The 229292-nt window shown below is 69.5% G+C and carries 195 protein-coding genes and 11 tRNA genes (2 of these 206 only partly in view); 132 read left to right on the plus strand and 74 right to left on the minus strand.

What is annotated here, in order from left to right:
• From bamA to tilS, 10 genes are all read left to right on the plus strand, one after another.
• Positions 1-1851, plus strand: the 3' portion of a protein-coding gene (gene bamA / locus FIU83_RS02030; RefSeq protein WP_253939519.1) for an outer membrane protein assembly factor BamA. It extends 495 nt beyond the left edge of the window; the window shows 1851 of its 2346 coding nt (coding positions 496-2346); the start codon falls outside the window, past its left edge; it ends in the stop codon at positions 1849-1851.
• A gap of 26 nt (positions 1852-1877) precedes the next feature.
• The gene (locus FIU83_RS02035; protein WP_152482525.1) at positions 1878-2378 is read left to right on the plus strand and encodes an OmpH family outer membrane protein; all 501 of its coding nucleotides are present in this window, start codon (positions 1878-1880) and stop codon (positions 2376-2378) included.
• A gap of 32 nt (positions 2379-2410) precedes the next feature.
• Positions 2411-3448, plus strand: coding sequence for a UDP-3-O-(3-hydroxymyristoyl)glucosamine N-acyltransferase (lpxD, locus tag FIU83_RS02040; RefSeq protein ID WP_152482526.1), 1038 nt, complete (start codon positions 2411-2413; stop codon positions 3446-3448).
• Positions 3449-3554: 106 nt separating this feature from the next.
• Positions 3555-3998, plus strand: a complete 444-nt coding sequence (fabZ, locus tag FIU83_RS02045) for a 3-hydroxyacyl-ACP dehydratase FabZ (protein WP_152482527.1) — start codon at positions 3555-3557, stop codon at positions 3996-3998.
• Complete coding sequence (gene lpxA, locus FIU83_RS02050) at positions 3995-4762, plus strand: acyl-ACP--UDP-N-acetylglucosamine O-acyltransferase (protein ID WP_152482528.1); 768 nt, start codon at positions 3995-3997, stop codon at positions 4760-4762. The genes fabZ and lpxA overlap by 4 nt, the downstream gene beginning before the upstream one ends.
• Before the next feature lie 13 nt (positions 4763-4775).
• Positions 4776-5993 carry a lipid-A-disaccharide synthase gene (lpxB, locus tag FIU83_RS02055; RefSeq protein ID WP_152482529.1) on the plus strand — a complete coding sequence of 406 codons (1218 nt, stop codon included), beginning with the start codon at positions 4776-4778 and terminating at the stop codon, positions 5991-5993.
• Positions 5994-6016: 23 nt separating this feature from the next.
• Positions 6017-6628: a ribonuclease HII gene (gene rnhB, locus FIU83_RS02060; RefSeq protein WP_253939520.1), complete on the plus strand. Its 612-nt coding sequence runs from the start codon at positions 6017-6019 to the stop codon at positions 6626-6628.
• Positions 6629-6858: 230 nt separating this feature from the next.
• The gene (gene dnaE / locus FIU83_RS02065; protein ID WP_152482531.1) at positions 6859-10365 is read left to right on the plus strand and encodes a DNA polymerase III subunit alpha; all 3507 of its coding nucleotides are present in this window, start codon (positions 6859-6861) and stop codon (positions 10363-10365) included.
• Positions 10366-10643: 278 nt separating this feature from the next.
• Positions 10644-11597, plus strand: coding sequence for an acetyl-CoA carboxylase carboxyl transferase subunit alpha (gene accA, locus FIU83_RS02070; protein WP_152482532.1), 954 nt, complete (start codon positions 10644-10646; stop codon positions 11595-11597).
• A gap of 6 nt (positions 11598-11603) precedes the next feature.
• The gene (gene tilS / locus FIU83_RS02075) at positions 11604-12899 is read left to right on the plus strand and encodes a tRNA lysidine(34) synthetase TilS (RefSeq protein ID WP_253939521.1); all 1296 of its coding nucleotides are present in this window, start codon (positions 11604-11606) and stop codon (positions 12897-12899) included.
• Here tilS and ppx read toward each other — a convergent pair.
• Positions 12888-14426 carry an exopolyphosphatase gene (gene ppx / locus FIU83_RS02080; RefSeq protein ID WP_152482533.1) on the minus strand — a complete coding sequence of 513 codons (1539 nt, stop codon included), beginning with the start codon at positions 14424-14426 and terminating at the stop codon, positions 12888-12890. The genes tilS and ppx overlap by 12 nt on opposite strands.
• Positions 14427-14878: 452 nt before the next feature.
• Here ppx and rho point away from each other — a divergent pair, with 452 nt between their 5' ends.
• From rho to FIU83_RS02115, 9 genes are all read left to right on the plus strand, one after another.
• A complete protein-coding gene (gene rho / locus FIU83_RS02085) occupies positions 14879-16138 on the plus strand; it encodes a transcription termination factor Rho (RefSeq protein WP_152482534.1) in 1260 nt (419 codons plus the stop codon).
• Positions 16139-16249: 111 nt separating this feature from the next.
• Positions 16250-17746, plus strand: a complete 1497-nt coding sequence (gene ubiD, locus FIU83_RS02090) for a 4-hydroxy-3-polyprenylbenzoate decarboxylase (protein WP_152482535.1) — start codon at positions 16250-16252, stop codon at positions 17744-17746.
• Positions 17743-18522, plus strand: a complete 780-nt coding sequence (locus FIU83_RS02095) for an NAD(P)H-flavin reductase (RefSeq protein WP_152482536.1) — start codon at positions 17743-17745, stop codon at positions 18520-18522. The genes ubiD and FIU83_RS02095 overlap by 4 nt, the downstream gene beginning before the upstream one ends.
• Complete coding sequence (gene folM, locus FIU83_RS02100; RefSeq protein ID WP_152482537.1) at positions 18519-19232, plus strand: dihydromonapterin reductase; 714 nt, start codon at positions 18519-18521, stop codon at positions 19230-19232. The genes FIU83_RS02095 and folM overlap by 4 nt, the downstream gene beginning before the upstream one ends.
• Before the next feature lie 42 nt (positions 19233-19274).
• Positions 19275-19403, plus strand: coding sequence for a hypothetical protein (locus FIU83_RS17685; RefSeq protein ID WP_263591145.1), 129 nt, complete (start codon positions 19275-19277; stop codon positions 19401-19403).
• Positions 19404-19466: 63 nt separating this feature from the next.
• On the plus strand, positions 19467-19616 hold the full coding sequence (locus FIU83_RS17410) for a hypothetical protein (protein ID WP_172976000.1): 150 nt from the start codon (positions 19467-19469) through the stop codon (positions 19614-19616).
• A 297-nt stretch (positions 19617-19913) separates the two neighbouring features.
• Positions 19914-20972 carry a 3-deoxy-7-phosphoheptulonate synthase gene (locus tag FIU83_RS02105; protein ID WP_152482538.1) on the plus strand — a complete coding sequence of 353 codons (1059 nt, stop codon included), beginning with the start codon at positions 19914-19916 and terminating at the stop codon, positions 20970-20972.
• A 158-nt stretch (positions 20973-21130) separates the two neighbouring features.
• Positions 21131-21643: a DUF3087 family protein gene (locus FIU83_RS02110; protein WP_152482539.1), complete on the plus strand. Its 513-nt coding sequence runs from the start codon at positions 21131-21133 to the stop codon at positions 21641-21643.
• A gap of 98 nt (positions 21644-21741) precedes the next feature.
• Positions 21742-23865: a PhoX family phosphatase gene (locus FIU83_RS02115; RefSeq protein ID WP_152482540.1), complete on the plus strand. Its 2124-nt coding sequence runs from the start codon at positions 21742-21744 to the stop codon at positions 23863-23865.
• A gap of 115 nt (positions 23866-23980) precedes the next feature.
• Here FIU83_RS02115 and ppk1 read toward each other — a convergent pair whose 3' ends face one another.
• Both ppk1 and hemB read right to left on the minus strand, forming a co-directional pair.
• Positions 23981-26185 carry a polyphosphate kinase 1 gene (gene ppk1 / locus FIU83_RS02120; protein ID WP_152482541.1) on the minus strand — a complete coding sequence of 735 codons (2205 nt, stop codon included), beginning with the start codon at positions 26183-26185 and terminating at the stop codon, positions 23981-23983.
• Positions 26186-26231: 46 nt separating this feature from the next.
• On the minus strand, positions 26232-27239 hold the full coding sequence (gene hemB, locus FIU83_RS02125) for a porphobilinogen synthase (protein WP_152482542.1): 1008 nt from the start codon (positions 27237-27239) through the stop codon (positions 26232-26234).
• Positions 27240-27455: 216 nt separating this feature from the next.
• Here hemB and elbB point away from each other — a divergent pair, with 216 nt between their 5' ends.
• On the plus strand, positions 27456-28118 hold the full coding sequence (gene elbB, locus FIU83_RS02130; RefSeq protein WP_152482543.1) for an isoprenoid biosynthesis glyoxalase ElbB: 663 nt from the start codon (positions 27456-27458) through the stop codon (positions 28116-28118).
• A 111-nt stretch (positions 28119-28229) separates the two neighbouring features.
• Here the strand turns inward: elbB and tatC are convergent, their stop codons facing one another.
• From tatC to FIU83_RS02195, 13 genes are all read right to left on the minus strand, one after another.
• Positions 28230-28994 carry a twin-arginine translocase subunit TatC gene (tatC, locus tag FIU83_RS02135; protein WP_152482544.1) on the minus strand — a complete coding sequence of 255 codons (765 nt, stop codon included), beginning with the start codon at positions 28992-28994 and terminating at the stop codon, positions 28230-28232.
• Positions 28991-29410 carry a Sec-independent protein translocase protein TatB gene (gene tatB / locus FIU83_RS02140; protein ID WP_152482545.1) on the minus strand — a complete coding sequence of 140 codons (420 nt, stop codon included), beginning with the start codon at positions 29408-29410 and terminating at the stop codon, positions 28991-28993. Before tatB ends, tatC begins: the two co-directional genes overlap by 4 nt.
• Before the next feature lie 6 nt (positions 29411-29416).
• Positions 29417-29689, minus strand: a complete 273-nt coding sequence (gene tatA / locus FIU83_RS02145; RefSeq protein WP_152482546.1) for a Sec-independent protein translocase subunit TatA — start codon at positions 29687-29689, stop codon at positions 29417-29419.
• A gap of 49 nt (positions 29690-29738) precedes the next feature.
• Positions 29739-30074, minus strand: coding sequence for a phosphoribosyl-ATP diphosphatase (locus tag FIU83_RS02150; protein WP_152482547.1), 336 nt, complete (start codon positions 30072-30074; stop codon positions 29739-29741).
• A gap of 24 nt (positions 30075-30098) precedes the next feature.
• On the minus strand, positions 30099-31721 hold the full coding sequence (gene ubiB, locus FIU83_RS02155; RefSeq protein WP_152482548.1) for a ubiquinone biosynthesis regulatory protein kinase UbiB: 1623 nt from the start codon (positions 31719-31721) through the stop codon (positions 30099-30101).
• Positions 31718-32374 carry an SCP2 domain-containing protein gene (locus FIU83_RS02160; protein ID WP_152485216.1) on the minus strand — a complete coding sequence of 219 codons (657 nt, stop codon included), beginning with the start codon at positions 32372-32374 and terminating at the stop codon, positions 31718-31720. The genes ubiB and FIU83_RS02160 overlap by 4 nt, the downstream gene beginning before the upstream one ends.
• A 7-nt stretch (positions 32375-32381) precedes the next feature.
• Positions 32382-33137: a bifunctional demethylmenaquinone methyltransferase/2-methoxy-6-polyprenyl-1,4-benzoquinol methylase UbiE gene (gene ubiE / locus FIU83_RS02165; RefSeq protein WP_152482549.1), complete on the minus strand. Its 756-nt coding sequence runs from the start codon at positions 33135-33137 to the stop codon at positions 32382-32384.
• A gap of 323 nt (positions 33138-33460) precedes the next feature.
• Positions 33461-33844 (minus strand): gamma-butyrobetaine hydroxylase-like domain-containing protein, encoded by a 384-nt coding sequence (locus FIU83_RS02170; RefSeq protein ID WP_152482550.1) that lies wholly within the window; start codon positions 33842-33844, stop codon positions 33461-33463.
• A 172-nt stretch (positions 33845-34016) separates the two neighbouring features.
• Positions 34017-35339, minus strand: coding sequence for an ATP-dependent protease ATPase subunit HslU (hslU, locus tag FIU83_RS02175; RefSeq protein ID WP_152482551.1), 1323 nt, complete (start codon positions 35337-35339; stop codon positions 34017-34019).
• Between the two features lie 2 nt (positions 35340-35341).
• Positions 35342-35860, minus strand: coding sequence for an ATP-dependent protease subunit HslV (gene hslV, locus FIU83_RS02180; protein WP_152482552.1), 519 nt, complete (start codon positions 35858-35860; stop codon positions 35342-35344).
• A 140-nt stretch (positions 35861-36000) separates the two neighbouring features.
• Positions 36001-36717: an SPOR domain-containing protein gene (locus FIU83_RS02185; protein WP_152482553.1), complete on the minus strand. Its 717-nt coding sequence runs from the start codon at positions 36715-36717 to the stop codon at positions 36001-36003.
• A 3-nt stretch (positions 36718-36720) separates the two neighbouring features.
• Complete coding sequence (gene argS / locus FIU83_RS02190; RefSeq protein ID WP_152482554.1) at positions 36721-38406, minus strand: arginine--tRNA ligase; 1686 nt, start codon at positions 38404-38406, stop codon at positions 36721-36723.
• Positions 38407-38509: 103 nt separating this feature from the next.
• Entirely contained in the window at positions 38510-40756 is a 2247-nt protein-coding gene (locus tag FIU83_RS02195; RefSeq protein WP_253939522.1) for a primosomal protein N', read from the minus strand.
• Between the two features lie 147 nt (positions 40757-40903).
• On the opposite strand from FIU83_RS02195, the gene rpmE reads away from it, so the two are divergent.
• Together rpmE and FIU83_RS02205 are read left to right on the plus strand one after the other, a co-directional pair.
• Positions 40904-41116: a 50S ribosomal protein L31 gene (gene rpmE, locus FIU83_RS02200; RefSeq protein WP_108445243.1), complete on the plus strand. Its 213-nt coding sequence runs from the start codon at positions 40904-40906 to the stop codon at positions 41114-41116.
• A gap of 257 nt (positions 41117-41373) precedes the next feature.
• A complete protein-coding gene (locus FIU83_RS02205; RefSeq protein ID WP_152482556.1) occupies positions 41374-42645 on the plus strand; it encodes a malic enzyme-like NAD(P)-binding protein in 1272 nt (423 codons plus the stop codon).
• A gap of 86 nt (positions 42646-42731) precedes the next feature.
• Here FIU83_RS02205 and FIU83_RS02210 read toward each other — a convergent pair whose 3' ends face one another.
• Together FIU83_RS02210 and FIU83_RS02215 are read right to left on the minus strand one after the other, a co-directional pair.
• A complete protein-coding gene (locus FIU83_RS02210) occupies positions 42732-43496 on the minus strand; it encodes a YdiY family protein (protein ID WP_152482557.1) in 765 nt (254 codons plus the stop codon).
• A gap of 102 nt (positions 43497-43598) precedes the next feature.
• A complete protein-coding gene (locus FIU83_RS02215) occupies positions 43599-46133 on the minus strand; it encodes a penicillin-binding protein 1A (RefSeq protein WP_152482558.1) in 2535 nt (844 codons plus the stop codon).
• A 265-nt stretch (positions 46134-46398) separates the two neighbouring features.
• Between FIU83_RS02215 and pilM the strand changes: the two genes are divergently transcribed.
• The 12 genes from pilM to eno all read left to right on the plus strand — a co-directional run bounded on the left by pilM (position 46399) and on the right by eno (position 63509).
• A complete protein-coding gene (gene pilM / locus FIU83_RS02220) occupies positions 46399-47460 on the plus strand; it encodes a type IV pilus assembly protein PilM (RefSeq protein ID WP_152482559.1) in 1062 nt (353 codons plus the stop codon).
• The gene (locus tag FIU83_RS02225) at positions 47457-48038 is read left to right on the plus strand and encodes a PilN domain-containing protein (RefSeq protein ID WP_152482560.1); all 582 of its coding nucleotides are present in this window, start codon (positions 47457-47459) and stop codon (positions 48036-48038) included. The genes pilM and FIU83_RS02225 overlap by 4 nt, the downstream gene beginning before the upstream one ends.
• The gene (locus tag FIU83_RS02230; RefSeq protein WP_152482561.1) at positions 48035-48667 is read left to right on the plus strand and encodes a type 4a pilus biogenesis protein PilO; all 633 of its coding nucleotides are present in this window, start codon (positions 48035-48037) and stop codon (positions 48665-48667) included. The genes FIU83_RS02225 and FIU83_RS02230 overlap by 4 nt, the downstream gene beginning before the upstream one ends.
• Positions 48664-49197, plus strand: a complete 534-nt coding sequence (locus FIU83_RS02235) for a pilus assembly protein PilP (protein WP_152482562.1) — start codon at positions 48664-48666, stop codon at positions 49195-49197. Before FIU83_RS02230 ends, FIU83_RS02235 begins: the two co-directional genes overlap by 4 nt.
• Before the next feature lie 60 nt (positions 49198-49257).
• Positions 49258-51321 (plus strand): type IV pilus secretin PilQ, encoded by a 2064-nt coding sequence (gene pilQ / locus FIU83_RS02240; protein WP_152482563.1) that lies wholly within the window; start codon positions 49258-49260, stop codon positions 51319-51321.
• Positions 51321-51863: a shikimate kinase AroK gene (aroK, locus tag FIU83_RS02245; protein WP_152482564.1), complete on the plus strand. Its 543-nt coding sequence runs from the start codon at positions 51321-51323 to the stop codon at positions 51861-51863. Before pilQ ends, aroK begins: the two co-directional genes overlap by 1 nt.
• Before the next feature lie 4 nt (positions 51864-51867).
• Positions 51868-52974 (plus strand): 3-dehydroquinate synthase, encoded by a 1107-nt coding sequence (gene aroB / locus FIU83_RS02250; protein WP_152482565.1) that lies wholly within the window; start codon positions 51868-51870, stop codon positions 52972-52974.
• 472 nt (positions 52975-53446) lie between these two features.
• Positions 53447-57895, plus strand: coding sequence for a glutamate synthase large subunit (gltB, locus tag FIU83_RS02255; protein WP_152482566.1), 4449 nt, complete (start codon positions 53447-53449; stop codon positions 57893-57895).
• A 24-nt stretch (positions 57896-57919) separates the two neighbouring features.
• Complete coding sequence (locus FIU83_RS02260) at positions 57920-59338, plus strand: FAD-dependent oxidoreductase (RefSeq protein ID WP_152482567.1); 1419 nt, start codon at positions 57920-57922, stop codon at positions 59336-59338.
• A gap of 313 nt (positions 59339-59651) precedes the next feature.
• Positions 59652-61307: a CTP synthase gene (locus FIU83_RS02265; RefSeq protein ID WP_152482568.1), complete on the plus strand. Its 1656-nt coding sequence runs from the start codon at positions 59652-59654 to the stop codon at positions 61305-61307.
• A gap of 5 nt (positions 61308-61312) precedes the next feature.
• A complete protein-coding gene (gene kdsA / locus FIU83_RS02270) occupies positions 61313-62179 on the plus strand; it encodes a 3-deoxy-8-phosphooctulonate synthase (RefSeq protein ID WP_152482569.1) in 867 nt (288 codons plus the stop codon).
• A 37-nt stretch (positions 62180-62216) separates the two neighbouring features.
• Positions 62217-63509: a phosphopyruvate hydratase gene (eno, locus tag FIU83_RS02275; protein ID WP_152482570.1), complete on the plus strand. Its 1293-nt coding sequence runs from the start codon at positions 62217-62219 to the stop codon at positions 63507-63509.
• 532 nt (positions 63510-64041) lie between these two features.
• On the opposite strand, the gene fdxA is transcribed toward eno, so the two are convergent.
• A complete protein-coding gene (gene fdxA, locus FIU83_RS02280; RefSeq protein WP_152482571.1) occupies positions 64042-64365 on the minus strand; it encodes a ferredoxin FdxA in 324 nt (107 codons plus the stop codon).
• Positions 64366-64523: 158 nt separating this feature from the next.
• Positions 64524-67112 (minus strand): DNA mismatch repair protein MutS, encoded by a 2589-nt coding sequence (mutS, locus tag FIU83_RS02285; protein ID WP_152482572.1) that lies wholly within the window; start codon positions 67110-67112, stop codon positions 64524-64526.
• 152 nt (positions 67113-67264) lie between these two features.
• Here mutS and FIU83_RS02290 point away from each other — a divergent pair, with 152 nt between their 5' ends.
• The 9 genes from FIU83_RS02290 (at position 67265) to FIU83_RS02330 (ending at position 74422) form a co-directional block, all read left to right on the plus strand.
• A complete protein-coding gene (locus tag FIU83_RS02290) occupies positions 67265-67777 on the plus strand; it encodes a CinA family protein (RefSeq protein ID WP_152482573.1) in 513 nt (170 codons plus the stop codon).
• 117 nt (positions 67778-67894) lie between these two features.
• Positions 67895-68959: a recombinase RecA gene (gene recA / locus FIU83_RS02295; protein WP_152482574.1), complete on the plus strand. Its 1065-nt coding sequence runs from the start codon at positions 67895-67897 to the stop codon at positions 68957-68959.
• 3 nt (positions 68960-68962) lie between these two features.
• Positions 68963-69442, plus strand: coding sequence for a regulatory protein RecX (locus FIU83_RS02300; RefSeq protein ID WP_152482575.1), 480 nt, complete (start codon positions 68963-68965; stop codon positions 69440-69442).
• A 167-nt stretch (positions 69443-69609) separates the two neighbouring features.
• Positions 69610-72219: an alanine--tRNA ligase gene (alaS, locus tag FIU83_RS02305; RefSeq protein ID WP_152482576.1), complete on the plus strand. Its 2610-nt coding sequence runs from the start codon at positions 69610-69612 to the stop codon at positions 72217-72219.
• 105 nt (positions 72220-72324) lie between these two features.
• On the plus strand, positions 72325-73575 hold the full coding sequence (locus FIU83_RS02310) for an aspartate kinase (protein ID WP_152482577.1): 1251 nt from the start codon (positions 72325-72327) through the stop codon (positions 73573-73575).
• Positions 73576-73776: 201 nt separating this feature from the next.
• Positions 73777-73983 (plus strand): carbon storage regulator CsrA, encoded by a 207-nt coding sequence (csrA, locus tag FIU83_RS02315; RefSeq protein WP_152482578.1) that lies wholly within the window; start codon positions 73777-73779, stop codon positions 73981-73983.
• Between the two features lie 98 nt (positions 73984-74081).
• A tRNA-Ser gene (locus FIU83_RS02320) sits at positions 74082-74174 on the plus strand.
• A 21-nt stretch (positions 74175-74195) separates the two neighbouring features.
• Positions 74196-74272: transfer RNA gene (locus tag FIU83_RS02325), tRNA-Arg, on the plus strand.
• Positions 74273-74345: 73 nt separating this feature from the next.
• Positions 74346-74422, plus strand: a tRNA-Arg gene (locus tag FIU83_RS02330).
• 258 nt (positions 74423-74680) lie between these two features.
• On the opposite strand, the gene FIU83_RS02335 is transcribed toward FIU83_RS02330, so the two are convergent.
• Positions 74681-75652, minus strand: a complete 972-nt coding sequence (locus FIU83_RS02335; RefSeq protein WP_152482579.1) for a tRNA-dihydrouridine synthase — start codon at positions 75650-75652, stop codon at positions 74681-74683.
• A gap of 171 nt (positions 75653-75823) precedes the next feature.
• On the opposite strand from FIU83_RS02335, the gene FIU83_RS02340 reads away from it, so the two are divergent.
• The 4 genes from FIU83_RS02340 to FIU83_RS02355 all read left to right on the plus strand — a co-directional run bounded on the left by FIU83_RS02340 (position 75824) and on the right by FIU83_RS02355 (position 80659).
• Positions 75824-76072 carry an OadG family protein gene (locus FIU83_RS02340; RefSeq protein ID WP_152482580.1) on the plus strand — a complete coding sequence of 83 codons (249 nt, stop codon included), beginning with the start codon at positions 75824-75826 and terminating at the stop codon, positions 76070-76072.
• Between the two features lie 50 nt (positions 76073-76122).
• Positions 76123-77946 (plus strand): sodium-extruding oxaloacetate decarboxylase subunit alpha, encoded by a 1824-nt coding sequence (oadA, locus tag FIU83_RS02345; protein ID WP_152482581.1) that lies wholly within the window; start codon positions 76123-76125, stop codon positions 77944-77946.
• A gap of 10 nt (positions 77947-77956) precedes the next feature.
• A complete protein-coding gene (locus tag FIU83_RS02350) occupies positions 77957-79282 on the plus strand; it encodes a sodium ion-translocating decarboxylase subunit beta (RefSeq protein ID WP_152482582.1) in 1326 nt (441 codons plus the stop codon).
• 174 nt (positions 79283-79456) lie between these two features.
• On the plus strand, positions 79457-80659 hold the full coding sequence (locus FIU83_RS02355; RefSeq protein WP_152482218.1) for an ISL3 family transposase: 1203 nt from the start codon (positions 79457-79459) through the stop codon (positions 80657-80659).
• A 56-nt stretch (positions 80660-80715) separates the two neighbouring features.
• On the opposite strand, the gene FIU83_RS02360 is transcribed toward FIU83_RS02355, so the two are convergent.
• Positions 80716-81336 (minus strand): YigZ family protein, encoded by a 621-nt coding sequence (locus FIU83_RS02360; RefSeq protein ID WP_152482583.1) that lies wholly within the window; start codon positions 81334-81336, stop codon positions 80716-80718.
• On the minus strand, positions 81336-81806 hold the full coding sequence (gene lexA, locus FIU83_RS02365; RefSeq protein ID WP_152482584.1) for a transcriptional repressor LexA: 471 nt from the start codon (positions 81804-81806) through the stop codon (positions 81336-81338). Before lexA ends, FIU83_RS02360 begins: the two co-directional genes overlap by 1 nt.
• 205 nt (positions 81807-82011) lie before the next feature.
• Here lexA and ccmA point away from each other — a divergent pair, with 205 nt between their 5' ends.
• The 13 genes from ccmA to FIU83_RS02430 all read left to right on the plus strand — a co-directional run bounded on the left by ccmA (position 82012) and on the right by FIU83_RS02430 (position 96871).
• Entirely contained in the window at positions 82012-82656 is a 645-nt protein-coding gene (gene ccmA / locus FIU83_RS02370; protein WP_152482585.1) for a cytochrome c biogenesis heme-transporting ATPase CcmA, read from the plus strand.
• Positions 82643-83386, plus strand: coding sequence for a heme exporter protein CcmB (gene ccmB / locus FIU83_RS02375; RefSeq protein ID WP_152482586.1), 744 nt, complete (start codon positions 82643-82645; stop codon positions 83384-83386). The genes ccmA and ccmB overlap by 14 nt, the downstream gene beginning before the upstream one ends.
• Before the next feature lie 14 nt (positions 83387-83400).
• On the plus strand, positions 83401-84141 hold the full coding sequence (locus FIU83_RS02380; protein ID WP_152482587.1) for a heme ABC transporter permease: 741 nt from the start codon (positions 83401-83403) through the stop codon (positions 84139-84141).
• A complete protein-coding gene (gene ccmD, locus FIU83_RS02385; protein ID WP_152482588.1) occupies positions 84141-84365 on the plus strand; it encodes a heme exporter protein CcmD in 225 nt (74 codons plus the stop codon). The genes FIU83_RS02380 and ccmD overlap by 1 nt, the downstream gene beginning before the upstream one ends.
• Positions 84355-84861, plus strand: a complete 507-nt coding sequence (gene ccmE, locus FIU83_RS02390) for a cytochrome c maturation protein CcmE (protein ID WP_152482589.1) — start codon at positions 84355-84357, stop codon at positions 84859-84861. Before ccmD ends, ccmE begins: the two co-directional genes overlap by 11 nt.
• Positions 84862-84873: 12 nt before the next feature.
• On the plus strand, positions 84874-86877 hold the full coding sequence (locus FIU83_RS02395) for a heme lyase CcmF/NrfE family subunit (RefSeq protein WP_152482590.1): 2004 nt from the start codon (positions 84874-84876) through the stop codon (positions 86875-86877).
• Positions 86874-87404 carry a DsbE family thiol:disulfide interchange protein gene (locus tag FIU83_RS02400; protein WP_152482591.1) on the plus strand — a complete coding sequence of 177 codons (531 nt, stop codon included), beginning with the start codon at positions 86874-86876 and terminating at the stop codon, positions 87402-87404. The genes FIU83_RS02395 and FIU83_RS02400 overlap by 4 nt, the downstream gene beginning before the upstream one ends.
• Entirely contained in the window at positions 87392-87862 is a 471-nt protein-coding gene (locus tag FIU83_RS02405; protein ID WP_152482592.1) for a cytochrome c-type biogenesis protein, read from the plus strand. Before FIU83_RS02400 ends, FIU83_RS02405 begins: the two co-directional genes overlap by 13 nt.
• A complete protein-coding gene (ccmI, locus tag FIU83_RS02410) occupies positions 87859-89118 on the plus strand; it encodes a c-type cytochrome biogenesis protein CcmI (RefSeq protein ID WP_152482593.1) in 1260 nt (419 codons plus the stop codon). Before FIU83_RS02405 ends, ccmI begins: the two co-directional genes overlap by 4 nt.
• 4 nt (positions 89119-89122) lie before the next feature.
• A complete protein-coding gene (smc, locus tag FIU83_RS02415; RefSeq protein WP_152482594.1) occupies positions 89123-92617 on the plus strand; it encodes a chromosome segregation protein SMC in 3495 nt (1164 codons plus the stop codon).
• Positions 92618-92844: 227 nt separating this feature from the next.
• Positions 92845-94425: a cell division protein ZipA gene (gene zipA / locus FIU83_RS02420; RefSeq protein WP_152482595.1), complete on the plus strand. Its 1581-nt coding sequence runs from the start codon at positions 92845-92847 to the stop codon at positions 94423-94425.
• A gap of 131 nt (positions 94426-94556) precedes the next feature.
• Positions 94557-96602: an NAD-dependent DNA ligase LigA gene (gene ligA, locus FIU83_RS02425; protein ID WP_152482596.1), complete on the plus strand. Its 2046-nt coding sequence runs from the start codon at positions 94557-94559 to the stop codon at positions 96600-96602.
• On the plus strand, positions 96599-96871 hold the full coding sequence (locus FIU83_RS02430) for a YheU family protein (RefSeq protein WP_152482597.1): 273 nt from the start codon (positions 96599-96601) through the stop codon (positions 96869-96871). The genes ligA and FIU83_RS02430 overlap by 4 nt, the downstream gene beginning before the upstream one ends.
• Positions 96872-96981: 110 nt before the next feature.
• On the opposite strand, the gene FIU83_RS02435 is transcribed toward FIU83_RS02430, so the two are convergent.
• On the minus strand, positions 96982-97572 hold the full coding sequence (locus FIU83_RS02435; protein ID WP_152482598.1) for an HD domain-containing protein: 591 nt from the start codon (positions 97570-97572) through the stop codon (positions 96982-96984).
• Positions 97569-98711: a TauD/TfdA family dioxygenase gene (locus tag FIU83_RS02440; protein WP_152482599.1), complete on the minus strand. Its 1143-nt coding sequence runs from the start codon at positions 98709-98711 to the stop codon at positions 97569-97571. The genes FIU83_RS02435 and FIU83_RS02440 overlap by 4 nt, the downstream gene beginning before the upstream one ends.
• A 108-nt stretch (positions 98712-98819) precedes the next feature.
• Here FIU83_RS02440 and FIU83_RS02445 point away from each other — a divergent pair, with 108 nt between their 5' ends.
• The gene (locus tag FIU83_RS02445; RefSeq protein WP_152482600.1) at positions 98820-99728 is read left to right on the plus strand and encodes a LysR substrate-binding domain-containing protein; all 909 of its coding nucleotides are present in this window, start codon (positions 98820-98822) and stop codon (positions 99726-99728) included.
• A 57-nt stretch (positions 99729-99785) separates the two neighbouring features.
• Here FIU83_RS02445 and mnmC read toward each other — a convergent pair whose 3' ends face one another.
• Positions 99786-101846 carry a bifunctional tRNA (5-methylaminomethyl-2-thiouridine)(34)-methyltransferase MnmD/FAD-dependent 5-carboxymethylaminomethyl-2-thiouridine(34) oxidoreductase MnmC gene (gene mnmC, locus FIU83_RS02450; RefSeq protein ID WP_152482601.1) on the minus strand — a complete coding sequence of 687 codons (2061 nt, stop codon included), beginning with the start codon at positions 101844-101846 and terminating at the stop codon, positions 99786-99788.
• 173 nt (positions 101847-102019) lie between these two features.
• Positions 102020-102319 (minus strand): YciI family protein, encoded by a 300-nt coding sequence (locus FIU83_RS02455; protein WP_152485217.1) that lies wholly within the window; start codon positions 102317-102319, stop codon positions 102020-102022.
• A gap of 119 nt (positions 102320-102438) precedes the next feature.
• Here FIU83_RS02455 and FIU83_RS02460 point away from each other — a divergent pair, with 119 nt between their 5' ends.
• Positions 102439-103338, plus strand: coding sequence for a PHP domain-containing protein (locus FIU83_RS02460; protein ID WP_152482602.1), 900 nt, complete (start codon positions 102439-102441; stop codon positions 103336-103338).
• A gap of 72 nt (positions 103339-103410) precedes the next feature.
• Positions 103411-104034, plus strand: coding sequence for an L-threonylcarbamoyladenylate synthase (locus FIU83_RS02465; RefSeq protein WP_152482603.1), 624 nt, complete (start codon positions 103411-103413; stop codon positions 104032-104034).
• Between the two features lie 30 nt (positions 104035-104064).
• Here FIU83_RS02465 and FIU83_RS02470 read toward each other — a convergent pair whose 3' ends face one another.
• A complete protein-coding gene (locus FIU83_RS02470) occupies positions 104065-104982 on the minus strand; it encodes an ion transporter (protein WP_152482604.1) in 918 nt (305 codons plus the stop codon).
• Positions 104983-105035: 53 nt separating this feature from the next.
• Entirely contained in the window at positions 105036-105917 is an 882-nt protein-coding gene (locus FIU83_RS02475) for a CYTH domain-containing protein (RefSeq protein WP_152482605.1), read from the minus strand.
• A gap of 105 nt (positions 105918-106022) precedes the next feature.
• Here FIU83_RS02475 and FIU83_RS02480 point away from each other — a divergent pair, with 105 nt between their 5' ends.
• The 6 genes from FIU83_RS02480 to glrR all read left to right on the plus strand — a co-directional run bounded on the left by FIU83_RS02480 (position 106023) and on the right by glrR (position 113888).
• Positions 106023-106703, plus strand: coding sequence for a TIGR00153 family protein (locus tag FIU83_RS02480; protein WP_152485218.1), 681 nt, complete (start codon positions 106023-106025; stop codon positions 106701-106703).
• 73 nt (positions 106704-106776) lie between these two features.
• Positions 106777-108042, plus strand: a complete 1266-nt coding sequence (locus FIU83_RS02485) for an inorganic phosphate transporter (RefSeq protein WP_152482606.1) — start codon at positions 106777-106779, stop codon at positions 108040-108042.
• A 231-nt stretch (positions 108043-108273) separates the two neighbouring features.
• Positions 108274-109587 carry an amino-acid N-acetyltransferase gene (gene argA / locus FIU83_RS02490; protein WP_152482607.1) on the plus strand — a complete coding sequence of 438 codons (1314 nt, stop codon included), beginning with the start codon at positions 108274-108276 and terminating at the stop codon, positions 109585-109587.
• 819 nt (positions 109588-110406) lie between these two features.
• A complete protein-coding gene (locus FIU83_RS02495) occupies positions 110407-111912 on the plus strand; it encodes a sensor histidine kinase KdpD (RefSeq protein WP_152482608.1) in 1506 nt (501 codons plus the stop codon).
• The gene (locus FIU83_RS02500) at positions 111909-112478 is read left to right on the plus strand and encodes a hypothetical protein (protein WP_152482609.1); all 570 of its coding nucleotides are present in this window, start codon (positions 111909-111911) and stop codon (positions 112476-112478) included. Before FIU83_RS02495 ends, FIU83_RS02500 begins: the two co-directional genes overlap by 4 nt.
• A 15-nt stretch (positions 112479-112493) precedes the next feature.
• Positions 112494-113888: a two-component system response regulator GlrR gene (gene glrR, locus FIU83_RS02505; protein ID WP_152482610.1), complete on the plus strand. Its 1395-nt coding sequence runs from the start codon at positions 112494-112496 to the stop codon at positions 113886-113888.
• 122 nt (positions 113889-114010) lie between these two features.
• On the opposite strand, the gene FIU83_RS02510 is transcribed toward glrR, so the two are convergent.
• The 3 genes from FIU83_RS02510 to FIU83_RS02520 form a co-directional block, all read right to left on the minus strand.
• Entirely contained in the window at positions 114011-114664 is a 654-nt protein-coding gene (locus FIU83_RS02510; protein ID WP_152482611.1) for a peroxiredoxin, read from the minus strand.
• Between the two features lie 201 nt (positions 114665-114865).
• Complete coding sequence (gene xseA, locus FIU83_RS02515; protein ID WP_152482612.1) at positions 114866-116239, minus strand: exodeoxyribonuclease VII large subunit; 1374 nt, start codon at positions 116237-116239, stop codon at positions 114866-114868.
• 56 nt (positions 116240-116295) lie between these two features.
• The gene (locus FIU83_RS02520) at positions 116296-117363 is read right to left on the minus strand and encodes an AbrB family transcriptional regulator (protein ID WP_152482613.1); all 1068 of its coding nucleotides are present in this window, start codon (positions 117361-117363) and stop codon (positions 116296-116298) included.
• Positions 117364-117377: 14 nt separating this feature from the next.
• On the opposite strand from FIU83_RS02520, the gene FIU83_RS02525 reads away from it, so the two are divergent.
• From FIU83_RS02525 to FIU83_RS02545, 5 genes are all read left to right on the plus strand, one after another.
• Positions 117378-117620, plus strand: coding sequence for a hypothetical protein (locus tag FIU83_RS02525; protein ID WP_152482614.1), 243 nt, complete (start codon positions 117378-117380; stop codon positions 117618-117620).
• Between the two features lie 164 nt (positions 117621-117784).
• The gene (guaB, locus tag FIU83_RS02530) at positions 117785-119254 is read left to right on the plus strand and encodes an IMP dehydrogenase (RefSeq protein ID WP_152482615.1); all 1470 of its coding nucleotides are present in this window, start codon (positions 117785-117787) and stop codon (positions 119252-119254) included.
• 82 nt (positions 119255-119336) lie between these two features.
• Positions 119337-120914: a glutamine-hydrolyzing GMP synthase gene (gene guaA, locus FIU83_RS02535; RefSeq protein ID WP_152482616.1), complete on the plus strand. Its 1578-nt coding sequence runs from the start codon at positions 119337-119339 to the stop codon at positions 120912-120914.
• 153 nt (positions 120915-121067) lie between these two features.
• A complete protein-coding gene (locus FIU83_RS02540; RefSeq protein WP_152482617.1) occupies positions 121068-121577 on the plus strand; it encodes a hypothetical protein in 510 nt (169 codons plus the stop codon).
• Positions 121577-123121, plus strand: coding sequence for an ATP-binding protein (locus FIU83_RS02545; RefSeq protein ID WP_152482618.1), 1545 nt, complete (start codon positions 121577-121579; stop codon positions 123119-123121). The genes FIU83_RS02540 and FIU83_RS02545 overlap by 1 nt, the downstream gene beginning before the upstream one ends.
• Positions 123122-123351: 230 nt before the next feature.
• On the opposite strand, the gene msrQ is transcribed toward FIU83_RS02545, so the two are convergent.
• Complete coding sequence (gene msrQ, locus FIU83_RS02550; protein WP_152482619.1) at positions 123352-123972, minus strand: protein-methionine-sulfoxide reductase heme-binding subunit MsrQ; 621 nt, start codon at positions 123970-123972, stop codon at positions 123352-123354.
• Positions 123972-124988, minus strand: coding sequence for a protein-methionine-sulfoxide reductase catalytic subunit MsrP (gene msrP / locus FIU83_RS02555; protein WP_152482620.1), 1017 nt, complete (start codon positions 124986-124988; stop codon positions 123972-123974). Before msrP ends, msrQ begins: the two co-directional genes overlap by 1 nt.
• Positions 124989-125336: 348 nt before the next feature.
• On the opposite strand from msrP, the gene FIU83_RS02560 reads away from it, so the two are divergent.
• Together FIU83_RS02560 and FIU83_RS02565 are read left to right on the plus strand one after the other, a co-directional pair.
• The gene (locus tag FIU83_RS02560) at positions 125337-125669 is read left to right on the plus strand and encodes a sugar ABC transporter ATPase (protein WP_172976002.1); all 333 of its coding nucleotides are present in this window, start codon (positions 125337-125339) and stop codon (positions 125667-125669) included.
• Between the two features lie 111 nt (positions 125670-125780).
• Complete coding sequence (locus FIU83_RS02565) at positions 125781-126233, plus strand: DUF6789 family protein (protein WP_152482622.1); 453 nt, start codon at positions 125781-125783, stop codon at positions 126231-126233.
• A gap of 16 nt (positions 126234-126249) precedes the next feature.
• On the opposite strand, the gene FIU83_RS02570 is transcribed toward FIU83_RS02565, so the two are convergent.
• Entirely contained in the window at positions 126250-127083 is an 834-nt protein-coding gene (locus tag FIU83_RS02570) for an AraC family transcriptional regulator (RefSeq protein ID WP_152482623.1), read from the minus strand.
• Between the two features lie 112 nt (positions 127084-127195).
• On the opposite strand from FIU83_RS02570, the gene FIU83_RS02575 reads away from it, so the two are divergent.
• Positions 127196-127747: a cytochrome P460 family protein gene (locus FIU83_RS02575; RefSeq protein ID WP_152482624.1), complete on the plus strand. Its 552-nt coding sequence runs from the start codon at positions 127196-127198 to the stop codon at positions 127745-127747.
• Positions 127748-127784: 37 nt separating this feature from the next.
• Here FIU83_RS02575 and FIU83_RS02580 read toward each other — a convergent pair whose 3' ends face one another.
• Both FIU83_RS02580 and FIU83_RS02585 read right to left on the minus strand, forming a co-directional pair.
• Positions 127785-129452 carry a sensor domain-containing diguanylate cyclase gene (locus FIU83_RS02580; protein ID WP_152482625.1) on the minus strand — a complete coding sequence of 556 codons (1668 nt, stop codon included), beginning with the start codon at positions 129450-129452 and terminating at the stop codon, positions 127785-127787.
• A 147-nt stretch (positions 129453-129599) separates the two neighbouring features.
• Positions 129600-130496, minus strand: a complete 897-nt coding sequence (locus FIU83_RS02585; RefSeq protein WP_152482626.1) for a LysR family transcriptional regulator — start codon at positions 130494-130496, stop codon at positions 129600-129602.
• A 124-nt stretch (positions 130497-130620) separates the two neighbouring features.
• Between FIU83_RS02585 and FIU83_RS02590 the strand changes: the two genes are divergently transcribed.
• The 4 genes from FIU83_RS02590 to FIU83_RS02605 all read left to right on the plus strand — a co-directional run bounded on the left by FIU83_RS02590 (position 130621) and on the right by FIU83_RS02605 (position 135406).
• The gene (locus FIU83_RS02590; RefSeq protein ID WP_152482627.1) at positions 130621-131262 is read left to right on the plus strand and encodes a glutathione S-transferase family protein; all 642 of its coding nucleotides are present in this window, start codon (positions 130621-130623) and stop codon (positions 131260-131262) included.
• 57 nt (positions 131263-131319) lie between these two features.
• Positions 131320-132999 (plus strand): pyridoxamine 5'-phosphate oxidase family protein, encoded by a 1680-nt coding sequence (locus tag FIU83_RS02595; RefSeq protein WP_152482628.1) that lies wholly within the window; start codon positions 131320-131322, stop codon positions 132997-132999.
• A gap of 184 nt (positions 133000-133183) precedes the next feature.
• Positions 133184-134053 (plus strand): glutathione-dependent disulfide-bond oxidoreductase, encoded by an 870-nt coding sequence (gene yghU, locus FIU83_RS02600; protein ID WP_152482629.1) that lies wholly within the window; start codon positions 133184-133186, stop codon positions 134051-134053.
• 72 nt (positions 134054-134125) lie between these two features.
• Entirely contained in the window at positions 134126-135406 is a 1281-nt protein-coding gene (locus tag FIU83_RS02605) for a dicarboxylate/amino acid:cation symporter (RefSeq protein ID WP_152482630.1), read from the plus strand.
• Between the two features lie 115 nt (positions 135407-135521).
• Here FIU83_RS02605 and FIU83_RS02610 read toward each other — a convergent pair whose 3' ends face one another.
• Positions 135522-136439, minus strand: a complete 918-nt coding sequence (locus FIU83_RS02610; RefSeq protein WP_152482631.1) for a DMT family transporter — start codon at positions 136437-136439, stop codon at positions 135522-135524.
• 153 nt (positions 136440-136592) lie between these two features.
• Between FIU83_RS02610 and FIU83_RS02615 the strand changes: the two genes are divergently transcribed.
• Both FIU83_RS02615 and FIU83_RS02620 read left to right on the plus strand, forming a co-directional pair.
• Entirely contained in the window at positions 136593-137495 is a 903-nt protein-coding gene (locus FIU83_RS02615) for a putative RNA methyltransferase (protein ID WP_152482632.1), read from the plus strand.
• Positions 137496-137609: 114 nt separating this feature from the next.
• Positions 137610-139196, plus strand: coding sequence for a glutamate synthase-related protein (locus FIU83_RS02620; protein ID WP_152482633.1), 1587 nt, complete (start codon positions 137610-137612; stop codon positions 139194-139196).
• Between the two features lie 30 nt (positions 139197-139226).
• On the opposite strand, the gene FIU83_RS02625 is transcribed toward FIU83_RS02620, so the two are convergent.
• The 4 genes from FIU83_RS02625 to FIU83_RS02640 all read right to left on the minus strand — a co-directional run bounded on the left by FIU83_RS02625 (position 139227) and on the right by FIU83_RS02640 (position 142119).
• Positions 139227-139442 carry a TIGR02450 family Trp-rich protein gene (locus tag FIU83_RS02625; RefSeq protein ID WP_152482634.1) on the minus strand — a complete coding sequence of 72 codons (216 nt, stop codon included), beginning with the start codon at positions 139440-139442 and terminating at the stop codon, positions 139227-139229.
• A 132-nt stretch (positions 139443-139574) separates the two neighbouring features.
• A complete protein-coding gene (locus FIU83_RS02630; protein ID WP_152482635.1) occupies positions 139575-140573 on the minus strand; it encodes an NADP-dependent oxidoreductase in 999 nt (332 codons plus the stop codon).
• 152 nt (positions 140574-140725) lie between these two features.
• Entirely contained in the window at positions 140726-141037 is a 312-nt protein-coding gene (locus FIU83_RS02635; protein ID WP_152482636.1) for a hypothetical protein, read from the minus strand.
• Between the two features lie 212 nt (positions 141038-141249).
• Complete coding sequence (locus FIU83_RS02640; protein ID WP_152482637.1) at positions 141250-142119, minus strand: LysR family transcriptional regulator ArgP; 870 nt, start codon at positions 142117-142119, stop codon at positions 141250-141252.
• Between the two features lie 135 nt (positions 142120-142254).
• On the opposite strand from FIU83_RS02640, the gene FIU83_RS02645 reads away from it, so the two are divergent.
• Positions 142255-142869: a LysE/ArgO family amino acid transporter gene (locus tag FIU83_RS02645; protein ID WP_152482638.1), complete on the plus strand. Its 615-nt coding sequence runs from the start codon at positions 142255-142257 to the stop codon at positions 142867-142869.
• A 12-nt stretch (positions 142870-142881) separates the two neighbouring features.
• On the opposite strand, the gene mltF (FIU83_RS02650) is transcribed toward FIU83_RS02645, so the two are convergent.
• Positions 142882-144288, minus strand: coding sequence for a membrane-bound lytic murein transglycosylase MltF (mltF, locus tag FIU83_RS02650; RefSeq protein WP_152482639.1), 1407 nt, complete (start codon positions 144286-144288; stop codon positions 142882-142884).
• 324 nt (positions 144289-144612) lie between these two features.
• Between mltF (FIU83_RS02650) and dbpA the strand changes: the two genes are divergently transcribed.
• From dbpA to FIU83_RS02670, 4 genes are all read left to right on the plus strand, one after another.
• Entirely contained in the window at positions 144613-146007 is a 1395-nt protein-coding gene (dbpA, locus tag FIU83_RS02655) for an ATP-dependent RNA helicase DbpA (protein ID WP_152482640.1), read from the plus strand.
• 65 nt (positions 146008-146072) lie between these two features.
• On the plus strand, positions 146073-146975 hold the full coding sequence (locus FIU83_RS02660) for a PA4780 family RIO1-like protein kinase (RefSeq protein ID WP_152482641.1): 903 nt from the start codon (positions 146073-146075) through the stop codon (positions 146973-146975).
• The gene (locus FIU83_RS17690; RefSeq protein WP_301538568.1) at positions 146965-147291 is read left to right on the plus strand and encodes a 4-oxalocrotonate tautomerase family protein; all 327 of its coding nucleotides are present in this window, start codon (positions 146965-146967) and stop codon (positions 147289-147291) included. Before FIU83_RS02660 ends, FIU83_RS17690 begins: the two co-directional genes overlap by 11 nt.
• 163 nt (positions 147292-147454) lie before the next feature.
• Positions 147455-147889 carry a DUF4399 domain-containing protein gene (locus tag FIU83_RS02670; protein ID WP_152482643.1) on the plus strand — a complete coding sequence of 145 codons (435 nt, stop codon included), beginning with the start codon at positions 147455-147457 and terminating at the stop codon, positions 147887-147889.
• Positions 147890-147977: 88 nt separating this feature from the next.
• Here the strand turns inward: FIU83_RS02670 and FIU83_RS02675 are convergent, their stop codons facing one another.
• Positions 147978-148706 carry a YebC/PmpR family DNA-binding transcriptional regulator gene (locus FIU83_RS02675; protein ID WP_152482644.1) on the minus strand — a complete coding sequence of 243 codons (729 nt, stop codon included), beginning with the start codon at positions 148704-148706 and terminating at the stop codon, positions 147978-147980.
• A 150-nt stretch (positions 148707-148856) separates the two neighbouring features.
• On the opposite strand from FIU83_RS02675, the gene FIU83_RS02680 reads away from it, so the two are divergent.
• Positions 148857-150044, plus strand: a complete 1188-nt coding sequence (locus FIU83_RS02680; protein WP_152482645.1) for a Xaa-Pro peptidase family protein — start codon at positions 148857-148859, stop codon at positions 150042-150044.
• Between the two features lie 139 nt (positions 150045-150183).
• Here the strand turns inward: FIU83_RS02680 and FIU83_RS02685 are convergent, their stop codons facing one another.
• Complete coding sequence (locus FIU83_RS02685) at positions 150184-151464, minus strand: DUF4010 domain-containing protein (protein ID WP_152482646.1); 1281 nt, start codon at positions 151462-151464, stop codon at positions 150184-150186.
• Positions 151465-151816: 352 nt separating this feature from the next.
• On the opposite strand from FIU83_RS02685, the gene FIU83_RS17595 reads away from it, so the two are divergent.
• Complete coding sequence (locus tag FIU83_RS17595) at positions 151817-151954, plus strand: hypothetical protein (protein ID WP_253939580.1); 138 nt, start codon at positions 151817-151819, stop codon at positions 151952-151954.
• Between the two features lie 42 nt (positions 151955-151996).
• Here the strand turns inward: FIU83_RS17595 and FIU83_RS02695 are convergent, their stop codons facing one another.
• Positions 151997-153961, minus strand: a complete 1965-nt coding sequence (locus tag FIU83_RS02695; protein WP_152482647.1) for an acyl CoA:acetate/3-ketoacid CoA transferase — start codon at positions 153959-153961, stop codon at positions 151997-151999.
• Positions 153962-154089: 128 nt separating this feature from the next.
• On the opposite strand from FIU83_RS02695, the gene FIU83_RS02700 reads away from it, so the two are divergent.
• A complete protein-coding gene (locus tag FIU83_RS02700; protein ID WP_152482648.1) occupies positions 154090-154548 on the plus strand; it encodes a LexA family transcriptional regulator in 459 nt (152 codons plus the stop codon).
• Complete coding sequence (locus FIU83_RS02705) at positions 154545-155819, plus strand: Y-family DNA polymerase (RefSeq protein WP_152482649.1); 1275 nt, start codon at positions 154545-154547, stop codon at positions 155817-155819. Before FIU83_RS02700 ends, FIU83_RS02705 begins: the two co-directional genes overlap by 4 nt.
• Positions 155820-155843: 24 nt before the next feature.
• Here FIU83_RS02705 and FIU83_RS02710 read toward each other — a convergent pair whose 3' ends face one another.
• Positions 155844-156518: a Fe2+-dependent dioxygenase gene (locus FIU83_RS02710; protein WP_152482650.1), complete on the minus strand. Its 675-nt coding sequence runs from the start codon at positions 156516-156518 to the stop codon at positions 155844-155846.
• Between the two features lie 149 nt (positions 156519-156667).
• Here FIU83_RS02710 and FIU83_RS17695 point away from each other — a divergent pair, with 149 nt between their 5' ends.
• Positions 156668-157792 carry a hypothetical protein gene (locus tag FIU83_RS17695; RefSeq protein WP_172975992.1) on the plus strand — a complete coding sequence of 375 codons (1125 nt, stop codon included), beginning with the start codon at positions 156668-156670 and terminating at the stop codon, positions 157790-157792.
• Between the two features lie 142 nt (positions 157793-157934).
• A complete protein-coding gene (locus FIU83_RS02730; protein WP_152482654.1) occupies positions 157935-158429 on the plus strand; it encodes a hypothetical protein in 495 nt (164 codons plus the stop codon).
• Between the two features lie 96 nt (positions 158430-158525).
• On the opposite strand, the gene FIU83_RS02735 is transcribed toward FIU83_RS02730, so the two are convergent.
• Positions 158526-158601: transfer RNA gene (locus FIU83_RS02735), tRNA-Thr, on the minus strand.
• Positions 158602-158640: 39 nt separating this feature from the next.
• The gene (locus tag FIU83_RS02740) at positions 158641-159456 is read right to left on the minus strand and encodes an acyl-CoA thioesterase II (protein WP_152482655.1); all 816 of its coding nucleotides are present in this window, start codon (positions 159454-159456) and stop codon (positions 158641-158643) included.
• An 85-nt stretch (positions 159457-159541) separates the two neighbouring features.
• Between FIU83_RS02740 and tadA the strand changes: the two genes are divergently transcribed.
• On the plus strand, positions 159542-160018 hold the full coding sequence (tadA, locus tag FIU83_RS02745; protein WP_152485219.1) for a tRNA adenosine(34) deaminase TadA: 477 nt from the start codon (positions 159542-159544) through the stop codon (positions 160016-160018).
• A gap of 14 nt (positions 160019-160032) precedes the next feature.
• Here tadA and mltF (FIU83_RS02750) read toward each other — a convergent pair whose 3' ends face one another.
• Positions 160033-161496, minus strand: a complete 1464-nt coding sequence (mltF, locus tag FIU83_RS02750; protein WP_152482656.1) for a membrane-bound lytic murein transglycosylase MltF — start codon at positions 161494-161496, stop codon at positions 160033-160035.
• A gap of 157 nt (positions 161497-161653) precedes the next feature.
• Here mltF (FIU83_RS02750) and purL point away from each other — a divergent pair, with 157 nt between their 5' ends.
• A complete protein-coding gene (gene purL, locus FIU83_RS02755) occupies positions 161654-165589 on the plus strand; it encodes a phosphoribosylformylglycinamidine synthase (RefSeq protein WP_152482657.1) in 3936 nt (1311 codons plus the stop codon).
• Between the two features lie 111 nt (positions 165590-165700).
• Here purL and FIU83_RS02760 read toward each other — a convergent pair whose 3' ends face one another.
• Positions 165701-165913: a hypothetical protein gene (locus FIU83_RS02760; RefSeq protein ID WP_152482658.1), complete on the minus strand. Its 213-nt coding sequence runs from the start codon at positions 165911-165913 to the stop codon at positions 165701-165703.
• Between the two features lie 227 nt (positions 165914-166140).
• Between FIU83_RS02760 and FIU83_RS02765 the strand changes: the two genes are divergently transcribed.
• From FIU83_RS02765 to nadA, 7 genes are all read left to right on the plus strand, one after another.
• Positions 166141-167967 carry a DEAD/DEAH box helicase gene (locus tag FIU83_RS02765; protein WP_152482659.1) on the plus strand — a complete coding sequence of 609 codons (1827 nt, stop codon included), beginning with the start codon at positions 166141-166143 and terminating at the stop codon, positions 167965-167967.
• 296 nt (positions 167968-168263) lie between these two features.
• Positions 168264-169169, plus strand: coding sequence for a ScpA family protein (locus FIU83_RS02770; protein WP_253939581.1), 906 nt, complete (start codon positions 168264-168266; stop codon positions 169167-169169).
• Complete coding sequence (scpB, locus tag FIU83_RS02775) at positions 169166-170041, plus strand: SMC-Scp complex subunit ScpB (RefSeq protein ID WP_152482661.1); 876 nt, start codon at positions 169166-169168, stop codon at positions 170039-170041. The genes FIU83_RS02770 and scpB overlap by 4 nt, the downstream gene beginning before the upstream one ends.
• The gene (gene rluB / locus FIU83_RS02780) at positions 170038-170895 is read left to right on the plus strand and encodes a 23S rRNA pseudouridine(2605) synthase RluB (RefSeq protein WP_152482662.1); all 858 of its coding nucleotides are present in this window, start codon (positions 170038-170040) and stop codon (positions 170893-170895) included. Before scpB ends, rluB begins: the two co-directional genes overlap by 4 nt.
• Positions 170896-170976: 81 nt before the next feature.
• A tRNA-Lys gene (locus tag FIU83_RS02785) sits at positions 170977-171052 on the plus strand.
• A 41-nt stretch (positions 171053-171093) separates the two neighbouring features.
• Positions 171094-171169 (plus strand) — tRNA-Lys (locus tag FIU83_RS02790).
• Positions 171170-171435: 266 nt separating this feature from the next.
• Positions 171436-172464 (plus strand): quinolinate synthase NadA, encoded by a 1029-nt coding sequence (gene nadA, locus FIU83_RS02795; protein ID WP_152482663.1) that lies wholly within the window; start codon positions 171436-171438, stop codon positions 172462-172464.
• Positions 172465-172611: 147 nt separating this feature from the next.
• Here nadA and FIU83_RS02800 read toward each other — a convergent pair whose 3' ends face one another.
• Both FIU83_RS02800 and FIU83_RS02805 read right to left on the minus strand, forming a co-directional pair.
• A complete protein-coding gene (locus tag FIU83_RS02800; protein ID WP_253939523.1) occupies positions 172612-173520 on the minus strand; it encodes a glycine betaine ABC transporter substrate-binding protein in 909 nt (302 codons plus the stop codon).
• Between the two features lie 33 nt (positions 173521-173553).
• Positions 173554-174810, minus strand: coding sequence for a Xaa-Pro peptidase family protein (locus FIU83_RS02805; protein ID WP_152482664.1), 1257 nt, complete (start codon positions 174808-174810; stop codon positions 173554-173556).
• Positions 174811-174936: 126 nt separating this feature from the next.
• Here FIU83_RS02805 and FIU83_RS02810 point away from each other — a divergent pair, with 126 nt between their 5' ends.
• Complete coding sequence (locus FIU83_RS02810) at positions 174937-175875, plus strand: LysR substrate-binding domain-containing protein (protein ID WP_152482665.1); 939 nt, start codon at positions 174937-174939, stop codon at positions 175873-175875.
• Between the two features lie 346 nt (positions 175876-176221).
• On the opposite strand, the gene FIU83_RS02815 is transcribed toward FIU83_RS02810, so the two are convergent.
• Positions 176222-177724: a M48 family metalloprotease gene (locus tag FIU83_RS02815; protein WP_152482666.1), complete on the minus strand. Its 1503-nt coding sequence runs from the start codon at positions 177722-177724 to the stop codon at positions 176222-176224.
• A gap of 141 nt (positions 177725-177865) precedes the next feature.
• On the opposite strand from FIU83_RS02815, the gene FIU83_RS02820 reads away from it, so the two are divergent.
• Both FIU83_RS02820 and FIU83_RS02825 read left to right on the plus strand, forming a co-directional pair.
• Positions 177866-178114, plus strand: coding sequence for a sulfurtransferase TusA family protein (locus tag FIU83_RS02820; protein WP_152482667.1), 249 nt, complete (start codon positions 177866-177868; stop codon positions 178112-178114).
• Complete coding sequence (locus tag FIU83_RS02825) at positions 178111-179214, plus strand: AI-2E family transporter (protein WP_152482668.1); 1104 nt, start codon at positions 178111-178113, stop codon at positions 179212-179214. Before FIU83_RS02820 ends, FIU83_RS02825 begins: the two co-directional genes overlap by 4 nt.
• A gap of 31 nt (positions 179215-179245) precedes the next feature.
• Here the strand turns inward: FIU83_RS02825 and FIU83_RS02830 are convergent, their stop codons facing one another.
• Entirely contained in the window at positions 179246-179722 is a 477-nt protein-coding gene (locus tag FIU83_RS02830) for a peroxiredoxin (protein ID WP_152482669.1), read from the minus strand.
• A 230-nt stretch (positions 179723-179952) separates the two neighbouring features.
• Here FIU83_RS02830 and dapA point away from each other — a divergent pair, with 230 nt between their 5' ends.
• The 4 genes from dapA to purC are packed head-to-tail and all read left to right on the plus strand — an operon-like array spanning position 179953 to position 183392.
• Positions 179953-180837, plus strand: coding sequence for a 4-hydroxy-tetrahydrodipicolinate synthase (gene dapA / locus FIU83_RS02835; protein WP_152482670.1), 885 nt, complete (start codon positions 179953-179955; stop codon positions 180835-180837).
• 47 nt (positions 180838-180884) lie between these two features.
• Positions 180885-181853 (plus strand): lipoprotein, NlpB, encoded by a 969-nt coding sequence (locus tag FIU83_RS02840; RefSeq protein WP_152482671.1) that lies wholly within the window; start codon positions 180885-180887, stop codon positions 181851-181853.
• Complete coding sequence (locus FIU83_RS02845; RefSeq protein WP_152482672.1) at positions 181853-182638, plus strand: MBL fold metallo-hydrolase; 786 nt, start codon at positions 181853-181855, stop codon at positions 182636-182638. The genes FIU83_RS02840 and FIU83_RS02845 overlap by 1 nt, the downstream gene beginning before the upstream one ends.
• A 40-nt stretch (positions 182639-182678) precedes the next feature.
• Positions 182679-183392 (plus strand): phosphoribosylaminoimidazolesuccinocarboxamide synthase, encoded by a 714-nt coding sequence (gene purC / locus FIU83_RS02850; protein ID WP_152482673.1) that lies wholly within the window; start codon positions 182679-182681, stop codon positions 183390-183392.
• Positions 183393-183459: 67 nt separating this feature from the next.
• On the opposite strand, the gene tsaA is transcribed toward purC, so the two are convergent.
• Positions 183460-184203, minus strand: a complete 744-nt coding sequence (gene tsaA / locus FIU83_RS02855; protein WP_152482674.1) for a tRNA (N6-threonylcarbamoyladenosine(37)-N6)-methyltransferase TrmO — start codon at positions 184201-184203, stop codon at positions 183460-183462.
• 93 nt (positions 184204-184296) lie between these two features.
• On the opposite strand from tsaA, the gene FIU83_RS02860 reads away from it, so the two are divergent.
• A complete protein-coding gene (locus FIU83_RS02860) occupies positions 184297-184845 on the plus strand; it encodes a GNAT family N-acetyltransferase (protein ID WP_152482675.1) in 549 nt (182 codons plus the stop codon).
• Between the two features lie 18 nt (positions 184846-184863).
• Here FIU83_RS02860 and nadC read toward each other — a convergent pair whose 3' ends face one another.
• Positions 184864-185715 (minus strand): carboxylating nicotinate-nucleotide diphosphorylase, encoded by an 852-nt coding sequence (nadC, locus tag FIU83_RS02865; protein ID WP_152482676.1) that lies wholly within the window; start codon positions 185713-185715, stop codon positions 184864-184866.
• Positions 185716-185793: 78 nt separating this feature from the next.
• On the opposite strand from nadC, the gene ampD reads away from it, so the two are divergent.
• The 6 genes from ampD to FIU83_RS02895 all read left to right on the plus strand — a co-directional run bounded on the left by ampD (position 185794) and on the right by FIU83_RS02895 (position 194089).
• Positions 185794-186393, plus strand: a complete 600-nt coding sequence (gene ampD, locus FIU83_RS02870; RefSeq protein WP_152482677.1) for a 1,6-anhydro-N-acetylmuramyl-L-alanine amidase AmpD — start codon at positions 185794-185796, stop codon at positions 186391-186393.
• 348 nt (positions 186394-186741) lie between these two features.
• The gene (gene aceE / locus FIU83_RS02875; protein ID WP_152482678.1) at positions 186742-189414 is read left to right on the plus strand and encodes a pyruvate dehydrogenase (acetyl-transferring), homodimeric type; all 2673 of its coding nucleotides are present in this window, start codon (positions 186742-186744) and stop codon (positions 189412-189414) included.
• Between the two features lie 75 nt (positions 189415-189489).
• Positions 189490-191547 (plus strand): pyruvate dehydrogenase complex dihydrolipoyllysine-residue acetyltransferase, encoded by a 2058-nt coding sequence (gene aceF, locus FIU83_RS02880; RefSeq protein WP_152482679.1) that lies wholly within the window; start codon positions 189490-189492, stop codon positions 191545-191547.
• 277 nt (positions 191548-191824) lie between these two features.
• Positions 191825-192481: an adenylate kinase gene (adk, locus tag FIU83_RS02885; protein WP_152482680.1), complete on the plus strand. Its 657-nt coding sequence runs from the start codon at positions 191825-191827 to the stop codon at positions 192479-192481.
• 118 nt (positions 192482-192599) lie between these two features.
• On the plus strand, positions 192600-193316 hold the full coding sequence (gene tsaB, locus FIU83_RS02890) for a tRNA (adenosine(37)-N6)-threonylcarbamoyltransferase complex dimerization subunit type 1 TsaB (RefSeq protein WP_152482681.1): 717 nt from the start codon (positions 192600-192602) through the stop codon (positions 193314-193316).
• A complete protein-coding gene (locus FIU83_RS02895) occupies positions 193313-194089 on the plus strand; it encodes a class I SAM-dependent methyltransferase (protein WP_152482682.1) in 777 nt (258 codons plus the stop codon). Before tsaB ends, FIU83_RS02895 begins: the two co-directional genes overlap by 4 nt.
• Positions 194090-194126: 37 nt before the next feature.
• On the opposite strand, the gene plsB is transcribed toward FIU83_RS02895, so the two are convergent.
• Positions 194127-196580, minus strand: coding sequence for a glycerol-3-phosphate 1-O-acyltransferase PlsB (plsB, locus tag FIU83_RS02900; RefSeq protein WP_253939525.1), 2454 nt, complete (start codon positions 196578-196580; stop codon positions 194127-194129).
• Positions 196581-196705: 125 nt separating this feature from the next.
• Between plsB and FIU83_RS02905 the strand changes: the two genes are divergently transcribed.
• Positions 196706-197827, plus strand: a complete 1122-nt coding sequence (locus tag FIU83_RS02905; RefSeq protein WP_152482683.1) for a phosphatidylserine/phosphatidylglycerophosphate/cardiolipin synthase family protein — start codon at positions 196706-196708, stop codon at positions 197825-197827.
• 71 nt (positions 197828-197898) lie between these two features.
• On the opposite strand, the gene FIU83_RS02910 is transcribed toward FIU83_RS02905, so the two are convergent.
• A complete protein-coding gene (locus FIU83_RS02910; RefSeq protein WP_152482684.1) occupies positions 197899-198561 on the minus strand; it encodes a YecA family protein in 663 nt (220 codons plus the stop codon).
• Between the two features lie 110 nt (positions 198562-198671).
• On the opposite strand from FIU83_RS02910, the gene FIU83_RS02915 reads away from it, so the two are divergent.
• From FIU83_RS02915 to FIU83_RS02925, 3 genes are all read left to right on the plus strand, one after another.
• Positions 198672-199232 (plus strand): SprT-like domain-containing protein, encoded by a 561-nt coding sequence (locus FIU83_RS02915; RefSeq protein ID WP_152482685.1) that lies wholly within the window; start codon positions 198672-198674, stop codon positions 199230-199232.
• Positions 199233-199394: 162 nt separating this feature from the next.
• On the plus strand, positions 199395-201344 hold the full coding sequence (gene acs / locus FIU83_RS02920; protein ID WP_152482686.1) for an acetate--CoA ligase: 1950 nt from the start codon (positions 199395-199397) through the stop codon (positions 201342-201344).
• A 213-nt stretch (positions 201345-201557) separates the two neighbouring features.
• On the plus strand, positions 201558-202220 hold the full coding sequence (locus tag FIU83_RS02925; protein WP_152482687.1) for a response regulator transcription factor: 663 nt from the start codon (positions 201558-201560) through the stop codon (positions 202218-202220).
• Between the two features lie 134 nt (positions 202221-202354).
• Here the strand turns inward: FIU83_RS02925 and FIU83_RS02930 are convergent, their stop codons facing one another.
• The 4 genes from FIU83_RS02930 to FIU83_RS02945 form a co-directional block, all read right to left on the minus strand.
• Entirely contained in the window at positions 202355-206299 is a 3945-nt protein-coding gene (locus FIU83_RS02930) for a NahK/ErcS family hybrid sensor histidine kinase/response regulator (protein ID WP_152482688.1), read from the minus strand.
• Positions 206300-206382: 83 nt separating this feature from the next.
• Positions 206383-206898 carry a hypothetical protein gene (locus FIU83_RS02935; RefSeq protein ID WP_152482689.1) on the minus strand — a complete coding sequence of 172 codons (516 nt, stop codon included), beginning with the start codon at positions 206896-206898 and terminating at the stop codon, positions 206383-206385.
• Positions 206899-207012: 114 nt separating this feature from the next.
• Positions 207013-208809: a sodium:solute symporter family protein gene (locus FIU83_RS02940; RefSeq protein WP_152482690.1), complete on the minus strand. Its 1797-nt coding sequence runs from the start codon at positions 208807-208809 to the stop codon at positions 207013-207015.
• A gap of 6 nt (positions 208810-208815) precedes the next feature.
• A complete protein-coding gene (locus FIU83_RS02945; RefSeq protein ID WP_152482691.1) occupies positions 208816-209076 on the minus strand; it encodes a DUF4212 domain-containing protein in 261 nt (86 codons plus the stop codon).
• A 527-nt stretch (positions 209077-209603) separates the two neighbouring features.
• Between FIU83_RS02945 and FIU83_RS02950 the strand changes: the two genes are divergently transcribed.
• From FIU83_RS02950 to ttcA, 3 genes are all read left to right on the plus strand, one after another.
• On the plus strand, positions 209604-211427 hold the full coding sequence (locus tag FIU83_RS02950; RefSeq protein ID WP_152482692.1) for a putative nucleotidyltransferase substrate binding domain-containing protein: 1824 nt from the start codon (positions 209604-209606) through the stop codon (positions 211425-211427).
• Positions 211428-211470: 43 nt separating this feature from the next.
• The gene (locus FIU83_RS02955; protein ID WP_152482693.1) at positions 211471-212097 is read left to right on the plus strand and encodes a 3'-5' exonuclease; all 627 of its coding nucleotides are present in this window, start codon (positions 211471-211473) and stop codon (positions 212095-212097) included.
• 96 nt (positions 212098-212193) lie between these two features.
• Positions 212194-213105, plus strand: a complete 912-nt coding sequence (gene ttcA, locus FIU83_RS02960; RefSeq protein ID WP_152482694.1) for a tRNA 2-thiocytidine(32) synthetase TtcA — start codon at positions 212194-212196, stop codon at positions 213103-213105.
• Between the two features lie 142 nt (positions 213106-213247).
• Here ttcA and fnr read toward each other — a convergent pair whose 3' ends face one another.
• The 11 genes from fnr to ccoN form a co-directional block, all read right to left on the minus strand.
• Positions 213248-213991, minus strand: coding sequence for a fumarate/nitrate reduction transcriptional regulator Fnr (fnr, locus tag FIU83_RS02965; protein WP_152482695.1), 744 nt, complete (start codon positions 213989-213991; stop codon positions 213248-213250).
• Between the two features lie 67 nt (positions 213992-214058).
• Positions 214059-215414, minus strand: a complete 1356-nt coding sequence (gene hemN / locus FIU83_RS02970) for an oxygen-independent coproporphyrinogen III oxidase (protein WP_172976004.1) — start codon at positions 215412-215414, stop codon at positions 214059-214061.
• Between the two features lie 95 nt (positions 215415-215509).
• Positions 215510-216208: a sulfite exporter TauE/SafE family protein gene (locus tag FIU83_RS02975; protein WP_152482697.1), complete on the minus strand. Its 699-nt coding sequence runs from the start codon at positions 216206-216208 to the stop codon at positions 215510-215512.
• Positions 216208-216444 (minus strand): cbb3-type cytochrome oxidase assembly protein CcoS, encoded by a 237-nt coding sequence (gene ccoS / locus FIU83_RS17610; protein WP_253939526.1) that lies wholly within the window; start codon positions 216442-216444, stop codon positions 216208-216210. The genes FIU83_RS02975 and ccoS overlap by 1 nt, the downstream gene beginning before the upstream one ends.
• A complete protein-coding gene (locus tag FIU83_RS02985) occupies positions 216441-218921 on the minus strand; it encodes a heavy metal translocating P-type ATPase (protein WP_152482698.1) in 2481 nt (826 codons plus the stop codon). The genes ccoS and FIU83_RS02985 overlap by 4 nt, the downstream gene beginning before the upstream one ends.
• Positions 218922-219434 (minus strand): FixH family protein, encoded by a 513-nt coding sequence (locus tag FIU83_RS02990; protein WP_152482699.1) that lies wholly within the window; start codon positions 219432-219434, stop codon positions 218922-218924.
• Positions 219434-220867 carry a cytochrome c oxidase accessory protein CcoG gene (ccoG, locus tag FIU83_RS02995; protein ID WP_152482700.1) on the minus strand — a complete coding sequence of 478 codons (1434 nt, stop codon included), beginning with the start codon at positions 220865-220867 and terminating at the stop codon, positions 219434-219436. The genes FIU83_RS02990 and ccoG overlap by 1 nt, the downstream gene beginning before the upstream one ends.
• A gap of 142 nt (positions 220868-221009) precedes the next feature.
• The gene (gene ccoP, locus FIU83_RS03000; protein WP_152482701.1) at positions 221010-221939 is read right to left on the minus strand and encodes a cytochrome-c oxidase, cbb3-type subunit III; all 930 of its coding nucleotides are present in this window, start codon (positions 221937-221939) and stop codon (positions 221010-221012) included.
• The gene (locus tag FIU83_RS03005; protein WP_108445077.1) at positions 221936-222148 is read right to left on the minus strand and encodes a cbb3-type cytochrome c oxidase subunit 3; all 213 of its coding nucleotides are present in this window, start codon (positions 222146-222148) and stop codon (positions 221936-221938) included. The genes ccoP and FIU83_RS03005 overlap by 4 nt, the downstream gene beginning before the upstream one ends.
• 2 nt (positions 222149-222150) lie before the next feature.
• On the minus strand, positions 222151-222759 hold the full coding sequence (gene ccoO / locus FIU83_RS03010) for a cytochrome-c oxidase, cbb3-type subunit II (RefSeq protein WP_152482702.1): 609 nt from the start codon (positions 222757-222759) through the stop codon (positions 222151-222153).
• Between the two features lie 23 nt (positions 222760-222782).
• Entirely contained in the window at positions 222783-224207 is a 1425-nt protein-coding gene (gene ccoN / locus FIU83_RS03015) for a cytochrome-c oxidase, cbb3-type subunit I (RefSeq protein WP_152482703.1), read from the minus strand.
• Positions 224208-224484: 277 nt separating this feature from the next.
• On the opposite strand from ccoN, the gene FIU83_RS03020 reads away from it, so the two are divergent.
• The 8 genes from FIU83_RS03020 to FIU83_RS03055 all read left to right on the plus strand — a co-directional run.
• Positions 224485-225105, plus strand: a complete 621-nt coding sequence (locus FIU83_RS03020) for an alpha/beta family hydrolase (RefSeq protein ID WP_367642286.1) — start codon at positions 224485-224487, stop codon at positions 225103-225105.
• A gap of 136 nt (positions 225106-225241) precedes the next feature.
• Positions 225242-225317 (plus strand) — tRNA-Val (locus tag FIU83_RS03025).
• A 42-nt stretch (positions 225318-225359) separates the two neighbouring features.
• Positions 225360-225436 (plus strand) — tRNA-Asp (locus FIU83_RS03030).
• A gap of 28 nt (positions 225437-225464) precedes the next feature.
• A tRNA-Asp gene (locus tag FIU83_RS03035) sits at positions 225465-225541 on the plus strand.
• Positions 225542-225583: 42 nt separating this feature from the next.
• Positions 225584-225660 (plus strand) — tRNA-Val (locus FIU83_RS03040).
• 3 nt (positions 225661-225663) lie between these two features.
• Positions 225664-225740 (plus strand) — tRNA-Asp (locus FIU83_RS03045).
• 211 nt (positions 225741-225951) lie between these two features.
• The gene (locus FIU83_RS03050) at positions 225952-227964 is read left to right on the plus strand and encodes an NADPH-dependent 2,4-dienoyl-CoA reductase (protein WP_152482704.1); all 2013 of its coding nucleotides are present in this window, start codon (positions 225952-225954) and stop codon (positions 227962-227964) included.
• Between the two features lie 298 nt (positions 227965-228262).
• Positions 228263-229292 carry the 5' portion of a PrkA family serine protein kinase gene (locus FIU83_RS03055; RefSeq protein ID WP_152482705.1) on the plus strand. It continues 893 nt past the right edge of the window, so only the first 1030 of its 1923 coding nucleotides appear in the window; the start codon lies at positions 228263-228265; its stop codon lies off the right edge, out of view.

A 229292-nucleotide genomic window follows, 5' to 3' on the forward strand; every position in this document is an offset into this window, starting at 1 on the left:
AACATCGATATCGACGAGGGCGCGGTCGCCAAGATCCGCCAGATCAACATCGTCGGCAACCGCGACTTCGACGACGAGCGCTTGCGCGAGCTCTTCGAGCTCGAGGACTCCCCGGGCTGGTTCTTCGGCTGGTTCTCCAGCGACGAGTACTCCAGGGAGGCCCTGGCCGGCGACCTCGAGCGGCTGCGCTCCTTCTACCTCGACCGCGGCTACGTGAACTTCGCCATCGAGTCTTCCCAGGTCTCGATCAGCCCCGACAAGTCGAAGATCTTCGTCACCGTGAACATCGACGAGGGCCGCCAGTACCGCCTCGGCGACATCCGCTTCGCCGGTGACCTGCGCATGGCCGAGCGCGAGGCCCGGGAGTTGCTCGAGGTCGAGAGCGGCGAGATCTTCTCGCGCAGTGACGTCACTGCCTCCTCGGAGGCGCTGCGCTCGCGGCTCGGCGCCGAGGGCTTCGCCTTCGCCAATGTCGACGGGATTCCCGAGGTCGCTGCCGACGGCGATACCGTCGACCTGGTGTTCCGGGTCGAGCCCGGCCGTCGCGCCTATGTGCGGCGCATCGAGTTCACCGGCAACACCACCACCCAGGACGAGGTGCTGCGCCGGGAGATGATCCAGATGGAGGGCGCGCCGGCCTCCACCGAGTCGATCAGCCGCTCGAAGCAGCGCCTGGAGCGACTGGGCTTCTTCAAGCAGGTCAATGTCGAGACGCGGCCCGTGGCCGGCGAGCCCGACCAGCTCGACGTCACCTACACGGTGGAGGAGCAGCCGTCGGGGTCGATCTCGGCGAGCATCGGCTTCTCCCAGAGCGCCGGGGTGATCTATGGCGCCTCGCTCTCCCAGAACAACTTCCTGGGCACCGGCAACCGCGTCAACATCGGCGCCCAGCGCAGCGACACCTACACCAGCCTCAACTTCGGCTTCACCGATCCCTACTGGACCCTCGACGGCATCTCCCGCGGCTACAACCTCTTCTACCGCGAGACCGACTACGAGGATTCCGACATCTCGACCTATTCCACCGACTCCTTCGGTGGCGGCATCAACTTCGGCTACCCGATCAACGAGCTGACGCGGCTGAACTTCGGTGCCAGCGTCGAGGACCTGTCGATCCGGACCTACCGCGACACCTCCTCGGAGGTTCAGCGCTACGTCGACGACCAGGGCAGCGACGCCCAGAGCCTCAAGCTCTCGGCGAGCTGGACCCGCAACGACCTCAACCGCGGCATCATGCCCACCGCCGGCAACTACCAGCGGCTGTCGCTGGAGACCGCGGTGCCCGGCAGCGACGCCGAGTACTACAAGCTGCGCGCCCAGGCCCGCCAGATCTTCCCGTTCAACGAGGAGCAGACCTGGGGGCTGAAGTTCAGCGGCGAGCTGGGCTATGCCGATACCGTCGGCAACGACCCCTATCCGTTCTACGAGAACTTCTTCTCCGGCGGCCTCGGCTCGGTACGCGGCTTCACCGGCAATACCCTGGGGCCGGCCACCACCGAGCGTGCCGGTGGCGACGATCGCACCCTGGGCGGCAACGTGCTGGTGGAGGGCAGCGCCGAGGTGCTCTTCCCGGTGCCCTTCGTCGAGGACCAGCGCTCGCTGCAGGCCTCGCTGTTCATCGATGCCGGCAACACCTTCCTCACCGACTGCTACCCAGTGCTCGACGAGGACGCCGACCGCCAGCGCTGCGAGTCCGGCGTGGACCTGGGCGAGCTGCGCTACAGCGCCGGCCTCGGCCTCTCCTGGCTGACGCCGGTGGGGCCGCTGACCTTCAGCGTCGCCGAGCCGATCAACGACAAGGACGGGGACGATACCCAGTTCTTCCAATTCTCCCTGGGTCAGACCTTCTGATCCGGCTCGCCGAGGAATCTCGCCGCATGCGCACGCTCACCGCCGCCCTCTGCCTCGGCCTGCTGGTCGCCGCCACCGCGCCGGCCCGGGCCGCCGAGGTGGCGGTGCTCGACTGGCGCGCCGCGCTGATGGACAGCGACGCCGCCGAGCGGGCCATGAGCGCGCTGCGCACGCGCCTCGCCGACCGCCAGCAGGAGGCCAGCGCCCTGGGCGAGGAGCTCCAGGGCATGCAGCAGCGCCTCGAGGGAGAGGGCATGACCGAGACCGCGCGGCGCACCACCCTCCAGGCGTTCCAGGAGAAGGGGCAGCGCTTCGAGCGGCTGCACCGGGAGATCGCCCAGGCGCGCCACGAGGCCGAGCAGGCCTTCCTCCAGCAGGCCGAGCCGAGGCTGGACCAGGCGGTCCGGCAGGTCATCGAACGTCATGGCGTCGCGGTGCTGGTGGACCCCAATGGCGTGCTGCATGCCGACCAGGACCTGCAGGACCTGACCGGCGAGGTCACCGCGCGCCTCAATGCCCTCGACTGAGCCGGCCGTCCCTACCACGATAGTGAGTCCCCATGAATCAAGACGCCCGAACCCTCACACTGGCCGAGATCGCCGAGCGCCTGGGAGCCCGCCTCAAGGGCGACGGCGAGCGGCGGGTAAGCGGCCTGGCCACGCTGCGTGACGCCACGCCGGACCAGGTGGCCTTCCTCGCCAACCGTGCCTACCTCAAGGACCTGCCTTCCACCCGTGCCGCCGCGGTGCTGCTGGCGCCCGCTCACGGCGAGGCCTGCCCGGTGGCGTGCCTGGAGCTGGACAATCCCTACCTCGGCTACGCGGAGCTGTCGCGCCTCTTCGACCCCCTGGTCGGGCGCACGCCCTCGGGTACCCACCCCACGGCGGTGGTCGCCGATGACGTCACCCTGGGCGACAACGTCGCCATCGGGCCCCAGGCGGTGATCGAGGCCGGGGTCACCCTGGGCGACGACGTCGTCATCGGCGCCGGCTGCGTGGTGGGGGCGGACTCGCGCATCGGCGCCGGCTCGCGCCTGCACGCCAACGTCACGGTCTGCCACGGGGTGGTGATCGGCCAGCGGGCGATCCTGCACAGCGGCTGCGTGATCGGCGGCGACGGCTTCGGCTTCGCCCACGACGGCGGGCGCTGGCACAAGATCGCCCAGCTGGGCGGCGTGGTGCTGGGCGACGACGTCGAGATCGGCAGCTGCTCGAGCATCGACCGCGGCGCCCTGGGCGACACCGTGATCGGCGACGACGTCAAGATCGACAGCCAGGTGCAGATCGCCCACAACGTGCAGATCGGCGACCACAGCGCCCTGGCCGGCTGCGTAGGCATCGCCGGCTCCACCCGGGTGGGCAAGCACTGCATGCTGGGCGGTGGCGTGGGGCTCTCCGGCCACCTGACCATCGCCGACGGGGTGCAGGTCACCGGCATGAGCCTCGTCACCAACTCGATTCCCGAGCCCGGCATCTACTCGTCCGGCACCGGGGCCATGGACAACGCCCAGTGGCGGCGCAACGCGGTGCGCTTCAAGCAGCTCGACGACATCGCTCGGCGCCTGTCGCGGCTCGAGAAGGTCGGTCGCGGCGGTTGAGGCCCGATCATAGGGCGGTATAATCCACTGCCTGTCGCTGCCGGCGCCCGAGCGCCGGCCGTGCCCCTCTCCGGACGGGCATCCTGTCATTTCAGAGGTCGCTACGATGGTAATGGACATCAACGAGATTCGTGAGTATCTGCCCCACCGCTACCCCTTCCTGCTGGTGGATCGGGTCACGGAGCTCACGCTGGGAGAATCCATCGTTGCCTACAAGAATGTCAGCGTGAACGAGCCCTTCTTCAACGGCCACTTCCCGCACCACCCGATCATGCCCGGCGTGCTGGTGGTCGAGGCCCTGGCCCAGGCCTGCGGCATTCTCGGCTTCAAGACCGTCAACAAGCTGCCCGCCGACGGCTACGTCTACTACCTCGTGGCCAGCGACAACGTGCGCTTCAAGCGGCCGGTGATGCCCGGCGACCAGCTGGTGCTCGAGGCCCGGGTCGAGCGCACCAAGCGCGGCATCTGGAAGTTCATCTGCCGCGCCACCGTGGGCGGCGAGGTGGCCTGCGAGGCCGACATCACCTGTGCCGAGAGGAAGGTCGCTTGATACACCCCACCGCCCTCATCGACCCCGCGGCGCGCCTGGCCGATGATGTCGAGGTCGGCCCCTTCAGCGTGATCGGGGCCGATGTCGAGATCGGGCCCGGCAGCCGCATCGGCCCCCATGTCGTGATCAAGGGCCCCACCGTGCTGGGCGCGCGCACCCGCGTCTTCCAGTTCGCCTCGGTGGGCGAGGACTGCCAGGACAAGAAGTACGCCGGCGAGCCGACCCGCCTGGTGATGGGCGATGACAACGTCATCCGCGAGGGGGTGACCCTGCACCGCGGTACCGTCCAGGATCGCGGCGAGACCGTCATCGGCTCGCGCAACCTCTTCATGGCCTACGCCCACGTCGGTCACGACTGCGTGATCGGCAACGACGGCATCTTCGCCAACCAGGTGACCCTGGCCGGCCACGTGAAGATCGGCGACTTCGTGATCCTCGGCGGGCTCTCGGCGGTCCACCAGTTCTGCCACTTCGGCGACCACGCCATGGCCGGCGGCGGCTCGATCATCACCAAGGACACGCCGGCCTACGTGATGATCAACGGCAACCCCGCCCAGGCCCACGGCCTCAACCTGGTGGGGCTCAAGCGCCGTGGCTTCTCCAAGGAGGCCATCCGCGGCCTGAGCGAGGCCTACAAGCTGGTCTATCGCCAGGGGCTGACCATCGACCAGGCGCTCGAACAGATCCGTGCCAGCTACGCGCTGCCCGAGACCGAGGCCTTCGCCGCCTCCATCGAGGCCTCGACCCGCGGCATCGTCCGCTGAGGTGGCCGAGGGCATGACGGTCCGCCGCGTCTATCTCGTCGCCGGCGAGCTCTCCGGCGACATCCTCGGGGCCGGCCTGATGCGCGCGCTCAAGGCGCGCCATCCGGGCGTCGAGTTCCGCGGCATCGGTGGCCCGCGCATGATCGCCGAGGGCATCGACAGCCGCTATCCCCTGGAGACGCTCTCGGTGATGGGCCTGGTGGAGGTGCTCAAGCACCTGCCGGGGCTCGTCAAGGTGCGCCGCACGCTGAAGCGCGACGCGCTGGCCTGGCGGCCGGACATCATGGTCGGCATCGACGCCCCGGACTTCAACCTGGGCCTCGAGCGGCAGCTGCGCGAGGCCGGCCTCACCACCGCCCACTACGTCAGCCCCTCCGTCTGGGCCTGGCGCCAGGGGCGCGTCAAGGGCATCAGTCGTTCCGTCGACGCCATGCTCACCTTCCTGCCCTTCGAGGCGGCCTTCTACGCCCGCCACCGCGTGCCGGTGGCCTTCGTCGGCCATCCGCTGGCCGACGAGCTGCCGCTGGCCAACGACCGGCAGGGCGCCCGGGCGGCCCTGGGGCTGTCGGCGCCGGAGTCGGGCGGGGCGCTGCTGGCGGTGCTGCCCGGTTCCCGGGCCAACGAGATCCGCTTCCTCGGCGCGACCTTCCTCGACGCCGTGGAGCGCCTCTGCCGGGAGCGCCCGGCGCTCTCGGTGGTGATTCCCGCCGCCACCCCGGCGCGGCGCGGTGAGCTCGAGGCGCTGCTTGCGACGCGCCCGGCCCTCGCGGGGCGCGTGACCCTGCTCGACGGGCAGTCGCGGGAGGCCATGGTGGCCGCGGATGCCGTGCTGCTCGCCTCGGGCACCGCGGCGCTCGAGGCGATGCTCTGCCATCGGGCGATGGTGGTGGCCTACAGGATGGCGCCGACGACCCACTGGCTGGCCAAGCGCCTGGTCCATACCGAATGGATCTCGCTGCCCAACCTGATCGCCCGGGAGACCCTGGTACCGGAGCTGATCCAGGACGCGGCGAGCCCCGATGCCATCGCCGAGCGCCTCGGGGCCCTGCTCGATGACGAGGCCGGCCGCCGGGCCCTGGAGGCGCGCTTCGCCGAGATGCACGCGGCCCTGCAGCGCGACGCCAGTCGCCGCGCCAGCGAGACCATCGAGGCGCTGGTGGCGGGGCGGGCCCTGCCGGCCAGCGTGGCCCCCGAGGCGGGCGAGGCCGCCCTCGGCGAAGGCGAACGATGACCGCGCGTCAGAAAGACCAGGTAGTGAAAGACAAGGCGCCGCCGCCACTTGTGATCGACTACGCCGGCGACCGGCTGGCCGGGGTCGATGAGGTAGGCCGCGGCCCGTTGGTCGGCCCGGTGGTCGCCGCGGCGGTGATCCTCGATCCCGCGCGGCCCATCGAGGGGCTCGCCGACTCCAAGAAGCTGACCGCCAAGCGCCGCGAGGCACTGGCCGCCGAGATCCGCGAGCGGGCGTTGGCCTTCGCCCTGGCCGAGGCGAGCGCCGCCGAGGTCGACGCGCTCAACGTCTTCCACGCGACCCATCTCGCCATGCGCCGGGCCATCGATGCCCTGGCGCCGGCGGCCGAATACCTGCTGGTGGACGGCAATCGCCTGCCCGGGCATCATGTGCCCGGCCAGGCGGTGGTCAAGGGCGATGCCCGCCACCCGGCCATCGCCGCCGCCTCGATCCTCGCCAAGGTCGAGCGCGACGCCGGCATGCTGGCCCTCGATGCCCGGCATCCCGACTACGGCTTCGCCCGCCACAAGGGCTACCCGACCCGCGAGCACCTGGCCGCCCTGGAGCGCCTCGGCGCGCTGCCCGAACACCGCCGCTCCTTCGGTCCGGTCAAGCGCCAGCTGGCGCTGTTCTAGACTGATGAGTCGCCCCTGATAGCGAGGGGCGCCGGGGGTAGGCCGAAGGGGAGGTCCGATTCCAGGGAAGGAATCGGTAGCGTACAAGGAGGTATCCACAGCGCCTCCCCGCAGGCCTATCGCCGGATCAGTCCCGAGCGTGGCAGGACGCTGAAGCTTTAGCCTTAACGTCGTTCTCCTAGCCTGAATAATTCCGTGTCGACCATTTTCCGCCAAGCCTCGAGCCCATTATGACCACGCCCTTCGTTCATCTCCGCGTCCACAGCGAATTCTCCCTGGTCGACGGCCTGGTGCGTCTCAAGCCGCTGATCAAGGCCGCCGTGGCCCAGGACCTGCCGGCCGTGACGCTGACCGACGAGGCGAACCTCTTCGCCCTGGTCAAGTTTTACACGGGCGCCCAGGGCGCCGGGCTCAAGCCGATCATCGGCAGCGACCTGTGGCTCGCCAATCCCCACGACGAGGCGCACCCCTATCGCCTGACCCTGCTGGCCATGGACGACACCGGCTATCGCAACCTCACCGAGCTGATCTCCCGGGGCTGGATGCACGGCCAGCGCCAGGGCCAGGCGCTGCTCGACAAGGCCTGGGTGCTCGAGCAGAGCGAAGGGCTGATCGCGCTCTCCGGCGGCCGGGAGGGGGAGGTGGGGCGCCACCTGCTCAGCGACCACCACGACGAGGCCCGAGTGCTGCTCGCGGAGTGGAATGCCGCCTTCCCGGGGCGCTTCTACCTCGAGCTGACCCGCACCGGGCGTCCCCTGGAGGAGGAGTGCGTGCACCTCTCGGTGGACCTCGCCGTCGAGACCGGCACCCCGGTGGTGGCCACCAACGACGTGCGCTTCCTCGAGCGCGAGGACTTCTGGGCCCACGAGACCCGGGTCGCCATCGGCGAGGGCAAGGCGCTGGACGACAAGCGCCGCGAGCGCCGCTACACCGAGGAGCAGTACCTCAAGAGCCCCGAGGAGATGGCCGAGCTGTTCGCCGACATCCCCGAGGCGATCGAGAACAGCGTGATGATCGCGGCGCGTTGCAACGTCGACGTGCGCCTGGGCGAGATCTTCCTGCCCGAGTTCGAGATCCCCGAGGGCATGACCCAGGACGAGTTCTTCCGCAAGGTCTCCCATGACGGCCTGACCGAGCGCCTGGACTTCCTCTACCCGGCCGAGCGCTACCCCCGCGACGGCCAGGAGTATGCCGAGATCGACGCCCGCTATCGCCAGCGGCTCGACTTCGAGCTCGACATCATCATCCAGATGGGCTTCCCCGGCTACTTCCTGATCGTGATGGACTTCATCCAGTGGGCCAAGGACAACGATGTCCCCGTTGGCCCGGGGCGCGGCTCCGGTGCCGGCTCGCTGGTCGCCTACGCCCAGAAGATCACCGACCTCGACCCCATCGGCTACGACCTGCTCTTCGAGCGCTTCCTCAACCCCGAGCGGGTCTCGATGCCCGACTTCGACGTCGACTTCTGCATGGAGAAGCGCGACCGCGTGATCGACTACGTGGCCGACCGCTACGGCCGTGACGCCGTCTCGCAGATCGTCACCTTCGGCACCATGGCCGCCAAGGCGGTGGTGCGCGACGTGGCCCGCGCCCAAGGCAAGCCCTATTCGCTCGGCGACAAGCTCTCCAAGCTGATCCCCTTCGAGGTCGGCATGACCCTGGCCAAGGCGCTGGAGGCCGAACCGGCGCTCAAGGAGTTCCTCGAGGCCGACGACGAGGCCGCCGAGATCTGGGAGATGGCCCTGAAGCTCGAGGGCATCACCCGGGGCACCGGCAAGCACGCCGGCGGCGTGGTGATCGCGCCGACCAAGCTCACCGACTTCTCGCCGCTGCTCTGCGACGAGGAGGGCAACGGCCTGGTGGTGCAGTTCGACAAGAACGACATCGAGGACGCGGGCCTGGTCAAGTTCGACTTCCTGGGCCTGCGCACCCTGACCATCATCGACTGGGCGCTGGAGATGGTCGACAAGGTGCGCGCCGTCGAGGGGCAGGGGCCGCTTAACATCGACACCATCCCGCTCGACGACGCCCCGACCTTCGAGATGCTCAAGAAGGCCGAGACCACGGCGGTCTTCCAGCTCGAATCCCGCGGCATGAAGGAGCTGATCAAGCGCCTGCTGCCCGATTCGCTGGAGGACATGATCGCCCTGGTGGCGCTGTTCCGTCCCGGCCCGCTGCAGTCGGGCATGGTCGACGACTTCATCAACCGCAAGCACGGCCGGGCGGAGATCTCCTACCCCCACCCGGACTACCAGCACGAGCTCCTGAAGCCGGTGCTCGGGCCCACCTACGGCATCATCCTCTACCAGGAGCAGGTGATGCAGATCGCCCAGGTGATGGCGGGCTACTCCCTGGGCCAGGCCGACATGCTGCGCCGCGCCATGGGCAAGAAGAAGCCCGAGGAGATGGCCAAGCAGCGCGCCGGCTTCATGGAGGGCTGCGCGGCCAACGGCATCGACAAGGACCTCGCCGGCAACATCTTCGACCTGGTGGAGAAATTCGCCGGCTACGGCTTCAACAAGTCGCACTCGGCGGCCTATGCGTTGGTCTCCTACCAGACCGCCTGGCTCAAGGCCCACTATCCGGGGCCCTTCATGGCCGCGGTGATGTCCACCGAGATGGACAACCTCGACAAGGTGGTGCCGCTGATCGAGGAGTGTCGCCACCTCGGGCTCACGGTGACCCCGCCGGACGTCAACGTCGGTGGCTACAAGTTCACCGTCGACGAGCAGGCGCGGGTGGTCTATGGCCTCGGCGCGATCCGCGGCGTCGGCGAGGGGCCCATCGGCGCCATCGTCGAGGCCCGCGAGGCGGACGGCCCCTTCACGGACCTCTTCGACTTCTGCAAGCGGGTCGACCCCAAGCGCATGAACAAGCGCACCCTGGAGGCGCTGATCCGCTCCGGGGCGCTGGACAACCTCGGGCCGAGCCGGGCGGTGCTCACCGCGGCGCTGGAGGACGCCCTCAAGGCCGCGGCCCAGAACCAGACCAACCAGAACCTCGGCATGATGGACATGTTCGGCGAGGCCTTCGCCGCGCCGGAGGAGGGCGAGCGGGACGCCTACGCCGATTATCGCCAGGCCCGGGAGTGGACCGACAAGGAGCGCCTGGCCGGCGAGAAGGATACCCTGGGGCTCTACCTCACCGGGCACCCCATCGACGAGTACGAGCAGGAGCTTTCGCGCTTCGTCTCCACCCGCATCGGCGACCTCAAGCCGTCCCGGGAGCCCCAGCGCGTCGCCGGGCTGGTGGTCGGGGTGCGCACCATGAAGTCCAAGCGCGGCGACACCATGGCCTTCCTGACCCTGGACGATCGCACCGGGCGCATCGAGGCGTCGCTGTTCGGCGAGCTCTTCGACCAGCTGCGCGGCCGCCTCGAGGCCGACCAGGTGATGATCGTCGAGGGCGAGGTGTCCAGCGACGACTACTCCGGCGGGCTGCGCCTGCGGGGCAAGGAGGTCACCCCCATGGTCGAGGCGCGCAGCCGCTTCGGCCAGGCGGTGGAGCTCTCCCTGGACGGCGAGCGCCTCAACGGCCGCCTGGTGGACAGCCTGCGCGCGAGCCTCGCGCCCTACTGCGACGAGGCGGGCCTGCCGGTGCGCCTCAAGTACCGCAACGCCGAGGCCTCGGGCTGGCTGGAGCTCGCCGAGGCGTGGCGGGTCACCCCCTCCGACGAGCTGCTCACGGGGCTGCGCGAGGTGCAGGGGCAGAACGGCGTGCGGCTGAAGTACCGCTAACCACAGAAGAATCCGGGAGCGAGCTGGGGGAAGTTGGCGAGAGCGCTGCCGGCGACGGCGCTCCAGGGAGGCGCTGTGAACCCCTCCCTGGGCGCTACATTTGCCATCCCTGGCAAATGACCTCCCTTGTGCGCCGTCCCCGGCACTCCTGGTTCCGACGCTACCCGCTGCTGCCTTGCGCCTTGCGTTGAGGGTGCGATAATGCTCGTCACGCGCAATTTTTTGGCATCGCCCTCCCGGGTCGGAGGGGCGATGAAACTCGACAAGGCGTCTGGCCAATGAACCCCAACTATCTCGATTTCGAACAGCCCATTGCCGAGCTCCAGGCCAAGATCGAGGAGCTGCGGCTGGTCGGCAACGACAGCCAGGTCAATCTCAGCGATGAGATCTGCCGCCTCGAGGAGAAGAGCCGCAAGCTCACCGAGTCCATCTTCAAGGACCTCTCCCCCTGGCAGGTCTCCCAGCTCTCTCGCCACCCCCAGCGGCCCTACACCCTGGACTACCTCGAGCACGTCTTCACTGACTTCGACGAGCTCCACGGCGATCGCCACTTCGCCGATGATGCCGCCATCGTCGGCGGGATCGCGCGGCTGGACGACAAGCCGGTGATGGTGATCGGCCACCAGAAGGGCCGCGACGTGAAGGAGAAGGTGCGCCGCAACTTCGGCATGCCGCGTCCCGAGGGGTATCGCAAGGCGTGCCGGCTGATGGAGATGGCCGAGCGCTTCAGGATGCCGGTGCTGACCTTCATCGACACCCCCGGCGCCTATCCCGGCATCGACGCCGAGGAGCGCGGCCAGTCCGAGGCGATCGCCTACAACCTCGCCGTGATGTCGCGCCTCAAGACCCCGATCCTCGCCACCGTGGTGGGCGAGGGCGGCTCCGGCGGGGCGCTGGCCATCGGCGTGTGCGACGAGCTCGCCATGCTGCAGTACTCCACCTACTCGGTGATCTCCCCCGAGGGCTGCGCCTCCATCCTCTGGAAGAGCGCCGAGAAGGCCCCCGACGCGGCCCAGGCCATGGGCATCACCGCCGAGCGCCTCAAGGAACTGGGCCTGGTCGATACCCTGATCGCGGAGCCCCTGGGCGGCGCCCACCGCCACCCGGCGGACACCGCCGAGCGCATCAAGGCCTCGCTGATGGCGAGCCTCGAGCGCCTCGAGGCGATGGACATGGATAGCCTGCTCGAGCGCCGCTACGAGCGCCTGCTGAGCTACGGCGCCCCGGTGTAAGCCCGCGTGCGCGACTCAGGCGCGCTGCAGTCCATGATCGACGACGCCCTGGCGGGAACCCCGCCGGGGCGTTGTGTCTGGATCGCCCTCTCGGGCGGCCTGGACTCCTCGCTGCTGCTGACCCTGGCGGCCGACGCCTGTCGTCGCCATCCCCGCCCGCTGCGCGCCCTGCACGTCCACCATGGCCTGCAGGCCGCCGCCGACGACTTCGAACGCCACTGCCGCCGGCTCGCCTCGCGGCTCGGCGTGCCGCTCTGGGTCGAGCGCGTCGAGGTCGACCTCGCGGCCGGACAGGGCCTGGAGGGCGCCGCCCGGGAGGCGCGCTACGCCGCCTTCGCCCGACGCCCGGCACCGGGCGAGGCGCTGTGGCTGGCCCAGCACGCCGACGACCAGGCCGAGACCCTGCTGCTGGCCGCCCTGCGCGGCAGCGGAGTGCGCGGCCTGGCCGCCATGCCGGCGGGGCGGGACGGTCAGGGGGTGCGCCTCGCGAGGCCGCTGCTCGACGCCTCGCGCGCCGCCCTCGAGGCCGAGGCGGCGCGCTGCGGGCTCGCCTGGGTGGAGGATCCCAGCAACGCCGACGAGCGCCTGGATCGTAACTTCCTGCGCCGGCGCGTGCTGCCGCTGCTCGAGACCCGCTGGCCCGCGGCCGGCCGGCGCCTCGCGCGCAGCGCGGCGCTGGCCGGCGAGGCCGACGGCCTGCTCGACGAGCTCGCCGCGCTGGACCTCGACCGGCTCGGCGGCGAGCCCGCCCGGCTGCCGGTGGACGCGCTCCGGGCGCTCTCCGCGCCCCGCCGCCGGCTGCTGATCCGCCACGCCTGCCAGCGCCTGACGCTCTCGACTCCGCCCGCCCGGCGCCTCGCGGCGCTGCTCGTCCAGCTCGAGGCGCGAGGGGATGGCGAGGTGCGGGTGGCCTGGCCCGGCGCCGAGGCGCGGGTCTGGCGCGGCCGGCTCTACCTGCTGAGCCCCGGCGAGGCGGGCATGACGGACGAGGACCGGGGCGAGTGGCCGGTGGCCTGGGACGGGCGGGCGCCGCTCGTCACGCCCCTGGGCGCATGGCGGGTGGGGCTGCGGCGGGACGACGGCGCGCCGGTGCGCCTGCGGGTGATGCCGCGCCGGGGCGGCGAGCGGCTGCGGCTTGTCGGGCGCGGCCGGCGCGACCTCAAGCGCCTGCTGCAGGAGCTCGACGTGCCGCCCTGGGAGCGCGGGCGGCTGCTGGTGGTCCATCACGACCAGGCGGCGGTGGCGGTGCTGTCGCCCTCGGGGCGCTGGCGGCTCGTGGCCGAGGGGTGGTCAGTCGCGTGACAGCGTCAGCGTGAAGCCGGCGGCCGCCTGGTAGTCGACCTCCTGCTCCAGGTCGTTGAGCAGCAGGGCGGGGTCCTCCTCGCCGGCGAGGCTCAGGTGCAGCGCCTCGCCGTCGGCCACGAGGCCCGGCACCTCGGGGGGCTGCTCGGGGCGGGAGTGGTTGATCAGCACGGCCAGGCGCAGCAGGCGGGCCAGCCGGGCGTGGGAATGCTGCTCGCCGGTCGGCAGCGCCTGCCACTCCTTGACCGGGAACTTGCGGCGGTGGGCGCGCACCAGGAAGGCCAGCAGCCGCTGCTCCGGGCGCGAGAAGCCGGCCAGGTCGGAGTGCTCCAGCAGGTAGGCGCCGTGGCGGTGGAACTGGCTGTGGGAGATCGCCAGGCCGATCTCGTGGAGCCGGCTTGCCCAGTCGAGGAAGCGGAGCTCGTCGTCGTCCAGCGCCCAGGCCTCCCGCACCTGCTCGCCGAGCGCCAGGGCCGTAGCGGCCACGTGCTCGGCCTGGCGTGCGTCGACCCGGTAGTTGCGGGCCAGGCCGTCCAGGGTCTTGAGTCGCGAATCCTCGGGGCTGCGGCGGCCCGCCATGTCGTAGAGTACTCCTTCGCGCAGGGCGCCGTCGGCGTAGCGCATCTGCTCCAGGTCGAAGGCCTCGAAGATGGCGCCGAGGATCGCGATGCCGGCGGGGAAGACGCTGGCGCGGTCCTCCTTGAGGCCGTCCAGGGCCACCTTGTCCAGGCGCTTGAACTTGAGCAGCCGCTTGCGCAGGTCCTGAAGGCCCTGGCGGGTGATCACCCCCTCGGGCCCCTTGCCCGCCGCCGCGATCACCGCGGCGGCGGCCTTGATGGTGCCGCTGGAGCCCACCGGGTCGCTCCAGCCCAGGCGCTGGTAGGGGCGCCGGATGTTGGCCAGCTCCGAGAGGGCGGCGAGCTCGGCGCGGCGCATGCGCTTCTCGCTGAGCTCGCCGCCGCCGAAGAAGCGCCGGGTGAAGGTGACGCAGCCCATCTGCAGGCTCTCCAGGGCCAGCGGCTCGAACTGCTCGCCGATGATGAACTCCGTGGAGCCGCCGCCGATGTCGACGATCAGCCGGCGGCCATCCTCGGCCACCGCATGGGCCGCGCCCAGGTAGATCAGGCGCGCCTCCTCGCGGCCGGCGATGATCTCGATGCGGGTGCCCAGCAGGGCCTCGGCGCGGTCGATCAGCGCCTGGCTGTTGCGCGCGTCGCGCAGGGCATTGGTGCCGACGACCCGCAGGTCGCGGCGGGCGATGCCCTCGAGGAAGGGAGCGAAGCGGGCCAGGCAGTCCAGCGCCCGGGTCATGGCGTCCTCGCGCAGCAGGCCCTCCTCGTCGAGCCCGGCGGCCAGCTGGACCTTCTCGCCCAGGCGGGCGACCACCTGCAGCCGATCGTCCTGGTAGTTGGCGACCAGCAGGTGGAAGCTGTTGGAGCCGAGATCGATGGCGGCGAGGCGGCGGGGCTCGGCGGCGATCGCGGGGTCGCTCGCGGTGGCGGAGAACCGGTCCGTTGGCACTGTCATGGCGAGTCCTGCGTGGGTGATGGGAAGGAGGTTGCGGGTGCCATCCGACGTTGTCAATTGTCCCGCGGCGGGCGGCGCGGCGAGGCTTGCGTTTGCTGGCGCCCTTGACTAATATCGGGGCGTTCGCCTGTTCCGAATGCTTCACGACCGTCTTACGGCGTTCCCGTCGCGGTCAGTTTCCAAGTCGTCAGACAGCCCACTGCTTCAGCCTGCGATCCCGGCGTCACGCCCGGCATCGCTGATCAGGCGAAAACGAACCTGCTTCCTCGCTTCCGATATCGGCCCGGCACCCCTCCTGATGGCGGCTGCCCGCCCAGGCCATTCGATGCTTCACGACGAGAGGTAGCCTGTCCGGGCTCTGAACGCATCCACAGGGCGTCATCGTCTCGCCTCCTGTCTTTCCTCACGGCGCACTGCCGCCCGGCTTCCACGAGCAAATTCTGAACACACCGATGAATCTTACCGAACTCAAGCAAAAGCCAGTGCCGGAGCTTCTGGAGATCGCCCGCGAGATGGGCATCGACAACCTGGCGCGCTCCCGCAAGCAGGACATCATCTTCGCCATCCTCAAGAAGCATGCCAAGAGCGGTGAGCCGATCTACGGTGATGGCGTGCTGGAGATCCTGCAGGACGGATTCGGCTTCCTGCGCAGCGCCGACAGCTCCTACCTGGCCGGCCCCGACGACATCTACGTCTCGCCGTCGCAGATTCGCCGCTTCAACCTGCGCAAGGGCGACTCCATTTCCGGCAAGATTCGTCCGCCCAAGGAGGGGGAGCGCTACTTCGCGCTGTTGAAGGTCAGCGAGATCAACTTCGACAAGCCGGAGAACGCCAAGCACAAGATCCTCTTCGAGAACCTCACGCCGCTGTTCCCCCAGGAGCGGCTGCGCATGGAGATCGGCAACGGCTCCACCGAGGATCTCACCGCGCGGATCATCGATCTGACCGCGCCCATCGGCAAGGGCCAGCGCGGCCTGCTGGTCTCCCCGCCCAAGGCGGGCAAGACCCTGATGCTGCAGAACATCGCCACCTCGATCACGCGCAACAATCCCGAGTGCCACCTGATCGTGCTGCTGATCGACGAGCGCCCCGAGGAGGTGACGGAGATGTCGCGCACGGTGCGCGGCGAGGTGGTGGCCTCGACCTTCGACGAGCCGCCGGCCCGCCACGTGCAGGTCGCCGAGATGGTCATCGAGAAGGCCAAGCGCCTGGTCGAGCACAAGAAGGACGTGGTGATCCTGCTCGACTCCATCACCCGCCTGGCGCGCGCCTACAACACCGTGGTGCCGAGTTCCGGCAAGGTGCTGACCGGTGGCGTCGACGCCCACGCCCTCGAGAAGCCCAAGCGCTTCTTCGGTGCGGCGCGCAACATCGAGGAGGGCGGCAGCCTGACCATCATCGCCACGGCGCTGGTCGACACCGGCTCCAAGATGGACGAGGTGATCTTCGAGGAGTTCAAGGGCACCGGCAACATGGAGGCCCACCTCGACCGCAAGCTGGCCGAGCGCCGCGTCTACCCGGCGATGAACATCCGCCGCAGCGGCACCCGCCGCGAGGACCTGATCGCCTCCGAGGACGAGATGCAGCGCATGTGGATCCTGCGCAAGCTGCTCAATCCCATGGAGGATACCGCCGCCACCGAGTTCCTGATCGACCGCCTGAAGGACACCAAGACCAACCTGGAGTTCTTCGAGGCCATGAAGCGGCGTTGACCCGCGGCCGCGCGACCACGGTGCAGAAAAGCTGTGCAAGCGTTGTACGGGGAATGGGAGGGGCAGCATGCTATGCTGCCCCTCTTGTCATTCTGGAACCGGGACAGCCGAATGAAGTACCAGGACCTTCGCGAATTCATCGCGGTGCTCGAGGAGCAGGGCGAGCTCACCCGCGTCACCGCCGAGGTGGACCCCTACCTCGAGATCACCGAGATCTGCGACCGCACCCTGCGGGCCGGCGGGCCGGCGCTGCTGTTCGAGAACGTCAAGGGCCACGACATGCCGCTGCTCGGCAACCTCTTCGGCACGCCGAAGCGGGTGGCGATGGGCATGGGACAGGACTCGGTGGCCGCGCTGCGCGAGGTGGGCGAGCTGCTGGCCTTCCTCAAGGAGCCGGAGCCCCCCAAGGGCTTCCGCGACGCCTGGAGCAAGCTGCCGATCTTCAAGCAGGTGATGAGCATGGGGCCGAAGACGGTGCGCCGGGCCCCGGTCCAGGCGCGCGTCTTCGAGGGCGACGAGGTCGACCTCGACCGCCTGCCGATCCAGCACTGCTGGCCGGGCGACGCCGCGCCGCTGGTCACCTGGCCGCTGGTGATCACCAAGGGGCCCCGGAAGGCTCGCCAGAACCTCGGCATCTACCGCCAGCAGAAGCTCGGCCGGAACCGGCTGATCATGCGCTGGCTCTCCCATCGCGGCGGGGCGCTCGACTTCCAGGAGTTCCAGCAGGCGCATCCCGGCGAGCCCTTCCCGGTGGCGGTGGCGCTGGGCGCCGACCCGGCCACCATCCTCGGCGCCGTGACGCCGGTCCCGGACTCGCTTTCCGAGTACGCCTTCGCCGGGCTCCTGCGCGGCTCGCGTACCGAGCTCGTCAGGTGCGGCCACGCCGACCTCGAGGTGCCGGCCTCCGCCGAGATCATCCTCGAGGGTTTCATCTACCCGGATGACATGGCGCCCGAGGGGCCCTACGGCGATCACACCGGCTACTACAACGAGGTCGAGCAGTTCCCGGTCTTCACGGTGACGCGCATGACCATGCGCGAGAACGCCATCTATCACTCCACCTATACCGGCCGGCCCCCCGACGAGCCGGCGATCCTGGGACTGGCGCTCAACGAGGTGTTCGTGCCGATCCTGCGCCGGCAGTTTCCCGAGATCGTCGACTTCTACCTGCCCCCCGAGGGCTGCTCCTACCGCATGGCGGTGGTGACCATGAAGAAGCAGTACCCGGGGCATGCCAAGCGGGTGATGATGGGGGTGTGGAGCTTCCTGCGCCAGTTCATGTACACCAAGTTCGTGGTGGTGCTCGACGACGACGTCGACGCCCGGGACTGGCAGGATGTGATCTGGGCCATCACCACCCGCATGGACCCGGCGCGGGACACGGTGATGGTGGAGAACACCCCCATCGACTACCTGGATTTCGCCTCCCCCGTGGCGGGGCTCGGTTCCAAGTTGGGCCTCGACGCGACCAGCAAGTGGCCCGGTGAGACCGACCGCGAGTGGGGCACGCCCATCGTCATGGACGAGGCCGTCAAGGCCCGCGTCAGCGACCGCTGGGACGACCTGGGCATCACGCTTCCCCCTGACAACGACACGAGGCATTCATGACGCCAAGGACCCTGACCTTCCTGGTCACCGAGGTCGAGGACCTCACCCCCGACGTCTTCCGCGTCCGGCTCGAGGGCCGCGCCGAGGCCGTGGCCCACGCCCCCGGCCAGTACCTGGAGCTCAAGCTCGCCGAGGACGTCTGGGTCCCCTTCTCCATCGCCAACGCCCACGCCGGCGACGGCGCCATCGAACTGCATATCCAGCACTGGCCGGAGCGCGACAACTCGGCGCGGCTGCGCGAGCTGATGCAGGTCGCCGAACGGCTGACCGTGCGCCTGCCCGGGGGCGACTGCGTGCTGGACCCGGACAGCACGCGCCCGCTGCTGCTGGTCGCCGCCGGCACCGGCTTCTCGCAGATGAAGGCGATCGTCGAGGCGGCCCTGCACGCGGACCCCGAGCGCGAGATCGACCTCTGGTGGGCGGCCCGCGAGCGTCGCGACCTCTACCTGGAGCGGCTGCCCCGGGCGTGGGCGGAAGGGCATGCCGGGGTGCGCTTCCACGCCGTCACCGAGGTCGCGCCGGAGCAGGCCATCGAGGGCACACGGGTCCAGGCCCACCAGGGCCGCATCGACCAGGCGCTGGCCACCGGCCTAGACGACGTCTCCGGCCACGACGTCTACGTCTCCGGCTCGCCGGGCATGGTCTACGCCTGCGTCGACGTGCTGGCCTCGCTGGGGCTCTCGGCCTCCCGGGTCTTCTCGGACGTCTTCGCCTACGCCCCCCGTGACCCCATCGTGCCCACCGCGGGCAGCCTGGTGAGGGAGCATGACGCATGAGCGCCTCGCCGATCCTGATCACCGGCGGGGCACAGCGCCTGGGGCGCCACTGCGCCGAGCGCCTACGCGACGACGGCCACCCGGTGATCATCAGCTATCGCCGCGAGCGCGAGGCGCTCGAGGCGCTGCGCGAACGCGGTGTCGTCACCTTGCCGGCGGACTTCTCGAGCGAGGCGGGCATCCTGGATTTCCTGGCGCGCCTGAAGGCCGAGACCGCCTCGCTGCGCGCCATCGTGCACAATGCCAGCGACTGGGCGCCGGACAGCGCTGGCGACGATGCCGGCGCCAACTTCGAGCGGCTTTTCCGGGTGCACATGCTGGCGCCCTACCTGATCAACCTGCACGCTCGCGAACTGCTCGAGGCGTGCAGCGAGCCCCAGCGCGACATCGTCCACATGACCGACTACGTGGTGCAGAAGGGCTCCCGCAAGCACGCCGCCTATGCCGCCACCAAGGCGGGGCTCGACAACCTGACGCTGTCGTTCGCCGCCATGTTCGCGCCGAGTATCCAGGTCAACGCCATCGCCCCGGCGATGATCATGCTCAACGAGGGCGACGACGAGGCCTACGCCGAAAAGGCTCGCGCCAAGTCGGCCATGGAGATGATCCCCGGGCCCGGCGTGATCTACCAGAGCCTGCGCTACCTGCTCGACAATCGCTTCGTGACCGGCATCACCCTGCCAGTCGATGGCGGGCGGCATCTTCGCTAGAATGCCGGGCACCCCTGACGATAACCCCGAGAGGATCATGAGATGGCGGGACACGACGAGAACTTCAAGGATGACAGCGGCCTGCTGGCCGTCTTCCTGGGCCTGGCGGTACTGGTGGGCATGAGCGCGCTGCCGGCCACCATCGGCTGGGTCCAGCTGGCAACCGGCTGATCGCCGCCCCTTGCCGAAGCCGCCACGATGCGGCAGGATGACCCTATCACTCAGGAGATGACCATGACGCCCGCTCTGCCCGCCACCCCCCGCACGCCCGTCGACGCCCCGCGTCGCGGTCATGCGTGCCTGGGCGACGAGGCGGCGCTGCAGGGTTTCCAGGGCTGGTATGGCGACTGGTTTAGCACCGGTGTGCCGGTGGCCATGTCCTGAGACGCACCAAGGACAGCGCCATGAGGCACACCCGCCGGGTTGCCTCCTCCCAGAACCCCCGGACGGCAACCCCGCCCGGGGGTTCTGCCTTTCATGGCATCGCACATCATCACGACAGACGAGGAGAGAGACCATGACCGCATCCATCGCCATTCGCCAGACCCGGGGCTTCGTGGGCTATTACGGCTATTGGCGATTTAGCGAGCTGCGGTCGGCTCACCTCGCCACCTCCGGCCGTAGCGAGATCGGTGGTTCCCGACAGACACGATGTACGACCGCTACCCGGAGTTGATGCCCATGAATGCCCCCGTTTCGCTGACCCCCGCCCCGCACCAGGCCGCCCCGATGACCGCCGACACGCTCCCCACCCCCGGCGAGCTGCGCCAGTCGCTGCCCCTTGCCCCGGCCCTCGCCGAGCAGGTGGCCGCCCACCGCCGGGCGATCCGCGCCATTCTCGACGGCCATGACGACCGCCTGCTGGTGGTGGTTGGGCCCTGTTCCGTCGACGACCCCGAGGCCGCCCTGGACTATGCGCGTCGGCTGGCCGAGCTGGCCCCCAGGGTCGCCGACCGCCTGCTGATCGTGATGCGCGTCTATGTCGAGAAGCCGCGCACCACCGTGGGCTGGAAGGGGCTCGCCTACGACCCGGATCTCGACGGCAGCGGTGACATGGCGCGCGGCCTGCAGGCCTCCCGCGCGCTGATGCGCGACATCGTCGGGCTCGGCCTGCCGGTGGCCACCGAGCTGTTGCAGCCGATGCTCGCGCCCTACCTGGACGACCTGCTCGCCTGGGTGGCGATCGGTGCCCGCACCACCGAGTCGCAGCTGCATCGCGAGGTGGCCAGCGGCCTGGAGGCCGTGGTCGGCTTCAAGAACGGCACCGGCGGCGAGCTGCAGGTCGTCCTGGACGCCATGCATTCCGCCGCCCACCCCCATCGCCACTTCGCGATGGCCGAGGATGGCCGGCCCATGGTCCGTGAGACCGCCGGCAACCCCTATACACACCTGGTGCTGCGCGGCGGCCACGGCGAGCCCAACTACTCCGCCGCCCATGTCCTCTCGGCGCGCCGCACCCTCCAGGCCGCCGGCCTCGCGCCGCGCATCATGGTCGACTGCAGCCACGCCAACGCCCGCAAGGACCACCGCCGCCAGAGCGAGGTGCTGCTCGACGTGCTGGCCCAGCGCGAGGCCGGCGACGCCTCCCTGGTGGGCCTGATGATCGAGAGCCACCTCCACGAGGGCAAGCAGCACCTCGTGCCGGGGCGGCTGCGCTACGGCGTCTCGGTCACCGACGCCTGCATCGGCTGGGAGACCACCGAGCACCTGCTGATGACCGCGGCGCAGCGCCTGCGGTGAGCGGCGCCTGGCGAGTAAGGTAAGCCGAGCGTCAGTGGGCGAGCATAAAACAAGGGCGTCGCAGCGCCTGCGCGGGTAAGCAAGGGAGGCCCGCGCCTGTACCCGGGGAGGCGATGGGCGGATAATCGCCGCATCGCTTCCCATCCCACGGGGCCCCCATGACGTTTCGCTTCGCGCACTTCGATCCCGCCACCTACCGCCGCGTCTCGCGCCTGACCAGCCTGGCCATGGCCGGCCAGCTGATCGTCTTCGGGCTGCTCTTCTCGCAGCTGCTGGTCGAGGCCTTCGGCGGCAGCCTCTGGATCAATGCCCTGGGCGTGCTGCTGGGGCTTGCGGCCACCAGCCTGGTCTTCGCCGTGCTGCGTCAGCGGCCCTGGATGGCCGGCATCCGCTACGTCTGGCGCCTCAAGCACCAGCTGGCACGGGTCAGCGCCTACCTGCCGGCCCTGCGCCGGGGCATGGGCGAGGGCGACGAGGCGGCCCTGGCGGTGCTGGCCTTCTACCATCAGGGCATGGCGCAGCTCGCCGAGCTCGAGGGGCGCACCCTCGACGACGCCGCCGAGCTGCTCGCCGAGCGGGAGGTGGTGCGCCATGCCCGGCGCGAGCGAGGGCTGCCCGAGCGTGTCGAGGGCCTCGACCTCGAGGACCTCGGGGGCTTTCGCAAGGGGTAGGGGCCGGCGGCGTCATCGTCCTGTCACCTGCCCGTCCTAGGCTCGACTCATCGACCCCAAGGCGCCTGCGGCGCCTCGCCCCAGATGAGGAGAGCAGCATGAGCAAGGAAATCGAGGACCATCGCGTCCATAACGCCAGCGGCAACGAGCCCTTCACCTCCGTTCTCGATCGTCACGTCTCCCGACGCAGCGTGATGCGTGGCGGCCTGGGCCTGGCGGCCGCCTCGATGCTGGGCTTCGGCGGCGTCGCCCAGGCGCTGGCGGCGAGCGGCGCGAAGAAGACGCCGCTGAGCCTGGCCTTCGAGGCGGTCCAGGGCGCCAGGCTCGACGCCGTGGTGGTGCCGGAGGGCTATACCGCCCAGGTGCTGGTGCCCTGGGGCACGCCGCTCGACGGCCAGGCATCCGAGTGGCACGAGGGGCTCGCGATGACCCCGGAGCGCCAGGCGCACAGCGTCGGCATGCACCACGACGGCATGTACCACTTTCCCCTCGACCGCGACGGTGGTTCCCAGGAGTTCCTGCTCGCGCTCAACAACGAGTACATCGACCAGGCGGCGCTCTGGGCGCCCCAGGGCGGGCCCACCGCCGCCGACCAGGGGCGTCGCCCCGCCGACGAGGTGCGTACCGAGATCCACGCCCACGGCGTCACCCTGGTGCACCTCAAGAAGCAGGCCGACGGTCGCTGGACCCACGTGCCGGACTCCGACTACAACCGTCGCTACACCAGCGCCTCGGTGATGGCGCTGGGCGGCCCGGTGGCCGGCAGTGACTACGTGCGCACGCGCTTCTCGCCGGAGGGTCGGCTGACCCGTGGCACCAACAACAACTGCGCCAGCGGCCACACCCCCTGGGGCACCTACCTGACCTGCGAGGAGAACTGGCCGAACTACTTCATTCGCCGCGAGGCTCGGGAGCGGGACGACGAGCGTCTGGGGATCGGCCGCGAGCGCGGCCGCTACGGCTGGGAGAGCGCCGCCGGCGATGCCTCAGAGCGCGACGGCGAGTTCGCCCGCTTCGACACCACGCCCACCGGTGCCGACGCCCGCGAGGACTACCGCAACGAGGCGCGCACCTTCGGCTACGTGGTGGAGATCGACCCCTACACCGGCGAGCGCGCCGTGAAGCGCACCGCCCTGGGGCGCTTCCGCCACGAGGGCTGCTGGCCGGGCAGGCTCGTCCCGGGCCGCCCGGTGGTCTTCTACTCCGGCCACGACGCCCGCAACGAGTACATCTACAAGTTCGTCTCCGCCGCCGCCTGGGACCCCGCCGACGCCAGCCGCCCCGGCGAGTCCATGGACCGCCTGGCCATCGGCGCCAAGTACCTGGACGAGGGCACCCTCTACGTGGCGCGCTTCGACGCCGACGGCCGCGGCGAGTGGCTGGCCCTGACCCCGGACGCCGAGACCCGCGACGGCCGCCGCCTGCACGAGGCCCTGGGGCTGGCCGCCGACGACCAGGCGGGGATTCTTATCCACACCTGCGACGCCGCCGACCTGATGGGGGCGACCCCCATGGACCGGCCCGAGTGGGGCGCCGTGGACCCCGCCTCCGGCGAGGTCTACATGACCCTGACCAACAACAGCCAGCGCACCGCCGAGGGCACCGACGCCACCTTCACCGGCGACGGCGAGGCGATCGACGAGCCTGGCGTGGGCTTCGCCACCGCTCCGGTCAATGCGCCCAACCCGCGTCCCGACAACGGCGCCGGCCAGATCATCCGCTGGCGCGAGGCGGACGACGCCACCCGCTTCGACTGGGAGGTGTTCGTCTTCGGCGCGGCGGCCGACGATGCCGACAACCCTTCCGGGCTGACCGAGGCCAACCAGTTCGCGAGCCCCGACGGTCTGTGGTTCGACGAGCGCGGCGAGGGCGACGGCATCCTCTGGATCCAGACCGACAACGGCTACGAAGGGGTCGCCGAGCACACCAACGACCAGGTGCTGGCGGTGGTGCCCGGTGCCCTGGAGGCGAGCCCGGGCGGCGCCGCGGTGGTCAACCCGGGCAACCAGCAGGCGCTCAAGCGCTTCGCCGTGGGCCCCAACGGCAGCGAGGTGACCGGCATCTTCGCCACCCCGGATCGCACGGCGCTGTTCATCAACATCCAGCACCCGGGCAACTGGCCGGCGGCCGAGGATGCCACCCGGGCCACCGATGGCCAGGTGCGGCCCCGGGCGGCCACCGTGGTGATCCAGAAGCGCGACGGCGGGCCGGTCGGGGTCTGATCCTCGCCGCCGCCGCTCGCCAATAGGCCCCTGCCATCGGCAGGGGCCTGTCTCGTTCAGGGGCCTTTCTCGTTCAGGGGGCTTTCTCGTTCAGGGGGCGCCTGGCGTCGGGCGGTCAGGCTCGGGCGGCGTAGGCGAAGAGCAGGGTCTCCTGGGCGCTGATCGGTGCGGCCCCGCCGGGCTGCTGCTTGGTATAGAGGCCGTCGCTGCCGAGCAGCCAGCTCTGGCAGTTGTCCACCAGATAGGTCTCGAGGTCCTTGCGGATCCGGGCGGCCAGCTTCTTGTCGAGCAGCGGGAAACAGGTCTCCACCCGGTGGAACATGTTGCGCGCCATGAAGTCGGCGCTGGAGCCCCAGGTCTCGGGCTTGCCGTCGTTGTGGAAGTGGAAGACCCGGGTGTGCTCCAGGAAGCGCCCGATCACCGAGCGCACCCGGATGGTCTCGGAGATGCCCGGCAGCCCCGGGCGCAGGCAGCACATGCCGCGGATGATCAGGTCGCACTCGACCCCGGCCCGTGAGGCGCGGTAGAGCGCCTGGATCAGCTTGGGCTCGGTGAGCGAGTTGCACTTGATGATCAGGTGGGCGCGCTTGCCCTTGCGGGCGTGTTCGGCCTCGCGGTCGATCATCGCCACCATCTGCTCGTGCAGGGTGAAGGGCGCGTGGAGCAGCTTCTCGATGTGCCGCGCCCGGCCCATGCCGGTGAGCTGCTGGAAGACCTTGTGCACGTCGGCGCAGAGCACCGGGTCGGCGGTGAGCAGGCTGTAGTCGGTGTAGAGCTTGGCGGTCTTGGAGTGGTAGTTGCCGGTGCCGAGGTGGGCGTAGTGGCGCAGCTTGCCTCGCTCGCGGCGCACGATATGCATCATCTTGGCGTGGGTCTTGTAGGCCATCACGCCGTAGATGACGATGGCGCCGGCCTCCTGCAGGCGCGAGGCGAGCGCCAGGTTGTCGGCCTCGTCGAAGCGCGCCCGAAGCTCGATCACCACCGTGACCTCCTTGCCGTGGCCGGCGGCCTCGACCAGGGCGTTGACGATGGGCGAGTCGGCGCCGGTGCGATAGAGGGTCTGCTTGATGGCCAGCACCTCCGGGTCGCGGGCGGCCTCGCCGAGCATCTTCTCCACCGGGGTGAAGGACTGGAAGGGGTGGTGGAGCAGGATGTCGCCCTCGGCGATCACCCCCAGCAGGCTGTCGGCCTTGAGCAGCGGCTTGGGCAGGCCCGGCGTGAAGGGGCGGTAGAGCAGCTCGGGGCGCTCCACGGCGTCGAGCACCGACATCATGCGCGTCAGGTTTACCGGGCCGTCGACCCGGTAGAGGTCGGTCGGCTCGAGCTGGAACTGGTGCAGCAGGAAGTCGGCGAGCTCGTCGGGGCAGTTGTCGGCCACCTCCAGGCGCACCCCGCTGCCGTAGCGGCGCGACAGCAGTTCGCCGCGCAGCGCCGAGGCGAGGTCCGAGACCTCCTCGGGGTCCACGGAGAGGTCGGCGTTGCGGGTCAGCCGGAACTGGTAGCAGCCGAGCACGGTCATGCCGGGGAAGACCTCCTCGGCATGGGCGTGGATCATCGACGACAGGAAGACGTACTCCGAGAAGCCCTCCTCGCAGAGCGCCTCGGGCAGGGCGATCACCCGCGGCAGCGAGCGCGGCGCCGGCAGGATCGCGAGTCCCCCCTCGCGGCCGAAGGCGTCCTTGCCCTCCAGCTGGACGATGAAGTTGAGGCTCTTGTTGACCAGCCGCGGGAAGGGGTGGGAGGGGTCCAGGCCGATGGGGCTGACCACCGGGATGATCTCGGTGGCGAAGTACTCCTGCACCCAGGCCCGCTGGGCCTCGCTCCAGTCGCCGCGGCGGCGGAAGCGCAGCCGCTGGGCCTCCAGGGCCGGGATCAGCACCTCGTTGAGGATCTGGTACTGGCGCGCCACCTGCTCATGGGCGATGCGGGCGATCTCGGCCAGCACCGAGCGGGGCGAGCGGCCGTCGGCGCCGGTGGACTCGTCGCCCAGCAGCACCTGGTGCTTCAGGCCGGCCACGCGGATCTCGAAGAACTCGTCCATGTTCGACGAGAAGATCAGCAGGAACATCAGCCGGTTGAGCAGCGGGTGGGCCTCGTCGAGGGCCTGCTCCAGCACCCGGACGTTGAACTGCAGATGCGAGAGCTCGCGATTGAAGTAGAGCCCCGGGTCGGTGAGGTCGGCCTCCGGGTCGGGCAGCGCCTTGGGCTTGATGCCGGTGCGGGTCTGGTTCAGGCGCGGGGCGGGCGTCTCGGGCAGCTCGCTGCCCGGCGGGTTCTGCCCCGCGTCATGGGGGGGGATGGGATCGCGCGTCTCGTCCATGGAAGCTCCCTGTCGTCGTGGGGAAGGGGCGCGACCCTCCCGTCGGCTAGCCGGCGAGCAGTCGGGCCGCCCGCTTGGCAAAGTAGGTCAGCACGCCGTCGGCGCCGGCGCGCTTGAAGCAGAGCAGCGACTCGAGGATGACCGTGTCGGCCTCCAGCCAGCCGTTCTCGAAGGCGGCCATGTGCATGGCGTACTCGCCGCTGACCTGGTAGGCGAAGGTGGGGACCTTCAGCTCGTCCTTCACCCGGCGCACCACGTCCAGGTAGGGCATGCCGGGCTTGATCATCACCATGTCGGCGCCCTCGGCCAGGTCCAGGGCCACCTCGTGCAGCGCCTCGTCGCCGTTGCCCGGGTCCATCTGGTAGGTGGTCTTGTCCGCCTTGCCCAGGTTGCCGGCGGAGCCCACCGCGTCGCGGAAGGGGCCGTAGTAGCGCGAGGCATACTTGGCGCTATAGGCCATGATCCGGGTGTTGACCAGCGTCTCCTGCTCCAGCACCTGGCGGATCGCGCCGATGCGCCCGTCCATCATGTCCGAGGGGGCCACCACGTCGGCGCCGGCCTCGGCATGGGAAAGGGCCTGCTTGATCAGGGTCTCCACGGTGCGGTCGTTGTGCACGTAGCCGGCCTCGTCGAGGATCCCGTCCTGGCCGTGGCTGGTGTAGGGGTCCAGCGCCACGTCGGTGATCACGCCGAGCTCCGGCAGCGCCGCCTTGAGGGCCCGCACGCTGCGCTGCACCAGGCCCGCGGCGTTGAAGGACTCCTCGGCCAGCTCGCTCTTGAGCTCGGTGCCGACCACCGGGAAGAGGGCGATGGCCGGGATGCCGAGTTCGTAAGCCTCGCGGGCCTCCTCGATCAGCAGGTCGATGGAGAGGCGCTCCACGCCGGGCATCGAGGGCACCGCCTCGCGCTGGCCTTCGCCCTCCAGCACGAAGACCGGCCAGATCAGGTCGGCGGCGGTCAGGGTGTGCTCGCGCATCAGCCGGCGCGAGAACGCGTCGCGACGCATGCGACGTGGGCGGGCGGTCGGGAACTGGCGTGGGGTCGTGAAGCTCAAGGCGTCTCTCCGGGAGTGGGGATCGGGGCCGCCACGGGTCGATGGTGGCCGCGCAAGATGACGAAACGATGACATGGGGTCGATTGCCCTCGAGTATATCAGCGTCGGCAGGCGTCGAAAGACGCGCCTTGTCGCACCCCCGTCGACTCTCTAAAGTGGAGGGCTTGCGATTTCAGGGCCTGGCTTTCACAGGCGCCAACCTTCAAGGAGAACGGCATGAGCAAACAGGTGGCGGTGATTCTCGCGGGGTGCGGGGTGCAGGACGGGTCCGAGATCTACGAGACCACCCTGACGCTGCTGCGCCTCGACCAGCTGGGCCTGGGCTATCGCTGCTTCGCCCCGGACATCGACCAGCATCACGTCATCGATCATCGTCACGGTGAGCCGGTCGAGGGCGAGACCCGCAACGTGCTGACCGAATCCGCGCGCCTGGCCCGCGGCGAGATCTCGCCCCTGGACGAGCTCGATGCCGAGGCCTTCGATGCGGTGATCCTGCCCGGCGGCTTCGGCGTGGCCAAGAACCTCTCGGACTTCGCCGTGGCCGGCGACGGCCTGCAGGTGATCGAATCGCTGACCGAAGCGCTGGCCGGCTTCCATGAGGCGCGCAAGCCGATCGGCCTGATGTGCATCAGCCCGGTGCTGGTGCCGCGGCTGCTCGGCCCGGGCATCGCCGTGACCGTGGGCAGCGATCCCGGCGTCGCCGGCGCGATCAGCGCCATGGGGGGGCTGCACCGCAGCTGCGGGGTGGAGGACATCGTGCTCGACTTCGAGAACCGGGTGGTGACCACGCCGGCCTACATGCAGGCGACCCGCATCAGCGAGGCGGCGACCGGCATCTTCAAGCTGGTCGATCGCATCGACGAGCTGATGGACCTGTAAGCGCCGAGCCACGAGCGACAGGCGCCGAGCGACAAGAAACCCCGAAGGCCTGGGCCTTCGGGGTTTCCTTTGCTCCGGACGTTGCCAGGCCGTCGATTTGCAGCTTGCAGCTTATTCCTCGTCGGCGGCGTCCCGGTCGCGCTTGCGGCGCACCAGCCGGCCGAACAGCAGGCCCACCTCGTAGAGCAGGTACATCGGCACCGCCAGCAGGCTCTGGGAGACCACGTCCGGCGGGGTCAACAGCATGCCGATGACGAAGCAGCCCAGCACCACGTAGGGGCGCTTCTTCGAGAGGCTCTCCACGGTGGTGGCCCCCGAGAGGATCAGCAGGAAGGTGGCGATGGGGATCTCGAAGGCCACCCCGAAGGCGAAGAACAGCTTGAGGACGAAGTTCAGGTACTGGTTGATGTCGGTCATCACCGCCACGTTCTCCGGCCCGGTCTGGGTGAAGAACTGGAACAGCAGCGGGAAGACCACGTAGTAGGCGAAGGCCGCGCCGCCGTAGAAGAGCGCGACGCTGGAGGCCAGGATCGGCAGCGCCAGCGCCTTCTCGTTGTCGTAGAGCCCCGGGGCGATGAAGGCCCAGGCCTGGTGCAGCACGAAGGGCACGGCGATGAACACCGCCACCACCAGGGTCAGCTTGAAGGGCGCCAGGAAAGGCGAGGCGACCTCGGTGGCGATCATCTGCGAGCCTTCCGGCAGCAGCGCCATCAGCGGCTCGGCGACGAACAGGTAGATGTCGTTGGCGAAGGCGTAGAGCCCGAGAAAGATCACCAGGATCGCGATCACCGCCCGCATCAGCCGCGAGCGCAACTCGATGAGGTGCTCGATCAGCGGGGCCTGGTTCTGTTCCTGGGGATCACCGGTGTTGCTCATCGGGAGGCGGGGTCCTTGTCGGCGTTGGGGGCATCGGCGGCGCGCGGCGACTCATCGACCTCGGTGTCCTGGCGGGCCCGGGCCAGGGCGTCGTCGAGGCGCTGCTCGGCGGGCGCGGCCTTGGGCCGCGGGGACGAGGCGGACGCACCGCCGTCATCCTCGGCGATGCCCTCCACGCCCCGCTTGACCTGCTGGACGCCCTCGTCGAGCTTCTTCTGCTGCTCGTTGAGCTTCTGGCGCAGCTCCTCGGCCTCGAGCTGGGCGCTGATCTCGCGCTGCATGCCCGAGACCGTGCGCTTGATCTTGCCGATCCACAGCCCCAGGGTGCGGGCGGCCTTGGGCAGGCGCTCGGGACCGAGCACCAGCAGGCCCACCACGCCGATGATCATCAGTTCGAGAAAGCCCATATCGAACATGGCGGCTTACTTGCGCTCTTCCGAGTCCTCGACCTTCTTCTCGGCCTTGACGTCGTAGGTGTTGACCCCCTCGTCGTCATGGCTGACGCGGGCCTGGGGATCGCTTGCCTGCTCGTCCTCGGCTTTCTCGCCCTTCTCCTCGTCGTTCATGGCCTTCTTGAAGCCCTTCACGGCGCCGCCCAGGTCGCCGCCGACGTTACGCAGCTTCTTGGTGCCGAAGATCAGGATGATGATGCCGAGAACGATCAGCAGCTGCCAGATACTGATACCACCTAACATATTCACTTCCTCAGGTTGGGGCTCGGGGAGGCCCGGGGGCCAGTTGTCGCTAGGGTTGCCGTGCGGCCTTCTCGTCGTGTCCCGAGACGCCGAAGCGGCGGGCCAGCTCAGCCAGGACCGCGTCGTGGTCGAGGCCCAGGTGCGAGAGCATCACCAGGCTATGAAACCACAAGTCGGCCGTTTCGGCGATCAACGCCTGTCGCGCCGCCGCATCGCCGTGCTCGGCGTCCTTGGCCGCCAGCAGGGTCTCGGTGCTCTCCTCGCCGACCTTCTCGAGGATCTTGTTGAGCCCCTTGTGATGCAGGGCGGCCACGTAGGAGCTGTCGGGATCGGCCTGGCGGCGCTGTTCGAGCACGTCGTGCAGTCGGTCCAGTATATCGCTCATGGGGCAGGGTTCCATTGGTTGAGGTCAGTGCCAGGCTAGCAGCAGCACGCCGAGGGCGGCGGTGGCGAGCGCCGGCCAGGGCTGGCCGGCGGCCCAGTCGGAGAGAGGCTGCCAGGCCAGCGCCGCGACCACCAGCAGCAGGCCGAGGCGCAGTCGCCGTTGGCGATGGCCCTGGCGCGTCAGCTGGCGGGCGATGTCGCCCATGGCGGTCGACTGGCGACGGCGCTGGCGATGCTCCTGCTCGGCCCGGGCGAGCGCCTGGTGGGCGAGCACCGGCAGCTCCGGCAGCTGGCGAGAAAGCTCCGGGGCCTGGCGCTTCAGGGACTCCAGCAGGCCGCGTGCCCCGGCGCGCTCCTTCATCCAGCGCTCCAGGTAGGGCTTGGCGGTCGACCAGAGATCGAGGTCGGGATAGAGCTGGCGCCCCAGCCCCTCGATGTTGAGCAGGGTCTTCTGCAGCAGCACCAGCTGGGGCTGCACCTCCATGTTGAAGCGGCGCGCGGTCTGGAAGAGTCCCAGCAGTACCTGGCCGAAGGAGATGTCCTTGAGCGGCTTCTCGAGGATCGGCTCGCACACCGTGCGCACCGCCGCGGCAAACTCGTTGGCCCGGGTCTCCTCGCCCACCCAGCCGGACTCGATGTGCAGGGCGGCCACCTCGTAGTAGTCCTGATGGAAGAAGGCCAGCAGGTTGCGGGCCAGGTAGTCCTGGTCCTCGCGGGTCAGGCTGCCGACGATGCCGCAGTCGATGGCGATGTACTGGGGATCCTCGGGGTGCTCGTGGGCGACGAAGATGTTGCCCGGGTGCATGTCGGCGTGGAAGAAGTTGTCGCGGAACACCTGGGTGAAGAAGATCTCCACGCCCCGCTCGGCGAGCTTCTTGAGGTTGGTGCCCTGGGCGACCAGCGCCGCGGTGTCGGCCACCGGCACGCCGTAGATCCGCTCCTGGACCATCACCCGGCGGCGGGTCAGCGCCCAGTGGATGGCGGGCACGTGGAGCAGCGGCGAGCCCTTGAAGTTGCGCTTGAGCTGGGAGGTGTTGGCGGCCTCCTTGGTCAGGTCGAGCTCGTCAAACAGCGTGGACTCGTAGTCGCGGACCACCTCCACGGGGCGCAGCCGGCGCGCCTCGGGAATCCGCGCCAGCACGCTGGCGAAGCGGTACATCAGCGCCATGTCCTGGCGCATCACCCGGTCGATGCCGGGGCGAATGATCTTGACCACCACGGCCTCGCCGTCGTGCAGCCGCGCCGCATGCACCTGGGCGACGGAGGCCGAGGCCAGGGGGTCGGGCTCGAAGCCGGCGAACGCCTCCTCCAGCGACATCTCGAGCTCCTCCTCGACCAGCGCCATGGCCTGGTGGCCGGGGAAGGGCGGCACCTGGTCCTGCAGGCGCTGCAGCTCGTCGGCGAGGTCCTCGGGCAGCAGGTCGCGGCGGGTCGAGAGCATCTGGCCGAACTTGACGAAGATCGGGCCCAGGGACTCCAGGGCGAGGCGCAGGCGCTCGCCCCGGGAGCGCTCGCCGATCGGCACCAGGCGCAGCGGCGAGAGCAGGAACAGGCCGCGCAGCCACCAGGGCAGGCGTGCCAGGGGCAGCAGGGTGTCGAGGCGGTAGCGGGTGATCACCCAGACGATGCGCGCCAGCCGCAGGATCATGAGGGGGCCTCCGCCGCGGCCAGGCGACGGCGCAGCCGGGCCAGGCGGGCCTCGAGGCGGTCGGTGGCGATCTCCAGCTCGGTCATGTGGTCGCGCAGCGCCTCGAGCTGGTGGCGGCCCGGCAGCAGGCGCGCCTCCTCGAAGACATACTCGCCGACGTCGGCGCAGAGCTCCTGGCGGGTGCGCAGCCCCCACTGGGCGAGGCTGCGCACCCCCTCGGCCAGGCTGTGGGCCGGGATATCGCCGAGCCAGCGGGCGAGCTCGCCCTCCCAGTCGAGATCGAGGTCGAACAGCAGGTCGCGGGTCGCCTCGAGCAGGTGGGGGCGCCCGCGCACGGCGAGCTTGCCCTGGAACATCAGCCGCTCGATGGGGGCGCCGCCGAGCAGCTCGCCGAGGGTCTCGGCGTCGAGCTCGACCACCGCGTCGAAGGCCGCCTCGTCGAGGGCCTCCCCGTCGGTCGTGTCGGGGCGCAGCAGGTCGATGCCCGCCGGATGGAAGTGCAGGGTCAGCGCCAGCTCGGGCCGCTCCAGGCGCAGCAGGACACGCTGGCCGGCGAGCCGGGCCAGCCGCGCCGGGGCCGCGGGATCCCGGGCGAGCAGGGCGTTGAGGGTGCGTTCGAGACCGGCCAGCAGCAGGGTGGGAGACAGCGACATCATGCCCTCACAGCTTGATGCCGCGGTGCAGGGCGACGATGCCCCCGGTGAGGTTGGTGTACTCGACCCGCTCGAGCCCGGCGGCCTCCATCATGCCCTTGAGGGTCTCCTGGTCGGGGTGCATGCGGATCGATTCGGCCAGGTAGCGGTAGCTCTCGCCGTCGCTGGCCACCAGCTCGCCGATCTTCGGCAGCAGGCGGAAGGAGTACTCGTCGTAGGCCTTGGAGAACAGCGGGTTGCCCGGCTTGGAGAACTCCAGCACCAGCAGGCGACCGCCCGGCTTGAGTACCCGGGTCATGGAGCGCAGGGCGGCATCCTTGTCGGTGACGTTGCGCAGGCCGAAGGCGATGGTGATGCAGTCGAAGCTGTTGTCGGGGAAGGGCAGGCACTCCGCGTTGGCCTGGACGTACTCGACGTTGCCGCCGACGCCGTGGTCGAGCAGCTTGTCGCGACCGACCCGCAGCATGGACTCGTTGATGTCGGCCAGTACCACCCGGCCGCGGGGGCCCACCATGCGCGAGAACCTGGCCGTGAGGTCGCCGGTGCCGCCGGCGATGTCGAGCACGCTGTGGCCGGGACGCACGCCGGAGCGCTCGATGGCCAGGCGCTTCCACAGGCGGTGGATGCCCATCGACATCAGGTCGTTCATGATGTCGTAGCGCGCCGCCACCGAGTGGAAGACGTGGGCCACGCGGGAGGCTTTCTCCTCGACCGGGACTTCCTGGTAGCCGAAGTGGGTGGTGTGCTTGTCACTGGCGCTCATGCCGTGGGGCTCCCGAATCGCTGCGGTGGGGGCGGGCCTGGCGGCCTCGCCGATGGGCGCCATTGTAGCCCTCCCCGATGACGATTGTCTTGACGCCGGGCGTCGCTTGGCACGATCCATGAGGGTGCCGGGGACAGACCGGAGAGGGGGTCTTATGCCAGGGGTGAGAAGCATCGCTTCGAACGGGCTGGCCATGGATGGCCAGCACCGGTCCTGCAAGCGGAGCAGGATGCGAGAGCGAAGCAGGGCATCGGTAGCGCCCAGGGACGGGTTTACAGCGCTCCCTCGACGGTCTGTCACCGGCTGAGCCGGCGAAAAGGATCTCAGAGCTGCTTGATCTCGATGCCCAGCGGCTCCCGCGAGGCGCCCGCCTCCTCGAGCCGGCGCAGGTAGTCGGCCCAGTTGGCCTCGCGGCGCCGGATCAGGTCATAGAGGTAGTCCCAGCTGTAGAGGCCGCTGTCGTGGCCGTCGTCGAAGTGCAGCTTCAGCGCGTAGCGCCCGGCCGGGGTGATGTTCTTGAGGCCGACGTCCTTCTTGCCCACCTGCAGGGTGGCGGAGTCCGGGCCGTGGCCGCGCACCTCGGCGGAGGGCGAGAAGACGCGCAGGTACTCCACCGAGAGCCGGTAGGACTCGCCCTCGGCGTAGGTGAGTTCGAGCTCGCGCTCCTTGCGGTGGTAGTGCACGTTGGTGGGGATCGGGGCTGTCATGATGAGGCTCCGCAGCAGCGTTGGCGGTGGGCGGCTGTCCCGGTCACCGCTCATGTCGGAGGCGCTGTGAACCCTTCCCTGGGCGCTACATTTGCCCTCCCTGGCAAATGACCTCCTCCACGAGCGGTTCCCGGCGCCGCGCTACCCGTTGGCCCTCGGCTCGGGGCCGGGCTTACAGGATATACCGCGACAGGTCCTCGTCCATCGCCAGCTCGCCGAGCTGGGAGTCGACGTAGGCGGCGTCGATCGCCAGCGGGCTGCCGAAGTCGCCGCCCTGATAGGAGGCCTCCTCGAGCAGGCGTTCCATCACGGTGTGCAGGCGGCGCGCGCCGATGTTCTCGGTGCCCTCGTTGACCTTCCAGGCGATCTCGGCGATGCGCGCGATGCCGTCCTCGGTGAAGGTGACCTCGAGCCCCTCGGTGGCGAGCAGCGCCTGGTACTGCTTGGTCAGCGCCGCGGAGGGCTCGGAGAGGATGCGCTGGAAGTCCTCCGGCGTCAGGGCGTTGAGCTCGACGCGGATCGGCAGGCGGCCCTGCAGCTCCGGGATCAGGTCCGACGGGCGCGACAGGTGGAAGGCGCCGGAGGCGATGAACAGGATGTGGTCGGTCTTGACCATGCCGTACTTGGTGGAGACCGTGGAGCCCTCGATCAGCGGCAGCAGGTCGCGCTGCACGCCCTCGCGGGAGACCTCGCCGCCGCTGGACTGGCCGCTGCCCTTGGCGACCTTGTCGATCTCGTCGAGGAAGACGATGCCGTTCTGCTCCACCGCCTCGATGGCGCGGCTCTTGATGTCGTCCTCGTTGACCAGCTTGCCGGCCTCCTCGTCGCGCAGCAGGCCGAGGGCGTCCTTCACCGCGACCCGACGGCTCTCGCTCTTCTGCTTGCCCATGCCGGCGAACAGGTTCTGCAGCTGGCTGGTCATCTCCTCCATGCCCGGCGGGGTGGTGATGTCCACGCCCGGGCCCTGGGGAGTGACCTCGATGTCGATCTCCTTGTCGTCGAGCTGGCCCTCGCGCAGCTTCTTGCGGAACAGCTGGCGGGTCGAGCTGTCCTGGCGCGGCTCGTTCTCCTGGCCGCGGGGCGGCGGCAGCAGGGCGTCGAGGATGCGCTCCTCGGCGGCGTCCTCGGCGCGGTGGCCGACCTCCTCCTTGGCCTGCTCGCGGACCAGCTTGATGGCGGCCTCGGTCAGGTCGCGGATGATCGACTCCACGTCGCGGCCCACGTAGCCCACCTCGGTGAACTTGGTGGCCTCCACCTTGATGAAGGGCGCGCCGGCGAGCTTGGCCAGGCGGCGGGCGATCTCGGTCTTGCCGACGCCGGTGGGGCCGATCATCAGGATGTTCTTGGGCGTCACCTCGTGGCGCAGCTCGCCGTCGAGCTGCATGCGCCGCCAGCGGTTGCGCAGGGCCACGGCCACGGCACGCTTGGCGTCCTGCTGGCCGACGATGTACTGGTCCAGGGCATGGACGATCTCGCGGGGGGTCATCCGGGTCATGATCAGAGCTCTTCCAGCGTGACGTTGTGGTTGGTGAACACGCAGATGTCGCCGGCGATGGCCAGGGACTTCTCGGTGATGTCGCGGGCGGAGAGGTCGGTGTTCTCCAGCAGGGCGCGGGCGGCGGAGAGGGCGTAGTTGCCGCCGGAGCCGATGGCGATGATGCCGCGCTCGGGCTCCACCACGTCGCCGTTGCCGGTGATGATCAGCGAGGCGTCCTTGTTGGCCACGGCGAGCAGCGCCTCCAGGCGACGCAGGGCGCGGTCGGTGCGCCAGTCCTTGGCCAGTTCCACGGCGGCCTTGACCAGGTTGCCCTGGTACTTCTCGAGCTGGGCCTCGAAGCGCTCGAAGAGGGTGAAGGCGTCGGCGGTGCCGCCGGCGAAGCCGGCCAGCACCTGGCCGTGGTAGAGGCGACGCACCTTGCTGGCGTTGCCCTTCATCACGGTGTTGCCCAGCGAGACCTGGCCGTCACCGGCCAGCGCCACCTGGTCACCGCGGCGCACGGAAACGATCGTGGTCATGGAGGGGACTCCTTGGGGGAGGGAAAAGCTCCCGATGACTGGCGGCGCCTCGGTCTCACCGAGGCGCCGGGGTGAACTCATGGGGAAGTGCGGGCGGGGCGCGCGGAATTCAACCTTGGTCGAGCCCCGCGGCGGGCGCGTCAGTTCTGCAGCTGGATCAGCAGCGGCTCGATGCCCTGGGTGGTCATCAGGTCCTGGGCGCGATTGAGCTCGCGGCGGTCGCTGTAGGGGCCGACCTGGACGCGGTGCCAGGTGTCGCCCTCGCCGGTCTTGACCTCGCTGATCTTGGCCAGCAGGCCGAAGTCCTTGAGGCGGCCGGCCAGCCGGTCGGCGTCGCCGGCCTCACGGAAGGAGGCGGCCTGCAGCACGAAGCGGGCGTTGGCGTCCGAGGCGGCAGGGCGGCTCGTCTCGTCGGCCTCCATGTTGGCGGCGATCACCCGGGCGATCGGGTCGTCGGCCGGTGCGGTTCGCTCCGGCGTCGCCTCGGCCGGCTCGGGGCGCGGCGGCGGGGTCGCCGTGGAGCTCGGCACCTGGCCGCCCGGGGCGATCACCTCGGACTCCGGCAGCAGGGTGTAGAACTCGAAGGTCGGCATTGGCGGCTCGTCGGGCGTCTCGGCGCTCGGGGCCTGCTCGGCGGCCTCGCGGCCCTCCGGCTGGGAGAGCACCCTCGCCAGCGGCGAGTCGTCGTCCTGCCAGGGGGCGACCCCCTGCTGGTGCTGGGCCAGCAGGAAGCCGGCCACCAGGCCGACGAGCCCCCACAGCCAGCCCGGCACGCCGCGGCGCGGGGGCGGGGCGGCGCGACTGCGCGACGCGCTGGTGGCGCCGCGCTTCCTGGCGGGAGCCTTGCGGGTGGCCATGGCTTACATCTCCTCGGGCGCGCCGACACCCATCAGGTCGAGGCCGTTGCGCAGCACCTGGCGCGTGGCCAGGCCCAGCGCCAGGCGCGCGTTGCGCAGGGCGTCGTCGTCGACCATCACCTTCACCGCGTTGTAGCAGGTGTGGAAGTCGGCGGCCAGGTCGAGCAGGTACTGGGCGATCTGCTGCGGCTCGTGGGAGGCGGCGGCATGGGCGACCACCTCGGGGTAGCGGGCCAGGCGGTTGAGCACCGCCTTCTCCTGGTCGCTGTCGAGCAGCGCGAGCTGGTCCATGGCGAGCGCGTGGTCGAAGGCCAGGCCCTCGGCGTCGGCCTTGCGCAGCATGCTGCAGACCCGGGCGTGGGCGTACTGCACGTAGTAGACCGGGTTGTCGTTGGACTGCGAGCGGGCCAGGTCGATGTCGAAGGTCAGCTGCGAGTCGGCGCGCCGGGCGGCCAGGAAGAAGCGGGTGGCGTCGCGGCCCACCTCGTCGATCAGGTCGCGCACCGTGACGTAGCTGCCGGCGCGCTTGGAGAGCTTCACCTCGACCCCGGAGCGGGTGACCATCACCATCTGGTGCAGCACGTAGTCGGGCCAGCCCTGGGGGATGCCGGCCTCCAGCGCCTGCAGCCCGGCGCGCACCCGGGTCACGGTGGAGTGGTGGTCGGCGCCCTGCTCGTTGATCACCGTGGTGAAGCCGCGCTGCCACTTGTCGAGGTGGTAGGCGACGTCGGGCAGGAAGTAGGTGTACTGGCCGTCGGACTTGCGCATCACGCGGTCCTTGTCGTCACCGAAGTCGGTGGTGCGCAGCCACAGGGCGCCGTCCTGCTCATAGGTGTGGCCCTGCTCGACCAGCCGCTCCACCGCGGCCTCGACCTTGCCCTGCTCGTAGAGCGAGGACTCCAGGAAGTAGACGTCGAACTCGACCCCGAAGGCCTTGAGGTCGAGGTCCTGCTCGCGGCGCAGGTAGGCCACGGCGAACTCGCGGATCGCCTCGAGGTCGTCCGGGTCGGCGGCGCCGGTGACCTGGCGGTCGTCGGCGTGGACGGTCTCGCCGGCCAGGTAGCTGTTGGCGACGTCGATGATGTAGCCGCCGCGGTAGCCGTCCTCGGGCCAGCCGGCGTCGTCGGGGTCGATGCCCTGCGCCCGGGCCTGCACCGAGCGCGCCAGGTTGGCGATCTGGGCGCCGGCGTCGTTGTAGTAGAACTCGCGGGTGACATCAAAGCCCACCGCCTCGAGCAGGCGGCAGATGCTGTCGCCGATCGCCGCGCCGCGGCCGTGGCCGACGTGCAGGGGACCGGTGGGGTTGGCGGAGACGAACTCCACCTGCACCTTCTGCCCCTTGCCCGCCAGGTTGCGGCCGAAGGCGTCGCCGGCCTCGAGCACCTGGCGCACGACCTGGGCGGCGGCGTCGGTGGCGGCGAAGAAGTTGACGAAACCGGGGCCGGCGATCTCCACCTTCTGTACGGCGTCGCTTTCGGGCAGCGCCGCGACCAGCAGCTCGGCCAGCTCACGGGGCTTCTTGCCGGCCGGCTTGGCGAGCATCAGCGCGAGGTTGGTGGCGTAGTCGCCGTGGGCCTTGTCGCGGGTCGGATCGACCTTGATGGCGGGGGCGATCTCGGCGGGCACGACGCCCTGCTGCCGGAGGTGGTCCAGGGCGCCCTCGAGCAGCGCGATGATGGTCTCTTTCATGGAAGTGTCCGGTGTCCTGTGGCGGGGGCGATGCGAAGCGACCGCCCGGGCGAGTCTGGGGCGCCATTATCGGCAATCGGCGCCGGGCTTTAAAGGTGTGGCGTCAGGCCAGGGTCTGCGGGTCGATGTCCAGCGACCAGCGCACCCGCCGCGCCTCGGGGCGCGCCTCCAGCCAGGCGATCAGCCAGGCGCCGGCCTCGTGGAGCCGGCTGCGGCGCCCGGCGGAGAGCATCAGCTGCAGGTGATAGCGGTTCTGGCGCCGCTCCATGGGCGCCGGCACCGGTCCCAGGCAGTCGACCTCGAGCCCGCGCTCGGCGAGCCAGCCGCGCAGCGCCTCGGCGGCGAGCCCCCCGAGCTCGGTGACCGCCGCCTCCCGGGGCGCCTCCAGGCGCAGCAGGGCCAGGAAGCGGAAGGGCGGCAGCTGGGCGGCGCGGCGCTCCTCGAGCAGCTGGGCGGCCAGGGCGTCGTAGCCGGCGTCGGCCAGCAGGCGCAGGTGCGGGTCGTCGGTGTGCATCGTCTGCACCAGCACCCGGCCGGGATGGGCGGCGCGGCCGGCGCGCCCCGCCACCTGCTCGAGCAGCTGGGCGCTGTGCTCCAGCGCCCGGAAGTCGCTGGCGTAGAGGCCGGCGTCGGCGTTGACCACCACCACCAGGGTGACGTGGGGCAGGTGATGGCCCTTGGCCAGCATCTGGGTGCCCACCAGCAGGCAGGGCTCGCCGCGGCGCACCTCGGCCAGCACCTGCTCGAGGGCGTCGCGGCGCCGGGTGCTGTCGCGGTCGATGCGGTGCACCGGCGTCTCGGGGAAGAGCGCTGCCAGGGTCTCCTCGGTGCGTTCGGTGCCGCTGCCCAGGGGGCGCAGGTCGATGCTGCCGCAGTCGGGGCAGGCGTCGGGCAGGGCGCGGCGGCGGTCGCAGTGGTGGCAGGCGAGCAGCGGCGGCTGGCGGTGCAGGGTCATGCGTGCGTCGCAGTGGTCGCACTCGGCCAGCCAGCCGCAGGCGTGGCAGGCCAGCGTCGGGGCGAAGCCGCGGCGATTGATGAAGACCAGCACCTGGTGGCCGGCGGCCAGGGTCTCGCCGATGGTCTCGATCACCGGCGGGATCAGCCCGGCCCGGCGCTGGCGGCCGCGCAGGTCGACGAGTTCCAGGCGTGCCGGGGCGTGGCGGCTGGCACGCTTGGTCAGCCGCAGGTGGCGGTAGTCGCCGGCCTGGGCGCGCTGCAGGGTCTCCAGCGACGGCGTGGCCGTGCCCAGCAGCAGCGGAATGCGATGGCGGTGGGCCCGGGCCACGGCGAGGTCGCGGGCGTGGTAGCGCAGCCCGTCCTGCTGCTTGAAGGAGCCGTCATGTTCCTCGTCGACGATGATCACGCCGGGCGCGGCCAGCGGCGTGAAGATCGCCGAGCGGGTGCCGATGACGATCGGCGCCCGGCCGCTGGCGGCCGCCTCCCAGGCGTCCAGGCGCTCGAGGTCGGTGAGCCCGGAGTGCAGCGCGACCACCGGCACCCGGAAGCGGCGACGAAAGCGCGCCAGGGTCTGGGGGGTCAGGCCGATCTCGGGGACCAGCACCAGTGCCTGGCGGTGGCGACCGATGACGGCTTCGATGAGCTGCAGGTAGACCTCGGTCTTGCCGCTGCCCGTGACGCCGTGGAGCAGGCAGGGGTGGAAGGCGTCGAGGTGCTCGTGGAGGGCGCCCAGCGCCGCGGCCTGCTCGCCGTTGAGGGGCAGGGCGGGTTCGGCCAGTAATTGCTGGCCGTCGTCGCTCGGCGCGCCGGCCGAGAGCGGCTCCTCATGGCGCTCGACCAGGCCCTTGTCGACCAGCGCGCGCAGCTGGTCGCGGCTGAACGACTGGGCGAGGATCGCCTGGCTGACCAGGCCGTGGGGGTGCTGGCGCAGCATGGCGAGCAGCTCGGCCTGGCGCGGGGCCCGGTCAAGGCCCGGCGGCGCGTCCTGCCGGCCGGCAGGCGTCACGCACCAGCGTTCGCGGGTGCGCGCGGCCAGCGCGCGGCCCTGGCGCAGCAGCACCGGCATCGCCTGGTGCAGGGTGTCGCCGAGGGCGTGCTGATAGTAGCGGGCGGTGAAGCGGCAGAGCCACAGCCAGTCGGCCGGCAGCGGGGCCTCGTCGAGGCAGGCGTCCACCGGCTTGAGGCCCGAGAGCGGCAGCTCGCTTTCGTCGCGGCACTCCACGACCACGCCGACGACCCGGCGCCGTCCGAAGGGGACCCGCACGCGCAGCCCCGGTTGCCAGCCGCCGGGCGGCGCCTCGCGGCCGGGCCGGTAGTCGAACAGTCGGCGCAGCGGCGAGGGCACGGCGACGCCCAGCACGCGAGGCGCGGGCGAAAGAGGGGAATCGGGCAATTGGCCTCCGGCGTGGGCTCTGCTAGAATACTTCGCCGCTGCGGACACCCTGGGTGCCTGGCGGCAACCGGTTCGCATGTACAGACAACCCGTATGCGGTGCCTGGCAGAAGATCAGGTGGCGGCATACAGCTTCGTGAGGCTCAAGATGAAACAAGGTATCCACCCGGATTACAAGACGGTCAACGTGACCTGCTCCTGCGGCGCCACCTTCGAGGTCGGCTCCACCTCCGGCCACGACTTCTCCCTGGACGTCTGCTCGCAGTGCCACCCGTTCTATACTGGCAAGCAGAAGCAGGCGACCACCGGTGGTCGCGTCGAGCGCTTCAACAAGCGCTTCGGTGCCGCCATCAAGCGTTGAGCCGACCGGCCCACCGCTGACTCGAGAAACCCGCCCGCCGAGGCGGGTTTCTTCGTTTCCGGTGCCCGCCGACGCTCGCGCCGTCATGACGATAAGGAAAACGTTATGACTGGCCCGTTCAGTCATAAGTATCGACAAATAGTCGATAACGTCTTCAATCGAGACGGAAAAGGTAGTGATATCGGGCCGTGTTGAGCGTCTCGGCGTTCTTGTATACACTGCCCCACCCTCATCATCGGTTACCGGATACTCTCAGCATGACGGACGCGAAGAAGCAGGCGGCGCTGGATTACCACGCGAAACCTTTCCCCGGGAAGCTCTCCGTGGAGCTCACCAAGCCCACCGCCAGCGCTCGGGACCTGTCCCTGGCCTACAGTCCCGGGGTCGCCGAGCCGGTGCGCGAGATTGCCAACGATCCGGAGAACGCCTACCTCTATACCGGCAAGGGCAACCTGGTCGCGGTGATCTCCGACGGCAGCGCCATCCTCGGCCTCGGCAACCTGGGGCCCCTGGCGAGCAAGCCGGTGATGGAGGGCAAGGGCGTGCTGTTCAAGCGCTTCGCCGGCATCAACTCGGTGGACGTCGAGGTCAATGCCGAGAGCCCCCAGGCCTTCATCGACACCGTGGCGCGCATCGCCGATACCTGGGGCGGCATCAACCTCGAGGACATCAAGGCGCCGGAGTGCTTCGAGATCGAGCAGGCGCTGGTCGAGCAGTGCAGTATCCCGGTCTTCCATGACGACCAGCACGGTACCGCCATCGTCACCGCCGCGGGCATGCTCAACGCCCTGGAGATCGCCGGCAAGTCGCTGGGCAGCGCCCGCATCGTCTGCCTGGGCGCCGGCGCGGCCGCCATCGCCTGCATGAAGCTGCTGGTCTCCTGCGGGGCGCACCCCGAGAACATCGTGATGCTCGACCGCAAGGGCGTGATCCACAGCGGTCGCGAGGACCTCAACCAGTACAAGGCGATGTTTGCGGTCGAGACCGACAAGCGCACCCTGGCCGACGCCATCGACGGCGCCGATGTCTTCGTCGGCCTCTCCGGGCCCGGCCTGATGAGCGCCGACCACATCCGCAGCATGGCGCCCAATCCGGTGGTCTTCGCCTGCACCAATCCGGACCCCGAGATCCATCCCGACCTGGCCCGCGAGGTGCGGCCGGACGTCATCATGGCCACCGGCCGTTCCGACTACCCGAACCAGGTCAACAACGTGCTCGGCTTCCCGTTCATCTTCCGCGGGGCGCTCGACGTGCGCGCCACCCGCATCAACGAGGAGATGAAGGTCGCCGCCGTCCACGCCCTCAAGGACCTGGCCCGCGAGCCGGTCCCCCAGGAGGTGCTGGAGGCCTACGAGATGGACGAGATGACCTTCGGGCCGAACTACATCATCCCCACGCCGGTGGATGTCCGCCTGCTGGAGCGGGTGCCGGCGGCGGTGGCCCAGGCGGCGGTGGACTCCGGGGTGGCGCGCAAGCCCTATCCCTCCCACTATCCGCTCCAGTCCGCCGAGGACGTCTACGGCGCCTGAGCCGTCGACGCCTCCCTCGCGGCATGACAACGCCGGCCCCCGGGCCGGCGTTGTCGCGTCTGGGCCCGCGGTGTGTCCCGGGCGGTCTACCAGTTGTAGAGCAGCGAGGCCGAGGTGGTGCGATCGGTGCGCGCCTCGGCGTCCTCGGGCGGGCGCGAGGTGTCCTTGATCTCGTGGGAGAGCTTGAGGGCGAGGTGGGCGTTGAGGCGCGCGGTGAGCGCCGTCAGGGAGCGCGAGGTGACGTTGGCGTCGGTGGCCTCCACCGAGAGCTCCTGCTCGAGGCTGGCGGTCTCCGAGAAGTCCCAGGCGTAGGCCAGGGCGCCGTAGGCCACGCCCAGCGACTCGTTCTCGCCGTCCACGATGCGGTCGTGGCGGAAGCCCGGCCCGGCCTCCAGCGAGAGCCGCTGGCGCGCGTCGTCGATCAGGTCGCGACCGTAGCCACCGATGGCCGTGAACTGCTGCTCGTAACCGCTGAAGCGGTCGCGGTCCCAGCGGGCGAAGCCGAACAGGTAGTGGGGTCCCTCGAGGTCATAGCGCTCACGGCCGGCGACCAGGTACTGCTCGGCGCTGGTCTCGTCGTCGCGGGAGACGTTGCGCACCTCGCCGCGCAGGGTGTGGGTCCACCTTCCCGTCAGCCAGGTGAGCCGGCCCTTGGCGATCAGGGTCTGGCTGTCGGTGTTGCCCGACAGGTGCGTGTAGCCCAGCTCGGCGCTGCCGGTGAGCCCCTCGGCATGCTGCTCGGGGGGCGGGGGCGCGTAGAAGGGACTGGCCTGTCCCCCGCTGGCGATCGTCAGCAGGCCACCCAGGGCCAGCCAGCGGAGCAGACGGGGAGAGGGTAGGGGGTACGGCATGGTCGGTCTCGTCGGTTGCCGCGTCGGCGTTGGCCGACGCGGCGCCATCTGTGCAAGGGGCGGGCGGCGCGGCGGCCGCCCGAGCGGGGAGGCGGCGCCGGGCTAGAAGATGGCCTCGTAGGCGCCGGTGCCCTGGGAGCCGCTCTCGCGCTCGACCTCCTGCTCGACGCGGCGCGGCTGGAAGCCGGGCAGGTGATCGGCCATGAACAGCTCCTCGATGCCGCCGCCCTGGTCTTCGCGTAGGCGGCGGCCGGTGTCGGGGTCGACCCGCTCGCTGACCACGTCCGCCGGCCGCTCGGGCCAGCGTTCGGGCTCGCCCTCCAGGGCCTGGCCCATGAAGTCCATCCAGATCGGCAGGGCCACCTGGGAGCCATATTCGGCCGTGCTCTCGTTGTTGTCCTTGCCCACCCAGGTGGTGGCGACGAGGTCGCTGTTGAAGCCGGCGAACCAGGCGTCTCGCTGGTCGTTGGTGGTGCCGGTCTTGCCGACGATATCGCCGCGCTTCAGGGCCAGGGCCCGGCGGGCGGTGCCGCGCTCGACCACGTCACGCAGCATGTCGCGCAGGATGTAGACCGCCGCCGGGTCCGCCACCCGGGGTGCGACCTCGTAGGTCTCGCCGTCGATCTCGACCATCATCTGGTCCTCGCTGCAGTCGCGGCAGGCGACGCGCGGCGAGGCCTCGTCGACGACCGAGTCGTCATCGTCGCCGCCGCGGGTCACCCGATCGATGAACCAGGGGGAGACCTGGAAGCCGCCGTTGGCCAGCACCGCATAGGCGTTGGTCATCTCCAGCGGTGTCAGGCTGGCGCTGCCCAGCGCCAGGGAGAGGCCGCGCGGCAGCTGGTCGGGATCGAGGCCGAAGCCCTCGAGGAACGCGATGGTGCGCTCCAGCCCCAGGGACTGCAGCACGCGGATGGTGACGAGGTTGCGCGAGCGCGCCAGGGCGACCCTGAGGCGGGTCGGGCCGAGGAAGTCGCCGCTGGAGTTGGCAGGGCGCCACAGCTCGTTGCTGCCGTCCTGCAGCACCACCGGGGCGTCGTTGACCACGCTCGCCGGGTTCATCTCGCCGCTGTCCAGCGCCGCCAGGTAGACGAACGGCTTGAAGATCGAGCCCGCCTGCCGGCGCGCCTGGGTGGCGCGGTTGAACTTGCTGGCGTCGAAGTCGAAGCCGCCCTGCAGCGCCAGGATGGCGCCATTGTCGGGATCCATCACCACCAGCGAGCCCTCGGCCCCCGGGCGCTGGGAGAGGCGCCAGCTGCCGTCCTCGTCTTCGAGGATGCGCACCAGCGAGCCGCGGGTCGCGATGTCGTCGGCCGAGTTCGGCGGCGTGCCCCGGCTATAGGGGCTCAGGTAGGGATCCGCCCACTCCAGGCCCTCCCAGGGCAGGGTGATGAGCTCGCCGCCGCGGGCCAGGACGCGCATCTCGCGCCCCTCGCTCTCGACCACGATGGCGGGCTTGAGCGGCCCGTAGGCGGGCGTGCGCTCGAGCACCTGCAGCCAGTTGCTGACGTCGCCCTCGATGCCCTCGATCTCGGTCTGGCTGCGCTCGGCGGCGCGCCGCGCGGTCTGCATGATCTCCGGTGACTCGGCGAGCTCCTCTTCCAGCCCCTCGCGGTCGGTGCGCTCCTGGGCCTCGGCCAGACTGCGCGGGATGTCGGTCTGCTCCGGGCCGCGCCAGCCGTGGCGGGTGTCGTAGTCGATCAGGCCCCCTGCCAGGGCGCGCCCGGCCAGCGGCTGCAGCTCGCTGTCCAGGGTGGTGTGGATGCGATAGCCGCCGGTGTAGGCCCGGTCGCCGTAGCGGTCGATAGCGAACTGGCGTGCCATCTCGGCCACGTAGTCGGCTTCCACCTCGACCTGGGCCAGGTGGCGGCGGGCGGTGACCGGCGCCTGCACGGCCTCCTCGTAGGCCGCCTCGTCGATGTAGCCGAGTTCGCGCATGCGAAACAGGATCCAGTTGCGGCGAATCAGCGCGCGCTCGGCGTTGGCCAGCGGGTTGAAGGCCGAGGGGGCCTTGGGCAGGCCGGCGATCATCGCCTTCTCGGCCAGGGTCAGCTCGTCGAGGGGGCGATCGTAGTAGACCTCGGAGGCCGCCGCGATGCCGTAGGCGCGGTTGCCGAGATAGATCTTGTTGACGTAGAGCTCGAGGATCTCCTGCTTGGAGAGGATCTGCTCCATCTGCAGCGCCAGCAGGATCTCGCGGATCTTGCGAGTGAAGGTCTGGTCCAGCGTCAAGAGGTAGTTGCGCGCCACCTGCATGGTGATCGTCGAGCCCCCGGACTGGATGTCGCCGCCGCTCGCCGCCAGCTCCACCGCGGCCCGCAGCAGCCCCTTGGGGTCGACGCCGGCATGGTCGAAGTAGGTCGCGTCCTCGGCGGCCAGCAGGGCGTCGATCAGCTCCTCCGGGATCTCGTCATACTCCACCGGGGTACGGCGCTCCTCGCCGAACTCGCCGATCAGCTTGCCGTCGCGGGTGAAGATGCGTAGCGGCGTCTGCAGCTCGAAATCCTGGAGCTGGCGCACGTCGGGCAGGCCCGGGGCGAAGTAGAGCGCGGCACCCACCACGCCCAGGACGCCGGCGGCCGACAGCGAGACCAGCAGCCAGAGGATGGAAACGACCAGGGTTCTGAGAAACTTCATGAAAATGCGGTATCCATGCTGGGAACGGAGGCGGAGTGGCGGCGATGCAGTGGCCTTCTCTCGGGGCAGCCATTATAGGAAGCCGAGGGGGTGGTCACCAGCGTTGACTCATGGCGACACCATCGATCATGTGAGTTTCGGAAATATCATGTAATCTGCGATTACGGACCGAAGGCATGACAGTCATCATGCAAACGCATCGGTTCGCAAGGGACAATTATAATGAGCGGTACGCCGCGCGGATCAGGCAGGGGCATGACTGACGATGCGACTGAGAGCACCCGGTAAGGGACTGATCGGTGTCGATATTACCTCGGCTACCGTCAAAGTCATCGAGCTTAAACGCGCGCGTGGCCACTATCAGGTGGAAAGCTACGCCGTGCGCCCACTGCGCGAGGGCGCCGTCGTCGAGCGGCGGATTCGCGACATGTCGGCCGTGGTGGACGCCCTCAAGCGCGCCGTGGATCATGCGCGGCCGGCTTCGCGCAACGCCGCCTTGGCCTTGCCGGCCGGCGCCGCCATCACCAAGACGCTGTCAGTTCCCGCCTCGCTCGACGATGACGAGATCGGGAACCGTGTCCAGCTCGAGTCTGACCGCCACATTCCGTTTCCGTTCAATGAGGTCGCCTTCGACTTCCAGCGCCTGGGCCTCAACGCCCGGTACGGCGACCAGCAGGACGTCCTGCTGGTGGCCTGTCGCCAGCAGGACGTCAATCAGCTGACCGAGGCGGTGCTGCAGGCAGGCCTGACCCCGGCGGCCGTCGACGTCGAGACCTTCGCCATGGAGCGGGCCTTCCAGGAGCTGCGTCACCAGCTGCCGTCGGAGGGCGGCGAGCAGGAGTGCGTGGCGCTGGTCGATATCGGCGCCACCATGAACGCCTTCCACGTGCTGCGCGACGGCCGCGTGACCTACAGCCGCGACACCGTCTTCGGCGGCCGTCAGCTGACGGACGAGATCCGCAACCGCTATGGGCTGACCCTCGAGGAGGCGGGGCTGGCCAAGAAGCGGGGAGGCCTGCCCGACGACTACCAGCGCAGCGTGCTCGCCCCCTTCCTCGACACCCTGGTGCAGCAGGTGGGGCGCTCGCTGCAGCTCTACTACACCGCCGGGCGCAAGCAGGAGGTGCGTCGCATGATCCTGGCGGGCGGCACCAGCGTGCTGCCGGGGCTGGCCGAGCGGCTGGCCGAGGAGAGCGGCATGGAGGTGGTGATCGCCAACCCCTTCCGCCGCATGAAGGTCAACGCCCGCATCGACGTCCCGACCCTGGCCGGTGATGCGCCGGCCATGCTCACGGCCTGCGGCCTGGCGATGAGGGTAGGCAAATGACGACCATCGAGATCAACCTGCTCCCCTGGCGGGAGGCAGTGCGCGCCCGGCGCAGCAAGCGCTTCGTCACGGCCATCGTGCTGAGCGCCCTGGTCGGCCTGGGTGTCGGCTACGGCATGACCTGGTACCTCGACCAGCGCCTGGACGCTCAGCAGCAGCGCCAGCAGCTGATCCAGGCCAGGACCGCCGAGCTGGATCGCGACATCCGCGCGGCGAGCCAGTACGAGGAGCAGATCGCCTCCCTGAACCGCCAGATCGCGGTCTTCGAGCGGCTCCAGGTCGGGCGTCCGCAGACGGTGCATGTCTTCAATGCCCTGGTGGATAGCCTGGAGGAGGGGGTCTACTACACCTCGCTCAGCCGCCAGGGGGATCAGCTGCGACTCACCGGCCTGGCCGAGGACAATCGCCGCGTCTCCGAGCAGCTTCGCCAGCTCGAGGCCTCGCCGGTCTTCGATGTGCCGGTGCTCTCCGACGTGGAGAGCGCCGCGGACGAGCTGCGCCGCTTCAATCTCAGCGTCAATCAGCACATGCCCGGCACGGAAGGTGTCGAGGGTGCAACCGGTACGGAGGCGCCATGAACCTATCCACCGAAGTGCGTCGTCTACGCGAGATGGACTGGGGGGAGCTGGACATCAAGGAGTCCGGCAGCTGGCCCTTCCTGCTGCAGCTGATCTGCTGCGTGCTGGTCGTCGGTCTCACCGTGGCCGGCATGTACTGGTACCTCGCCGCGCCCAAGGTCGAGGCCCTCGAGCAGGCGCAGCGCGAGGAGCAGCGCCTGCTGCGCGATTTCCGCAGCAAGTCGGCCCAGGCCGCCAGCCTGCCGGCGCTGCGCGAAGAGGTCGTGGAGCTCGATAGACGCTTGTCAGAACTGGTGGCGATGCTCCCCGGCGGGGCCGAGATCCCCTCGCTGATCGACGATATCAGCGAGGCGGCGATCGATAACCAGCTCGCCATCGACTTCATTCGCCTGCGCAGCCCGGCGACCCAGGAATTCTACGTCGAGCGCCCCTTCGACATCCGGGTACAGGGCGACTACCACCGCGTCGCCTCCTTCATCTCCAGCGTGGCCGACCTGCCGCGCATCGTGACCCAGCACGACTTCAGCCTGGCGCCGACCGATGGCCGCAACCGCCTGCAGCTGTCGATGCTGGCCCGGACCTACAGCTATCGGCCGCCTCAGGCATCGGCCGAGGAGGAGTCGCCATGAGTCGCTGGTGGACCCGAATCGCCTGGCTGGGATTGCCGCTCGCGCTGGGCGCCTGCAGCGACGCCAACCTGGCGAGTCTCGAGCAGGAGCTGGAGGCGGTGCGTGCCAACCCGGGCACGGTGAGCCTGGAACCGGTGCCGCCCGCGCCGAGCTACGAGTCGGTGGACTACATCTTCGCCGACGAGCGCAGCCCCTTTCAGGCGCGCCTGCCGGAGCCCGACACGCTGCCCGGCAGCGGAGGCGAGGACGGCGATCTGGCGCCGGACGAGACGCGCCCCCGGGAGCCGCTGGAGGCCTACGATCTGGGGCAGCTCGAACTGGTGGGTACCCTCAAGGTCGGTGGGCAGCCCTCGGCACTGATCAAGGCGCCCGACGGCAATGTCCATCGGCTGCGTACCGGCAACCGTATGGGGTCCGACTTCGGTCGCATCATCGGCATCACCGATACCACGGTGCAGCTGGTGGAGATCGTGCCCACGGGGCGTGGCGGTTGGATCGAGCGCAGCACCCAGCTCGCGCTCGACGACTAGACAACAGATGGTCATGCCGCCGGACAGGAAGCGGTAGTGGCCCGCAGGGGGAAGGGAACAATGCAACCGATGATTCGTGGTCTCGCACTCGTGGCACTGCTGGCGGTCTCCACGGCCGCCTCGGCCGCCTCCACCCTCACCGACCTGTCCTACCGCCAGGGGGCAGACGGGGCGCTGGAGGTCGAACTCGACTTCAGCGGGCCGGTGCCCGAGGTGCGCGGCTACCGTCTCGACGAGCCGGCCCGCCTGACCATCGACCTGATGGACACGTCGAGCGGCCTGGAGCGTCGTCGCGAGGAGCTCGGCATGGGCGGCGTCGAGCGGGTCACGGCCCTGGAGGCGGGGTCGCGCACGCGGCTGGTCTTCGAGTTGGAAGGCCCCTTGCCCTACAACACCCGCCAGCAGGGCGATCGCCTGCTGCTCACCATCGGCGGCGCGGCCGCCCGGCCGACGGCGGCGTCCGCCACGACGGCCGACGCCTCGCGCGCGGAGGCGTCATCGCCCCGGGCGTCGACGCCGTCGACCCAGGCCTATCGCCAGCCGAGCATCCAGGATATCGACTTCCGTCGCGGCGACGGCGGGGCGGGGCGGCTGGTCGTGACCTTCGATCGTGCCGGCGTGGATGCCCGGGTGCGCGAGAGCGGCCGGCGTATCGTCGCCGAGCTGCGCGAGGTCCGGCTGCCGGCCTCCCTGGACCAGGTCTACGATGTCAGCGATTTCGGCACCCCGCTCACGCGCGTAACCCCGCGCGTCGGGAGCGACGGCGTGACCCTCGAGATCCAGGGCGAGGGGCGCTTCGCCATGCTCTCCACGCAGAGTGGTCGCCAGCTGGTGATCGAGGCCGAGCCGATCACCCAGGCGCAGCAGGAGGAGCGCGTCCGCGAACAGTTCCCCTACACCGGTGAGCGCATCACCCTGAACTTCCAGGATATCGAGGTACGCTCGGTGCTGGCGATCATCGCCGACTTTACCGGCCTCAACCTGGTGGCCAGCGACAGCGTGACGGGAAGGGTCACCCTCAACCTGCAGGACGTCCCCTGGGATCAGGCCCTGGACCTGGTTCTCAAGAGTCACGGCCTGGCCAGTCGCCAGGAGGGCAACGTCATCGTGGTGGCGCCGGCCGCGGAGCTGGCCAACCTGGAGCGCCAGGAGCTGGAGTCCCGCGAGCAGCTGGAGACCCTGGCGCCGCTGGAGACCGAGTACATCCAGGTGAAGTATGCCAAGGCTTCCGACCTAGCCGCCCTGCTGCAAGACGCGAGCGGCTTCGGCCTGCTCACCGATCGTGGTCGGGTCGCCGTCGATCCGCGCACCAACACCCTGCTGGTGCAGGACACCGCCGACCAGATCGATACCATCATGGCTACCCTGGATCGCCTGGATATCGCCGTGCGTCAGGTGCAGATCGAGGCGCGCATCGTGATCGCCCGCGACAGTGCCACCCGGGAGCTCGGGATCAACTGGGGGCTCTCCTCCCCCGACCGAGTCGGTGATGGCCGTTTCGACGTCGGCGGGGCCGCCGGCGGCAGCGTGGGCAACGGCGGCCTGACCGTGGACATGGGCGGCACCGCCTCGTCGTCCACCGCTTTCAGCTTCGGCTACCTGTCCGGCGACATTCTCCTCGACCTGGAGCTGAGCGCCCTGGAGAGCGAAGGCAAGACCCAGACCATCTCCCAGCCGCGGGTGATCACCGCCAACCAGAGCACGGCGATCATCAAGCAGGGCACCGAGATCCCCTATCAGGAGTCCACCTCCAGCGGGGCCACGGACACCCAGTTCAAGGAGGCCGTATTGTCCCTGGAGGTCACGCCGCAGATCACCCCGGACAACCGCATCATCATGGACCTGGTGATCAACAACGATACGGTGGGCGCGCTGTTTGCCGGCGTGCCCTCCATCGACACCAACGAGATCGAGACCCAGGTGCTGGTGGACAACGGCGAGACCGTGGTGCTGGGCGGCATCCTTACCACCGAGGAAGCCTTGAGTCTGCTCAAGACGCCCTTCCTGGGGGATCTGCCGGTGCTGGGGAACCTGTTCCGCTATACCGAGAACACCAATGATAAGGTAGAGTTGCTGGTATTCATCACGCCCCGAATACTGGACGACAACCTGGCCATTCGCTGATGCAGGCACTTCCGAACCTGATACTGATTGGCCCCATGGGGGCCGGCAAGAGCACCATCGGCCGCCTTCTGGCGGCCGAACTGTCACGAGACTTCTTTGATACGGACCATGAGATCCAGGCGCGCTGCGGCGCCGACATTCCCTGGATCTTCGACGTCGAGGGCGAGGCGGGCTTTCGCGATCGCGAGACCCAGATGATCCGCGAGCTGACCCATCACGAGAGCGTGGTCATCGCGACCGGCGGCGGGGCGGTGCTGCGCGAGGAGAATCGCCGGGTGCTGCGCGAGAGCGGTACCGTGATCTATCTGCTCACCACCGTGGAGCAGCAGCTGCGGCGCACCGCCAAGGACCGCAACCGGCCGCTGCTCCAGCGCCCCGACAAGGAAGCCGTGCTGCGCGACATGTTCGCGCTGCGCGACCCCCTCTACCGCGCCACCGCCGACGTGGTGGTGCGCACCGACCGGCGCGGCCCCCGGGCCGTGGTCAACGAGATCGTGCGGCGCGTGACGCGCCTGGTCGATCCCCTGCAATGCAAGGCCTGAGCCCATGACCGAGTCCTCCGCTGCCCCGTCCACCCTCGAGGTGGCGCTGGGCGATCGCAGCTATCCCATCCATATCGGCCCCGGCCTGCTGGGCGATCCGCGGTGGCTGACGCCGCACCTGGCCGGTCGCCAGGTGATGGTGGTCACCAACGAGACGGTGGCGCCGCTCTACCTCGAGACGCTGACCCGGGGGCTCCCCGGCGACCTCGAGGTGCGCACCCTGGTGCTGCCGGATGGCGAGGCCACCAAGACGCTGTCCCACGTGGAGCGGATCTGGGACGCCCTGCTCGCCGCCGGCTTCAATCGTCGCTGCACCCTGATCGCCCTGGGCGGCGGGGTGACCGGCGACATGGTCGGCTTCGCCGCCGCCTGCTACCAGCGCGGCGTGGCCTTCGTGCAGGTGCCGACCACCCTGCTCGCCCAGGTCGACTCCTCGGTCGGCGGCAAGACCGGCGTCAACCACCCCCGTGGCAAGAACATGATCGGCGCCTTCTGGCAGCCCCGGGCGGTGCTGATCGATACCGATACCCTGACGACGCTGCCGCCGCGCGAGCTCTCGGCGGGGCTCGCCGAGGTGATCAAGTACGGGCTGATCCGCGACGCCGACTTCCTGGCCTGGCTCGAGGCCGAGATGTCGGCGCTGCGCGGCCTCGATGCCGCCGCCCTGACCCGCGCCATCCAGCGCAGCTGCGCGCTCAAGGCCGAGATCGTCGCCGAGGACGAGACCGAGCAGGGGGTAAGGGCGCTCCTCAATCTGGGGCATACCTTCGGGCACGCCATCGAGGCGCACCAGGGCTACGGGCGCTGGCTCCACGGCGAGGCCGTCGGCACCGGCATGCTGATGGCCGCCGAGCTGTCGTGCCGCCTGGGCTGGCTCGGCGAGGCCGAGGTGGCCCGGGTGAAAACGCTCATCGAGGCCGCCGGCCTGCCGCTGGCGGCGCCGGCCGGGATGGGGGGGGACGACTTCCTCGCCATCATGCGCCTGGACAAGAAGAACCTCGACAGCCGCCTGCGGCTGATCCTGCTGCGCGCCTTGGGGGATGCCTGCATCCACGACGAGACGCCGCCGTCGACCCTGGCGGCGCTCCTCGAGGGCTTTCCTCGTCGCTGAGCCCTCGCCGCCGCCCGAGTCGGCGCAGGCCCTTCCCAGCCCGCTCCCTCGACGCCCGCCTCCGCGCGGGCGTCGCTGCGTCTGGGCGGTATCGACATCCGGCGCGGCTCGGCGCGGCGCGTTCTTTAAGCGATTCGCATGCCTCATGCCGGATCGGCATGGAGAAATACGGGGTAAGTCGACTAAAGTCTAATGAATGGCGGCCGTCGTTGAAGGTTCGTTGTGATGATCTGCAAGCCTTTGAGTTAGCAAGTTTTTTTGCCGGATGAGTGATGCAAGTAGCGGATTTGTAGGCGATTTTGGTGGCCGGCTTCGGGCGTGTCGATTGCGCGATGGGGGCGCCTCTGGCTATGCTGGTCGGCCTTTTGCAGAGCAGTCCTCGCTTCTGTTGGAAGCGATAAATAAGAACAAAAACCTTAAAATATAGCACGAAATGACTGCCAAAGAAACCTTTTCAACCCGAGGCACGCCCATGAACAGAGGTCTTCACCAGCCCGGCGAGTTCCGTGACAACTGCGGCTTCGGCCTGATCGCCCACATGGAGGGCCAGGCCAGTCACGACCTGCTCAAGACCGCCATCGAGTCCCTGACCTGCATGACCCACCGTGGCGGCATCGCCGCCGACGGCAAGACCGGGGATGGCTGCGGGCTGCTGCTGCAGATGCCGGATGCCTTCATGCGCGAGGTGGCGAAGGAAGCGCTGGGCGTGTCCCTGGGCGAGCGCTATGCCGTGGGGGCGGTCTTCCTGCCCGACGACGACGCCCGCGAGGCCCATGGTCGCGACACCCTGGTCGCCGAGCTCGAGGCCCGCGGCCTCGAGGTGGCCGGCTGGCGCGAGGTCCCGGTGGACCCCGGCGTCTGCGGTCCCATGGCGCTGGACTGCCTGCCGCGCATCCGTCAGCTGTTCGTCGAGCCCGGCGAGACCACCGGCGACGCCTTCGATGTCGAGCTGTTCATGGCACGCCGGCGCGCCGAGGAGAAGCTGCGCGACGAGCCGGACTTCTACGTCTGCTCGCTCTCCGCCGAGGTCGTCTCCTACAAGGGGCTGGTGATGCCGGTTGACCTGCCGGCCTTCTACCACGACCTGGGGGATGCGCGCCTCGAGACCGCGATCTGCGTCTTCCACCAGCGCTTCTCCACCAATACCGCGCCGCGCTGGCCGCTGGCCCAGCCGTTCCGCCTGCTGGCCCACAACGGCGAGATCAACACCGTCGAGGCCAACCGCGGCTGGGCGAACTCCCGCAAGGAGAACTTCCTGAGCGAGCGGCTGCCCGAGATCGCCGAGCTCGACGAGATCGTCAACACCACCGGCTCCGACTCCTCCAGCATGGACAACATGCTCGAGGTGCTGCTGACCGGCGGCATGGAGCTGCACCGCGCTGTGCGCATGATGGTCCCGCCGGCCTGGCAGAACGTCGAGCTGATGGACGCCGACCTGCGCGCCTTCTACGAGTACAACTCCATGCACATGGAGCCCTGGGACGGCCCGGCCGGGGTGGTGATGACCGACGGCCGCCAGGCGGTCTGCATGCTCGACCGCAACGGCCTGCGTCCGGCGCGCTGGGTGATCACCCGGAACGGCTTCATCACCCTGGCCTCCGAGATCGGCACCTACGACTACGCCCCCGAGGACGTGGTCGCCAAAGGGCGGGTCGGTCCCGGCCAGATTCTCGCCGTGGACACCCAGACCGGTGAGGTGCTGCACACCTCCGACATCGACCAGCGCCTCAAGGCCGCCTATCCCTACAAGCGCTGGCTGAAGCAGGAGGCCCAGTACCTGGAGTCGGCGCTGACCGAGCTCGCCAGCTTCCACGCCATGGATGCGGACGCGCTGCTCGCGCAGCAGAAGATGTTCCAGGTCAGCTTCGAGGAGCGCGACCAGGTGCTGCGCCCGCTCGCCGAGAGCGGCCAGGAGGCCGTGGGCTCGATGGGCGACGACACGCCCATGGCGGTGCTCTCCGGCAAGCAGCGGCTGCTCACCGACTACTTCCGCCAGAAGTTTGCCCAGGTCACCAACCCCGCGATCGACCCGCTGCGCGAGGCGATCGTGATGTCGCTGGAGACCTGCATCGGCGCCGAGCTCAACGTCTTCAAGGCGACCCCGGAGCACGCCCACCGCATCATCCTGACCACGCCGGTGCTCTCGCCGCGCAAGTTCGCCGCGCTGATGCACCAGGACGACCCGGCCTTCACCAGCCAGGTCCTGTCGCTGGGCTACGACCCCGAGGAGGTCGGTCTCAAGGGGGCGATCCAGGCGCTCTGCCGCCAGGCCGAGCAGGCCGTCCTCGACGGCAAGGTGATCCTGGTGCTCTCGGATGCCGAGCTCGGCAAGGGGCTGCTGCCCATTCACGCCGCGCTGGCGGTGGGCGCGGTGCACCATCACCTGGGGCGCCTGGCGCTGCGTCCGCGCTGCAACCTCGTGGTCGAGACCGGCTACGCCCGGGACGCCCATCAGATGGCGGTGCTGTTCGGCGTCGGGGCCACCGCGGTCTTCCCCTGGCTGGCCTACCAGGTCATGGCCGACATGCACCAGGCGGGCGAGCTGGTCGGCAACCCCGCCGACGCGCGCGAGAACTACCGCAAGGGCCTGCAGAAGGGCCTCTACAAGATCCTCTCCAAGATGGGCATCTCGACCCTGGCCTCCTATCGCGGCTCCCAGCTGTTCGAGGCGGTGGGTCTCGCCTCGGAGGTGGTCGATCTCTGCTTCACCGGCATGGCGTCGCGCATCGAGGGTACCGGGTTCAGCGAGCTTCAGCTGCAGCAGGAGCTGCTGGGCCGCGAGGCCTGGACGCCGCGCAAGGGCATCGCCCAGGGCGGCCTGATGAAGTACGTCCACGGCCACGAGTACCACGCCTACAACCCCGACGTGGTCACGGCGCTCCAGGAGGCGGTCCAGGAGGGCGACTACGCCAAGTGGAAGAAGTTTGCGCGGCTGGTCAACGAGCGCGATCCGGCCACCCTGCGTGACCTGCTCGCCCTCAAGCCGGCCGCCGAGCCGCTGCCCCTCGAGGAGGTCGAGGCGATCGAGGAGCTGCTGCCGCGCTTCGACAGCGCCGGCATGAGCCTCGGGGCGCTCTCGCCGGAGGCGCACGAGGCGCTGGCCCAGGCCATGAACGAGGCCGGCGGGCGCTCCAACTCCGGCGAGGGGGGCGAGGACCCGGCGCGCTACGGCACCATCAGAAGCTCCAAGATCAAGCAGATCGCCTCCGGGCGCTTCGGCGTGACGCCGGCCTACCTGGTCAACGCCGAGGTGCTGCAGATCAAGGTGGCCCAGGGCGCCAAGCCCGGCGAGGGCGGCCAGCTGCCCGGCGGCAAGGTCAACGAGCTGATCGCCCGGCTGCGCTACTCGGTGCCCGGCGTGACCCTGATCTCGCCGCCCCCGCACCACGACATCTACTCCATCGAGGACCTGGCGCAGCTGATCTTCGACCTCAAGCAGGTCAACCCGGACGCCCAGGTCTCGGTGAAGCTGGTCTCCGAGCCCGGTATCGGCACCATCGCCACCGGCGTGGCCAAGGCCTACGCCGACCTGATCACCGTCTCCGGCTACGACGGCGGCACCGCGGCGAGCCCGCTGACCTCGATCAAGCATGCCGGCAGCCCCTGGGAGCTGGGCCTGCCCGAGGTCCACCAGGCGCTGCGCATCAACGGACTGCGCGACAAGATTCGCCTGCAGACCGACGGCGGCCTGAAGACCGGGCTGGACGTGGTGAAGGCGGCGATCCTCGGCGCCGAGAGCTTCGGCTTCGGCACCGCGCCGATGGTGGCGCTGGGCTGCAAGTACCTGCGCATCTGCCACCTCAACAACTGCGCCACCGGCGTCGCCACCCAGATGCAGTACCTGCGCGACGAGCACTTCCGCGGCACCGTCGACATGGTCAAGCACTACTTCCGCTTCATCGCCGAGGAGGTGCGCGAGCTGATGGCCCTGCTCGGGGTGCGCCGGCTCACCGACCTGATCGGCCGCACCGACCTGCTCGAGGTGCTCGAGGGCGTCACCGCCTCCCAGCGCCGGCTCGACCTCTCGGGCCTGCTGGGCAACGACCACGTGCCCGCGGACGCCCCGCAGTTCTGCCGCGTGAACCGCAACGTGCCCCACGACCCGGGCGCCAAGAACCAGGAGGTGCTCGAGGCCCTCGAGGCGGCCCTCGAGGCGAAGTCCGGCGGCGAGTTCGCCTTCACGATCACCAACTGCGATCGCTCTGTCGGCGCGCTGATCTCCGGCGCCATCGCCAAGCGCTACGGCGAGGCGGGGCTCGAGGAGGCGCCGGTCACCGCCCGCTTCACCGGCGTGGCCGGCCAGAGCTTCGGGGTGTTCAACGCCCGTGGCCTGCACCTCTACCTGGAGGGTGACGCCAACGACTACGTGGGCAAGGGCATGAACGGCGGCCGGCTGGTGATCGTGCCGCCGGCCGGCAGCGCCTTCGAGAGCCACAAGACGGCGATCATCGGCAACACCTGCCTGTACGGCGCCACCGGCGGCAAGCTGTTCGCCGCCGGCACCGCCGGCGAGCGCTTCGCCGTGCGCAACTCCGGTGCCCACGCGGTGATCGAGGGGGCCGGCGACCACTGCGGCGAGTACATGACCGGCGGCATGGTCTGCGTGCTCGGCGAGGTGGGCGTCAACTTCGGTGCGGGCATGACCGGCGGCTTCGCCTACGTGCTCGACGAGGACCGCACCTTCGTCGACAAGTACAACCACGAGCTGGTGGAGATCCACCGGGTGAACACCGAGGCCATGGAGGCCTACCGGCGGCACCTGCGGGAGGTCATCGAGGAGTTCGTCGCCGAGACCGGCTCCGAGCGCGGTCGCGCGATCCTCGAGGACTTCAGCGACTTCATCCGCCACTTCTGGCTGGTGAAGCCCAAGGCGGCGAGCCTCAATGGCCTGCTGGCCGAATCCCGTCGGCGTCCCGAGTAAGCCAGGCAGAGAGGAGCAGAGACCATGGCCAACCGTTTGAGCAACGATTTCCAGTTTATCGACGTGGGTCGCCAGGACCCCGAGAAGAAGGCGGCACGCACCCGGGCGCGGGAGTTCGCCGAGATCTACGAGCCCTTCAAGCCCCAGGAGGCGGCCGGGCAGGCGCATCGCTGCCTGCACTGCGGCAACCCCTACTGCGAGTGGAAGTGCCCGGTCCACAACTACATCCCCAACTGGCTGCAGCTGGTCAGCGAGGGCAACATCCTCGAGGCGGTGGAGCTGTGTCACAAGACCAACTCGCTGCCCGAGGTGTGCGGACGGGTCTGCCCGCAGGATCGCCTCTGCGAGGGTGCCTGTACCCTCAATGACGGCTTCGGCGCCGTGACCATCGGGTCGGTGGAGAAGTACATCACCGATACCGCCTTCGCCATGGGCTGGCGCCCGGATCTCTCCAAGGTCGCCGCGACCGGGCGCAAGGTGGCGGTGATCGGCGCCGGCCCGGCGGGCCTGGGCTGCGCCGACATCCTGGTGCGCAACGGCGTCAAGCCGGTGGTATTCGACAAGTACCCGGAGATCGGCGGGCTGCTCACCTTCGGCATCCCCGAGTTCAAGCTCGACAAGACTGTGATGAAGCGTCGCCGCGCGGTGTTCGAGGAGATGGGCATCGAGTTCTGCCTCGGTGTCGAGGTGGGCAAGGACATCGCCTTCGACACCCTGCTCGAGGAGTACGACGCCGTCTTCCTGGGCATGGGCACCTACACCTACATGGAGGGCGGCTTCCCCGGTGAGGATCTGCCCGGCGTGCACAAGGCGCTCGACTACCTGATCGGTAACGTCAACCACTGCCTGGGCTTCGAGAAGGAGCCCCATGAGTACACCTCGCTGAAGGGCCAGCGCGTGGTGGTGCTGGGCGGCGGCGACACCGCGATGGACTGCAACCGCACGGCGATTCGCCAGGGCGCGTCCGGCGTGACCTGCGCCTATCGTCGCGACGAGGAGAACATGCCGGGTTCCAAGCGCGAGGTGGCCAATGCCCGCGAGGAGGGCGTGGAGTTCCTGTTCAATCGCCAGCCGGTGGCGGTGGTCGGCGAGGGCAAGGTCGAGGGCGTGAAGGTGGTGCGTACCCGCCTCGGCGAGCCCGACGAGAACGGCCGCCAGCGCCCCGAGGTGGTGCCCGGCTCGGAGGAGGTCATCCCCGCCGACGCCGTGGTGGTGGCCTTCGGCTTCCAGCCGAGCCCGGCCCCCTGGTTCGAGAGCGTGGGCATCGAGGTCGACGAGCGCGGCCGGGTCAAGGCGCCGGAGCAGGGCGCCCACCCGTTCCAGACCACCAACGAGAAGATCTTCGCCGGTGGTGACATGGTGCGCGGCTCCGACCTGGTGGTCACCGCCATCTACGAGGGTCGCCAGGCCGGCGAGGGCATCCTCGACTATCTGGGTGTCTAAGCTGCAGACAGGGAGGCGCGAGTAGTCGCTGGCGGCATGGCTCGCGGCTTTCCCGGCGGCAGGTCTACGAAGGGGCGCTGTGAACCCCTCCCTGGGCGCTACCGACGCCATCCCTGGCGTAGGACCCCTTCTTCGACTTGCCCCCGGGCCGCTGGTCTCGTCAGCATCGCATGCCGGGTGTCTGCCGCGTGGGCGCCTTGCCCCGTGGCGCACGGCGCTGAAATTGAGCCTTTGGTCGCACTCTGCTACTCTGTCGTCCCATCCTGGCGCGGCTTCCTGCCGTGCCTACCGATCACGTTTCGACAGGTTCTCCATGACACGATATATCTTCGTGACCGGCGGCGTTGTGTCCTCTCTCGGCAAGGGCATCGCGTCGGCCTCGCTGGCGGCGATTCTCGAGGCCCGCGGCCTCAAGGTCACCATGCTCAAGCTCGATCCCTACATCAACGTGGATCCGGGCACCATGAGCCCCTTCCAGCACGGCGAGGTGTTCGTCACCGAGGATGGGGCCGAGACCGACCTGGACCTCGGGCACTACGAGCGCTTCATTCGCACGAAGATGACCCAGGCCAACAACTTCACCACCGGTCGCGTCTACGAGCACGTGCTGCGCAAGGAGCGCCGCGGCGACTACCTGGGCGGCACCGTGCAGGTGATTCCTCACATCACCGACGAGATCAAGCGCCGGGTCTACGAGGGCGGCAAGGGCTTCGACGTGGCGCTGGTCGAGATCGGCGGCACCGTGGGCGACATCGAGTCGCTGCCCTTCCTGGAGTCGATCCGCCAGATCAGAAGCGAGCTTGGCGCGAACCGGGCGATCTTCATGCACCTGACCCTGGTGCCCTACATCAAGACCGCCGGCGAGACCAAGACCAAGCCGACCCAGCACAGCGTCAAGGAGCTGCGCTCGATCGGTATCCAGCCGGACATCCTGATCTGCCGCAGTGAGGTGGAGCTCGAGGAGAGCGAGCGGCGCAAGATCGCGCTGTTCACCAACGTCGAGGAGCGGGCGGTCATCCCGCTGCAGGACGCCGACACCATCTACCGCATCCCGCTGATGCTCCACGAGCACGGCCTCGACGACATCGTCTGCGACAAGCTGCGCCTGGAGGCCGGCGAGGCGGACCTCGGCGAGTGGGTGAAGGTGCTCGACGCCAAGCTCAACCCGCTGAAGTCGGTCAACATCGCCATGGTCGGCAAGTACATGGAGCTGCTCGACGCCTACAAGTCGCTCAACGAAGCGCTGATCCATGCCGGCATCCAGTCGCGGATCAAGGTCAACGTCGACTACATCGACTCCGAGGACATCGAGCACCACGGCACCGAGCGCCTGGCCGGCAAGGACGCCATCCTGGTGCCCGGCGGCTTCGGCGAGCGCGGCGTCGAGGGCAAGATCGCCACCGCCCGCTTCGCTCGCGAGAACGGCATTCCGTATCTCGGCATCTGCCTCGGCATGCAGGTGGCGGTCATCGAGTTCGCCCGCCACGTGGCCGGCTGGGACGACGCCGACTCCACCGAGTTCACCCACGAGACCCAGCATCCGGTCGTGGGCCTGATCACCGAGTGGCTGAGCCCCGAGGGCAAGGTCGAGCTTCGCGATGAGGCCTCGGACCTGGGCGGCACCATGCGCCTGGGCGGCCAGGTCTGCCAGCTCAAGGCCGGCAGCAAGGCCCGCGAGGCCTACGGCAGCGACGAGATCGTCGAGCGCCACCGCCACCGCTTCGAGGTCAACAACCAGTTCATCGGCGAGCTCGAGCAGGCCGGCCTGGTGGTCTCCGGCAAGAGCGTCGACAACTCCCTGGTGGAGGTGGTCGAGCTGCCGGATCATCCCTGGTACGTCGCCTGCCAGTTCCACCCGGAGTTCACCTCCACGCCCCGTGACGGCCATCCGCTGTTCACCGGCTTCGTCAATGCGGCGCTGGAGCACAAGACGGCGCGCGTCCGCGCCCAGTCCGCCCATCAGGAGTGAGGTCGATGTCGGCATCGAAAGGCCCGACCCCCGAGCGTCATATCGGCATTGCCGGCCTCGAGGCCGGCAATGACCGGCCGCTCATGCTGCTCGGCGGCATGAACGTGCTGGAGTCCCGCGAGCTGGCCCTCGAGGTCGCCGAGACCTATGTCGAGGTGACCGGCCGGCTCGGCATCCCCTACGTCTTCAAGGCGAGCTTCGACAAGGCCAACCGCAGCTCCATCCACTCCTTCCGCGGCCCGGGCCTCGACCGGGGGCTCGAGATCCTGGCCGAGGTGAAGGAGCGCTTCGGGGTGCCGATCATCACCGACGTGCACGAGCCCTGGCAGGCCGCGCCGGCGGCCGAGGTCGCCGACATCATCCAGCTGCCGGCCTTCCTGGCGCGCCAGACCGACCTCGTCGTGGCCATGGCCGAGACCGGGGCGGTGATCAACATCAAGAAGCCGCAGTTCCTGGCTCCCCACGAGATGCGCCACATCCTGCGCAAGTGCGAGGAGGCCGGCAACGACAAGCTGCTGCTCTGCGAGCGCGGCTCGAGCTTCGGCTACAACAACCTGATCGTCGACATGCTGGGCTTCGGTGACATGAAGCAGACGGGCTATCCGGTCTTCTTCGACGTTACCCACGCCCTGCAGCGCCCGGGCGGCCGGGCCGACAGCGCCGATGGCCGGCGCGCCCAGGTCGCCGAGCTGGCGCGTGCCGGCGTGGCGGTGGGCCTGGCGGGGCTCTTCCTCGAGGCGCATCCCGACCCGGACAACGCCAAGTGCGACGGTCCCTGCGCCCTGCCGCTGGACCGCCTGGAACCCTTCCTGGCCCAGCTGAAGGCCCTCGATGACCTGGTGAAGGGCTTCGCGCCGCTCGATATTGCCTGATTTTCCCTCAACGCTGACACGTAAAGGACGAGATAACATGACCAAGATCGTCGATATCCGCGCCCTCGAGGTGCTGGACTCACGCGGCAATCCGACCGTCCAGGCCGAGGTGCGCCTGGAGAGCGGCGCCATCGGCGTGGCGTGCGCCCCGAGCGGCGCCTCCACCGGCTCCCGCGAGGCCCTGGAGCTGCGTGACGGCGACAAGAGCCGCTACCTGGGCAAGGGCGTGCTCAAGGCCGTGGAAGCCGTCAACACCGCGATTCGCGAGCGCCTGGTCGGCATGGATGCCTGCGACCAGCACGGCCTTGACGATGCCATGCGGGTCCTCGATGGCACCGACAACAAGGCCACCCTGGGGGCCAACGCCATCCTGGCCGTCTCCCTGGCCGTCGCCAAGGCCGCCGCCAGCGCCAAGGGCGTGCCGCTCTACGCCCATATCGCCGAGCTCTACGGTCAGCCGGGCCGCTACCAGATGCCTGTGCCGATGATGAACATCCTCAACGGCGGCGAGCATGCCGACAACAACGTCGACATCCAGGAGTTCATGATCCAGCCGGTGGGGGCGCCGAGCTTCCGCGAAGGCCTGCGCATGGGCGCCGAGATCTTCCACGCCCTGAAGAAGGTGCTCTCCGCCCGGGGGCTCTCCACCTCCGTGGGCGACGAGGGCGGCTTCGCGCCGAACCTCGCCTCCAACGCCGAGGCCCTGGCGGTGATCAAGGAAGCCGTCTCCAACGCCGGCTACACGCTCGACAGCGACGTGACCCTGGCGCTGGACTGCGCCTCCTCGGAGTTCTACCAGGACGGCCAGTACAACCTCGCCGGTGAGGGCAAGCGCTATGACGCCGCCGGCTTCGCCGACTACCTGGCCGAGCTGTGCGAGGCGTACCCCATCGTCTCCATCGAGGACGGCATGGACGAGTCCGACTGGGCGGGCTGGAAGGCGCTGACCGACAAGCTCGGCGACAAGGTCCAACTGGTGGGCGACGACCTCTTCGTCACCAACACCCGGATCCTCAAGCGCGGCATCGACGAGCAGATCGGCAACTCCATCCTGATCAAGTTCAACCAGATCGGCTCGCTCTCCGAGACCCTGGAGGCCGTGCGCATGGCCCAGGACGCCGGCTTCACCGCGGTGATCTCCCATCGCTCCGGCGAGACCGAGGACACCACCATCGCCGATCTCGCGGTGGGCACCTGCGCCGGCCAGATCAAGACCGGCTCGTTGTGCCGCTCGGATCGCGTCGCCAAGTACAACCGCCTGCTGGTGATCGAGCAGGAGCTCGGCGCCAGGGTCGACTACCCCGGGCGAGGCGCGATCAAGGGCCAGTAAGCGCATGACGTAGGCGCGTGGCGTGGCCCCTGGTGGGATCTCGTGTAGGAGATCGCTTACACGAGGCCGACGACATTCGCTATCCGTGCGTCGGACAGGGCCGACCCCTTGCGGGGTTGGCCCTTTTTATTTGGCTGATTTATCAGGTTTTTTTGTTTTCGCCGCCGCGAGCCTCCGGGGCCGGGGTGGCCTGTCGGCCATTCCGGGCATGGTTGTGTGCCCCGGGTGGCGTGGCACAATGAAGCCGGGATGAAGGGAGAGCGGCAACGCTCCCCGGCAGGATGCATTGGGATGCAAGCAGCAGTGATGCGCCCGGCGCGGCAGGACGCCGCCCCCGGGCAGGGAAGGCATCACGGGAGTCGAGCGGAGGGAACCGCTCAAGGAACGGCTGGGAGCGGGCGGCCTGCGGGCCGCCTTTTTTCGTTCAAGGTCCGGGCCCGAGCCGGATGCTTGAGCCAGCACGACACGACGCCGCCGGATGTCGAGAGACATCCGGCGGCGTCGTGTCTGACGGGGTCGCGCTGGGCGGAGCTCAGCGCTCGAGCAGCTCCAGCTTGCCCGGCTTGCCGTCCCAGTTCTCCGCGTCTTCCGGCGGATCCTGCTTCTCGCTGATGTTGGGCCACACCTCGGCCAGCTCGGCATTGATCTCGATGAACGTCTCCTGGCCCTCCGGCAGCTCATCCTCCGAGAAGATCGCCTCGGCGGGGCATTCCGGCTCGCAGAGCGCGCAGTCGATGCACTCGTCGGGATGGATCACCAGGAAGTTGGGGCCCTCGTAGAAGCAGTCCACCGGGCAGACCTCGACACAGTCGGTGTACTTGCACTTGATGCAGTTCTCGGTGACGACGAATGTCATGCCTGTCTCCCATTCTCCGGCCGGGGCGTGGCCGATAGTCAGTGATTCGGTTCTGGTTATAAGAAAATCATTTCTTATAATTTCAAGTCTTTTGATCGAGCCATTCTAGTCGCGGCACGGGGCGCCCGCAAGCGCGCCGTGCCGCCATTGTCGGCCATTCACAGCGCCGCTTTCCAGCGGTAGAGCAGCTCTAGGGCCTGGCGCGGGGACAGCGCATCGGGGTCCAGCTCGCCCAGCTGCTCGACCAGCGGGTGGGGCGCGCTGGCGAAGAGGTCGGCCTGGTGCGGCCCGCTCGCGGCGGGGGCGTCGCCTCCCGCGGCCGGCGGCAGCCGGCTGCCCTGGTCGACCTCCTGCTGCTCGAGGGTGGCGAGCTTCTCCCGGGCGCGGGCGATCACCCCCTGGGGCACGCCGGCCAGCTGGGCCACTTGCAGGCCGTAGCTCTGGCTCGCCGGGCCGTCCTCCACCCGGTGCATGAAGACGATGCCGTCGCGGTGCTCCGCGGCCGTCAGGTGCACGTTGGCGACCCCCTCGGCCTGGTCGGGCAGGGCCGTCATCTCGAAGTAGTGGGTGGCGAACAGGGTGAAGGCGCGCGAGCGGGTCAGGTGCTCGGCGCTGGCCCAGGCCAGCGACAGGCCGTCGAAGGTCGAGGTGCCGCGGCCGATCTCGTCCATCAGCACCAGGCTCTGCTCGGTGGCGTTATGCAGGATGCTGGCGGTCTCGGTCATCTCCACCATGAAGGTGGAGCGCCCGCCGGCCAGGTCGTCCGAGGAGCCGATGCGGGTGAAGATGCGATCCACCGGGCCGATGGCGGCCGACTCCGCCGGCACGAAGCTGCCGGTGTGGGCGAGCAGGGTGATCAGCGCCGCCTGGCGCATGTAGGTCGACTTGCCGCCCATGTTGGGACCGGTGATCACCAGCATGCGCCGGTCGTCGCCCATGACCAGGTCGTTGGGCACGAAGGGCGCCTCGCTGACCCGCTCGACCACCGGGTGGCGTCCGCCGCGGATGTCGATGCCCGGCGCCTCGGGCAGCGCCGGGCGCACGAAGTCCAGCGCCCTGGCGCGCTCGGCGAAGGCGCACAGCACGTCCAGCCCCGCCAGCGCCCGGCCGCTGGCCTGCAGGGGGCCGAGTTCGGCGTTCAGGATGTCGAGCAGGCCGTCGTAGAGCAGCTTCTCCCGGGCCAGGGCCCGGGACTTGGCCGACAGTGCCTTGTCCTCGAACTCCTTGAGCTCGGGGATGATGAAGCGTTCGGCATTCTTGAGGGTCTGGCGGCGGACGTAGTCCACGGGCGCCTCCCGGGCCTGGGCGCGGGGAATCTCGATGTAGTAGCCGTGGACCCGGTTGTAGCCGACCTTGAGGCCAGAAAGCCCGGTGCGCTCGCGCTCGCGGGTCTCCAGCGCCACCAGGTAGTCGCCGGCATGCTCGGCGAGCCCGCGATGCTCGTCGAGCTCGGCGTCGAAGCCCTCGGCGATCACCCCGCCGTCGCGGATCACCACCGGCGGGTTCTCCACTAGGGCACGGTGCAGGGTGTCGGCGAGTGTCGGGTAGGGGTGGATATGGCGCCGGAGCTCGTCGAGCGTGGTGCCCTCGGCGTAGTGGGCGAGCTCGGCCTCCAGGGCGGGCAGGGCGAGCAGGGCGTCGCGCAGGCGGGCGAGGTCGCGGGGCCGCGCGCTGTAGAGCGCCACCCGGGCGAGGATGCGCTCGATATCGCCGATCGCCTTGAGCGCGTCGCGCAGGGGCTCGAAGCCCGCGTCGTCGAGCAGCAGCGCCACCGCCGCCTGGCGGGCGCCGACCTGGGCGCGGTCGCGCAGCGGGCGGTTGAGCCAGCGCTTGAGCAGCCGCGAGCCCATGGCCGTGGCGGTGGTGTCGAGCACGCTGGCGAGCGTGTTGTCCGCCGTGCCGCCGAGGTTGATGTCGATCTCCAGGTTGCGCCGGCTGGCCGCGTCGATCACCACGGCGTCGTCGCGGCTCTCCACGCCGATGGCGGTGACGTGGGGCAGGGCGGTGCGCTGGGTGTCCCGGGCGTAGTCGATCAGCACCCCGGCGGCGGTGATGGCGGCCTCGAGGTGGGCGCAGCCGAAGCCGCGCAGGTCCTGGACCTGGAACTGGTCGCACAGGGTGCGCGTCGCGCTCTCGAGGTCGAACAGCCAGTCGCTCTGGCGGCGCAGGCCGCGGCGCTCCGCCAGGCTAGGCGGCAGCGACAGGCCCTCGGCGACCAGCAGCTCGGCGGGATCCAGGCGGGTGAGCTCGGCGAGCATCTCCCCCTCGCCCTCGACCTCCAGCACGCTGAAGCGCCCGCTGGAGAGCTCCAGCCAGGCCAGGCCCCAGCGCTCGCCGAGCGGGGCCATGGCGACCAGCAGGTTGTCGCGGCGGGCGTCCAGCAGCGCCTCGTCGTAGAGGGTGCCGGGGGTGACGATGCGCACCACGCGCCGCTCCACCGGCCCCTTGCTGGTCGCCGGGTCGCCGATCTGCTCGCAGATCGCCACCGACTCGCCGGCGGCCACCAGCCGCGCCAGGTAGCCCTCGGCGCTGTGGTAGGGCACGCCGGCCATGGGGATCGGCTGGCCGGCCGACTGGCCGCGCTGGGTCAGGGTGATGTCGAGCAGGGCGGCGGCGCGCTTGGCGTCGTCGAAGAACAGCTCGTAGAAGTCGCCCATGCGGTAGAAGAGCAGCACGTCGGGATGCTCGCGCTTGATCTTCAGGAACTGGCTCATCATCGGGGTATGCTGGGCGCTGGCCTGTGACATGGGCTTCCTTTGGCGTCCTATGAAATCAGTGGGCGGTGGCGGGGAGACCGGCGTCGGGCACGCCATGCATGTCTCGGACAAAGCCAGTATTCTACGCCCCAGGGCGGTCGACGTCAGGCCGCCGACCCCCACCATCGCCAGGGAGGACGGCCATGACCGCAATCGACGCGCCCCTCGAGCGCCAGGACCTGCGACGCCTCGCCGAGCGGCTCGGCGAGGGCTGCCGGGCGCGTGGCATCACCGTCACCGCGGCGGAGTCCTGCACCGGCGGCGGGGTGGCCAGCGCCATCACCGAGGTGGCCGGCAGCTCCGCCTGGTTCGAGACCGGCTACGTGACCTACGCCAACGGTGCCAAGACCCGGCTGCTCGGCGTGCCCGAGACGCTGCTCGCCGAACACGGCGCGGTGAGTCGCGAGGTCGTCGAGGCGATGGTGGTCGGCGCCTGCCGCGACAGCGGCGCGTCGCTCGGCGTCGCGATCAGTGGAGTGGCCGGCCCCGGCGGCGGCAGCCCCGACAAGCCGGTGGGTACGGTCTGGCTGGCCTGGGGCGGCCCCGAAGGCGTCGAGTCGGCCTGCCATCGCTTCCCCGGCGATCGCGCCGCGGTGCGCGAGCAGGCCGTGCGCGAGGCGCTGCGCGGCCTGGTACGGCGCCTCACGCTGCCCTGACGTGCCTCGCCGCTCGCGACGCTGGTCGCGGCCGGAATTTTTCGCCATACTACTGTGCAGTCATACAGTGGTTCGCCGCCGTCGTCATCTTTCACGCTATCTCTCAGGAGTTCCTTCATGGCTCAGGACGAAAACCGCAGCAAGGCGCTGAATGCCGCCCTCTCCCAGATCGAGCGCCAGTTCGGCAAGGGCACCGTGATGCGCCTGGGCGACGCGCCCCGCGTGGTGATGCCGTCGGTCTCCACCGGCTCGCTGGGCCTGGACATCGCGCTCGGCATCGGCGGGCTGCCGCTGGGCCGGGTGGTCGAGATCTTCGGTCCGGAGTCCTCGGGCAAGACCACCCTGACGCTCTCGGTGATCGCCCAGGCCCAGAAGCAGGGCAAGACCTGCGCCTTCATCGACGCCGAGCACGCCCTGGACCCGAGCTACGCCGAGAAGCTCGGCGTCAACCTCGATGACCTGCTGGTCTCCCAGCCCGATACCGGCGAGCAGGCGCTGGAGATCTGCGACATGCTGGTGCGCTCCGGCGGCGTCGACGTGATCATCGTCGACTCGGTGGCGGCCCTGACCCCGCGCGCCGAGATCGAGGGCGAGATGGGCGACTCCCACGTCGGCCTGCAGGCGCGCCTGATGTCCCAGGCGCTGCGCAAGATCACCGGCAACATCAAGAACGCCAACTGCATGGTGGTGTTCATCAACCAGATCCGCATGAAGATCGGCGTGATGTTCGGCAGCCCCGAGACCACCACCGGCGGCAACGCCCTGAAGTTCTACTCCAGCGTGCGCCTGGACATCCGCCGCACCGGCTCGGTCAAGCAGGGCGACGAGGTGACCGGCAACGAGACCCGGGTCAAGGTGGTCAAGAACAAGGTGGCGCCGCCCTTCCGTCAGGCCGAGTTCCAGATCCTCTACGGCAAGGGGATCTACCATGCCGGCGAGGTGGTCGACCTCGGCGTGCAGTGCAAGCTGGTCGACAAGGCCGGCGCCTGGTACAGCTACCAGGGCAACAAGATCGGCCAGGGCAAGGCCAATGCCGCCCAGTTCCTCGAGGACAACCCGGCGGTGATGGAGGAGATCGAGAGCCAGATCCGCGCCCAGCTGCTCACCCCGGTGGAGCCGAAGAAGGACGAGGCCGCCGACGACGCCCTGGCCGCCGAGGACGGCGGCGACGAGCTGGCCTAAGCCATGCGCGGCAGCACCTCCGGCGAGTCGACGCCGCGCAGTGATGCCATCGGGCTGCTGGCCCGGCGCGAATACTCGCGCCAGGAGCTCGCCGAGCGGCTGGCGGCCAAGGGGCATGCGGCCGAGGCGATCGCCGAGTGCCTCGAGGCCCTGGCGGAGCAGGGGCTGCAGTCCGATGAGCGCTTCGCCGAGGGGTTCCTGCGCTCGCGGATCCTGCGCGGCCAGGGGCCGCTCAGGATCCGCCTCGACCTGGAGCGTCGCGGCCTCGATCGGGAGGCGATCCGCCACGCCTTCGACGAGGCCGCCCGGCGCGGCGAGGGCGACTGGTTCTCCCTGGCCGGCGAGGCCCTGGCGCGGCGCTTCCCCGGCCCGGGCGACACCCCCCGCGAGCGCGCCCGGCGCGAGCGCTTCCTGGCCGGCCGCGGCTTCGATTTTGAGCAGGTGCGCCACGCCCTGGAGACGGCCTGGTCGACCGACGACTGAGCCCCCGCCGGCCGGCTCCCCTTCAGTCGATTGACAACTGCGCTATAATGGCTCCCTTTGCGAATGCCCCGGGTGGCGCTTCTGTGGCGCAGTGGCGAGCCGAGACCGGCGTCGACACGCCGCTTGCCGACCCACCGGGCCACCATGCTCATCGCTACGGATACCCCATGAAAAGCGCAGACATCAGACAGGCTTTCCTTACGTTCTTCGAGGAACAGGGCCACACCATCGTGCCCTCCAGCTCGCTGGTGCCGGGCAACGATCCGACCCTGCTGTTCACCAATGCCGGCATGGTGCCGTTCAAGGACGTCTTCCTGGGCCGCGACCCGCGCCCCTACGTGCGCGCCACCTCCTCCCAGCGCTGCGTGCGCGCCGGCGGCAAGCACAACGACCTGGACAACGTCGGCTACACCGCCCGCCACCACACCTTCTTCGAGATGCTGGGCAACTTCAGCTTCGGCGACTACTTCAAGCGCGACGCCATCCGCTTCGCCTGGACCTTCCTGACCGAGGTGCTGGAGCTGCCCAAGGAGAAGCTGTGGGTCACGGTGCATGTCAGCGACGACGAGGCCGAGCGCATCTGGAAGGAGGAGATGGGCATCGACCCCGAGCGCTTCTCCAAGCTCGACGAGGACAACTTCTGGCAGATGGGTGACACCGGCCCCTGCGGGCCGAGCTCCGAGATCTTCTTCGATCACGGCCCCGGCGTGTGGGGTGGCCCCCCCGGGAGCCCGGAGGAGGACGGCGATCGCTACATCGAGATCTGGAACCTGGTGTTCATGCAGTTCGACCGCGATGCGGCCGGCACCCTGAACCCGCTGCCCAAGCCCTCCATCGATACCGGCATGGGCCTGGAGCGCATCGCCGCGGTGATGCAGGGCGTGCACTCCAACTACGAGATCGACCTCTTCCAGCACCTGCTCGAGGCGGCGGCCCGGGCCACCGGCCATGAGGACACCACCACGCCCTCGTTGCGGGTGATTGCCGACCATATCCGCTCCTGCGCCTTCCTGATCGTCGACGGCGTGCTGCCCTCCAACGAGGGGCGCGGCTACGTGCTGCGCCGGATCATCCGCCGCGCCATCCGCCATGGCCACAAGCTGGGCGCGCGCGGCAACTTCTTCCACCAGCTGGTGGGCGCGCTGGACGCGGAGATGGGCGAGGCCTACCCGGAGCTTCGCGAGGCGCGCCATCAGATCGAACGCGTGCTGCTCAAGGAGGAGGAGCAGTTCGCCCGCACCCTGGAGCACGGCATGGGCCTGCTCGAGGAGGCCCTGGGCGGCCTCGAGGGCGATACCCTGCCCGGCGAGACGGTCTTCAAGCTCTACGACACCTACGGCTTCCCCTATGACCTGACCGCCGACGTCTGCCGCGAGCGCGACGTCAGCCTCGACGAGGCCGGCTTCGAGCGCGAGCTGGAAGCCCAGCGCGAGCGGGCCCGGGCGGCCAGCCAGTTCGGCGCCGACTACACGGCGGGGATCGAGCTCGAGGGCGAGACCGCCTTCACCGGCTACGAGCAGCTGGAGGATCGCGCCACGGTCACCGCCCTCGTCGATCGCGAGGGCAACGCCCTGGCCGAGCTGGCCCCCGAGCAGCGCGGCGTCGTGGTGCTCGACCGCACGCCCTTCTACGGCGAGTCCGGCGGCCAGGTGGGGGATACCGGCTACCTGGAGCTCGACGGCGGGCGCTTCCTGGTCACCGACACCCAGAAACAGGCCGGCCACCACCTGCACCACGGCGTGCTGCTCGAGGGTACCCTGGCCGTGGGCGCCGAGGTGCAGCCCCGGGTCGACGCCAGCCTGCGCGCCGCCACGGTGCGCAACCACTCGGCGACCCACCTGATGCACAAGGCCCTGCGCTTGGTGCTCGGCGACCACGTCCAGCAGAAGGGCTCGCTGGTCACCCCCGAGCGCCTGCGCTTCGACTTCAGCCACTTCGAGCCGCTGACCGCCGAGCAGCTGGCCGAGGTCGAGCGCCTGGTCAACGAGCAGATCCTGGCCAACGCCGCGACCCGCACCGAGCAGATGACCCTCGACGAGGCCAAGGAGAAGGGCGCGGCGGCGCTGTTCGAGGCCAAGTACGCCGACAGCGTGCGGGTGCTCACCATCGGCGCCGACGACTTCTCCATCGAGCTGTGCGGCGGCACCCATGTCGCGCGCAGCGGCGACATCGGCTGCTTCCACATCGTCAGCGAGGCGGGGATCGCCAGCGGCGTGCGCCGCATCGAGGCGATCACCGGCGAGGGGGCGCTGGCCTGGTTCCGTGAGCAGGAGGCGCGCCTGAATCGCATCGGCGAGCGCCTCAAGGCCAAGCCGGAGCAGGCCGAGGAGCGCGTCGAGTCGCTGGTCGAGCGCAACCGCACCCTAGAGAAGGAGCTCGAGCGGCTCAAGGCCAAGCTGGCCAGCGCCGCCGGCAACGACATGCTCGGCGAGGCCCACGAGGTCGAGGGCATCAAGGTGCTGGCCAAACGCCTCGAGGGCGTGGCCGGCAAGGAGCTGCGCGGCATGCTCGACCAGCTCAAGAACAAGCTCGGCTCCGGCATCGTGGTGCTCGGCGTCGCCGACGAGAGCGCCGGCAAGGTCAGCCTGATCGCCGGCGTGACCGACGACCTCACCGCACGCGTCAAGGCCGGTGAGCTGGTCAACCACGTGGCCTCCCAGGTCGGCGGCAAGGGCGGCGGTCGGCCCGACATGGCCCAGGCCGGGGGCAGTGATGTGTCGGCCCTGCCGGGGGCGCTGGCGAGCGTGCCCGTCTGGGTCGAGGAGCGACTGAAGTAGGATGCGGAAGGGCCGGTAGCAGCGATGCACCGGCCCTCGTCGTATCTGGACACCTTTCACTCATCCGAGCGCGACTCGCACTCGACATACGAGGGAAATTGGCAAATGGCACTATACGTTCAAAAGTTCGGCGGCACCTCGGTGGGCTCCGTGGAGCGCATCAAGGCCGTGGCCGAGAAGGTCAAGGGCTTTCGCGACCAGGGGCACCAGGTCGTGGTCGTGGTCTCCGCCATGAGCGGCGAGACCAATCGCCTGATCGGCATGGCCAACGAGATCAACGAGGAGCCGACCCCCCGCGAGATGGACATGCTGGTCTCCACCGGCGAGCAGGTGACCATCTCGCTGCTGGCCATGGCCCTGCACAAGCTGGGCGTGCCGGCGACCTCCTACACCGGCTCCCAGGTGGGCATCCAGACCGACAGCGCCCACACCAAGGCGCGCATCCAGCGCATCGAGACCGATGAGCTGCAGGCCGACCTCGACGACGGCCAGGTGGTCGTGGTCGCCGGCTTCCAGGGGGTCGACGAGGACGGCAACATCACCACCCTCGGCCGCGGCGGCTCCGACACCACCGGCGTGGCCCTGGCCGCGGCGCTCAAGGCCGACGAGTGCCAGATCTACACCGACGTCGACGGCGTCTACACCACCGACCCGCGGGTCTGCTCCAAGGCGCAGCGCCTGGAGACCGTCACCGTGGAGGAGATGCTGGAACTGGCGAGCCTCGGCTCCAAGGTCCTGCAGATCCGCGCCGTCGAGTTCGCCGGCAAGTACAACGTCCCGCTGCGCGTGCTGTCCAGCTTCGAGGGCGGCCCCGGCACCCTGATCATTGCTGACTCTGACAAAGACGAGGATTCCATGGAAGAACCGCTGATCTCCGGTATCGCCTTCACCGCCAACGAGGCCAAGCTGACCCTGCTCAACACCCCGGACGTGCCGGGCGTCGCCTCGCGTATCCTGGGCCCGATCGCCGATGCCAACATCGAGATCGACATGATCGTGCAGAACGTGGCGCCGGCCGGCGACTACACCGACTTCACCTTCACCGTGGCCAAGGGCGACTACCGCCAGACCATGAAGATCCTCCAGGATCAGGTGATCCCCGACCTCGGCGGCGGCGACCTGCGTGGTGACGACAACATCGCCAAGGTGTCGCTGGTCGGGGTGGGCATGCGCTCCCATGCCGGGGTCGCCTCCAAGATGTTCCGCGTGCTGGCCGACGAGAACATCAACATCCGCATGGTCTCCACCTCCGAGATCAAGATCTCCGTGGTGGTCGACGAGAAGCACATGGAGCTGGCGGTCAAGGCGCTGCACAAGGCGTTCGGCCTCGACAAGCGCGATATCGAGCAGGAATAAGCGCTTACTCGAGTCGCCGACAGCTTCTACGCTTCTAGGGACGGTCGCCGACCCGGGTGTCAACGGGCTCGCTTTCAACGTGGTGCTTGCCTGGCAGGTGCCGGCATCAGTGGCCAGGGACGGCGACTTGTCGCACAATGCAGCCATGTCGTCCCTCCCGGCGAGCATCCCGCAGCCCGAAGTCTGAGAAGGAGATCAGTCATGCTCATCTTGACCCGCCGTGTCGGCGAAACCCTGATGATCGGTGACGATGTCACCGTCACCGTCCTTGGCGTCAAGGGCAACCAGGTCCGTATCGGCGTCAATGCGCCCAAGGATGTCGCCGTGCATCGCGAGGAGATCTACCAGCGCATCCAGCGCGAGAAGTCCGAACCCGACGTCGAGGGCGACGACCCGGTCGGTGCCTGAGGCGTTCCTGCCTGTCGCAGCGGGCCGGTCGGGAAAAATTGCCGGTACCGCTGGACAATGGCCTTACAGAACGGTAGGATACGCACCGTGCCGATGAGGGAGAGGTGGCCGAGTGGCTGAAGGCGCTCCCCTGCTAAGGGAGTAAGGGGTTTATAGCCTCTTCGAGGGTTCGAATCCCTCCCTCTCCGCCATTATCGACACGTGAAGGTCAAGCGCCCGTAGCTCAGCTGGATAGAGTACCTGACTACGAATCAGGTGGTCGGAGGTTCGAATCCTCCCGGGCGCGCCATCTTCATCTGGATGCGAACGACAGCCTCTCGCCGTCGTCCCCATCCTCGCAATGAGCCGTCTCGTTGCCTTTCGCGCCCGTAGCTCAGCTGGATAGAGTACCTGACTACGAATCAGGTGGTCGGAGGTTCGAATCCTCCCGGGCGCGCCAGATCTCGACCCGTCCTCACCCGAGGGCGGGTCTTCTGCTTTGTTTCGATGTTTTCTCGCTAGCCGGACCGGACGCGCCCAGGATGGGCCCCGGCTCCGCGATCGTTTGGGGCGCCGTCGCTTTGCGACAGGCGCCTCTTTTTTTGGCGCTTCTCGGGGCAGGGCGGCGTGGTCCGCCGCTCCGATCCGCGAGACGTGTCGGGCTCGGGGGTGTCCCGTGTCGCCTCGAGCGGGTCGTCGAGGGTTTAGGTGTCGAGGGTCAGGCGTCGAGGGGCTGGGAGGTGAGCGCCGTCTCGTCGGTGGGTGCGGCCAGCCCCTCGAGCAGGGCGTCGAGCTGGGTGATGCGCTTGAGCGCCTGGAAGCGGCGGCCGGCCTCGGCGTCGCCCTGGCGCATATGGTTCAGCCACTGCTTCAGCAGCGAGACGACCACGCGCTCGGGCAGTCCGCGACGCTGTGTGGCGGCAAACTCGGCGAGGATCGCCGCGCGCGCCTGCCAGGGGGTCGCCGGCAGGCGCTCGCCGGTGACCTGCCAGTGGCGAATGCGGGCGGCCAGCCGGGGGTCGGCCAGGGCGCCGCGGCCGAGCATCACGTCCCGGCAGCCGGAGAGGGTGCGTGCCTTCCAGTAGTCCTCCAGGGTCCAGATGTCGCCGTTGGCGACCACCGGGATGGCGAGGCGCTGGCGGATCCGGCCGATCCACTCCCAGTGGGCGGGCGGTCGGTAGCCCTCGTCGCGGGTGCGGCCGTGGACCACCAGCCGCCGGGCGCCGGCATCCTGGGTGGCCAGGGCGCAGGCCAGCGCCAGGCGTCGGTCGGAGAAGCCCAGGCGGATCTTGGCGGTCACCGGGATGGCGTCGCCCACGGCCTCATGCACCGCCGCCACGGCGGCATGCACGCGGCGCGGGTCGCGCAGCAGCGAGGCGCCGCCGTCATGGCGATTGACCAGCTTGGCCGGACAGCCGAAATTGAGGTCGATGCCGGTGGCGCCGAGGCGCAGCGCCTGGCGGGCATTGGCGGCCAGCGCCGAGGGGTCAGAGCCCAGCAGCTGCAGGGTCACCGGCACGCCGCTCGGGGTGGCGGGGGGGGTGTCGGCCTCGAGTTCCGGGCAGTGCTTGTAGAAGACGCGGGGCGGCAGGCGGGCGTCCACTACGCGCACGAACTCGGTCACCACCCAGTCGAAGCCGGGGGTGCGCGTCAGCAGGTCGCGGGTCACCGCATCGATGACCCCCTCCATCGGCGCTAGGCCGAGACCGCCTTCATGTAGTAAATTAACAACGCTGACTTCCACCATGCCGCCATTGCAATCTGTCGGGGATCTGGCAGGTTATACGAACACAAAAAATGCGCAAGTCGGGTTTTTTTGCGGTATATCCCCCTATTTTGCGCAATAGTCAGGAGAATTCGCATGCAGGATTCGCAGCTGATCAACGAGGGCCTCGCCCTGATGGGCCTCGGGATGGGGTTCGTCTTTGTTTTTCTTACCGTACTGGTGGGCGTCACCACGCTGATGTCCAAGACGATCGGCCGCTTCTTTCCCGAGCCGGTCGCTCCCGCCGCCCCAGCGCCCCGTGCCCCGGCCCCGCGCCAGGACGATGACCTCACCGCGGTCATCAGCGCGGCGGTGCACCGCTATCGCCGGCGCCACAAGCGCTGAGGCGATCGTCCCGCCTTCCCCCTGCCACCCATAACGACAAGGTCAACGCCATGAATGACAAGACACGCCCGCTCGGCATCACCGATGTCGTCTTGCGCGACGCCCACCAGTCGCTGTTCGCCACCCGCATGCGCCTGGACGACATGCTGCCGATCGCCGAGAAGCTCGATCGCGTCGGCTTCTGGTCGCTGGAGTCCTGGGGCGGCGCCACCTTCGACGCCTGTATCCGCTACCTCGGCGAGGATCCGTGGGAGCGGATACGGGCGTTGAAGGAGGCGATGCCCAACACCCCCCAGCAGATGCTGCTGCGAGGCCAGAACCTGCTGGGCTACCGCCACTACGGCGATGATCTCGTCGACAAGTTCGTCGAGCGCGCCAAGACCAACGGCGTCGACGTCTTCCGCGTCTTCGACGCCATGAACGACCCACGCAACCTCGAGCGGGCCATCCAGGCGGTGCGCGCCAACGACGGCCACGCCCAGGGCACGCTCTCCTACACGGTGAGCCCGGTGCACACCCTGGACGGCTGGGTCGAGCTCGGCAAGACCATCGCCGACATGGGCGCCGACTCCCTGGCGATCAAGGACATGGCCGGCCTGCTCAAGCCCTATGACGCCTATGAGCTGGTCAGCCGGCTGAAGAAGGTGGTGGACATCCCGATCCACATGCAGTGTCACGCCACCACCGGCCTCTCCACCGCCACGGCCCTCAAGGCCGCCGAGGCGGGCATCGACAACGTCGACACGGCGATCTCCTCCATGTCGATGACCTACGGCCACAGCCCCACCGAGTCGGTCGTCGCCATGCTCCAGGGCACCGAGCGCGACACCGGCCTGGACCTCGAGCTGCTCGAGGAGATCGCCGCCTACTTCCGCGAGGTGCGCAAGAAGTACGCCGCCTTCGAGGGCTCGCTCAAGGGCATCGACTCGCGCATCCTGGTCGCCCAGGTGCCGGGCGGCATGCTCACCAACATGGAAGGCCAGCTCAAGGAGCAGGGCGCCGCCGACAGGCTCGACGACGTGCTCGCCGAGATCCCGCGGGTCCGCGAGGACCTGGGCTTCATTCCGCTGGTTACCCCGACCTCGCAGATCGTCGGCACCCAGGCGGTGATGAACGTGATGATGGGCGAACGCTACAAGTCCATCTCCAAGGAGGTCCAGGCGGTCCTCAAGGGCGAGTACGGCGCCGCGCCGGCGCCCTTCAACGAGGAGCTGCAGGCGCGGGTGCTGGAGGGCGGCGAGCCGATCACCTGCCGTCCGGCCGATTGCCTCGAGCCCGAGATGGCGACCCTCACCGCCGAGCTCAAGGAAAAGGCCGAGGCAGGCGGCATCCGCCTCGCCGAGGGTGAGCGCGAGATCGACGATGTGCTGACCTACGCGCTCTACCCGCAGATCGGCCTGAAGTTCCTGCAGAACCGCGACAACCCCGACGCCTTCGAGCCGGCGCCCCAGGCCGCCGAGGCCCAGGCGGCCCAGCCGCCGGTCGCCGCCGCCCAGAAGGGCGTGGCCGAGGCGTCGGCATCGGCCGGCCCCGAGACCTACACCGTCACCGTCAACGGCAAGCAGTACGTGGTCGAGGTCGCCGAGGGCGGCGAGATCGGCCAGATCGCCGAGCAAGGTGCCGCCCAGCCGGCGGCGAGTGCCCCGGCCCCGGCGGCGCCCACCGGCGAGGCGATCACCGCGCCGCTCGCCGGCAACATCTTCAAGGTCAACGTGCGCGAGGGGGACAGCGTCGCCGAGGGCGACGTGGTGATCATCCTCGAGGCCATGAAGATGGAGACCGAGGTGCGCGCGGCGAGTGCCGGCACCGTGTCCGCCATCAAGGTCGGCGAGGGCGACAGCGTCGCCGTCGGCGACGTGCTGATCGAGCTCTGAGGACGGATTCATGTCGGAAAAGATCTTGACCCTCTGGTACGGCTCGGGACTCTACAACCTCTCCCTGGGCCAGGGCGTGATGGTGCTGGTGGGGCTGCTGCTGCTCTACCTCGCCATCCAGAAGAAGTTCGAGCCGCTGCTCCTGGTGCCGATCGGCTTCGGCGGCATCCTGGCCAACATTCCCCAGGCGGGGCTCGCCCTGTCGGCCGCCGAGCAGGCGGCCCACCTGGCGTCGCCGGCGCTGCTCGAGCAGATGGCCCAGACCCTCGATCTCAGCCTGGACCCGAGCGCCGGGATCGAGGCCTGGCGGCACAGCCTCGCCGAGGTGCTGCATGGCGATATCTCGCCGGCCCTGGTGCGTGCCGCCAACGACGTGGCCATGGACGGCGGCTTCGCCCACGGCATGCTCTACCAGTTCTACAGCGTGGCCATTGCCTCAGGCATCGCGCCGCTGGTGATCTTCATGGGCGTGGGGGCGATGACCGACTTCGGCCCGCTGCTGGCCAACCCGCGGACCCTGTTCCTGGGGGCGGCGGCACAGTTCGGCATCTTCGCTACCCTGCTCGGGGCGGTGGGCATGTCGGCCATGGGCTGGATGGACTTCTCGCTCAACCAGGCCGCCGCCATCGGCATCATCGGCGGCGCCGACGGCCCGACCTCGATCTACGTCTCGAGCATCCTGGCGCCGGAGCTGCTGGGCGCCATCGCCGTGGCCTCCTACTCCTACATGGCCCTGGTGCCGCTGATCCAGCCGCCGATCATGAAGGCGCTGACCAGCCAGCGGGAGCGCGAGATCACCATGACCCAGCTGCGCCCGGTCTCGAAGCTGGAGAAGATCGTCTTCCCGGTCAGCCTGCTGATCCTGGTGGTGCTCTTCCTGCCCGACGCGGCGCCGCTGCTGGGGATGTTCTGCTTCGGCAACCTGATGCGCGAGAGCGGCGTGGTGGAGCGTCTCTCCGACACCACCCAGAACGCCCTGATCAACATCGTGACCATCTTCCTGGGGCTCTCGGTGGGCTCCAAGCTGATCGCCGAGCGCTTCCTGGCGGTGGAGACGCTGGGCATCCTGGCGCTGGGCATGGTGGCCTTCGCCATCGGCACGGCCTGCGGCGTCCTGATGGCCAAGCTGATGAACACCGTCAGCAAGATGCCGATCAACCCGCTGATCGGCTCCGCCGGCGTCTCGGCGGTGCCCATGGCGGCACGGGTCTCCAACAAGGTAGGGCTCGAGTCCAACCCCCACAACTTCCTGCTGATGCACGCCATGGGGCCCAACGTGGCCGGGGTGATCGGCTCGGCGGTGGCCGCCGGGGTGATGATCAAGTACCTCGGTTGAGGCCGGCGGTCCCCTGTATCGAGAACGGCGCCTGCGGGCGCCGTTTTTTTATGGTTCTTCGCAGATCAGCGTGAAACAGGCAGGGCTTGAGGCGAGGGCTGGATAGAGAAACGGCGGTGAATCCGAGTAAGCTGATATTCGCCAAAACGTCAGCCTACGGACACCGCCGTTGCCATGGATGCTACCCCGCTCAGCCTGTTCTGGAAAGGGTTCACTGTCGCCCACCACGAGTTCCTGGATCCTCAGACGCTACGGCTCCAGTTGGAGCCCGATGACCTGACCCCGCCTGTCTGCAGCGGCTGTGACCACGCCTGTTGCCTGGTCCATGACGTGCATCGCCGGCGCGTCCGCGAGGCGCCGCTGCTGATCTACCGAGTGGAGCTGGATGTCCCGGTGCGGCGCCTGCGCTGCCCGACCTGTGGTCCGACACGAGAGCGCATCGACTGGCTACCCGGGCGCTCGCCGGTCACCACCACACTGCGCCAGTGGGTGGAGCGCCTGGTCACGTTGCTGCCGATCCGGCATGTCGCGGATCTGGTCGGCTTGCACTGGCATACCGTCAAGACCATCGACAAGCAGCGCCTGCAACGCGACCTGCCGGCACCGGATCCGACACGCTTGCGGCGGCTGATGATGGACGAGTTTGCCCTGCACAAGGGACACCGCTACGCCACCGTGGTCGCCTGCGCCGACACTCAGCAGGTGGTATGGATCGGCGAAGGCCGCTCCCGCGAGTCGATCCGCCCCTTCTTCGCGTGGCTGGGCGAGGCACGAGAGCTGATCGAGGCCGTGGCCATGGACATGAACTCGGCCTTCGATTGTGAGGTGAAGGACCAGTGCCCCAACGCCGAGGTGGTCTACGACCGCTTCCACGTGGTGGCCAAGTACGGGCGCGAAGTGATGGATCGGGTACGCGTCGATCAGGCTAACCAGCTGCGCGACGACAAGGCGGCCCGCAAGGTGATCAAGGGCAGTCGTTGGCTGCTGCTGCGCAACGCCGACAATCTCAAGCCCGAGCAGGCGGTGAAGCTGGAGGAGCTGCTGGCGGCCAATGCGTCACTGACCACGGCGTACCTGCTCAAGGATCAGCTCAAGACCCTGTGGTTTGCCGACGACGAAGCCACCGCCCGAAACGCCTGGCAGGAGTGGCATGCCATGGCGACCAGCAGTGGCATCGAGGCCTTGGAACGTTTCGCCAAGCGGTTGGTCCCGTACCTCGAAGGGATCCTGTCCAGCGCCCGGCACCGGCTGAACACCAGCGTGCTGGAGGGCATGAACAACCGGATCAAGGTCATCAAGCGGATGGCCTACGGGTATCGCGACACGGCGTACTTCTTCCTGAAGATCCGTGCCGCATTTCCCGGCAAAGTGCGATGAACCTTTTTTATGGGGGGTGCATGAGTCAGCGTGGTGGCGGGAGCAGGGCAGGGCGCTCAGTCGTCCGGCAGCAGGGCGAGGCGGCCGCGCAGGCGGGTCGAAAGCGCGCTCAGGTCGGCCGGGGCGTCGCTCGGCCAGCCCACGGTGAGCTCGACTCCCTCGGCGCCGTAGTCGGCCTGCTCGACCGGCACCTCGCGCTCGGTCAGCCAGGCGCGGGCCTCGGCCTCGCCGGCGAAGTCGACCCTGAGGCGCAGCGGCGCGCGCTCGACCACCGCGCGGCGGGGCAGGGTCTCCAGCGCCTGGGCGACGGCCCGGGCGTAGGCGCGGGCCAGCCCCCCGGTGCCGAGCTTGGTGCCGCCGAAGTAGCGGATCACCACGCAGCCCACCTGGCCGAGGGCCGCGCCGTCCAGCACCTGGAACATCGGGCGCCCGGCGGTGCCGCCGGGTTCGCCGTCGTCGGAGAAGCCGATGGCGGTCTGCTCGCCGGGCGGCCCGGCGATGAAGGCGCTGCAGTGGTGGCTGGCGTTGGGATGGAGCCGGCGGGCCTCGCCGAGCAGGGCCTCGAAGGCGGCCGCGTCCGGGGCGTGGCAGACCCAGGCGAGGAAGCGGCTCTTCTCCACCTCGAGCTCGCTCTCGTGCCGCTGGCCGTGCGAGAGGTCGGGCACCGCGTAGCGCATCAGGCGGCCAGTTCCGTCTGGCGCACCACGCCCATCACCAGGCCGATCACCTGGACGTCGTCGTTGCGCAGGTAGATCGGCGCCATGCGCTCGTTGGCCGGCTGCAGGCGCACCCCGGACTTCTCGATGTAGAACTTCTTCAGGGTGACCTCCTGGTCGTTGATCATCACCACGGCGGTCTCGCCGTTCTCGGCGCTCTCGCGGCGTTCGATGATGATCACATCCCCGTCGAAGATATTGCAATCGACCATGGAGTCGCCGCGCACCCGCAGGGCGTAGGTGTTGCGGCGGACCATGGTCGTCGGCACGCGGATGCTGCCGGCCTCGGGGCAGGCCTCGATGGGCAGGCCCGCCGAGACCTGGCCCAGCATCGGGATCTCGGTCAGGGCGTCGGCCTCGATGGGCTCCCAGGCCTCGGCCAGGGGCAGGTTGGGTCGGCGCTGCAGGTACTGCGGTGTGACGTTGGGCATTCGGTCTCTCCCCGGTCGTCTAAACCTGTCGATACATACAGTGTTTAACGAGCATAGCAGGCGCTCGGCAACTGACAAGGGAAAGCGCTTCACGCAACGCGCGATCCGGGGCCCCTGCGACCGGCTGACGCAACCCGCTCGACTGGTAGCCAGGGCCCTTTCCGTGTAGAGTTCCGGGCGCCATTATCCATGCCGGGAGAGTGCCTTGAGCCTGCGTCTGCAAGCCCGAAAGCTGGCCTGTGAGCGGGACGATCGCTGGCTGTTCAAAGACCTGGATCTGGATATCCATGCCGGCGAGATCGTCCGCGTGGAGGGCCCCAACGGCAGCGGCAAGACCACCCTGCTGAAGATCCTCTCCGGGCAGCTGGCCGACTTCGACGGTGAGCTCTACTGGAACGAGCACCCCATGCGCCGCGCGCGCCAGGACTTCCTGGCCAATCTGCTCTATCTGGGCCATGCCCCGGGCGTCAAGGCCGCCCTGACACCGCTGGAGAACCTCGCCTGGTACCAGGCTCTCGCCGGCGAGCCCGGCGACGAGGCCGCACGCTTCGCGGCGCTCGCGGCCGTGGGCCTTCGGGGGTTCGAGGACCTGCCGGCCGGGCAGCTCTCCGCCGGCCAGCAGCGCCGCGTGGCCCTGGCTCGCCTGGAGCTGATCCCGCGGCCGCTGTGGGTGCTCGACGAGCCCTTTACCGCCATCGACCGCGATGGCGTCGCGGTCCTCGAGGCGCGCCTGGTCGCCCATGCCCGCCGCGGCGGCTGCGTGCTGGTCACCACCCACCATGAGCTCGCCGACTCGCCCGCCCTGCGGCGCGTCCGGCTCGGTCAGGGGGGGCAACATGCCGAAGGCTGACCCTCACCTGGCCGAGGAGCGGGACGCCGTGTCGCGATGCCGGGAACCCGAGGGCGGCGCCGGGGTCGCAATCCGGGCGACGCTGAAACGCGACCTGCTGCTGCTGCTGCGCCGGCGCAGCGAGGTGCTGAACCCGCTGGTGTTCTTCGCCCTGGTGATCACCCTGTTCCCGATCGGCATCTCGCCGGATCCGGAACTGCTGGCGACCATCGCCCCGGGCCTCCTGTGGGTGGCGGCGCTGCTGGCGGCCCTGCTCTCCCTGGACAGCCTGTTTCGCAGCGATTACGACGACGGCTCCCTGGAGCAGCTGCTGCTCTCGCCCCAGCCGCTGCCGGCGCTGGCGCTGGCCAAGGTGGCGGTGCACTGGCTGCTGACCGGCCTGCCGCTGGCGCTGATGGCACCGGTGCTGGGCATCATGCTGGCGCTGCCGGCGGGCAGCTATGCGGTGCTGGCGCTGTCGCTGGCGCTGGGCAGCGCCAGCCTGAGCCTGATCGGCGCCATCGGCGCGGCGCTGACCGTGGGGCTCTCCCGGGGCGGCGTGCTGCTCTCGCTGCTGGTGCTGCCGCTCTACATCCCGGTGCTGATCTTCGGCGCCGGTGCCGTGCAGGCGGCCATCTTCGGCGCGGGGGTCGCGGCGCACCTGGCGATTCTCGGCGCGCTCCTGGCCGTGGCGCTGATCCTGGCCCCCTGGGCGATCGCGGCGTCACTGCGCATCAGTATCAACGGTTGAGGACGACAATCGGCATGTGGGCCTTCATACACAAGCTCGGATCCCCCAAGTGGTTCTATGGCATCAGCGCGCGGCTCTCACCCTGGTTCTGGGCGGCGGCGGCGCTGTTGATCGTCGTCGGCAGCGTCTGGGGGCTGGCCTTCGCGCCGGCCGACTACCAGCAGGGCAACAGCTTCCGCATCATCTACGTGCACGTGCCGGCGGCCTTCCTGGCCCAGTCGATCTTCGCCAGCATGGCGGTGGCGGGCGTCGTCTTCATGGTCTGGAAGATCAAGGTCGCCGACATGGCGGCGGCGATGATGGCCCCGCTGGGCGCGGCCATGACCTTCGTGGCGCTGTTCTCCGGCGCGGTGTGGGGCGTGCCCACCTGGGGCACCTGGTGGATGTGGGACGCGCGCCTCACCTCGATGCTGATCCTGCTGTTCCTGTACCTCGGCGTGATCGCCCTGCGCGGCGCCTTCTCGAGCCGCGACAGCGCCTCCCGGGCCGCCTCGGTGCTGGCCATGGTGGGCGTGATCAACATCCCCATCATCAAGTACTCGGTGGACTGGTGGTACACCCTGCACCAGCCCGCCACCTTCAGCGTCACCTCCCGTCCGGCCATGCCGATGGAGATGTGGGCGCCGCTTCTGATCATGGTGCTGGGGTTCTACAGCTTCTTCATCGCGGTGACCCTGATGCGCACCCGCAGCGAGATCCTGCGTCGCGAATCGAACAAGCGCTGGGTGCGCGAGCTCGCCGAGGAGGTGTCCTGATGGCCTTCGAGTCCCTCTCGGCCTTCCTGGCCATGGGCGGCCATGGCGTCTACGTCTGGGCCTCCTGGGGCCTGACCGGTGCGCTGCTGCTCGGCGTGGTGATCCACGCCCGCGCCGAACGCCGGGCGCTGCTGCGCGACCTGCGCCGCCGGGCCCGCCGAGAGCAGCGCCGCGACGCCTCGACACCGGATCCACATCAAGAGGGCCCCGCCCGTGAGAGCTAAACGCAAGCAGAAACTGTTCGTGATCCTGGGGCTGGTCTCGCTGGCCGCCATCGCCGTGGGCCTGACCCTCTACGCCCTGCGCAGCAACATCAACCTCTTCTTCAGCCCGGTGCAGATCAGCGCCGGGGACGCCCCGCTGGAGCGCCAGATCCGCGCCGGCGGCATGGTGCGCGAGGGCACGGTGGAGCGCGACCCGGACAGCCTCGAGGTGGTGTTCACCGTGACCGACTACGTCGAGGACGTCGAGGTGCGCTACAGCGGCATCCTGCCCGACCTGTTCCGCGAGGGGCAGGGCGTGGTGGTCGTCGGCGAGCTTCAGGAGGGCGGCTGGCTGCTCGCCGACCAGGTGCTGGCCCGCCACGACGAGAACTACATGCCCCCCGAGGTGGCCCAGGCGCTGGAGGAGGCCGGCTATTCGCCGGAGGACTACCAGGCCAAGGCGGCCGAGGTGGGCAAACGGCTCGAGGCGCAGCAAGACGGCGCCGGCCAGAACTGATCCGGAGTGTCCATGCAGACCCTGATGATCCCCGAAATCGGCCACTTCGCCCTGATCATTGCCCTGCTGATGGCGCTGGTCCAGGGCGTGATGCCGCTGGCCGGCGCGGCGACCCGCCGCCCGCTGTGGATGGCCTACGCACGGCCCATGGCGACCGGCCAGTTCCTGTTCCTGGCCATCGCCTACGCCTGCCTGACCGCCAGCTACCTGCTGGACGACTTCAGCGTGGCCAACGTGGCCAACAACTCCAATTCGATGCTGCCCTGGTACTACAAGGCCAGCGCCGTCTGGGGCAACCACGAGGGTTCGGTGCTGCTGTGGAGCCTGATCCTCGGCGGCTGGACCTTCGCGGTGAGCCGCTTCTCCCGCGAGCTGCCCCGGGACATGCTGGCCCGGGTGCTGGGCGTGATGGGGCTGGTCAGCGTCGGCTTTCTGGCCTTCGTGCTGATCACCTCCAATCCCTTCGAGCGGCTGCTGCCCGACGTCCCCCAGGACGGCGCCGACCTCAATCCGCTGCTCCAGGACTTCGGCCTGATCGTCCATCCGCCGATGCTCTACATGGGCTACGTGGGCTTCTCGGTGGTCTTCGCCTTCGCCATCGCGGCGCTGCTGGGCGGCCGCCTGGACGCCGCCTGGACCCGCTGGGCGCGGCCCTGGACCAACGTCGCCTGGGCCTTCCTCACCGTCGGCATCGCCCTCGGCAGCTGGTGGGCCTACTACGAGCTCGGCTGGGGTGGCTGGTGGTTCTGGGACCCGGTCGAGAACGCCTCGCTGCTGCCCTGGCTCGCCGGCACCGCGCTGATCCACTCCCTGGCGGTGACCGAGAAGCGCGGCGCCTTCAAGAGCTGGACGGTGCTGCTGGCGATCTCCACCTTCTCGCTGTCGCTGCTGGGCACCTTCCTGGTGCGCTCCGGGGTGCTCACCTCGGTGCATGCCTTCGCCAACGATCCCTCCCGGGGGCTCTTCATCCTGGTGCTGCTGGGCATCACCGTGGGCCTGTCGCTGCTGCTGTTCGCGCTGCGCGCGCCGCGGGTCAGCCACCAGGTCGGCTTCAGCTGGCTGTCGCGTGACGCCCTGCTGCTGATCAACAACATCCTGCTGGTGATCATGACCGTCACGGTGCTGCTGGGCACGGTCTACCCGCTGCTCCTCGACGCCATGAACCTCGGCAAGATCAGCGTGGGCCCGCCCTACTTCAATGCGCTCTTCGTGCCGCTGACGGTGGTGCTGTGCCTGTTCATGGGGCTCGGGCCGCTGGCGCGCTGGAAACGCACCGACGGGCGCGACCTCCTCAAGCGCAGCTGGCTCGCCGGCCTGGTCGCCCTGATCATCGGCGCCCTGGCGCCGCTGCTCTATCGCGGCGAGTGGAACCTCCAGGTCAGCCTCGGCGTGCTGGTCGCGCTCTGGGTCGTGCTGCCCATGGTCCGCGATCTCTGGGCCAAGACGCGTCACTCCGCGGGCCGGCTGGCGGGCGCCCGGCGGCTGTCGCTCGCCTACTGGGGCATGATCCTCGGCCACCTGGGCGTGGCGGTGACCATCATCGGCGTCACCGTGGTCTCCCACTACGCCATCGACCGCAACGTGCGCATGGGCGTGGGCGACAGCGTGGAGCTCGCCGGCTACACCTTCACCATGACCGAGCTTGGCAGCCGCCGCGGCCCCAACTTCCTGGCCGACTTCGCCGAGATCGAGGTGAGCCGCGGCGAGAGCCAGCGCGCCTTCACCATGACCCCCGAGAAGCGCCTCTACCTCGCCCGGGGCATGCCGATGACCGACGTCGCCCTGCGCCCGGGGCTGTTCCGTGACCTCTATGTCGCCATGGGCGAGGACCTCGAGGACGGCAGCTGGGCGATGCGCCTGCAGTACAAGCCCTTCGTGCGCTGGCTGTGGCTGGGCGGCTTGCTGATGGCGGCGGGCGGCATCCTGGCGGTGGCCGATCGCCGCTACCGGCGCACCGCGACCGCCCGCGACCCCGAGCAGGGCGCCGTGGCGGGCACCCGGGAGGCCACGGCATGAAGCGTCGCCTGTTGCTGCTGCTGCCGCTGATCGGCTTCCTGGTGCTGGGGGGCTTCCTCTACCAGGGGCTGTCGATGAACCCCTTCGAGCGCGACTCGGCGCTGATGGCCCGGGAGTTCCCGGCCTTCGAGCTCTCGACCCTGGAGGATCCCGAACGCCTCGTCGACGCCTCGCTGCTCGAGGGCGAGGTCACCCTGGTCAATGTCTGGGGCGAGTGGTGCCCGACCTGCAAGCAGGAGATGCCCCAGCTCCTGGACCTCGCCGATCGCGGCGTGCGCCTGGTCGGCGTCGACTACAAGGACACCCGGGAGAAGGGTCGCGAGTTCCTGGCCGAGTTCGGCAACCCCTTCGAGGTCAACGTCTTCGACCCCGAGGGGACCCTGGGCTTCGACCTCGGCGTCTATGGCGCCCCGGAGACCTTCCTGGTCGATCGTGAGGGCATCATCCGCTATCACCACACCGGCTACATCAAGCCGGACGACGTGCGCGAGACGATCCTGCCGGAGGTGGAAAAATGGCGCGACTGATGCGCGGCCTGCTGGCCGCCCTGCTCCTCCTGCCGCTGCTCGCCCAGGCCGCGGGCATCGAGGTGCGCGAGTTCGACGACCCGGTCACCGAGCAGCGCTACCGGGACCTGACCGCCAGCCTGCGCTGCCCCAAGTGCGAGAACCAGGCGATCGGCGACTCCGACTCGCCGATCGCCGGCGACATGCGCGACCGGGTCTACGCCCAGCTCCAGGACGGGCGCTCCGACAAGGAGATCCTCGACTTCATGGTGCGCCGCTTCGGCGACTACGTGCTCTACAACCCCCGCCTCGAGGGCCGCACCCTGCTGCTGTGGGGGCTGCCCGCCGCGCTGGTGCTGCTCGGTGCCGTGGTGGTGGTGCTGATGGTGCGCGCGCGGCGCCGCAGCTCGGCCCGCGCCCTGAGCGCCGAGGAGCGTGAGCGCCTGGATGCCCTGATCAATCGCGAGAGAGACGAATGACCCTGCTATGGATCGCCCTGGCCGTGCTGCTGCTGCCGGCCCTGTGGTTGCTGGTGGCCCCGTTGCGTCGTGCCGCGGCCGTGCACGCGGCCCAGCGTGACAGCGAGGCCAACGACCGCACCACCGAACAGAACCTCGCCATCTACCGTCGCCGCCTGGCCTCGCTCGAGGCCGCCCACGCCCGCGGCGAGATCGACGCCGAGCGCCTCGAGGAGGATCGCCTGGAGCTCGAGCGCAGCCTGCTCGAGGACACCGAGCACCTCGAGCGCGCCCCGCTCAGGTCCCCCGCCGCAGGGCGGCTGGTGGTGCCGGTGGTGATGATCGCCGTGGTGCTGGCCAGCGTCGCCTGGTACCACCAGGAGGGCGCCGAGGGGGACCTCGCCCTCCACGCCGTGCAGCGCCAGGTGATGAGCGACCCCGAGGGCTCGCTGCCGATGCTGATCGAGGGCCTCGAGGAACAGGCCGAGCGTCAGCCGGACAACCCCAACGTCTGGCGCTCGCTCTTCCCGCTCTATCGCGACAGCGGCCGCATCGAGGCGGCCACCCGCGCCCTGGAACGACTGATCGACCTGGAGGGGCGAAAGCCCTGGCTGCTCGCCGAGCTCGCCCAGATCCGCTACTTCGCCGCCGGCCGCGAGCTGACCGATGAGGTCCAGGCGCTGGTCGACGAGGTGCTGGCCGACGAGCCCGCCCAGCCCACGGTGCTCGGCCTGCTCGGCGTCGAGGCCTTCGAGAGTGGTGACTATGAGACCGCCATCGACCGCTGGCGCCGCGCCATCGCCGGCATGAGCAACCCCGACTCCGCCGAGGCCCTGCGCGAGGGCATCCGCGTCGCCCAGCAGCGCCTGGGCGTCGCTACCGACCCGGTCGAGCCCGACCCGACCCGGCCGGCCGTCGCCGAGGGGCCGGGCATCGCCGTGCGGGTACGCCTGGCCGACGAGCTCGCCGGCCGGCTCGGCGACGACGCCAGCGTCTTCGTGGTCGCCCGCGACCCCGCCGGCGAGCTGCCGCCGCTGGCCGTGGCGCGCACGACCCTGGGCGAGCTGCCGCTGACCACGGTGCTCGACGACGCCGATGCCATGGCGCCGATGGCCAGGCTCTCCCAGGTGGAGACGGCGCGCCTGACGGTGCGCGTCTCCCGAAGCGGCGAGGCCACCCCCCAGCCGGGCGACCTGGTGGGCACCCGCGGCGGGGTCGCGGTGGGCCGCATCGACGGCGACGCCGTCGAGGTAGTGATCGACCGGGTCGTCGAGTAAGCCCATGCGTTTGACCTCGATTCGCCTGGCGGGCTTCAAGTCCTTCGTCGATCCGGTCACCGTGCCCTTCGACGGCAACATGACCGCCATCGTCGGCCCCAACGGCTGCGGCAAGTCCAACATCATCGACGCCGTGCGCTGGGTCATGGGCGAGTCCTCGGCCAAGACCCTGCGCGGCGAGTCGATGACCGACGTCATCTTCAACGGCTCCACCGGCCGCAAGCCGGTGGGCATGGCCTCCATCGAGCTGATCTTCGACAACCGCGACGGCGCCATGGGCGGCATCTACGGCCAGTACGCCGAGATCGCGGTCAAGCGCCAGGTCACCCGGGACGCCCAGTCCACCTACTTCTTCAACGGCCAGAAGTGCCGGCGCCGCGATATCGCCGACCTCTTCCTGGGCACCGGGCTGGGGCCGCGCTCCTACGCCATCATCGGCCAGGGAATGATCTCGCGGCTGATCGAGGCGCGTCCCGAGGAGCTGCGCGCGACCCTCGAGGAGGCCGCCGGCATCTCCAAGTACAAGGAGCGGCGGCGCGAGACCGAGAACCGCATGCGTCGCACCCAGGAGAACCTGGAGCGCCTGGAGGACATCCGCGAGGAGCTCGACAAGCAGCTCGAGCGCTTGAAGCGCCAGGCCGAGGCGGCGCGCCGTTACCAGAACCTCAAGCAGGAGGAGCACCGCCTCAAGGGCGAGCTCGCGCTGCTGCGCGGTCGCGCCCTGCGCGCCAGCCAGACCGAGGAGGAGAACCGCGTCCGCGAGCTCGAGACCGCGGTGGAGCGCGAGGTCCTCGGCATGCGCCAGGCCGAGACGCGCCTCGAGGAAGCCCGTGCCGAGCACGACCGCCTGGCCGAGGAGCTGGATGGCCGCCAGTCGAGCTTCTACGAGACCACCACCGCCATCGCGCGCCTCGAGCAGGACCTGGAGCACACCCGCTCCCGGGACCAGCAGCTGGCCCGGGACCTCGAGGCCGCGCGCCGCGAGCTCGCCGAGCTCGCCCGCCTGGGCGACGACGACGGCGAGCGCCTGGCGCGCCTCGAGGAGCGCCTGGAGACCCTGGGGCCCGAGCAGGAGGAGGTCGCCGAGCAGCTCGCCGAGCTGGAGGCCGCCCTGGAGGAGGCCGACCCCCTCGCCGAGGAGGCCGAGGCCGCCTGGGAGAGCTTCGGCGAGCGCTGGCAGGAGCAGAGCCGCGAGGCCGAGCGCGCCCAGGACCGCCTGCGCGACCTGGAGGGCGGCCTCGAACGCCTCGCCGCCGACGAGCGCCGCCGCCGCCAGCAGCACGAGGAGCTTCCCGATATCGCCGGCCTCGGCGAACAGCGTCGCGAGCTGGCCGAGCGCCACGCCGAGCTCGAGGCCCGGCTGGCCGAGCTCGAGGCCAGCCGCGAGGCGCTGCAGGCCGAACGCGACGCCGCCCGGGGCGAGGCGCGCGAGGCCGAGGAGGCCCGCGAGACCGACCGCCAGCGGCGCAGCACCCTGCAGGGCGAGCTGGCCTCGCTGGAGGCCCTGATCGAGGCCGCCCTGGCCGATCATGACGAGGCCCTCGACGCCCATCTGGACGCCCACGGCCTGGGCGGGCGGCCGCGCCTCGGCGAGGCGCTCGAGGTCGACCCCGGCTGGGAGGCGGCGGTCTCCTGGGTGCTCTCGCCCTGGCTGAGCGCGCGCCTGGCGACGCGGGACGCCTCCCGGGAGGCCATGGCCACGCCGCCCCAGGCCGAGCTCGGCCTGCTCGAGGCCGAGGAGCTGCCGGCCCCGGCGGCGAGCCTCGCCGCCCGGGTGCGCGGCGCCGGCGCCGCCGGCCAGTGGCTGGCCGGCATCCGCTGCGTCGAGAGCCGCGAGGCGGCCTGGGCCGCCCGCGAGGAACTCGCCGCCGGCGAGAGCCTGATCACGCCCGACGGCCTCTGGCTGGGCACGGGCTGGGTGCGCCATCGCGGCGCCGGTGCCGGCCCCGATGCCCTGCTGGTCAGCCGCCGCCGCGAGGCGGAGGTGCGCGAGAGCCTCGGTGAGGTGGTGGCGCGCCTCGACGAACAGGAGCAGCGCCTCGAGGCGGCCGTGGCCCGGGTCGAGCAGGCCGAGGCGTCCCTGGAACGCACGCGCCAGGAGGAGCGCGAACTCGAACAGCAGCGCCAGCAGCTGGCCGTGCAGGAGAGCGGGCTCGCCAGCCGCCTGGAGCACCTGGAAGGGCGCGCCGCCGAGCTCGCCGAGGAGCTCGCGGGGCTGGCCGAATCCCGCGAGGAGGCGATGCTGGCCATCGAGGAGGCTCGCGAGCAGTGGCAGGCGGCCATGGCGCGACTGGAGGAGGGCGCCGAGACCCGCGAGCGCCTCGAGCGGCAGCGCCGCGAGGCCCGGGAGCGGCTGACCGCGCTGCGCGCCCGCCAGCGTCCGCTGGCCGACCGGGCCCAGCGCCTGGCCCTCGAGCAGGAGCGGTTGGCCACCGAGCGCTCCGGCCTGGCCGAGCAGCAGGGCCGGGCCGGTGAGGCCCGCGAGCGCCTCGAGCTGCGCTGCGCCGAGCTGGAGGAGGCCCGCGAGGGGCTCCACGAGCCCGATGAGGAGCGCCGCGAGCGCCTCGACGAGCTGCTGACTCGCCGCGAGCGCGAGGAGCGGGTGCTCAACGAGACCCGCGCCCGGGCCGCCGAGCTGGTCGAGCGGCTGCGCGAGGACGAGCAGGCGCGCCAGGGGCACGAGCGCAACCTCGAGGGGATTCGCGAGCGCTTGCAGGAGTCGCGCATGCAGGTCCAGGCGCTGGCGCTCAAGGCCGAGACCCAGGACGAGCAGCTCGCCGAGCTGAACCACGATGCCGCGACCCTGGCCGAGCACCTCGACCCCAACGCCACCGAATCCGCCTGGCAGACCCGGCTGGAGGAGGTCGGCGAGCGCATCCGGCGCCTGGGGGCCATCAACCTGGCGGCCATCGAGGAGTACGACCAGCAGGCCGAGCGTCGCGACTACCTGGAGGCCCAGCACGCCGAGCTCAGCGAGGCGCTGGAGACCCTGGATCGGGCGATCCGCCGGATCGACCAGGAAACCCGGACGCGATTCCGCGACACCTTCGAGCGAGTCAACAACGGACTGCAGGGCCTTTTCCCGCGAGTCTTCGGCGGGGGAACCGCATGGCTGACCCTGACCGGCGAGGATTTGCTGGAGACGGGCGTGGCCATCATGGCGCGTCCGCCCGGCAAGAAGAACAGCACCATTCACCTGCTCTCCGGGGGGGAAAAGGCCCTCACCGCGCTCTCGATGGTCTTCGCCATCTTCCAGCTCAATCCGGCGCCCTTCTGCATGCTCGACGAGGTCGATGCGCCGCTGGATGATGCGAACGTCGGACGCTACGCCAAGCTGGTGAAGGAGATGTCTGATACCGTTCAGTTCATCTACATCACCCACAACAAGATTGCCATGGAGGCATCGGAGCGACTGATGGGGGTGACCATGCAGGAACCTGGGGTCTCCCGCCTGGTATCGGTCGGCGTCGAGGAGGCCGCGGCCCTGGCCGAGGCCTGACGGGCTTGAACGTCAACGGCAAACGGGTTAACAAGGATGATAAAGACGACGGTAGTGCATGGACGCAGGGGGAACCTGAAGGGCGATTGCGATGGGTCAGGTCGGGTGAAGGCAATGACAATGCCGCGCTTGACAAATAAAAGAATTGGCCCTTTTTTTGGCAATCGCGCTATGCTGTTGACGGACAACCATCAGGCATGGCGCCTTAGCGAAAGGCATGACGACCCATGGAATTGAGAGAGTGGCTGATCATACTCGGGCTGGCGTTGGTGACCCTCATCGTCATCGATGGCGTGCGTCGCCTGCAGCGTCAACGTCGCGTCCCACGCCTGGACCAGGTCGAGGGCGGTGCGGCTGACGCGCCCGTGGCGGATCCCGACGCCGAGGCCCGACAGGCCGAGATCAACTGGGAGCTGCCCAACGGAGGGGCGCGGGTCGTCAGACCGGCCGACGAGGGCGGCGTGCGTCCCAAGCCGAAGCTGCAGCGCCAGGAGCACCCCGGCCCGTCTCGGGTGCTGTCGGAGTTCCGGCGCCACGCCGAGACCGCCAGGCCGGCCGAGGCGGCCATCCGGCAGGAGGCCGCATCGCCGGCGACCGCCCATGAGGTGCCCCGCCCGGCTGCCCCGCAGGCCGAGCCGGACGAGCGCCATGACGAGGTCGTGAAGCGTGAGGCGCCTCGCGCTGCCGCTGCGGCGTCTGCCACGGCGACCGCACAGGAGGATGGCGATCGCTCCGCTCGCGAGGCCGCCGAGGCACGCCGTGAGCCGGCGCTTACTCACCCGGACCCGACCGAGGCCCGGGAGGGTGAGGAGGAGAAGGCGGCCGAGGAGATCGGCGTCCTGGCTGCCGACCCCGAGGATCACGACGCCTACGCCGACGAGGAACGCTACCGACTGGTCGATTTCGAGGGCATGGGCGACTCCCTGAAGAGCGGCTCGAAGCGCGTCGGCTCGTCCATGCAGCGCTTCGGGGCATCGCTGCAGAAGTCGCTGCACGACCGTCGCGAGCACAGGCGCGACGAGAAGCAGCGTCGCGAGCAGGCCCGCGCCGAGAAGGCCGCCCGGGAGGCGGCCGAACGCAAGAAGGCCGAGCACGAGGCTGCCATTCGCGAGAGCGAGCGGCGTCGCCTCGAGGCCGAGTCGGTCGCCCATGGCGACGAGGATGATCCGCTCTTCACCCCGTCGCGGCGCCATGAGGCCGCCGAGGCACACGACCCGGCGGCGGACAGGCCGGCGGAGGCGCCCGTCGAGGACGCCGTCGACGAGCGCCCGCCGCGCGACGACGTGGTGCGCGCCCACCCGGTGCTCGAGAAGGCGCTGCGCCATGACGTCAACGCCGAGCACGCCCGCGAGACCCTGAGTCACGCCGAGGAGATCCTGGTGATCAGCGTGATGTCCCGGGACGAGGAGGGCTTCTCGGGTACCGCGCTGCTCGACCTGATGCTGGCCTGCGGGCTGCGCTACGGGCGCGACATGGGAATCTTCCATCGCTTCGAGACCGAGGACCCGGACAGCCGCCTGCAGTTCTCGATGGTCAACGTGGTCAAGCCGGGCACCTTCCCCATCGAGGCCATGGACGACTTCCGCACCCAGGGCATCACCCTGCTGATGCCGCTGCCGGGGGCCAGCGACACCGCGGCGGCCTTCGAGGCCATGGTCGAGACCGCCATGGTCATCGTTCGCCACCTGGGGGGCGTGCTGAAGGACGAGCACCAGAGCGTGATGACCGCCCAGACCGTGGAGTTCGCCCGCCAGCGGGTGCAGGAGTTCGAGCGCCGCAACCGCCTCAACCGCTACCAGGCCAACTAGTCGCCGGCACCCCGGCGGCGATCGAGACGCCCCCCGACGGCATCCCGTCGGGGGGCGTTGCTTTGGTAAGCTAGCGCCCACCGGCTTCGCGGATCGAAGCCCTCGCCATCGATCGAGACCCAGATTGCCCCATGAGCCAGACCGATCCATCGATTCAGGAAGAGGCGACGCGCCTGCGCGCCGAGCTCGACGACGCCAACTACCGCTACTACGTGCTCGACGAGCCGCGCATGACCGACGCCGACTACGACCGCCGGCTGCGCCGCCTGCAGGAGATCGAGGCCGCGCATCCCGACCTGGCGACCGCCGACTCCCCCACCCAGCGGGTCGGGGCCGCGCCGGCGGCGGGCTTCCCCGAGGTGGCCCACGCCGTGCCGATGCTCTCCCTGGACAACGCCTTCAACGAGGAGGAGATCAAGGCCTTCGTGCGCCGCGTCGCCGACCGCCTCGAGTCCCATGGCGAGCCGCTGGCCTTCTGCTGCGAGCCCAAGCTCGACGGCGCCGCCGTCTCGCTGGTCTATGAACACGGTGAGCTGATCGCCGGGGTCACCCGGGGGGACGGCCGCACCGGCGAGGGGATCACTTCCAACCTGCGCACCCTGCGTTCCATCCCGCTCAAGCTGCGCGGCGACGACCCGCCCGCGCTGCTCGAGGTGCGCGGCGAGGTGATCATCAGCCACGCGGGCTTCGAGGCGCTGAACGACCGGGCGCGGGAGGAGGAGACCAAGGTGTTCGCCAATCCGCGCAACGCCGCCGCCGGCAGCCTGCGCCAGCTCGATCCCCGGATCACCGCCACCCGGCCGCTGGAGTTCAGCGCCTACCAGGTGGCGCGTCTCGAGCCGGAGCCGGGCGACGCCAGCCACAGTGAGCTGATGGCGCGGCTCGGCGACCTGGGCTTTCGCACCAGCCAGGAGCTCGCCGTCGTGGAGGGCGCCGAGGGCATCATCGACTACTGCCGCGCCCTCGGCGAGAAGCGCGACCGCCTCGGCTACGACATCGACGGCGTGGTGATCAAGGTCGACGACCTGCGCCTGCAGCGCGAGCTGGGCTTCGTCGCCCGCGCCCCGCGCTGGGCGGTCGCCTTCAAGTTTCCCGCCCAGGAGGAGACCACCCGGCTCAACGATGTGGAGTTCCAGGTCGGGCGCACCGGGGCGATCACCCCGGTGGCGCGGCTCGAGCCGGTCTCGGTGGCCGGGGTCACCGTCTCCAACGCGACCCTGCACAACGCCGACGAGATCGCCCGGCTCGACGTGAGGATCGGCGATACCGTGGCGATCCGCCGGGCCGGCGACGTCATCCCCCAGGTGGTGCGGGTTCTCACCGAACGCCGCCCTGTCGACGCCGAGACGATTGTCTTCCCCGACCACTGCCCGGCCTGCGGCTCCGAGATCGAGCACCTCGAGGGCGAGGTGGTGGCGCGCTGCTCCGGCGGGCTCTACTGCCCCGCCCAACGCAAGGAGGCCCTCAAGCACTTCGCCTCGCGCCGCGCGCTGGATATCGATGGCCTGGGCGAGAAGCTGATCGAGGCGCTGGTGGAGCGCGAGTGGGTGAGCACCCCGGCGGATCTGTTCCGGCTCGAGGCCGAACGCCTCGCCACGCTTCCGCGGATGGGCAAGAAGTCCTCCGAGAACCTGGTGGCGGCCCTCGACAAGGCCCGGCAGACGACGCTTGGCCGCTTCATCTTCGCCCTGGGCATCCGCGAGGTGGGCGAGGCCACCGCCGCCCACCTGGCCCGCCACTTCGGCAGCCTGGAGGCGCTGATGGGGGCCGACGTGCCCGCCCTGGAGGCGGTGGATGACGTGGGACCCATCGTCGCGGCCCACGTTCACACCTTCTTCCAGCAGCCGCACAACCGCGAGACCATCGAGGACCTGCTGGCCTGCGGTCTGACCTGGGAGGAGGAGCGTGTCGGCGAGCGCCCCCAGCCCCTGGCCGGCCAGAGCTGGGTGCTCACCGGGACGCTCGAGAGCATGACCCGGGACCAGGGCAAGGCGCGCCTCCAGGCGCTGGGGGCCAAGGTGGCCGGCAGCGTCTCGAGGAAGACCGCCTGCGTGGTGGCCGGCGACGCCGCCGGCAGCAAGCGAGAGAAGGCCGAGCAGATGGGGGTGCCGGTCATCGACGAAGAGACATTTCTGCAACGCCTGGAGCGCTGGGAACAGGGAGAGTCCGATTCATGAACGGTGATCGCTTTATCGAGGTGCCCTACCGCATGCTGCCGCCGGAGACCCTGGATGGCCTGCTGGAGGCCTTCGTCACCCGCCAGGGCTACGACACCACCGACACCGGCGAGGGCATGCGCGGCTGGGTCGGCCAGCTCAAGGGCCAGCTCGAGCGCGGCGAGTTGCTGATCGCCCACGACCTCGAGACCGAGTCCACCGAGGTGATGACCCTGGTCCAGTGGCGCGCCTTAGGCCGCGACCTGGCCGATGACGAGGAGGAAGGCTGATGCCGCCGAGGCGCGGCGAGCGCGTCAGCCCGGCATGAAAAACGGCGCCCCGAGGGGCGCCGTTTCGGTGGGCCGAGGCGCGGTCGCCGGGGCTGGCGCCGCCCGCTGCCTCACAGGTGGTGGCGGGCGCTCTCGTCGCCGACGACCGACGGGGCGAAGGCCGGGCGGCTGAAGATGCGCCGCACCATGGGCGCGAAGTGCTCGAGCGACCGGGTCGGGTAGTCCGGGTCGAAGGACGCCTGATCCCAGCGCTCGCAGAAGTCGACGCAGCGCTGGTACCAGGGATGGCCCTCGTAGCGGTCCCGCTCCAGCGGGTCGCCGCCGAAGTGGTGGATGTAGTAGTAGTTCTGGAACAGCCCGTGGTGCTCGATGATCCAGGTCACCTCGGCCCGCACATAGGGGCGGATGATCGAGGCGGCGTACTGGGAGTGGTTGTGGGGCGCCAGGTCGTCGCCGAGGTCGTGGATCAGCGCCGCCACGATCATCTCCTCGTCCTCGCCGTCGTCCTCGGCGCGGGTGGCGGACTGCAGCACGTGCTCGAGCCGCGAGACCCGGTAGCCGGAGAGGGTGTTCTCCAGCGCCTTGAGGGCCTCGAGGATGCGTTCGGGCAGCGCCTCGACGAAGCGTTCCTCGAGCTCGCCGAGCAGCTCGTAGTCGGCCTTGGTGCCGTCCTTCATCTGGGTGAACGATACGGTAGTCATGCGGCGGTCACGCTCTCGTTGGTCGCGGTGGCTTGTTGGGCGCGCTCCTGCTTGACGATTGCCCGGTAGTGGCCGGTGGGGCCGTCACGGTCGATGTAGCAGCCCTGCAGGTGGCGGAAGCCCTCGTTCTGGTCGTAGGAGGTGCGGCCGTGCAGCACCCGGTTGTTGTCGAACATCATCAGCTCGCCGTCGCCCAGCGGGAACTGGATCTCGTAGTCCGGGTGGGAGAACAGCTCGCCGAGGCGGCGGCGGGCGCGGTGAAAGGCCTTGGTGCTGTGCTCGTCCATCAGCGGCAGGTAGTCCAGGCGCGGACTGTAGTGCACGCCGTCCATCTTGCCCATGGCATCGAGGTGGATCATCGGCCGGCGCTCGATCAGCTCGACCCCGTCGTCGATGAAGCGGAAGCGCACCGGCACGGTGGCCAGCAGGTGATAGCCCTCCGGGTCCTCGGCGCGCAGCTGCTCGGCGACGGCCAGGCTGTCGACCAGCGTCGACAGGCCACCGGTGGTCTCGTTGGTCAGGCAGTGCAGCAGCTGGATACCGGGGACCGGGTCGCGATAGGGATTGTCGGTGTGCGGCGCCAGCGGCACGCTGCGATAGGCCAGGTCGTTGGACTCGGGGCGCGAGCAGACCTCGAAGTACTTGCCGAAGTTGGTCGAGCGCACGTGGCCGAAGGTCTCGCCGACCTCGACCAGGCGCGCGCCGTCGGTGGGCACGTTCCTGAGGATGATCACCCCGTGGCGCAGGTAGGTCTCGAGGGCCTCGCGGAAGGCGTCGTGATCCGAGAGCGCCTGCCAGTCGCGGGTGATGGAGGCGAAGTCGATGTCGCTGGTCCAGGGCCGCGGGGTGGGCAGGCCGTCCTCGTGATCGAAGTCGTCGGCGAAGTGGCGCAGGTCATAGCGCCCGCTGTGGCCGTCGCTGAAGGTCAGCCGCGCCCAGTGGCCGCCGAGAGGCTCGGCCGCCACCAGGGTCAGCTCCGGGTCGAGCCGGTGCGGGTTGAACAGCCGCTGCTGGGTGGGGCCGTCGAGGCTCTCCGGTTCCTGGCAGCGCTCGCGAAGCCACAGGGCCGGCAGCTCGGTGCGGGTGCCGGAGGCATCGGTGGCGAAGACCTTGGCGGGGGATTCTTGGACGTGAAACATGGGGTCTGACATCATCTTGGCCCTGACGAAACGTGTGGGCCGGCATTCTACGCATCGGCCAGGCGCCAGGTAGGCGCGCCCATCTTATGCCTCCCATAGAGTTGCCTTATGGCCGACACCGACGACGCACTGCCCAGCCTCAAGGCGTTGATCGCCTTCGAAACCACCCTGCGCCTCGGCTCGCTGACCGCAGCGGCCAGGGCGCTGGGCGCCACCCAGCCGGCGATCTCCCAGCGCATCCGCGGTCTCGAGGGCCAGGTGGGGCTGGTGCTCTTCGAACGCAGCGGCGCCGGCCTGGCGCCGACCCGGGAGGCGCTGCGCTACTACGACGAGATCGCGCCGGCGCTCAAGCGCCTCACCGGCGCCACCCGCGAGCTGCGGGCGCGGGCGCGCTCGACCCGGCCCCGGGTGCTGATCGCCGCCAACTTCGGCTTCGCCCACCTGTGGCTGCTGCCCAGGCTCGCCCGGCTCGAGGCGGCCTTCCCCCGGGTGGAGATCGAGGTGCTGGCGGTCGACCGGGACGATCAGGATCACCTGGCCGATATCGCCATCCACTGCGATCGCGAGAGCGAGCCGGGCGATCTCTTCACCCCCGAGGAGGTGTTTCCGGTCTGCAGCCCCGCCTTCGCCGCCGCGCACGGAATCGAGGCGGGGGATGGCCCGGAACGCTGGATGGCGCTGCCGCTGCTGCACATGGACGAGCGCAATTCGCGCTGGATCGACTGGCGCGAGTGGTGTGCGCTGGCGGGGGTGCCGTTCGAGGAAGAGGGGGCGGTGTTCCGCTACAACAACTATCCGCTGCTGATCAATGCGGCCCAGGCCGGCAAGGGCATCGCGCTTGGCTGGGATCTGCTGGTCGAGGAGGCGCTCGGAGACGGTAGCCTGATCCCGCTGGCGCCGCCGATCCGCCGCGAGAGCCACGGCTATATCCTGCGCACCCGCTATGCCCACAGCGCCCTGATCGGCGAGATCATTCGCTGGGTGACCGCGGAGATCGAGCGCCGCGAGCCGGCCTAGGCCGCGCGCCTTGCCCTGGCGTGACCGCGGCGCCAGGCCGCGGCGGGCGCCACCGTGTCAGCGCCCCTGGCCCCTGATCAGGTCGCGGATCACGCGTCGCCCGGGATGCAGATGGTCGGCCAGCGGTGCCTCCAGCGGCAGCGGTTCGTCGCAGAGGCGCGAGGCGATCAGCTCAGCGGTGAGCGGCGCGCTGGAAAGGCCGCGGGAGCCATGGGCGGCGCTGATCCACAGCCCCGGGTGATGGCGGCCCGGCGTCGCCGGGATCCGGGTGGCGTCCTTGGCCATGGCGGCATAGTCGTGGCGCCAGGCCTCGGCGTCGGGCACCGGGCCGGCGTAGGGCGACTTGTCGGGGCTCGCCGCGCGCACCGCGGCGCGCCCGCCCAGCGCCGCCGGCGAGAGATCGGCGCCGGCCTCGGCCAGCGCGGCGGGATAGCCGGGCAGGGTGCGCTCGAGCTCCTCGAGGTTGAAGGCGTGATCGGCCTCGCGGGCGGTGGCGTCGGCGTCGTTGGGCGCGAAGCTGGCGCCGAAGGTCAGTTGGCCGTTCAGCGGCGGCATGGCGTAGCCGCCGGCGCACACCACCCGCGCCGGCGCGGGGGCGCCTGGCGGCAGCGTCAGCCGCGAGATCTGCCCGCGCACCGGCTGCAGGGGCAGGGCGGCGGTCTGATCGAAGCCGTTGGAGGCGGTCGCCGCGGCGATCACCACCTGATCGACCTCAATCGTGTGCTCTTCGTTTTTACCCCCGCCATCGTCGCCTGACAGCGTCAGCCGCCAGCCGCCGTTCTCGTCCTCTTCCGCGATGGGCGAGAGCCCGCGCACCTCGCCCCGGACGGCGCTCACGCCGTCGCTCGCCGCCAGCCGGCGGCACAGCGCATCCGGACGCACCCAGCCGGCCAGGGGATAGTCGAGCCCGCCGTGGGGCAGGTCGAGCCCGGCGAGCCGGCCGGCTTCCTCGGCGTCGACGCCGCGCACCACGCTCGTCGGCAGCGGATGGTTGGCCAGGAAGCGGGCCTGGCGGCGCGCCTCGCGCTCGCCGGTGGCCAGCTGCAGCACGCCGCCGGGCGACCACAGCGCCTGGTCGGGGTCCAGCGCCTCGAGCCAGCGTCGGGCATGCAGCAGCCCGGCCAGGTAGGCGCGGCTCTGCAGGTTGGTGTCGGCGGCGAGCTTCACGTAGAGCGCGCCCTGGGCGTTGCCCGAGGCGCCGGCGCCGGGGCCCTCGCGGTCGATCAGCGTCACCGCCACGCCGCGACGGGCCAGGGCGGCGGCCACGGTGGTGCCGGCGAGTCCGGCGCCGATCACCGCCACGCGGCGGGCCGGTCGCGCCGCGGGCGGCGTGAACCAGGGCGTGGCGCGGCGGCGTTCGTCCGCCGGGGGCGTCTCGATCTCGCCGGCCAGCATCTCGCGCTTGCGGCCGAAGCCCGGCACCTTGCGCCAGGCGAAGCCGGCGGCCCTGAGGCCGCGCTTGACCACCCCGGCGCAGGTGAAGGTGGCGAAGGTGGCGCCCGGGCGCGAGCGCGCGGCCATGGCGGCGAACAGCGCGTCGTGCCACATCTCGGGATTCTTCGACGGCGCGAAGCCGTCCAGGAACCAGGCGTCCACGGCGCCGTCGAGCAGCGCCAGGCGCTCGGTGGTGTCGCCGAAGTGCAGGTCCAGGGTCACGCGGCGGTCGAGCCACAGGCGATGCACGCCGGCCACCGGCTCCGGCCACTGGGCCACCAGCGCGGCGGCGCGCTCGGCCAGGTCCGGCCAGGCGGCGAGCGCCCGGGCCAGGTCATCGCGGGCGAGCGGAAACTTCTCGGTGGAGACCAGGTGCAGCCGCGCCGCCGCCGGGGCGTGGGCGTCGAAGCAGGCCCAGGCGCAGAGCATGTTGAGACCGGTGCCGAAGCCGGTCTCGCCGATGACGAAGGGGCGCGTCGCCTGCCACTCCCGGAAGCGTTCGGGCAGGCGATTGGCGGCCAGGAAGACGTGCTCGGTCTCGGCACGGCCGTCATGACGCGAGAAATAGACGTCGTCGAAGGCGCTGGAGTGAGGGGCGCTCTCGCCGCTGTCGTCCTGGCGCCAGTCGAGGCGGGCGGTCTGAAGGCCGGCGAGCGGCGGCAGGGCGTCGGGGGCAGCGGTCACGGCGGGGCTCCGGTCGGTCCGGTCTCGGGGCAGAGGGGGTGATCAAGGTTTGATCGATGCCGCCGCGGCGGCCCGGCATCGGGGCTGGCGCAAGGCGTCCGCGGCGTTTCAACAGGCTTGTCCACAGCAGCTGTGGGAAACCGGCTGTGGACAAGACAAGCGGTGGGCGAGGGTCAGGGCAGGACCTTCTTGAACGGCTTCACGGTCGCCCGGGCGTAGACGCCGGCGATCATGTAGGGGTCGGCATCGGCCCAGGCCTGGGCGCTCTCGAGGCTCTCGAACTCGGCGACCACCAGGCTCCCCGTGAAGCCGGCCTCGCCCGGGTCGTTGCTGTCGATGGCCGGGTGCGGGCCGGCCAGCACCAGGCGGCCCTCGTCGCGCAGCGCCTCGAGGCGAGCCAGGTGATCCGGACGGGCGGCCAGGCGCCGTTCCAGGCTGTCGTTCACATCTTCACTGATGATGGCGTAGAGCATCGCGGTTCTTCCTCGGTGGTGGGCGGCTCGCGCCGCGGGGCCGATGGCCTCGACATTGACCGTCACCGGCCGCGCGAGCACCATGTCGGGATATTCTGACAAAGTCACCTGCCGGCGTCATGCCCATGACCGCACCTCCCGCCCGATTCGAGGGCGACCCCCACAGCGTCGACCTGCACATGCACTCCACGGCCTCCGACGGCGCCCTGCCGCCGGCCGAGGTGGTAGCTCTGTGCCGGGCCAAGGGCGTGACCCTGATGGCGCTGACCGATCACGACACCGTGGACGGCATCGAGGCGGCCCAGGCCGCCGCTCGCGAGCAGGGCATCGGCCTGATTCCCGGCACCGAGCTCTCGACCCAGTGGCGCGGCATCAACATCCACGTGGTGGGCCTGCTGCCCGAGGGACCGAAGGGCGACTTGGTGGCGGGGCTCGCCGCCCAGGCCGAGGCCCGGGAGCAGCGCTCCCTCCGCATCGCCGAGCGGCTCGAGAAGATCGGCCTGACGGACGCCCTGGCCCGGGCCCGGGAGCAGGCCGGGAGCGAGCGCCCGCTGGGGCGGCCCGACTTCGCCCGGGCGCTGGTCGCGGCGGGGCTGGTGCCCGACATCGGCACCGCATTCAAGAAGCACCTCGGCAACGGCAAGGCCGGCGACATCAAGGCCCACTGGCCCTTTCTCGCCACGGCGGTGGCCTGGATCCTCGACGCCGGCGGGGTGGCGGTGCTCGCCCATCCGCTGCGCCACGGCCTGACCCGGCGCAAGCGCGGGCTGCTGCTCGACGACTTCGCCGCCGCCGGCGGCCAGGCCGCGGAGCTGGTCAGCGGCTTCCAGAACCCCGACGTGACCCGCGACCTGGCGCGCCAGCTCCAGGAGCGCGATCTCTACGGGTCGGTGGGCAGCGACTTCCACTTCCCCGGCGGCCACCTGGCCCCGGGCAGCATGAGCCCGGTGCCGCGCACCGCCACGCCACCGGTCTGGACCCACCCGCGCCTGGCTGGCCTCGTCGCGACCGCCGGCTGAGCGCGGCCGAGTCCGGCGGTGCGTGGTATCGTGGCGCTACGCCATTTCCGGTCACCGAACAGGGAGCTCGCGATGAGCCAGTTCTTCCAGATCCACCCGGACAATCCCCAGAAGCGCCTGATCGACCAGGCGATCCAGATCATCCGCCGCGGCGGGGTGATCGCCTACCCGACCGACTCCGGCTATGCCCTGGGCTGCCACCTGGGCGACAAGAAGGCCATCGAGAAGATCAAGTGGCTGCGCTCGCTGGACGACAAGCACAACTTCACCCTGGTCTGCTCGGATCTCTCCGAGATCGGCACCTACGCCAAGGTGGACAACACGGTCTTCCGGCTGCTGAAGGCGCACACCCCCGGGGCCTACACCTTCATCCTCGACGCCACCACCGAGGTGCCGCGGCTGCTGCTGCACCCCAAGCGCCGCTCCATCGGCGTGCGGGTGCCGGACCACCAGATCACCCGGGCCCTGCTCGAGGCGCTGGGCGAGCCGTTGATGAGCGTGACCCTGATCCCGGTGGGTGAGGAGCTGCCGATGACCGACGCCGAGGAGATCCGGGAGCGCTTCGGCGCCCATCTCGACCTGATCATCGACGGCGGCGCCTGTCACCTGGAGGCGACCAGCGTGATCGACCTGCGTGACCTGCCGCCCACCGTGGTGCGCGAGGGGCGCGGCGACGTCGCCCCCTTCCAGGTCTGACGCCCGGCCAGGCCCCACGGCGCCGCCGGCTCAGCGCGGCGGCGTCGACGTCCCGTCGTCCTCCTCCTCGTCCGTGTCCGTCCGGGCCTGTTCGGCCAGGCGCGGGTCGGGCGTGTCCTCGTCCAGCCAGGTGCCGCAGCGCAGGCAGTAGCGGGCGCGCTGCTCGTGGCGGTCATGGCCGCAGCCCGGGCAGGCCTCGTCGGAGTAGCGGTCGGCGCGGATCGAGCGGATCACCTCGGCGGAGAAGACCCCCGTGGGCACCGCGATGATCGAGTAGCCGATCAGCATCACCATCACCGAGATCGCCTGGCCCAGCGGGGTGACCGGGGTGATGTCGCCGTAGCCCACCGTGGTCAGGGTGACCACGGCCCAGTAGATCGCCTTGGGGATGCTGGTGAAGCCGGCCTCCTCGGGCTCGATCAGGTAGACGAGCGAGGCGAAGATGGTCACCAGCATGAAGACGGTGAACAGGAACAGGAAGATCTGGTGGCCGCTGCGCTTGAGGGCGTCGACCAGCAGCCGCCCCTCGCCGACGAACTCCATCAGCCGCAGCACCCGGAAGATGCGCAGGGTGCGCAGCAGGCGCACCACCACCAGCGACTGGGCGCCGGGCAGCACCAGGGCCAGCCAGGTGGGCAGGATCGCCACCAGGTCGATGATGCCGTAGAAGCTCTTGAGGTACTGCAGCGGGCGCTCGAGGCAGTAGAGGCGCACCGCGAGCTCGAGGGTGAAGGCGAGGGTGAAGCCCCACTCGATCCAGTAGAAGAGCGCCGCGTGGCCGGCGCGCAGGCTCGCGATGCTCTCCAGCATCACCACCAGTACGCTGGCCAGTATCGCCCCGATCAGGGCGATGTCGAAGCCCTTGGCCAGCGGGGTGTCGGATTCGAAGATGATCTGGAAGACCCGGGTGCGCAAGCCTTCGCCCGCGGGCTTGGGGAGGTAGTTCACGAGCGTCGTCCTTGTGGTGGCGAACCGGGCCTGTCGGGCGGGGGCGGCGCGGCTCAGCTCAGCTCGGCGTCGCCCGGCAGCCGGCGGGCCAGGCGCAGCATGCGCCGCCCGAAGGCCGGGGTCAGCCAGGGCTCGGCCGAGAGGGCCTCGGCGAGCGCGCGGGCGTCGCCGTCTCCCTCGGCATCATCGCCCAGTTCCGCCAGCCGTTGGAAGGCCCGGCGCGCCTCGCGCCGCCAGGCCTCGTCGCTGCTGTCCGCCAGGGCATCCAGTGCCGCGGTGGCGCGATGCAGCCAGCCGGCGGGGGAGGCGGCCTCGGGCAGGGCGCGCGCGCCCTCGAGCAGGGCGCCGCCGCGGGCCGCCTTGCTGGTGTCCGAGGGGCGCAGGGCGACCCGGTCGGCTAGGGCCTCGGCCAGCGACCAGAGCGCCTCGGGCTCGCCCGCCTTGAGCTCGAGCTCCAGCTCGCGGATCGCCACGACCCGCTCGCCGGCCCGGATCTCGCCGATGTCCAGGGCGAGCTCGATGGTCGCCCCCGCGTGCTCGAGCCACCAGGTCTCCCGGGCGAAATCGGTGGCGAAGCGCGGCGCCAGGCGCTCGAGCAGGCCCGCCTCGCACCCGGCCAGGGGCGGCAGGGCCGCGAGCCCCGCCAGGTCGAGGCCGGGGCCCGGCACCTCCCACTCCCACTCGCCGCGGGTCGAGAGTCCTCCGCCGCCCTGGCCGCGGGTCTTCAGGGTCTGCAGCAGGCGGCCGTCGACGCGGCGCAGGCGCAGCGCCATGCGCGCGTCCTCCAGGTCGCCCTCGGGGGTGTCGAAGTAGGTATTGCCCAGCTGGGCAAGGGTCGGCGTCACTCCGACCAGGCGCGGATGGTGCCGCAGGGCCTCGGCGCCCTCGTGCTCCGTGTCGCCCAGGGCGAGCTTGAGTTCGATCTCGTGTGCCATCGGGAGTGCCACCTCGGTTCGATGAATATTGGATGAATTTGTCATGACGCTGGCAGTGTCAGTCACTATACTGACGCCGCCATTTTTCCAGGTTCATAGATGCCCATGGTGACATCCAATCCCTTCTCCGCGATGTTCGGCCGCTCGCCATTCCATCCGCTGCTGGCCCACATCGTCAAGGCCAACGCCTGTGCCGACGCGCTGCTGCCCTTCTTCGAAGCGACCCTCGAAGGCGACTGGGACACCGCCGAGCAGCATCGCGAGACCATCACCCGCCTCGAGCACGAGGCCGATGAGCTCAAGACCGAGCTGCGCCTCAACCTGCCCAACACCATGTTCCTGCCGGTCTCGCGCTCCGACCTGCTCGACCTGATCAGCGTGCAGGACAAGATCGCCAACAAGGTCCGCGACATCACCGGCATCATGCTCGGGCGTCGCATGCAGGTGCCCGAGGAGCTGGCCCAGCCGATGCGCGACTACATGCGCACCTCGGTGGCCTGCGTGGCCCAGGCGCGCCACGCCCTCGAGGAGCTCAAGGATCTGCTCGAGTCCGGCTTCGGCCGCAACGTCTCCGACGTGATGCAGAAGCTGATCCGCGAGCTGCACGTGCTCGAGCAGCAGGCCGACAGCCAGCAGGTGGCGATCCGCCGCCAGCTCTTCGAGCTCGAGGATCGCCTGCCGCCGGTGGACGTGATGTTCCTCTACAAGATCATCGACTGGGTGGGCGAGCTCTCCGACCGCGCCGAGCGCGTCGGCAGCCGACTGCAGATCATGACGGCCAACTGAACGCGGCGGCCCCGGCGATCCCGGGGCTGCGTTGTTTCGCTCTTCTTCTGACCGCAACAAGGGAACGCTCCCTATGTCGATCATTGCGCAGCACGGCGAGATCTTCATCATCCTCGCCTGTCTCTTCGGCTTCTTCATGGCCTGGGGCGTCGGCGCCAACGACGTGGCCAACGCCATGGGCACCTCGGTGGGCTCCCGAGCCATCACCATCAAGCAGGCGATCATCATCGCCGTGATCTTCGAGTTTCTCGGTGCCTGGCTCGCCGGCGGCGAGGTCACCAACACCATCCGCAAGGGCATCATCGATCCCGAGCTGCTGAAGGAGGACCCCCAGCTGCTGGTCTACGGCATGCTGGCGGCGCTGCTCGCGGCGGCCACCTGGCTGCTGGTCGCCTCCATGAAGGGCTGGCCGGTCTCCACTACCCACTCCATCGTCGGCGCCATCGTCGGCTTCTCGGTGGCGGGCCTCGGCGCCGCCGCGGTGGACTGGGGCGCGGTGGGCACCATCGCCGCCAGCTGGGTGGTCTCGCCGCTGCTCTCCGGCACCATCGCCTTCACGCTCTTCAAGTCGGTCCAGCACCTGATCTTCGAGGCCCAGGACCCCTTCGCCGCGGCCAAGCGCTACGTGCCGATGTACATCTTCCTGGTCGGCTTCGCGGTGACCATGGTGACCCTCACCAAGGGCCTCAAGCACGTCGGCCTGGACCTCGGCTTCGGCACCAGCCTGCTGCTCGCCATCCTCGCCGGCCTGCTGATCGCGGCGCTGGGCGTGTTCATGGAGCGTCGCGTCAAGGCCGCCAGTCGCCAGGCCGACCACTTCGGCTTCACCGGGGTGGAGCGGGTCTTCGGCGTGCTGATGATCTTCACCGCCTGCGCCATGGCCTTCGCCCACGGCTCCAACGACGTGGCCAACGCCGTGGGGCCGCTGGCGGCGGTGATCAGCGTGGTGCAATCCGGCGGCAAGGTCGAGGGCGCCGCCCTGGTGCCCTGGTGGGTGCTGGTGCTGGGCGGCGGCGGCATCGTCGTCGGCCTGGTCACCTACGGCCACAAGGTCATCGCCACCGTGGGCACCGGCATCACCGAGCTGACCCCGAGCCGCGGCTTCGCCGCCACCCTGGCGGCCGCCACCACCGTGGTGCTGGCCTCGGGCACCGGCCTGCCGATCTCCACCACCCATACCCTGGTCGGGGCGGTGCTCGGCGTGGGCCTGGCCCGCGGCATGGCGGCGCTCAACCTGCGGGTCATCGGCACCATCGCCATGTCGTGGCTGATCACGCTGCCGGCGGGCGCGGGTCTCGCGATCCTGTTCTTCTTCACTCTGAAGGGCATGTTCGGCTAAGCGCCGAGCGACACGCGCCGAGCGACAAGCCACCCCGAAGGCCTCGGCCTTCGGGGTTTCTTTTGCCGCGGCTGATGCCAGGCTGGCGCTTGGCCGCTTGGCCGCTTGGCCGCTTGGCCGCTTGGCCGCTTGGCCGCTTGGCCGCTTGGCCGCTTGCCGGTGCCGCCGTATTTATGGCTCTGATATAGTAGTTCCGACCCTCCCTCGTTCACCTGCTGCCGGAGCGCGGCCTTGGATACTCGTTTCCCCTTCGTCGACTGGTTTCGCAACTCCTCGCCCTACATCAACGCCCATCGGGGACGCACCTTCGTCATCCTGATCGAGGGGGAGGCCATGGCGAGCGGCCGAGGCGAGCAGCTGATCCAGGACCTGGCGCTGCTGCACACCCTGGGCGTGCGGCTGGTGGTGGTGTTCGGCATTCGTCCCCAGGTGCAGCAGGCCCTCGACGAGGACGGCATCGTGCCGACCCGCCATCGCGGGCGCTGGGTGGCCGACGAGGCGATCATGGCGCGGGTCGAGCGTATCGCCGCCGAGCAGCGGCTGTGGCTCGAGGCGCGACTCTCCCCCGGGCTGCCCAATACGCCCCTGCACGGCATCGAGATGACCGTGGTCTCCGGCAACCTGGTGATGGCCAAGCCGCTGGGGGTGCGCGACGGCGTCGACTTCGATCGCAGCGGCGAGGTGCGCCGGGTGCGCGACCGGGCGGTCGAGGGCCTGCTCGAGCGCGGCGCGCTGGTGGTGCTGCCGCCGCTGGGCTTCTCCAGTACCGGCGAGGTCTTCGACCTGGACGCCGCCGAGGTGGCGCACCATGCCGCCACGGCGCTCGGCGCCGACAAGCTGATCCTGCTCGGCGAGGCCTGCGGTCTGGTCGATGCCGGTGGCCGGCTGCAGCGCCAGCTGACCCCGGCGGAGGCCGCGCCGCTGCTGCGCCAGGCGGATCCCGCCAGCGAGCTGGCCCGCCACCTGGGCGCCGCCTGTGCGGCGGCGCGCCACGGGGTCGCCCGCACCCACCTGCTCTCCTGGCACGATCACGATGCCCTGCTCGGTGAGCTGTTCACCCGCGACGGCGTCGGCACCATGATCACCGAGCACCGCTACGAGCAGCTGCGCCCCGCGGAGCTCGGCGACATCGGCGGGCTGCTGGAGCTGCTCGAGCCGCTGGAGTCCCGGGGCATGCTGGTGCCGCGCTCCCGCGAGCGGCTGGAGTACGAGATCGACGACTACCTGGTGATCGACCGCGACGGCATGATCATCGGCTGCGCCGCCCTGCACGCCTTCGACGAGGCGGAGATGGGCGAGCTGGCCTGCGTGGCCGTGCACGACGACTACCGGGGCGGCGCCCGCGGCGAGCGCCTGCTCGCCGAGATCGAGCGCCGCGCCCGCCGCCTCGGGCTCTCGTCGCTGTTCGCCCTGACCACCCATACCACCCACTGGTTCTTCGAGCACGACTTCCGCCTGGCCGACATCGAGGCGCTGCCCACCCTGCGTCGCGACACCTACAACCACGCCCGCAAGTCCAAGATCCTGATCAAGACCCTCGCCTGAGCGACCGGGCTGTCGCCGGACGGCGTCGCCCGGCGCCGTAGCGTCTCCGCTGGGTAACGCCGCAACCCTCTGATAATAAGTGACTTTCGCGAAGCGACGCGAAAGGCGTCGCCATCTGGCGACGAAATCCTCCGCGCTTACCCCCGGTTTTCCCCGTTGGGGCCTCCTGCGTTCGCCCATGCCGTTTTATGGTCTTTCCAAGTTATTGATTTAAATGGGTTGCCAGTGTTTCTGGCATGTCCCTGGCAATAGGTTGGGTGAGCAAGGGAAGCGGATCATACGGCTCGATCCGTTTTCCGGTTGCCGAGGGGGCGCCGCGTCATCACTACCCTGTGCGCCCGGCCTCCCGAACGCGACCAGTGTCTGCTCCAAGCGATGTGTGACTTTAGGTTGCGATGAGACGGTACCGCCGAGAGGCAAGGATCGGTATCGAGAGGGCAAGGATGCCCTGGCAAGGATGCCTCTCCCCCGTCAGGGGGAATCGAATCGCGCGGCATCGCCCTCGTGGCGCTGCCGCCAGGCACGAGGCGGGGTGGCCGGTCGGCCGCCCGCATGAGAATGACCGGCCCCTGGTGGCAGACGGCGTTCCCATGGCTTCGAGGGCCCTCTGGCCCATGGTGAGCTCAGCGATGGACGGACCAGGTCGTCGATCGGTGGTCTCGCCAGACCCTTCAGTTCCCTGCGTATTGGGCCGGCCTAGCCGGCCCTTTTTTTCGCCTGCGGGTGAGGCCTGCGATCGCGAGGTGGCCGGCCGATCTCTGGTATCCTAAGGGATGAACGATGGTGGTTCCCTTTACTCTCCTGCAAAGAACGCTCTTCATGACCACAGCCGTTACGCGCCGCTGGCGTCCGCGCTCGCTGTTACAGCTGGTGCTGCTGGCCTTCCTGGTGGTGATGCTGCCGCTGGCGGTGCTGATGATCCAGGCCGGTCAGGCGCTCTCCGAGCTCTCGCGGCTGGCCGACCAGAGTGCCCGCCAGGCGGTGGACGAGACGCGGCGCGCCCGCTCGCTGGGTGCCCTGGCCCTGGAGATGGAGCGCGGTGCCCGCCAGTACGCGGTGGTCGAGCAGGAGGGGCTGCTGGAGATCTTCGACGAGCGCCTCAGCGAGTTCCGGCAGCTGCTGGCCCAGCAGCGCCAGCTGCTGCCCGATGACCCCAACGTGGCGGCGCTGGAGCGGGCGCTGGACGACCTCGCCGAGCTGCCCGACCTGCCGCTGGAGGCGTTCAAGGCGCGGCTCGACGACTTCCTGCCCTTCGCCCGGCATACCGAGGCGATGCGCCAGGCCACCAACCGCCGGATCGATGAGCGCATCGACACCATCAGCGAGCGCGCCGAGGGCGTGCAGATCCGCCTCTGGTGGCAGACCGCGGCGCTGGTCTCTGCGAGCCTGGTGCTGATGCTGCTGTTCACCCGGCTGATCATCCAGCCGATCCGCCAGCTCGAGCGGCGCATTCTCGGCATCGGCAGCCTGGGCGGCGACACCGAGCGCCACCATCGGCCCCTCAAGGGGCCGGCGGAGCTGGTCACCCTCGGCGAGCGCCTGGACTGGCTGGCCTCCCGGCTCGACGACCTGGAGGCCCAGAAGCAGCAGTTCCTGCGCCACATGTCCCATGAGCTCAAGACGCCGCTGGCCAGCGTGCGGGAGGGCTCGTCGCTGCTCGCCGACGGCGTGGCCGGCGAGGTCACGCCGCGCCAGCGCGAGATCCTCGATCTGATCGACACCAGTGGGCGCGAGCTGCAGCAGCTGATCGAGCAGCTGCTCGACTACAACCTGCTCAAGCACAGCCGCCAGCTCGATATCGTCCGGCTGGACGTCGCCACCGTGGTCAAGGAGGTGCTGGCCAAGCACCGCCTGGCGCTCGACAACAAGGAGATGCGGGTCAGCTGCTTCCACGGCCCGCTGACCTGGGCGCTCGACGGCACCGCCACCGCCCGGGTGCTCGACAACCTGATCTCCAACGCCGTGGCCTACGGCGAGGATGGCGGCGAGCTCGAGATCCGCGCCCGCGCGCTGCCGGACCGCCTGGTGATCGAGGTCGCCAACAGCGGCGAGCCGATCGCCGAGGAGGATCGCGGCCGGCTCTTCGACGCCTTCTACCAGGGCCGAGTGCGCCGCAAGGGCCCGCTCAAGGGCTCCGGCATCGGCCTCTCGGTGGCCGCCGACTGCGCTCGCCTCCAGGAGGGGCAACTCGAGCTGGTCGACGACCCGCGGCTGGCGGTGTGCTTCCGGCTCACCCTGCCCTGGCCGACCCCGTCGCCCGACTCGGGCGACCCGACCTCGCAACCCGCCCTGGCGGATGACGATGCTACCAAGGACCTGTCATGACCGTACGCCCCTGGCTGCTGTGTCTGACCACGCTGTGGCTGACCGGATGTCAGTATCTTCCCGAGGCGCTTGCGCCCGATGCCCGCGTGGCGATGCCGAATCCCCCTAAGGGCGCGCTTGCCTGCACCGACGCGCTGCCGGACTTCGACGACCACGACTGCCTGCTGCCCGAGTGGGTGGCCTTCGGCCTGACCTCCCAGCGGGGCGACCGGGCGTGGCGGGAGGCCACCCTGCTGCGCCTCGACGGCGAGGACAAGGAGAGCCGCCTGGCGCGCGCCGTGCTGCTCGCCTGGGGCAGCGAGCCGCAGTGGGATCGCGCCTCGGAGCTCTTCAAGGCCGACCTGGCGAGCGCCCCGACCGAGCTGCAGCCGCTGCTGCGCTACTGGCTCAACGAGCTGGAGGGGCGGCGACGCCTGGCCGATCAGCTGGCCGAGCAGCGCCGCGCCGCCGAGGCCGTCGCCCAGGAGAAGGAGGCGCTCGGCCAGGAGCTCGAGGCGATGGCCGAGAAGCTCGAGCAGCTCACCGCCATCGAACAGAACATCAACCTGCGACAGCAGAGTGAATAACCTCGGAGAGACGACATGAAGCAGACCGGACGCCTGCCCCACGCCGGCGATCATGGCGCGCATATCCTGCTGGTGGACGACGATGTCAGCCTGCTGAAACTGCTGGGCATGCGGCTCGAGAGCCGCGGCTACCGCGTCACCACCGCCGAGAGCGGACGCGAGGCCCTCAAGCGGCTGGAGGTCGCGCGTCCGGATCTGGTGCTCTCCGATCTGCGCATGGACGAGATGGACGGCCTGGCGCTCTTCCAGGAGATCCAGCGCCGCCTGCCGGGGCTGCCGGTGATCCTGCTCACCGCCCACGGCTCGATTCCCGACGCGGTGAGCGCCACCCGCCAGGGCGTGTTCGGCTTCCTGACCAAGCCGGTCGACCGCGACGAGCTCTTCTCGGCCATCGACGACGCCCTGGCCCAGACCTCGACCGCCGCCACCGAGGGCGACGACGCCTGGCGCTCGGCGATCATCACCCGCAGCCCCGAGATGGAGCGTATCCTCGAGCAGGCGCGCATGGTTGCCGCCTCGGACGTCAGCGTGCTGGTCACCGGCCCCTCGGGCTCCGGCAAGGAGCTGCTGGCCGGCGCCATTCACAAGGCGAGTCCCCGGGCCGACAAGCCCTTCGTGGCGATCAACTGCGGGGCGCTTCCCGAGCAGCTCCTGGAGAGCGAGCTGTTCGGCCACGCCAAGGGCGCCTTCACCGGGGCCGTGAGCGAGCATCGCGGCCTCTTCCAGGCGGCCGACGGCGGCACCCTGTTCCTCGACGAGATCGGCGACATGCCGATGACCCTGCAGGTCAAGCTGCTGCGCGCCCTCCAGGAGCGCCAGATCCGCCCACTCGGCTCGACCGCCTCGGTGCCCATCGACGTGCGGATCATCTCGGCGACCCACCGCGACCTGGATCGCGCCATGCACGAGGGCGAGTTCCGCGAGGACCTCTACTACCGCCTCAACGTGGTCAACCTGCGCCTGCCGCCCCTCAAGGAGCGCGCCGAGGACGTGCCGCTGCTGGCCAAGCACCTGGTCGCCCAGGCCGCCGCGCGGCACAAGCCCTTCGTCAAGGGGTTCTCGCCGGAGGCGCTCAACCTGCTGGCCACCTCCGCCTGGCCGGGCAACGTCCGCCAGCTGGTCAACGTGGTGGAGCAGTGCGTCGCCCTGACCACCTCGCCGATGATCCCGGAGGGGCTGGTGGCCCAGGCGCTGGCCGCCGAGGAGAACGCCATGCCCACCTTCAACGATGCCCGGGCCGGCTTCGAGCGCAGCTACCTGGTCAAGGTGCTCAAGATCACCGAGGGCAACGTCACCCAGGCGGCGCGCATCGCCGGGCGCAATCGCACCGACTTCTACAAGCTGCTGGCCCGCCACGAGCTCGAGCCCGGCGCCTTCAAGCCCGCCTCCCGCCAGCCCGAGCACCACTAAGGCATGCACCACCGGGCCGCCGGCGGTCGGCCGCCGACCGCCCCGCTGGCCTCGCCGTCACCCCGCAACGCAAGACCCCCTGCCTCGGCAGGGGGTCTTGCGTTGCGGGGTGAACGCGCGCCTTACTCGGGCAGCTTGGTGCGGCGCAGGTAGGGGAAGACGGTCTCGTACTCGCCGAACTTCGCCTTGGCGTCCTCATCGGAGACCGTCGGCGGGATGATCACGTCCTCGCCGACGGTCCAGTCGGCCGGGGTGGCCACGCCCTTGGCGCCGGCGGTCTGCAGGGCGTCCAGGGCGCGCAGCACCTCGGCGAAGTTGCGGCCCACGTTCATCGGGTAGGTCATGGCGAGCTTGAGCTGCTTGTCCGGACCGATGATGAACACCGTGCGCACGGTGGCGCTGTCGGCCGGGGTGCGGCCGTCCGGCAGGTAGGCCTCGGCCGGCAGCATGTCGAACAGCTTGGCGACCTTGAGGTCCTCGTCGGCGATGATCGGGAAGCCGACGTCGCAGCCGGCGAAGCTCGCGATGTCATTGGTCCACTTCTTGTGGTCCTCGACGCCGTCCACGGAGACGCCGATCACCTTGGTGCCGCGCTTCTGCCACTCGGCGTTGAGCTTGGCCACGGCGCCGAACTCGGTGGTGCAGACCGGGGTGAAGTCCTTCGGATGCGAGAACAGGATCGCCCAGCTGTCGCCGATCCACTCGTGGAAGCGGATCGGGCCCTGGCTGGTATCGGCCTCGAAATCGGGTACGACGTCGTTGATGCGCAGTGACATGGTGCAACTCCCTTCTCTGGGTGGGTGAAGCTGCCGGCCCGCCGCCGGTCTTGCCGGCAGGGCGGGCCGTACGGGTCCTCTCCTCATTGTCGGGGCTCGCGGGGCTCTCGACAACGGCCGGACGGCGTCTCTCTCGTACTTTGATGTTTTAACGTTAGACGATGAAGGCGGTCTCGCGGCGCACGGACCGCCCGTGCCCGCTCAGTCGTCGCGGGTCTCGAGCACCTCCAGCGCCAGGCGTCCCTCGCCCAGGCGCGCCGCGAGGCGCTCCCCGGGGGCGGCGTCCGCCGCCCGGCGCACCACCCGGCCGGCGTCGTTCTCGAGGATCGCATAGCCGCGTCCCAGCACCGCCAGCGGGCTCACCGCCTGCAGCTCGCGCACGATGCCGCCCAGCCGCTCGCGGTGGCGGGCGAGCGCCCGGGGCATCGCCTGATGCAGGCGCTGGGTGGCGCGCGCGAGCCGCTGCCCGGCCTGGTCGGTCAGCCGGTCCGGCGAGCGCAGGGCCAGGCGTCGCTGCAGGTCGTGTGCCCGGCGCCGCTCCTGGTCGAGCCGCGCCCGGGCGGCCCGGTGCAGCCGCGCCTCCAGCGCCTCGAGCTGGCGGCGACGCGCCGCCAGCACCTCGCCGGGGTGACGCAGCCGGGCGCGCAGGTGGTCCAGCCGCTGGGCGTCGGTGTCGAGGCGGGCGCGCTGGGCGCGAGACAGCCGCTCGGCGAGCCCCGCGAGGCGCTGTAGCCGCTCGCGGCGGTCGGGCACCAGCTGCTCGGCCGCGGCCGAGGGGGTGGGGGCGCGGGCGTCGGCGGCGAAGTCGGCGAGCGTGGTGTCCACCTCGTGGCCCACCGCGGCCATCACCGGCAGCCGGGAGTGGAAGATCGCCCGGGCCAGGTGCTCGTCGTTGAAGGCCCAGAGGTCCTCCAGGCTGCCGCCGCCCCGGGTGATCAGGATGGCGTCCCGGGCAGGGTCCAGCGCCTGCTGGCGGTTGAGCAGGCCCAGCGCCGAGATCATCGCCGGCGCCGCCTCGCGGCCCTGCACCGGCACCGGGATCAGCGTGACCCGGGCGAGCGGCCAGCGCGCCGCGAGCACCGCCAGCACATCGCGGATCGCCGCCCCGGTGGGCGAGGTGAGCACCAGCAGGTGGCGCGGCGGGAAGGGCAGGGGGCGCGCGTTGGTGAACACCCCCTCGGCGGCGAGGCGCGCCTTGAGGCGCTCGAGGGCGGCCAGCAGCTCGCCTTCACCCGCCGCCTGCACCGCCTCGACGATCAGCTGGTAGTCGCCACGGGGCTCGAAGAGCGACACCTTGCCGCGCACCTTGACCCGGTCGCCGTCGCGCATCGGCGCGGCGACGAAGCGCGCCCGAGTGCGAAACAGCGCGCAGCGCAGCTGGGCCTTGTCGTCCTTGAGGGTGAAGTAGACGTGCCCCGAGGCCGGGCGCGACACCCCGGAGAGCTCGCCCTCCACCCACACCTCACCGACGTCCTGCTCCAGGGCCCGCCGGGCGCGCCGGTTGAGCTCGCTGACGGAGAGCGCCTCGCGGTCGCTGTCGTGATCCTTGGGCGTGTCGTCGAGAGGGGATGGCATGGGGCGGCTCTCCGGCGGGAACGCCGCCCAGCCTAGCACGGATGGCGACGTCGTCCTCAGGCGTTGAGGCGTCGGCAGGCGGCCAGCAGCACCGGCATCAGCAGGATCAGCACCGTGATGCGCAGCAGGTGGTGGGCGGTCACGAAGGCGGGGTCGATGCCGAGCGACAGCGCCACCAGGCTCAGCTCCGGCGCCCCACCCGGCATGTAGGCGAGCAGCGCCGCGGGCAGCGACACCCCCGTCGTGGCGTGGATCGCCCAGGCGGCGAGGATGGCGATCGCCAGCAGGCACAGCGCCTGCAGGGCGGCCATCGCCAGGGTATGGCCCAGTGCGGCGAGTGAGGTGCCGGTGAAGCGCACCCCCACCGAGACGCCGATGATCACCTGGGCCAGGGCGATCAGCGCCGGTGGGAGGGCGGCGTGGGTGACCCCGGTGAAGTGCAGCGCCGATGAGATCAGCGCCGGGCCGAACAGCAGGGCGTTGGGCAGGCGCAGCCGCCGCCCCAGCCAGGCACCCAGCGCCCCGGCCCCGGCCAGCCAGGCGGCATCCGCCGGGCCGGGCAGCCACAGCCACTGCGCGAGGTCCGGCGTGGCGCCGGCCAGGTCGACGTGGCCGATCGCCTTCAGCACCGGCGGGATCGCCACCAGCAGCACCAGGATGCGCACCGCGTGGGTCATCCCCACCACCCGCAGGTCGGCCCCCGACGAGAGGGCCATGCCGGTGACCGCCGAGACCCCGCCGGGCACGCCGGCATAGAGGGCGGTCTCCGTCGAGTGGCCGGCGACGCGCCGCGAGAACCACACCGAGAAGGCCATCATCGCCGCCGTGGCCACGAGCATCGCGCTCAGGCTGGCGGACCACAGGCGCGGGTCGCCGGTCATCTCCGGCGTGAAGGCCGTGCCGAGCATCACCCCGATCACCACCAGCACGCCCTGGCGGCCGCGCCCCGGCGAGCGCAGCCGCACGCCGGCGAGGCTTACCAGGGTGGTGGCGATCATGGCGCCGAGCAGCCACGGCAGCGGCAGGTCGACGGCGAGGGCCGCCGCCCCGCCGACGAGGCCGAGGAGCAGGGTGGGCAGAAAACGCAGCAGGGCGGCAACGGCAGGAAGCGGGGCAAAGGGCAAGTCGAGGGACCTCCGTGTCAGGCGTGTCGGGCCCGCGGGAGCGGGCCCGAGGCGATGTCAGCCGGCGTGGCGGCGCGCGCGGGCGGCGCGCGCGGGCGGCGAGCAGCTTCGGCACCAGCCAGGGCAGCACCAGCAGCGCCGCGGCGGCGATCCACAGCCCCGGCGAGATGCCGGACTGCCACAGGATGCCCGTATCGCCGCCGCTGATCGACAGCGCGCGGCGCAGGTTCTGCTCCATCAGCCCGCCCAGCACGTAGCCGAGGATCACCGGCGCCAGCGAGAAGCCGAGCTTGCGCCGCGAGTTTGGTCGCGGCGAGGCACGTTAGGCAGGCGGGGGGTGGATTGCCGGACCCCCGGCCCGACCGCTATAATGGGGGATTAACTTCACTCCCTCCTCCTACCTCCATGGGTGTTGCCGCATATGCTACGTATGGCCCAAGAAGCTCTTACGTTCGATGACGTATTACTCGTCCCCGGGTATTCCGAGGTCCTGCCCAACGACGTCAGCCTTCGGACTCGCCTGACACGGGATCTCCACCTGAACATCCCGCTGGTCTCCGCCGCCATGGACACCGTCACCGAGGCGCGCCTGGCCATCGCCATGGCCCAGGAAGGGGGCATCGGCATCATCCACAAGAGCATGACCATGGCGCAGCAGGCCACCGAGGTGCGCAAGGTCAAGAAGCACGAGAGCGTGATCGTGAAGGATCCGGTCACCGTCAGCCCCAAGGCCAAGCTGGCCGACCTGCTGGCGATGGCCGACGAGCACGGCTTCTCCGGTTTCCCGGTGGTGGAAGGCGAGACCCTGGTGGGCCTGGTCACCCAGCGCGACATGCGCTTCCAGCCCAACCACGGCGACAGCGTCGCCGACATCATGACCCCCGCCGAGAAGCTCGTTACCGTGCCGGTGGGCACCCCCCTCGACGTCATCAAGGGCAAGATGCAGGAGCACCGCATCGAGAAGATGCTGGTGGTGGACGACGAGAACCACCTGCGCGGCCTGGTCACCTTCCAGGACATCGAGAAGGCCCGCACCTTCCCCAACGCCGCCAAGGACAGTGACGGCCGCCTGCTGGTCGGCGCCGCCGTCGGCACCGGCCCCGAGACGCCGGACCGCGTGGCCGCCCTGGCCGAGGCCGGGGTCGACGTGGTGGTGGTCGACACCGCCCACGGCCACTCCAAGGGCGTGATCGAGCGCGTGCGCTGGGTGAAGGAGCACTTCCCGCAGATCCAGGTGATCGGCGGCAACATCGCCACCGCCGAGGCCGCCAAGGCCCTCGCGGAAGCCGGCGCCGACGCCGTCAAGGTCGGCATCGGCCCGGGCTCCATCTGCACCACCCGCGTGGTGGCCGGCGTCGGCGTGCCGCAGATCACCGCCGTCTCCAACGTGGCCGCGGCCCTGGCGCCCTACGACATCCCGCTGATCGCCGATGGCGGCGTGCGCTTCTCCGGCGACCTCTCCAAGGCCATCGCCGCCGGTGCCAGCACCGTGATGGCCGGCGGCCTGCTGGCCGGCACCGAGGAGGCGCCGGGCGAGATCGAGCTCTTCCAGGGCCGGACCTACAAGGCCTACCGCGGCATGGGCTCCATGGGCGCCATGTCCCAGACCCAGGGCAGCGCCGACCGCTACTTCCAGGACAAGGACGCCGGCGCCGAGAAGCTGGTGCCGGAAGGCATCGAAGGCCGCGTGCCCTACAAGGGCATGATGAGCGCCATCGTCCACCAGCTGATGGGCGGCCTGCGCGCCTCCATGGGCTACACCGGCTGCCGCGACATCCAGGAGATGCGCACCAAGCCGCAGTTCGTGCAGATCACCGGGGCCGGCTTCAACGAGTCCCACGTGCACGACGTGCAGATCACCAAGGAAGCCCCGAACTATCGGGCCGGGTGATCCCGACCTCAGTATGACCGCGGCGGGGGCAACCCCGCCGCTCGCTTTTGGATCCGGCCTGCCGCCACACCGAGACGTTCCCATGACCGATATTCACGCCCACAAGATCCTGATCCTCGACTTCGGCTCCCAGTACACCCAGCTGATCGCCCGCCGCGTGCGCGAGATCGGGGTCTACTCCGAGGTGCGCGCCTTCGACATCACCGAGGCCGAGATTCGCGAGTACGCCCCCAACGGCATCATCCTCGCCGGCGGCCCCGAGTCGGTCACCGAGCTGGATTCGCCCCGCGCCCCGCAGTGCGTGTTCGAGATGGGCCTGCCGGTGCTCGGCATCTGCTACGGCATGCAGACCATGGCCGAGCAGCTGGGCGGCAAGGTGGCCGGGTCGAACGTGCGTGAGTTCGGCTATGCCCAGATCCGCCTCGACGCCGAGACCGCCCTGTTCAAGGACATCTCGGACCACATCGATCACGAGACTGGCAAGAGCCTGCTCGACGTCTGGATGAGCCATGGCGACAAGGTGGCCGAGGTGCCGGACACCTTCACGGTGACCGCCTCCACCCCGAGCTGCCCGATCGCCGCCATGAGCTGGGAGGAGAAGCGCTTCTTCGGCGTGCAGTTCCACCCCGAGGTGACCCACACCCTGCAGGGCCAGCGCATCCTCGAGCACTTCGTGCTGGACATCTGCGGCAGCGCGCGCAACTGGACCCCGGCGCAGATCATCGAGGACCAGATCGCTCGCGTGCGCGACCAGGTGGGCGACCGTCACGTGCTGCTCGGCCTCTCCGGCGGCGTGGATTCCTCCGTGGTGGCGGCCCTGCTGCACAAGGCCATCGGCGACCAGCTGACCTGCGTGTTCGTCGACAACGGCCTGCTGCGCAAGGCCGAGGGCGACCAGGTGATGGAGACCTTCGCCAAGCACATGGGCGTGCGGGTGATCCGCGTCGACGCCGAGGACCTGTTCCTCGACAAGCTTAAGGGCGTCGATGAGCCCGAGGCCAAGCGCAAGATCATCGGCAACACCTTCATCGATGTCTTCGATACCGAGGCCGCCAAGATCGAGGGCGTGGACTTCCTGGCCCAGGGCACCATCTACCCGGACGTGATCGAGTCCGCCGCCGCCAAGACCGGCAAGGCGCACGTGATCAAGTCGCACCACAACGTGGGCGGCCTGCCCGAGACCATGAAGCTCAAGCTCGTCGAGCCGCTGCGCGAGCTGTTCAAGGACGAGGTGCGCAAGCTCGGCGTCGAGCTCGGCCTGCCCTACGACATGGTCTACCGTCACCCCTTCCCGGGGCCGGGCCTGGGCGTGCGCATCCTCGGCGAGGTGAAGAAGGAGTACGCCGACATCCTGCGCGAGGCCGACGCCATCTTCATCGAGGAGCTGCACAACTCCGGCTGGTACCACAAGACCAGCCAGGCCTTCGCCGTCTTCCTGCCGGTGAAGTCCGTGGGCGTGGTCGGCGACGGCCGCCGCTACGAGTGGGTGATCGCGCTGCGCGCCGTGGAGACCATCGACTTCATGACCGCCCGCTGGGCGCACCTGCCCTACGAGCTGCTGGAGAAGGTCTCCAACCGCATCATCAACGAGATCACCGGCGTCTCCCGCGTGACCTACGACGTGAGCAGCAAGCCGCCGGCCACCATCGAGTGGGAGTGAGAAGTTGCGTGTGAATAACACGGATTCATATTGATAAGAAAGGCCTGCCAAGTTGCAGGCCTTTTTATTGAAATTTATATAATGGTGTTATAAATTGATGTTGTGTCATATAGTTTTTTGAGTTTTTAATTTTTTATTTTTTAGGGTGGAGCTGTGTCTCAAAGTAAGACGATACTTAATTTCCCTAAAAATGCTAGGGAAATGATAAGTGTTCTATCTGAAGTGGTTTCAGAGGAATCGTTAGTTTTGCTCGAAGCTGAGCTTCATAGGCACGTGATTTTGCTCTACCGCTTAGCAGAAGAGCATTTGTTGTTGGCAACCTCTGTTTCTTCATCGAAGTGGCGGCAAAAAGTCTCTCGCTCATATTATAGTGCTTACAATGCAAGGCGAGCTGTAGAGCTGTACGTTAGCGGTGTTTATAATACCGATTCTTCAGATCATAAGAATCTTCATAAGCTTCCCGATGATTTTCCAGAGCGAGAGACTAAAGTGGCAAGGCTGAGAGATTTGCGAGAAGATAGGAATTCTGCAGATTACGATCACCTTGCTGATGAAGGGAATCTTCTGGTGCCATCGGTGGATGCGGTAGAATTTGCAAAAAGATTTCTAAGAGATACAAGGTCTTACCTTGAGAATAAAGGCTTTGAGTTTGAGGGGGAGTGATGCGAGATTTAAAGGTAAGAAGCTCTGAAGAAGAGCTGGTTTCAAAGTTTAAGATGCTTACAGGGTTCTACAAAATCGATCATGAGGTTTTGGATAGGTTTGATGGGCCATATTTGGTTGTTTACCTCTCCAATCCTACGGAGAAATATTTTAAATATCTGAATGAGGCTTTAAGTGAAGTTTCTGAAGATAATGTTTTTAAGTTTAGGGCCACACTGAAAAAAAGAGGAAAGCCTGATGCCAGGCTGGAGCTTCCTGAGGTTACTCTCCTCAGGAAGCTTATTTCAGAAAGTTTGACTGCAACTAGGAGTAGTGTTGTTAACGGAGATTTTCTTGAGAGATATATAGATACTGTTGATGGCTCTGAGCAGCAAGTTATCTCTAAAAGCAACCATGTTATATTTGGGCGACGTGGTGCTGGAAAATCTAGTTTGATGCTATATAGTGTTAATATGCTGGAGGGGGAAGGAAAGGCATATGCATGGCTTCCCATGCAGACATATGCAAGTATGAGGGGTAACCAACTAAAAGCCTCAGTCATATCTGGTATTTTGTCTGGTATGACCAACTGTGATAAGTATGAATCTGAAATTTTCCAGTATGCGGACATGCTGGATGAGATTTCTCTCTGTGCTGATGAAGAGGAATTTTCTCTAAGATTTAATGGGCAGCTAGCGAGACTACGGCGACTATTAGGAAAAATATCAAATGAGCAAGATGGTTTGTTTTTGTTTCTTGATGATTTCCATGTCGCTGAAGAAATGATGCAGCCTGAAATTCTCTCAAGCATATACTCGATAGCTAGAGACAACGGTGTATATATTAAATTCTCCGGTGTTGAGAGTTTTTCTAGAATATACGATTCAGAAAAAAAACGAGGTTTGGAAGTTCCTCATGATGTCCAGGTTATTAACTTGGATAGAAATCTCACAATGCCTCATAAGTCTTATGAGCATATCAAGAAGATTCTTGATTCTTATGCAGTTTATTGCGCATTGCCAAACATATCGTACATTTGTGGTGATGGTGTTATTGAGAGGTTAGTCTGGGTTGCTGCGGGTGTTCCTAGAGATGCATTGAACCTTTTTTCTGAGGCTGCTTCAAAGTCCATGGTGAAGGAGCAGAAAAAGGTCTCTGTGACAAGCATAAATTCAGCTGCATCAGAGATGGCGGATGCAAAAATAAAAGATATAGAAAAGGATGTGACCGGAGAGCTTAGTGGTATAAGAGTTGAGCTAGATAAGATAAAAGATTTTTGTGTTAGAGACAGGAAGAAAAATGCGTTCTTGGTTGAGATAAGGCCTGACTTGCAAGAATATGCTCTTGTGGAGAGCCTAGTTGGTCTTAGGTTTTTGCATGTACTACATGAAGGGATTACTCCTTCTGAAGCGGGTAGAAGATACAAGGCTTTAATGTTGGATTATGGGTTTTATGTTGGTGTCAGGGCGGCAAGAAGTGTGGATCTTTTTCAAAAAGTCCCTGAGATGTTGACAGTAAAAGAGCTTAGGGTTCTTCCTGTCTTTGAGATTTTTTCAGAAGATTGAGTGATTGCTGTATGCCATTTTTAAGTTTTTACTTAGGTGTCAATGGATAAGGTGAAATGGGCGTTAATGCGCGATTAACGACTGTAACCAATCAGGGGTAGACCCCAGTTTGCGCGGAAATGAGGTACAGGCCCTGATGACCCCCACATGAACCCGCGACATGGCGGGTTCTTTTGTGCGTCGCGATTGCGCCCCCAGTTACTTAACCTAAATCTATCGAGAGATCGCACTTAGATCTCGGCGATGCGTTGACGTAACCTGGGCAGGCGCCGGGCCACCGGCGGCAGGCGGGTCGCCATGATCAGGGCGGATGCGGTGGCGTAGAGGATCCACTCCCCGAGGTCGGCGCGCACTCCCCAGAAGAAGTGCAGCAGGATCAGCCCCAGAGTGGGGTAGGCGAGCTTGTGCAGCGGCTTCCAGCGCTTGCCGAGCTTGCGCATCGCCCAGCGGTTCGAGGTCGCGCCCAGGGCGGCAAGGCCGATCAGCGCAACCAGGCCGACGAGGATGTAGGGGCGCTCGATCAGCTCGCTGCCGAGCATCGCCCAGTCGAGCCCGAGGATGAACAGGGCATAGCTGAGCACGTGCAGGCAGGCGTAGGCCAGGGTCCAGAGGCCGAGCTGCCGGCGGATCAGGGCAAAGCCCTTCCAGCGGGTGAGCTTGGTGAGCGGCGTCAGGCTCAGGGTAAGCAGCAGCATCCAGAGCCCGCCCAGGCCGATGTTCAGCAGCAGATAGCGCCCCGGCTCGGGGCCGGCGGCGTTGCTGGCGACCTGCCAACCCCACAGCAGCAGGGGCGCCAGCGCCGCCAGGAAGACGCCGATGCGCCAGATCAGCCATTTCCGCTGCGCCGCCATCAGAAGTGCTTCCGCAGGTCCATGCCCGCGTAGAGCCCGGCCACCTCGTCGGCGTAGCCGTTGAACATCCGGGTCTCGAGGGTGTTGGGATTGAACAGGCTGTTGGGCAGGCGCCGCTCGGTAGCCTGGCTCCAGCGCGGGTGGTCGACCTCGGGATTGACGTTGGCATAGAAGCCGTACTCCTCCGGGGCGATCCGCTGCCAGGAGTTGACGGGCTGCTCCTCCACCAGCGAGATGCGCACGATCGACTTGATGCTCTTGAAGCCGTACTTCCACGGCACCACCAGCCGCAGGGGCGCGCCGTTCTGGTTGGGCAGCTCGCGGCCGTACATGCCCAGCGCCAGCAGCGTCAGCGGGTGCATGGCCTCGTCCAGGCGCAGCCCTTCCACGTAGGGCCAGTCGATCAGAGAGAACGAGGAGCGTTGCCCGGGCATCTGCTCGGGGTCGACCAGGGTCTCGAAGCGCACGTACCTGGCCTTGCTCGTCGGCTCGGCGCGCTTGATGACGTCGGCCAGCGAGATGCCGAGCCAGGGAATCACCATCGACCACGCCTCCACGCAGCGCAGGCGATAGATGCGCTCCTCGAAGCGGGAGGGGCTGGCGAGGTCTTCCAGGGCGACGCGGCCGCCATTGTTCACCTCGCCGTCGATCACCACGCTCCAGGGCTGGGTCTCGAGGCCGTCGGCGTAGCGGGCCGGGTCGGACTTGCCGGTGCCGAACTCGTAGAAGTTGTTGTAGCCGCTGGCGTCGCCGAAGGGGGCGATCGCATCCTTCTCGGGGTCGGCCGGCACGATGGCGCGCCGGCGGGCGGCCCCGAGCTTCTCCTCGAGCCAGGCGGGGGCGTCGCCGTCGGGCACGTCGGAGTAGTCGGCGCTGGCCCGGACTCGCCCGGAGAGGGCGAGCCCCGCCCCCAGGCCCGCCATGCCGCCCATGAAGCGGCGACGGGAGAGGTAGACGGATTCCGGGGTCACATCGGATTCGCGCAGGTCGCTGGGTTTGGCGATCTTGATCAGCATGGCAGGCCTCCACTGGCGCCGGACGTCGACGCGACGAGTCCCGGCATCGTGACACGCGGGCCTCGTCAAACCGCTGACGCCAAGATGACAGCTTTGTAATCCGGTCCGGCGGCCGGCCCGGCGTCGCGCTCAGGGGAGGGGGCTTAGGAAGGGGCTGTCTTGGGAAGGGGCTGTGGAGGGAAGGGCTATACTGACAGGACGGGGGTGACCGCCGGGAGGACGCCACGACGTCTCGCCCGTTACCCGGGGCGAGGGCAATCGGGGACAGGCCCTCACTCCTGTCGACCCGACGGAAGACGAAGGCGCCCCCTGGCCACCGGCGGCGGGGCGCGTTGCGAGGGGAAGCCTATGAAGGCCAGGTCAGTGTCGTTACTCATCGGGCCGTTGCTGCTGGTTATGGTCAGCACCGCCAGCGCTGCGACTGCCGTGGCGGGGTCGGCCACCGGTGCGATCGTCAGCAGCGCGGTGTCTGACGGCCACGCGACGGCGGAGGCCGTGGTGACGGGGCCGAACGCGGTGATCGCCGTCAACGGCGACCGCGTCGAGATCAAGCAGGGCCGGCTGAGCCTGAACGGTGTGCCCTACGGGACGGTCGATGAGCGCTCGGTGGTGATCTATCGGGTGACCGGCGTGAGCAAGACGCTGCTGGTCGATGGGCGGGAACGGCGGCCCCTGGAGTAGGTGGCGGGGCTATGTATCCCGTGCTTCCTGCCGCGGCGAGCCTTGCCCGCCGTCGGTCCACGGCACCCGAGCGGCTACGCTGATAGACACGATGACAGCCGGGAGGACGCCATGACGCCTCGCCTGTTACGCGGATTGATGGCCGGATTCACGGCCACCCTGGTCATCTCGCTGATCCTGGTGCTGCGCCTCGCGGCGGGCATCATGCCCTGGTACGACCCCATCGAAATCATGAACCTGGCCGCCCAGGACCTTCTCGGCACGCCGGACAGTCGGATGCTGGCCTGGGGCATCCACTTCTCCGTGGGCACGCTGATCTGGGGGCTTCTTTTTGCGCTGCTGGTGCCCTATCTCCCCGGTCGCACGCCCACCCGTCGCGGCCTGGAGTTCGGCGTGGCGAGCTGGCTGGTGGTGATGCTCACGGTCTTTCCTCTGGCGGGCTCCGGCTTCTTTGGCCTGGGCCTCGGGCTGGTGGCGCCGCTCTCCATGCTGATCGCTCACCTGGTCTTTGGGGCGGTGATTGGCGCCGTCTACGGCTGGGGAAAGGGCCTGGCCCAACGGTAGACGCCCGGCGGGGCGTTCATTCGACGCCCGCCCGGGCATCGGCGCGCTGCCACTCCCGCGGCGAGCAGCCGGTATGCCGGCGGAACGCCTTGGCCAGCGCCGAGGGGCTGCTGTAGCCCACCCGGCCGGCGATGGTGTCCAGCGGCACGCCAGCCCGCAGCAGGCTCTTGGCGAGCCCCAGCCGATAGTGGGCCAGGTACTCGGCGGGCGGCTGGCCGAGGGTGTCGCGAAACAGGCTGGCGAAGCGGGCCCGGGACATGCCCGCCTTGCGGGCCAGCCCGTTCAGCGTCCAGTCGGCCTCCGGCCGGTCGTGCAGGGCGATCAGCGCCTTGGCCAGCTTGGGATGGGCCATCCCCGCCAGCAGCCCCGATTCCACCTCGCCGGCATCCATCAGGTAGCGCAGCAGCTGGATCACCAGCAGCTCGCACAGCCGGTCCAGGGTGGCCTGTCGGCCGCAGCGCTCCTCCCGCATCTCCGCCAGCATCAGCCCCAGCAGGCCGTCCATGCCGCTCAGCCGCTCCAGGGGCGTCACCAGCAGCGAGGGCAGGGCGCGATGGATGGGGCAGATATTGCCGGCGCCGAAGCGGAACGAGCCGCACAGGGTCTCGGCGCCCTCCGGGCCCGGCCCGAGGCGGTGCGCGTCGCCGGCGGTCAGCAGGATCAGCACCGGGGCCGTGAAGCGGCGCGGCGGGCCGTCCGCCAGCGACAGGTCCAGCGTGCCGCGGGTCAGGATATGGAGGAAGCCGGTGCCTTCCTGCGGTGGGTGCTGGCTGCTGTAGCAGAGCGGGCCGGCATTGAACACGCTGGCGGCCAGATGGAACTGGTCGAGCAGGGCGGCGAGCCGATCCATCTTGAGACCCTCGGACGCGTATTGAGGACTAATGGAATCCAATCGTCCAGGGTGCCGCCTACACTGTCAATGGCCGGTGATCGTTCCGGCACCCGAACAGGAGGAGCGGATCATGACGACGACCCATGCCCTGAGCCTGGCGGCGCTGCTGGCGCTGACCGGCCTTCCCGCCTTCGCCGACGATCTGGCGACGACGACCTACCGCGAACACGTGGACGGCGAGGGGGGCATCTCGCTACCGGCAGAGGTCCGGGATCGCTGGGTTCACCTGGGGTCCTGGGTGGTCAGCGATGCCGAGGCCCCGGGGGCCGGCTTCCACGACGTCTATACCCAGCCCGAGGCCGCGCGGGCCTATCGGGAGAGCGGCGAGTTCGCCGATGGCACCGTCCTGGTCAAGGAGATCCGCGGCGTCGAGGCCGGCGAGAAGACCACCGGACCCGCCCAGTGGGCCGGGGAGCCGCAGGTCTGGTTCGTGATGGTCAAGGATGCCCAAGGGCGCTTCGACGGTCCCCACTGGGGCGAAGGCTGGGGCTGGGCGCTGTTCAAGGCCGACGCCCCGGAGCAGAACGTGTCCGAGAGCTTCGAGGGCACCTGCCAGGGCTGCCACGTGCCGGCGCGGCAGACCGACTGGGTGTTCGTCGAGGGCTATCCGACCCTGCGCTGAGGCGTCGCGGCCCCGGGGCAGGCGGCCTTTCGGTCGGCTACCAGCGCACCGCCACGCGGTTTCGGCCCTCGTGCTTGGCCTGGTACATGGCGGCGTCGGCCCGCTGGGTCACGGCCTGGACGCTCGCATCGCCGGGCCGGAAGCGGGTGACGCCGATGCTCACCGTGAAGTGGAAGGGGAGCTCGTCGGCGTCGATCGAGGCCTCGGCGATCCGGCGCAGCAGGCGCCCGGCGACGGTCTCGGCCTGGGCGGGGGCCATGCCGGGCAGGATCACCATGAACTCCTCGCCGCCGGTGCGGCACGGCCGGTCGCCGGCGCGCAGATGGGCGCGCAGGGTGTCCGCCAGCAGCTTGAGTCCCTTGTCGCCCTCGGCGTGCCCCAGGCTGTCGTTGATGGCCTTGAAGCGGTCGATGTCGATCATCAGCAGGGCCGCCTCCGTCTCGCCGCGCTGGACCGAGCGGGCGACCTCGCGGGCGGCCTCGTCGAAGGCGCGGCGGTTGGCCAGCCCCGTCAGGGGATCCGTGCTGGCCTGGCGGGCCCAGTCGTCCTGCTGGCGCTTCAGTCGGGTGACGTCGCGATAGGCCCAGAGGTGGCCGTGGTACTCCTCGGCGACGAACAGCGGCGTGAAGGTGCGCTCGAGGAAGCGACCGTCGGACATGGCCAGCAGTTCTTGGCTCTGCTGGCTTCGCGCCTCGACCAGCGCCTCGATGCCCGCCACGAAGGCCTCGGGGTCGGCGAACAGCCCCTTGCTGGCCTGGGCCGCCTCGCGGCAGTCCAGCCCGGCGAGGCTCTCGGGCGAGGCCTCGAAACCGAAGAGATCGCAGAACGCCTGGTTGGCGACGATGACCCGGCGATGCTCGTCCTCGAGCAGCAGCCCCAGGTCGAGCCGCTCGATGACCCCCTCCAGCTGGCCCTTGGAGACGCGCTGCGCGGCCTCCAGCGCCTTGCGCTTGGTGATGTCGAGCTCGCCCATCACGATCATCGGCGCGCCCGTCTGGGGATCGGTGGCGCGGCTCAGGTCGACGTGGTGCCAGCGCTCGCCGTCGCCGACCCGCATCACCGCCTCCAGGGAGCAGCGCGGCTCGTTCTCGAGCCGTTGCAGGAGCCTCTCGGCCAGGTCGGCCTCGGCAAAGCAGGACGCGAAGGCGTCCTGTTCTCGACGCGCGTCCAGGGCGGCCGGATTGCGGGTCAGCAGCCGCCCCCGGGCATCGAACACCGAGACCAGCATCGGCGATTGCCGCACGGCCTCGAGGGCGCGCAGGCTGGAGGCGTCCAGGGAGCTGGCGCCGTCGACCCCCTCCACCAGCATGGCGGTGCGCCCGTCCTGCAGCACATAGCGGCTGCAGCGGCAGTGCAGCGACACGGCCCGTTCGCCGGGGTAGAGGCTCCAGTGCTCGTCGATCACCTCGCCGCGGGCCAGGCGCGGCAGGTAGTCCGCCAGGCGCTGCCGCGTCGCCTCGCTCATCGTCGCGGAGAAGTCCTGGGCGTAGAGGGCCTGCGGCGTCTCGGCCTCCCATAGCCTAAGCGCCGCGGCGTTGGCGTAGCGCATCCGTTCCTGCGCGATATCGAAGACCCAGACGGGCGTCTGGAGCCGGTCGAGCAGGGCGTCGCCCGAGCTGGCCGCGTGGGGGGCGTCGTGGGTGAAGGGCATGGAGCGAGAGGGGCTCGAAGGGGGGTGTGAGTTGCCGCCGTGACGGTCGATCATCGCGAATCTTCCTTGATTGGCTGACTACGACCCTAGCACCGAATCCGCCACGCGACAGCCTCTCGCCGCCGCCGACATCGCGGCGCCGGTCAACGCTGGGATCGGCCGCGACTCGGACGCTCGAGCGAGCGGGCGCTCCCCCCGCGCTTATTGCAGTATCTCGAGGCGGCGCAGGCGCGGCGCGGCGAAGTCGAGGAAGGCGCGGACCTTCGCCGCCGCCCGGCGGCCCTCGACGTGCACGAAGTGGACCGGCAGGGGGGCGGGCTCATGGTCCTCCAGCACGGTCTCCAGGCGCCCGGCCTCGAGGTCGGGGCCGACCTGGTAGGAGAGCACGCGGCACAGGCCCCAGCCCTGCCTCGCGATATCGATGGCCGCCGCCACGCTGCTGACGCAGAGCCGGGGATGGACTCTGACCGCCTGCGCGCCCTCCGGGCCGAAGCGCCACTCGCCGGTGGGAGAGAGGGACGCGAGCGACACGACGCGATGCGCGGCAAGATCCTCCGGCGTCTGCGGGCGCCCCCAGGTGGCGAAATAGTCCGGCGATCCGCAGAGCACGCGGCGGACACGGCCGACGCGCACGGCGGTGAGCTCGGAGGAGGGCAGGTGGCCGATGCGCACGGCGATATCGAGGCCCTCCTCGACCAGGTTGACGATGCGATCGAGCATCAGCACCTCGGCGCTCACCTGGGGGTGCCGGTCGAGGAATTCGGCGACCAGGGGGGTGACGTGGAGGCGCCCGAACTCCTGGGGGCAGGTGATGCGAAGCTGCCCCACCGGGGTGTTGGCCGCTCCCGAGGCCGCGTCGTCGGCGGCCTGGAGGTGGGCGAGGATCTCCCGCACCTCCTCGAGATACGCCTGTCCGACCTCGGTGAGCCGGACCCGTCGCGTCGAGCGGGTGAAGAGCCGGGCGCCGAGCGCGGTCTCGAGGGAGTTGATGGCGCGGGTGGCGGAGGGCGCGCTGAGTCCCGTGGCGCGGGCGGCCTCGGCGAAACTCTGCGCCTCGGCGACGGCGACGAACACGCTCAGGGCCTGTAGGCGATCCATGGCGACTCGGTTATTTCAGAATTCAAAATAGTGACTTTCATATTAGGCGTATTCTTCCATGCTGCGTCGTTTCATACAGTGAGCCTCGTGAAGACACCTGTCCTGCCACTGAAGGAGCCCTGTCATGACGAACGCCAATGCCCGTGAGAATGCCCCGGTGACGCTGTATCGCAACCCGAAGTCGGGTCACTGCCATCGCGTCGAGCTGATGCTCGCGCTGTTGGGGATCCCCTACGAGACCGTCGACCTGGACATGGCGAACGGTGCCCATCGCGCGCCCGGCTATCTCGCGATCAGTCCGCTGGGCCAGGTACCGGCCATCGACGACAACGGCCTCACGCTGGCCGACTCCAATGCCATCCTCGTCTACCTGGTGGAGCGCTACGGCGATCCCGCCACCTGGATCGGCGGCGATGCGGTCGAGAGGGCCGGGGTGCAGCGCTGGCTCTCCATCGCGGCCGGCGAGATCGCCTCCGGCCCCTGCGCCGCCCGCCTGGTCACCGTGTTCGGCGCCCCCCTCGACCACGAGGCGGCGAAGGCCAAGGGCCATGCGTTGCTCGCGGTGATGGAGGCCCATCTCGAGGGGCGTGACTGGCTGGTGGCCGACCGGCCGACGCTGGCCGATATCGCCGGCTACAGCTATATCGCCCACGCCCCGGAGGGCGGTGTCGGCCTCACGCCCTATCCGCAGGTACGGGCCTGGCTGTCGCGCATCGAGGCCCTGCCGCGCTTCATCGGCATGGCGCGTTCGCCAGCTCTCGCCTGACGCCAGCCCGGGGGCGTGGCAATGACACGCCGAGACGATGTCGCAGCGGAGGTAATCATGACAACGGCGACCCCCTTTCATGAAGGCGAACTGGACGCCCAGCGGCGGGCCGGCGCGGCGGGTGTCGCCAGCGCCGTGGGCGGCTTCATTCGCGACCATATGCCCGAGCAGCACCGCGACTTCTTCGCCATGCTGCCCTTCGTGGTCATCGCGGCCGGTGATGAGCAGGGGCGCCCCTGGGTCTCGCTGCTGGAGGGCGAAGACGGCTTCATCGCGTCGCCGGATCCGCGCACGCTGACGGTCGCGGCGCGTCTCGGCGCCGGCGACCCGCTGGCCGCGACGCTCGGTGCGGGCAGCGACATCGGCCTGCTCGGCATCGAACTGGCGACGCGGCGGCGCAACCGTCTCAACGGGGTGATCCGCCCCGTCGGCGACGCCTTCGCCATCGAGGTGCGCCAGAGCTTCGGCAACTGCCCGCAATACATCCACGAGCGCGAGTGGCGGCGCGTCGCGCCCTTGTCGCCCCCCGAGGCGGTGGTGTCGGATCGACTCGATGCCGGCCAGTGTGCCCGGATTCGAGCGGCCGATACCTGCTTCATCGGGTCCGGCCATCTCGCTACCGAGGCGGGGGCTTCCCGAGGCGATGCTTCTCGAGGCGATGCTTCTCGGGGCGATGCTTCCCGAGGCTATGACGCCTCGCACCGGGGCGGTGAGCCCGGCTTCGTGCGCGTCGACGAGGACGGCACCCTGCACCTCCCCGATTATGCCGGCAACCATTTCTTCAACACGATCGGCAATCTGCTGCGCGATCCGCGGGTGGGCCTGCTGTTCGTGGATTTCGACACGGGTGGCCTGCTGCAGATCACCGGTCGCGCTCGCGTCGACTGGACCGCGGCGGGCAGCCATGACCCGGACGCGCAGCGCATGATCGAGATCGTGGTGGAGCGGGTGGTGGACCGCCCGGGGGCGCTGGCGCTGCGGTGGCACCGGCAAGACGCGCCACCGCTGCGGCTCGAGGTCATCGACAAGGTGCGCGAAAGCGACCAGATCGCCTCCTTCCTCCTCGCCGATGCCGAGGGCGGGGCGCTCCCTCCCTTCGCGGCCGGCCAGCATCTGGCGGTCGAGCTGGAGGTCCCGCGACGGTCGGGGCGGGTGGGGCGCAGCTACTCGCTCTCGGGATCGCCGCTCGCCGGCACCTATCGGCTCAGCGTCAAGCGCGAGCCCCAGGGCACCGCCTCGCGCTTCCTGCACGACCACGTCGAGATCGGCGATCGCCTCGAGGCGCGGCGACCCTCGGGCGAGTTCGTCCTGCCGGGTGGGGACGGCCCGCTGGTGCTGGTCAGCGCTGGCGTCGGCATCACGCCGATGCTCTCGATGCTGCACGCGGTGGTGGCCAGGGGCGGCGACCGGCCCGTCTGGTTCGTGCATGGCACGCGCGATGGCAGCACCCACGCCTTCAGGGCCGAGGTCGATGCCTTGCTGTCCGCCGCCGGCCGCGTGGTGCGCCGCATCTTCTACAGCGCGCCACGCGCGAGCGACAGGCCCGGCCTCGACTACCAGGCGAAGGGGCGGATCACCGCCGAGGACCTGCTCGCCCTCGAGGCCGGCCCCGAGGCCTGCTACCTGTTCTGTGGCCCGGCGGGCCTGCTCACCGACCTCAGCGCCGGCCTCGAGGCGGGCGGCGTGTCCCCGGCGCGGATCGACTTCGAGACCTTCGGGCCCTCGGTGATGTCATAGGGCCGACACGCGTCGGATGCCGCCCGTGCCCGGGCCGGCCTTCGACTCGCCCCGCGCGCCCTCAGCGGCGGGGCATCGCGGACGCCTGAGCTTGCCGAGCCCTGCCGGCCCGTCGCAGGTTGATAGCAGGCTAACGCGTCCCCATAACGTTCACCATCACACGCTTCGCTATCGAGGAGGGCTCATGAGCCAGGGCAACGACTACACCCCACCGAAGGTCTGGACCTGGGAGAAGGCCAGCGGCGGTACCTTCGCCAGCGTCAATCGTCCCGTCGCCGGGCCCACCCACGAGCAGGCGCTGCCGGTGGGCGAGCATCCGTTCCAGCTCTACTCCATGGGCACGCCCAACGGGGTCAAGGTCACGGTGATGTTCGAGGAGCTGCTGGCGCTGGGGCATCGCGATGCCGAGTACGACGCCTGGCTGATCCGCATCGGCGAGGGCGACCAGTTCGGCAGCGGCTTCGTCGAGATCAACCCCAACTCCAAGATCCCGGCGCTGGTCGATCGCAGCGGCGAGGCGCCGGTCCGGGTCTTCGAGTCCGGCGCCATCCTGCTCCATCTGGCCGAGCGCTTCGGCGAGTTCCTGCCGGACGATCCCACCGGGCGCACCGAGACCCTCAACTGGCTGTTCTGGCAGATGGGCAGCGCGCCCTTCGTGGGCGGCGGCTTCGGCCACTTCTACGCCTACGCGCCCGAGCCGCTGGAGTATCCCATCGACCGCTACGCCATGGAGACCAAGCGCCAGCTCGACGTGCTGAACCGCCGCCTGGCCGAGACCCGCTACCTGGCCGGGGACGACTACACCATCGCCGACATGGCCGCCTGGCCCTGGTACGGCCAGCTGGTGCTGGGCCGGCTCTACGACGCCGCCGAGTTCCTGAGCGTGCAGGAGTACGAACACGTGCTGCGCTGGGCCAAGGAGATCGACGCCCGCCCGGCGGTGCAGCGCGGGCGCATGGTCAATCGCACCTTCGGCGAGCCGGAGATGCAGCTCCACGAGCGCCACGACGCCAGCGACTTCGCGCACAGGACGCAGGACGTTATAAGCTCCTAATATTCTGGTCGTTGCACCCGAAGCGCCGTGGGCCTAAGGTCCGCGGCGCTTATCGTTTTCCAAGAGGTCAAGATGTCTACTCTTCTGTCCCCCCTGTGGCGCGGCTATCGCGATGCCTCGCTGATCCTGCGCGTGAGTCTCGCCCTGGTGCTGGGCGTGGTGGTCGGGCTGGTCGCCGGGCCCGAGGTCGCCGGCTGGCTGGCCCCGCTGGGCGAGCTGTTGATGCGGCTGTTGAAGTTCATCATTCTGCCCATCGTGCTCTTCACCCTGATGGCCGGGGTCAACCAGGGGCGGGCCGGCAGCCTCGGGCGGGTCGGCCGCAAGGTGTTCCTCTATTACCTGGCGACCTCGGCGCTGGCCATCGCCGTGGGCCTGGCCGTGGCGAGCCTGCTGTCGCCGGGCGAGGGCATGTCGCTCGAGGGCGCGGGCTCCGTCTCGGTGCCCGACAACCCCGGCATCCTCTCGGTGGTGCTCGGCATCGTGCCGACCAACATCGTCGCGGCCTTCGCCGGGCAGGACCTGCTCGGCATCATCTTCATCGCCCTGGTCTTCGGCCTGGCCGTGGCGAAGATGCGCCAGTCCGAGTCCCAGGCGGCGCTCGGCGAGCGGCTCTACGGGCTGATCGAGGCGCTCAACGCCGCCACGCTCAAGGTGATGGGCGGCATCCTGCACGTCGTGCCGGTCGGGGTCTTCGCCATCGTGGTCAATACCGTCGCCGACCAGGGCCTCGCGACCCTGCTGTCGTTGGGCGACATGGTGGTGGTGCTCTACGTGGCGCTGGGCGTGCAGCTGCTGGTCTACCTCGGCCTGCTGCGCGGCTTCGGCGTTCCGGCGCGGGCGTTCTTCCGCGAGGCGCGCACGCCCATGGCGACCGCCTTCGCCACCCAGAGCAGCTCCGGCACCCTGCCGCTGACCCTCAACGCCGCGAGCCGCCTGGGCCTGCCGAAGAGCCTCTACGGCTTCAGCCTGCCGCTGGGCGCGACGCTCAACATGGACGGCGCGGCGATCCGCATCGCCATCTCGGCGGTGTTCGCCGCCAACGTGATGGGCGTGCCGCTGGACTGGTCGAGCATGCTGCAGATCGTGGTGGTGGGCACGCTGATCTCGGTGGGCACCGCCGGGGTGCCGGGCGCCGGCATCGTGATGATCGCCACGGTCTTCTCCCAGGTCGGCCTGCCCATCGAGGCGGTGGCGCTGCTCACCGCCATCGACGCGCTGGTGGGCATGGGCTGCACGGCGCTCAATGTCACCGGTGACCTCGTCGGCACCGCCGTGATCGGCCGCAGCGAGGGCGAGCGCATCGAGGCCGACGAGGCGCCCCAGGCGGCGGCCGTCGCCGGCCAGGGCGACTAGCCCGGCCGCCTGCGCCCCTGGCGCGGAGCGCACGCCACGACAGGGACCGGGCCGCCGACGCGGCCCGGTCTTCTCTTGCGCCCTCGTCAGGCGCCTCGGTGTGGGCGGGGCGGGGTCAGGACGGGCTGGTGGCCGGGCGCGGCGCGCCGAGGGAGGCCTGCACCATGCCGCTGGCGAGGATCAGCGCGCAGCCGGCCAGCGGCAGCGGCCCCAGCGTCTCGCCGAACAGCGTCCAGCCGAAGATCACCACCGCCACCGGTTCGCAGTAGGCGAGGGTGCCGTAGAGCGCGGTGGGCAGGCGGTTGATCGCCATCACCGCGCAGAGCAGGGCCAGGAAGCCGGGCACCACCCCCGCCGCCAGCAGCCACGGCCACTGCCAGGGGGCCGCGGCGAGCCCCTGGGGCTGGCCGAGGGCGAAGGGCAGGATCACCAAGGCGCCGACCGCCAGCTGCCAGAAGGCGCAGGTGGCGTCGTCCATGTCGCGGGGCAGGCGGCGGTTGCAGAGGATGAAGCCGGTGTAGGCCAGCATGGCCAGCAGCGCGAAGCCCAGGCCCAGGGCGTCGCGGCCGCCGACGAGGTCGAGGCGGAACTCCTGCATCATGGCGAAGCCCAGCAGCGCCGCGCCGATCAGCGCGGTCTGGCGCGGCCCCAGCTTCTCGCCGAACAGGACATGCGCCACCACCGAGGCGCAGACCGGGGCGAGGTAGACCATCAGGATGGCGTTGGCCATGCGGGTATAGCTCATCGCCTGCACATAACAGAGCACGAAGGCGGCCAGCAGGGCGCCGCTCACCATCACGCTGCGGGCGGGCAGGGCGCGCAGGCCCGCGGCGCGCCCGGTCAGCAGCAGGTAGCCGAGCAGGCAGGCGGCGCCGATCCCCAGCCGGTAGAAGGTGATGCTTTCCGCCGGCAGCCCGGTGATGCGCGAGATGACGCCCATGGTGGCCATGCCCACGGCCGCCACCACGGCGAGCAGCAGGCTGGCGGCGGAGGGCGTGTCGTCGAGGGAGCGGGAGAGCGTCTGGTCGGTCATGGCGGCGTCGCGTCGAGGGCAAAACGGGCTACCTTACCCGGCGTGCGGGGGCCTGCCAAGCCGTCGCCCTCGGCCGCGCCGCGGGATGCTATCATCGCCGCCGTTCGGGCCTTTGCTCGAGCGATGATTCACCACCGGGGCGAGGTCACCGTCATGAGCAGTACACCCTTCGAGGCACTGGCCTGTCCGCTGGACGGTGAGGCCCTAGAGCGCCGCGATGGCGCCTGGCGCTGCGCCGCCGGCCACAGCTTCGACATCGCCCGGCAGGGCTATGTGCACCTGCTGCCGGTGCAGCAGAAACGCTCCCGGGATCCCGGCGACAGCAAGGCGATGGTCGCCGCCCGCCAGCGCTTCCTGGCGGCCGGCCACTACCGGCCGGTCGCCGAGGCGGTCGGCCGCGCCGTGCTGGCCGGGGCGGGCCCCGCGCCGCTTCGTTGCCTCGACGCCGGCTGCGGCGAGGGCTACTACCTGCGCGAACTCGCCCGGGCCTGTGAAGAGAGAGGTGAAGAGAGCCGTGACGAGGGCGCCAGCGACGCGCCGTCGTCGCTTTCGCTGATGGGCCTGGATATCTCCAAGTGGGCGGTGCTGGCCGCCGCCCGCCAGGGCAAGCAGGCGGGGGTGCCGGCGAGCTGGGTGGTGGGCAGCAACGCCCACCTGCCGGTGCAGACGGGCACCCTGGATCGGCTGCTCTGCCTGTTCGGCTTCCCGGTGGCCGCGGAGTTCGCCCGGGTGTTGACGCCTGGCGGTGTGCTGGTCATGGCCGAGGCGGGGCCGGATCACCTGCGCGAGCTGCGCGAGGTCATCTATCCCCGGCTCAAGCCCGAGCGCCCCGCGGCGTCCGACGCGCCGGCGGGCTTCGAGCGCCTCGACAGCGAGCCCCTGCGCTATCCCCTGGCCCTCGAGGGGGCCGCGCCCATCGCCGACCTGCTGGCGATGACCCCGCACCTCTATCGCGCCAGCGTCGAGGGCCGGGAACGGGCGGCGGCCCTCGCGTCGCTCAGCGTCACCGTGGACGTGCGCCTGACCCGCTACGCGCGCCGCGGCGCCGGGGAGTAAGCGGGGCGATAGCGAGGCTCGATCGTGCGCATCGAGGCCGCGAGGTTTTCGCCGATCGCGGTGGGTGACTATCTTGGCAGGAGGACCCACGCGCCGATCGAGGAGCCCGCGCCCATGAAGACGCCCGTGATAGCCGCCAACTCCCCCGCCACCGTCACCCTGACCCAGGGCAAGGAGTACGCCTTCTGCCGCTGCGGCCGCTCGGCCGACCAGCCCTTCTGCGACGGCTCCCATGCCGGCACCGGCTTCACGCCGCTGAGCTTCGTGGCCGAACAGGACGGCGAGGTCGCCCTGTGTCGCTGCAAGCACACCGCCGATGCTCCCTACTGCGACGGCACCCACGCGCGCTTCGACGATGCCCAGGTAGGTCAGGAGGGCCCAGGGGACGGTGCCGATGAGCCGAAGGCGTCGGGGGAATCGGAGGCGTCGGACGCGAGCGGCGGGGCGCCGGAGGCCAGGGCCACCGAGGAGGAGCCCACGGTGGCCTTCATCCATCGGCTGGCCCGGGAGGGGCTCGAGCGGATGGGCCCCCACGGGCCGACCACCGCCATGGGCGTGCCGCGCCACACCCTGCCGCACTGGGACGACCTGCAGATCATGGCCGCCCAGCTGGCGAACCAGCCGCTCATGGAGGACGCCGAGGTCGCCACCGAGCTCGTGATCGGCCCCGAGGCCAAGAAGCCGCTGACGCTCTCGATGCCGCTGCTGATCTCGGACATGAGCTTCGGCGCCCTCTCCGAGGAGGCCAAGATCGCCCTGGCCCGCGGCGCCGAGGGGGCCGGCACCGGGATCTGCTCCGGCGAAGGGGGCATGCTGCCCGAGGAGCAGCGGGAGAACTCGCGCTACTTCTACGAGCTCGCCAGCGCCAAGTTCGGCTACGACGAGGCGCTGCTCGAGAAGGTCCAGGCCTTCCACTTCAAGGGCGGGCAGGGCGCCAAGACCGGCACCGGCGGGCACCTGCCGGGCAACAAGAACACCGCCCGGATCGCCGAGGTGCGCGGCATCCCGGAGGGCGAGCCGGCCGTCTCGCCGCCCACCTTCGAGGACCTGCACACCCCGGCCGACTTCCGCCGCTTCGCCGACCGGGTGCGGGAGTTGAGCGGCGGCATCCCGGTCGGCTTCAAGCTCAGCGCCAACCATATCGAGCGGGACATCCAGTTCGCGCTGGACGCCGGCGCCGACTATCTCATCCTCGACGGCCGCGGCGGGGCCACCGGGGCGGCCCCGGCGCTCTTCCGCGACCACATCAGCGTGCCCACCATCCCGGCGCTGGCGCGGGCCCGGCGCCACCTGGACGCCCAGGGCGCCAGCGGCCGGGTCACCCTGATCGTCACCGGTGGCCTCAGGGTGCCGAGCGACTTCGTCAAGGCGCTGGCGCTGGGCGCCGACGGCATCGCCATCGCCAACAGTGCCATCCAGTCGATCGGCTGCGTGGCCGCGCGGATCTGCAACACCAACAACTGCCCGGCGGGGATCGCCACCCAGCGCAAGGACCTGCGCCAGCGCCTCGACGTCGAGAAATCCGCCGGACAGCTGACGACCTTCCTCGAGTCCTCCGTCGCCCTGATGCAGGTGCTGGCGCGGGCCTGCGGCCATGACCGCCTGGATCGGTTCAACTCGCAGGATCTCGCCACCTGGCAGCGTGAGATGGCGCTGCTCAGCGGGGTGCGCTACGCCGGGGTGATGGACCCGCGCGGCTGAGTCGGTCGTGACCGAGGACCGCGCCGGCGACTACTTCCAGCCCATGCGCCAGGTGGCGTCGTCCTTGAGGGCCTGCCAGGGCAGCACGGTCTCGCGGCGGGTGTAGACCGCCTCGAGGATCACCTCGACCACGGTCTCCTCCTCGTCGCGCACGAGCCTCGTCACCAGGAAGTGCTTCTCCTTGTGGCGAGGGTGCACGGCGGTCCACTTGCTGTGGTGGAGCTTCTCGGGATTGATGGCGTTCATGGCCGTCCTCCTCGGGTGGGGCGTATTGCCAGGATTCCAGCCCGGGGCCACGAAGACGACGGGGGCGCCGGCTCGGCCGGCGCCCCCGTGGTCAGGTCGGGCCTGGGTCTGACGCGGGTCGGGCGATGCGGCTCAGAGCCGGACCAGCATCTTGCCGCGGTTGGCGCCCTCGAAGAGCTTCAGGAAGGCGTCCGGGGTGCGCTCGAGGCCCTCCTCGACGGTCTCCTCGTAGTCGATCTCGCCCTTCTCGATCCGCGGGCCGACCTCCTCGAGGAACTCGGGGTAGTGCGCCCAGTGATCGAAGACGATGAAGCCCTGCATGCGGGCGCGGCGGATCAGGATCATCGCCAGGTTGCCCGGCCCGGCGCTCGGTCCGTCGGCGTTGTAGCGGGAGATCATGCCGCACACGGCGATGCGCGCGCCGACCCGCAGGGTGTTCAGCGCCGCCTCGAGGCAGGTGCCGCCGACGTTCTCGTAGTAGACGTCGAAGCCCTCGGGGCAGGCCTCGTTGAGGGCCGCGGTGAGCTGGGCGGCGTCCTTGCCCTTGTAGCTGACGGCCTTGACGCCGTGCGCCTCGAGCCAGTCGAGCTTCTCCTGGGAGCCGGCGATGCCGACCACGGTGCCGCCCTTGGCCTTGGCCAGCTGCACGGCGAGCGAGCCCACCGCGCCGGCGGCGCCGCTGACCAGCACGTTGTCGCCCTCCTGCATCTCGGCGATCAGGTTGAGGCCGGTCCAGGCGGTCATGCCCGGCATGCCGAGCACGCCCAGGTAGGCTTGCTCCGGTACCTCGAAGGCGGGCAGGGTCTCGAGCTCGCCGGCGGGCAGCTGGGCGACGTCGCGCCAGCCGCCCATGTGGCGCACCTTGGTGCCCACCGGGAAGTCCGCCGCGCGGGACTCGATGACCTCGCCGATGGCGGCCCCCTCCAGCGGCGCGCCCAGCGTGAACGGCTCGATATAGGTGGTCACGCCGTCCATGCGGCCGCGCATGTAGGGATCCACCGACAGCCAAGTGTTGCGGATGCGCACCTCGCCCTCGGCAAGCTCGGGCAGCGCCTGCTCGTACAGCTCGAAGAGCTCGCGGGCCGGGGTACCCTGGGGATGGTCGCTGATGGTGAAGAAGCGGGTCTGCATCGTGTGACTCCTGTCGGTGTGCGGGTGTCTGTCACTAGACGACCAGTCTAATCGAGAGCGGCGAGCAGGCCAAGCCGCTCGCCCAGACACGAAAACACCCCATCCGGCGGGGCCGAACGGGGTGCGGTGAGCGCCGGGGCGGGCTCATGGCCTCAGCGGTGAGGCTGCCGCTCGAAGAGCTCCGCCTTGGCATCGCGCATGACGTGTTCGCAGGCGGCCTGGTGGGCGAGCTGGAGGAGCAGGCCCTGGGTCACGGCGAAGCCCTTCTCCAGGCAGGTGTCGACCTCCTCGCGGCTCACTTCGGGGGTCACGGTGCAGTCAATCTTCAGCGTTCTACCGCCGCCGTCCAGCCGGTCGGCGAAGGCCCTCAGGCGCCAGGCCATTCGCTGTTTCCAGCTGTCGGGTTCTTCCATGCCTTCGTTGACGCGAAACGTGCACTGCCATTCAGGTTTGTAGACCTTCATGTGAACCTCCCGTGCTGGCTGGAAAGAATGTTCGATCGTGTCTGCTGCTCCCTACGGATAACGATGTTGCCCGGTCATCATACAGGCTTTCGTGCGACGGGCCATGGTCGCCGCCGGTGGGACCCCTCGAGTCGGACGCGCGCTTTCCGGGCTCACGCCCGCCCCGGTCACACCAGCTGAACTCACTCCAGCCGAACTCACTCCAGCTGAACTCATTCCAGGTGAACCTGGCCCAGCACCTCGGTCAGCTGCGCCAGCGCCTCGCCGCTGTGGCGCCAGAAGTGCCAGTAGAGCGGCACGGCGAGCGCCCGCTCGGGGGCGAGACTCGCCAGCCGGCCCTCGGCCTCCAGCGCCGCCACCTGCATGCGCGGCAGCATGCCGTAGCCCATGCCGGCGAGCGTCAGGCCCACGAAGCCCTCCGAGGAGGGGCAGAGGTGGTAGGGAAAGCGGCCGTGGTAGCCGCAGCTCGCCAGGAAGCGGTGCTGCAGCTGGTCATGGGGGCCGTAGACGATGGCCGGGGCGCGCCGGAAGGCCTCGGCCGTCGGCCCCGCCGGGAAGTGGCGGGCGATGTAGGCCGGGGTGGCGAAGGGGTGGTAGACCATGGTGCCCAGCCGCACGCAGCGCGCCCCGGCGATGGGGCGGTCGCTGGCGCACAGGCAGGCCGCCACCTCGCCGTCGCGCAGCCGCTTGAGCCCCACGTCCTGGTCCTCGATCACCAGGTCCAGCAGCAGGCCCCGGGAGCGGCAGAAGTCGCCCACGGCCTCGGGCCACCAGGTGGCCAGGCTGTCGGCATTGAGGGCGATGCGCAGGCGCGGCGCGGCCTCCTCCAGGGTCGGCAGGGTCGTGCGCAGGTCGCGCTCCAGCAGCTGCACTTGCTGGACGTGGTTGAGCAGTCGCTGGCCCGCGGGGGTGGGCGCGAGCCGGGGGTGGCGGATCAGCACCGGCTGGCCCAGGCGGACCTCCAGCGCCTTGATGCGCTGGGAGACCGCCGACTGGGAGAGCCCCAGCTGCTCGCCGGCGCGCTCGAAGCCGCCGCACTCGATCACCGTGGCCAGCGCCTGGAGCAGCTTGTAGTCCAGCATGGGGTCTCCTTGGGATGGGCATTGCCGACGCCTGATATAAGCAAGACTGATGTGATATTAGCAGGATGATTTTTCAGCATATCAGGGCGTCGCTATGCTGGCCCCTCTCGACGAACCAGGAGGGGGAGACACGCGATGCTGGAGAGCTATCTGACCGGGCTATTGGTGAGCGGTGGCATCATCGTCGCCATCGGTGCACAGAACGCCTACGTGCTGGGGGTGGCCGTGCGCCGTGAGCATCACTGGTGGTCGGCGGGGCTCTGCATGAGCGCCGATGCGCTGCTGCTGGTGGCCGGGATGTTCGGCGTCAGCGCGGTGCTGCTGAGCATGCCCAGTGCGCTGGAGGCGCTGCGCTGGCTGGGCGTGGTCTTCCTGACCTGGCTGGCGGCCCAGGCCTTCTTCCGTGCCGCCAGCGGTCGCCAGGGGCTCTCGGTCGGCGGGGCGGGCGAGCGCAGCCCGCGGCGAGTGCTGCTCGCCACCCTCGCGGTCACCCTGCTCAATCCCCAGGTCTATCTGGATACCCTGCTGCTGATTCCCTCCATCGGCGCCCAGCAGCAGAGCGCCATCACCTTCGTGGCCGGGGCGGTCACCGCCTCGGTCCTCTGGTTCAGCCTGCTGGCCTGGGGCGGGGCCGCGCTCTCGCCCTGGCTCTCCCGGCCGCTGGCCTGGCGGGCGATCGACGGCACCATCGGCGTGATGATGGCGGCCATCGCCCTGCACCTGGCCGTGGGCTCGCCCGCCACGGCCTGAGCACGGGCCGGCCTAGCCCTGCCGGGTGGGGCCCTCGTCCTCGGCGTTCCGGCGGTCCAGGGGGAGCCACTCCACTGCCTCGCGGATCACGTCCCGGTAGTTGCGGATCCGCTGCACGTAGTGAACGGGCTCGTAGCCCCGGGCATAGCCGTAGCGGGTGCGGGGGTAGTAGCGCTTGTCGGCCTTGAGCGGCAGGACCTCGCGCATGTCGGCCCAGGAGTCCGGGTCCTTGCCGAGCTCGCGGGCGAGCTGGCGGGCGTCCAGCAGGTGGCCGCGGCCGATGTTGTAGCTGGCCAGGGCCAGGTAGGTGCGGTCCGGTTCGGGGATGGTGTCGGGCAGCCGTTCGTGGCGGTCGGCCAGGTAGCGGGCGCCGCCGTCGATGGCCTGGGCCGGGTCCAGGCGATTGGCCACGCCGAGCGACGCCGCGGTGTTCCGGGTCAGCATCATGATGCCGCGTACCCCGGTGGGGGAGACGGCGTGGGGATCCCAGTGCGACTCCTGGTAGGCCAGGGCGGCGAGCAGGTCGGCGGGCATGCCGGTCTCCTCGGCGGCGGCGAGGAAGTGCGACAGCAGCGGCGGCAGGCGCTCCTCGATGCGCCGGTTCAGGGCCCGCAGGTCGACGAAGTCGAAATCGCCGATGTAGTCGTAGTAGCGGTGCGCCATCGCCTCGAGGTGGGCGTCGCCCTCGGGACTCGCCATCCACGCCCGGGCCCGCTCGGCCAGGGCCTGATGCCCCGCGGGCAGGTACCAGCCCAGCCGGTCGCCCCGGGTCAGGTTCAGGGCCACTTCCAGGTGGGGGAAGTGACGGCGCACCACCTGCACGATGTTGGAGTCGGCCAGGGTGCAGTCGACGTCGCGATCCGCCACCGCGGCGAGCAGCATCTCGGTGGTGCGCGGATCCTCGACGTAGCCGATGCCGGTGTGATCGTTGGCCAGGCTATCGAGCCGTTCCGCGTAGCTGGAGTCCGCCGTGACGCGGATCTCGACGCCGGCCATCTCCTCCACCTCGCGGGGCATGGGGCGCATCTCGCGATGGCAGACCAGCTGCTCGACGACGTCGGTGTGGCTCGGTCCCTGGCGGAAGCGTTCGTCCCGCGAGGGCAGGTGGGTCAGGCCGGCGGCGGCCAGGTCGACCTCGCCGCCCTCCAGGGCCTCGAGCACCTCGGCGGTGGAGCCCAGGGTCACCCATTCGACCTCCCAGTCGTTGGCCTCGGCGAAGCCCGCGACCAGGTCGTGCTCGGGGCCCGCGGGCGCCTGCCGGCGGTCGAGGTAGTAGGTGGTGGCGGCGTTGCGGGTGGCCACCCGGAGCGTCTCGCCCGGGGCGGGCGGCTCGAGGGTGGCGACCGAGGCCTCGTCCGGGCCGCAGGCGGCGAGCAGGCCCAGCGACAGCAGGGCGATCAGCGGGCGGAGCCTGGACATGGCGATAACTCCTGATCGGCGAAGAGAAAACGGCACTGGCTCACAGCTTAACAGCCTCGCCTCGGCCTCCTGCCGGGGCGAGTCAACGCAGCGTGCTTGGGCGGCGGGTCGATCGCGGTGGCATCTGGATCGAGGCGCCCGGCAGGCCCCGGGTGACCGAGCGACCAAACATGCCCCACGTCGGGCATGCTCGCTGACGGACGCCGTGGTGCACTTTCTGCTATGCTGGGCGGCTTTCATCCTCGCTCCCGTGGCCCCGGCCCGTCGGCGCCCGCCGTCATCGCGCCCCGCCACGCCGCTCGATTCTTCCCGCAGGTCTATTACGTGTCTGATTCCACTGCCGATTTCGCCGCGTTGCCGCTGGCGCCGGAACTGCTGTCCAACCTCGCCACGCTCGGCTATCGCACCATGACGCCGATCCAGGCCGAGAGCCTGCCGCCGATGCTGGCGGGACGCGACGTGATCGCCCGGGCGAAGACCGGCTCGGGCAAGACCGCGGCCTTCGGCCTGGGGCTGCTCTCGCGGCTGACGCTCTCGGCCTCCCGAGTGCAGGGGCTGGTGCTCTGCCCGACCCGGGAGCTCGCCGACCAGGTGGCCGGCGAGCTGCGCCGCCTGGCGCGCAGCCTGCCGAACGTCAAGGTGCTGACCCTGTGCGGCGGCGCGCCCCTGGGGCCGCAGCGCGCCTCCCTGGAGCACGGCGCCCACCTCGTCGTCGGTACCCCCGGCCGGGTGGAGGAGCACCTGCGCAAGGGCGCGCTCGACCTCTCGGGGCTCGAGACCCTGGTGCTGGACGAGGCCGATCGCATGCTCGATATGGGCTTCCAGGCCGCCATGGAGGCGATCATCGCCGAGACCCCGCCAAGCCGGCAGCTGCTGCTGTTCAGCGCCACCTATGCCGAGGCCATCCGGCCCATCGCCGAGCGGCTGATGCGCGAGCCGGTCACGGTGGAGGTCGAGGAACCCCACGACGACACCACCATCCGCCAGCACTTCTACCGGGTGGCCGACGAGGCGGCCCGCTTCGAGGCGCTGCGCCGCCTGCTGCTGCACGTCCGGCCCGCGTCCAGCGTGGTCTTCTGCAATACCAAGCGCGAGACCGATGAGGTCGCCGAGGCCCTGAACGACGCGGGCTTCAGCGCCCTGGCGCTGCACGGCGACCTGGAGCAGCGCGACCGCGACCGGCTGCTGGTGATGTTCGCCAACGGCAGCGCCTCGATCCTGGTGGCCACCGACGTGGCCGCCCGTGGGCTCGATATCGCGGCGCTGGATGCGGTGTTCAACTACCGCATCGCCCGGGAGCTCGAGGTGCACGTCCATCGCGTCGGACGCACCGGCCGCGCCGGCGGCTCCGGGGTGGCCTGCACCCTGGTGGCCGAGCAGGAGGAGTACCGCCTGGCGCGCCTCGCCGACTTCCTCGGCGAGACCCTCGCCCCGGAGCCGCTGCCCGCCCGCGCGGTGCTGGAGCGCGCCCCCTTCACGCCGGCCATGGCGACCCTGGAGCTCGCCGCCGGCAAGAAGCAGAAGGTGCGCCCCGGCGATATCCTGGGCGCCCTGACCGGCGAGGGCGGGATCGACGGCGAGCAGGTGGGCAAGATCAAGGTGCAGGCCACCCGCGCCTACGTGGCCGTGCGTCGCGAGGTCGTCGCCGCGGCCCTCGACCAGCTGGCCAACGGCCGGATCAAGGGGCGCAGCTTCCGGGCCCGCCGCATCCGCCGCTGAGTGCATCCGCAACGCGATTCGCCCGGGGCGTATTCCACCGCCGGGTTCTATGCCAACGTGGTGACATGAAGATACCCAAGAGATTGCAGCCGCTGGTCGAGGATGGCCTGATCGACGAGGTCGAGGGCCAGCTGATGAGTGGCAAGGAAGCCCAGGTGTTCGTGGTGCGTTCCCACGGAGAGCGGCGCTGCGCCAAGGTCTTCAAGGAGGCCAGGAAGCGCAGCTTCAAGCAGGCCGTGCAGTACCAGGAGGGGCGGCGCGAGCGCAACAGCCGCCGCGCCCGGGCGATGGCCAAGAAGACCCGCTACGGCCAGAAGGAGCAGGAGCAGGCCTGGCTCAACGCCGAGGTCGATGCCCTCTACCGCCTGGCGGCCGCCGAGGTGCGGGTGCCCCAGCCGTTCGGCTTCATCGACGGCGTGCTGCTTATGGAGATGATCACCGACGCCGAGGGGCTGACCGCCCCGCGGCTGGACGACGTGACCCTGACGGCGGACGAGGCCCGGGCCCACTACGCCAAGGTGATCGGCGACGTGGTACGCATGCTCTGCGCCGGCCTGGTGCACGGCGACCTCTCCGAGTTCAACGTGCTGCTCGCCGCCGACGGCCCGGTGATCATCGACCTGCCCCAGGCGGTGGATGCCGCCGGCAACAACAGCGCCGCCTGGATGTTCGAGCGCGACGTCGACAACATGCGCCGCTACTTCGGCCGCTTCGCCCCGGAGCTGCTGGCCACCGACTACGGCAAGGAGATCTGGTCGCTCTATGAGGCCGGCGAGCTGCACCCGGAGAGCGAGCTGACCGGCCGCTTCGCGCACGACACCAGCGAGGTCGACGTGGACGACCTGATGAGCGTGATCGACGACGTGCGCGAGGAGGAGGAAGAGCGACGGGCCCTGCGCGACGGTGACCGCGACGCCGGCGTGGCCGAGGCCGCGGCCGACTGGCGGGCCGCCCACGATGCGCCCTGAGCGCCACCGACCGGGATGCCAGCCGACCCGCCGCGAGGCGGGTTTCTGCTATCTTGGGCGCTCATCTTTCGCCCCGACTCATCCGTCACTCATCCTTTGCCTCCCCAAGGAGCCAAGCATGCCCATCGTCACCGTTCAGCAGTTTCCCCGCAGCGTCGAGCAAAAGCGCGAGCTGGCCCGGCGCATCACCGCGGCGTTCGAGGAGGTCTACGGCAATTCACCGGAGTCGGTGCAGGTGTTCTTCAATGAGGTGGACGGCGAGCACTGGGCCCGCGGCGGGGCGATGGGCTGCGACCGCGAGGATGGCCCGCGCTGAACCGCGCCGTGCCGGTGTCGCGTGACGAAGGTCCCGTGGCATGGGGCCTTGGCGTGCCGGCACCCGGGATGTTCGACTAGGCTGTGTGAGCGGCAGGGCCGCCCCGCGAACCGGCGGCCCGCCGCTCCCGAATATCGTAGGTCGATCGACAAGGAGATACGCCATGAATCAATGGATCGCAGGCCTGGGACTGGCCGGCAGCCTGCTGCTGGCCTCCACGGCCATGGCCCAGACGGAACGCAGCGCGGCCCCCGAGGGCGCCGAGGTCTACTTCATCTCCCCCGAGGCCGGGGCGACGGTCGAGAGTCCCGTCACCGTGCGCATGGGCCTCTCGGGCATGGGCGTGGCACCGGCCGGTACCCAGCGCGAGGGCAGCGGCCACCACCACCTGCTGGTCGACACGCCCCTGGACGAGGTGAATCTCGACCAGCCGCTGCCGTCCAGCGAGACCCTGCGCCACTTCGGCGGCGGCCAGACCGAGGTCGACCTCGAGCTCGCGCCCGGTGAACACACCCTACAGCTGCTGTTCATGGACGCCAACCACGTGAGCTTCGACCCGCCGGTGACCTCCGAGGCTATCACCATCACGGTGGAGTGATCCACCGCCCGTCAGGCGGCCACGAGCGCATCGGGGCCCGACGGTCCACCCGCGGGAAGCGGCGTCGCCGGGCCTCGTGCCCGGCCGGTCAGCTCCGGCCCTCGACCTCGGCGTTGTGGAAGACGTTCTGCACGTCGTCCAGGTCGTTGAGGGTGGCCATCAGCTTGTCGAACATCGCCACGTCGTCGCCCTCGACCGGGGTCATGGTCTGGGGCACGAACTGGATCTCGTCGACCTCGAAGTCTAGCTCGCCGAAGGCATCGAGCAGCGCCTGCTTGGCCTTGGCGTACTCGGTGTGGGGCGCGAAGACGGTAATCTGGCCCGCCTCGTTCTCGATGTCGGTGACGTCGACATCGGCCTCCATCAGCGCCTCGAGGGTCGCCTCCTCGTCGTCGCCCTTGAAGGCGAGGATGGCGCAGTGGTCGAACATGTGGCTGACGCTGCCCGGGGTGCCGAGCTTGCTCTTGGCCTTGGTGAAGCAGCCGCGCACGTCGCCGAAGGTGCGGTTCGGGTTGTCGGTCAGGCACTCGACGATGACCATGCAGCTGCCCGGACCGAAGCCCTCGTAGCGTGCCGGGGAGAAGTCCTCGCCACCCACGCCGCTGGCCTTGTCCAGGGCCTTTTCGATGACATGCGACGGCACCTGGTCCTTCTTGGCGCGCTCGATCAGGCCGCGAAGGGCCAGGTTGCCCTCGGGGTCGATGCCGCCCTGCTTGGCGCAGACGTAGATCTCGCGACCGTACTTGCTGTACACCTTGGTCTTGGCGTCGGCCGTCTTGGCCATGGATTCCTTGCGGTTCTGGAAGGCCCTGCCCATTTGCACTGTCCTATGGCGTCGAAACTCGAGGCTGGATTCTACGAAACCGTCGCGGGTGGTAACAGGGATATTTTGCTCAGTGCGCCTCCGTGGTGACGACCGTCATGGCTACACTGCCAGGGAACGCCGTTCACCCTGGAGCCCCACCGGATGGATCACCACGCCTATCGCCATGCCCTGGCCGAGTGCCTCGCCGAGCGCGAGTTGCCCTTTCCCCCCGAGGAGTTCGATACCCGCCGCCGCCGCGTGCGCCAGGCCATGCGGGGCGTCGGCCTCGAGGCGCTGCTGCTCACCGACCCCGCCGATATCTTCTACCTGACGGGCTATCACACCTTCGAGGTCTCGGTGCACACTTGCCTGGTGGTCTCGGCCGAGCGCCTGGTGCTTCAGGTGCCCTCCATCGAGACCGGCCCGGCGGTGGTCACCGCCCGGGTGGACGAGATCCTGGGCTATCGCTGGGAGGGCATCGAGGAGGTGATCGAGCCGCTCGCCGAGGTGCTCGCGCCGTTTCGCGCCATCGGCCTGGACGCCTTCGGCGCCGGCCTGCGCCACGGTGTCATCCGCGCGCTGCAGGCCCGGCTCGGCGGCGAGCGCTTCCGGGACGACGGCGGCGAGCTCCTCGATCGCCTGCGCATCGTCAAGACGCCGGCGGAGCTCGACTGCCTGCGCGAGAGCGCGCGGATCACCTCCCTCGGTCTCGAGGCGGCGATCGCGGCCGTCGCCCCCGGGGTCACCGACAACGAGGTGGCGGCGGCGGGCAGCCGCGCCCTGCTGGCCGCCGGCAGCGAGTTCATGAGCCTGCAGCCCATCGTCACCAGCGGCCGGCGCATCAGCGTCATCCACGTCAACCATCAGCGCCACGTGATCGCCGAGGACGAGCCGGTGTTCCTGGAGTTCGGGTCCGCCTACCGCCGCTACACCGCGCCGATGATGCGCACCGCGGTGGCCGGCCGGGCCAGCGCCGAGATGCAGGCGCTGCGCGACGTCTGCCGCGGCATGTACGAGGCGCTGATCGCGGCGATGCGCCCCGGCCATACCTTCGACGAGGCGGCCCGGGCCGCCGAGGCGGTGCTGGCGCCCCATGCCGACCGCGCCTTCTTCTCCGGCGTGTTCGGCTATGCGGTGGGGGCCCAGTTCCCGCCCAGCTGGGTCGAGGGCACGGGCTACATCGCCCGCGGCCAGAAGCGCGAGTTCGAGGCCGACATGGTCTTCCACCTGCCGCTCTGCCTGCGCCTGCCGGGCCGCTTTGGCATCGGCCTGAGCGATACCGTGCGCGTCACCCCCGACGGGGGAGCGCCGCTCACCGACAACGACTGGCAGCTGCAGGAACGGCCTTGAACGGTACAGGCGACCCCACGCACAGGGACCCTGAGGGGGCTCGCCGGTCCTGGCGATATCACCTCATTTGAACCGACGCCCGACCCGATGCCTCGGCCGGCGCGACGCCGCTCCCAGGCCTGCTGGCCCTCGCCGAGTCTCACGCCAGCCAGGCCAGCGCCAGGCCCGCCGCCAGCGAGGCGACCATCGGCAGGGCCACGCGCAGGCCGAGCCGGCGCGTGCCGAAGGCGGTGGCCAGCCCCGACTTGAAGAGGTTGTTGACCGCGGCGGCGATGATGATCCCCAGCACCGCGGTCGAGGGGGCGATCCGCTCCAGCGACATGCGGGTCAGCGAGAGGGTGATGGCGTCCACGTCGGCCACCCCCGAGGAGGCCGCCAGCAGGTAGATGCCGGCCTCGCCGAAGGCGGCGCGCAGCCACTCGCCGAGCAGCATGATCAGCGCCAGCAGGCCGCCGAAGAGCAGCGCCGTGCGCAGCTCCAGGGGGTTCTGGATCAGGGCCGGGCGGTCGACCCGCAGGCTGCGCCGGTGGCGCCGCCAGAGCCGCAGTGCCGGCAGGTAGAGCAGCAGGCCCATCACCGCGATCGGCGCCAGCAGCCGGGGCAGCAGGTCCGGGCTGATCACCGCGGCATAGAGCAGGATCCTCGGGAACATGGTGCCGCAGGCGACCAGGATGCCGGCGGCCAGCATCGCCTCGATCTCGTGGCTCTGGCGGGAGAGCCGGGCGAAGTGCAGGGTCAGCGCCGTGGAGGAGGAGAGACCGGCGAAGAGCCCGGTGAAGAGGATGCCCTTCTCGGCGCCGCCCAGGCGCATGGCGAAGTAGCCGACGAAGGAGATCGCGGCGATCAGCACCACCATCCACCAGATCTCGTAGGGGTTGAGCACCTCGCCGGGCCCGAGGCCGCGGTCGGGCAGCAGCGGCAGCATCACCACGCTGATCAGCAGCAGCTTGAGGCCGGCGTCGAGCTCGTGGGCCTGCAGCTTGTTCAGCAGGCCATGGATCTCGTGCTTGTTGTCGAGGATCACGGCGGTGATCACCGCGCCGGCGGTGGCCAGCGCCAGGTCGATGGCCATCGCCACCGCGCCGAAGCAGAAGGTCAGCAGCAGCCCCACCAGGCCGGTGATGCTGTAGTCGGGGTGCCGGGCCAGCCGCGCCTGCCAGGCGACCAGCACGGTGGCCACCAGGGCCAGCAGGATCAGCGGGAAGGCCCAGTCGCTGACGGCCTCGGAGAGCAGGGCGGCGAGGCCGCCGAGCAGGCCGACCAGGGCGTGGGTGCGGATGCCCGCGATGCGCTCCCCGGAGCGCTGCCCCCGGGCGACCCAGCCGCGCTCGATGCCGATCAGGGCGCCCAGCAGCAGCGCCACGCCCAGGCGCAGCGCGGGTTCGTTGGCGATCAGGAAGTCGCTGGCGACATCGTCCATGGCGAGGGTGTTACCCGTGTCGTCCGATGATCGGCGGATGCCTTCAGGGTGGCCGCTCGGCGCCGTCGCTTCAACGTCGGCGGGCCCGAGAGCATCACGGGGCGACAGCCGCGGACAATCCGGCACACTCGATGAAGCCCCTCTGGCGGTCAGACAAGGATAACGGGCGGCATGACGGACCTTTCGTTCACGGACGACACGCGCCGCGGCTGGCCCCGGCTGACCGCTGTCGGCACCTACCTGCTGGCGCTGCTGATGCTGGCCGCCTTCCTGGCCTGGGTGCTCGTCGACCATCGCCAGCGCGGCCATCGTCGCCAGCACCATCGCCCTCTCCCGGAGGCTGAAGTTGGAGGTGCTCGCCGAGGGGGTCGAGATCGAGGCCCAGCGGGCCTGGCTGATGGCCCACGGCTGCGAGGCCTTCCAGGGCTACCTCTTCGGCCGGCCGGTGCCGGCCGAGGCGCTCGCGGCGACGCGCCCGGCGGCCCCCTGACCCGCGCCTTTCGAGGCGACGAGCCTGCGTCCCGTCACCCCTTCATCCCTTCAGATGCTGGCGGGCCTCCTCGGCGCTCTCGTAGATATGCGGCGGCACGGCGCGCGCCTCCAGGGCGTGGCCGAGCTTGCTGCGCATGAAGCCGCTGGTGGTGTAGCGGGTCACCCGGGTGTAGAAGCGCGCCTCCAGGCCGCGCACCATCTCGGTGTAGGGGGCGAGCAGGGCGTCGTCGATGCGGAAGTGGTCGTAGTTGACGATCGCCTGGACCCGGCGGCCCAGCGTGGCGAGGCGGCGCTCGACCTCCCGCTCGATGGCGTCGATGTCCTCCCGGGAGGCGACGCGCAGGTGCTCGAAGTTGATGAAGAGCACGTCCTCGTCCTCGTCGAGGCTGAAGCGCTCGGCCAGCGGTCGCTCCAGCAGTTCCTCGGCGAGCCCCATGGGGGCCTCCTGGAAGATGCGCGGGTCCATCCGGCGGGGCGGCTCGGGCATCAGCGGGGTGAAGTCCATCAGCGCCAGGACGTCGCGCGCCAGGTCGACCCCCGGGGCGATCTCGGTGAGCACGAGGCCTTCCGGGGTGAGCTCGAAGACGGCGCGCTCGGTGACGTAGCAGACCGGCTTGCCGTCCGCGGCGGCCAGCGCCCCGCTGAAGGTGCGCTGCTCCACCTCGGCGACGAACTTGCTCAAGCCCCCTTCGGGCAGCCTCAGCGCCCCGTCGACGACCGCGAGCGTCTCCCGGGTGGCGACGAAGGTGCCCATGAACACCACCCGGCGGGCGTTCTGGCTGATGTTGATGAAGCCGCCGGCGCCGGCCAGGCGCGGGCCGAAGCGGGAGACGTTGACGTTGCCGATGGCGTCGACCTCGGCCATGCCGAGGAAGGCGATGTCGAGCCCGCCGCCGTCGTAGAAGTCGAACTGCGCCGGCTGGTCGATGATCGCCTGGGTGTTCAGCGCCGCGCCGAAGTCGAGCCCGCCGGCCGGCAGCCCGCCGATCACCCCGGGCTCGGCGGTCAGGGTCAGGTGCGCGAGCAGGCGTTCTTCGCTTGCCACCGCGCCGACGCCCTCGGGCATGCCGATCCCCAGGTTGACCACGCTGTTGGGCTTGAGCTCGAAGGCCGCACGCCGGGCGATGATCTTGCGCGCCGAGAGCGGCAGCGGCGCGGGGGCCGCCATGGGGGCGCGGATCTCGCCGGAGAAGGCCGGGTTGTAGGCGGTGGCGAAGGTCTGGCCGTGCTGCGCCGGGTCCTCGCAGACCACCACGCAGTCGACCAGTACGCCGGGGATCTTCACGTCCTTGGGGCGCAGGGTGCCGGACTCGGCGAGGCGCTCCACCTGCACGATCACCACGCCTCCGGAGTTGCGCACCGCCGTGGCGATGGCCAGTGCCTCCAGGGTCAGCGCCTCGCGCTCCATGCTGACGTTGCCCAGGGTGTCGGCGGTGGTGCCGCGCAGCAGCGCCACCTGCAGCGGCAGGGCGCGGTAGAAGAGGTACTCCTCGCCGTCGATGGGCAGCAGCGAGACGCGCTCCTCCGTGGTGGCCTCGTTGATCCGGCCGCCGCCCAGGCGCGGGTCGACGAAGGTGCCGAGCCCCACCCGGGTGAGGGTGCCGGGCTTGCCGGCGGCGATATCGCGGAAGAGGTGCGAGATCACCCCCTGGGGCAGGTTCCAGGCCTGGATGCGCCCCTCGATGGCGAGGCGCTGCAGGGCCGGCACCAGCCCCCAGTGGCCGCCGATCACCCTTGCCACCAGCCCCTCGTGCCCCAGGTGGTTGAGCCCGCGGGTCTGGCCATCGCCCTGGCCGGCGGCGTACATCAGGGTCAGGTCCCGGGGCTCGCCGGTCTCGAGGAAGCGTTCCTCCAGGGCCACGGCGAGCGCCTCGGCGAAGCCGATGCCGACGAAGCCGCCGGTGGCGACGGCGTCGCCGTCGCGGATCAGGTTCACGGCCTCCCGGGCGGAGACCACCTTGCCCTTCTCGGCGAAGGGCTGGCGGGAGAGCAGGGGATGAGGCATGGCCGGCGTCCTCGTGAGGGGGCGTGGTCTGCCTTCACGGTAGCACGCCGTCCGGCAGTCGGCGGGACTTGCCAGCGGCCGGGGAGTGACGAATACTGTACAGAAATACAGTTTTAGCGGAGGTGCCCATGAGCTCGATGACGTCTCTTGCCGTGCGGGCGGTCGGCCGCGCGGCGGCGCTGCCGGGGGCGGCGGCCCAGCCGCTGATGGGGTGTCGGGTGCGGGCCGGCTTCCCGAGTCCGGCCGACGATCATCTCGACGTGGAGATCGACCTGCACGCCCATGTGGTGCGCCGCCCGGCCGCCACCTACTTCGTGCGCGCCGAGGGCGACTCCATGCTCGGCGACGGCATCCACGACGGCGACCTGCTGGTGGTGGATCGCAGCCTGGAGCCGCTGCCCGGGCGGGTGGTGGTGATCGCCGTGGACGGCGAGCCCACCGTGAAGCGCCTGGAGCGCCGCGGCGAGCAGACCTTCCTGGTGGCCAGCAACCCGCGCTTCGCGCCGATCCCCCTGGCCGGGCGCGAATGCCAGGTGTGGGGCATCGTCACCCACGTGCTCCACGCCCTGCCGGGGGGCGAGCCGTGATCGCCCTGGTCGACTGCAACAACTTCTACGTCAGCTGCGAGCGGGCCTTCGCGCCGCGCCTGGAGGGGCGACCGGTGGGCGTGCTTTCCAACAACGACGGCTGCGTGGTGGCGCGCTCCAACGAGCTCAAGGCGCTGGGGGTGGCCATGGGCGCGCCCCTCCACCTGCTGCCGCCGGCGATCCGCCGCCAGGCGGTGCTGCTCTCCAGCAACTACGCGCTCTACGGCGACATGAGCCGGCGGGTCAACCGGATCCTCGACGAGTTCTCGCCGGACGTGGAGGCCTACTCCATCGACGAGAGCTTCGTGGGCTTCTCGGGCTTCGCGACGGAGGGCCTGGAGGGCCACGCCCAGCGGCTGCGCGAGACGGTGCGCCGGGATACCGGCATCCCGGTCTGCGTGGGGCTGGCGCCGACCCGGGTGCTGGCCAAGGTGGCCAACCACGCGGCCAAGAAACAGGCGGCCTTCGAGGGCGTCTGCCGGCTCGACGCCGACACCCCCGCCACCCGCGCGTTGCTCGAGGGGCTGCCGGTGACCGAGCTGTGGGGCGTGGCGCGGCGCACCGCCGAGCGGCTGGCGCTGATGGGGATCCACACCGCCTGGCAGCTGCGCGAGGCCGACCCCAAGCAGGTCCGTCGCCGCTTCTCGGTGGTGCTGGAGCGCATCGTCTGGGAGCTGCGCGGACGCCCGGCCATCGTGCTCGACGACCTCGAGGCGCCGCGCCAGCGCATCATGGTCTCGCGCTCCTTCGGGCGGCTGACCGGTGCCTTCGCGGACTTGCAGGAGGCGGTGCGTCAGCACGCCGCCCGGGGCGCCGAGAAGCTGCGCGGCCAGGGCAGCCAGGCCCGGGCGGTGATGGTCTTCCTGCGCACCAACCCCCACCTGGCCGGCGAGCGCCAGTACCGCAACAGCGCGGTGGTGCCGCTGCCGGCGCCCAGCGACGACAGCCGCACGCTGCTCGCGGCCGCCGCCCGGGGGCTCGAGGCGATCTTCCTCGAGGGGCCGCGCTACCAGAAGTGCGGGGTGATGCTGCTCGACCTGGTGGAGGCCGAGCGCCACCAGCTCTCGCTGCTGGCGCCCCGTCGCGAGGCCGAGCGCGGCCGCAGTCAGCGGCTGATGGCGGCGGTGGACCGACTCAACCGCGAGATGGGCCGCGACACCGTGCGCTTCGGCCTGCCGCGCGCGGGCACCGCCTGGGCGCTGCGCTGCGAGCGGCGCACGCCGCGCTACACCACCCGCTGGGACGAGCTGATGCGCGTGCGCACCGGCTGAGGCGCCCGCCAGCGTGTCGGCGCCTCAGGTGTCGGCCCACATCCGCAGCAGGTTGGCGAGGCTCTTCGAGAGGGTGTCGAAGGTCGCGGTCTTGCCGCTCTCCTCGAAGAGGCGCCGGCGGGTGGAGTCCAGGTCGAAGAGCACCTCCCGCTGCTGGGGATCGCGGACCAGGCTCTGCGCCCAGCCGACCGCCGCCAGGCGCTCGCCCCGGGTGACCGGCTCGACCCGGTGCAGGGTCGAGGAGGGGTAGAGCACCAGCGAGCCGGCCGGCAGCTTGAAGGTCTGTTCGCCGCCGGTGGTCTCGATCAGCAGCTCGCCGCCGTCGTAGCTGTCCGGGTCGCCGAGGAAGAGGGTGAAGGAGATATCGGTGCGCATGGCGCCACTCGGGCTACCCATGATGGCATCGTCGACGTGGTTACCGTAGCTCATGCCCGGCTCGTAGCGGCTGAACATCAGCGGCTTCATGCGTCGCGGGCGCACCGCCATCTGGAACAGGGCATGGCGCTGGAGGTGGCCGGTCACCTCCTCGCGCAGCGCGCCGACGGCGGGGTGGCGACCCTCGGCCTGGCGGTTGTGCTTGACCGTGCGGGCATGCCAGCCGGCGGTCTCGCGCCCGTCCTGGAAGGGCGTGTCGGCCAGGGTGGTCTGGATGCGCTGAAGCAGCTCCTCGGGAATGATCTGGGCGATGCAGAGGATCACGATCGACTCCATGGGGGTGGGGGTGGCCCCCAGTATATCTGAATGAAAAGGATTTGCGTTCCGTGGCCGGGCGGTACTATCGTTTCGTCGCGGCGTCTGCCGCCCAACTTCATGCAACGAGACCCACGTAACGAGAGGAAGCGCGCATCATGGCCACTACCCGCACCAAGCTCTGGATCGGCGTCGGAACGAGTGTCCTGCTGGGCACGGCGAGCGCCGGCTGGGCCGACACCGTCGAGGCTCACGAGGGCGAGAGGAACGCCGCCGAGCAGGGCCACCACCACGAGGGCGGCGAGGGCGGTGAGCACAGCCAGCACCACGAGGGCGGCGAGCACGGCCATCACCATGAAGGTGGTGAAGGTGGTGAAGGCGGAGAGCATGGCCATCACCCTGAAGGCGGCGAAGGTGGTGAAGGTGGTGAAGGTGGTGAAGGCGGAGAGCACGGCCATCACCCTGAGGGAGGCGAAGGCGGCGAAGGCGGCGAAGGCGGCGAAGGCGGAGAAGGCGGAGAAGGCGGCGGCCTGGGCCCCGACCCGCTGGCGGTCTTCTCCGGCTGGGATGCGGCCCAGGGCGGCGAAGGCGGAGAAGGCGGCGAAGGCGGTGAAGGCGGTGAAGGCGGCGAGAACGCCACCGCGCCCGCCGATAACCCCGGTGTCTTCTACACCCGCCTGGCCATGATGCAGGGCCACCTCGAGGTCGCCCGCGAGCTCTATCGCCAGGGCGAGCAGGATGCCGCCGTGGTGCACTTCGCCCACCCCCTCGACGAGCAGTATCCGTCCGTGGCATCGGCCCTGGCGTCCCGGGGCGTCGACGAGGCGGTGCAGCAGTCGCTCGAGACCCTCGAGCAGGGCGCCCGCGAGGGACTGGCCTGGGAGTCGCTCGAGTCGCGCTACGCCGAGGTCGAGACCACCCTCGAGGAGGCCATGGCCACCACCGAGGCCTCGCTGCTCGAGGATCCGGCCTTCGTCAGCCGGGTGCATCGCGCCCTGGTCACCGCCTCGCTGTACGAGTACGCCGAGGCCATCGAGGAGGGTGAGTTCACCAACGTCGTCGAGTACCAGGACGGGCGCGGCATGATGCGGGTGGGCCGCCAGCTGCTCGAGCGCCAGGGCGAGGTGTTCGGCGAAGGCGAGAACTACCAGGCCCTGCTGAACGCCTACGACGAGGCCCTGCAGGCCTGGCCCTCGGCCGAGGCTCCGGCGCAGCCGGCGATGAGCTTCGGTGAGCTCTCGGGGGCCGTCTTCCGCCTGGAACAGCGGCTGGGCGACTACTGAGGCATGAGCCGCCGCCATGCCTCGGGCATGGCGGCGGCGGGGCAACCGACGAGATCGCCGACACCGGGCGTCAGCGAACGCCCATCCGGCGCCGGGGCTCCCTGGCAGGCTGCTACGCTGTGGGTCTGCCAAGGAGGTGAGCATGCGATACATCGCGATGGCCCTGCTGCTCCTGCCGCTGACGGGGCAGGCGCAGATCATGACTTGCCCGGACGGTTCCTACCGCGACCGCTGCCCGGGAGGCGAGGCCTTCCAGGGCGGCGGCGTGTCCCACTACGCGGCGCCCGAGCCGCGTTCGTTCTCCCCGCTGCCCGACACCGACCGCCCCCGCGTCGATGACGACCCTTCCGGCACGGCTCTCTCACGCCCCGCGTCGGGGCCGCGTTCGGTGGCCGAGCGCGCCCGGGACATGGGGATCAGTCGCAATGCGCTGGTCAAGGCCCGCAGCCGTGGCACCATCCTGATCGGCATGGAGGAGAAGGACGTGATCGACATCCTCGGCGAGCCGGATGAGGTCGATATCCGCGGGGGAGACAGCGCCCGCTGCAAGACGATGCACTGGTACGACCGCCGCGACGACCTGCCCGATTACGTCAGCACCTGCGATGGCCGGGTGGATGTCTTCAGCAGCGGCTGATCACCGACGCCGTGGGGGCCCGATCGCGAGCCTCCCGGGCCCAGGACGCAAGACGGCCGCCGCCCCGAAGGGCGGCGGCCGTCTTGCATCTCGTGCTGGTGCCGCAAAGAGGAGTCGAACCTCCGACCTACGCATTACGAGTGCGTTGCTCTACCAGCTGAGCTATTGCGGCGCAGGGGCAGGATAGCGCCGGGCCGGGCATGCTGCCAAGTCAGGAGCGCAGCCGGGTCAGCCCCTCCTGGGCGCTGGAGGCGACCAGCCGGCCCTGGCGGTCGTAGAGGCTGCCGCGGGCGAAGCCGCGGGCCCCGCCGGCCCAGGGGCTGTCCATGTCGTAGAGCAGCCAGTCGTCGACGCGCACGTCGCGGTGGAACCAGAGGGCGTGGTCGAGGCTCGCGATCTGTAGCCGCGGGTCGCGAAAGGCGATGCCGTGGGGCACCAGGGCGGTGGTCAGCAGGTTGAAGTCCGAGCTGTAGCTGAGCAGGCTGCGCTGCAGCGCCTGGTCGTCGGGCAGCTCGCCCACCAGGCGGAACCACAGCCGCTTGCGGGCGGCCTGGCCGGGCTCGGCGGCCTCGTCGATGCGCAGGAACTCGATGGGGTGGCCGGGCAGGCGCACCAGGCGCGCCTCGTCCTGCTGCAGGGCCTCGGGGGCGGGCACGTCCGGCGCCGTGGTCTGGTGGGCGATGCTCTCCTCCGCGCCCTGGAAGGAGGCGCTGCAGAAGAAGATCGGCCGGCCCTTCTGGATGGCGGTGATCCGGCGCGTGGTGAAGCTGCCGCCGTCGCGCACCGCGTCGACCTGGTAGACCACCGGGCGGTGCGGATCCCCCGGGCGCAGGAAGTAGCCGTGCTGGGAGTGGACCCGGCGGCTCGGGTCGACGGTCTGGCAGGCGGCCGAGAGGGCCTGGCCCAGCACCTGGCCGCCGAACAGCTGGGGCAGGCCCAGGTCCTGGCTGCGGCCGCGAAACAGGTTCTCCTCCAGGGCCTCGAGGGCGAGCAGGTCTACCAGGGCGTTCAGGGCATCGGGTGTCATCGTTCCTCCGGGCGGTGGCGTGCAGGGTCGCCACCGGTATCATACGATCGTCTTAATGCCATCCAGTCTACGGGAGTTCCGCACAGTGCGCAGCGACGAGTTCTACATGCATCGGGCGCTGGACCAGGCCCGGCAAGGCCTGGACGCCGGCGAGGTGCCGGTGGGCGCGGTGGTGGTGGACGCCGCGGGCGAGATCGTCGGCGCCGGCTTCAATGCCCCGGTGGGCGGCCACGATCCCAGCGCTCACGCCGAGATCCAGGCGCTGCGCGCCGCCGGCGAGCGGCTCGGCAACTATCGGCTGGAGGGCTGCACCCTCTACGTCACCCTCGAGCCCTGCATGATGTGCACCGGGGCGATCCTCCATGCCCGCCTGGCCCGCGTGGTCTACGGCGCGGCCGAGCCGCGCAGCGGCATGGTGGAGTCGAAGGCCAACCTCTTCGCCCAGCCCTGGCACCACCACCGGGTGACGGTGGAGGGCGGCCTGCTGGCCGCCCGGGCGTCGCGGCTGCTCAAGGCGTTCTTCGCCGCCCGCCGCGAGGGCGGCGACGGCGAGGGCGGCTAGCGGGGGCTGCCCCCCTAGAGGACCGGGGGCACCTGCTCGAAGAGCTCGACGTCGTCGTGGTCCGGGAGCCGGGCGTTGAGCTCGTGGAACTGCTCCTGGCTGCGGTCGAGGTAGGCCAGGATCTCGTAGTAGCGGCGGATGTTGCGCACGTAGATCACCGGCTCGCCGCCCCGGGCGTAGCCATGGCGCGTCCTGCTGTGCCACTCGCGCTCCTGGAGCAGCGGCAGCGAATCGCGCACGTCGCGCCAGCGGTCCGGGTCGCCGCCGCGCATCTCGGTGATCCTGCGGGCGTCGTAGAGATGGCCGAGGCCGACATTGTAGGAGGCCATGGCCATGAACAGGCGGTCGTCGCCCTCGATCGAGTCCGGCAGGCGCTCCTCGATCTGGCGCAGGTAGCGGGCGCCGCCGTGGATGCTCTGGGCCGGGTCGAGGCGGTTGTCGACGCCGAGGTCCCCGGCGGTGGCGTTGGTCAGCATCATCAGGCCGCGCACCCCGGTGGGGGAGGTGGCCCGGGGCTCCCAGTGGGACTCCTGGTAGCCCAGCGCGGCCAGCAGCTTCCAGTCGAAGCCGGTGTTGCGGGCGGCCTCGCGGAACAGGGCATCGTAGCGGGGCAGGCGCTCGCGGGCGTGGGCGATGAAGGTGCGGGCGCCCACGTACTCGAGGTAGTCGTCGTGGCCGAAGTAGCGGGCGACCAGGGCGTCGAGCTGATCACTCCGGCGCAGCGCGTCGAGGAAGCGATTGGCCTCGCCGACCAGCCCCAGCCCGCGGCCGGCGGGGAAGGCCCAGGCCAGGGAGAGCGGCTTGCCTAGGGGGAAGCCGTCCTCGACCTCTGGGAAGAACAGCCGGTTGAGGCGGAACTGGTGCTCGAAGATCACCGCGGCGTCCAGGGTGCCGCCGGCCACCTGGCCGAGCAGCTCGGCCACCTCCAGCTCGGCGGACTCCTTCCAGCCGAGCCAGGGGTGCGCCGCCTGCAGCTCGCGCAGCACCCGGTCGGTGCCGGAGCCGCGCAGGGTGCCGATCTCCAGCCCCTCCAGCTCCTCGATCGTCTCCGGCGGGTGCAAGCCGCGGCGATAGACCAGCAGCGGCTGCAGCGGCATGATCGGCCGGCTGAAGAGCACGCCCTCGAGGGTCGGGTCCAGGGGCAGGGCGGCCGCGCCCAGGTCGCCCTCTTCGCGCACCGCCTCGAGCACGCCGGGGAGGTGGTGGTCGGCGTCCAGGGTCAGGCTGACCCCCAGGTGATCGGCGAAGCGGCGCACCAGCTCGTACTCGAAGCCGGTGGGGCCCTCGCGCCCCTCGTAGTAGGTGGTGGGGGTGTTGCGGGTATGCACGCTGAGGAAGTCCCGGGCGAGCACCTCCTCGAGGTGCGACTCCTCCGGCGTGCCGCCTCGGTGGGGCAGCAGCGTCAGCAGCAGGGCGCTGCACAGCAGGGCGGTCCCGCGCCAGAGGCGCCGGGAAGAGGCGGTCGCGAATGCGGGCATGGGGGCGGTGTGCGGCGATGAGACCTTCAACCATAACCAGCTCATCGATGACTGTCACCTCTGCCGATTTCTCGCGCCCGGCGCTTTCCAGTATCATGTGCGCTCGTTGCCGCCGGCCGCGGCCCCGAATTCCCCCCTGTATCAGAGGCTCCAGGATATGCTCGAACTGCGAGGCGCGCCCGCCCTATCTGCTTTCCGTCATGCCAAGCTGTTGGACGCCCTGCGCGCATCCGTTCCCGAGGTCGAGTCCCTGCAGGCCGACTACGTCCACTTCGTCGACCATGACGGCGACCTGGACGAGGCCGAGCGGCGCCTGCTGGAGCAGCTGCTCGACTACGGTCCCGCGCGCGAGGAGGCGTCCTCCGCCGAAGGCCAGCTGTTCCTCGTGGTGCCGCGCATCGGCACCCAGTCGCCCTGGTCCTCCAAGGCCACCGACATCGCCCACAACTGCGGGCTTGGCCGGGTACGGCGCATCGAGCGCGGCATCGCCTATCGCATCAAGGTGGCCGGCACCCTCGCCGAGGCCGCCTTCGAGCGCCTCCAGGCCGCCCTGCACGACCGCATGACCGAGACCGTGCTGGCCAACCCCTCCGACGCCGCCCAACTCTTCGCCCACCACGAGCCGGCGCCGCTGGGCAGCGTGGACATCCTCGAGGGCGGCCGCGAGGCCCTCGAGGTCGCCAACGTCGAGCTGGGCCTGGCACTGGCCGAGGACGAGATCGACTACCTCTGCGAGGCGTTCCGCGAGCTCGGCCGCAACCCCGCGGACGTCGAGCTGATGATGTTCGCCCAGGCCAACTCCGAGCACTGCCGCCACAAGATCTTCAACGCCGACTGGCGGATCGACGGCGAGGCCCAGGAGCGCTCGCTGTTCAAGATGATCAAGAACACCCACGAGCGCTCGCCCGGTGACATCCTCTCCGCCTACAGCGATAACGCGGCGGTGATCCGGGGTTCGGAGGCGCCGCGCTTCTATCCTGCGCCGCTGACCGGCCGCGGCGAGGAGCGCGCCATCTACGGCGCCACCCAGGAGCCGATCCAGATCCTGATGAAGGTGGAGACCCACAACCACCCCACGGCCATCGCGCCGCATCCGGGCGCGGCCACCGGCGCCGGCGGCGAGATCCGCGACGAGGGCGCCACCGGCATCGGCGGCAAGCCCAAGGCGGGCCTGACCGGCTTCACCGTCTCCAACCTGCGCATCCCCGAGTTCGTGCAGCCCTGGGAGGCCTTCGACTACGGCAAGCCCGAGCGCATCCAGTCGGCGCTTCAGATCATGCTCGACGGACCGATCGGCGGCGCCGCCTTCAACAACGAGTTCGGCCGCCCGAACCTGGCCGGCGTCTTCCGCACCTACGAGCAGGACGCCTTGGGCCCCGACGGCATCGAGCGGCGCGGCTATCACAAGCCGATCATGCTCGCCGGGGGCTACGGCAACATCCGCGACGGCCACGTCCAGAAGGGCGAGATCCCGGTCGGCGGCAAGCTGATCGTGATGGGCGGCCCGGCGATGCTGATCGGCCTCGGGGGCGGCGCCGCCTCCTCCATGGCCTCCGGCGCCTCCAGCGCCGACCTGGACTTCGCCTCGGTACAGCGCGGCAACCCCGAGATGGAGCGCCGCGCCCAGGAGGTCATCGACCGCTGCTGGGCGCTGGGCGACGACAACCCGATCCGCTTCATCCACGACGTCGGCGCCGGCGGGCTCTCCAACGCCCTGCCCGAGCTGGTCAAGGACGGCGAGCGCGGCGGGCTCTTCGACCTGCGCGCCGTGCCCAACGCCGAGCCGGGCATGAGCCCGCTGGAGATCTGGTGCAACGAGGCCCAGGAGCGCTACGTGCTCGCCGTGGCCCCCCAGGACCTCGAGACCTTCGAGGCGCTCTGCGCGCGCGAGCGCTGCCCCTACGCCGTGGTCGGCGAGGCCACCGAGGCCCATCACCTGGCGGTGACCGACGGTCACTTCGAGAGCCAGCCGGTCGACCTGCCGATGAGCGTGCTGTTCGGCAAGCCGCCGAAGATGCAGCGCGAGTTCAGCCGCGAGACCCGCCCGCTCTCCGGCGTGATGCTCGACAACCTCGACCTGCGCGAGGCGATGGACCGGGTGCTGCGCCTGCCCGCCGTGGCCTCCAAGAGCTTTTTGATCACCATCGGCGACCGCTCGATCACCGGGCAGGTGGCCCGCGACCAGATGATCGGCCCCTGGCAGGTGCCGGTGGCGGACGTCGCCGTGACCACGGCGAGCTTCGACACCCACGCCGGCGAGGCGATGGCCATGGGCGAGCGCCCGCCGGTGGCGCTGATCGATCCCGCCGCCAGCGCGCGCTTGTCGGTCGCCGAGGCGATCACCAACCTGGCCGCCGCGCCGATCGAGAAGCTCGAGGACATCAAGCTCTCGGCCAACTGGATGAGCGCCGCCGACCACCCCGGCGAGAACCAGGCGCTCTATGACGCCGTGCACGCCGTGGGCATGGAACTCTGCCCGGCGCTCGGCATCGCCATCCCGGTGGGCAAGGACTCCATGTCCATGCGCACCGCCTGGCAGGAGGAGAACGCCCGGGGCGCCGCCGAGGAGAAGAGCGTCACCTCGCCGCTGTCGCTGTCGATCACCGGCTTCGCGCCGGTCACCGACGCCATGCGCACCCTGACGCCCCAGGTCAACCTGGAACAGGACGAGTCCGACCTGCTGCTGATCGATCTGGGTGGCGGCCGGAACCGCCTGGGCGGCTCGGCGCTGGCCCAGGTCTACGGCCAGGTGGGCGACGAGTGCCCGGACCTGGACGACCCCGAGGACCTGCGCGCCTTCTTCACGGTGATCCAGGGGCTCAACGCCGAGGGCAAGCTGCTGGCCTACCACGACCGCAGCGACGGCGGCCTGCTGGTGACCCTGCTGGAGATGGCCTTCGCCGCCCATACCGGCCTCGAGATCAAGCTCGACTGGATGATCGACGAGCCCGTCGACGCCCTCAACGCGCTGTTCGCCGAGGAGCTCGGCGCGGTCATCCAGGTCAACCGTGAGCACACCGAGGAGGTGCTGGCGCAGTTCGCCGCGGCGGGCATCGAGACCTGCGGCGTGATCGCCCGGCCGCGCTACGACGACCAGGTGCGCGTGACGCTGTTCGAGGAGCCGCTGCTCGAGACCACCCGGCTGCTGGCCGAGCGTACCTGGGCCGAGACCAGCTACCGGATGCAGGCGCTGCGCGACAACGCCGAGTGTGCCAAGAACGAGTTCGACGGCCTGCTCGACGGCCGCGACCCGGGCCTCTCGGCCCAGCCGACCTTCGACGTCGACGAGGACATCGCCGCGCCGTTCGTGAATACCGCCAAGCCGGCGGTGGCGGTACTGCGCGAGCAGGGCGTCAACGGCCAGCTGGAGATGGCCTGGGCCTTCGACAAGGCCGGCTTCGAGGCCGTCGACGTGCACATGAGCGACATCCTCGAGGGGCGGGTGAGCCTCGAGACCTTCAAGGGCCTGGTGGCCTGCGGCGGCTTCTCCTACGGCGACGTGCTGGGCGCCGGCGGCGGCTGGGCCAAGTCGATCCTCTTCAATCCCCGCGCCAGGGAGCAGTTCTCGGCCTTCTTCGAGCGCGACGACAGCTTCTCGCTGGGCGTGTGCAACGGCTGCCAGATGCTCGCCCAGCTGAAGGACCTGATTCCCGGTGCCGAGGCCTGGCCGCGCTTCGTGCGCAACGAGTCCGAGCAGTTCGAGGCTCGGGTTTCCATGGTACAGGTGGAGGAGAGCCCGTCGATCCTGCTCGCCGGCATGGAGGGCTCACGCCTGCCCATCGCCGTGGCCCACGGCGAGGGCCGGGCCGAGTTCCGCGACAGCGCCCACCTGCGCAGCCTCCAGGGCAGCGGCCAGGTCGCCCTGCGCTTCCTGGACAACCACGGCCAGGTGACCACCCGCTACCCGGCCAACCCCAACGGCTCGCCCTCCGGCATCACCGGCCTGACCACGCCGGACGGCCGCGTGACCATCATGATGCCGCATCCTGAGCGGGTCGTGCGGGCGGTGACCAACTCCTGGCGCCCGGCCGAGTGGACGAAGGACGGCGCCTGGATGCGCCTGTTCCGCAACGCCCGCACCTGGCTCGGCTGACCGCGCCGGCGCCGCGTCATTGACGCTGCTGAAAACGCCGACGCCCGGGACCTGGTCCCGGGCGTCGGCGTTTTTGTCGGCGTGATGCCGGCGGCGGTGTCGGGGCGACGATCAGCCGCGATCGCCGTCGGCGGCGTCGTGGTGCTTCAGCTGCGCCTCGAGCTCCTCGATGGCGTGGCGGAACTGCGCCTGGAAGTAGTCGAAGCGGCCGAAGTCGTAGTCGCACTCGGCGCAGTGCACGTGATACTCGTCCTTGCGGCCGGGCGGGAAGCGCTTCATGCGGTGGCCGCACTTGGGGCACTCGGGGCTGGTCTTCACTTTCATCTGCGCCTCTCCTCTTTCGGGTATGGGCAATCGATCTTCCCTTGGTCCTTTTAGATATCATGGCGAAAGGCCGCCAGGTCAAGGTCTGCCCCTCGGTGATCGCCTCCGCTGGGGCCTGCCTCCCTCGCGGTGGCCCCGCCACCGGGCCGGACGCCAGGCACGCTCGGCGCGCCTGACGCGGCGGCCGCCGCCCGGTAGGATGGCGGCTTCGTCGACAGGAGGTGGCCATGCCCGAAACGACCGTGCCCCAGCTGCGTCCTTATCAGCGCGAGGCCGTCACCCGGGTGGTCGCGCACTTCCGGGCCGGCGACGATCCCGCGGTGGTGGTGCTGCCCACCGGCAGCGGCAAGTCGCTGGTGATCGCCGAGCTGGCGCGCCTGGCCCGTGGCCGGGTGCTGGTGCTGGCCCACGTGCGGGAACTGGTCGAGCAGAACCACGCCAAGTATCAGGCCTACGGCCTCGAGGCCGACATCTTCAGCGCCGGCCTGGGGCGCAAGGAGAGCGGGCGCCAGGTGGTGTTCGGCTCGGTGCAGTCGGTGGTCAGGAACCTCGAGGTCTTCGGCTCTCCCCCTCAGGGGCAGGGCGCCTTCACCCTGCTGGTGATCGACGAGTGCCACCGGGTCACCAGCGAGAAGGAGGCGAGCTACCGGCGGGTGATCGACCGTCTGCGGGGCGCCAATCCGCGCCTCAAGGTGCTGGGGCTGACCGCCACGCCCTACCGGCTGGGCCAGGGCTTCATCTACCATCGCCACCACCACGGCATGGTGCGCGGCGACGAGGCCTGCTTCTTTCGCGACTGCGTCTTCGAGCAGCCGCTGCGCCTGATGGTGCGCCAGGGCTACCTGGCCGAGCCCCGGCGCGTCGACGCCGCCGTCGAGCGCTACGACTTCTCGGCGCTGACGCCGTCCTCCAGCGGGCTCTTCCGCGAGGAGGAGCTCAACCGGGTGGCGGCGGGTAATCGCGCCACCCCGGGCATCATCGCCGAGGTGGTCGAGCGCGCCCGTGACCGACAGGGGGTGATGCTCTTCGCCGCCAGCGTGGCCCATGCCGAGGAGATCCTCGGTTACCTGCCGGCCGGCGAGGCGGCGCTGGTCACCGGGGCGACCCCCTCCGCCGAGCGCGAGCGCCTCATCGCCGCCTTCAAGGCCCGGGAGATCAAGTACCTGGTCAACGTGGCGGTGCTCACCACCGGCTTCGACGCGCCCCACGTGGACCTGATCGCCATCCTGCGCCCCACCGAGTCGGTGAGCCTCTACCAGCAGATCGTCGGGCGCGGCCTGCGCCTCTCGCCGGGCAAGGCCGACTGCCTGATCCTCGACTACGCCGGCAATCCCTGGGACCTCTACGCCCCGGAGGTCGGCAGCCCCCGGCCGGACGGCGACAGCGAGCCGGTGCAGGTGCCGTGCCCCGAGTGCGACCACCCCAACCTCTTCTGGGGCAAGCGCGACGGGGAGCTGGTCATCGAGCACTTCGGTCGGCGCTGCCAGGGGCTGGTGCCTTCCACGCGAGCCCGACCCCGCGCGAAGGATGCGACCTCAAGGTCGGCCGCGCCGGCGATGGAGCAGTGTTCGTTCCGTTTCCGCTTCAAGACCTGCCCCGACTGCGGCGCCGAGAACGATATCGCCGCCCGACGCTGTCACGGCTGCCAGGCGCTGCTGGTGGATGCCGACGACAAGCTCAAGGAGGCGCTCAAGCTGCGCGACGCCCGGGTGCTTCGGGTCGCCGGGATGCAGCTCGAGGCCACCGTCAACGGCCGTGGGCTGCCGCGCCTCAGGGTCACCTACCACGACGAGGAGGGCGTGACCCTCGCCGAGTGGTTCGCCCTCGAGACCCCGGCCCAGCGCGGGGCCTTCGCCGCGGCCTTCCTGCGCGACCACCTGCGCGCGCCGGGCACCCGCTGGTCGCCGACCACGCCGGAGGAGGTGGTCGCCGAGCAGCGCCGGCTGCGTGCGCCGGACTTCGTGGTGGGCCGCAAGGTGGGGCGCCACTGGCAGGTGCGCGAGAAGCTCTTCGACTACACCGGCCGCTACCGCCGCGCCGAGGCGGCGGAGTAGCCGAAGGTGATGTGGGAGGCGCCTGGGAGGGGCGCCGGGGATAGGCCGAAAGGGGAGGTCCGAGGACCATGGATGGCCGAGGTAGCGTCCAGGGAGGGATTCCCAGCGCCTCCCTGAAGGCCTTTCGCCGGTAAAGCCCCGAGCGCTGTCGGCATGGCGGTCAGAACTGTCTCCGGCGCCGCGCTCTTGCTAGACTGCCCCGTTGATCCTGCGTCCCCGGAGAGGCACGCCGCGTGAGCGCCACCCCCGACACCGCCAGTCCCGAGCAGACCGCCGCCGCGGCCAGCCATGCCGCGGTGCTCGGACGGCTGTTCGACGAGCCGATCACCGAGCTGCCCGAGGATCTCTACATTCCGCCGGAGGCCCTGCGGGTCTTCCTGGAGGCCTTCGAGGGGCCGCTCGACCTGCTGCTCTACCTGATCCGCCGCCAGAACCTGGATATCCTCGCCATCGATGTGGCGGCCATCACGCGCCAGTACATCGAGTACGTGGAGCTGATGAAGGCGATGGAGATCGAGCTGGCCGGGGAGTACCTGCTGATGGCGGCGATGCTCGCCGAGATCAAGTCGCGCACCCTGCTGCCGCGCCCGCCCAGGGAGGGCGATGAGGACGACGAGGAGGACCCGCGCGCCGAGCTGATCCGCCGCCTCCAGGAGTACGAGCGCCTGAAGCACGCCGCCGAGGCGCTGGCCGAGCTGCCGCGTCTGGGTCGCGACTGGTTCCCGGCGCGGGCCGCGCTGCCGGCCCTCGAGGCCAGGGTGATCCACCCCGATGTCGAGCTCGACGAGCTGCTCGGGGCGCTGGCCGGCATCCTGCGCCGCGCCGAGCTCAACCAGGCCCACCAGATCAGCCGCGAGGGGCTCTCGACCCGGGAGCGCATGCTGGCGATCATGGAACAGCTGTCGCGGGAGCACTACACCCCCTTCGAGGCGCTGTTCACCCTCGAGGAGGGGCGTGCCGGGGTGGTCGTGACCTTCATGGCGATCCTCGAGCTCGCCAAGGAGGCGATGATCGAGATCGTCCAGAACGCCCCGCTCTCGCCCATCCACGTGCGGGCCCGGCTGGACGAGGAGGCGGCCTTCGAGGAGGAGGCCCTGGAGGATCAGGCGGGCGACGAGAGCCCCTTCGACGAGGGCGTCCTCGACGAGGGGCCCGGCGAGGACCCTCGCGACGATGACCAAGACGGGAGCGAACCGGCATGACCGCCATGGAATCCCCCAATGCCCTGGACGATATCCTGGAGGCGGCGCTGCTGGCGGCCGGTGAACCGCTGGGGCTGGACCGCCTCGAGGGGCTCTTCGACGACCACGAGCAGCCGCCGCGCCGTGCGCTGCGCGAGGCGCTGGAGCGGCTCGGCCAGCGCCATGAGCGGGGCGCCCTGGAGCTGCTCGAGACCGCCTCGGGCTACCAGCTGCGCATCCGCCCACGGCTCTCGCCCTGGGTCTCGCGGCTGTGGGACGAGCGTCCCCAGCGCTACTCCCGGGCGCTGCTCGAGACCCTGGCGCTGATCGCCTACCGCCAGCCGGTGACCCGAGGCGATATCGAGGAGGTGCGCGGGGTCTCGGTGAGCGGCTCGATCATGCGCACCCTGCTCGATCGCGGCTGGGTGCGGGTGGTCGGCCATCGCGACGTGCCGGGCCGCCCGGCGGTCTACGCCACCACCCGCAGCTTCCTCGACGACTTCGGGCTGCGTACCCTCGACGAGCTGCCGCCGATGCACGAGCTCAAGCAGTTCGAGGAGCCGACCCTCGAGGAGGCGCCGCCGCCGCCCCAGCACGACCTGCTGGCCCAGGCCGACGCGCCGGTGGACGAGAGCGATGCCGACGACGCCGGAGACGACGGGGCCGAAGATGCGACGACGCCCCCCGCGGCGGGGGGCGAGGTCGACGCCGAGGCGACGACCGACACGACGGCCGGGAGGGCCGACGACGACCACGCCGGGACGGCGTCCGAGCGGACCGGGCTGAGCTTCGCCGATCTGGAGGCTCGCCTGTCCGAACGTGCCCGGGGCCGCGTCGACGATGACGCTGCCGCGGGCACGGAATCCACATCCAGTGAGAACGATGACCGATGAGCACTACCACCGAGAAACTGCAGAAAGTCCTGGCCCGCGCCGGGCTGGGATCGCGCCGCGAGATGGAGGCCGCCATCGCCGACGGCCGGGTCAAGGTCAATGGCAAGGTGGCGACCCTGGGCGACCGCATCGAGACGCGTGACCGGGTGGCTCTCGACGACCGCCCGGTGACCCTGCGCGCCGCCGAGGAGGTGCCGCGTCGGGTGATCATGTACAACAAGCCCGAGGGGGAGCTCTGCACCCGCAAGGATCCCGAGGGGCGCCGTACCGTCTTCGATCGCCTGCCACGCCTCAAGGGGGAGCGGTGGATCGCTATCGGCCGCCTGGACATCAACACCAGCGGCCTGCTGCTGTTCACCACCGACGGTGAGCTGGCCAACAAGCTGATGCACCCCTCCACCCAGGTGGAGCGCGAGTACGCCGTGCGCGTCATGGGCGAGGTCACCCAGGCCAACGTCAAGGCAATGGTCGAGGGCGTGATGCTCGACGACGGCCCGGCGAACTTCACCGACGTCCAGGAGTTCGGCGGCGAGGGCATCAATACCTGGTTCCACGTGGTGATCATGGAGGGGCGCAACCGCGAGGTGCGCCGGCTATGGGAGTCCCAGGGCCTGACCGTGAGCCGCCTCAAGCGGGTGCGCTACGGCAACATCTTCCTCGACAAGCGCGCCAAGGCCGGGGAGTGGGTGGAGCTCTCCCAGGAGGAGATCGACGACCTGGCCACGACGGCGGGCCTGGCGGCGCGCAAGGTGCCGGAGCTGACCCCGGACGAGAAGAATCGCTGGAGCCGCGACAAGCACAAGCGTCGCCCGGTGCAGGCCATGCGCAAGCCGAAGAGCCAGCGTCAGCGGTGATTCGCCCCGCTCCCTGCGACGAAAGGCAAAAATCGCTTGCCATCGCGGGGGCGGATCAGTAATATCTGCACCCGTTCGGAAGGGTCGTTAGCTCAGTTGGTAGAGCAGTTGGCTTTTAACCAATTGGTCGTAGGTTCGAATCCTACACGACCCACCATCCGAACATGAGACCATGGCGACTGAGCCGCCATGCGTCATGGGTCGTTAGCTCAGTTGGTAGAGCAGTTGGCTTTTAACCAATTGGTCGTAGGTTCGAATCCTACACGACCCACCAGATTCGACGCCCCCGCTTCCCCGGAAGCGGGGGCGTTCTGCGTTGGGCCCCCTGCCTCGCCGGAGAAGGGCCGGCCGGCACCGCGCGGAGACTTTCTGCGTCGAATCGAACAACGCCGGGGCATTCTGGTCTAGAATGGTGTCGGGTCGGCCATCGCGACAGACGCAGCGGTTGACCCTCTGGCGTGTGGCCCCGTGCGGAGTGCACGAGCGGCGACACCTGGTGCATTGCAGGGGGAGCCCCTGCCGGTCACAGTGGTAGACACGATGACGATCATGACTTCCCGTGCCGAGCTGCGCGATCAGCTGGCACGTACCTATTGCCCCACCCGCATTCCCGCCGAGGACGAGGCGCGCATCGAGGAGATCAAGGCACTCCTCGAGGCCAACAACGCCGTGCTGGTGGCGCACTACTATACCGACGATGCCATCCAGCAGCTGGCCGAAGAGACCGGCGGCTGCGTGGCCGATTCCCTGGAGATGGCGCGCTTTGGCGCCCGCCACGAGGCCGATACCCTGGTGGTGGCCGGCGTGCGCTTCATGGGCGAGACGGCCAAGATCCTCTCTCCCGAGAAGCGCGTGCTGATGCCGACCCTCGAGGCGACCTGCTCGCTGGACCTGGGCTGCCCGGCCGACGAGTTCGCCGCCTTCTGCGACGCCCACCCCGACCGCACCGTGGTGGTCTACGCCAACACCTCCGCGGCGGTGAAGGCGCGGGCCGACTGGGTGGTGACCTCGTCCATCGCGGTGGACGTGATCGAGCACCTCCAGGCCCGCGGCGAGAAGATCCTCTGGGCACCGGACAAGCACCTCGGCGGCTACATCCAGAAGCAGACCGGCGCCGACATGCTGCTCTGGGACGGCGCCTGCATCGTCCACGAGGAGTTCAAGGCCAAGGGCGTCGAGGACCTGAAGTCGCTCTATCCCGATGCCGCCGTGCTGGTGCACCCGGAATCACCGGCCTCGGTGGTCGAGCTGGCCGACGTGGCGGGCTCCACCTCCCAGCTGATCACCGCGGCCAGGGAGCTGCCCAACGAGCGCCTGATCGTCGCCACCGATCGCGGCATCTTCTTCAAGATGCAGCAGGCGGTGCCGGAGAAGACGCTGTTCGAGGCGCCCACCGCCGGCAACGGCGCCACCTGCAAGAGCTGCGCCCACTGCCCGTGGATGGCGATGAACGCCCTGGACAACCTGGCCGGCGCGCTGCGCCAGGGCACGGGCGAGATCGTCGTCGACGACGCGCTGCGCCTGGCCGCCTTGAAGCCCCTGGAGCGGATGCTCAACTTCAAGCGCTAGGCCAGTCGATGGCCTGGTGTCGTCAGCGCTCGCGTTGCGGCGGGAAGCCGGAAGCGGAGTGAGGCGAGCTGAGACGAGGTCCGATACCGTCAAAAAAGCCGCCCGATATTGGGCGGCTTGATGCGTGCTGGGGACGGGGCTAGCCGGTCACTCGGCCGTTGCGGCGTCGGCCTTGGCGAACCAGCCATCTATCAGCTCGCGGTTTTCCGCGATCCAGTCGCGGGCGCCTTCCTCGGGGTCGCCGGTTTTCTCGATCCTTGCCATCAGGCTGCCGAGGCTATCATCGTCCATCTGCCAGGCATCCAGCACGGCGGTGAGCCAGGGGTCGTCATTGGCGAAGTCCTGGCGCGAAAACCAGTAGATGGTCTCGTTATCACCGAAGACACCCTTCGGGTCTTCGAGATACTTGAGGTCGTACTCGGCGAAGGCCCAGTGAGGGCTCCACAGCGTCACGACCAGGTTGCGCTGCTGGGAGATCGCCGTGCTCAGGGCGGCCATCATGGCTGGGCCGGAACTGTTCATCTGCTCCATCGGCAGCTCATACGCCTCGATGGCCTGGTCGGCGAGCCCCGCGATCGCTGAGCCCGAGTCGATCCCGATGATGTCGGGCCGGCCCTGATAGGTGAAGGAGTCGGCCTGCGCCTTCAATTCCGGAATAGACGAGATATCGGCGTAACTCGGCACGACCAGACCTAGACCAGTACCCTCGTACCAGCCATCGTGGACATCGATGCGGTCTTGGTAGGGTGCCAGAAATTCCTTGTCGGTGACCGGCAGCCAGATTTCCAGGGACAGGTCGAAATCGTCGTTGGCCAGCCCGCTGAAGATCACGCTCTTGCCGGCATCGTTCAGCTCCACCTGGTAACCGTGTTCCTCTTCGAGCAGCAGTTTCCACATGTTGGCGACCGCAATGTTCTCGGCCCAGTTGTTGATGCCGATCGTGAGGTCGCGCTCTTCTGCCGAAACCGAGGTCATTGCACCGGCACCAAGCAGCAGGCCAGCCAAGGCTACGCCCCCCGTCTTGCGGTGCCGACTCATGGTTGTCGTCGTTGTCATAGGTCCTCCAGTGCTAAGGGAAAGAACGGCTGATCAAGCCAACAGCGTGTCTTCGAAGGGGAAGCGCGAGAGCAGCCGAGTCCCGGTCTCAGTCACCAGCAGTTGCTCCTCTAGCTTCACGCCCTCGTTGCCGCCCTCGGCGCCAAGGTAGCTCTCCACGCAGAGTGTCATGCCGGGCAGGATCTCGCCGTCATAGCCCGCGTCTGGAAAATCGGCGATGTGATAGAGGTAGGGGTATTCGCCACTCATGCCGACCCCATGCGCCGAGAGGTAGTAACGGTTGGCATGGAAGCGGGACGGAATATCCCAGGCACGCTCGGCATAATCGCGAAAGCTCATCCCCGGCTTGATGATGGCCATGTTGTGATGCAGCTGCTCATGCGCCAGGCGGTACAGCTCTCGCTGTGACGCGCTGGGGCGGTCAGGGCCGACATGGAAGGTGCGCGAGAAGTCCGAGAAGTAGCCATGGCAGCCGATCACGTCGGTATCCAGCGCCACCAGTTCGTTGGCCGCTAGCGGCTTGTTGCCGCTTTCCTGGAACCAGGGGTTGGTGCGCTGTCCCGAGTTGAGCAGCCGAGTCTCGCAGTAATCGCCATCCCGCTCGATAACGGCCTTGTGCAATACCGCCCACAGGGCGTTCTCGGTGATGCCGGGCCGAATCGCCTCGCGCAGTTGGGCCACACCGTCTTCCGTCGCGCGAAGCGAGGCGATGGCGCACTTCACTTCCTCGGGTGACTTGATGCAGCGGGCCAGTTCGACGGGCTGCTGGGCGTCGACGATGTTCATGCCCAGGTCGGCCATGGCGATGGCCGTGCCAGCGTTCATGCGCTCCATGCCGACCCGTACGTCCGAGCCCGCCTGCTCGGCGACCAGCGCCTGCATATGCCTGGCCCATTCGCGCTCACGGTCCCCAATATGGGGGCCGGCTGCGACGAAGCTGGCTGTCACGCTGGGGCGTACCTCATCGATGGTCTCCAGGCCGTCGGCCAGGTGCAGGCAGCCGGTGAACTCGAAGAGGATAACGCGCCGCTCGGTGATCAGGCAGTAGCGGGCGGGGGTGTTGCGCGCCGAGAAGACCTGCATGTTACGCGCGCCGGTGGCGTAGCGGATGTTGATCGGGTCGGAGAGGATCAGTGCGCCGATGTCGAGGAGGCGCATCTGCTCGCGTACCCGGGCCAGCCGGTAGCGCCGGACGGCCACCAGGTCGATCCCATCGCTATCGCTACCGGGGCCCGTGAGATCGAGGGACTGCAGGTCGGCACGCTCCGCGTGCCAGTCGAGGACGGCCATCGTGATCGTGCTCCCAAACATTAATTGATAAGCTGTGATTAGCTTCTTTAACCCTGAGTCATTGTAGGGCGGCGAAAAATCGATGTGTATAGCGGGGATTGTTATGAAAAATAATAAGAATAACTTATGAAAAGCTTTCGCCATCGGCTGCCGCCGCTGCACTCCCTGATGGTCTTCGAGGCGGCGGCCAGGGAGCAGAATTTCTCTCGAGCCGCGCGTGAACTGCATGTGTCCCAGGCGGCGGTCAGCCAGCAGGTACACGCCTTGGAGGACTACCTCGGGACGGCGCTGTTTCGGCGCGCGGGGCGTGGCGTCGAGTTGACGCGTCAGGGAGCGGCACTTCAGCAGCGGGTCGGTGCGGCATTAAGTTATCTCGTCGACGCCGTTCAGTCGGCGTCCTCCATGACCGGGCAGGTGGGGCTCAGCATCTCAGCCAACACCGCCATGTCACACCTGTGGCTAAGTCCGGCCATCAATGCCTTCCGTCGGCACTATCATGACGAGGCGTTCCACCTCCGCATGGTGACCAGTGACCACAGCCAGGATCTGCTGGTGGATAACATTGACATTGCCGTGCTTTATGACAGTCCACCCCAGCCGGGGTGGCACCTCCAGCCGCTGTTCGAGGAGTGCCTGTTTCCTGTCGCATCGCCGAGCTACCTGGATCGTCATGGCCGTACCCTGGAAACACCGGAGGCCCTGCTGGGGCATACGCTGCTCGATTTCGAGCGTATCGAACCCAACTGGGTGAACTGGCGGCAATGGTTCGAACACCTGGGGCTCTCGACAGACGCGTTGATGCCCGAGGGTGTCTTCAACAGCTACTCGCTGTTGATTGACGCCGCCGAGCGGGGGTATGGGATTGCGCTGGGCACGGCGCATCAGATCGACGAGAAACTGGCTGCCGGCTCCTTGGAGCGGGTCGGTCAAGATAGCGTGATGACGGGACGGCACTATTGGTTGGCGTTACGGCAGGCAAGCGATGCAAACGTCGAGGCCATGCAGCTTGCCGAATGGTTGCTGAGTCGAGTCGATGGCCGTGCACGCTTGAGATCACTCCGCTAACGCCATGGCGGTGCCTCCCGCTCCAGGCTGCGGCCGCCCGCCGGGCGGCAGGCCCCCGACTCTCCGTCTCCAGGCGTTGCCCCCAGCGCCTTGGGGAGGCGATCAGCGCAATGAGCCGTGGCGAAACCGCTCCCGGGCAGGCCGGTCGAGGACGTCCAGGGCGACGTCGGTATCCGGGTGAGTGACCTGGCAGGGCATGTCAGATGCGTCGGATTTATCGTCGTTCTCATATCCCGGCCTTGGCCGCCGCCGCTCTTGCCTGTTTCACGCATGCTCGAGAAGCAGCGGCAGATTCGCCTCCTTGGCCAGCCGCAGGGGCGGTTCCGATGGGGCCGAGGTCACGCGGCTACCGGAACGTCTCCAGCGTCTCCCGATAGTCGAGGAAGGCCTCCCGGCGCTGCGTGATGGCGCTGGTCGCGGCGGGATCGCCCTGGCGTTCGGCGACCTCTTTGGCGACCTCGAGCTGGCGAATGGCGCGATCGATATGGCCGGTGAGCTGCAGTTGCTCGGCGCGGGCCAGGTGGCCCCAGGCCTCCCGATCGCTGCGGCCGGCCGCCTCGGCGAGCAGGGTGAACACCTGCGGGTCCTCGGGGCGGCGCTCGGCCAGCTCGCGCAGTATCCGGTAGGCCGCGTCGGGGTCCCGCTGCAGCAGCGCCTCGCCGAGCAGCCGGCGGGTCGGTACGTAGTCCGGCATCAGCCGCAGCTGGGCCCGGCTACGCGCGATGGCGTCGTCGGTGCGCCCGGCCGCGAAGGCCACCTGGGCCGCGGTGGCGGGCAGCATCGCCAGGTCCGGGTGGGCCCGGGTCAGGGCGTCGAGGGCGTTCAGCGCCCGGTCGGTGCGTCCCGCCCGGGCGTCGAGCAGCGCCCCCAGGTAGCGCCGGGCCCCCGCGGGGGCCTGATCCTGGGCCAGCCGGGTGGCGGCCTGTTCAGGGTCGCGATCATGGATCGCCAGCAGGGCGCGGGCCCGGACCAGGGCGTACTCGAGGGCCTCGCCCCGCGGCGACGCTACGGGCGTCTGGCGGGCGCGGGCCTCGGTATCGCTGATGCGCGACTCGGTCATCGGGTGAGTGAGCAGGAACTCCGGCGGGTTGCCGCCCTGCAGGCTGACCATGCGCTGCATGGCGCGAAACATCGCCACCATGGCCTCCGGGTCGTAGCCGGCGCCGGCCATCGCCTGCAGGCCGACGCGGTCGGCCTCCTGCTCGAAGCGCCGCGAGTAGGCGAGCTGGTCCTGGATGAAGGCGGCCTGGGTGCCCATGGCGGCGGCGATGCCGGCATCGCCGCCACCCCCCGCGGCGATCAGCATGCCGGCCAGCATGGCGGCCATGGTCGGGATCTGGACCTGCTCGGCGCGCTCCCGGCCGCGGGCATAGTGGCGCTGGGCGAGGTGGCCGAGCTCATGGGCGACCACCGAGGCGAGCTCGGCCTCCCGTTCGGCGAAGGCGAACAGCCCGGCGTTGACGCCGACCACCCCGCCGGGTACCGCGAAGGCGTTGAGCAGGCGGCTCTCCACCAGGGTGACGACGGTATCCGCCCGGGCCAGCCCGCTGTGGGGCAGCAGGCGAGCGACCAGCGACTCCACGTAGTCCTGGGCGATGGCGTCCTGCCACTGGGGCGCTCGGGCGCGGAACTGGCGCAGCCAGGCGCGTCCCAGGCGCCGCTCCTCGCCGCTGATCGCCTGGCTGCCGCCGTGGGTCAGGCTCGGCAGGCCGTAGTCGCCGCTGGCGGCCGGCGCACCGCCGCGGTCGGTCAGGCCGGGCGCCTCGAAGCGATCCGCGGCCTGGGTCGGCAGGGCGAGCGCTAGGCAGAGGGCGCTGGCGATGAAGCAGGATCCGGGTCGACGCAGCATGGCATCCTCGTCTCGGGGCGAAAGCAGGGGGTGGGCGTTGGGCTTCGACATTGATTCGGTCCGCAAAGTGCCTTTAAATCGCAGGAACTTGCGTGTGGGCCGCCGGCCTGCATGACTCACTGCATTCTCTCGGGAGACAACATGGCGCTGCAACCCGACGATCTGCTCGATGCCCGCGGTCTTCCCTGTCCGCTGCCGCTGCTCAAGGCCAAGCAGGCCCTGTCGCGTCTCGCCCCCGGCCAGCTGCTCGAGGTGCAGGCCACGGACGCGGGCTCCTGGCGCGACTTCGAGACCTTCATCGCCCAGAGCGGCCACGAGATGCCGGCCAGGGAGGAGCGGGGCGAGGTGTACCACTACTGGATCCGCAAGGGGGGGGAGGCGTCCCCATGACCCTGAGGTCGGTATTGCGCAGCTGGATCGACCATTACCTCTCCGACGAGGAGGCGGTGATCCTGCTGATCGTGCTGGTGATCGGCTTCGCCGTGGTGATCTGGCTGGGCAAGATGCTGGCGCCCTTTCTCACCGCGCTGGTGATTGCCTTCCTGCTGCAGGGGGCGGTGAACGGCCTGACCCGGCGTCGCGTGCCGCACTTCCTGGCAGTGATGCTGGTCTTCCTGGGCTTCATCGGCGTGCTGCTGGCGATGGCGCTGATCCTCATGCCGCTGATCTGGAACCAGCTGATCAACCTGGTTCAGGAGACGCCGCGCATGTTCGCCAGCGTCCAGCAGCTGCTCGACGACCTCCATGTGCGCTACCCGCAGCTGGCGACCCCGGACCAGATCCAGGCCTGGATCGGCATGGCCGGTCGCGAGGTGACCCAGCTCGGCCAGCGCGCCCTGACCCTGTCGCTGGCCTCGCTGGGCAACCTGGTGGGGCTGATCGTCTACCTGGTGCTGGTGCCGATCCTGGTCTTCTTCATGCTCAAGGATCGCGACCGGCTGGTGGGCTTCGTCGTGTCGCTGCTGCCGAAAAATCGGGGACTGATGACGCGGGTCTGGCAGGAGATGGACGACCAGATCGCCAACTACGTGCGCGGCAAGTTCACCGAGATCATCATCGTCGGCAGCGTGGCCTTCTTCACCTTCGCCTTCTTCGGGCTGCCCTATTCCGCCCTGCTGGCGGTCATGGTGGGCCTCTCGGTGCTGGTGCCCTTCATCGGCGCCGCCGTGGCGACCCTGCCGGTGGCCGCGGTGGCCGGCTTCCACTTTGGCTTGGGCGACCAGTTTCTCTACGTGATCATCGCCTACGGCGTGATCCAGGCGCTGGACGGCAACGTGCTGGTGCCGGTGCTGTTCTCCGAGGCGGTCAACCTGCACCCGGTGTCGATCATCCTGGCGGTGCTCTTCTTCGGCGGCATCTGGGGCTTCTGGGGGATCTTCTTCGCCATCCCCCTGGCGACCCTGCTCAAGGCGCTGGTCTACGCCTGGCCCAGAGGCCTCAAGCAGCGCCGCCAGGAGGTCTCCCAGGAAGAGCAGGCCGCCGGATCCTGAGCGCCTCGGCCAGGCGGCCGAGGCGCGTCCCTCACTGCCCGGCGTGAACCGCCTGGGCCGCCTCGAGGACCTCCTCGACGTGGCCCTTGACCTTGACGCCGCGCCACTCGCGGGCGAGCCGGCCCTCGGCATCGATCAGGAAGGTGCTGCGCTCTATCCCTAAGTGCTCCTTACCGTAGAGCTTCTTGAGCTTGATGACGTCGAACAGCCGGCAGACGGCCTCGTCCTTGTCGGAGATCAGCGCGAAGTTGAACCCCTGCTTGGCCTTGAAGTTCTCCTGGGCGCGGATGCCGTCCCGGGAGACGCCGAGGATGACGGTGTTGGCGGCGTCGAAGGCCTCCTTGCGATCGCGGAAGTCGCCGCCCTCGGTGGTGCAGCCCGGCGTGCTGGCCTTGGGGTAGAAGTAGATCACCACCTGCCGGCCGCGCAGCTCGGAGAGGGTGGCGGAGGTGTCGCCGGTGGCGGTGGCGGTGAAGTCGGGGACGGGGTCGCCGAGATTGACGCTCATGGAACGGCTCCTTGTCGGGGGAGTGGGCGATGGAGGAACGGCCGGTCGTCGCTGGGCGCGGCCGGACCGGCACGAGCCGATTACACGCAAGGCGCGTCGAACTGTAAAGTCGCGGCTGTACAGGCTCTCGAGGCCTGAGTACCATTTGGCCCCTGGCCCCGGGGCAGGTCCCGGCGCTTCCCGGGGGCCGGCAGGCCGTGAATGCAGGTGAACCGAGAGGAATCGAGAGGATGATCACTGGAAGTATCGTCGCGCTGGCGACGCCGATGAAGGTCAACGGCGATATCGACTGGGAGGCCCTGCGTCGCCTGGTGCACTTTCATCTCGACAACGGCACCGATGCGATCGTGGCGGCCGGCACCACCGGCGAGCCGACGACCATGTCCTTCGCCGAGCACTTCGACGTCATCCGCACCGTGGTGGAAGAGGTCGATGGCCGCATTCCGGTGATCGCCGGCACCGGCTCGAACAACACCACCGAGGCGGTGGAGCTGACCCGCTACGCCAAGGAGGTCGGCGCCGACTACTGCCTGACGGTGGCGCCCTACTACAACAAGCCGACCCAGGAAGGCCTGTTCCAGCACTTCAAGGCGATCGCCGAGGCCAGCGACCTGCCGGTGATCCTCTACAACGTGCCGGGCCGCACCTGCTCCGACATCTACAACGAGACCGTGATGCGTCTCGCCGAGGTCGACGGCATCGTCGGCCTCAAGGATGCCACCGGCAACCTGGAGCGCGCCGAGGACCTGATCGCGCGCCTCAAGGGCAGCGACTTCATGCTCTACTCCGGCGACGATGCCACCGCCTGCGACTTCATGCTGATGGGCGGCCACGGTGACATCTCGGTGACCGCCAACGTCGCCCCGCGGGCGATGCATGAGCTGTGTGCCGCCGCCGTGGCCGGCGACGCCGACAAGGCCCACCAGATCAACACCCGGCTGCTGCCGCTGCACACCAACCTGGGCGTCGAGTCCAACCCGATTCCGGTCAAGTGGGCGCTGCATCGCATGGGCTACATGGAGCCGGGCATCCGCCTGCCGCTGACCTGGCTCTCCGAGAAGTACCACTCCACCGTCAGCGAGGCCCTGCAGCTGGCGGGGATGATCGACGACTGAGCGGTGCCCGGCATCGTACTCCGCACAACACGAGGCAAGGTGGACGCATGAACTCTGCGCTGAAAGGGATGCTGGTGGCGACGGTCGCGCTGGCCACGGTCGGTTGCGCCCGTGATGGCTTCTATCACGATCGCAACCTCGACTACGCCGAGGCCGAGGAGACGGCCCCCCTGGTGCTGCCGGAGGCCCGCAACCCGGCGCGCTACCGGGACGCCATGCCGGTGCCCGAGGTGAGCGGCGCGCGTCCCGCCGCGGACGGCGTGGTCGACGCACCGTTGCCCCAGGCCCTGTCGCCGGGCCGCGCCCGGGAGCGCGGCTACGTCGAGCGCCGCGAGATCGGCGCCGACGCCTGGCTGGTGGTGGGCGCCGAGCCGGCCTCGGTGTGGCCTGAGCTCGAGCGCTTCGTGCAGGGCCGCGGGCTGGACGTCGTCGCCCGCGACCCGAGCCGCGGGGTGCTGGAAACCGCGCAGGCGCGGTTGAGCGTCCGCCAGGGGCTGCGCCGTGGCGACAGCGAGCTGCACTGCGAGCGCGGTGGCGTGGCCGACGCGGGTTGCCTGCGGGCCCTGGAGCGCCACTTCCAGTCGCTCAGCGCCTCGGCCAGCGCGGCGTCGCTGACCGCCCAGCGTCCCGAGGTGCAGGACCGTGCGCGGTTCGAGCGGCGCGGTGGCGACTGGCAGGTGATCCTGCCCTACGACGTCGACCGCCTGTGGGCGGAGCTCAGCTACCAGCTGGAGGCCGATTTCGCCGTCGAGGGCCGCCGCGAGCTGCGCGAGCGCGACCCCGGCACCCACAGCTTCCTGGTCGGCTACCTGACCCGCGAGGCGCGCGAGCAGGGCCTGCTGGGCTCGCTGGCCTCGCTGGAGTTCGGCGCCGAGCCCGAACCGGTGAGGCTGACCCTCGAGGCGCGCGGCCCCGAGGAGACGGTGCTGCGCGTGGAGGGCGTCGGCGAGGCCGGTGCGCTGCCCGAGGAAGACCAGCGCGCGCTGCTCGAGCGGGTGGCGGGCCTGCTGCGCTGATGAGCGGCGCGGCGTCGGGCGGCCTCACCTTCGCCTCCCTGGGCAGCGGCAGCAAGGGCAACGCCACCCTGGTCAGTGACGGCGAGACCCACCTGCTGGTCGACTGCGGCTTCGGCCTCAAGGAGACCGAGCGCCGCCTGGCCCGCCTGGGGCTGCACCCCCGCCAGCTCGACGCCGTGCTGGTGACCCACGAGCACGGCGATCACATCCGCGGCGTCGGGCCCCTGGCGCGCCGCCACAAGGTGCCGGTATACCTGACGCCGGGCACCTGGCTCTCGGGGCGGCTCGGCGAGCTGCCGCAACGTCACTGGATCACCCCTCAGGCGCGGTTCGCGGTCAAGGGGCTTGCCATCGACCCGATCACCGTGCCCCACGACGCCCGCGAGCCGGTGCAGTTCGCGATCAGCGGCGCCGGCCACCGGCTCGGCCTGCTCACCGACCTGGGGCATCCCAGTGCCCACGTGGTCGAGGCCTTCGCCGGCTGCGACGGCCTGGTGCTGGAGTGCAACCACGATCGCCGGATGCTCGCCGAGGGGCCCTATCCCGCGAGCCTCAAGCGGCGAGTGGGCGGCGACTGGGGCCACCTGGCCAACGTGCAGGCGGCCTGGCTGCTGCAGCGCCTGGGGCTCGATCGCCTGCAGCGCATCGTCTGCTCGCACCTCTCCGAACACAACAACCGCCCCGAGCTGGCCCTGGAGGCCCTGGTGCCCCTGCTCGACGGCGACGACTCCCGGCTGAGGATCGCCGCCCAGGACGATGGCCTGGCGTGGCAGACCCTCGGCTGACCGACCATCCTTACCCGTATCCTCGCCTCTGGAGGCTCCCATGGAAAAGCGTCAAGAACTCTTCGTCGGCAAGGCCAAGTCGGTCTATGCCACCGACGACCCGGACCGTTTGATCCTGCACTTCCGCAACGACACCAGCGCCTTCGACGGCCGTCGCGTCGAGGCGCTCGAGCGCAAGGGCCAGGTCAACAACCGCTTCAACGCCTTCATCATGGGCAAGCTGCAGGAAGCGGGCATCCCCACCCACTTCGAGAGCGAGCTCTCCGCCGATGAGTGCGTGGTCAAGAACCTCGAGATGATTCCGGTGGAGTGCGTGGTGCGCAACATCGCCGCCGGCAGCCTGGTCAGGACCCTCGGCGTCGAGGAGGGGCAGGCCCTCAACCCGCCGACCTTCCAGCTGTTCCTGAAGAACGACGAGCTCCACGATCCGATGATCAACGAGTCGCTGGCCGAGACCTTCGGCTGGGCGACGCCTGAGCAGCTGGCCGAGATGAAGGCGCTGACCTTCCGCGTCAACGAGGTGCTCAAGGCCCTGTTTGAAGACGGCGGCATGCTGCTGGTCGACTACAAGCTCGAGTTCGGGCTCTTCCACGGACAGATCGTGCTGGGCGACGAGTTCTCCCCGGACGGCTGCCGCCTGTGGGACGCGAATACCCGCGAGAAGCTCGACAAGGATCGCTTCCGCCAGGGGCTCGGCAACGTGATCGAGTCCTACGAGGAGGTGGGCCGGCGGATCGGCATCGACTTCGGCTGAGGCCGACCGTTACGCCGACGAGCATCATGACGAAGGGCCCCGCGGGGCCCTTCGTCGTTCCGGGCCCTCAGGCCTCCACGATCTCGACGACCTCCAGGCGCGTCTCGCCCGCGGCGTCGCTGCGGGCCTGGAAGCGCACGTCGACGTCGCGCAGGCGCACGCCGTAGAGTCGTTCCTCGGCGCCGCGACGATAGGCCGGGCGGGGGTCCTGGGCGAGCACCTGGCGGATCAGCTCACGCAGCGAGTCACCGTCGGGGCGCCGGGCCAGCACGGCCTCTGCCTCGGGCGCGAGGCTGACCGCCAGGGTCGGCGGCGCCTCGGGGGCGAAACCGGCGCGCGCCTCGGGACGCGCCTCGGCCCAGGGCAGGTAGGGCTTGAGGTCGAGCACCGGGGTGCCGCTGACCAGGTCGGCGCCGCGCAGGGTCAGGCGCACGCCCCGGGCGGTATCGATGTCGAGGAGCTCCACCAGCGAGAGTCCCAGGCGGTTGGGGCGGTGGGTGCTGCGGCTGGCGAAGACCCCCACCCGGGCATTGCCGCCCAGGCGCGGTGGGCGCACCAGCGGCGTCCAGCGCTCGGGGCCGGCTTGTTCGGGACTGAGGTGGAAGACGAAGGTCAGCCAGAGGTGGCTGAAGGCCTCGAGGCCCCGTACCGCCAGCGGATCATCGAAGGGCGGGGTCAGCACCAGGCTCGCCCGGGCCGCGTCGGCGAGCCCCGGCTGGCGGGGAATGCCGAACTTGTCCGGGAAGTCGCTCTCGATGACCCCGATGGGCGTCATGGCGAAGGCCTCGGGTGAGGCGGGCTGGTCGGTCATGGCGGATCCTTGCGCTTTTTCTCCGCGGGGATTGGCCCCGCGGCGGGGCTTGGGTAGTCTGCTGGCCTGATCATCATCGCAGGAAGCTCACGCATGCGTCATGACGCCTCCCACACCGTTGCCGACGCGGTGCCCTCCGAGACGCGCCGCGGCCCGCGCATCGTCTATCGGACCGCACGGGTCCGCGATGCCGCCGACCAGGCCGAGGTCTTTCACCACGCCGTGATGCAGGGCGCCGCGGGTCACTACACCCTGGCCGAGCGAGAGGCCTGGGCGATGGTCCTGCCCCGCGACGCCAGCGCCTGGTCGGCGCGCCAGGCGCTGTTCACCACCCTGGTGGCCGACTGCGAGGGGCGCTGCGTGGGCTTCCTCGAGCTGGATGCGACCGCGGGACGGATCGAGACCCTCTATGTCTGGCCGTCGCTGGGCCGGCGCGGCATCGGCGCGACCCTGCTGATGCACGCCGAGCGGATGCTGCTGGAGCAGGGGGTGGGCCTGGCCCGGGTCGAGGCCAGCGCCGTGCTGGCGCCCGGCCTGCAGCGTCGGGGATGGACCCGGCTCGGCGACGACTGGGTCGAGCGCGGCGGCGAGCGGCTGTTTCGCCAGCGCCTGGAGAAGCGCCTGGTCGCCGTGGAGACCTGAGGCCGCCGCGCGGCCGGGTCAGCCCGGCTGGTCGATGAAGCGCATCGACAGGTCGATGGCCTTCAGGTCCTTGGTCAGGGCGCCGCTGGAGATGCAGTCGACGCCGGTCTCGGCGATGGCGCGCAGGGTGGTCTCATCGACGTTGCCCGAGGCCTCGAGGGTGGCGCGCCCCGCGGTGCGGGCGACCGCCTCGCGCATGTCGTCGAGGCTGAAGTTGTCGAGCATGATCACGTCGGCGCCGGCGGCCAGCGCCAGGTCGAGCTCCTCGAAGGTCTCCACCTCGACCTCCACCGGCAGGTCCCGGGCGATGTCCCGGGCCTCCTTCACCGCCGCCTCGATCCCCCCGCAGGCGGCGATGTGGTTCTCCTTGATCAGGAAGGCGTCATGGAGGCCGATGCGGTGGTTGTGGCCGCCGCCACAGGTCACCGCGTACTTCTGCGCCAGGCGCAGGCCGGGCAGGGTCTTGCGGGTATCGAGCAGGCGCACCCCGGTGCCCGCGAGCAGGTCCACGTAGTGGCGGGTGCGGGTCGCCGTGGCCGAGAGGGTCTGCAGCAGGTTGAGCGCGGCGCGCTCGCCGGTGAGCAGGCTGCGCGCCGGGCCCTCCAGCTCGAGGAAGGCCTGGCCGGGGTCGAGACGGTCGCCGTCGGCGGCCCGCCAGTGCAGGCGGACCCGCGGGTCGAGCCGACGGAAGAGCTCGTCGACCCAGGCCACGCCGCAGAGGATGGTGGCCTCGCGAGTGATCACCCGCGCGTGGGCCGTCTGCTTCTCGGGGATCAGCTGGGCGGTGATGTCGCCGGGGCCGACGTCCTCGGCCAGCAGCCGGGCGGCACTGTCACGGATCTCTTCGGCAAGGGCGTCCTGGTAATGCATGGCGGGTCCATCTCTGTGCGGGGAAGCTTGAGCGGGCCATTATAGGGGAAACCCATGCATCCACGTCAGGGAAAAACCATGCGCATCGACGACGGCTGGCTGGCCCAGGCCCGACGACTTCCCTCGCCCAACCAGGACGATCGCCCGCAAGGGGAGGTCTCGCTGCTGGTGCTGCACTCGATCAGCCTGCCGCCGGGGGAGTTCGGCGGCGAGCACATCGAGCGGCTCTTCACCAACCGGCTCGATCCCGACGCCCACCCCTTCTTCGCTGCGATCGCCGACCTGCGCGTCTCGGCCCACCTGCTGATCCGCCGCGACGGGGAGTGCGTGCAGTTCGTGCCCTTCGAGGCCCGCGCCTGGCACGCCGGCCGCTCCCGCTGGCGCGATGGGCCCATCGCGCGCCGGGCGCTGAACGACTTCGCCGTGGGGATCGAGCTGGAGGGCGACGAGGTGTCGCCCTATACCGGCGCCCAGTACCGGGCCCTGGCGCGCGCCACGGCGGCGCTGCTGTCGCGCTACCCGGCGCTTACGCCTGAACGCATCACCAGCCATGCCCGGGTGGCTCCGCTGCGCAAGAGCGACCCCGGTCCCGCCTTCGACTGGGCCTACTTCCGCCAGGCGCTCGGTCGGGAGCTCGGTCATGAACGTGGTCAGGAGCTTGGAAAAATACGTACTTAGGCACCCAGTCGGTCGCCTTGGGCCCTCGGCGACGGTGCCGGGGGGGCTGTCGGGGGTAGTCCTCCTACAACGCCGCGCCACCGGCGGGAGAGGAGGAGCCCAAGGGGCGAAAAACTCCCTAAGGGCCTACGCTGCGGTGCAATATATGTTTATGAAAAATATTTCCACTCTATCTTGAATTGGCAGGGACCAGCGTTTACGGTATCTTCGCGCCATCAACAAGGCACCCTGTACATTGTCTTGTAAAACAACTACAGGCCTGACGCGATGGGGCGCCAACCCCGATCATGAGTGTCATTCTGCCCCTCTCGGGGCTGTAGTTCCCCACCGTCATTCGGAGAGACGTCTATGAGTCTGGAAACAAGAGAAGATCTCGATCCGGTCGAAACCACGGAATGGTTGGATTCCCTGGAGTCGGTCCTGGATCGCGAGGGCGAGGATCGTGCCCGATACCTGATGACTCGCCTGGCCGATCGGGTGCGGCGTGACGGCATGCAGGTGCCCTTCTCGGTGACGACCCCGCATCGCAACACCATTCCGGTGCACCGCGAGGCGCCGATGCCGGGCGACCTTTTCATGGAACGTCGCATCCGCTCACTGATTCGCTACAACGCCATCGCCCAGGTGATCCGCAACAACCGCGCCAACCCGGGCCTGGGCGGGCACATCGCCAGCTTCATGTCGGCGGCGACCCTGTATGACGTGGGCTTCAACCACTTCTTCCGCGCCCCGAACGGCGACTTCGAGGGCGACCTGGTCTACATCCAGGGTCACGTGGCGCCGGGCGTCTACGCCCGCGCCTACCTGGAGGGCCGCCTCACCGAAGACCAGATGGACAAGTACCGCCAGGAGGTGGACGGCGACGGCCTCTCGTCCTACCCGCACCCCTGGCTGATGCCGGACTTCTGGCAGTTCCCCACGGTATCCATGGGCCTCGGCCCCATCCAGGCCATCTACCAGGCCCACGTGATGAAGTACCTGGATTCCCGTGAGCTCAAGAACATGCACGATCGCAAGATCTGGTGCTTCATGGGCGACGGCGAGTGCGACGAGCCGGAGTCCCTCGGCGCGATCCACTTGGCCAGCCGTGAGAAGCTCGACAACCTGATCTTCGTCATCAACTGCAACCTGCAGCGCCTCGACGGCCCGGTCCGCGGCAACTCGCGGATCATGGACGAGCTCGAGGGCGTCTTCCGCGGCGCCGGCTGGAACGTGCAGAAGGTGGTCTGGGGCCGCCTGTGGGATCCGCTCTTCGAGAAGGACACCAAGGGCATCCTGCAGAAGCGCATGGACGAGGCGGTCGACGGCGACTACCAGAACTACAAGGCCAACGGCGGCGCCTACACCCGGGAGCACTTCTTCGGGAAGTACCCGGAGACCGCCGAGATGGTCAAGGACATGTCCGACGAGGACATCTGGAAGCTCAACCGTGGCGGCCACGACCCGTTCAAGGTCTACGCGGCGTACCACGAGGCGACCCAGAACGCCAACGGCCGTCCCACCGTGATCCTGGCGCACACCGTCAAGGGCTACGGCATGGGCGGCGGCGACGGCGAGGCCGCCAACGAGGCGCACCAGGTCAAGACCATGGAGTACGAGGCGCTCAAGCGCTTCCGCGACCGCTTCGGCATCCCGCTCACCGACGAGCAGCTCAAGGAGGTGCCGTACTACAAGCCCGAGGACGACTCCCCGGAGCTCAAGTACATGCACCTGCAGCGCGAGCGCCTTGGCGGCTACCTGCCGAGCCGGCGCAACGACTTCGAGTCGCTGCCGATCCCGGCCCTGGAGGACAAGACCTTCGCCTCCCAGATGGGCGGCTCCAAGGGGCGCGAGGTCTCCACCACCATGGCCTTCGTGCGCGTCCTGAACGGCCTGGTCAAGGACAAGCAGATCGGCAAGCGGGTGGTACCGATCATCCCCGACGAGGCGCGCACCTTCGGCATGGAGGGCATGTTCCGCCAGCTCGGCATCTACACCTCGGAAGGGCAGAAGTACGAGCCGGTCGACAAGGGCCAGATCATGTTCTATCGCGAGGATCAGAAGGGCCAGATCCTCGAGGAGGGCATCACCGAGGCCGGCGCCATGTCGGCGTGGATCGCCGCCGCCACCTCCTACTCGAACAACGCCACGACCCTGCTGCCGTTCTACGTCTACTACTCGATGTTCGGCTTCCAGCGCATCGGCGACCTGGCCTGGGCCGCCGGCGACATGCAGGCCCGCGGCTTCCTGGTCGGCGGCACCGCCGGTCGCACCACCCTGAACGGCGAGGGGCTGCAGCACCAGGACGGCCACAGCCACCTGCAGGCGTCGATGATCCCGAACTGCCGCAGCTACGACCCGACCTACGCCCATGAGGTCGCGGTGATCGTCCAGGACGGCCTGAAGCGTATGTTCACCGACAAGGAGAACTGCTTCTACTACCTGACGGTGATGAACGAGAACTACGAGCAGCCGGCGCTCGAGGAAGTGCCCGCCGAGGACATCATCAAGGGCATGTACCTGCTGCGCGAGACCCAGGGCAAGAAGGGCCGCGTGCAGCTGATGGGCTGCGGCACCATCCTGCGCGAGGTCGAGGCCGCCGCCGAGATGCTCGCCGAGGAGTGGGGCGTGGGCGCCGATATCTGGAGCGTCACCAGCTTCAACGAGCTGCGTCGCGAGGCCCTGGAGATCGACCGCCAGGCCTTCATCAACCCCGAGGCCGAGGTGGGCAAGCCCCACGTCACCGCCTGCCTGGAGGGTCGCGAGGGTCCGGCCATCGTCTCCACCGACTACATGAAGCTGTTCGCCGACCAGGTCCGCGCCTGGGTGCCGACCGACTACCATGTACTGGGCACCGACGGTTACGGCCGCTCCGACACCCGCGAGAAGCTCCGTCACTTCTTCGAGGTCGACCGTCGCTTCGTCACCGTGGCCGCGCTCAAGGCGCTGGCCGACCGCGGCGAGCTGGATCGCAAGGTCGTCGGCGAGGCGCTCAAGAAGTACGGCATCGATCCGGCCAAGCCCAACCCGCTTGCGGTGTGAGGCGTCGCCCGAGCGATTCGGTGACATGGCGGGCCCGCGGGCCCGCCCCCGTCAAGAGTTTGAAGGAGCGCGACCTTGAGTAGCGAAATCATCAAAGTTCCGGACATCGGTGGTGATACCGATGTCGAGATCATCGAGATCGCGGTGGCCGAGGGCGACGTCATCGCCCCCGAGGACACCCTGATCACGCTGGAGTCCGACAAGGCCAGCATGGACGTGCCGGCGCCCAAGGGTGGCAAGGTGCTGAAGGTCCTCGTCAAGGAGGGCGATACCGTCTCCGAGGGCGACGACATCGTCGAGATCGAGGCCGAGGGCGGCGGCGACGCCGATGCCGGTGGCCAGGAAGAGGCCGAGCCGGCTTCCGAGCCCGAGCAGGCCGCCGAGCCGGCGCCCGCGCCGGAGAAGCCCGCGGCCAAGAGCGGCGGCGGCACGCAGACCGTGGAGATCAAGGTGCCCGACCTCGGCGGCTCCGCCGACGTCGAGATCATCGAGGTGGCGGTGGCCGAGGGCGACCGGGTCGATGTCGAAGACACCCTGATCACCCTGGAGTCCGACAAGGCCTCCATGGACGTGCCGAGCCCCCAGGGCGGCAAGATCGTCAGCCTGACCGTCAAGGAGGGCGATACCGTCTCCGAGGGCGACGTCATCGGCACCATGGAGGTGGAAGGCGAAGGCGGCGGTGAGGCCGCGCCCGCCGAGTCGGCGCCTGCGCCGGCCCAGAGCGCCCCCGAGGCCCCGGCCGAGGAAGAGCCGGTCAGCACCGGCGGCGCACCGGAGCGCAAGGAGGTCCGCGTGCCGGACCTCTCCGGTTCCGCCGACGTGCCGATCATCGAGATCGCCGCCAGCGCCGGCGACGAGGTCGACGAGGAGGATCCGCTGATCACCCTGGAGTCCGACAAGGCCTCCATGGACGTGCCCAGCCCCTACAAGGGCAAGCTGCTCGAGCTGACCGTCAAGGAGGGCGATACCGTCTCCGAGGGCGACCTGATCGGCTATATCGAGGTGGCCGGCACTCCGGTGGCCGGCACTCCGGTGGCCGGCACTCCGGTGGCCGGCAGCAAGCCCGTGGCCCAGCCGGCGGCGACGGCGCCCGAGCAGAAGGCGGAGCAGCCGTCTCAGAAGGCTGAGGCTCCGGCCGCCAAGGCCTCCGGCACCCCCGCCGGCTCGCCGAGCCCCGAGGCGCAGATGGCCGCCCACAAGCCGCGCGACGGCAAGCTGGTGCACGCCGGTCCGGCGGTGCGCATGCTGGCCCGCGAGCTGGGCGTCGACCTGGGGCTGGTCACGCCCAGCGGCCCCAAGGAGCGCGTGCTCAAGGAGGACGTCCACGCCTACGTCAAGCAGGTCATGGAACGCCAGGCCCAGGCGCCCGCCGCGGCGGCCCCGGCCGCCGCCGGCGGCGGCATCCCGCCGATCCCGGACCAGGACTTCAGCCAGTTCGGCGAGGTGGAAGAGAAGCCCATGGGCCGCCTGATGAAGATGGGCGCCACCAACCTGCACCGCAGCTGGGTCAACCTGCCCCACGTCACCCAGTTCGACGAGGCGGACATCAGCGAGCTGGAGGCCTTCCGCAAGTCGATGAAGGCCGAGGCCGAGGCCCAGGGCGCCAAGCTCACGCCGCTGCCCTTCCTGATCAAGGCCTGCGCCTTCGCGCTGCGCAAGTACCCGCAGTTCAACGTCAGCCTGAAGAGCGACGGCGAGACGGTGGTGCACAAGAAGTACGTGCACATCGGCATCGCCGTGGACACCCCGGACGGCCTGATGGTGCCGGTGATCCGCAACGCCGACCGGAAGTCGCTGATCGAGCTGGCCAAGGAGTCGGTGGAGCTGGCCGGCAAGGCGCAGTCGAAGAAGCTCAAGCGCGACGAGATGACCGGCGGCTGCTTCACCATCTCGAGCCTGGGCTCCATCGGCGGCACCGCCTTCACACCGATCGTCAACGCCCCGGAGGTCGCCATCCTCGGCATCTCCAAGGCGCAGATGAAGCCGGTATGGGACGGCGCGGCCTTCCAGCCGCGGCTGATGATGCCGCTGAGCCTCTCCTACGACCACCGGGCGGTCAACGGCGCGGATGCCGCGCGCTTCACCGCCTTCCTGGGACAGGTGCTCACGGATATCCGTCGCCTGCTGCTGTAAGACGCACCGCGTCCGCCCTGCGCGAGCCGGGCGGATGCGATGCGCATTCGCCCCACGCAACGGCGCCGCAAGGCGCCGTTGGTGTTTTCCGGGGGGCGTGACACACGAGGGCGACCAAAGTGCAACTCGGCCACAGTCACTTGATGCCACACTCTTTTTTCCTGTCCTGGCAGGAAGAATCGAGCCCCGTCGCTTGTCTGGGCCGGGCGGCGCGGTTATCGTTCGCTTCTTACTTTTCTTCACCTCTTCGCAACACACATTTCCAAGGAGCAGTCAGATGCGTTTGATCCTGTTGGGGGCCCCGGGTGCCGGCAAGGGTACTCAGGCCCAGTTCATCTGCGAACGGTTCAACATTCCGCAGATCTCCACCGGCGACATGCTGCGCGCCGCGGTGAAGGAGGGCAGCGAGCTGGGGCTCAAGGTCAAGGAGATCATGAACAGCGGCGGCCTGGTGTCCGACGACATCATCATCGCCCTGGTCAAGGAGCGCATCAGCCAGCCCGACTGTGCCAACGGCTTCCTCTTCGACGGCTTCCCGCGCACCATCCCGCAGGCCCAGGCCATGCGCGATGCCGAGGTGAGGATCGACCATGTGCTGGAGATCGCCGTCGATGACGAGGAGATCGTCAAGCGCCTGGCCGGCCGCCGCGTCCACCCGGGCTCCGGTCGCGTCTACCACCTCGAGTACCAGCCGCCCAAGGAGGAGGGCAAGGACGATGTCACCGGCGAGGCGCTGATCCAGCGCGACGACGACCGGGAATCCACGGTGCGCAACCGCCTGGCGGTCTACCACGAGCAGACCGCGCCGCTGGTCGACTACTACCAGCAGTGGGCCAAGGAAGCCCCCGAGGCGGCCCCGGCCTACCATCGGGTCGAGGGCGTGGGCAGCATCGACGACATCACCGGCCAGGTGATCGAGGCCCTCGAGGGCTGAGCCCCGGCCGCGTCTCCCCGTGCTTGGCACGTCGCCGAAGGCCCGCATTCGCGGGCCTTCGTCGTTGGCGGCGTCGCGCGTATAATGCGGCGACACTTCCGCCACGACGTGATGCCCCATGCCGATCCTGCTGGCCCTGGACGCTTCCTCGAGCGCCTGTTCCGCCGCCCTGCTGCGCCGTCGCGACGGCCACGCCGACGAACTGATCTCCCGCTTCGCCCTGACCCCGCGGGAGCACACCCGACGCCTGCTGCCGATGGTCGACGAGGTGCTCGCCGAGGCGGGCCTCGCGGCCTCGGCGCTCGACGCCGTGGCCTACGGCCGAGGGCCGGGCTCCTTCACCGGGCTGCGCATCGCCGCCGGGGTCGCCCAGGGGCTCGCCTTCGGCCTCGACCGCCCGATGGTCGGCGTCTCGACCCTCGAGGCGCTGGCCCTGGGCGGACACCGCCGCCACCACTACCGCCGACTGATCACCGCCCTGGATGCTCGCATGGGGGAGATCTACGTGGCCGCCTGGCAGTGTCGCGACGGCCGCGTGGAGCCGCTCAGCGATGAGGCGGTGATGCCGCCCTCGCGGCTGCGCCTGCCCGCCCTCGAGGACGCTAGCCAGGGCAACGCCGACTGGATCGGCATCGGCTCCGGCTGGGGCCTCCGCGAGCAGATGCGCGTCGAGGTGCAGGCGGGGCTCAGCCTCTGCCTGCCCGAGGTCGAGGCCGAGGCCGCCGACATGGCGCTGCTGGCCATGGACGCGCTGGCGCGGGGCGAGGCCCGCCCGGCCCACGAGGTGCAGCCGGTCTACCTGCGTGACCAGGTCGCCTGGCAGAAGAGCCGATGAGCGCCGTCGCGGTTCGCGACCCGGCCCTCCATCCGCTGGCCCGGCGGTGGGGACTGCCCATGGCCGATGACGCCGGGGAGGCCGAGAGCGACGGCGACACCCTGACGCTGGCCCGCCAGGACGATCGCCTGGTGCTGGCCGGCGACCCGCGCCGCTACGGCCACCCCCTGGCGGTGGACTTCGTCGGCGGGCGCGCCGCCCACCGGCGACGCTTCGGCGGCGGTCGCGGCCAGCTCATCGCCCGGGCCTGCGGCCTGGCCAAGGGCGTCACGCCCTCGGTGGTGGACGCCACCGCGGGGCTCGGTCGCGACGCCTTCGTGCTGGCGAGCCTGGGCGCCGAGGTGCTGCTGGTGGAGCGGGTCGCGGCGATCGCCGCGCTCCTCGAGGACGGCCTGGCGCGGGCCCTGGCCGACCCCGAGACCCGCGAGATCGCCGCGCGCATGCGCCTGGCCCACGGCGATGCCGGCCGCGAGCTGGCGAGCCTGGTGGCGGGCGCCGGCGTGGCCCCCGAGGTGATCCACCTCGATCCGATGTTCCCCCACCGCGACAAGTCGGCGCTGGTCAAGAAGGAGATGCGCCTCTTCCGCACCCTGGCCGGCGACGACGCCGATGCCCCGCGGCTGCTCGAGGCGGCGCTGGACGTGGCGAGCCACCGGGTGGTGGTCAAGCGCCCGCGCAAGGCGCCGCCCCTGGCGGGCCCGCCGCCGCGCCACGTCATCGAGGACAAGACCAGCCGCTACGACCTCTACGTGCATCGCCGCCTGGGCGCCTGACCCCGGCCCCCGCCGCTCGGCCCGCGTCCCTCACCCATCACGCCTCATCCTGGCGGCTGACCAGCTGCAGGCGGTGGCGCAGCGCCGGGTCGAACAGCGCCCGGCTTTGCTCGGCCGCCTCGCGCAGCGTCGCGTCGAAGGTCAGGCGACCGTCGTCGACGCTGAGCCACTCGCCGGTCGCGAGGCTCTCCACCAGGCCGGTGAAGAGCCGCGCGTCGAAGAACTCCGGGGCGTCGCGGCCCGAGAGCAGGGCCAGCCGTTCGGCCAGCAGCCGGCTGCGCGCGGCGAGCCCCTCGGCGGTGAAGTGCCCCGAGGGCTCGCTCAACAGCACCGAGAGCAGCAGGTAGCCGCGCTCCAGCGAGGGCTGCATCAGTGCGCCCAGCATGTCGAGCTGCTCCCCGGCCGACAGCGACTCCCGGGGCCGTCGCCAGGCGTCGCCCTCGCGCTCCAGCAGGCCCTCTGCCGCCAGCGCCTCGAGCATGGCGGCCAGATCCATGGAGAGTGCCGGCGCGGGGGCGATGGCGAACTCCCGGGCCAGTATCGGCCAGCCGGGGGCGAGCAGGGCGGTGAGCGTCTCCAGGCGATGGCGGGCCTGGTGTCGGAAGGCGAAGGCCGTGAGGCCGGCCAGCGCGAAGAGGTGCAGGACGTTGTTGCGGTACCAGCCCAGCAGCCCGGCCTGGCGCTCGTCGGCGACGATGATGTCGCCCAGCGGATGGGGGTGACGACCGATCATGCCGAGGGCCTCGACCCGGGCGATCCACGCCTCGGGCGAGCCCGGCGGCAGGCTCGCGTCGCGCCCGCCCGGCCGGCGCCGCTGCAGGGCCACCAGCCGTTCCAGCTGCCGGGCCAGCAGCCCGGCCTCGATGGCACGGTGGGGCGTGGCCAGCAGCACCAGGGCCACCAGGTTGACCGGATTGAGCGCGGCGGCGGCGTTGATGCGCTGGGCGAGGGTCTCACCGAGGGCCGGCACCACCCGGGGGAGCCAGGTCGGGCGGGGCGATGCGAGGTCGTCGCGCCAGCCCGGCATCCTGGCATCCAGGAAGGCGGCGAGCGACAGCGGTTCGCCGACGTTCACGTCCACCCGCCCGTGGGACTGGCGCAGTCGGCGGGTCACGCCGAGCAGGGCCAGCGGCGACTCCTTGCGCTTCTCGGCCCCGCGCAGCTCGCGCTGGTAGCTGGCGTTCTCGAGTATGCGCTCGTAGCCGAGGTAGACGGGCACGAAGACGATGTCCCGGCCGCCCTCCCGATGGCTGCGCAGGAAGGAGCGCAGGGTCATGGCGAGCATCCCCGGTCGGGCCGGCAGCTGGCGGCCACTGCGCGAGCGGCCGCCCTCCATGAAGTACTCCAGCGGGTGGCCCCGGGACAGCAGGCGGTGCAGGTACTCGTTGAACACCGCGGCATAGAGGCGGTTGTCGCGGAAGCTCCGACGCATGAAGAAGGCGCCGCCGCGGCGCAGCAGCGGGCCGACCAGCGGCATGTCGAGGTTGCGCCCGGCGGCGATGTGCGGCGGCATCAGTCCCTCGCGGTAGAGCGCGTAGGAGAGCAGCAGGTAGTCGATGTGGCTGCGGTGGCAGGGCACGTAGACCAGGGTATGCTCGCCGGCCAGCGCCTTGACCCGCGCCAGGCCGCGCACCTCGACGCCGTCGTAGAGGCGGTGCCAGAGGCGCCGCAGGGCGCCGGCCATGAAGCGCATGACCGGGTAGGTCATGTCGGAGGCGATCTCCCGACCGTAGCGTCGGGCGCGCCGGGCGATCCGCGCTCGCGGCGTCGTCTCCGCCGTGGCGACCTCGCCGATGGCGCGCTGCACCTCGGCGCTGGCCACCACCCCGTCGATCAGGGTGCGCCGATGGGAGAGGTCGGGGCCCAGCACCCGGGTGCGGGTGCGCCGGAAATGCCCGCGCAGCAGCCGGGCCAGCTTGCGGTTGGTGAGCGCCGGGTCGCGCGGGTCATCGAGCTCGGAGAGGCGCAGCGGCGCGCCGAACTGCACCTCCACGTCGCGCCCGTTGACCGCCACCGAGAGCAGGCGACGCAGCCGGCCGGTGAGTCGCCAGCTGTCGGCGGCCAGCAGGTGCCAGAAGCCGAAGCGCTTGCCCGGGGCACGCCCCCAGAAGACGCTCATCGGGACCAGCTGCACGTCCTGCGCGGGGTCGCGGCGGTACTGCTCGATCAGCGGCTGGAAGGGGGCCGTTGGCCGCCGCCCACGGCGCCACAGGCGACGCCCCGGGGCGGGCAGCGCCAGGCAGGCGGGCGGGTTCAGCTGGCCCACGCGGCGCCGGCCACCGGCCCCGGGCAGACCGTGGGCCAGGGCCAGGGTCTCGAGCAGCAGGGTGTCGGAGAGCGCCGGGCGCGACAGCACGTAGAGCACCGGCAGCGTCGGCTCCAGCGGCAGCGCCTCGGGGGCGGGCTCGATCAGCCGGGTCTGGGTCCAGCGCCGCACCAGCGGCGTGAGCGCCGCGCGACGCGCGCCGGCGAGCATGCGTGCAAGGCCCATCCGTCTGCCTCGGCCGGAAATGAGTCGTCAGTATAGCGGTCCTCGCCCCGGCGGGCAGCGGGCGCCCTTTCCTCCGGGCGGTAAACATGCGTCAATGCCGGTAGGTGCTCGACAGGGAGGGAGCCATGGACGGCATGTGGCGAGACGGCAATCACTTCGCGCTGCTGCCCGAGGCGGCACGCTTCCTGCCGGCGATGTTCGAGGCCGTCGACCGGGCGCGCCACTTCGTGCTGATCGAGCTCTACCTGATGGAGACGGGCCGGCTGGCCTCGGCCCTCAGCGCGTCGCTGCTGCGGGCCGCCGAACGCGGGGTCTCGGTGATGCTGCTGCTCGACGGCTATGGCGCCATGGGCCTCGACGAGGCCGAACGCCGGCGGCTGGAGGCTGGCGGAGTGGCGCTGCGCTTCTTCAATCCGCTGGGGTTCGAGTCACCGGTGCGCAATCTCACCCGGGACCACCGCAAGCTGGTGGTGGTCGATGGCGTCGAGGCCTTCACCGGCGGCTTCGGCGCCGTGGACGAGTTCCTGGATGCCTGGTACGAGGTCGCGGTGCATATCGAGGGGCCGGTGGTCGCCGACTGGGTGCGGCTGTTCTGCAGCGTGTGGGACTCGCCGCTGAGTCGCGGGCCCGGTGCCGCCTCGCTGGTGCGCGGGATCGAGCTCTCGCCCTACCGCGACGACGGCTTTCACGGCATGCGCGGGCGCGTGGTGTGGGGGCAGGGGTATCGCTACCAGGCGATCCGCCACTCCCTGCATCGGCGGGTCTCGGCGGCCGAGCGGCGGATGTGGATCTGCACCCCCTACTTCGTGCCGACCCTCACCCTGCGCCAGCGTCTGGTGCGGGCGGCGCGCCGCGGCGTCGATGTGCGGCTGCTGCTGCCCGGCAAGACCCACGACCATCCCGGCGTGCGCTATGCCGGGCAGCGCTTCTACGGCCGCATGCTGCGCGCCGGGGTGCGCATCTTCGAGTTCCAGCCCACCTTCATCCACGCCAAGTTCTCGCTGGTCGACGACTGGGTCAGCCTCGGCTCCTGCAACTTCGACCACTGGAGCCTGCAGTGGAACCTGGAGGCCAACCAGGAGGTGGACGATGCCCGCTTCGCCGCCCGGGTCGCCGAGCTGTTCGAGCGCAACTTCGCCACCAGCGAGGAGATCGATCCCGCGGCCTGGGCCCGCCGGCCCCGCTGGCAGCGCCTCAAGGAGTGGCTGTTCGGCCTGGTCGACGGCCTGCTGACGCGATTACGGTAGTGACAAGTGACAAGTGACAAGTGACAGGCTGACGTACTTGCTCCTTGCTCCTTGCTACTGCTGCTCGGCGTTTACCGCTTACCCTTGCCCTTGCCCTTGCCGCGACCGGCGGGTGCCTTGCGCCGGGGCTTGGGCTTGGGGGTCTCCGGCGGGACGCGATAGTGCAGGTAGAGGTCGAGCACGAGCTCCGGCAGCTGGGCGACCAGGCTCTCCAGCCGCGCGCCGTCGCCGGCCAGCTCGGCCATGTCGGGCTCGTCCTCGAACAGCCCCGAGAGCAGCATGAAGGGCAGCAGCAGGGTGGCGGCGGCCTCCTCGTCGTCGTCGAACCAGGCGGCCTCGTCGAGGAACACGCCCTCCATGAAGCCGGCGCACCAGTCGCCGATCGGGGTCTCCTCGGGGGCCAGCTCGCCGAGTTCGAGCTCGAAAGGGAGTTCCGGTAGCCCGCCGCCCTCCAGCACCTCGATGGCGTTGGCGCGCAGGCGCTCCAGCAGCCCGAGGACCGCCTCGCGCTCGGCGTCGTCCTCGAAGGTCGGCTCGCCGTGGAAGAGCTCGGCGACCCAGGTCGCCGCCGGCACGTCGCGCGGGGCCACCGCCAGCGCCACCAGGAAGCCATGGGCGCCGATCAGGTCCAGGGCATCGGCGTCGACGCGCTCGGAGTCGAGGAAGTCGTCCAGCAGGTCGAGCTCCTGGTCCTCGAGCAGCGGCTGGGGGAGGGGCGTTTCGGCATCGGACATGACGGCTCTCGCAGGGAAACGGTGAAGGGTGGGCCGGCGTCGAGCTTCGGACCTCGCGTGTCGAGCGCCGGGCTTGTCGCCTCGCGACAGACCGGCCATTCTAGCATCCCATGACGGCTCCCGCGCTTCCCGCCCCCGACCCTGAGCGGATCGCCGCCCTCGACGGTGACGCCCTGCACCGCGCCCTGCATGAGCGGGTCGAGGCGGCCTGGCGGCTCTGTCGCGAGGTGCACCCGGCCCTGCCGCGCCCGCGGGTGTGGCTGGACCTGCGCGGCCGCTCGGCCGGCCAGGCCCATTTCGGGCGCGGCGGGCTGCGCTTCAATCCGGTGCTCCTCGACGAGAACCGCCTCGCCTTCCTGGTCGAGGTGGTGCCTCACGAGATGGCCCACTGGCTGGTCCACCACCTCGAGGATGGCCCCCGGGCGCGCCCCCACGGCCGCGAGTGGCAGACCGTGATGCGCCGGCTCTTCGGCCTGGCTCCTCGTACCACCCACCGCTTCGATACCGGGCGCGCGAGCCCCGCTCCCTACCGCTACCGCTGCGCCTGCCGCGAGCACGGCTTCACGGCACGTCGCCATGCGCTGGCCCGCCGCGGCAGCCGCTATCGCTGTCGGCAGTGCGCTCAGACCTTGGTCTATTGCGGTCTGGCGACGCTTGAAAAACCCGTTTAAGTCATTGTTCTATAAAAGAAATTTGATCATACCAATGTCTAAGGGGAAGGCCGCGTCGGGACGTATATGCTTGAGGCAGTTTTATGGAGTCGGCCCGTCCAACAACAACGCGGCCGGCATCATCCACCCGGAGGGCGCATCCTCCCGGAGAGAGGCATATTCATGACCGAGCATCAGAACGTCTACCCGGTAAGCGACGACTTCGCCGCCAAGGCCAACGCCGACAAGGCCACCTACCAGGCCATGTACCGGCAGTCGGTCGACGACCCACAGGGGTTCTGGGGCGAGCAGGCCAAGCGCCTCGACTGGTTCAAGGCGCCCACCAAGATCAAGCACACCTCCTTCGACGCCCACAACGTGGACATCCGCTGGTTCGAGGACGGCACCCTCAACGCCAGCGTCAACTGCCTCGACCGTCACCTCGAGACTCGCGGCGACCAGCCGGCGATCATCTGGGAGGGCGACGATCCCCAGGACGACAAGACCCTCACCTACCGCGAGCTCTATGAGCAGACCTGCCAGCTGGCCAACGGCCTGAAGGCGCTCGGGGTCGGCAAGGGCGACGTGGTCACCCTCTACATGCCGATGATCCCCGAGGCCGCCATGGCGATGCTGGCCTGCGCCCGCATCGGCGCGGTCCACTCGGTGGTATTCGGCGGCTTCTCGCCGGATGCCGTGGCCCAGCGCGTGATCGGCGCCCAGTCCAAGCTGATCATCACCGCCGACGAGTCTGTGCGCGGCGGCAAGCAGGTGCCGCTCAAGGACAACGTCGATGCCGCCCTGACCCGCGACGGCACCGAGGTCTGCCAGAACGTGCTGGTGGTGAAGCGCACCGGCGGCGAGATCGACTGGAAGGAGGGCCGCGACGTCTGGTACGAGGACATCGTCGCCAAGCAGTCCACCGACTGCCCGGCCGAGGAGATGAACGCCGAGGACCCGCTGTTCATCCTCTACACCTCCGGCTCCACCGGGGCGCCCAAGGGCCTCAAGCACACCACCGGCGGCTACCTGCTGCACGCCTCCATGACCCATCGCTACGTCTTCGACTACCAGGACGGCGAGGTCTACTGGTGCACCGCCGACGTGGGCTGGGTCACCGGCCACAGCTACATCGTCTATGGCCCGCTGGCCAACGGCGGCACCACCCTGATGTTCGAGGGTGTGCCCAGCTACCCGACCCACGGCCGCATGGGCGAGGTCGTCGACAAGCACAACGTCAGCATCCTCTACACCGCCCCCACCGCGGTGCGGGCGCTGATGGCCCACGGCGACGACGTCATGGCCTCCAGCCAGCGCGACAGCCTGCGCCTGCTCGGCTCGGTGGGCGAGCCGATCAACCCCGAGGCCTGGGAGTGGTTCCATCGGGTGATCGGCAACGGCAAGTGCCCGATCGTCGACACCTGGTGGCAGACAGAGACCGGCGGCATCATGATCGCCCCGCTGCCCGGCGCCACCGACCTCAAGCCGGGCTCCGCGACCCTGCCGTTCTTCGGTGTGATGCCGGCGCTGGTCGACAACGAGGGCAATGAGCTCGAGGGCGCCACCGAGGGCAACCTGGTGCTCCTCGACTCCTGGCCGGGCCAGGCGCGCTCCATCTGGGGCGACCACGACCGCTTCGTGCAGACCTACTTCTCGACCTACAAGGGCATGTACTTCACCGGCGACGGCTGCCGCCGCGACGAGGACGGCTACTACTGGATCACCGGCCGCGTCGACGACGTGCTCAACGTCTCCGGGCACCGCATGGGCACCGCCGAGATCGAGTCCTCGCTGGTCGCCCACGAGGCGGTGGCCGAGGCCGCCGTGGTCGGCTTCCCCCACGACATCAAGGGGCAGGGTATCTACATCTACGTGACCCTGGCGGACGGCTTCGAGGAGAGCGACGAGCTCAAGAAGGAGCTGACCCAGTGGGTGCGCAAGGACATCGGGCCGATCGCCTCGCCGGACGTCATCCAGTGGGCGCCGGGGCTGCCCAAGACCCGCTCGGGCAAGATCATGCGCCGCATCCTGCGCAAGATCGCCGCCAACGAGTGCGACGGCCTGGGCGACACCAGCACCCTGGCCGATCCCTCGGTGGTCGATGACCTGATCGAGCATCGCGCCAACCGCTGACGTCGCCGTCCCGACGGGGCGTGCCACGACCGAGCCGGCCCCACGGGGCCGGCTTCTTCGTTGGGGGCGAGGCCCGGGGCCGGGTCGCCCCGGGCCTCGTTGGTGCCCGCCTCTTGGGCATCGCCCAGGCCATGGGGTAACATGCGATGACAAATCGAGAGAGCCCAGCGTGGCGGTCGTCGGTCCGCCGCTCGAGGAACCGGAGGAAGATCCATGGCCTTTGCCCAGAAATTCATCGTCGCCGATGACCATCCGCTGTTCCGTGCGGCCCTGACCCAGGCCCTGCGTCAGCTGGCGCCCCAGGCCGAGATCGTCGAATCCGATACCATGGAGGCCACCACCGACGTGGTCACCCGGCATCCCGATGCCGACCTGATCCTGCTGGACCTGCACATGCCGGGGGCCCACGGCTTCTCCGGCCTGATCCAGCTGCGCGGCCAGACCCCGGACATCCCGGTGGCGGTGGTCTCGGGCAGCGACGAGGTCCACGTGGTACGCCGGGCCATCGACTACGGCGCCTCGGGCTTCATTCCCAAGTCCTCGTCGCTGCAGCTGATCGCCGAGGCGGTGGGCGAGATCCTCGACGGCGAGGTGTGGCTGCCGGCCGAGATGGCCGAGGCGCTGGGCGAGGCCAACGAGGACGAGACCCGCTTCGCCGAGGCGATCGCCTCGCTGACCCCCCAGCAGTTCCGGGTGCTCAACATGCTCACCGAGGGGCTGCTCAACAAGCAGATCGCCTACGAGCTCAACGTCTCCGAGGCGACCATCAAGGCCCACGTCACCGCCATTCTCAGAAAGCTCGGCGTGCACTCCCGCACCCAGGCGGTGATCGCCGCCCAGAAGCTCGAGGTGGAGCCGCCGAAGGTGGAGTCCTGACCTTCGGTCAGGAGCCGTAAGAGCAGCGCTGAGCGCCTGGAAGCTTGAAGCCGAAACAAACACCGCCTCCGTGGTCTTGCCCCGGAGGCGGTGTCATTTGCGCTGTTTTCCAGCTTCCAGCTTCCAGCTTACCGCTAGCCGCGAGGCGCGCGGCTGGCCTGCAGGGTGCGGGTGAGCAGGGCACGCAGGGCGGCCGGGCGCACCGGCTTGAGCAGCAGCTGGTAGCCCGCGCGCTTGATCTCCTCGGCGACCTCCTCGGTGCGATCGGCGGTGATCACGATGCCCGGCACGTCCTTTTCCAGCCGCTCGCCGAGGGCCTCCAGGGCCATCAGCCCGGTGACCTCGTTGTCCAGGTGGTAGTCGGCGAGGATCGCGTCCGGGCCGCCGTCGAGGTGGCGCAGCACCGACTTGGCGCCGCCGATGGTGGTAGCGGTGAAGACCTCGCAGCCCCAGCCCGAGAGCATCGCCTTCATGCCCTCGAGGATCAGCGACTCGTTGTCGATGCACAGGATACGCGTGCCGTCGAGCTTGTTGCCGGCGCGCTTCGGCGCGGCGTCCTCGGCCTGCTGGGTCGCGGTGCGCGGCGCCACCGTCGGCACGCTGACGGAGAACATGGTGCCCAGCCCCTCCCGGGAGCGCACCCGGATGGGGTGGTCGAGCACCCGGGCCATGCGATCGGCGATGGAGAGCCCGAGCCCCAGGCCCTTCTCGCTCTCCTTGTGCCGGGTGGCCTGGTCGAGGCGCCGGAACTCCTGGAAGATCTCCGCCTGCTTGGCCTCGGGAATCCCCGGGCCCGAGTCCCATACCTCGATGGTGAGCCGGTCGCCGCGGCGCCGGCAGCCCAGCAGAACCCGGCCCGCCTGGGTGTAGCGGATGGCGTTCGACAGGAAGTTCTGGACGATGCGGCGCAGCATCTGGGGATCGCTGTCGACCCACTGGCCGGTCGGCACCACCACCAGGTCCAGGCCGCGCTCCTCGGCCATCACCGCGAACTCGGCGCGCAGCGGGCGGATGATATCGGCCAGGGCGAAGTGGCTGCGCCGCGGGGTCAGGGCGCCGGCATCGAGCTTGGAGATGTCGAGCAGGGTGCCGAGCAGCTCCTCGGCGGCCTGCAGGGAGTTGTCGATATGGCCGATGGTGCGCTTCATCTCCTCGGCGTCCATCTCCTGGGCCAGCGCCGAGGTGAAGAGCCGTGCGGCGTTGAGCGGCTGCAGCAGGTCGTGGCTGGCCGCGGCCAGGAAGCGCGTCTTGGAGGCGTTGGCGTCCTCGGCGAGCTGCTTGGCCTGGCGCAGGGCCTGCTCGGCCTCGGCACGCACCCGGTTCTCCTGGCGCAGCGCGGCGTTGGCCTCGGAGAGCGCCTGGGTGCGCTCGCGCACGCGCTCCTCGAGGGTCTCGTTGGTATCCTTCAGCGCGATCTCGGCGCGGCGGCGCTCGGTGATGTCCTGGTAGAGGGCGAAGAAGCCCAGGATCGCCCCGCTGTCGCCGAAGTGCGGGGTGTAGGTCACCAGCATGTAGCGCCGCGCCTCGCCGATCTGCAGCGAGACCTCGAAGTTGACCCGCTCGCCGGCCAGGGCCCGCTCGATCCAGGGCGCCCGCTCGCGGGCCATGTCCGGGGCGATCACCTCGTCGACGCGCTTGCCGATCACCGCGTTGCGGTCGATGTCGAAGGCCTGCTCGTAGGCGCGGTTGGTGAAGAGGTAGCGGCACTCCTTGTCGAAGTAGGCGATCAGCGCGGGGACGTTGTCCGTGTAGATGCGGATGTTGTTCTCCGAGCGGATCAACGCCTCCTCGATGCGCTTCTGCTGGGTGATGTCCTGGTAGGTGTAGACGAAGCCGCCGCCCGGCATGGGGTTGCCCTGAACCTCCAGCACGCTGCCGTCCTGGCGGTAGCGCACGTAGCGGTGGGGCTGGCCCTCGCGGATGTTGTCGATCAGCAGCCGCACGTGCTCCTCGGGGTCGCCGGGGCCGTACTCGCCGTTGTGGGCGTTGTAGCGGAAGATCTTGTCCATCGGCGCCCCGACCCGGATCAGGTGGTCGGGGAAGCGGAACAGCTCCAGGTAGCGCTGGTTCCAGACCACTAGGCGCAGGTTCTGGTCGACCACGCTGATGCCCTGGTTGATGTTCTCGATGGTGGCCTGCAGCAGGGCGCGGTTGAACTCCAGCACCTGGGAGGCCTCGTCGACGATGGAGATCACGTCGGAGATGCCGATGCCGCGACCCTGCAGGGCGGAGTTGACGACGATGCGCGCCGAGGAGGCGCCGAGCACCGAGGCCAGGAAGCGTTCGGTGAACTGGATGACGTCGATGGAGGCCCGGGTGTTGTCCTCCAGCGGCTTGCCGGTGCGCCGGGCGTAGTCGTCGAAGGCGCGGCTCACCTGGCCGGCGCCGAGGAAGCGCTCGCACAGCACCTTGAGGTCGCCCACGGTGGTGGCGCCGGTCCAGGGGCGATTCACCGAGGTCTGGCGGGTCTCGACGCTGTCGACGAACAGCGAGGCCTGGATGCGCTCGACCACTCGCTGCGGGGTCATCTGGGAGACGAAGATGTAGCAGAAGAGGTTCACCCCCAGCGAGAGCATCACGCCGTGGGTGAAGCTGTCGCCGACGTTGAGGCCGAACAGCGAGGTGGGGGCGAGCCAGGCGATATTCAGCGGGCCGCCGTCGGCCCAGTCGACCGGCAGCACGCCGGTGCCGATCATGGTCGGCATCAGCAGGCTGTAGGCCCAGATGGCGAAGCCGGCGTTCATGCCGACGATGACCCCGAGGCGGTTGCCGCGCTTCCAGTAGAGGCCGCCGATCAGCGCCGGGGCGAACTGCGCCGCGGCGGCGAACGAGAGCATGCCGATGTTGGCCAGCGAGCTGAACTCGCCGATCATGTGGTAGACGCCGTAGGCCATCGCCAGGATCGCGGCGATGGTGATGCGCCGGGCGCGCAGCACCAGGCGGCCGTAGTCCCGGGGCTTGGTGTCGAACCAGCGCAGGCGGAACAGCGCCGGGATGACGATCTCGTTGGAGATCATGATCGACACCGCCACCGCGGCGACGATCACCATGCCGGTCGCCGCCGAGAAGCCGCCGATGAAGGTCAGCAGCGTCAGCCAGGCGTTGTCGGCCGCCATCGGCAGGGCGAGCACGTAGGTGTCGGGCTCGATGCGGCTCTCGGAGAAGACGGTCAGGCCGGCCGCGGCGATGGGGATGACGAAGAAGGCGAAGGCCAGCAGGTAGAGCGGGAAGAGCCAGCGCGCCTTGGTGGCGTCGTCGCGGTGGATGTTCTCGACCACGGCGACGTGGAACTGCCGGGGCAGGCAGAGGATCGCCAGCATGGCGAGCAGGGTCTGGGCCCAGAAGCTCTGGCCGAAGTCCTGGTCGGCGAGCTGGCGCTGCAGCTCGAGCTGGGTCTCGGCGCGGCCCAGCAGGTCGCCGAGGCCGTCGAACATGCCCCAGGTGACGTAGGCGCCCAGCGCCAGGAAGGCCACCAGCTTGACCAGCGACTCGAAGGCCACGGCGTGGATCAGCCCCTCGTGGTGCTCGGTGGCGTCGGTGTGGCGGGTGCCGAAGAGGATGGCGAAGGCCGCCATCACCAGCGCCACGTAGAAGGCGGTGTCGCCGAACAGCGGGGCCCGGGTGATGTCCGAGGCCGCGGTGATCACGCTGAAGGAGGTCGCGACCGCCTTCAGCTGCAGGGCGATGTAGGGCAGGGTGCCGATCAGCGCCACCAGGCTCGCGAAGGCCGCCAGCGACTGGGTCTTGCCGTAGCGCGAGGCGATGAAGTCGGCGATGGAGGTGACGTTCTGGTGCTTGGCGACGCGGATCATCTTGGCCAGCACCGGCCAGAACAGCAGCAGGGTAAGGATCGGCCCGACGAAGATGCTGGCGAAGGACCAGCCGGAGGTGGCGGCCTGGCCCACGGCGCCATGGAAGGTCCAGGAGGTGCAGTAGATGGCCAGCGCCAGGCTGTAGATCACCGGGCGGCGCCGGCTCGCCCCGTGCTGGCGGGCGTGGCGGTCGCCGCGCCAGGCGATGGCGAACAGCACCGTGATGTAGAGCAGCGAAACGACGATCAGCAGCCAGCCGGCGAACATGCACTCAACTCCCTTCCGAAGACGTCCATTCTAGGGCAGGGCCGCCGGGCGGCGCAGCCGTCGCGGGGTTCAGGCCCGTGAGCTCAGGCCTGTGGGCAGAGCACCCCATAGAGCGGGGTGGCGGCGTCCAGGCGGCGCATCGCCTCGGTGGCGGGCGTCCGCGCCTCGCCCTCCAGCGGCAGCATCTCCCGGGTCGCGCAGTTCATCAGCCAGGCCTGGTGGCTCACCTGATCCACGTACTCCTTCTCGAAGCGGTAGAGCCGGAATTCGACCAGCCGCTCGCCCTGGGCCTGGCTCACCGAGAGTCTGTCCTGCTCGACGATGGTGAAGGCCGTGGTCATCGGGAAGAGGAAGGTCCAGGGGCGCCAGAAGACCTGGCTCTCCTCCACGTCGACCACCGCGGCCGACTCGGGCAGCTGCTGGCGCTTGTGCTCGAACCAGGAGTACTCGTGGTGGATCTGGTAGGCCAGCATGCCGAGGCCGGCGCAGACCGGGACGATCCAGCGCGGCAGGCGCTTGCCGCTGGCCAGGCGCAGGATCAGGCCGATCCCCGCGGCGCCGAGGCCGGCGAAGATCGCCGCAATCAGGTGCCATATCATAGAGCATTCATCCTTAAAGCAATCGGGCTTCCCTGAGGAAGCCCGATCGGGTGAGGTTCCAAGGCCCGGACTGGCCGGGCCGGGGGCCATTATGGCCCAGAAGGTCCTGAGACGTCAGTGCCCGGTGGCGACACCCGCGCCCTTGGGATAGCGAACGCTCTCCACCAGGTCCTGGATCTCCTGCGGGGGCTCCTCGGTGGCGTTGGAGACGGTGAAGGCGACCGCGAAGTTGAAGATCGCGCCCACCGCGCCGAAGGAGAGCGGCGAGATGCCGAGGATCCAGTTGTCGGGCGTGTTGGGCAGCATGTTGGTGCCCGGAATGAAGAACCAGCCCAGGTAGGTGAAGATGTAGAGCAGGGTCGCGACGAGGCCGGTCAGCATGCCCGCGACGGCGCCCTTGTTGTTCACCCGCTTGGAGAAGATGCCCATCATCAGCACCGGGAACAGCGAGGCGCCGGCGATCCCGAAGGCCAGGGCGACCGTCTGCGCCGCGAAGCCGGGCGGGTTCAGGCCGAGGTAGGTCGCCAGCAGGATGGCGCCGGCCATGGAGATCCGTGCCGCCAGCATCTCGCCCTTCTCGGTGATCTTCGGGTTGATCATGGTCTTGATCAGGTCGTGGCTGACCGCCGAGGAGATGGCCAGCAGCAGGCCGGCGGCCGTGGAGAGCGCCGCGGCGATACCGCCCGCCGCGATCAGGCCGATGACCCAGCTCGGCAGGTTAGCGATCTCGGGGTTGGCGAGCACCAGGATGTCGTTGTTGACGTTGAGCTCGCTGCCGTTCCAGCCACGCGCGGCGGCGGTCTCGGCGAAGGCCTCGCTGCCGTCGTTGTAGACCTGGATGCGACCGTCGCTGTTCTTGTCCTCGAACTGGATCAGGCCGGTCTCTTCCCAGGTGCGCACCCACTCGGGACGCTCCTCATAGCGGATCGGGTTGGTGGCGGCGTCCTCATAGTTCTCGACCTGGCCGGCCATGTCCGGATAGACGGTGGTCATCAGGTTCAGGCGTGCCATGGAGCCCACGGCGGGCGCGGTGAGGTAGAGCAGGGCGATGAAGACCAGGGCCCAGCCGGCGGACCAGCGCGCATCGGCCACCTTCGGCACGGTGAAGAAGCGGATGATGACGTGGGGCAGGCCGGCGGTACCGACCATCAGCGACAGGGTGAACAGCACCATGTTCAGCTTGTTGTCGACGTCGGCCGTGTAGTCGCGGAAGCCCAGCGCGTTGACCACGTCGTCGAGCTTCTCGAGCAGCGGCACGCCGGACTCGGTGTGGGTGCTGAACATGCCGAGACCCGGGATCGGGTTGCCGGTCAGCTCCAGGGCGATGAACACCGCCGGGATGGTGTAGGCGATGATCAGCACGATGTACTGGGCGACCTGGGTATAGGTGATGCCCTTCATGCCGCCGAACACCGCGTACAGGAAGACGATGAAGGCGGCGATCCAGATGCCCCAGGTGTTGCTGACTTCGAGGAAGCGCGAGAAGGCTACCCCGGCACCGGTCATCTGGCCGATGACGTAGGTGATCGAGGCGACGATCAGGCAGATGACCGCGACCAGGCGGGCGGTGTTGCTGTAGAAGCGGTCACCGATGAAGTCCGGCACCGTGAACTTGCCGAACTTGCGCAGGTAGGGCGCCAGCAGCATGGCCAGGATGACGTAGCCCCCGGTCCAGCCCATCAGGAAGGTGGAGTTGGCGTAGCCCCCGGAGGCCAGCAGGCCGGCCATGGAGATGAAGGAGGCGGCGGACATCCAGTCGGCGGCGGTGGCCATGCCGTTGGTGACCGGGTGCACGCCGCCGCCGGCGACGTAGAAGTCCTTGGTCGACCCGGCGCGCGCCCAGATCGCGATGCCGATGTAGAGGGCGAACGAGGCCCCTACGAACAGCAGGTTGATGGCAAACTGACTCATGCTGGCTTACTCCCCGAGTCCGAACTGTTGGTCGAGACGGTTCATCTTCCAGGCGTAGAAGAAGATGATGCCGATGAAGGTCAGGATCGATCCCTGCTGGGCGAACCAGAAGCCCAGGTCCGTTCCTCCTACTGGAATGCCGGCCAGCAGCGGGCGAAACAGGATGGCGCAGCCGTACGACACGAAGGCCCAGACGATCAGGCACCCCGTGATCAGGCGGACGTTCGCCTTCCAGTAAGCAGCGGCATTAGACTTTTCGTCTGCCATGGTGTTGCTCTCCACTTGTTGTTGGGATTGGAAAGTGTTCCGGAGCGTTTGCATCACTCATCAGGACAATCATGCCGACACAGCGAGCTCGATGGCGGCGTGTGAGCCGTCGATCATCGGGTCGCGCGTGGCCGGTCATCGTGCAAGGGGCGACGCGGGAATGCCCTGTATGGCTCATGCACAATACTGGTCAGAAAATGCCTTAAATAAATCCCAGACTTTCGTATCATGAAGACGCATCGGTTCGGAGTCTTTTTGCAAAGTCGTTTTTAATCAGGGTGTTGGAGTCTGTTTTAGCAGCTAGCGCTGGGCACTTCATGGTACGCATAGGACGATGGTATAGCCCGCAAATGACAGCGGGTTGAGGGGCGGTGGGCGCCGGTGTTTGACCATGGTCTAAGGCGGTCATGGTAGGACGATTGTCTAGGTCTTTATGGCGCGTCGACTTTGCTATCTTGAAGACTCGCTGGACGCCGAGTCCGCCGAGGTCAGCGGGGTGGTGAGCGCCGCGCAACGAGGACAGCCCCATGGTCGATGTAGAACTCTCCCATCCTCCCTTCACCTTCCTCGACGACGAGGGGCGCGAGCGGGTCCGTCGCAGTATCGACCTGGCCTATTATGACCGCGAGGAGATCATTCTCGATGCCGGCCAGACCGGGGAATACCTGTTCCTGATCCACAAGGGCGAGGTCGCCGAGCTGGACCCGACCCTGCCCGGCGCCCAGTCGCACATCGGCCACTACACGGCCGGTGACCTGTTCGGCGCCATCAGCATCCTCAACGGCAGGAGCCGCTATCGCTTCCGGGCCGAGCAGGAGAGCCTCTGCTACCTGCTGCCCAAGGGGGTGTTCCAGCAGCTCTGCGCGGCCTACCCGGCCTTCGCCGAGTTCTTCCGCCAGCGCCTGGCCCAGAAGACGCGCCTGCTCACCGAGCGCCGCGCCGAGGGGGGCGTCACCATGGCGGGCTTCATGCTGGCCCGCGTCAGCGAGTGCATGCGGCCCCCGCGGGTGGTGCCGGCCACCACCAGCATGGCCGAGGCGGTGCATACCCTGAACGACAGCCACGCCGACAGCCTGCTGGTCGAGGGCGAGGAGGGGCCGGGCATGGTCACCAAGACCGACCTGCTCAATGCCCTGGTCCTCGAGGGCCTGACCCAGCAGAGCCCGGTGAAGGACGTGGCGCACTACGCCCTGATCACCGCCACGCCCCAGCAGTACCTGTTCGAGGTGCTGGTCCAGATGACCCGCTGCAAGGTCGAGCGGGTCGTGGTCATGGAGGACGGCCGCCCCTGTGGCGTGGTCGAGCTGACCGACGTGCTCAGCTACTTCTCCAGCCGCAGCTACGTGGTGAGCCTGCAGGTGGAGCAGGCCAGCAGCCTGGAGACGCTGGCCGCCGCCAGCCGCCGCACCCCGGAGCTGGTCAAGGCGCTGATGGCCCAGGGCGTCAAGCTGCGCTTCGCCATGGGGCTCTTGGCCGCCCTCAACGGGCGCATCATGAACAAGGCCTGGGGCTTTCTGATCGAGGAGCGTTACCACGACCACAGCTGCCTGATGGTGATGGGCAGCGAGGGGCGTGGCGAGCAGATCCTGAAGACCGACCAGGACAACGGCCTGATCCTCACCGACGACCTCGACTGGCCCGACTGCGCGGCGCAGATGCAGCGCCTCACCGAGACGCTGATCGAGCTGGGCTACCCGCCCTGTCCCGGCGACATCATGGTCTCCAACCCCGAGTGGGTGGGCACCGAGAGCCAGTGGCGCGGGCGCATCGCCCAGTGGGCGGCCAAGCGCGACGGCGAGAGCCTGATGCGCCTGGCGATCCTGCTCGACGCCCACGCGGTGGCCGGCAACGCCGCGCTGCTCGCGCGGCTGCGCGAGGAACTCTTCGAACGCTGCAGCCGCGACGAGATCCTGCTCTCCTACTTCGCCCGCACGGCGCTGCGCTTCTCTACGCCGCTGACCCTGTTCGGGTCGCTGAAGAAGCCCCAGCACGGGGTCGACATCAAGAAGGGCGGCATCTTCCCCATCGTCCACGGCGTGCGCACCCTGGCACTCGAGCGGCGCATCACGGCGACCTCGACCCTGGAGCGGCTCGAGGCGCTGGTCGCCGACGGCCGCCTGGAGGAGCGTTTCGCCGAGGACCTGGGCGAGGCCCTGTCGCTGTTCACCGAGCTGAGGCTTCGCCAGCAGCTGGCCCGCCTCGACGAGCCCGAGGGCCGGGACGAGGCGCCCGACCGGGTGGTGGTGCAGGCGCTCTCCTCCCTCGAGCGAGACCTGCTCCGCGAGGCCCTGCATATCGTCAAGGAGTTCAAGCAGCGGCTGTCCCATCGCTTCCACCTCGAGTACTCCTGACCCGCTCGCCGTTCACCGACCACGACACACGGAGGTTCTATTGATGCTCAGGGCCCTGCGCCGCGCCGCCGATCGACGCCGACAGGCACGCGGCGATCATGGCTGGCTCTTCGCGCCCTATACCGGCGAGGAGCTGGTCGCCATCGACTGCGTGGCCACCGGTCCCGACCCGCGTCGTGCCGAGCTGCTGTCGCTGGCGGCGGTGCGCCTTCGCGGCGACCGGGTGCTGACCAGCGACTCCCTCGACCTGCGGCTGGCGCCGCCCGCCAGCCTGAGTGGTGATTCGATCCGCCTGCACGGCCTGCGCGGCATCGACCTGGCCGAGGGGGCCGGGATCGACGAGGCCCTGTCGCAGTTCCTGGACTTCGCCGGCAACCGCCCGCTGATCGGCTGGCGCCTCGACGACGACCTGACGCTGCTCAACCGCTACCTGCGGCCGCGCTTCGGCTTCGACCTGCCCAACGCCCGCATCGACGTGGCCCAGGCCTACTATCGCCGGCTGCGTCGCCAGCACCCCGAGCTCGCCACCCGGCCGCGCTTCGAGGAGGTGGCCAGGCGAATGGGGGTGCCGGTGATGGGGCGGCACACGGCGCTCGGGGAGGCCGTGACCGCGGCGCTGATCCATCTGCGCCTGACCCGCGATGCGCTCGGGGTAGAGCGCTGCGGCTGATTCCGCGGCACGGGCGGGGCGCGTCGCCAGTCTCGCGGCAGAGTGGTAGGATAGGCGCCCTTTCCGTTCCCCGATTGCCCTGGCAGCGCCCCGACCATGCAAGATGCCGTGACCTTCGATCCCCGTCCCGCCGATGAGGCCGCCCCGGCCGAGCCGTCGACCCCGTCTGCCGAGGCGCCCGACGCCCAGGCCAGGCGCGAGTTCAACAAGCTGCAGAAGCGCCTGCGGCGCCAGGTCGGCAATGCCATCATCGACTTCGACATGATCCGCGAGGGCGACAAGGTGATGGTGTGCCTCTCCGGCGGCAAGGACAGCTACACCATGCTGGAGATTCTCCGGAACCTGCAGCGCAACGCGCCGGTGAACTTCTCGCTGGTGGCGGTGAACCTCGACCAGAAGCAGCCCGGCTTCCCCGAGCACGTGCTGCCCGAGTACCTGGACGGCCTCGGCGTGGACTACCACATCCTCGAGCGCGACACCTACTCGGTGGTCAAGGAGAAGACCCCGGAAGGCAAGACCACCTGTGCGCTCTGCTCGCGGCTGCGCCGCGGCTCGCTGTACGGCTACGCCGAGGAGATCGGGGCCACCAAGATCGCCCTGGGCCACCACCGCGAGGACATCCTCGAGACGCTGTTCCTCAACATGTTCTTCGGCGGCAGCCTCAAGTCGATGCCGCCCAAGCTGCTCTCCGACGACGGCAAGAACATCGTCATCCGCCCGCTGGCCTACTGCCGCGAGGCCGACATCGCCGAATTCTCCGAGCGCATGGCCTTCCCGATCATTCCCTGCAACCTGTGCGGCTCGCAGCCGAATCTGCAGCGCCAGGTGGTCAAGGAGATGCTCGCCGAGTGGGAGGCCAAGCATCCCGGCCGCCTGGAGAGCATGTTCAAGGCGGTGACCAACGTCGCGCCCTCGCAGCTGGCCGACCGCGAGCTGTTCGACTTCGCCGGGCTGGAGGAGAAGCAGGCCAAGATGCGGGCCGATCGCATCGACCTGCACAACGAGTGAGTCGCGCCGAGCGCCCGGCGGCTCAGTAACGGGCGGCAGGTGTCGAGGAAGCCAATGAAAAACCCACGGGATGTCGAGTCCCGTGGGTTTCTTCGTTGATGGCGGATACGCGGCGGTTCAGTCAGCACCCTGCCTGGCGCTGTCAGCGACAGCCCTCCTGCTCTGCGACCTCGAGCAGAGCCTCCAGGTCGAGGATGTTGACCTCGCGGCCGGAGACGGCCACCAGCCCCTGGGTCTGGAAGCGGCTCAGGATGCGACTGACGGTCTCCACCGCGAGCCCCAGGTAGTTGCCGATGTCGGCCCGGGACATGGAGAGCCGGAAGCTGTAGGGCGAGTAGCCGCGGCGGCGGAAGCGGTCGGAGAGGCTGGCGAAGAAGGTCGCCAGGCGCTGGTCGGCGGTCTTGCGTGACAGCAGGCGCATCATGCGGCGGTCGTCGCGCATCTCCTTGCTCATGCTGCGGTAGAGCTGGCCGCGCAGCTCCGGGAGGGATTCGGAGAGGCGGTCGAGGCGATCGAAGGGGATCTCGCAGACCGTGGTGGTCTCCAGCGCCACGACCGTCCCCGGGTAGCGCTCCTCGTCGATGCCGTCGAGGCCCACCAGCTCGCTGGGCAGGTAGAAGTTGGTCAGCTGGTCCTCGCCGCTGCCCTCGGTGGTCACCTGCTTGAGGCTGCCCGAGCGCACCGCGAAGACGCTGGTGAAGGGCGTGCCCTGGCGGAACAGGGGTTCGCCCTTCTTCAATGGCGGCCGGCGACGGATGATGGCATCGAACTGGTCCATGTCCTGCACTTCGAGCGCCAGCGGCAGGCAGAGCGAGCTCAGGCTGCAGGTCTGGCAGCGCGTCTCGTTCATCAGGGCGCGGCGCCTGCCGGTTGCGGGATCGGGCATGCTCTCCTCCATGACGGGTGGCTCGCTGCTCATTATGGGGGATAGTCCCCCACCGGCAAAGGATCCCTTAGGAGGGTGGCGCTTCCGGCTGTGGCGATGGGGCGTCGAGGTAGGCGTCGAAGGTCGCCGCCAGTCGATGGATCATCAGGCGCCCGCTGGGCGTCACGCGCCACCGAGGCCCCTCGCGCACGATCAGTCCCTGCGGCTCGGCACCGGCGAGACGTGCCAGCGGCTCGGCGAGGTGGGCCTCGGCGTCCAGCCCGAAGGCCTCGCCGATGGCCGACAGGTCGAGATGATGATCGCAGGTCAGCTGCTCGATGGCGGCGCCGCGCAGCCGGTCGTCCAGGCTCAGCCGATGGCCGGCGACGGTGGGCAACTCCCCGCGGTCCAGGGCCGCCTCGTACGCCGCGAGGCGCAGCGGGTTGCGCACGTGCAGGGCGTCCAGCCGCGAGACCGCCATGACGCCGAGGCCGACCAGGTCGTCGCGCCGGCGCCCGGCCGCCAGCGCCTGGACCAGGCGGTCGCCACCGCGCACGTAGCGGTCGTGGCCGAGATGCACGTAGCCCGCGGCGGCGAGCCGCTCGATGGCCGCCTGCAGCATCACCCGGACCTCCCGGGGAGCGGGCAGGTCCGCGGACCGGATCTGGCGCTGCCCGGGGAAGCGCTCGGGCGCATGGCGGTAGTGGAACAGCGACAGCCGCGACGGCGCCATGGCGATGACCTGCTCGAGGGTGGCGATGAAGCCGTCGCGGGTCTGGCGAGGCAGGCCGAGGACCAGGTTCAGGTTCACGGAGCCGAAGCCCAGCCGCTCCGCCTCGTCGAGCAGCTGCTCGGTCATGCCGCGCCCCTGCTCGCGGTTGATCGCCCGCTGGACCTCGGGGTCCAGATCGAGCACCTCCAGGCTCAGCCGATTGAAGCCCAGCGCCTCGAGATGGCGCAGGGTGAAGACATCGGCCCCCCGGGGGTCGATCTCGATGAGGTACTCCCGGTCGCGGTCGGCGGCCAGCCGGAAGCGGGCATCCAGCCGGTCGATCAGGTCGCCCATCTGGTCGAGTGTCAGGAAGGTCGGCGTGCCGCCGCCCCACCGCAGGGCGCGGATCTCGCGCCCGGGGTCCAGGTGGCGGCGGATCAACACCATCTCCCGATCGAGGCGGCTGAGGTAGGCCTCGGCCAGCCGGCGGTCCGCGGTGGTGACCGGCCGGCGGGTGCAGTGAAAGCAGGCGTGCTGGCAGAAGGGCAGATGCACGTAGAGCGATAGCGGACGCGCCGCGGCGTTGCTCTGCTCGAGGGCCTGACGATAGGCCTCCGGGCCGATGCCGTCGTCCATCGCCCGGGGCGTGGGGTAGGCGGCATAGGCGGGGGACGGCGAGGCCGCCGCGAAGGGGACGTCGTGACCGGATGCGGCAGGCGCGGGCGCGGGCATGGTCGGCCCTCTGGAGGGAAACATGCCTTCATGCTAGCGAGGCGCCCGTCGCCACGCGTTGAGCTGCGTCAAGCGAAGCCGCGATCGGCGCGGGGTCAGTGCATCGACGCCCCCGGCAGCAGCGTCCACAGCTGCCAGAGGGCGAAGGCGATGATCGAGAGCGCGGCCAGCGTGCGAGTCGCCGGGTGACGGATCAGGGTGCCGAACTGGCGCGCGGCGAGGCCGGTGGCCAGCAGGGCCGGCAGGGTGCCGAGGCCGAAGGCGCCCATCAGGGCCGCGCCCCGCAGGGGGTCGGCGATCGCCAGGCTCCAGGCGAGCATCGAGTAGACCAGGCCGCACGGCAGCCAGCCCCAGACGGCGCCCAGGGCGAAGGCCTGGGGCACCCTCACCACCGGCATCAGCCGCCGCCCCACGGGCTCGAGGTGATGCCAGAGCCGCCTGCCGACCGCCTCGACCCTGAGGAGTCCCTTCCACCAGTCGGCGATGTAGAGCGCCATCAGGATCAGCATCACCGCGGCCAGTGCCTGGAGCCCCAGGCGCGCCTGGGGGCTCAGGGCAATCAGGGTGCCGAGGGCCGCCGCCAGGGCGCCGGCCGCCATGTAGCTTCCGATGCGGCCCAGGTTGTAGCCGAGCAGCAGTCCCGAGAGGCGGGCGGGGCTTCTCATGCTGGGCGGCACGGCGAAGGTCAGGGCGCTCATGATGCCGCCGCACATGCCGATGCAGTGGGCGCCACCGAGCAGGCCGAAGACGAAGGCCGCCGCCAGCGGGGGAAGGTCGAGGCCGGTGGGATCCATCAGTCGCGGCGGCCCTCGCCACGAGGCGCGTCGGCACCAGGATCGGCCCCGGGCTCGGCATCGGACGGGGCGCGCGATGAGCGCGGCCGATCGTTCTCGTCCTCGTCGAAGAGGATGCGGTAGGCGGGGCCCTCGAGGTCCTCGAACTGGTCGTGGCGGACGGCCCAGAAGAAGGCCCAGACCGCCAGTCCCAGCAGGATCAGCGAGAGGGGGATCAGCAGGTAGAGGATGCTCATGCGTTCACCAGCCTGGGGGAGTCGGCGCCGGCGGGGCGCTCGGGTCCGGCGCGGGTCAGGCGCAGGGCGTTGCCGACGACGACCAGCGAGCTCGCCGACATGCCGATGGCGGCGAGCCAGGGGGGCACGAAGCCCATCGCCGCCAGGGGCAGCGCCGAGACGTTGTAGATCAGCGACCAGGCCAGGTTCTGGCGGATGATGCGCCGGGTGGCGCGGCTGGTCGCGACGGCCTCGACGATACGCCCCAGCCGCGGGCCGAGCAAGACGGCGTCGGCGCGGGTGCGGGCGAGGTCGGTGGCGCCGTTCATGGCGATAGCCACGTCGGCCCCGGCCAGCACCGGCACGTCGTTGATGCCGTCGCCGACCATCGCCACCCGCTCGCCGGCGGCCTGCAGCGACCGGAGGCGCGCCAGCTTGTCCTCCGGGGAGGCCGCCGCCTGCCAGGTCGCGAGGCCGAGGCGCCGGGCCATGGCCGCCACCGCCGACTCGGTGTCGCCGGAGAGCAGTTCCACGGCGAGGCCGCGGGCCTCCAGCGCCGCTATGGTCTCCCGGGCATCCTCGCGCAGGCGGTCGTGCAGGCGGAACCAGGCGCGGGGGGCGCCCGCCTCCGCCAGCAGCAGCCACTGCCCCTCGCCCGGCGTCTCGGGACTCGCCTCGGGGGCGGCGAAGGCGGGCGTGCCGAGCCGCCAGCGGCGCCCGTCGATGTGGCCCTCCAGGCCCTGGCCGGGGCGGCTGAGCACCCCGTCGGCGGCGAGGCCGGCCTCGCGGAAGGGGCGGAAGGCGCGGGCGATGGGGTGCTCGGAGTGGGCCTCCAGGGCGGCGGCCAGGGCGCGGGCACGCGCCTCGTCCAGGCCCTCGCCGAGCGGACGGGTCTCCACCAGGCTCATCTCGCCGCTGGTCAGGGTGCCGGTCTTGTCGAAGATCACCCGGTCGAGCTGCGACAGCGCCTCCAGGGCGTCGGCGCGGGTGATCAGCACGCCGCGGCGGTGCAGCCGGCCATGGCCGGCGGTCAGCGCCGTGGGCGTGGCCAGCGCCAGGGCGCAGGGGCAGGTCACCACCAGTACCGAGAGGGTGACCCAGAGGGTGCGCTCGGGGTCGATGAACCACCAGGCGACGGCCACGGCGACGGAGATCAGCAGCACCTGCAGCACGAAGTGGTGGGCCATGCGCGCCGCCAGCTGGGCGATGCGCGGCCGGCTGGCGAAGGCGCGGTCGGTGAGGTCGACGATGCCGGCGACCCGGGCCTCGGCCCCGGTGTGGGTGACGCGCACCGTCAGCGGGCTCTCGATGTTCTGGCTGCCGCCGGTGACGCGGTCGCCGACGCGCCGGGTCACCGGCAGGTATTCGCCGGTGAGCATCGACTCGTCGAGGCTCGATTCGCCGCTCTCGATGATGCCGTCGGCCGGCACGCCGTGGCCGGGCTTGACCAGCACCCGGTCGCCGGCGGCCAGCTCGCTGGAGGGCAGGATACGCTCCTCGCCCGCCTCGGTGAGGCGGATCGCCGAGAGCGGCAGCACGCCGGCGAGGGCGTTGCCGCTGTGGCCGCTGCGGCGCCGGGCGCGCACCTCGATGTAGCGCCCGAAGAGCAGGAAGAAGGTGAACATCGCCACCGAGTCGAAGTAGACGTCGCCATGGCCGATGATCACCGCGTAGCCGCTGGCCAGGTAGGCGCCGCCGATGGCCAGGGACACCGGCACGTCCATGCCCAGGGTGCGGGTCCGAAGGTCGCGCAGGGCGCCCGCGAAGAAGGGCTGGGCCGAGAAGAGCACCACCGGGGTGGCCAGGGCGAAGGAGAGCCAGTGGAAGAGGGCGTCGAAGTCCGCGCTGATCTCGCCGGGGTCCGCCACGTAGATCGGGATCGAGAACATCAGCACCTGCATCATCGCCACCGCGGCGACGATCAGCCGGCGCACGTTCATGCGCTCCTCGTGCTGCAGCCGGCTCTGGGCCGCGTCGGGCTCGTAGGGCTGGGCCGGATAGCCGATGGCGGCCATCTCGGCCAGTATCCGCGACAGGCTCACCCGCGCGGGGTCCCAGCCGACCCGCACACGATGGTGGGAGAGGTTGACGGCGCTGGCCTCGATGCCGTCCAGGGCGTTGAGGCGGTGCTCGATCAGCCAGGCGCAGGCGGCGCAGGTGATGCCGTCCACGGCGAGGGTGGCGTGGACGCCGCCGCCCTCGGCGTCGGGATGCACGAAGCGCGCCTGCAGCCCGGGGTCGTCGAACACCGCCCAGGTCTCGGCGTGCACCGCCTGGCGATCGTCCGGGCGCTCGGGCAGCTCGGTGCGAAAGCGATAGTAGCTTTCGAGGCCGCCATCGACGATGGCGTGGGCCACGGCCTCGCAGCCGGGACAGCAGAGCGGCTTTGGCTCATCGTCCAGGGTGATCGACCAGGGGGCGTCGGCGGGCACCCGGCTGCCGCAGTGGTAGCAGCCGGGGGCGTCGCGCGTCGGGGCGGGCGTGGCGGTCGCGCTCATCTAGAGGCCGGGGGAGAGCGAGATCTCGCCGTCCGTCGGGAAGGTCGCCTCGCCGGTCAGGCGCCACTCGGCGTCGCGGCCCTCGTCCGGCTGCAGGTGCAGGTACCAGCGATACTCGAGCGCCTGGTCGATCGACGCCACATAGCGCCCGTCGCGCACGTGCTCGAGCACCAGCGAACGGTCGCGGCTGCTATCGGTGGGGAAGATCAGGTCGAGATAGAGCCGCGCCGGCCGGCGCTCGCCGGCCAGGTCGATGACGATGTCGCCGGTGCGCGGGTCGGCGCGCATGACGGCCTCGAGGCCCAGCTGGCTGGCGTGCTTCTGCTTGGCCAGCTGCTCGTTGATGGCCAGCCCCTCCTGGTAGTAGTCCTGCTCCACGGTGCCGTCGTAGAAGTGGATCGAGAGCACCAGGTAGGTGACGCTGAAGGTCACCGACGAGGCCAGCAGGCCGATCAGGAACCACGGCCAGAACTGCTTGTACCAGGGGGGGATGCTTTCCGGTTCCGCACTCATCAGCGGGTCTCTCCTAGGAATCGGCTGTCACGTTCGATGGCGATGTCGGCGTCCGTCGCCTCCACGCGCAGGATGATCTCGGCGCTGGGCCGGTCGATGGCGTCGGGGGGCACGCTGGCCTGGATCACCAGCTGGCGCGACTCGCTGGCCGGCACGCTGATCTCGCGGGTGTCGAGGGTCAGGCCGGGCAGGCCGGAGGCGGACAGCCGGTAGTCGTGGGGCCGGTGGTCGAGGTTGCGCACGGTCACCGTGTAGACGTTGCTGATGCGCCCGTCCCGGGTCATCTGGAACAGCTGGGTGCGCTCGCGCTCGACGTCGAAGCCCAGCGGCGTGCGATCGGCCACCGCCCAGGCGAAGACGCCGATCATCACCAGCAGGGCGGCCAGGTACCCGAGCAGGCGCGGGCGCAGGATATGCGTCGGCTTGCCCTCCAGGGCGTTCTCGGTGGTGTAGCGGATCAGCCCCCGCGGGTAGCCCATCTTGTCCATCACGCTGTCGCAGGCGTCGATGCAGGCCGCGCAGGTGATGCACTCGTACTGCAGGCCGTCGCGGATGTCGATACCGGTGGGGCAGACCTGCACGCAGAGATCGCAGTCGATGCAGTCGCCGTGGCCGGCGGCCCGGGCCTCCTCGTGGCCGAGGGTCTTCCTGCGCGGCCCGCGGGGCTCGCCGCGGGCGCTGTCGTAGGAAACGATCAGGGTGTCGCGGTCGAACATCACCGACTGGAAGCGGGCGTAGGGGCACATGTAGATGCACACCTGCTCGCGCAGCCAGCCGGCGTTGAGGTAGGTGAAGACCAGGAAGAAGCCGACCCAGAAGTAGGACCAGCCGTGGGCCTCGAGGGTCGGCAGCTCCACCACCAGGTCACGGATCGGCGTGAAGTAGCCGACGAAGGTCACGCCCGTGGCCAGCGCGATCAAGAGCCACACGGCGTGCTTGGCGCTCTTGCGCCACAGCTTGTCGCCGGTCATGGGCTGCTTGTCGAGCTTGATGCGGCGATTGCGCGAGCCCTCGAGGCGATGCTCCACCCAGATGAACAGGAAGGTCCAGACGCTCTGCGGGCAGGTGTAGCCGCACCAGACGCGCCCGGCGAACACCGTGATGAAGAACAGGCCGAAGGCGCAGATGATCAAGAGCCACGAGAGCAGCATGAACTCCTGGGGGTAGAAGGTCGCCCCGAAGATGTGGAACTCCCGGCCGGGCAGGTCGAACCAGACCGCCGGGCGGTCGCCCCAGGGCACCCAGGGCAGCAGGAAGAAGCCCAGCATCAGGGCCCAGTTGGCGCTGCGGCGCAGGCGCTGGAAGACCCCCTTGATCTCGCGGACGTAGATATGCCGCCGGCTCTCGTACATGTGCTGGGTGACCGCCTCGTTCGGCGCGTGGTGCTGCACCGGATCCGGGGTGACGTCGTGGGTCGGGATCTTCTCGCTCATGGCAGGCTCGTGGCTGGCAAGGAGGGGAGGGCCGTCGGGGGCAACCCGCTGCGGATGGTCGATATTGTATCGGGGTGGTCGCATAACGAGAAAGGGTGCGACCGGAGGCCGCACCCTTGGCTTGCCGTCATTCGACGCCGGCTCAGTCCTCGCGGCTCAGGCCGTAGACGTAGGCGGCGACGAGGTGGACCTTGTCCTCGCCGATGTAGGCGGCCTGGGCCGGCATGTGGCCGTTGCGGCCGTTACGCAGGGTCTGGCGCACCGAGTCGGCCAGCGACTGGCCCGGCGCCTGGTAGAGCCAGGCGTCGTCGGTCAGGTTGGGCGCGCCCAGGGCCTGGTTGCCGGTGCCGTCGGGCATGTGGCAGGCGGCGCATACCGAGGCGAACACGTTGGCGCCCTGCTCGGCACGCTCGGGATCCTCGGCGTTGCCGGAGAGCGAGAGCACGTGCTGGGTGACGTTCTCGATGTTCTCCTCGCCCAGCTGCTGCCAGGAGGGCATCAGGCCGTTACGCCCGTTGTTGAGGGTCTGGACGATGTTCTCCGGCGCGCCGCCGTAGAGCCAGGCGTCGTCGGTGAGGTTGGGGAAGCCGTAGCCGCCCTGGGCGTTGGAGCCGTGGCAGATCGCGCAGTTGTTGAGGAAGATCCGCTCGGCGACCTGCATCGCCTCGGCGTCCTGGGAGAGTTCCGGAATCGGCACCTCCTGGTACTGGGCGAAGATCGGCGCGAAGCGCTCCTCGGCGCGAGCGACCTCCTCCTCCCACTGGCTCTCCTGGCTCCAGCCCAGCAGGCCGGCGAAGTTGCCGAGGCCGGGGTAGAGCACCAGGTAGCCCAGCGAGAAGATCACGGTGCCGACGTAGAGCTGGAACCACCAGCGCGGCAGCGGGTTGTCGTACTCCTCGATGCCGTCGGCGGCGTGGCCCGTGGTGTCGACGTTGCCGTCGGCATCCGGGATCTTGTCGGTCTTGCGGTTGGCGAAGAGTACCCAGGCGCTGATGCCGATGGTGCCCAGCGTGATGACGATGATCCAGGCGCTCCAGAAGCTGGAAAGGGAGTCACCCCAAAAATTGTTCATGTGTTCCTCTCTCCCTTGTCGTGTCGGGAATCGGCCTCTCGGGAGGCATTCTGGTCACGGTGCGGCGGTTCATCCTCATCGGCGAAGGGCAGGTTGGCCGCCTCGTCGAAATCCGGCTTGCGTCGCTTCGAGTAGGCCCACATCGTGAGCCCCGCGAAGCTGATGATCAGCAGGATGATGATCACCCCGTTGACGATCCCGTTATCCATGATCAGCGCGAATCCTTGAGCACGGTGCCGAGCTGCTGCAGGTAGGCGACCAGCGCGGTGATCTCCCGCTCGCCGCGCACTTCCTCGCTGGCGTTGGCAATCTGCTCGTCGGTGTAGGGGACGCCCAGCTTCTGCATGACGCGCATCTCGTCGTCGATGCGCTCGCCGCTCAGCGTGTTCTCGAACAGCCACGGGTAGGCCGGCATGATCGACTCCGGCACCACGTCACGCGGGTTGTAGAGGTGGGCGCGGTGCCAGTCGTCGCTGTAGCGGCCGCCGACGCGAGCTAGGTCCGGCCCGGTGCGCTTGGAGCCCCACAGAAAGTTGTGCTCGTAGACCTGTTCGCCCGCGACGCTGTAGGGGCCGTAGCGCTCGGTCTCGGCGCGGAAGGGGCGCACCATCTGCGAGTGGCAGCCGACGCAGCCCTCGCGGCGGTAGACGCCGCGACCCGCTAGCTCGAGGGGGGTGAGAGGCTCGAGGCCCTCGACCGGCTCGGTGGTCTGCTTCTGGAAGAACAGCGGCACGATCTCCGCCAGGCCCCCGAAGCTGATCACTACCAGGATCAGCACGGCGAGCAGACCGACGTTCTTTTCGACTATCTCGTGTCTCATTGGTGTCTCGTTCCCTGGTTGGCTCAGGCGGTCTGCGGAATCGGCTGACGGGCGCCTTCACCGCGACGCACGGTCATGTACACGTTGAAGGCCATGATCAGCATGCCGGCCACCCAGCACAGGCCGCCGATCAGGCGAACGATGTAACCCGGGCCGCTGGCCTCGACGGACTCGACGAAGGTGTACATCAGGGTGCCGTCGGGGTTCACGGCGCGCCACATCAGGCCCTGCAGGATGCCGTTGACCCACATGGCGGCGATGTAGAGCACGGTGCCGATGGTCGCGAGCCAGAAGTGCACGGCGATCAGGTTCACCGAGTGCATCTCGGTGCGGCCGAACAGGCGCGGGATCAGGTGGTACATGGAACCGATGGTGATCATCGCCACCCAGCCCAGGGCGCCGGCATGGACGTGGCCGATGGTCCAGTCGGTATAGTGGGAGAGGGCGTTGACGGTCTTCACCGCCATCATCGGGCCCTCGAAGGTGGACATGCCGTAGAAGGAGAGGGCCACCACCAGGAAGCGCAGGGTCGGGTCGGTGCGCAGCTTATGCCAGGCGCCGGAGAGGGTCATCATGCCGTTGATCATGCCGCCCCAGGAGGGGGCCAGCAGGATGATCGAGAGCACCATGCCGAGCGACTGGGTCCAGTTGGGCAGCGCGGTGTAGTGCAGGTGGTGCGGGCCGGCCCACATGTACACCATGATCAGCGCCCAGAAGTGGACGATGGAGAGACGATAGGAGTAGACCGGGCGCTCGGCCTGCTTGGGCACGAAGTAGTACATCATCCCCAGGAAGCCGGCGGTCAGGAAGAAGCCCACCGCGTTGTGGCCGTACCACCACTGGGTCATCGCATCGATGGCGCCCGAGTAGATGGAGACCGAGAAGGTCGCGGTCACCGGGATCGAGGCGCTGTTGACGATATGCAGCACGGCCACGGTGATGATGAAGGCCGCGAAGAACCAGTTCGCCACGTAGATATGGGAGGTCTTGCGCAGCTTGATGGTCCCCAGGAAGACGATGGCATAGCTGATCCAGACCACGGCCAGCAGGATGTCGATCGGCCACTCCAGTTCGGCGTACTCCTTGGTGCTGGTCAGGCCCAGCGGCAGTGTGACGACCGCGGAGAGGATCACCGCCTGCCAGCCCCAGAAGGTGAAGGCGGCCAGCTTGTCCGAGAACAGTCGCACCTGGCAGGTTCGCTGCACGACGTAGTAGGAGGTGGCGAAGAGCGCCGAGCCGCCGAAGGCGAAGATCACGGCGTTGGTGTGCAGGGGGCGCAGGCGGCCGAAGCTCGTCCACGGCAGTCCCAGGTTCAGTTCCGGCCATACCAGCTGAGAGGCGAGGACGACACCGAGGGCCATGCCCACGATGCCCCACACCACCGTCATGATCGCGAACTGCCGAACTACCTTGTAGTTGTAGGTCGGGTGTTCAAATGCTGTGCTCATGTCAGGTTCCCATCGAACGCGGTTTGGGGGTGTCCCGCGGCATTCTGCCTCGGGGTGACCTCCGCAGGATGATGCAGGTCTTTAACCAAGGGTGATTCTAGCGCAGGCGTCCGGCAAGCTGAACACGCCAATGTGTTGATTTATGAACTCAAGGAGGCCTAAGTTGTCGGACTATTTTGGTCGGGATTTGCCCTCGATCGACCGCGCTTCCCTGCCTCGGCGGCTGCTCGATGGCGAGCAGGGAGGCTGGGATATCGCGGGGCTAGGCCCGCTGGAAGTGCGCGGCGAAGCCCGCATCGGGCGGCTGCTTTTCGGCCACGGAGCCGGAGCGGGCCAGGGTTCAACCTTCATGCAACGCTTGCGCGAGGCCCTCGCCCGGGTCGGGGTACAGACCCTGGCCTTCGAGTTCGATTACCTGCAGACCATGCGCCGCGAAGGGCGCCGCCGTCCTCCGCCCAGGGTCGAGCGCCTGGTCGATGAACTCTCCCTGTGGTGCGACAGCGTGTCGCACCGCGACCTTCCGCCGCTCTGGTGGGGCGGCAAGTCCATGGGGGGCCGCGTGGCCAGCCTGCTGGCGGCCCAGTCCGCCGGCGAGGGCGCACCCAAGGGACTCATACTGTGCGGCTACCCCTTCCATCCCCCCGGCAAGCCGGAACGGCTGCGCCTCGCGCACTGGCCCTCGCTCGCCTGCCCGACCCTGGTCGTGCAGGGGAGTCGTGACCCCTTCGGCACTCGCGAGCAGGTGGCGGGCTACGGGCTGCCCGAGGTGGCCCGGGTGCACTGGCTGGAGGGGGGCGATCATGACTGGACGCCCAGGCGCGCCTCGGGCCGCGACCAGGCGGCGCTGATCGACGAGGGCGCCGCCGCCATCGCCGCCTTCATGAGCGAAGCCTCCTGAAAGCCGCGCGGCGCGGGCGATGTGGCCAAGTGGATGAAAGGGCGGCGATTCTCCTGGGCAAAAAGGTTCGCGATGGTGGCGCAAAAAGCGTTGACATTGATCGGGTCCCCTGTAGAATGCAGCGCCACGTGACCGGGGGTGGTTAGCTCAGCTGGGAGAGCACCAGCCTTACAAGCTGGGGGTCACAGGTTCGAACCCTGTACCACCCACCAATGCTCCGGCAATGGTCGGGTCACGTGAGAAAAGAGAGCAGCGGACCGGTAGTTCAGTTGGTTAGAATGCCGGCCTGTCACGCCGGAGGTCGCGGGTTCGAGTCCCGTCCGGTCCGCCAACCTCTTCCTCGTCGCAAGTCGTCTTGCGGACCGGTAGTTCAGTTGGTTAGAATGCCGGCCTGTCACGCCGGAGGTCGCGGGTTCGAGTCCCGTCCGGTCCGCCACGATGGCATGAGACAGTCGCAGTAAAAGTTGCAGTATCGCGTGGGTGATTAGCTCAGTTGGTTAGAGCACCAGCCTCACATGCTGGGGGTCACTGGTTCGAGTCCGGTATCACCCACCACGCGGACCGGTAGTTCAGTTGGTTAGAATGCCGGCCTGTCACGCCGGAGGTCGCGGGTTCGAGTCCCGTCCGGTCCGCCACTGCACACGAATTCGTCAGCCCCGAGATCCTTCGCGATCTCGGGGCTGTTTCGTTTCCGGCCTCGCCCTTCGCTGGCTTCCCTGCCTGATCCCTTCCTTGCTGATCCATTGGTCGCGATGTCGCCGCCGACGGCGATGAGCCTTTGCGTCTCGCGGTGCGACTATCATACAGTTGTTTGAAATCTCGCCGTCCGACGATGAGGATCCTGTCGTGAGTGCCTACCCCCAGCTGTTCCGTCCCCTGCAGGTCGGCCACCTGACGCTCCCCAACCGGGTGCTGATGGGGTCGATGCACACCAATCTCGAGGAGGCCCCCGGTGGCGTCGAGCGCCTGGCGGCCTTCTATGCCGAGCGCGCCCGGGAGGGGGTGGGGCTGATCGTCACCGGCGGTATCGCCCCGCTCGCCGAAGGCGCCGTCTTCCAGGGAGCCGCGACCCTGGAGCGGCCCGAGCAGGTGGCGGATCACCGGCCTGTGGTCGAGGCCGTGCACGAGGCGGGCGGGCGCATCTGCCTGCAGATCCTGCATGCCGGCCGCTACGCCTACACCCCGGAACTGGTGGCGCCGTCGGCGCTCCAGTCACCGATCACCCCCTTCATGCCCCGCGAGCTCGGCACCGACGAGATCGAGGCGCGCATCGAGGCCTACGTGCGCTGTGCGACCCTGGCACAGCAGGCCGGCTACGACGGGGTCGAGGTGATGGGCTCCGAGGGGTACCTGATCAACCAGTTCATCTGCCCGCGCACCAACCGTCGCGACGACGCCTGGGGCGGCAGCGTCGAGAACCGGCTGCGCTTTCCCGTGGAGATCGTGCGACGCATCCGCGAGGCGGTGGGCGAGCGCTTCCTGGTCATCTTCCGCCTGTCGATGATCGACCTGGTGGAGGAGGGCAGCAGCCGCGACGAGGTGCTGGCCCTGGGGCGCGCCGTCGAGGCGGCCGGCGCCGACATGATCAACACCGGCATCGGCTGGCACGAGGCGCGGGTGCCGACCATCGTCACCAGCGTGCCGCGCGCCGCCTTCACCGAGGTGACCCGGCGCATGAGGGCCGAACTCAGGGTCCCGCTGATCACCACCAACCGCATCAACATGCCGGAGGTGGCCGAGCGGGTGCTGGCCGAGGGTCATGCCGACATGGTCTCCATGGCGCGCCCCTTCCTGGCCGACCCGGCCTGGGTGCGCAAGGCCGCCGCCGGGCGTGACGACGAGATCAACACCTGCATCGCCTGCAACCAGGCCTGCCTGGACCAGGTCTTCCAGGGCCGGATCACCTCCTGCCTGGTCAATCCCCGCGCCTGCCACGAGACCGAGCTGGTCGTCACGCCGACCGAATGCCCGCGACGCGTCGCCGTGGTGGGCGGCGGCCCGGCGGGCCTCGCCGCGGCCGTGACCGCCGCCGAGCGCGGCCATGCGGTGACCCTCTTCGAGCGGGACGGCGAGCTCGGCGGCCAGTTCAACTACGCGCGACGCATTCCCGGCAAGGAGGAGTTCGACGAGACCCTGCGCTACTACCGGACGATGCTCGACCGGTACGGCGTCGAGGTGCGGTTGAATGCCGAGGCGGACGTCGAGGGTCTCAAGGCCTACGACGCGGTGGTGCTGGCCACCGGCGTGCGTCCCCGGCGCCTCGCGCTGCCGGGCATCGAGCACGCCATGGTGCTGAGCTATCCCGAGGCGATCACCCGGCCCAAGCGGGTCGGTGCGCGGGTCGCGATCATCGGCGCCGGCGGCATCGGCTTCGACGTGGCGGAGCTTCTGACCCACGCCGGCGAGGGCGCACAGGACGTCCCGGCCTGGTGCGACGAGTGGGGGGTCGACCTGGCCCTGTCGTCGCGCGGCGGGCTCAAGGCGCCGCGCCCGCCCGAGACCCCGCGCCGGGTCTATCTGCTGCAGCGGCGCGCTTCGCGGCCCGGCAAGGGGCTCGGCAAGACCACCGGCTGGGTGCATCGCGCCTCGCTTGCCCACCGCGGGGTCGAGGCGATCGCCGACTGCGAGTATCTCGGCATCGACGACGACGGCCTGGCGCTGCGTGTGGCGGGCGAGCCGCGTCGGCTCGCGGTCGACACGGTGGTGGTATGCGCCGGCCAGGAGCCGGTGCGGGAGCTCATGCAGCCGCTACGCGCGGCGGGCGTCGACGTGCAGGTGATCGGCGGCGCCCTCGATCCCGCCGAGCTCGATGCCCGGCGGGCCATCGACCAGGGCACGCGGCTGGCCGCGGGGCTCTGAAGCGACGCACGCCATTGCCGGGTGCGGCGTCTTGCCGCATCCGGGGGAGGGCCGCCATGCCGTGTCCCTCCCGTTGGCCGACGGTCTCGCCGGCGGCCAGCGTCGTTGCAGCGTTTAATCTTCCGGCGATCGCCATGAACCGACGAGCGTTCCCGGGCTCTCAGTGTTGAGGGCTCGGGAGCGTTGATTGGTGGGCTAATCCGTTATCCGCTGATGCTGTCTACGCTGAAGAGACCCCATCCCGGCTTGTCATCACCACGTCGGCGTGGCCGGGGATTCGGGCTTTAAGGAGGCATCGATGAGCATCTTCGACCATGTGCAGAACCGCTTCTCTCGCGTCCAGCAGGAAGAGATGAGCCTGCAGGAGTACCTGGAACTCTGTCGCCGAGAGCCGGTGGCCTACGCCACCGCCGCCGAGCGGATGCTGGAGGCCATCGGCGCGCCGGAGGTGATCGACACCGCCAAGGATCCGCGACTGTCGCGCATCTTCTCCAACAAGGTGATCCGTCGCTATCCGGCCTTCGCCGAGTTCTATGGCATGGAGGAGGCCATCGAGCAGATCGTCGCCTACTTCCGCCACGCCGCCCAGGGGCTCGAGGAGCGCAAGCAGATCCTCTACCTGCTCGGGCCGGTGGGGGGCGGCAAGTCGTCGCTTGCCGAGCGCCTCAAGCTGCTGATGGAGAGGGTGCCGTTCTATGCCATCAAGGACTCCCCGGTCTACGAGTCGCCGCTGGGGCTGTTCTCCCCCGAGGAGGACGGCGAGCTGCTCGAGAAGGAGTATGGCATTCCCAAGCGCTACCTGCGCAGCGTGATGTCGCCCTGGGCCGCCAAGCGGCTCAAGGAGAGCGGCGGCGACATCTCCCAGTTCCGGGTGGTGCGCCTCTACCCCTCGCGGCTCAACCAGATCGCCATCTCCAAGACCGAACCCGGCGACGAGAACAACCAGGACATCTCCTCGCTGGTCGGCAAGGTGGACATTCGTCAGCTCGAGCTCTACTCCCAGGACGACCCGGACGCCTACAGCTTCTCCGGCGGCCTGTGTCGCGCCAACCAGGGGCTGATGGAGTTCGTCGAGATGTTCAAGGCGCCGATCAAGGTGCTGCACCCGCTGCTGACGGCGACCCAGGAGGGCAACTACAACCCCACCGAGGGCATGGGCGCGATCCCCTTCGACGGCGTGGTGCTGGCGCACTCCAACGAGAGCGAGTGGCAGACCTTCCGCAACAACCGCAACAACGAGGCCTTCCTCGACCGGGTCTACATCGTCAAGGTGCCCTACTGCCTGCGGGTCACCGAGGAGATCAACATCTACAAGAAGCTGCTCGAGC

Origin of the sequence: Halomonas sp. THAF5a (assembly GCF_009363755.1) — a bacterium.
GTDB lineage: Bacteria > Pseudomonadota > Gammaproteobacteria > Pseudomonadales > Halomonadaceae > Halomonas.

Bases quoted from the DNA above. Each gene is read 5' to 3' on its own strand.
- FIU83_RS02035 (WP_152482525.1), top strand. From the start codon at position 1,878: ATGCGCACGCTCACCGCCGCCCTCTGCCTCGGCCTGCTGGTCGCCGCC.
- lpxD (WP_152482526.1), top strand. From the start codon at position 2,411: ATGAATCAAGACGCCCGAACCCTCACACTGGCCGAGATCGCCGAGCGC.
- fabZ (WP_152482527.1), top strand. From the start codon at position 3,555: ATGGTAATGGACATCAACGAGATTCGTGAGTATCTGCCCCACCGCTAC.
- lpxB (WP_152482529.1), top strand. From the start codon at position 4,776: ATGACGGTCCGCCGCGTCTATCTCGTCGCCGGCGAGCTCTCCGGCGAC.
- dnaE (WP_152482531.1), top strand. From the start codon at position 6,859: ATGACCACGCCCTTCGTTCATCTCCGCGTCCACAGCGAATTCTCCCTG.
- accA (WP_152482532.1), top strand. From the start codon at position 10,644: ATGAACCCCAACTATCTCGATTTCGAACAGCCCATTGCCGAGCTCCAG.
- ppx (WP_152482533.1), bottom strand. From the start codon at position 14,426: ATGACAGTGCCAACGGACCGGTTCTCCGCCACCGCGAGCGACCCCGCG.
- rho (WP_152482534.1), top strand. From the start codon at position 14,879: ATGAATCTTACCGAACTCAAGCAAAAGCCAGTGCCGGAGCTTCTGGAG.
- ubiD (WP_152482535.1), top strand. From the start codon at position 16,250: ATGAAGTACCAGGACCTTCGCGAATTCATCGCGGTGCTCGAGGAGCAG.
- FIU83_RS02095 (WP_152482536.1), top strand. From the start codon at position 17,743: ATGACGCCAAGGACCCTGACCTTCCTGGTCACCGAGGTCGAGGACCTC.
- folM (WP_152482537.1), top strand. From the start codon at position 18,519: ATGAGCGCCTCGCCGATCCTGATCACCGGCGGGGCACAGCGCCTGGGG.
- FIU83_RS17685 (WP_263591145.1), top strand. From the start codon at position 19,275: ATGGCGGGACACGACGAGAACTTCAAGGATGACAGCGGCCTGCTGGCC.
- FIU83_RS17410 (WP_172976000.1), top strand. From the start codon at position 19,467: ATGACGCCCGCTCTGCCCGCCACCCCCCGCACGCCCGTCGACGCCCCG.
- FIU83_RS02105 (WP_152482538.1), top strand. From the start codon at position 19,914: ATGAATGCCCCCGTTTCGCTGACCCCCGCCCCGCACCAGGCCGCCCCG.
- FIU83_RS02110 (WP_152482539.1), top strand. From the start codon at position 21,131: ATGACGTTTCGCTTCGCGCACTTCGATCCCGCCACCTACCGCCGCGTC.
- FIU83_RS02115 (WP_152482540.1), top strand. From the start codon at position 21,742: ATGAGCAAGGAAATCGAGGACCATCGCGTCCATAACGCCAGCGGCAAC.
- ppk1 (WP_152482541.1), bottom strand. From the start codon at position 26,185: ATGGACGAGACGCGCGATCCCATCCCCCCCCATGACGCGGGGCAGAAC.
- elbB (WP_152482543.1), top strand. From the start codon at position 27,456: ATGAGCAAACAGGTGGCGGTGATTCTCGCGGGGTGCGGGGTGCAGGAC.
- tatC (WP_152482544.1), bottom strand. From the start codon at position 28,994: ATGAGCAACACCGGTGATCCCCAGGAACAGAACCAGGCCCCGCTGATC.
- tatB (WP_152482545.1), bottom strand. From the start codon at position 29,410: ATGTTCGATATGGGCTTTCTCGAACTGATGATCATCGGCGTGGTGGGC.
- tatA (WP_152482546.1), bottom strand. From the start codon at position 29,689: ATGTTAGGTGGTATCAGTATCTGGCAGCTGCTGATCGTTCTCGGCATC.
- FIU83_RS02150 (WP_152482547.1), bottom strand. From the start codon at position 30,074: ATGAGCGATATACTGGACCGACTGCACGACGTGCTCGAACAGCGCCGC.
- ubiB (WP_152482548.1), bottom strand. From the start codon at position 31,721: ATGATCCTGCGGCTGGCGCGCATCGTCTGGGTGATCACCCGCTACCGC.
- FIU83_RS02160 (WP_152485216.1), bottom strand. From the start codon at position 32,374: ATGTCGCTGTCTCCCACCCTGCTGCTGGCCGGTCTCGAACGCACCCTC.
- ubiE (WP_152482549.1), bottom strand. From the start codon at position 33,137: ATGAGCGCCAGTGACAAGCACACCACCCACTTCGGCTACCAGGAAGTC.
- FIU83_RS02170 (WP_152482550.1), bottom strand. From the start codon at position 33,844: ATGACAGCCCCGATCCCCACCAACGTGCACTACCACCGCAAGGAGCGC.
- hslU (WP_152482551.1), bottom strand. From the start codon at position 35,339: ATGACCCGGATGACCCCCCGCGAGATCGTCCATGCCCTGGACCAGTAC.
- hslV (WP_152482552.1), bottom strand. From the start codon at position 35,860: ATGACCACGATCGTTTCCGTGCGCCGCGGTGACCAGGTGGCGCTGGCC.
- FIU83_RS02185 (WP_152482553.1), bottom strand. From the start codon at position 36,717: ATGGCCACCCGCAAGGCTCCCGCCAGGAAGCGCGGCGCCACCAGCGCG.
- argS (WP_152482554.1), bottom strand. From the start codon at position 38,406: ATGAAAGAGACCATCATCGCGCTGCTCGAGGGCGCCCTGGACCACCTC.
- rpmE (WP_108445243.1), top strand. From the start codon at position 40,904: ATGAAACAAGGTATCCACCCGGATTACAAGACGGTCAACGTGACCTGC.
- FIU83_RS02205 (WP_152482556.1), top strand. From the start codon at position 41,374: ATGACGGACGCGAAGAAGCAGGCGGCGCTGGATTACCACGCGAAACCT.
- FIU83_RS02210 (WP_152482557.1), bottom strand. From the start codon at position 43,496: ATGCCGTACCCCCTACCCTCTCCCCGTCTGCTCCGCTGGCTGGCCCTG.
- FIU83_RS02215 (WP_152482558.1), bottom strand. From the start codon at position 46,133: ATGAAGTTTCTCAGAACCCTGGTCGTTTCCATCCTCTGGCTGCTGGTC.
- pilM (WP_152482559.1), top strand. From the start codon at position 46,399: ATGCGACTGAGAGCACCCGGTAAGGGACTGATCGGTGTCGATATTACC.
- FIU83_RS02225 (WP_152482560.1), top strand. From the start codon at position 47,457: ATGACGACCATCGAGATCAACCTGCTCCCCTGGCGGGAGGCAGTGCGC.
- FIU83_RS02230 (WP_152482561.1), top strand. From the start codon at position 48,035: ATGAACCTATCCACCGAAGTGCGTCGTCTACGCGAGATGGACTGGGGG.
- FIU83_RS02235 (WP_152482562.1), top strand. From the start codon at position 48,664: ATGAGTCGCTGGTGGACCCGAATCGCCTGGCTGGGATTGCCGCTCGCG.
- pilQ (WP_152482563.1), top strand. From the start codon at position 49,258: ATGCAACCGATGATTCGTGGTCTCGCACTCGTGGCACTGCTGGCGGTC.
- aroK (WP_152482564.1), top strand. From the start codon at position 51,321: ATGCAGGCACTTCCGAACCTGATACTGATTGGCCCCATGGGGGCCGGC.
- aroB (WP_152482565.1), top strand. From the start codon at position 51,868: ATGACCGAGTCCTCCGCTGCCCCGTCCACCCTCGAGGTGGCGCTGGGC.
- gltB (WP_152482566.1), top strand. From the start codon at position 53,447: ATGAACAGAGGTCTTCACCAGCCCGGCGAGTTCCGTGACAACTGCGGC.
- FIU83_RS02260 (WP_152482567.1), top strand. From the start codon at position 57,920: ATGGCCAACCGTTTGAGCAACGATTTCCAGTTTATCGACGTGGGTCGC.
- FIU83_RS02265 (WP_152482568.1), top strand. From the start codon at position 59,652: ATGACACGATATATCTTCGTGACCGGCGGCGTTGTGTCCTCTCTCGGC.
- kdsA (WP_152482569.1), top strand. From the start codon at position 61,313: ATGTCGGCATCGAAAGGCCCGACCCCCGAGCGTCATATCGGCATTGCC.
- eno (WP_152482570.1), top strand. From the start codon at position 62,217: ATGACCAAGATCGTCGATATCCGCGCCCTCGAGGTGCTGGACTCACGC.
- fdxA (WP_152482571.1), bottom strand. From the start codon at position 64,365: ATGACATTCGTCGTCACCGAGAACTGCATCAAGTGCAAGTACACCGAC.
- mutS (WP_152482572.1), bottom strand. From the start codon at position 67,112: ATGTCACAGGCCAGCGCCCAGCATACCCCGATGATGAGCCAGTTCCTG.
- FIU83_RS02290 (WP_152482573.1), top strand. From the start codon at position 67,265: ATGACCGCAATCGACGCGCCCCTCGAGCGCCAGGACCTGCGACGCCTC.
- recA (WP_152482574.1), top strand. From the start codon at position 67,895: ATGGCTCAGGACGAAAACCGCAGCAAGGCGCTGAATGCCGCCCTCTCC.
- FIU83_RS02300 (WP_152482575.1), top strand. From the start codon at position 68,963: ATGCGCGGCAGCACCTCCGGCGAGTCGACGCCGCGCAGTGATGCCATC.
- alaS (WP_152482576.1), top strand. From the start codon at position 69,610: ATGAAAAGCGCAGACATCAGACAGGCTTTCCTTACGTTCTTCGAGGAA.
- FIU83_RS02310 (WP_152482577.1), top strand. From the start codon at position 72,325: ATGGCACTATACGTTCAAAAGTTCGGCGGCACCTCGGTGGGCTCCGTG.
- csrA (WP_152482578.1), top strand. From the start codon at position 73,777: ATGCTCATCTTGACCCGCCGTGTCGGCGAAACCCTGATGATCGGTGAC.
- FIU83_RS02335 (WP_152482579.1), bottom strand. From the start codon at position 75,652: ATGGAGGGGGTCATCGATGCGGTGACCCGCGACCTGCTGACGCGCACC.
- FIU83_RS02340 (WP_152482580.1), top strand. From the start codon at position 75,824: ATGCAGGATTCGCAGCTGATCAACGAGGGCCTCGCCCTGATGGGCCTC.
- oadA (WP_152482581.1), top strand. From the start codon at position 76,123: ATGAATGACAAGACACGCCCGCTCGGCATCACCGATGTCGTCTTGCGC.
- FIU83_RS02350 (WP_152482582.1), top strand. From the start codon at position 77,957: ATGTCGGAAAAGATCTTGACCCTCTGGTACGGCTCGGGACTCTACAAC.
- FIU83_RS02355 (WP_152482218.1), top strand. From the start codon at position 79,457: ATGGATGCTACCCCGCTCAGCCTGTTCTGGAAAGGGTTCACTGTCGCC.
- FIU83_RS02360 (WP_152482583.1), bottom strand. From the start codon at position 81,336: ATGCGCTACGCGGTGCCCGACCTCTCGCACGGCCAGCGGCACGAGAGC.
- lexA (WP_152482584.1), bottom strand. From the start codon at position 81,806: ATGCCCAACGTCACACCGCAGTACCTGCAGCGCCGACCCAACCTGCCC.
- ccmB (WP_152482586.1), top strand. From the start codon at position 82,643: ATGCCGAAGGCTGACCCTCACCTGGCCGAGGAGCGGGACGCCGTGTCG.
- FIU83_RS02380 (WP_152482587.1), top strand. From the start codon at position 83,401: ATGTGGGCCTTCATACACAAGCTCGGATCCCCCAAGTGGTTCTATGGC.
- ccmD (WP_152482588.1), top strand. From the start codon at position 84,141: ATGGCCTTCGAGTCCCTCTCGGCCTTCCTGGCCATGGGCGGCCATGGC.
- FIU83_RS02395 (WP_152482590.1), top strand. From the start codon at position 84,874: ATGCAGACCCTGATGATCCCCGAAATCGGCCACTTCGCCCTGATCATT.
- FIU83_RS02400 (WP_152482591.1), top strand. From the start codon at position 86,874: ATGAAGCGTCGCCTGTTGCTGCTGCTGCCGCTGATCGGCTTCCTGGTG.
- FIU83_RS02405 (WP_152482592.1), top strand. From the start codon at position 87,392: ATGGCGCGACTGATGCGCGGCCTGCTGGCCGCCCTGCTCCTCCTGCCG.
- ccmI (WP_152482593.1), top strand. From the start codon at position 87,859: ATGACCCTGCTATGGATCGCCCTGGCCGTGCTGCTGCTGCCGGCCCTG.
- smc (WP_152482594.1), top strand. From the start codon at position 89,123: ATGCGTTTGACCTCGATTCGCCTGGCGGGCTTCAAGTCCTTCGTCGAT.
- zipA (WP_152482595.1), top strand. From the start codon at position 92,845: ATGGAATTGAGAGAGTGGCTGATCATACTCGGGCTGGCGTTGGTGACC.
- ligA (WP_152482596.1), top strand. From the start codon at position 94,557: ATGAGCCAGACCGATCCATCGATTCAGGAAGAGGCGACGCGCCTGCGC.
- FIU83_RS02430 (WP_152482597.1), top strand. From the start codon at position 96,599: ATGAACGGTGATCGCTTTATCGAGGTGCCCTACCGCATGCTGCCGCCG.
- FIU83_RS02435 (WP_152482598.1), bottom strand. From the start codon at position 97,572: ATGACTACCGTATCGTTCACCCAGATGAAGGACGGCACCAAGGCCGAC.
- FIU83_RS02440 (WP_152482599.1), bottom strand. From the start codon at position 98,711: ATGTTTCACGTCCAAGAATCCCCCGCCAAGGTCTTCGCCACCGATGCC.
- FIU83_RS02445 (WP_152482600.1), top strand. From the start codon at position 98,820: ATGGCCGACACCGACGACGCACTGCCCAGCCTCAAGGCGTTGATCGCC.
- FIU83_RS02455 (WP_152485217.1), bottom strand. From the start codon at position 102,319: ATGCTCTACGCCATCATCAGTGAAGATGTGAACGACAGCCTGGAACGG.
- FIU83_RS02460 (WP_152482602.1), top strand. From the start codon at position 102,439: ATGCCCATGACCGCACCTCCCGCCCGATTCGAGGGCGACCCCCACAGC.
- FIU83_RS02465 (WP_152482603.1), top strand. From the start codon at position 103,411: ATGAGCCAGTTCTTCCAGATCCACCCGGACAATCCCCAGAAGCGCCTG.
- FIU83_RS02475 (WP_152482605.1), bottom strand. From the start codon at position 105,917: ATGGCACACGAGATCGAACTCAAGCTCGCCCTGGGCGACACGGAGCAC.
- FIU83_RS02480 (WP_152485218.1), top strand. From the start codon at position 106,023: ATGGTGACATCCAATCCCTTCTCCGCGATGTTCGGCCGCTCGCCATTC.
- FIU83_RS02485 (WP_152482606.1), top strand. From the start codon at position 106,777: ATGTCGATCATTGCGCAGCACGGCGAGATCTTCATCATCCTCGCCTGT.
- FIU83_RS02495 (WP_152482608.1), top strand. From the start codon at position 110,407: ATGACCACAGCCGTTACGCGCCGCTGGCGTCCGCGCTCGCTGTTACAG.
- FIU83_RS02500 (WP_152482609.1), top strand. From the start codon at position 111,909: ATGACCGTACGCCCCTGGCTGCTGTGTCTGACCACGCTGTGGCTGACC.
- glrR (WP_152482610.1), top strand. From the start codon at position 112,494: ATGAAGCAGACCGGACGCCTGCCCCACGCCGGCGATCATGGCGCGCAT.
- FIU83_RS02510 (WP_152482611.1), bottom strand. From the start codon at position 114,664: ATGTCACTGCGCATCAACGACGTCGTACCCGATTTCGAGGCCGATACC.
- xseA (WP_152482612.1), bottom strand. From the start codon at position 116,239: ATGCCATCCCCTCTCGACGACACGCCCAAGGATCACGACAGCGACCGC.
- guaB (WP_152482615.1), top strand. From the start codon at position 117,785: ATGCTACGTATGGCCCAAGAAGCTCTTACGTTCGATGACGTATTACTC.
- guaA (WP_152482616.1), top strand. From the start codon at position 119,337: ATGACCGATATTCACGCCCACAAGATCCTGATCCTCGACTTCGGCTCC.
- FIU83_RS02545 (WP_152482618.1), top strand. From the start codon at position 121,577: ATGCGAGATTTAAAGGTAAGAAGCTCTGAAGAAGAGCTGGTTTCAAAG.
- msrQ (WP_152482619.1), bottom strand. From the start codon at position 123,972: ATGGCGGCGCAGCGGAAATGGCTGATCTGGCGCATCGGCGTCTTCCTG.
- msrP (WP_152482620.1), bottom strand. From the start codon at position 124,988: ATGCTGATCAAGATCGCCAAACCCAGCGACCTGCGCGAATCCGATGTG.
- FIU83_RS02560 (WP_172976002.1), top strand. From the start codon at position 125,337: ATGAAGGCCAGGTCAGTGTCGTTACTCATCGGGCCGTTGCTGCTGGTT.
- FIU83_RS02565 (WP_152482622.1), top strand. From the start codon at position 125,781: ATGACGCCTCGCCTGTTACGCGGATTGATGGCCGGATTCACGGCCACC.
- FIU83_RS02570 (WP_152482623.1), bottom strand. From the start codon at position 127,083: ATGGATCGGCTCGCCGCCCTGCTCGACCAGTTCCATCTGGCCGCCAGC.
- FIU83_RS02575 (WP_152482624.1), top strand. From the start codon at position 127,196: ATGACGACGACCCATGCCCTGAGCCTGGCGGCGCTGCTGGCGCTGACC.
- FIU83_RS02580 (WP_152482625.1), bottom strand. From the start codon at position 129,452: ATGATCGACCGTCACGGCGGCAACTCACACCCCCCTTCGAGCCCCTCT.
- FIU83_RS02585 (WP_152482626.1), bottom strand. From the start codon at position 130,496: ATGGATCGCCTACAGGCCCTGAGCGTGTTCGTCGCCGTCGCCGAGGCG.
- FIU83_RS02590 (WP_152482627.1), top strand. From the start codon at position 130,621: ATGACGAACGCCAATGCCCGTGAGAATGCCCCGGTGACGCTGTATCGC.
- FIU83_RS02595 (WP_152482628.1), top strand. From the start codon at position 131,320: ATGACAACGGCGACCCCCTTTCATGAAGGCGAACTGGACGCCCAGCGG.
- yghU (WP_152482629.1), top strand. From the start codon at position 133,184: ATGAGCCAGGGCAACGACTACACCCCACCGAAGGTCTGGACCTGGGAG.
- FIU83_RS02605 (WP_152482630.1), top strand. From the start codon at position 134,126: ATGTCTACTCTTCTGTCCCCCCTGTGGCGCGGCTATCGCGATGCCTCG.
- FIU83_RS02610 (WP_152482631.1), bottom strand. From the start codon at position 136,439: ATGACCGACCAGACGCTCTCCCGCTCCCTCGACGACACGCCCTCCGCC.
- FIU83_RS02615 (WP_152482632.1), top strand. From the start codon at position 136,593: ATGAGCAGTACACCCTTCGAGGCACTGGCCTGTCCGCTGGACGGTGAG.
- FIU83_RS02620 (WP_152482633.1), top strand. From the start codon at position 137,610: ATGAAGACGCCCGTGATAGCCGCCAACTCCCCCGCCACCGTCACCCTG.
- FIU83_RS02625 (WP_152482634.1), bottom strand. From the start codon at position 139,442: ATGAACGCCATCAATCCCGAGAAGCTCCACCACAGCAAGTGGACCGCC.
- FIU83_RS02630 (WP_152482635.1), bottom strand. From the start codon at position 140,573: ATGCAGACCCGCTTCTTCACCATCAGCGACCATCCCCAGGGTACCCCG.
- FIU83_RS02635 (WP_152482636.1), bottom strand. From the start codon at position 141,037: ATGAAGGTCTACAAACCTGAATGGCAGTGCACGTTTCGCGTCAACGAA.
- FIU83_RS02640 (WP_152482637.1), bottom strand. From the start codon at position 142,119: ATGCTGGACTACAAGCTGCTCCAGGCGCTGGCCACGGTGATCGAGTGC.
- FIU83_RS02645 (WP_152482638.1), top strand. From the start codon at position 142,255: ATGCTGGAGAGCTATCTGACCGGGCTATTGGTGAGCGGTGGCATCATC.
- mltF (WP_152482639.1), bottom strand. From the start codon at position 144,288: ATGTCCAGGCTCCGCCCGCTGATCGCCCTGCTGTCGCTGGGCCTGCTC.
- FIU83_RS02660 (WP_152482641.1), top strand. From the start codon at position 146,073: ATGAAGATACCCAAGAGATTGCAGCCGCTGGTCGAGGATGGCCTGATC.
- FIU83_RS17690 (WP_301538568.1), top strand. From the start codon at position 146,965: ATGCGCCCTGAGCGCCACCGACCGGGATGCCAGCCGACCCGCCGCGAG.
- FIU83_RS02670 (WP_152482643.1), top strand. From the start codon at position 147,455: ATGAATCAATGGATCGCAGGCCTGGGACTGGCCGGCAGCCTGCTGCTG.
- FIU83_RS02675 (WP_152482644.1), bottom strand. From the start codon at position 148,706: ATGGGCAGGGCCTTCCAGAACCGCAAGGAATCCATGGCCAAGACGGCC.
- FIU83_RS02680 (WP_152482645.1), top strand. From the start codon at position 148,857: ATGGATCACCACGCCTATCGCCATGCCCTGGCCGAGTGCCTCGCCGAG.
- FIU83_RS02685 (WP_152482646.1), bottom strand. From the start codon at position 151,464: ATGGACGATGTCGCCAGCGACTTCCTGATCGCCAACGAACCCGCGCTG.
- FIU83_RS02695 (WP_152482647.1), bottom strand. From the start codon at position 153,961: ATGCCTCATCCCCTGCTCTCCCGCCAGCCCTTCGCCGAGAAGGGCAAG.
- FIU83_RS02700 (WP_152482648.1), top strand. From the start codon at position 154,090: ATGAGCTCGATGACGTCTCTTGCCGTGCGGGCGGTCGGCCGCGCGGCG.
- FIU83_RS17695 (WP_172975992.1), top strand. From the start codon at position 156,668: ATGGCCACTACCCGCACCAAGCTCTGGATCGGCGTCGGAACGAGTGTC.
- FIU83_RS02730 (WP_152482654.1), top strand. From the start codon at position 157,935: ATGCGATACATCGCGATGGCCCTGCTGCTCCTGCCGCTGACGGGGCAG.
- FIU83_RS02740 (WP_152482655.1), bottom strand. From the start codon at position 159,456: ATGACACCCGATGCCCTGAACGCCCTGGTAGACCTGCTCGCCCTCGAG.
- mltF (WP_152482656.1), bottom strand. From the start codon at position 161,496: ATGCCCGCATTCGCGACCGCCTCTTCCCGGCGCCTCTGGCGCGGGACC.
- purL (WP_152482657.1), top strand. From the start codon at position 161,654: ATGCTCGAACTGCGAGGCGCGCCCGCCCTATCTGCTTTCCGTCATGCC.
- FIU83_RS02760 (WP_152482658.1), bottom strand. From the start codon at position 165,913: ATGAAAGTGAAGACCAGCCCCGAGTGCCCCAAGTGCGGCCACCGCATG.
- FIU83_RS02765 (WP_152482659.1), top strand. From the start codon at position 166,141: ATGCCCGAAACGACCGTGCCCCAGCTGCGTCCTTATCAGCGCGAGGCC.
- scpB (WP_152482661.1), top strand. From the start codon at position 169,166: ATGACCGCCATGGAATCCCCCAATGCCCTGGACGATATCCTGGAGGCG.
- rluB (WP_152482662.1), top strand. From the start codon at position 170,038: ATGAGCACTACCACCGAGAAACTGCAGAAAGTCCTGGCCCGCGCCGGG.
- nadA (WP_152482663.1), top strand. From the start codon at position 171,436: ATGACGATCATGACTTCCCGTGCCGAGCTGCGCGATCAGCTGGCACGT.
- FIU83_RS02800 (WP_253939523.1), bottom strand. From the start codon at position 173,520: ATGACAACGACGACAACCATGAGTCGGCACCGCAAGACGGGGGGCGTA.
- FIU83_RS02805 (WP_152482664.1), bottom strand. From the start codon at position 174,810: ATGGCCGTCCTCGACTGGCACGCGGAGCGTGCCGACCTGCAGTCCCTC.
- FIU83_RS02810 (WP_152482665.1), top strand. From the start codon at position 174,937: ATGAAAAGCTTTCGCCATCGGCTGCCGCCGCTGCACTCCCTGATGGTC.
- FIU83_RS02815 (WP_152482666.1), bottom strand. From the start codon at position 177,724: ATGCTGCGTCGACCCGGATCCTGCTTCATCGCCAGCGCCCTCTGCCTA.
- FIU83_RS02820 (WP_152482667.1), top strand. From the start codon at position 177,866: ATGGCGCTGCAACCCGACGATCTGCTCGATGCCCGCGGTCTTCCCTGT.
- FIU83_RS02825 (WP_152482668.1), top strand. From the start codon at position 178,111: ATGACCCTGAGGTCGGTATTGCGCAGCTGGATCGACCATTACCTCTCC.
- FIU83_RS02830 (WP_152482669.1), bottom strand. From the start codon at position 179,722: ATGAGCGTCAATCTCGGCGACCCCGTCCCCGACTTCACCGCCACCGCC.
- dapA (WP_152482670.1), top strand. From the start codon at position 179,953: ATGATCACTGGAAGTATCGTCGCGCTGGCGACGCCGATGAAGGTCAAC.
- FIU83_RS02840 (WP_152482671.1), top strand. From the start codon at position 180,885: ATGAACTCTGCGCTGAAAGGGATGCTGGTGGCGACGGTCGCGCTGGCC.
- FIU83_RS02845 (WP_152482672.1), top strand. From the start codon at position 181,853: ATGAGCGGCGCGGCGTCGGGCGGCCTCACCTTCGCCTCCCTGGGCAGC.
- purC (WP_152482673.1), top strand. From the start codon at position 182,679: ATGGAAAAGCGTCAAGAACTCTTCGTCGGCAAGGCCAAGTCGGTCTAT.
- tsaA (WP_152482674.1), bottom strand. From the start codon at position 184,203: ATGACCGACCAGCCCGCCTCACCCGAGGCCTTCGCCATGACGCCCATC.
- FIU83_RS02860 (WP_152482675.1), top strand. From the start codon at position 184,297: ATGCGTCATGACGCCTCCCACACCGTTGCCGACGCGGTGCCCTCCGAG.
- nadC (WP_152482676.1), bottom strand. From the start codon at position 185,715: ATGCATTACCAGGACGCCCTTGCCGAAGAGATCCGTGACAGTGCCGCC.
- ampD (WP_152482677.1), top strand. From the start codon at position 185,794: ATGCGCATCGACGACGGCTGGCTGGCCCAGGCCCGACGACTTCCCTCG.
- aceE (WP_152482678.1), top strand. From the start codon at position 186,742: ATGAGTCTGGAAACAAGAGAAGATCTCGATCCGGTCGAAACCACGGAA.
- adk (WP_152482680.1), top strand. From the start codon at position 191,825: ATGCGTTTGATCCTGTTGGGGGCCCCGGGTGCCGGCAAGGGTACTCAG.
- tsaB (WP_152482681.1), top strand. From the start codon at position 192,600: ATGCCGATCCTGCTGGCCCTGGACGCTTCCTCGAGCGCCTGTTCCGCC.
- FIU83_RS02895 (WP_152482682.1), top strand. From the start codon at position 193,313: ATGAGCGCCGTCGCGGTTCGCGACCCGGCCCTCCATCCGCTGGCCCGG.
- plsB (WP_253939525.1), bottom strand. From the start codon at position 196,580: ATGGGCCTTGCACGCATGCTCGCCGGCGCGCGTCGCGCGGCGCTCACG.
- FIU83_RS02905 (WP_152482683.1), top strand. From the start codon at position 196,706: ATGGACGGCATGTGGCGAGACGGCAATCACTTCGCGCTGCTGCCCGAG.
- FIU83_RS02910 (WP_152482684.1), bottom strand. From the start codon at position 198,561: ATGTCCGATGCCGAAACGCCCCTCCCCCAGCCGCTGCTCGAGGACCAG.
- FIU83_RS02915 (WP_152482685.1), top strand. From the start codon at position 198,672: ATGACGGCTCCCGCGCTTCCCGCCCCCGACCCTGAGCGGATCGCCGCC.
- acs (WP_152482686.1), top strand. From the start codon at position 199,395: ATGACCGAGCATCAGAACGTCTACCCGGTAAGCGACGACTTCGCCGCC.
- FIU83_RS02925 (WP_152482687.1), top strand. From the start codon at position 201,558: ATGGCCTTTGCCCAGAAATTCATCGTCGCCGATGACCATCCGCTGTTC.
- FIU83_RS02930 (WP_152482688.1), bottom strand. From the start codon at position 206,299: ATGTTCGCCGGCTGGCTGCTGATCGTCGTTTCGCTGCTCTACATCACG.
- FIU83_RS02935 (WP_152482689.1), bottom strand. From the start codon at position 206,898: ATGATATGGCACCTGATTGCGGCGATCTTCGCCGGCCTCGGCGCCGCG.
- FIU83_RS02940 (WP_152482690.1), bottom strand. From the start codon at position 208,809: ATGAGTCAGTTTGCCATCAACCTGCTGTTCGTAGGGGCCTCGTTCGCC.
- FIU83_RS02945 (WP_152482691.1), bottom strand. From the start codon at position 209,076: ATGGCAGACGAAAAGTCTAATGCCGCTGCTTACTGGAAGGCGAACGTC.
- FIU83_RS02950 (WP_152482692.1), top strand. From the start codon at position 209,604: ATGGTCGATGTAGAACTCTCCCATCCTCCCTTCACCTTCCTCGACGAC.
- FIU83_RS02955 (WP_152482693.1), top strand. From the start codon at position 211,471: ATGCTCAGGGCCCTGCGCCGCGCCGCCGATCGACGCCGACAGGCACGC.
- ttcA (WP_152482694.1), top strand. From the start codon at position 212,194: ATGCAAGATGCCGTGACCTTCGATCCCCGTCCCGCCGATGAGGCCGCC.
- fnr (WP_152482695.1), bottom strand. From the start codon at position 213,991: ATGCCCGATCCCGCAACCGGCAGGCGCCGCGCCCTGATGAACGAGACG.
- hemN (WP_172976004.1), bottom strand. From the start codon at position 215,414: ATGCCCGCGCCCGCGCCTGCCGCATCCGGTCACGACGTCCCCTTCGCG.
- FIU83_RS02975 (WP_152482697.1), bottom strand. From the start codon at position 216,208: ATGGATCCCACCGGCCTCGACCTTCCCCCGCTGGCGGCGGCCTTCGTC.
- ccoS (WP_253939526.1), bottom strand. From the start codon at position 216,444: ATGAGCATCCTCTACCTGCTGATCCCCCTCTCGCTGATCCTGCTGGGA.
- FIU83_RS02985 (WP_152482698.1), bottom strand. From the start codon at position 218,921: ATGAGCGCGACCGCCACGCCCGCCCCGACGCGCGACGCCCCCGGCTGC.
- FIU83_RS02990 (WP_152482699.1), bottom strand. From the start codon at position 219,434: ATGAGTGCGGAACCGGAAAGCATCCCCCCCTGGTACAAGCAGTTCTGG.
- ccoG (WP_152482700.1), bottom strand. From the start codon at position 220,867: ATGAGCGAGAAGATCCCGACCCACGACGTCACCCCGGATCCGGTGCAG.
- ccoP (WP_152482701.1), bottom strand. From the start codon at position 221,939: ATGAACAATTTTTGGGGTGACTCCCTTTCCAGCTTCTGGAGCGCCTGG.
- FIU83_RS03005 (WP_108445077.1), bottom strand. From the start codon at position 222,148: ATGGATAACGGGATCGTCAACGGGGTGATCATCATCCTGCTGATCATC.
- ccoO (WP_152482702.1), bottom strand. From the start codon at position 222,759: ATGAGACACGAGATAGTCGAAAAGAACGTCGGTCTGCTCGCCGTGCTG.
- ccoN (WP_152482703.1), bottom strand. From the start codon at position 224,207: ATGAGCACAGCATTTGAACACCCGACCTACAACTACAAGGTAGTTCGG.